Source organism: Paracoccus liaowanqingii, from assembly GCF_004683865.2.
Classification (GTDB): Bacteria; Pseudomonadota; Alphaproteobacteria; order Rhodobacterales; family Rhodobacteraceae; genus Paracoccus; species Paracoccus liaowanqingii.
In genome coordinates this window covers 2,166,927-2,397,612 of the sequence record NZ_CP038439.1, presented here as the reverse complement: position 1 = coordinate 2,397,612, position 230,686 = coordinate 2,166,927, and the positions used below count along the sequence as shown (strand labels likewise).

199 protein-coding genes, 1 tRNA gene and 14 pseudogenes (2 of these 214 only partly in view) are annotated in these 230,686 nt (G+C 65.3%); 87 read left to right on the top strand and 127 right to left on the bottom strand.

Translation table 11 applies throughout. The annotated features are described in order from the left end of the window. The 8 genes from secF to ggt all read left to right on the top strand — a co-directional run. Positions 1–640 carry the 3' portion of a protein translocase subunit SecF gene (gene secF / locus E4191_RS11535; RefSeq protein ID WP_135313535.1) on the top strand. 350 nt of this gene lie to the left of the window's left edge, so only the last 640 of its 990 coding nucleotides appear in the window; the start codon falls outside the window, past its left edge; the stop codon is at positions 638–640. Then, positions 640–996, top strand: a complete 357-nt coding sequence (locus E4191_RS11530; RefSeq protein WP_135313534.1) for an Mth938-like domain-containing protein — start codon at positions 640–642, stop codon at positions 994–996. Before secF ends, E4191_RS11530 begins: the two co-directional genes overlap by 1 nt. After that, positions 993–1,628 (top strand): heme ABC exporter ATP-binding protein CcmA, encoded by a 636-nt coding sequence (ccmA, locus tag E4191_RS11525; protein WP_135313533.1) that lies wholly within the window; start codon positions 993–995, stop codon positions 1,626–1,628. The genes E4191_RS11530 and ccmA overlap by 4 nt, the downstream gene beginning before the upstream one ends. Continuing rightward, on the top strand, positions 1,625–2,281 hold the full coding sequence (ccmB, locus tag E4191_RS11520) for a heme exporter protein CcmB (protein ID WP_135313532.1): 657 nt from the start codon (positions 1,625–1,627) through the stop codon (positions 2,279–2,281). The genes ccmA and ccmB overlap by 4 nt, the downstream gene beginning before the upstream one ends. 56 nt (positions 2,282–2,337) lie before the next feature. Further along, positions 2,338–3,063 (top strand): heme ABC transporter permease CcmC, encoded by a 726-nt coding sequence (gene ccmC, locus E4191_RS11515; RefSeq protein ID WP_135313531.1) that lies wholly within the window; start codon positions 2,338–2,340, stop codon positions 3,061–3,063. Continuing rightward, positions 3,060–3,203: a heme exporter protein CcmD gene (gene ccmD / locus E4191_RS11510; RefSeq protein WP_135313530.1), complete on the top strand. Its 144-nt coding sequence runs from the start codon at positions 3,060–3,062 to the stop codon at positions 3,201–3,203. Before ccmC ends, ccmD begins: the two co-directional genes overlap by 4 nt. Then, positions 3,196–3,738: a DsbE family thiol:disulfide interchange protein gene (locus tag E4191_RS11505; RefSeq protein WP_228461271.1), complete on the top strand. Its 543-nt coding sequence runs from the start codon at positions 3,196–3,198 to the stop codon at positions 3,736–3,738. The genes ccmD and E4191_RS11505 overlap by 8 nt, the downstream gene beginning before the upstream one ends. A gap of 76 nt (positions 3,739–3,814) precedes the next feature. Next, positions 3,815–5,620, top strand: a complete 1,806-nt coding sequence (ggt, locus tag E4191_RS11500; protein ID WP_135313529.1) for a gamma-glutamyltransferase — start codon at positions 3,815–3,817, stop codon at positions 5,618–5,620. A gap of 188 nt (positions 5,621–5,808) precedes the next feature. On the opposite strand, the gene acnA is transcribed toward ggt, so the two are convergent. Beyond that, positions 5,809–8,586, bottom strand: coding sequence for an aconitate hydratase AcnA (gene acnA, locus E4191_RS11495; protein WP_135313528.1), 2,778 nt, complete (start codon positions 8,584–8,586; stop codon positions 5,809–5,811). Positions 8,587–8,820: 234 nt separating this feature from the next. On the opposite strand from acnA, the gene E4191_RS11490 reads away from it, so the two are divergent. The 3 genes from E4191_RS11490 to E4191_RS11480 are packed head-to-tail and all read left to right on the top strand — an operon-like array spanning position 8,821 to position 11,435. Then, positions 8,821–9,831, top strand: a complete 1,011-nt coding sequence (locus E4191_RS11490; protein WP_176562704.1) for a DUF1223 domain-containing protein — start codon at positions 8,821–8,823, stop codon at positions 9,829–9,831. Between the two features lie 57 nt (positions 9,832–9,888). Next, positions 9,889–10,788, top strand: coding sequence for a DMT family transporter (locus E4191_RS11485; RefSeq protein WP_135313526.1), 900 nt, complete (start codon positions 9,889–9,891; stop codon positions 10,786–10,788). 29 nt (positions 10,789–10,817) lie between these two features. After that, on the top strand, positions 10,818–11,435 hold the full coding sequence (locus tag E4191_RS11480; protein ID WP_135313525.1) for an inner membrane-spanning protein YciB: 618 nt from the start codon (positions 10,818–10,820) through the stop codon (positions 11,433–11,435). A gap of 4 nt (positions 11,436–11,439) precedes the next feature. Here E4191_RS11480 and E4191_RS11475 read toward each other — a convergent pair whose 3' ends face one another. Both E4191_RS11475 and E4191_RS11470 read right to left on the bottom strand, forming a co-directional pair. Then, entirely contained in the window at positions 11,440–12,324 is an 885-nt protein-coding gene (locus E4191_RS11475; RefSeq protein WP_135313524.1) for a hypothetical protein, read from the bottom strand. A gap of 112 nt (positions 12,325–12,436) precedes the next feature. Next, positions 12,437–13,189: an SOS response-associated peptidase gene (locus E4191_RS11470; RefSeq protein WP_135313523.1), complete on the bottom strand. Its 753-nt coding sequence runs from the start codon at positions 13,187–13,189 to the stop codon at positions 12,437–12,439. Between the two features lie 474 nt (positions 13,190–13,663). Here E4191_RS11470 and E4191_RS11465 point away from each other — a divergent pair, with 474 nt between their 5' ends. The 15 genes from E4191_RS11465 (at position 13,664) to recN (ending at position 32,143) form a co-directional block, all read left to right on the top strand. After that, positions 13,664–16,405, top strand: a complete 2,742-nt coding sequence (locus E4191_RS11465; RefSeq protein ID WP_135313522.1) for an Rne/Rng family ribonuclease — start codon at positions 13,664–13,666, stop codon at positions 16,403–16,405. A gap of 225 nt (positions 16,406–16,630) precedes the next feature. Next, on the top strand, positions 16,631–17,374 hold the full coding sequence (locus E4191_RS11460) for a cytochrome c biogenesis CcdA family protein (RefSeq protein ID WP_135313521.1): 744 nt from the start codon (positions 16,631–16,633) through the stop codon (positions 17,372–17,374). A gap of 160 nt (positions 17,375–17,534) precedes the next feature. Further along, complete coding sequence (gene ftsW, locus E4191_RS11455) at positions 17,535–18,698, top strand: putative lipid II flippase FtsW (protein ID WP_135313520.1); 1,164 nt, start codon at positions 17,535–17,537, stop codon at positions 18,696–18,698. Continuing rightward, on the top strand, positions 18,698–19,798 hold the full coding sequence (locus tag E4191_RS11450; RefSeq protein ID WP_135313519.1) for a UDP-N-acetylglucosamine--N-acetylmuramyl-(pentapeptide) pyrophosphoryl-undecaprenol N-acetylglucosamine transferase: 1,101 nt from the start codon (positions 18,698–18,700) through the stop codon (positions 19,796–19,798). Before ftsW ends, E4191_RS11450 begins: the two co-directional genes overlap by 1 nt. After that, positions 19,795–21,216, top strand: coding sequence for a UDP-N-acetylmuramate--L-alanine ligase (gene murC, locus E4191_RS11445; RefSeq protein ID WP_135313518.1), 1,422 nt, complete (start codon positions 19,795–19,797; stop codon positions 21,214–21,216). Before E4191_RS11450 ends, murC begins: the two co-directional genes overlap by 4 nt. Next, positions 21,213–21,560, top strand: a complete 348-nt coding sequence (locus E4191_RS11440) for a DUF2484 family protein (protein ID WP_228461269.1) — start codon at positions 21,213–21,215, stop codon at positions 21,558–21,560. The genes murC and E4191_RS11440 overlap by 4 nt, the downstream gene beginning before the upstream one ends. Then, positions 21,557–21,904, top strand: coding sequence for a hypothetical protein (locus E4191_RS11435; protein ID WP_135313517.1), 348 nt, complete (start codon positions 21,557–21,559; stop codon positions 21,902–21,904). The genes E4191_RS11440 and E4191_RS11435 overlap by 4 nt, the downstream gene beginning before the upstream one ends. Before the next feature lie 241 nt (positions 21,905–22,145). Next, complete coding sequence (gene murB / locus E4191_RS11430) at positions 22,146–23,081, top strand: UDP-N-acetylmuramate dehydrogenase (protein WP_135313516.1); 936 nt, start codon at positions 22,146–22,148, stop codon at positions 23,079–23,081. A 172-nt stretch (positions 23,082–23,253) separates the two neighbouring features. After that, positions 23,254–24,189 carry a D-alanine--D-alanine ligase gene (locus E4191_RS11425; protein ID WP_135313515.1) on the top strand — a complete coding sequence of 312 codons (936 nt, stop codon included), beginning with the start codon at positions 23,254–23,256 and terminating at the stop codon, positions 24,187–24,189. Next, positions 24,177–25,121 (top strand): cell division protein FtsQ/DivIB, encoded by a 945-nt coding sequence (locus tag E4191_RS11420; protein ID WP_228461267.1) that lies wholly within the window; start codon positions 24,177–24,179, stop codon positions 25,119–25,121. Before E4191_RS11425 ends, E4191_RS11420 begins: the two co-directional genes overlap by 13 nt. A 19-nt stretch (positions 25,122–25,140) precedes the next feature. Continuing rightward, positions 25,141–26,475 carry a cell division protein FtsA gene (gene ftsA, locus E4191_RS11415; protein ID WP_135313514.1) on the top strand — a complete coding sequence of 445 codons (1,335 nt, stop codon included), beginning with the start codon at positions 25,141–25,143 and terminating at the stop codon, positions 26,473–26,475. 226 nt (positions 26,476–26,701) lie between these two features. Then, positions 26,702–28,291: a cell division protein FtsZ gene (ftsZ, locus tag E4191_RS11410; RefSeq protein WP_135313513.1), complete on the top strand. Its 1,590-nt coding sequence runs from the start codon at positions 26,702–26,704 to the stop codon at positions 28,289–28,291. Between the two features lie 231 nt (positions 28,292–28,522). Next, a complete protein-coding gene (gene lpxC, locus E4191_RS11405) occupies positions 28,523–29,458 on the top strand; it encodes a UDP-3-O-acyl-N-acetylglucosamine deacetylase (protein WP_135314444.1) in 936 nt (311 codons plus the stop codon). Between the two features lie 164 nt (positions 29,459–29,622). Then, the gene (locus E4191_RS11400; protein WP_135313512.1) at positions 29,623–30,471 is read left to right on the top strand and encodes an outer membrane protein assembly factor BamD; all 849 of its coding nucleotides are present in this window, start codon (positions 29,623–29,625) and stop codon (positions 30,469–30,471) included. Between the two features lie 25 nt (positions 30,472–30,496). Next, positions 30,497–32,143: a DNA repair protein RecN gene (gene recN / locus E4191_RS11395; protein ID WP_135313511.1), complete on the top strand. Its 1,647-nt coding sequence runs from the start codon at positions 30,497–30,499 to the stop codon at positions 32,141–32,143. Positions 32,144–32,149: 6 nt separating this feature from the next. Here recN and E4191_RS11390 read toward each other — a convergent pair whose 3' ends face one another. From E4191_RS11390 to E4191_RS11360, 7 genes are all read right to left on the bottom strand, one after another. Further along, the gene (locus E4191_RS11390; protein ID WP_135313510.1) at positions 32,150–32,485 is read right to left on the bottom strand and encodes a hypothetical protein; all 336 of its coding nucleotides are present in this window, start codon (positions 32,483–32,485) and stop codon (positions 32,150–32,152) included. 92 nt (positions 32,486–32,577) lie between these two features. Further along, positions 32,578–32,898 (bottom strand): hypothetical protein, encoded by a 321-nt coding sequence (locus tag E4191_RS11385; protein ID WP_135313509.1) that lies wholly within the window; start codon positions 32,896–32,898, stop codon positions 32,578–32,580. Between the two features lie 45 nt (positions 32,899–32,943). Beyond that, positions 32,944–33,813, bottom strand: coding sequence for a 3-hydroxyisobutyrate dehydrogenase (gene mmsB, locus E4191_RS11380; protein ID WP_135313508.1), 870 nt, complete (start codon positions 33,811–33,813; stop codon positions 32,944–32,946). Then, positions 33,810–34,817, bottom strand: a complete 1,008-nt coding sequence (locus E4191_RS11375) for an enoyl-CoA hydratase/isomerase family protein (RefSeq protein WP_135313507.1) — start codon at positions 34,815–34,817, stop codon at positions 33,810–33,812. The genes mmsB and E4191_RS11375 overlap by 4 nt, the downstream gene beginning before the upstream one ends. A 3-nt stretch (positions 34,818–34,820) precedes the next feature. After that, entirely contained in the window at positions 34,821–35,966 is a 1,146-nt protein-coding gene (locus E4191_RS11370) for an acyl-CoA dehydrogenase family protein (protein WP_135313506.1), read from the bottom strand. Between the two features lie 78 nt (positions 35,967–36,044). After that, positions 36,045–37,175 carry a carboxylate-amine ligase gene (locus tag E4191_RS11365; protein WP_135313505.1) on the bottom strand — a complete coding sequence of 377 codons (1,131 nt, stop codon included), beginning with the start codon at positions 37,173–37,175 and terminating at the stop codon, positions 36,045–36,047. Positions 37,176–37,299: 124 nt separating this feature from the next. After that, on the bottom strand, positions 37,300–38,799 hold the full coding sequence (locus tag E4191_RS11360) for a CoA-acylating methylmalonate-semialdehyde dehydrogenase (RefSeq protein WP_135313504.1): 1,500 nt from the start codon (positions 38,797–38,799) through the stop codon (positions 37,300–37,302). A 99-nt stretch (positions 38,800–38,898) separates the two neighbouring features. On the opposite strand from E4191_RS11360, the gene E4191_RS11355 reads away from it, so the two are divergent. The 3 genes from E4191_RS11355 to coaD all read left to right on the top strand — a co-directional run bounded on the left by E4191_RS11355 (position 38,899) and on the right by coaD (position 40,908). Next, on the top strand, positions 38,899–39,810 hold the full coding sequence (locus E4191_RS11355; protein ID WP_135313503.1) for a LysR family transcriptional regulator: 912 nt from the start codon (positions 38,899–38,901) through the stop codon (positions 39,808–39,810). Between the two features lie 53 nt (positions 39,811–39,863). Then, a complete protein-coding gene (locus E4191_RS11350; protein WP_135313502.1) occupies positions 39,864–40,325 on the top strand; it encodes a CBS domain-containing protein in 462 nt (153 codons plus the stop codon). Positions 40,326–40,416: 91 nt separating this feature from the next. After that, entirely contained in the window at positions 40,417–40,908 is a 492-nt protein-coding gene (gene coaD, locus E4191_RS11345) for a pantetheine-phosphate adenylyltransferase (protein ID WP_135313501.1), read from the top strand. A 59-nt stretch (positions 40,909–40,967) separates the two neighbouring features. On the opposite strand, the gene E4191_RS11340 is transcribed toward coaD, so the two are convergent. The 8 genes from E4191_RS11340 to pyrC all read right to left on the bottom strand — a co-directional run bounded on the left by E4191_RS11340 (position 40,968) and on the right by pyrC (position 49,466). Then, the gene (locus E4191_RS11340) at positions 40,968–41,462 is read right to left on the bottom strand and encodes a bactofilin family protein (protein ID WP_135313500.1); all 495 of its coding nucleotides are present in this window, start codon (positions 41,460–41,462) and stop codon (positions 40,968–40,970) included. Further along, complete coding sequence (locus tag E4191_RS11335; protein ID WP_228461265.1) at positions 41,452–42,723, bottom strand: DUF5930 domain-containing protein; 1,272 nt, start codon at positions 42,721–42,723, stop codon at positions 41,452–41,454. The genes E4191_RS11340 and E4191_RS11335 overlap by 11 nt, the downstream gene beginning before the upstream one ends. Before the next feature lie 195 nt (positions 42,724–42,918). Then, complete coding sequence (locus tag E4191_RS11330) at positions 42,919–44,316, bottom strand: helix-turn-helix domain-containing protein (RefSeq protein WP_135313498.1); 1,398 nt, start codon at positions 44,314–44,316, stop codon at positions 42,919–42,921. A 61-nt stretch (positions 44,317–44,377) separates the two neighbouring features. Continuing rightward, positions 44,378–45,568 (bottom strand): multidrug effflux MFS transporter, encoded by a 1,191-nt coding sequence (locus E4191_RS11325; protein ID WP_135313497.1) that lies wholly within the window; start codon positions 45,566–45,568, stop codon positions 44,378–44,380. A 233-nt stretch (positions 45,569–45,801) separates the two neighbouring features. Beyond that, positions 45,802–46,152, bottom strand: coding sequence for a DMT family protein (locus tag E4191_RS11320; RefSeq protein WP_135314443.1), 351 nt, complete (start codon positions 46,150–46,152; stop codon positions 45,802–45,804). After that, positions 46,149–47,636: a replicative DNA helicase gene (locus E4191_RS11315; protein ID WP_135313496.1), complete on the bottom strand. Its 1,488-nt coding sequence runs from the start codon at positions 47,634–47,636 to the stop codon at positions 46,149–46,151. The genes E4191_RS11320 and E4191_RS11315 overlap by 4 nt, the downstream gene beginning before the upstream one ends. Positions 47,637–47,754: 118 nt before the next feature. Continuing rightward, positions 47,755–48,426: an orotate phosphoribosyltransferase gene (locus E4191_RS11310; protein WP_135313495.1), complete on the bottom strand. Its 672-nt coding sequence runs from the start codon at positions 48,424–48,426 to the stop codon at positions 47,755–47,757. Continuing rightward, positions 48,423–49,466, bottom strand: a complete 1,044-nt coding sequence (gene pyrC / locus E4191_RS11305) for a dihydroorotase (RefSeq protein WP_135313494.1) — start codon at positions 49,464–49,466, stop codon at positions 48,423–48,425. Before pyrC ends, E4191_RS11310 begins: the two co-directional genes overlap by 4 nt. A gap of 196 nt (positions 49,467–49,662) precedes the next feature. On the opposite strand from pyrC, the gene E4191_RS11300 reads away from it, so the two are divergent. Both E4191_RS11300 and E4191_RS11295 read left to right on the top strand, forming a co-directional pair. Next, entirely contained in the window at positions 49,663–49,926 is a 264-nt protein-coding gene (locus tag E4191_RS11300; protein WP_228461263.1) for an antibiotic ABC transporter, read from the top strand. 47 nt (positions 49,927–49,973) lie between these two features. Next, the gene (locus tag E4191_RS11295) at positions 49,974–50,726 is read left to right on the top strand and encodes an SDR family oxidoreductase (protein ID WP_135313492.1); all 753 of its coding nucleotides are present in this window, start codon (positions 49,974–49,976) and stop codon (positions 50,724–50,726) included. A 66-nt stretch (positions 50,727–50,792) separates the two neighbouring features. Here E4191_RS11295 and gap read toward each other — a convergent pair whose 3' ends face one another. The 4 genes from gap to purB all read right to left on the bottom strand — a co-directional run bounded on the left by gap (position 50,793) and on the right by purB (position 54,515). Beyond that, the gene (gap, locus tag E4191_RS11290; RefSeq protein WP_135313491.1) at positions 50,793–51,794 is read right to left on the bottom strand and encodes a type I glyceraldehyde-3-phosphate dehydrogenase; all 1,002 of its coding nucleotides are present in this window, start codon (positions 51,792–51,794) and stop codon (positions 50,793–50,795) included. A 104-nt stretch (positions 51,795–51,898) separates the two neighbouring features. After that, complete coding sequence (locus tag E4191_RS23790; RefSeq protein WP_168217456.1) at positions 51,899–52,042, bottom strand: hypothetical protein; 144 nt, start codon at positions 52,040–52,042, stop codon at positions 51,899–51,901. Positions 52,043–52,120: 78 nt separating this feature from the next. Continuing rightward, positions 52,121–53,131 (bottom strand): flagellar motor switch protein FliG, encoded by a 1,011-nt coding sequence (locus E4191_RS11285; RefSeq protein WP_135313490.1) that lies wholly within the window; start codon positions 53,129–53,131, stop codon positions 52,121–52,123. 70 nt (positions 53,132–53,201) lie between these two features. Continuing rightward, complete coding sequence (purB, locus tag E4191_RS11280) at positions 53,202–54,515, bottom strand: adenylosuccinate lyase (RefSeq protein ID WP_135313489.1); 1,314 nt, start codon at positions 54,513–54,515, stop codon at positions 53,202–53,204. Between the two features lie 148 nt (positions 54,516–54,663). Between purB and E4191_RS11275 the strand changes: the two genes are divergently transcribed. The 3 genes from E4191_RS11275 to E4191_RS11265 are packed head-to-tail and all read left to right on the top strand — an operon-like array spanning position 54,664 to position 56,758. Further along, positions 54,664–55,377, top strand: a complete 714-nt coding sequence (locus E4191_RS11275; protein WP_135313488.1) for a hypothetical protein — start codon at positions 54,664–54,666, stop codon at positions 55,375–55,377. 17 nt (positions 55,378–55,394) lie between these two features. Then, a complete protein-coding gene (locus tag E4191_RS11270; RefSeq protein ID WP_135313487.1) occupies positions 55,395–56,423 on the top strand; it encodes a YihY/virulence factor BrkB family protein in 1,029 nt (342 codons plus the stop codon). Beyond that, positions 56,420–56,758, top strand: coding sequence for an SMR family transporter (locus E4191_RS11265; RefSeq protein ID WP_135313486.1), 339 nt, complete (start codon positions 56,420–56,422; stop codon positions 56,756–56,758). Before E4191_RS11270 ends, E4191_RS11265 begins: the two co-directional genes overlap by 4 nt. Here E4191_RS11265 and E4191_RS11260 read toward each other — a convergent pair. From E4191_RS11260 to E4191_RS11250, 3 genes are all read right to left on the bottom strand, one after another. Beyond that, positions 56,755–58,443 carry a peptidoglycan -binding protein gene (locus tag E4191_RS11260; RefSeq protein ID WP_135313485.1) on the bottom strand — a complete coding sequence of 563 codons (1,689 nt, stop codon included), beginning with the start codon at positions 58,441–58,443 and terminating at the stop codon, positions 56,755–56,757. The genes E4191_RS11265 and E4191_RS11260 overlap by 4 nt on opposite strands. Positions 58,444–58,448: 5 nt before the next feature. Next, entirely contained in the window at positions 58,449–59,672 is a 1,224-nt protein-coding gene (locus E4191_RS11255; RefSeq protein WP_135314442.1) for a biopolymer transporter ExbB, read from the bottom strand. Positions 59,673–59,865: 193 nt separating this feature from the next. Next, on the bottom strand, positions 59,866–60,411 hold the full coding sequence (locus tag E4191_RS11250; RefSeq protein ID WP_135313484.1) for a gamma-glutamylcyclotransferase: 546 nt from the start codon (positions 60,409–60,411) through the stop codon (positions 59,866–59,868). Between the two features lie 63 nt (positions 60,412–60,474). On the opposite strand from E4191_RS11250, the gene E4191_RS11245 reads away from it, so the two are divergent. Beyond that, positions 60,475–61,482 carry a DUF2125 domain-containing protein gene (locus tag E4191_RS11245; RefSeq protein ID WP_135313483.1) on the top strand — a complete coding sequence of 336 codons (1,008 nt, stop codon included), beginning with the start codon at positions 60,475–60,477 and terminating at the stop codon, positions 61,480–61,482. A gap of 5 nt (positions 61,483–61,487) precedes the next feature. Here the strand turns inward: E4191_RS11245 and E4191_RS11240 are convergent, their stop codons facing one another. From E4191_RS11240 to E4191_RS11220, 5 genes and pseudogenes are all read right to left on the bottom strand, one after another. Then, complete coding sequence (locus E4191_RS11240) at positions 61,488–62,417, bottom strand: prephenate/arogenate dehydrogenase family protein (RefSeq protein WP_135313482.1); 930 nt, start codon at positions 62,415–62,417, stop codon at positions 61,488–61,490. Then, a pseudogene (gene hisC, locus E4191_RS11235) lies at positions 62,414–63,504 on the bottom strand (histidinol-phosphate transaminase). Before hisC ends, E4191_RS11240 begins: the two are co-directional and overlap by 4 nt. A gap of 181 nt (positions 63,505–63,685) precedes the next feature. Further along, a complete protein-coding gene (gene rpsD / locus E4191_RS11230) occupies positions 63,686–64,306 on the bottom strand; it encodes a 30S ribosomal protein S4 (protein WP_135313481.1) in 621 nt (206 codons plus the stop codon). Between the two features lie 122 nt (positions 64,307–64,428). Further along, entirely contained in the window at positions 64,429–64,740 is a 312-nt protein-coding gene (locus E4191_RS11225; RefSeq protein ID WP_135313480.1) for an ROK family protein, read from the bottom strand. Next, entirely contained in the window at positions 64,638–65,555 is a 918-nt protein-coding gene (locus E4191_RS11220; RefSeq protein WP_135313479.1) for an ROK family transcriptional regulator, read from the bottom strand. The genes E4191_RS11225 and E4191_RS11220 overlap by 103 nt, the downstream gene beginning before the upstream one ends. Positions 65,556–65,674: 119 nt before the next feature. On the opposite strand from E4191_RS11220, the gene E4191_RS11215 reads away from it, so the two are divergent. The 3 genes from E4191_RS11215 (at position 65,675) to E4191_RS11205 (ending at position 68,626) form a co-directional block, all read left to right on the top strand. Next, complete coding sequence (locus E4191_RS11215; protein WP_135313478.1) at positions 65,675–66,703, top strand: sugar ABC transporter substrate-binding protein; 1,029 nt, start codon at positions 65,675–65,677, stop codon at positions 66,701–66,703. A 97-nt stretch (positions 66,704–66,800) separates the two neighbouring features. After that, positions 66,801–67,856, top strand: a complete 1,056-nt coding sequence (locus E4191_RS11210; protein WP_135313477.1) for an ABC transporter permease — start codon at positions 66,801–66,803, stop codon at positions 67,854–67,856. Next, entirely contained in the window at positions 67,853–68,626 is a 774-nt protein-coding gene (locus tag E4191_RS11205; RefSeq protein WP_205965954.1) for an ATP-binding cassette domain-containing protein, read from the top strand. Before E4191_RS11210 ends, E4191_RS11205 begins: the two co-directional genes overlap by 4 nt. Positions 68,627–68,734: 108 nt before the next feature. Here the strand turns inward: E4191_RS11205 and E4191_RS11200 are convergent, their stop codons facing one another. The 5 genes from E4191_RS11200 to thrS form a co-directional block, all read right to left on the bottom strand. Then, positions 68,735–69,952 (bottom strand): multidrug effflux MFS transporter, encoded by a 1,218-nt coding sequence (locus tag E4191_RS11200; RefSeq protein ID WP_135313475.1) that lies wholly within the window; start codon positions 69,950–69,952, stop codon positions 68,735–68,737. A gap of 60 nt (positions 69,953–70,012) precedes the next feature. Continuing rightward, complete coding sequence (locus E4191_RS11195) at positions 70,013–70,639, bottom strand: DsbA family oxidoreductase (protein WP_135313474.1); 627 nt, start codon at positions 70,637–70,639, stop codon at positions 70,013–70,015. Further along, positions 70,636–72,117, bottom strand: a complete 1,482-nt coding sequence (locus E4191_RS11190) for a class I adenylate-forming enzyme family protein (protein WP_228461261.1) — start codon at positions 72,115–72,117, stop codon at positions 70,636–70,638. The genes E4191_RS11195 and E4191_RS11190 overlap by 4 nt, the downstream gene beginning before the upstream one ends. A gap of 135 nt (positions 72,118–72,252) precedes the next feature. Further along, complete coding sequence (locus tag E4191_RS11185) at positions 72,253–72,459, bottom strand: cold-shock protein (RefSeq protein WP_135313473.1); 207 nt, start codon at positions 72,457–72,459, stop codon at positions 72,253–72,255. A 207-nt stretch (positions 72,460–72,666) separates the two neighbouring features. Next, positions 72,667–74,613, bottom strand: a complete 1,947-nt coding sequence (gene thrS / locus E4191_RS11180) for a threonine--tRNA ligase (RefSeq protein WP_135313472.1) — start codon at positions 74,611–74,613, stop codon at positions 72,667–72,669. Positions 74,614–74,780: 167 nt separating this feature from the next. On the opposite strand from thrS, the gene E4191_RS11175 reads away from it, so the two are divergent. After that, the gene (locus tag E4191_RS11175; RefSeq protein WP_135313471.1) at positions 74,781–75,518 is read left to right on the top strand and encodes an alpha/beta hydrolase; all 738 of its coding nucleotides are present in this window, start codon (positions 74,781–74,783) and stop codon (positions 75,516–75,518) included. Between the two features lie 3 nt (positions 75,519–75,521). Here E4191_RS11175 and E4191_RS11170 read toward each other — a convergent pair whose 3' ends face one another. Continuing rightward, positions 75,522–75,995 (bottom strand): pyridoxamine 5'-phosphate oxidase family protein, encoded by a 474-nt coding sequence (locus E4191_RS11170; protein ID WP_135313470.1) that lies wholly within the window; start codon positions 75,993–75,995, stop codon positions 75,522–75,524. A gap of 88 nt (positions 75,996–76,083) precedes the next feature. After that, on the bottom strand, positions 76,084–77,415 hold the full coding sequence (gene phaZ, locus E4191_RS11165; protein WP_135314440.1) for a polyhydroxyalkanoate depolymerase: 1,332 nt from the start codon (positions 77,413–77,415) through the stop codon (positions 76,084–76,086). Between the two features lie 257 nt (positions 77,416–77,672). Between phaZ and phaC the strand changes: the two genes are divergently transcribed. From phaC to E4191_RS11140, 5 genes are all read left to right on the top strand, one after another. Then, positions 77,673–79,817, top strand: a complete 2,145-nt coding sequence (phaC, locus tag E4191_RS11160; protein ID WP_135313469.1) for a class I poly(R)-hydroxyalkanoic acid synthase — start codon at positions 77,673–77,675, stop codon at positions 79,815–79,817. Between the two features lie 149 nt (positions 79,818–79,966). After that, positions 79,967–80,422 carry a Phasin gene (locus tag E4191_RS11155; protein WP_135313468.1) on the top strand — a complete coding sequence of 152 codons (456 nt, stop codon included), beginning with the start codon at positions 79,967–79,969 and terminating at the stop codon, positions 80,420–80,422. A gap of 138 nt (positions 80,423–80,560) precedes the next feature. Further along, positions 80,561–81,124 (top strand): polyhydroxyalkanoate synthesis repressor PhaR, encoded by a 564-nt coding sequence (gene phaR / locus E4191_RS11150; RefSeq protein ID WP_135314439.1) that lies wholly within the window; start codon positions 80,561–80,563, stop codon positions 81,122–81,124. A 45-nt stretch (positions 81,125–81,169) separates the two neighbouring features. Next, positions 81,170–81,259: transfer RNA gene (locus E4191_RS11145), tRNA-Ser, on the top strand. 334 nt (positions 81,260–81,593) lie between these two features. Further along, positions 81,594–82,574: a sigma 54-interacting transcriptional regulator gene (locus E4191_RS11140; protein ID WP_135313467.1), complete on the top strand. Its 981-nt coding sequence runs from the start codon at positions 81,594–81,596 to the stop codon at positions 82,572–82,574. A 29-nt stretch (positions 82,575–82,603) separates the two neighbouring features. Here E4191_RS11140 and E4191_RS11135 read toward each other — a convergent pair whose 3' ends face one another. The 24 genes from E4191_RS11135 to E4191_RS11020 form a co-directional block, all read right to left on the bottom strand. Next, on the bottom strand, positions 82,604–83,128 hold the full coding sequence (locus tag E4191_RS11135; RefSeq protein WP_135313466.1) for a hypothetical protein: 525 nt from the start codon (positions 83,126–83,128) through the stop codon (positions 82,604–82,606). Continuing rightward, complete coding sequence (locus E4191_RS11130; protein WP_135313465.1) at positions 83,128–86,976, bottom strand: hypothetical protein; 3,849 nt, start codon at positions 86,974–86,976, stop codon at positions 83,128–83,130. Before E4191_RS11130 ends, E4191_RS11135 begins: the two co-directional genes overlap by 1 nt. Before the next feature lies 1 nt (position 86,977). Then, positions 86,978–89,101 (bottom strand): ATP-binding protein, encoded by a 2,124-nt coding sequence (locus E4191_RS11125; RefSeq protein WP_135313464.1) that lies wholly within the window; start codon positions 89,099–89,101, stop codon positions 86,978–86,980. 3 nt (positions 89,102–89,104) lie between these two features. Then, positions 89,105–91,039: a hypothetical protein gene (locus E4191_RS11120; RefSeq protein WP_135313463.1), complete on the bottom strand. Its 1,935-nt coding sequence runs from the start codon at positions 91,037–91,039 to the stop codon at positions 89,105–89,107. Next, complete coding sequence (locus E4191_RS11115) at positions 91,036–91,620, bottom strand: hypothetical protein (RefSeq protein ID WP_135313462.1); 585 nt, start codon at positions 91,618–91,620, stop codon at positions 91,036–91,038. The genes E4191_RS11120 and E4191_RS11115 overlap by 4 nt, the downstream gene beginning before the upstream one ends. After that, complete coding sequence (locus E4191_RS11110; RefSeq protein ID WP_135313461.1) at positions 91,617–92,789, bottom strand: hypothetical protein; 1,173 nt, start codon at positions 92,787–92,789, stop codon at positions 91,617–91,619. The genes E4191_RS11115 and E4191_RS11110 overlap by 4 nt, the downstream gene beginning before the upstream one ends. Next, entirely contained in the window at positions 92,786–95,152 is a 2,367-nt protein-coding gene (locus E4191_RS11105; protein ID WP_135313460.1) for a hypothetical protein, read from the bottom strand. The genes E4191_RS11110 and E4191_RS11105 overlap by 4 nt, the downstream gene beginning before the upstream one ends. A 9-nt stretch (positions 95,153–95,161) precedes the next feature. Next, positions 95,162–96,535 carry a DUF4200 domain-containing protein gene (locus E4191_RS11100; protein WP_135313459.1) on the bottom strand — a complete coding sequence of 458 codons (1,374 nt, stop codon included), beginning with the start codon at positions 96,533–96,535 and terminating at the stop codon, positions 95,162–95,164. Between the two features lie 80 nt (positions 96,536–96,615). Then, positions 96,616–98,661 carry a phage tail protein gene (locus E4191_RS11095; protein WP_135313458.1) on the bottom strand — a complete coding sequence of 682 codons (2,046 nt, stop codon included), beginning with the start codon at positions 98,659–98,661 and terminating at the stop codon, positions 96,616–96,618. After that, positions 98,658–100,685 carry a putative baseplate assembly protein gene (locus E4191_RS11090; RefSeq protein WP_135313457.1) on the bottom strand — a complete coding sequence of 676 codons (2,028 nt, stop codon included), beginning with the start codon at positions 100,683–100,685 and terminating at the stop codon, positions 98,658–98,660. Before E4191_RS11090 ends, E4191_RS11095 begins: the two co-directional genes overlap by 4 nt. After that, on the bottom strand, positions 100,682–102,661 hold the full coding sequence (locus E4191_RS11085) for a baseplate J/gp47 family protein (RefSeq protein WP_135313456.1): 1,980 nt from the start codon (positions 102,659–102,661) through the stop codon (positions 100,682–100,684). Before E4191_RS11085 ends, E4191_RS11090 begins: the two co-directional genes overlap by 4 nt. Beyond that, positions 102,658–103,077: a GPW/gp25 family protein gene (locus E4191_RS11080; protein WP_228461259.1), complete on the bottom strand. Its 420-nt coding sequence runs from the start codon at positions 103,075–103,077 to the stop codon at positions 102,658–102,660. Before E4191_RS11080 ends, E4191_RS11085 begins: the two co-directional genes overlap by 4 nt. 4 nt (positions 103,078–103,081) lie before the next feature. Further along, positions 103,082–103,468, bottom strand: a complete 387-nt coding sequence (locus E4191_RS11075; protein WP_135313455.1) for a PAAR domain-containing protein — start codon at positions 103,466–103,468, stop codon at positions 103,082–103,084. A 13-nt stretch (positions 103,469–103,481) separates the two neighbouring features. Further along, positions 103,482–104,066, bottom strand: a complete 585-nt coding sequence (locus E4191_RS11070) for a phage baseplate assembly protein V (RefSeq protein ID WP_135313454.1) — start codon at positions 104,064–104,066, stop codon at positions 103,482–103,484. Continuing rightward, positions 104,063–105,205 carry a phage late control D family protein gene (locus tag E4191_RS11065; protein ID WP_135313453.1) on the bottom strand — a complete coding sequence of 381 codons (1,143 nt, stop codon included), beginning with the start codon at positions 105,203–105,205 and terminating at the stop codon, positions 104,063–104,065. The genes E4191_RS11070 and E4191_RS11065 overlap by 4 nt, the downstream gene beginning before the upstream one ends. Beyond that, positions 105,202–105,894, bottom strand: coding sequence for a CIS tube protein (locus tag E4191_RS11060; protein ID WP_135313452.1), 693 nt, complete (start codon positions 105,892–105,894; stop codon positions 105,202–105,204). Before E4191_RS11060 ends, E4191_RS11065 begins: the two co-directional genes overlap by 4 nt. Further along, positions 105,894–106,088 (bottom strand): hypothetical protein, encoded by a 195-nt coding sequence (locus tag E4191_RS11055; protein ID WP_135313451.1) that lies wholly within the window; start codon positions 106,086–106,088, stop codon positions 105,894–105,896. The genes E4191_RS11060 and E4191_RS11055 overlap by 1 nt, the downstream gene beginning before the upstream one ends. Beyond that, positions 106,085–106,582, bottom strand: coding sequence for a phage tail protein (locus E4191_RS11050; protein ID WP_135313450.1), 498 nt, complete (start codon positions 106,580–106,582; stop codon positions 106,085–106,087). The genes E4191_RS11055 and E4191_RS11050 overlap by 4 nt, the downstream gene beginning before the upstream one ends. Further along, on the bottom strand, positions 106,579–108,129 hold the full coding sequence (locus E4191_RS11045; RefSeq protein WP_135313449.1) for a phage tail sheath subtilisin-like domain-containing protein: 1,551 nt from the start codon (positions 108,127–108,129) through the stop codon (positions 106,579–106,581). The genes E4191_RS11050 and E4191_RS11045 overlap by 4 nt, the downstream gene beginning before the upstream one ends. A 1-nt stretch (position 108,130) precedes the next feature. Continuing rightward, a complete protein-coding gene (locus E4191_RS11040; RefSeq protein WP_135313448.1) occupies positions 108,131–108,586 on the bottom strand; it encodes a phage tail protein in 456 nt (151 codons plus the stop codon). Positions 108,587–108,598: 12 nt separating this feature from the next. Next, a complete protein-coding gene (locus E4191_RS11035; RefSeq protein WP_135313447.1) occupies positions 108,599–110,227 on the bottom strand; it encodes a phage tail sheath family protein in 1,629 nt (542 codons plus the stop codon). A 38-nt stretch (positions 110,228–110,265) separates the two neighbouring features. After that, positions 110,266–110,919 (bottom strand): carboxypeptidase-like regulatory domain-containing protein, encoded by a 654-nt coding sequence (locus E4191_RS11030; protein WP_135313446.1) that lies wholly within the window; start codon positions 110,917–110,919, stop codon positions 110,266–110,268. Continuing rightward, positions 110,916–111,515, bottom strand: coding sequence for a DUF4255 domain-containing protein (locus E4191_RS11025; RefSeq protein WP_176562702.1), 600 nt, complete (start codon positions 111,513–111,515; stop codon positions 110,916–110,918). Before E4191_RS11025 ends, E4191_RS11030 begins: the two co-directional genes overlap by 4 nt. 248 nt (positions 111,516–111,763) lie before the next feature. Further along, positions 111,764–112,912, bottom strand: a complete 1,149-nt coding sequence (locus tag E4191_RS11020; RefSeq protein ID WP_176562701.1) for an RNA polymerase factor sigma-54 — start codon at positions 112,910–112,912, stop codon at positions 111,764–111,766. A gap of 497 nt (positions 112,913–113,409) precedes the next feature. Between E4191_RS11020 and E4191_RS11015 the strand changes: the two genes are divergently transcribed. Then, positions 113,410–114,235 (top strand): IS5 family transposase gene (locus E4191_RS11015; protein WP_135313443.1). Its coding sequence is split into 2 segments (ribosomal slippage): positions 113,410–113,631 and positions 113,633–114,235, totalling 825 coding nucleotides; the frame shifts between segments, so codons are not numbered across the junction. A 380-nt stretch (positions 114,236–114,615) separates the two neighbouring features. Here E4191_RS11015 and E4191_RS24850 read toward each other — a convergent pair. Next, on the bottom strand, positions 114,616–115,107 hold the full coding sequence (locus tag E4191_RS24850; RefSeq protein WP_176562700.1) for an HGGxSTG domain-containing protein: 492 nt from the start codon (positions 115,105–115,107) through the stop codon (positions 114,616–114,618). Between the two features lie 277 nt (positions 115,108–115,384). On the opposite strand from E4191_RS24850, the gene E4191_RS11000 reads away from it, so the two are divergent. Beyond that, the gene (locus E4191_RS11000) at positions 115,385–116,656 is read left to right on the top strand and encodes an IS256 family transposase (RefSeq protein ID WP_135312179.1); all 1,272 of its coding nucleotides are present in this window, start codon (positions 115,385–115,387) and stop codon (positions 116,654–116,656) included. Positions 116,657–116,726: 70 nt separating this feature from the next. Here E4191_RS11000 and E4191_RS10995 read toward each other — a convergent pair whose 3' ends face one another. From E4191_RS10995 to E4191_RS10905, 20 genes and pseudogenes are all read right to left on the bottom strand, one after another. Beyond that, positions 116,727–117,341: a hypothetical protein gene (locus E4191_RS10995; RefSeq protein ID WP_135313442.1), complete on the bottom strand. Its 615-nt coding sequence runs from the start codon at positions 117,339–117,341 to the stop codon at positions 116,727–116,729. Further along, positions 117,331–118,083, bottom strand: a complete 753-nt coding sequence (locus tag E4191_RS10990; protein ID WP_135313441.1) for a helix-turn-helix domain-containing protein — start codon at positions 118,081–118,083, stop codon at positions 117,331–117,333. Before E4191_RS10990 ends, E4191_RS10995 begins: the two co-directional genes overlap by 11 nt. Positions 118,084–118,279: 196 nt before the next feature. Continuing rightward, complete coding sequence (locus E4191_RS10985) at positions 118,280–118,474, bottom strand: helix-turn-helix transcriptional regulator (protein ID WP_135313440.1); 195 nt, start codon at positions 118,472–118,474, stop codon at positions 118,280–118,282. A 104-nt stretch (positions 118,475–118,578) separates the two neighbouring features. Beyond that, the gene (locus E4191_RS10980; protein WP_135313439.1) at positions 118,579–119,454 is read right to left on the bottom strand and encodes a hypothetical protein; all 876 of its coding nucleotides are present in this window, start codon (positions 119,452–119,454) and stop codon (positions 118,579–118,581) included. Further along, on the bottom strand, positions 119,451–120,746 hold the full coding sequence (locus tag E4191_RS10975; protein ID WP_228461257.1) for a tyrosine-type recombinase/integrase: 1,296 nt from the start codon (positions 120,744–120,746) through the stop codon (positions 119,451–119,453). The genes E4191_RS10980 and E4191_RS10975 overlap by 4 nt, the downstream gene beginning before the upstream one ends. Before the next feature lie 501 nt (positions 120,747–121,247). Then, the gene (locus tag E4191_RS10970; protein WP_135313437.1) at positions 121,248–124,802 is read right to left on the bottom strand and encodes a DEAD/DEAH box helicase; all 3,555 of its coding nucleotides are present in this window, start codon (positions 124,800–124,802) and stop codon (positions 121,248–121,250) included. 40 nt (positions 124,803–124,842) lie between these two features. After that, complete coding sequence (locus tag E4191_RS10965) at positions 124,843–126,156, bottom strand: MBL fold metallo-hydrolase (RefSeq protein WP_135313436.1); 1,314 nt, start codon at positions 126,154–126,156, stop codon at positions 124,843–124,845. Beyond that, positions 126,153–129,149, bottom strand: coding sequence for a DUF1156 domain-containing protein (locus E4191_RS10960; RefSeq protein ID WP_176562699.1), 2,997 nt, complete (start codon positions 129,147–129,149; stop codon positions 126,153–126,155). The genes E4191_RS10965 and E4191_RS10960 overlap by 4 nt, the downstream gene beginning before the upstream one ends. Before the next feature lie 17 nt (positions 129,150–129,166). Beyond that, entirely contained in the window at positions 129,167–129,610 is a 444-nt protein-coding gene (locus E4191_RS10955) for a DUF7680 family protein (RefSeq protein ID WP_456320275.1), read from the bottom strand. A gap of 3 nt (positions 129,611–129,613) precedes the next feature. Next, positions 129,614–132,523, bottom strand: coding sequence for a DUF499 domain-containing protein (locus E4191_RS10950; RefSeq protein WP_135313433.1), 2,910 nt, complete (start codon positions 132,521–132,523; stop codon positions 129,614–129,616). Between the two features lie 203 nt (positions 132,524–132,726). Then, positions 132,727–132,870 (bottom strand): hypothetical protein, encoded by a 144-nt coding sequence (locus E4191_RS24845; protein WP_407947019.1) that lies wholly within the window; start codon positions 132,868–132,870, stop codon positions 132,727–132,729. Beyond that, positions 132,871–133,107 carry a hypothetical protein gene (locus tag E4191_RS24840; RefSeq protein ID WP_407947018.1) on the bottom strand — a complete coding sequence of 79 codons (237 nt, stop codon included), beginning with the start codon at positions 133,105–133,107 and terminating at the stop codon, positions 132,871–132,873. It lies immediately after the preceding gene. Next, positions 133,104–134,000 (bottom strand): annotated as a pseudogene (locus E4191_RS10940) (recombinase family protein); the annotation flags it as partial. The pseudogene E4191_RS10940 and the gene E4191_RS24840, both read right to left, overlap by 4 nt. A gap of 41 nt (positions 134,001–134,041) precedes the next feature. Continuing rightward, the gene (locus E4191_RS24170) at positions 134,042–134,356 is read right to left on the bottom strand and encodes a hypothetical protein (protein WP_135313432.1); all 315 of its coding nucleotides are present in this window, start codon (positions 134,354–134,356) and stop codon (positions 134,042–134,044) included. A 148-nt stretch (positions 134,357–134,504) separates the two neighbouring features. Then, on the bottom strand, positions 134,505–134,918 hold the full coding sequence (locus E4191_RS10930; protein WP_135313431.1) for a hypothetical protein: 414 nt from the start codon (positions 134,916–134,918) through the stop codon (positions 134,505–134,507). After that, positions 134,915–136,225 carry a recombinase family protein gene (locus E4191_RS10925; protein WP_135313430.1) on the bottom strand — a complete coding sequence of 437 codons (1,311 nt, stop codon included), beginning with the start codon at positions 136,223–136,225 and terminating at the stop codon, positions 134,915–134,917. The genes E4191_RS10930 and E4191_RS10925 overlap by 4 nt, the downstream gene beginning before the upstream one ends. Then, the gene (locus tag E4191_RS10920) at positions 136,222–136,674 is read right to left on the bottom strand and encodes a DUF2924 domain-containing protein (protein WP_135313429.1); all 453 of its coding nucleotides are present in this window, start codon (positions 136,672–136,674) and stop codon (positions 136,222–136,224) included. Before E4191_RS10920 ends, E4191_RS10925 begins: the two co-directional genes overlap by 4 nt. A 212-nt stretch (positions 136,675–136,886) precedes the next feature. After that, entirely contained in the window at positions 136,887–137,351 is a 465-nt protein-coding gene (locus E4191_RS10910) for a hypothetical protein (protein ID WP_135313427.1), read from the bottom strand. Between the two features lie 177 nt (positions 137,352–137,528). Next, positions 137,529–137,762 (bottom strand): annotated as a pseudogene (locus E4191_RS24835) (helix-turn-helix domain-containing protein); the annotation flags it as partial. After that, entirely contained in the window at positions 137,762–137,947 is a 186-nt protein-coding gene (locus E4191_RS10905; RefSeq protein ID WP_135313426.1) for a helix-turn-helix transcriptional regulator, read from the bottom strand. The pseudogene E4191_RS24835 and the gene E4191_RS10905, both read right to left, overlap by 1 nt. A gap of 254 nt (positions 137,948–138,201) precedes the next feature. On the opposite strand from E4191_RS10905, the gene E4191_RS10900 reads away from it, so the two are divergent. The 5 genes and pseudogenes from E4191_RS10900 to E4191_RS10885 all read left to right on the top strand — a co-directional run bounded on the left by E4191_RS10900 (position 138,202) and on the right by E4191_RS10885 (position 141,243). Continuing rightward, positions 138,202–138,642 (top strand): transposase, encoded by a 441-nt coding sequence (locus E4191_RS10900; RefSeq protein WP_135313425.1) that lies wholly within the window; start codon positions 138,202–138,204, stop codon positions 138,640–138,642. Between the two features lie 259 nt (positions 138,643–138,901). Next, positions 138,902–139,024: pseudogene (locus E4191_RS24830) on the top strand (IS3 family transposase); the annotation flags it as partial. 51 nt (positions 139,025–139,075) lie between these two features. Further along, positions 139,076–139,441: an integrase catalytic domain-containing protein gene (locus E4191_RS10890; protein ID WP_228461255.1), complete on the top strand. Its 366-nt coding sequence runs from the start codon at positions 139,076–139,078 to the stop codon at positions 139,439–139,441. 1,230 nt (positions 139,442–140,671) lie between these two features. Next, entirely contained in the window at positions 140,672–140,887 is a 216-nt protein-coding gene (locus E4191_RS23780) for a hypothetical protein (protein ID WP_176562697.1), read from the top strand. A gap of 131 nt (positions 140,888–141,018) precedes the next feature. Then, positions 141,019–141,243, top strand: a complete 225-nt coding sequence (locus E4191_RS10885; RefSeq protein WP_135313423.1) for a hypothetical protein — start codon at positions 141,019–141,021, stop codon at positions 141,241–141,243. A gap of 346 nt (positions 141,244–141,589) precedes the next feature. Here E4191_RS10885 and E4191_RS10880 read toward each other — a convergent pair whose 3' ends face one another. Together E4191_RS10880 and E4191_RS10875 are read right to left on the bottom strand one after the other, a co-directional pair. After that, positions 141,590–143,218, bottom strand: coding sequence for an error-prone DNA polymerase family protein (locus tag E4191_RS10880; RefSeq protein ID WP_228461253.1), 1,629 nt, complete (start codon positions 143,216–143,218; stop codon positions 141,590–141,592). A 76-nt stretch (positions 143,219–143,294) separates the two neighbouring features. Beyond that, a protein-coding gene (locus E4191_RS10875) for an IS3 family transposase (RefSeq protein WP_228461251.1) occupies positions 143,295–144,502 on the bottom strand; the annotation gives its coding sequence in 2 pieces (ribosomal slippage) (positions 143,295–144,178 and positions 144,178–144,502; 1,209 coding nt in all). A gap of 95 nt (positions 144,503–144,597) precedes the next feature. Here E4191_RS10875 and E4191_RS10870 point away from each other — a divergent pair. Both E4191_RS10870 and E4191_RS10865 read left to right on the top strand, forming a co-directional pair. After that, positions 144,598–145,664 (top strand): IS630 family transposase gene (locus E4191_RS10870; RefSeq protein ID WP_135314436.1). Its coding sequence is split into 2 segments (ribosomal slippage): positions 144,598–145,084 and positions 145,084–145,664, totalling 1,068 coding nucleotides; the frame shifts between segments, so codons are not numbered across the junction. A 139-nt stretch (positions 145,665–145,803) separates the two neighbouring features. Next, positions 145,804–145,935, top strand: a pseudogene (locus tag E4191_RS10865) (transposase); the annotation flags it as partial. Between the two features lie 4 nt (positions 145,936–145,939). On the opposite strand, the gene E4191_RS10860 reads toward E4191_RS10865, so the two are convergent. After that, complete coding sequence (locus E4191_RS10860; protein ID WP_269436670.1) at positions 145,940–147,253, bottom strand: IS5 family transposase; 1,314 nt, start codon at positions 147,251–147,253, stop codon at positions 145,940–145,942. A 154-nt stretch (positions 147,254–147,407) separates the two neighbouring features. On the opposite strand from E4191_RS10860, the pseudogene E4191_RS10855 reads away from it, so the two are divergent. Continuing rightward, positions 147,408–148,090, top strand: a pseudogene (locus E4191_RS10855) (IS3 family transposase); the annotation flags it as partial. A 216-nt stretch (positions 148,091–148,306) separates the two neighbouring features. Here the strand turns inward: E4191_RS10855 and E4191_RS10850 are convergent. Next, positions 148,307–149,588: pseudogene (locus tag E4191_RS10850) on the bottom strand (IS110 family RNA-guided transposase). A 136-nt stretch (positions 149,589–149,724) separates the two neighbouring features. Between E4191_RS10850 and E4191_RS10845 the strand changes: the two are divergent. After that, positions 149,725–150,078, top strand: a pseudogene (locus tag E4191_RS10845) (integrase core domain-containing protein); the annotation flags it as partial. Between the two features lie 26 nt (positions 150,079–150,104). Here E4191_RS10845 and E4191_RS10840 read toward each other — a convergent pair. From E4191_RS10840 to E4191_RS10820, 5 genes and pseudogenes are all read right to left on the bottom strand, one after another. Next, positions 150,105–150,332, bottom strand: a pseudogene (locus E4191_RS10840) (transposase); the annotation flags it as partial. A 65-nt stretch (positions 150,333–150,397) separates the two neighbouring features. Continuing rightward, positions 150,398–151,756: a S1 family peptidase gene (locus tag E4191_RS10835; protein ID WP_135313420.1), complete on the bottom strand. Its 1,359-nt coding sequence runs from the start codon at positions 151,754–151,756 to the stop codon at positions 150,398–150,400. Positions 151,757–151,758: 2 nt separating this feature from the next. After that, entirely contained in the window at positions 151,759–152,460 is a 702-nt protein-coding gene (locus tag E4191_RS10830) for a M12 family metallopeptidase (RefSeq protein ID WP_135313419.1), read from the bottom strand. Between the two features lie 63 nt (positions 152,461–152,523). Next, entirely contained in the window at positions 152,524–153,645 is a 1,122-nt protein-coding gene (locus E4191_RS10825) for a hypothetical protein (protein WP_135313418.1), read from the bottom strand. A gap of 130 nt (positions 153,646–153,775) precedes the next feature. Then, positions 153,776–155,044, bottom strand: a complete 1,269-nt coding sequence (locus E4191_RS10820; RefSeq protein ID WP_135313417.1) for a hypothetical protein — start codon at positions 155,042–155,044, stop codon at positions 153,776–153,778. Between the two features lie 45 nt (positions 155,045–155,089). Here E4191_RS10820 and E4191_RS10815 point away from each other — a divergent pair, with 45 nt between their 5' ends. Then, positions 155,090–156,007 carry a TAXI family TRAP transporter solute-binding subunit gene (locus E4191_RS10815; RefSeq protein WP_135313416.1) on the top strand — a complete coding sequence of 306 codons (918 nt, stop codon included), beginning with the start codon at positions 155,090–155,092 and terminating at the stop codon, positions 156,005–156,007. Positions 156,008–156,097: 90 nt separating this feature from the next. After that, a protein-coding gene (locus E4191_RS10810; protein ID WP_135314435.1) for an IS630 family transposase occupies positions 156,098–157,164 on the top strand; the annotation gives its coding sequence in 2 pieces (ribosomal slippage) (positions 156,098–156,584 and positions 156,584–157,164; 1,068 coding nt in all). 224 nt (positions 157,165–157,388) lie between these two features. Here the strand turns inward: E4191_RS10810 and E4191_RS10805 are convergent. Next, positions 157,389–158,631 (bottom strand): annotated as a pseudogene (locus E4191_RS10805) (IS256 family transposase). Between the two features lie 1,560 nt (positions 158,632–160,191). On the opposite strand from E4191_RS10805, the gene E4191_RS10795 reads away from it, so the two are divergent. After that, positions 160,192–162,792, top strand: coding sequence for a hypothetical protein (locus E4191_RS10795; protein WP_135313415.1), 2,601 nt, complete (start codon positions 160,192–160,194; stop codon positions 162,790–162,792). 737 nt (positions 162,793–163,529) lie between these two features. Here E4191_RS10795 and E4191_RS10790 read toward each other — a convergent pair. After that, positions 163,530–164,596 (bottom strand): IS630 family transposase gene (locus E4191_RS10790; RefSeq protein WP_135314351.1). Its coding sequence is split into 2 segments (ribosomal slippage): positions 163,530–164,110 and positions 164,110–164,596, totalling 1,068 coding nucleotides; the frame shifts between segments, so codons are not numbered across the junction. 706 nt (positions 164,597–165,302) lie between these two features. After that, positions 165,303–165,544, bottom strand: a pseudogene (locus E4191_RS10785) (transposase); the annotation flags it as partial. 82 nt (positions 165,545–165,626) lie between these two features. Between E4191_RS10785 and E4191_RS10780 the strand changes: the two are divergent. The 5 genes from E4191_RS10780 to E4191_RS10760 all read left to right on the top strand — a co-directional run bounded on the left by E4191_RS10780 (position 165,627) and on the right by E4191_RS10760 (position 173,763). Continuing rightward, positions 165,627–165,875 (top strand): hypothetical protein, encoded by a 249-nt coding sequence (locus tag E4191_RS10780; RefSeq protein WP_228461249.1) that lies wholly within the window; start codon positions 165,627–165,629, stop codon positions 165,873–165,875. Between the two features lie 369 nt (positions 165,876–166,244). Beyond that, complete coding sequence (locus tag E4191_RS10775) at positions 166,245–167,258, top strand: GlcNAc-transferase family protein (protein ID WP_135313414.1); 1,014 nt, start codon at positions 166,245–166,247, stop codon at positions 167,256–167,258. Positions 167,259–167,268: 10 nt separating this feature from the next. Continuing rightward, positions 167,269–167,907 (top strand): hypothetical protein, encoded by a 639-nt coding sequence (locus E4191_RS10770; RefSeq protein WP_135313413.1) that lies wholly within the window; start codon positions 167,269–167,271, stop codon positions 167,905–167,907. Then, on the top strand, positions 167,904–169,481 hold the full coding sequence (locus E4191_RS10765; protein ID WP_135313412.1) for a cupin-like domain-containing protein: 1,578 nt from the start codon (positions 167,904–167,906) through the stop codon (positions 169,479–169,481). Before E4191_RS10770 ends, E4191_RS10765 begins: the two co-directional genes overlap by 4 nt. A 148-nt stretch (positions 169,482–169,629) precedes the next feature. After that, a complete protein-coding gene (locus E4191_RS10760; RefSeq protein WP_135313411.1) occupies positions 169,630–173,763 on the top strand; it encodes a S8 family serine peptidase in 4,134 nt (1,377 codons plus the stop codon). A 644-nt stretch (positions 173,764–174,407) separates the two neighbouring features. Here E4191_RS10760 and E4191_RS10755 read toward each other — a convergent pair. The 12 genes from E4191_RS10755 to E4191_RS10700 form a co-directional block, all read right to left on the bottom strand. Then, the gene (locus tag E4191_RS10755; protein WP_135313410.1) at positions 174,408–174,653 is read right to left on the bottom strand and encodes a hypothetical protein; all 246 of its coding nucleotides are present in this window, start codon (positions 174,651–174,653) and stop codon (positions 174,408–174,410) included. 36 nt (positions 174,654–174,689) lie between these two features. Continuing rightward, positions 174,690–176,435 carry a DUF2326 domain-containing protein gene (locus tag E4191_RS10750; protein WP_135313409.1) on the bottom strand — a complete coding sequence of 582 codons (1,746 nt, stop codon included), beginning with the start codon at positions 176,433–176,435 and terminating at the stop codon, positions 174,690–174,692. Continuing rightward, a complete protein-coding gene (locus E4191_RS24700) occupies positions 176,432–176,659 on the bottom strand; it encodes an ABC-three component system middle component 6 (RefSeq protein ID WP_135313408.1) in 228 nt (75 codons plus the stop codon). The genes E4191_RS10750 and E4191_RS24700 overlap by 4 nt, the downstream gene beginning before the upstream one ends. Beyond that, on the bottom strand, positions 176,656–177,399 hold the full coding sequence (locus E4191_RS10740) for an ABC-three component system protein (protein ID WP_135313407.1): 744 nt from the start codon (positions 177,397–177,399) through the stop codon (positions 176,656–176,658). Before E4191_RS10740 ends, E4191_RS24700 begins: the two co-directional genes overlap by 4 nt. A 660-nt stretch (positions 177,400–178,059) precedes the next feature. After that, complete coding sequence (locus tag E4191_RS10735; RefSeq protein ID WP_135313406.1) at positions 178,060–178,842, bottom strand: inositol monophosphatase family protein; 783 nt, start codon at positions 178,840–178,842, stop codon at positions 178,060–178,062. An 18-nt stretch (positions 178,843–178,860) separates the two neighbouring features. Further along, positions 178,861–179,631 carry a metallophosphoesterase gene (locus E4191_RS10730; RefSeq protein WP_135313405.1) on the bottom strand — a complete coding sequence of 257 codons (771 nt, stop codon included), beginning with the start codon at positions 179,629–179,631 and terminating at the stop codon, positions 178,861–178,863. Between the two features lie 10 nt (positions 179,632–179,641). Further along, positions 179,642–180,442 carry a carbohydrate ABC transporter permease gene (locus tag E4191_RS10725; protein WP_135313404.1) on the bottom strand — a complete coding sequence of 267 codons (801 nt, stop codon included), beginning with the start codon at positions 180,440–180,442 and terminating at the stop codon, positions 179,642–179,644. Next, the gene (locus tag E4191_RS10720) at positions 180,439–181,311 is read right to left on the bottom strand and encodes a carbohydrate ABC transporter permease (RefSeq protein ID WP_135313403.1); all 873 of its coding nucleotides are present in this window, start codon (positions 181,309–181,311) and stop codon (positions 180,439–180,441) included. Before E4191_RS10720 ends, E4191_RS10725 begins: the two co-directional genes overlap by 4 nt. Positions 181,312–181,338: 27 nt before the next feature. After that, a complete protein-coding gene (locus tag E4191_RS10715) occupies positions 181,339–182,634 on the bottom strand; it encodes an ABC transporter substrate-binding protein (RefSeq protein ID WP_205965949.1) in 1,296 nt (431 codons plus the stop codon). Between the two features lie 7 nt (positions 182,635–182,641). Further along, positions 182,642–183,691 carry an ABC transporter ATP-binding protein gene (locus E4191_RS10710; protein ID WP_135313402.1) on the bottom strand — a complete coding sequence of 350 codons (1,050 nt, stop codon included), beginning with the start codon at positions 183,689–183,691 and terminating at the stop codon, positions 182,642–182,644. Positions 183,692–183,700: 9 nt separating this feature from the next. Next, entirely contained in the window at positions 183,701–184,483 is a 783-nt protein-coding gene (locus E4191_RS10705) for a DeoR/GlpR family DNA-binding transcription regulator (RefSeq protein ID WP_135313401.1), read from the bottom strand. Between the two features lie 335 nt (positions 184,484–184,818). Next, on the bottom strand, positions 184,819–185,496 hold the full coding sequence (locus E4191_RS10700; RefSeq protein WP_135313400.1) for a UPF0149 family protein: 678 nt from the start codon (positions 185,494–185,496) through the stop codon (positions 184,819–184,821). Positions 185,497–185,510: 14 nt separating this feature from the next. Between E4191_RS10700 and E4191_RS23775 the strand changes: the two genes are divergently transcribed. After that, positions 185,511–185,681: a hypothetical protein gene (locus E4191_RS23775; RefSeq protein WP_176562694.1), complete on the top strand. Its 171-nt coding sequence runs from the start codon at positions 185,511–185,513 to the stop codon at positions 185,679–185,681. An 84-nt stretch (positions 185,682–185,765) separates the two neighbouring features. Further along, positions 185,766–186,869: a zinc-binding dehydrogenase gene (locus E4191_RS10695; protein ID WP_135313399.1), complete on the top strand. Its 1,104-nt coding sequence runs from the start codon at positions 185,766–185,768 to the stop codon at positions 186,867–186,869. A 205-nt stretch (positions 186,870–187,074) separates the two neighbouring features. Here E4191_RS10695 and E4191_RS10690 read toward each other — a convergent pair whose 3' ends face one another. From E4191_RS10690 to E4191_RS10655, 8 genes and pseudogenes are all read right to left on the bottom strand, one after another. Further along, on the bottom strand, positions 187,075–187,383 hold the full coding sequence (locus E4191_RS10690; protein WP_135313398.1) for a hypothetical protein: 309 nt from the start codon (positions 187,381–187,383) through the stop codon (positions 187,075–187,077). 156 nt (positions 187,384–187,539) lie between these two features. Continuing rightward, complete coding sequence (locus E4191_RS10685; protein ID WP_135313397.1) at positions 187,540–187,905, bottom strand: hypothetical protein; 366 nt, start codon at positions 187,903–187,905, stop codon at positions 187,540–187,542. A gap of 44 nt (positions 187,906–187,949) precedes the next feature. Further along, positions 187,950–189,260 carry a recombinase family protein gene (locus E4191_RS10680; RefSeq protein WP_135313396.1) on the bottom strand — a complete coding sequence of 437 codons (1,311 nt, stop codon included), beginning with the start codon at positions 189,258–189,260 and terminating at the stop codon, positions 187,950–187,952. Further along, complete coding sequence (locus E4191_RS10675) at positions 189,257–189,709, bottom strand: DUF2924 domain-containing protein (protein ID WP_135313395.1); 453 nt, start codon at positions 189,707–189,709, stop codon at positions 189,257–189,259. Before E4191_RS10675 ends, E4191_RS10680 begins: the two co-directional genes overlap by 4 nt. A gap of 809 nt (positions 189,710–190,518) precedes the next feature. Continuing rightward, on the bottom strand, positions 190,519–191,397 hold the full coding sequence (locus E4191_RS10670) for a hypothetical protein (protein WP_135313394.1): 879 nt from the start codon (positions 191,395–191,397) through the stop codon (positions 190,519–190,521). Between the two features lie 72 nt (positions 191,398–191,469). Then, a complete protein-coding gene (locus E4191_RS10665; RefSeq protein ID WP_135313393.1) occupies positions 191,470–191,655 on the bottom strand; it encodes a helix-turn-helix transcriptional regulator in 186 nt (61 codons plus the stop codon). Between the two features lie 411 nt (positions 191,656–192,066). Then, entirely contained in the window at positions 192,067–192,729 is a 663-nt protein-coding gene (locus E4191_RS10660; protein WP_135313392.1) for a hypothetical protein, read from the bottom strand. Positions 192,730–192,828: 99 nt separating this feature from the next. Then, a pseudogene (locus E4191_RS10655) lies at positions 192,829–193,080 on the bottom strand (transposase); the annotation flags it as partial. A gap of 219 nt (positions 193,081–193,299) precedes the next feature. Between E4191_RS10655 and E4191_RS10650 the strand changes: the two are divergent. From E4191_RS10650 to E4191_RS10635, 4 genes are all read left to right on the top strand, one after another. Next, positions 193,300–194,259: an aldo/keto reductase gene (locus E4191_RS10650; protein ID WP_135313391.1), complete on the top strand. Its 960-nt coding sequence runs from the start codon at positions 193,300–193,302 to the stop codon at positions 194,257–194,259. A 1,197-nt stretch (positions 194,260–195,456) separates the two neighbouring features. Beyond that, on the top strand, positions 195,457–196,380 hold the full coding sequence (locus E4191_RS10645) for a hypothetical protein (RefSeq protein WP_228461247.1): 924 nt from the start codon (positions 195,457–195,459) through the stop codon (positions 196,378–196,380). A gap of 234 nt (positions 196,381–196,614) precedes the next feature. Continuing rightward, a complete protein-coding gene (locus tag E4191_RS10640) occupies positions 196,615–197,421 on the top strand; it encodes a 2-keto-4-pentenoate hydratase (RefSeq protein ID WP_228461244.1) in 807 nt (268 codons plus the stop codon). A gap of 134 nt (positions 197,422–197,555) precedes the next feature. Continuing rightward, positions 197,556–198,539, top strand: coding sequence for a Gfo/Idh/MocA family protein (locus E4191_RS10635; protein ID WP_135313388.1), 984 nt, complete (start codon positions 197,556–197,558; stop codon positions 198,537–198,539). A 108-nt stretch (positions 198,540–198,647) separates the two neighbouring features. Here E4191_RS10635 and E4191_RS10630 read toward each other — a convergent pair whose 3' ends face one another. Continuing rightward, complete coding sequence (locus tag E4191_RS10630) at positions 198,648–199,403, bottom strand: SGNH/GDSL hydrolase family protein (protein ID WP_135313387.1); 756 nt, start codon at positions 199,401–199,403, stop codon at positions 198,648–198,650. 238 nt (positions 199,404–199,641) lie between these two features. Between E4191_RS10630 and E4191_RS10625 the strand changes: the two genes are divergently transcribed. The 10 genes from E4191_RS10625 (at position 199,642) to E4191_RS10585 (ending at position 210,292) form a co-directional block, all read left to right on the top strand. Beyond that, a complete protein-coding gene (locus tag E4191_RS10625; protein ID WP_228461242.1) occupies positions 199,642–201,270 on the top strand; it encodes a chloride channel protein in 1,629 nt (542 codons plus the stop codon). 513 nt (positions 201,271–201,783) lie between these two features. Further along, positions 201,784–202,740, top strand: coding sequence for an acetamidase/formamidase family protein (locus E4191_RS10620; RefSeq protein WP_135313385.1), 957 nt, complete (start codon positions 201,784–201,786; stop codon positions 202,738–202,740). Positions 202,741–202,789: 49 nt separating this feature from the next. Further along, the gene (locus E4191_RS10615; protein ID WP_228461240.1) at positions 202,790–204,256 is read left to right on the top strand and encodes an ABC transporter substrate-binding protein; all 1,467 of its coding nucleotides are present in this window, start codon (positions 202,790–202,792) and stop codon (positions 204,254–204,256) included. A gap of 46 nt (positions 204,257–204,302) precedes the next feature. Continuing rightward, complete coding sequence (locus E4191_RS10610; protein WP_135313383.1) at positions 204,303–204,551, top strand: transporter substrate-binding domain-containing protein; 249 nt, start codon at positions 204,303–204,305, stop codon at positions 204,549–204,551. A gap of 62 nt (positions 204,552–204,613) precedes the next feature. After that, positions 204,614–205,405 carry an amino acid ABC transporter permease gene (locus E4191_RS10605; protein WP_228461238.1) on the top strand — a complete coding sequence of 264 codons (792 nt, stop codon included), beginning with the start codon at positions 204,614–204,616 and terminating at the stop codon, positions 205,403–205,405. Further along, the gene (locus tag E4191_RS10600; protein WP_228461236.1) at positions 205,320–205,997 is read left to right on the top strand and encodes an amino acid ABC transporter ATP-binding protein; all 678 of its coding nucleotides are present in this window, start codon (positions 205,320–205,322) and stop codon (positions 205,995–205,997) included. The genes E4191_RS10605 and E4191_RS10600 overlap by 86 nt, the downstream gene beginning before the upstream one ends. Positions 205,998–206,087: 90 nt before the next feature. Next, positions 206,088–206,633: a YaeQ family protein gene (locus E4191_RS10595; RefSeq protein ID WP_135313381.1), complete on the top strand. Its 546-nt coding sequence runs from the start codon at positions 206,088–206,090 to the stop codon at positions 206,631–206,633. A 238-nt stretch (positions 206,634–206,871) separates the two neighbouring features. After that, positions 206,872–208,284, top strand: a complete 1,413-nt coding sequence (locus E4191_RS10590) for a cytochrome P450 (RefSeq protein ID WP_135314433.1) — start codon at positions 206,872–206,874, stop codon at positions 208,282–208,284. A gap of 107 nt (positions 208,285–208,391) precedes the next feature. Beyond that, on the top strand, positions 208,392–208,541 hold the full coding sequence (locus E4191_RS23770; RefSeq protein WP_176562693.1) for a hypothetical protein: 150 nt from the start codon (positions 208,392–208,394) through the stop codon (positions 208,539–208,541). Positions 208,542–208,717: 176 nt separating this feature from the next. Then, entirely contained in the window at positions 208,718–210,292 is a 1,575-nt protein-coding gene (locus tag E4191_RS10585; protein ID WP_135312192.1) for a gamma-glutamyltransferase, read from the top strand. An 18-nt stretch (positions 210,293–210,310) separates the two neighbouring features. Here E4191_RS10585 and E4191_RS23765 read toward each other — a convergent pair whose 3' ends face one another. Then, positions 210,311–210,466 carry a hypothetical protein gene (locus tag E4191_RS23765; RefSeq protein ID WP_176562692.1) on the bottom strand — a complete coding sequence of 52 codons (156 nt, stop codon included), beginning with the start codon at positions 210,464–210,466 and terminating at the stop codon, positions 210,311–210,313. A 281-nt stretch (positions 210,467–210,747) separates the two neighbouring features. Here E4191_RS23765 and E4191_RS10580 point away from each other — a divergent pair, with 281 nt between their 5' ends. The 7 genes from E4191_RS10580 (at position 210,748) to E4191_RS10550 (ending at position 219,820) form a co-directional block, all read left to right on the top strand. Beyond that, positions 210,748–212,229 carry a sugar ABC transporter ATP-binding protein gene (locus tag E4191_RS10580; RefSeq protein WP_135313380.1) on the top strand — a complete coding sequence of 494 codons (1,482 nt, stop codon included), beginning with the start codon at positions 210,748–210,750 and terminating at the stop codon, positions 212,227–212,229. Positions 212,230–212,296: 67 nt separating this feature from the next. Continuing rightward, a complete protein-coding gene (locus E4191_RS10575; RefSeq protein ID WP_228461234.1) occupies positions 212,297–213,322 on the top strand; it encodes an ABC transporter permease in 1,026 nt (341 codons plus the stop codon). Positions 213,323–213,383: 61 nt separating this feature from the next. Beyond that, entirely contained in the window at positions 213,384–214,376 is a 993-nt protein-coding gene (locus E4191_RS10570; protein WP_135313378.1) for a substrate-binding domain-containing protein, read from the top strand. Positions 214,377–214,493: 117 nt separating this feature from the next. After that, entirely contained in the window at positions 214,494–215,252 is a 759-nt protein-coding gene (locus E4191_RS10565) for a GolD/DthD family dehydrogenase (RefSeq protein ID WP_135313377.1), read from the top strand. 17 nt (positions 215,253–215,269) lie between these two features. Next, positions 215,270–217,021: a dihydroxyacetone kinase subunit DhaL gene (gene dhaL, locus E4191_RS10560; protein WP_135313376.1), complete on the top strand. Its 1,752-nt coding sequence runs from the start codon at positions 215,270–215,272 to the stop codon at positions 217,019–217,021. Between the two features lie 46 nt (positions 217,022–217,067). Next, positions 217,068–217,772 carry a dihydroxyacetone kinase subunit DhaL gene (gene dhaL / locus E4191_RS10555; protein ID WP_135313375.1) on the top strand — a complete coding sequence of 235 codons (705 nt, stop codon included), beginning with the start codon at positions 217,068–217,070 and terminating at the stop codon, positions 217,770–217,772. Beyond that, the gene (locus tag E4191_RS10550) at positions 217,772–219,820 is read left to right on the top strand and encodes a bifunctional sugar-binding transcriptional regulator/dihydroxyacetone kinase subunit DhaK (protein ID WP_135313374.1); all 2,049 of its coding nucleotides are present in this window, start codon (positions 217,772–217,774) and stop codon (positions 219,818–219,820) included. The genes dhaL (E4191_RS10555) and E4191_RS10550 overlap by 1 nt, the downstream gene beginning before the upstream one ends. 247 nt (positions 219,821–220,067) lie before the next feature. Here E4191_RS10550 and E4191_RS10545 read toward each other — a convergent pair whose 3' ends face one another. Both E4191_RS10545 and E4191_RS10540 read right to left on the bottom strand, forming a co-directional pair. Next, a complete protein-coding gene (locus tag E4191_RS10545; RefSeq protein WP_135313373.1) occupies positions 220,068–220,304 on the bottom strand; it encodes a hypothetical protein in 237 nt (78 codons plus the stop codon). Further along, entirely contained in the window at positions 220,301–220,573 is a 273-nt protein-coding gene (locus tag E4191_RS10540; RefSeq protein ID WP_135313372.1) for a hypothetical protein, read from the bottom strand. The genes E4191_RS10545 and E4191_RS10540 overlap by 4 nt, the downstream gene beginning before the upstream one ends. A 295-nt stretch (positions 220,574–220,868) precedes the next feature. On the opposite strand from E4191_RS10540, the gene E4191_RS10535 reads away from it, so the two are divergent. Continuing rightward, positions 220,869–221,093 carry an ECs_2282 family putative zinc-binding protein gene (locus tag E4191_RS10535; protein ID WP_136883980.1) on the top strand — a complete coding sequence of 75 codons (225 nt, stop codon included), beginning with the start codon at positions 220,869–220,871 and terminating at the stop codon, positions 221,091–221,093. A gap of 33 nt (positions 221,094–221,126) precedes the next feature. Here the strand turns inward: E4191_RS10535 and E4191_RS10530 are convergent, their stop codons facing one another. From E4191_RS10530 to istA, 9 genes and pseudogenes are all read right to left on the bottom strand, one after another. Then, positions 221,127–221,486, bottom strand: coding sequence for a phage tail assembly chaperone (locus E4191_RS10530; protein WP_135313371.1), 360 nt, complete (start codon positions 221,484–221,486; stop codon positions 221,127–221,129). After that, the gene (locus E4191_RS10525) at positions 221,483–224,020 is read right to left on the bottom strand and encodes a coiled-coil domain-containing protein (protein WP_135313370.1); all 2,538 of its coding nucleotides are present in this window, start codon (positions 224,018–224,020) and stop codon (positions 221,483–221,485) included. Before E4191_RS10525 ends, E4191_RS10530 begins: the two co-directional genes overlap by 4 nt. Positions 224,021–224,030: 10 nt before the next feature. Continuing rightward, a complete protein-coding gene (locus E4191_RS10520; protein WP_135314432.1) occupies positions 224,031–225,695 on the bottom strand; it encodes a terminase large subunit in 1,665 nt (554 codons plus the stop codon). Between the two features lie 4 nt (positions 225,696–225,699). Further along, the gene (locus E4191_RS10515; RefSeq protein WP_135313369.1) at positions 225,700–226,086 is read right to left on the bottom strand and encodes a phage terminase small subunit P27 family; all 387 of its coding nucleotides are present in this window, start codon (positions 226,084–226,086) and stop codon (positions 225,700–225,702) included. Further along, on the bottom strand, positions 226,083–226,382 hold the full coding sequence (locus E4191_RS10510; RefSeq protein WP_228461232.1) for a phage head closure protein: 300 nt from the start codon (positions 226,380–226,382) through the stop codon (positions 226,083–226,085). The genes E4191_RS10515 and E4191_RS10510 overlap by 4 nt, the downstream gene beginning before the upstream one ends. A 139-nt stretch (positions 226,383–226,521) precedes the next feature. Then, a pseudogene (locus E4191_RS10505) lies at positions 226,522–227,566 on the bottom strand (IS5 family transposase). 238 nt (positions 227,567–227,804) lie between these two features. Then, positions 227,805–229,088: pseudogene (locus E4191_RS10500) on the bottom strand (IS701 family transposase). A 310-nt stretch (positions 229,089–229,398) separates the two neighbouring features. After that, positions 229,399–230,163 carry an IS21-like element helper ATPase IstB gene (gene istB, locus E4191_RS10495; protein ID WP_135311672.1) on the bottom strand — a complete coding sequence of 255 codons (765 nt, stop codon included), beginning with the start codon at positions 230,161–230,163 and terminating at the stop codon, positions 229,399–229,401. Further along, a protein-coding gene (gene istA, locus E4191_RS10490; RefSeq protein ID WP_176562690.1) for an IS21 family transposase crosses the window boundary here: on the bottom strand, positions 230,160–230,686 show its 3' end. It continues 961 nt past the right edge of the window; only the last 527 of its 1,488 coding nucleotides appear in the window; its start codon lies off the right edge, out of view — the gene reads right to left on this strand; the stop codon is at positions 230,160–230,162. The genes istB and istA overlap by 4 nt, the downstream gene beginning before the upstream one ends.

Genomic DNA, 230,686 nt, shown 5'->3' with positions numbered 1-230,686 from the left:
GGTCGAGGAGGCGCTGCGCGGGATCGACCCGGAGATGACCTTCCCCTCGGTCGAATCGGTCGGTCCCAAGGTCTCGGGAGAGCTGGTGCAGACCGCGATCTACGCGGTGCTGGCCTCGCTGGTGGCGATCTCGATCTACATCTGGCTGCGCTTCGAATGGCAGTTCGCGGTGGGCGCCATCGTGTCGCTGTTCCATGACGTGCTGATCACGATGGGCATCTTCGCGCTGTTCCAGATCCGCTTCGACCTGACCACCATCGCGGCGCTGCTGACCATCGTGGGCTATTCGATCAACGACACGGTGGTGGTCTTCGACCGCCTGCGCGAGAACCTGGTCAAGTACAAGACGCGGGCCCTGCGCGAGGTGATGAACCTGTCCGTGAACGAGACCCTGTCGCGGACCACCATGACCTCGGTCACCACGCTTCTGGCGCTGATCGCGCTTCTGGTGCTGGGCGGCGACGTCATCCGGGGCTTCGTCTTCGCGATCACCTTCGGCATCTTCATCGGCACCTATTCCTCGGTCTACGTGGCCAAGAATTTCGTGCTGTGGCTGGGCGTGCGCCGCGACAAGCCCGACCCCAAGGATCCCAAGGCCCGCAAGAACCTGTCGCCCTTCGAGGGCGCCGAGGAGGTCTGATGCCCGCCCTGACGCCGATCGAGTTCACCGGGCAGCATGCCGTCGAAGGCTATGGCCCGGGCTTCTTCCGGGTCGCGGGCCGGGTCTTCCACCACGCGCTGGTGATCGAGGCCGACCGCGTCACCCCGTGGGACGGCCTGGACCAGATCGCCCCGCTGGAGGCGCTGGCGGGCCGCGTCGACGTGCTGTTCCTGGGCATGGGTGCCGCCGTCGACATTCCCCCGCGCGACCTGATCGCGCATCTGGACGCGCTCGGCCTGCGGGTCGAGGCGATGGCCTCGGCCACCGCCGCGCGCACCTACAACGTGACCCTGTCCGAGGGTCGCCGCGTGGCCTGCGCGCTTCTGCCCCTGTGACCCTGCTGGCCGTCCAGGACCTGGCCGTCGCGCGCGGCGGTCTGCGGACGGTCGAGGGGGTGACGTTCGATCTGGAGGCCGGGCAGGCGCTGATCCTGCGCGGCCCGAACGGGGTCGGCAAGACGACCCTTCTGCGCACGGTCGCCGGATTGCAGGCCCCCGTCGCGGGCCGGATCCGGATGCCCGAGGATTGCCTGGCCTATGCTGCCCATGCCGACGGGCTGAAGCCCGCGCTGACCGCGGCCGAGAACCTGACCTTCTGGGCGCAGGTCTTCGGCGGCGGTGGGACGGATGCCGCGCTGGCGGCGATGGACCTGACCGCGCTGGCCCATCGCCCCGCCGTCGCCCTCTCGGCGGGGCAGAAGCGCCGCCTCGGGCTGGCGCGGCTGCTGGTCACCGGGCGCCCGCTCTGGGTGCTGGACGAGCCCACCGTGTCGCTGGACGCGGCCTCGGTCGCGCGTTTCGCCCAGGTGCTTGTCGCCCATCTGGGGCAGGGGGGGGCCGCGCTGATCGCCACCCATATCGATCTGGGCCTGCCACAGGCCCGCGTCCTGGACCTGACCCCCTTCCGCGCCCGCCCCGGATCGGCCCCCGCCACCCGTGCCTCGGGCTTCAACGAGGCCTTCGCGTGATCGCGCTTCTGATCCGCGACCTCAGGCTGGCCACGCGGGCCGGGGGCGGCTTCGGGCTGGGCGTGGCCTTCTTCCTGATCCTCTCGGCCTTGGTGCCCTTCGGCGTCGGCCCCGACCGCGCCACGCTGGCCCCGGTGGCGCCCGGTGTCCTCTGGGTCGGCGCGCTGCTGGCCTGCCTTCTGTCACTGGACCGCATCTTCGCGCTGGACCACGAGGATGGCAGCCTGGACCTCTTGGCCACCGCCCCCCTGCCGCTGGAGGCGGCGGTGGCGATCAAGGCGCTGGCCCACTGGATCACCACCGGCCTGCCGCTGGTCGTCTCGGCGCCCCTGTTCGGCGTCCTGCTGCAGCTGCCCGTGCAGGCGATGCCCTGGCTGGTGGCCTCGCTGGCGCTCGGCACGCCCGCGCTGTCGATGCTGGGGGCCTTCGGCGCGGCGATCACCGTAGGGCTGCGGCGCGGTGGGCTGCTGCTGTCGCTGCTGGTCCTGCCGCTCTACATCCCGACGCTGATCTTCGGGGCCGAGATCACGCGGCGCGGGGCCGAGGGCATGGCCACCGCCACGCCCCTGATGTTCCTGGCGGGCATCACCCTGGGGGTGCTGGCGCTGATCCCCTTCGCGGCGGCGGCGGCGCTTCGGGTCAATCTGCGGTGAGTGCGGCGGCCTGCCCCTTGAGGGGCGCGGGGAAACAGGGATAGAGGGGGGGCATCATGTCGATCTGGGAATACGCAAATCCGACCAAGTTCATGCGCACGACCGAGGGGCTTCTGCCCTGGCTGGTCGGCAGCGCGGTCATCTGCTGCGTGGGCGGCGTGGTCTGGGGGTTCCTGACCCCCGAGGATTTCCGGCAGGGCTCGACCGTCAAGATCGTCTTCCTGCATGTCCCGGCGGCGATGATGGCCATCAACATCTGGGTGATGATGCTGGTCGCCTCGCTGATCTGGATCGTGCGCCGCCACCATGTCAGCGCGCTGGCCGCCAAGGCCGCCGCCCCCATCGGCGCGGTCATGACCCTGATCGCGCTGGCCACCGGCGCCATCTGGGGCCAGCCCATGTGGGGCACCTGGTGGGAATGGGACCCGCGCCTGACCTCGTTCCTGATCCTGTTCCTGTTCTACGTGGGCTATATCGCGCTCTGGGCGGCGGTCGAGGATCCCGACAGCGCCGCCGACCTCACGGGCGTGCTGTGCCTCGTGGGCTCGGTCTTCGCGCTTCTGTCGCGCTATGCCGTCCTCTTCTGGAACCAGGGCCTGCATCAGGGCGCCAGCCTGTCGGTGCAGTCGGGCGAGCGGATGTCGTCCGTCTATCGCTATCCGCTCTATCTGGCGATGCTGGGCTTCTTCCTGCTGTTCCTGGCCCTGCTGCTGATCCGCACCCGAACCGAAATCCGCAGGCGGCGCCTGGCCGCCCTGCAGGCCAGAGAGATGCGCGCATGATCGACCTTGGACAATATGCTGGCACGGTGCTGGCGGCCTATGCGGTCAGCACCGTGCTGATCGCCGGGCTGGTCTGGCACACCGTGGCCGCCAACGCCCGCGCCCGCCGCGCCCTGCAGGAGCATGAGCGCAATGGCTAGGGTCCCCGTCCTGATGATCCTGCCGCCGGTGGTCTTCGCCGCGCTCGCCGCCACCTTCCTCTGGGGCATGAACCGCGAGGATCCGGGCAACCTGCCCTCGGCCATGATCGGACGGCAGGCGCCCGCGGTGCCCGACACGACGCTGCCTGGCAAGGTGCAGCTGACCGACGAGATGCTGCGCCAGCCGGGCGTCAAGCTGGTCAACTTCTGGGCCAGCTGGTGCCCGCCCTGCCGCGCCGAACACCCGACCCTGACGGACCTGTCGACCCGCCTGCCGGTCTACGGGATCGACCTGAAGGACCCCGAGCCCAACGCCCTGTCCTTCCTGACCGAGGATGGCGACCCCTTTGCGGCCATCGCCACCGATCCGCGCGGGCGCGGCGCCATCGACTGGGGCGTCACCGCCCCGCCCGAGACCTTCATCGTCGATGGCGAGGGGCAGATCCTCTTCCGCTTCGCGGGCCCCCTGATCCGCGACGATTACACCCAACGCTTCCTGCCCGAGCTGGAACGCGCCTTGGCCGCCGAGGACTGAACCGGCCGGGACGGTTGCGCGCCCGCGCATCCGGCGTCATGCTGACCCCATCATTCCGGGACAGGGAGGGACGGCGATGACGCGGACAGGATGGGCCTTGGCACTGCTGCTGGGCAGCGCGGCGATGGCGGGCGCGCAGCAGGCGGCCGATGCGGTGGCGCCCGAGGGCGCCTCGGGCGAGGCGATCGCCACCGATGTCTTCGGCGACCTGGACGCGCCCGCCCGCGACGCCCTGGCCGCCAAGGCCGAGGGGCGCCCGGTCACCGCCGCCGACTGGATGGTCACCGCCGCCCACCCGCTGGCCGTGCAGGCCGGCGCCCGCGTGCTGGAACGCGGCGGCAGTGCCGCCGACGCGATGGTCGCCGTGCAGGCGGTGCTGGGCCTGGTCGAGCCGCAAAGCTCGGGTCTGGGCGGCGGCGCCTTCCTCGTCTGGTACGATGCCGAGTCCGGCGAGGTGACCACGCTGGACGGGCGCGAGACCGCCCCCATGGCCGCCACCCCCACGCTGTTCCAGGACGAGGAGGGCGAGCCCCTGGCCTTCATGGAGGCCGTGATCGGCGGCCTCTCGGTCGGCACGCCCGGCACGCCGCGCCTGATGGAGGTCGCGCATCGCAACTGGGGCCAGGCGAACTGGTCCGGCCTCTTCGACGATGCCATCGCGCTGGCCCGGGACGGCTTTACCGTCTCGCCCCGCCTGGCCACGCTGGTCGCGGGCGAGGGCGACGCCCTGACGGGCGATCCCGCCACCGCCGCCTATTTCTTCCCCGACGGCCAGCCCGTGGCCGAGGGCAGCCTGCTGACCAACCCCGCCTATGCCGAGACCCTGCGCCTGCTGGCGCGCGAGGGGGCGGACGGCTTCTATACCGGCCCGGTGGCCGAACAGATCACCGCCGCCGTGCGCGGGGCCGAGGGCAATCCCGGCCTGCTGGCGATGGGCGATCTGTCCGCCTATCGCGTGGTCGAACGCCCCGCCGTCTGCGTCGACTATCGCGACCACGATGTCTGCGGCATGGGCCCGCCCTCGTCGGGCGGGCTGACGGTGGGCCAGATCCTGGGGATGCTTGGCGGCTACGACCTGGCCACCTTGGGCGCCGACAGCCCCGAGGCTTGGCGCCTGATCGGCGACGCCTCGCGGCTGGCCTTCGCCGACCGGGGCCGCTTCATGGCCGACAGCGACTTCGTGGCCATGCCGACCGAGGGGCTGATCGACCAGGCCTACCTGGACGAGCGTGCCCATCTGCTGCAGGGCGACGACAGCCTGCCCGAGGTCAGCGCCGGCAGCCCGGGCTGGAGCCATGCCCGCCTCTGGGGCCAGGATTCGGCGCTGGAGCTGCCCTCGACCTCGCATATTTCGATCGTGGATGCGGAGGGCAACGCCCTGTCGATGACCACCACCATCGAGAACGGCTTCGGCTCGCGGGTGATGGCGGCCGGCTTCCTGCTGAACAACGAGCTGACCGATTTCAGCTTCGAGACGCATGACGACGCCGGCTGGCCCATCGCCAATGCGCTGGCCCCGGGCAAGCGGCCCCGCTCGTCCATGGCGCCGACCATCGTGCTGCAGGACGGCGCGCCGACCATGGTGATCGGATCGCCCGGCGGCAGCCGCATCATCGGCTATGTCGCCCGCGCCATCGTGGCGCATCTGGACTGGGGGATGGACATCCAGGCCGCCGTCGCCGCGCCGAACCTGGTCAACCGCTTCGGCCCGATGGACATCGAGGCGGGCCTGCCCGCCGCCCTGACCGAGGGCCTGGCGGCCATGGGCTTCGAGCTGAACGAGACCGAGCTGACCTCGGGCCTGCAAGGCATCGTGGTCACCCCCGACGGGCTGGAAGGCGGCGCCGACCCGCGCCGCGAGGGCATCGCCATCGGCGGCTGAGCCATATGCCCAAACGGGGCAGGGGGCTGCCGCCCCCATCGCGTTCCGCGATCCCCCCGCGGATATTTTCATGAAGAAGAAAGGGGAGGCGCGCCGCTGTTTCTTCTTCACTCAAATATCCATCTTGTCTGGTCGTAGCAAAAAGCCCCCGGCATGGTGCCGGGGGCTTTCGCCGTCACAGGTCCTGATCAGGCGGCGGCGAGGTTGCGCAGCACGTAATGCAGCACGCCGCCGTTCTTGAGATAGTCGATCTCGACCTCGGTATCGACGCGGGCCTTCAGCTGGATCGTCTTCTCCGTGCCGTCGGCATAGGTGATCGTGCAGGGCACCTGCGACAGCGGCTTGAAGGCGCCCGACAGGCCCTGGATGCTGACCGTCTCGTCGCCGGTCAGGTTCAGCGTCGCGCGGGTGTCGCCGCCGGTGAACTCGAACGGGATGACGCCCATGCCGACCAGGTTCGAGCGGTGGATGCGCTCGAAGCTTTCGGCGATGACCGCCTTGACGCCCAGAAGGTTGGTGCCCTTGGCCGCCCAGTCCCGCGACGATCCGGCGCCGTATTCCTTGCCGCCGAAGATCACCAGGGGCGTGTCCTGTTCCACATAGGACATCGCGGCGTCATAGATCGCGGCCTGGTTGCCGTCGGCATCCTTGGAATAGCCGCCCTCGACCCCGTCCAGCATCTCGTTCTTGATGCGGATGTTGGCGAAGGTGCCGCGCATCATGATCTCGTGGTTGCCGCGGCGCGAGCCGTAGCTGTTGAAATCCTTGGGCGCGACCTGGCGTTCGGTCAGGTACTTCCCCGCGGGCGTCGCGGGCTTGAAGGATCCGGCCGGGCTGATGTGGTCGGTGGTGATCATGTCGCCCAGCAGCGCCAGCACGCGCGCGCCGCCGATGTCGCTGATCGTGCCCGGTTCCTTGTCCATCCCCTGGAAGTAGGGCGGGTTCTGGATGTAGGTCGAGGAGGCCGGCCAGTCATAGGTCTCGCTGTCGGTGATCTCGACGCCCTGCCAGCGCTCGTCGCCCTTGAAGACGTCGGCATACTTGGCCTGGAACATCTCGCGCGTGACGATGGTGTCGACCAGTTCGGCGACCTCCTTCGAGGTGGGCCAGATGTCCTTGAGATAGACCGGCTTGCCCTCGGCGGTATGGGCCAGGGGTTCGGTCGTCAGGTCGATGTTCATGTCGCCCGCGATGGCATAGGCCACCACCAGCGGCGGGCTGGCCAGATAGTTCGCGCGCACGTCGGGGCTGATGCGGCCCTCGAAGTTGCGGTTGCCCGACAGCACCGACACGGCCACCAGGTCGTTCTCGTTGATCGCCTTCGAGATCTCGGGCTGCAGCGGGCCCGAATTGCCGATGCAGGTGGTGCAGCCGAAGCCCACCAGGTTGAAGCCCAGGGCGTCCAGGTCCTCCTGCAGGTTCGCGGCCTTCAGGTATTCCTCGACCACCTGCGATCCGGGCGCCAGTGAGGTCTTGACCCAGGGCTTGCGGGTCAGGCCAAGCGCCCGCGCCTTGCGGGCGACCAGGCCCGCGGCCATCAGCACATAGGGGTTCGAGGTGTTGGTGCAGGAGGTGATCGAGGCGATCACCACCGATCCGTCGCGCAGGCGGTACTCCTCGCCGTCGACGGCGGCCTCGGTCATGTGCTGGTCGCGGCCGGGGATCTGCTCGGGCTTGGGATCGGGCGATCCGGCCTCGGCCGTCATCTTTTCCTTCTCGTCCAGCGGCACCGAGGCCGCGGGACGCAACCCGCGGATGTAGTCGCTGAAGGCCTGGGCCGAGTCGGTCAGCGGCACGTGGTCCTGCGGGCGCTTGGGGCCCGAGATCGCGGGGACGACGCTGCTCTGGTCCAGTTCCAGCACCGAGGAATAGACCGGCGCATAGTCCGGCGTGCGCCAGAAGCCGTTGGCCTTGGCATAGGCCTCGACCAGCGCGATGCGGTCCTCCTCGCGGCCCGTCTGGCGCAGATAGCGCAGGGTCTCGTCGTCGATGGGGAAGAAGCCGCAGGTGGCGCCGTATTCGGGGGCCATGTTGGCGATGGTCGCGCGGTCGGCCAGCGGCATGTGGTCAAGACCCGGGCCGTAGAACTCGACGAACTTGCCCACGACGCCGTGCTGGCGCAGCATCTGCACGACCTTCAGCACCAGGTCGGTGGCAGTCACGCCCTCGCGCAGCGCGCCGGTCATCTTGAAGCCCACGACCTCGGGGATCAGCATCGAGATCGGCTGGCCCAGCATCGCGGCCTCGGCCTCGATCCCGCCCACGCCCCAGCCCAGGACGGCCAGGCCGTTGACCATGGTGGTGTGGCTGTCGGTGCCGACCAGCGTGTCGGGGTATGCCACGGTCGCACCGGTCTGGTCCGTGTCGGTCCAGACGGTCTGCGACAGGTATTCCAGGTTCACCTGGTGGCAGATGCCGGTGCCGGGCGGGACCACGCGGAAGTTGTTGAACGCCTTCTGGCCCCATTTCAGGAAGGTGTAGCGCTCCATGTTGCGCTCGTATTCCAGTTCCACGTTGCGCTGGAAGGCGCGGGGCGTGCCGAACTCGTCGATCATGACCGAATGGTCGATGACCAGGTCGACCGGGTTCAGCGGGTTGATCTGCTGGGGGTCTCCGCCAAGCGCCTTGATGCCGTCGCGCATCGCGGCCAGGTCCACCACGGCGGGAACGCCGGTGAAGTCCTGCATCAGCACGCGGGCGGGGCGATAGGCGATCTCGCGGCTGCTCGTGCCGCCGTCGGCCGCCCATTGGGCGAAGGCCTTGACGTCATCGGTGCTGACGGTGCGGCCGCCATCCTCGAAGCGCAGCATGTTCTCCAGCACGACCTTCAGCGCGGCTGGCAGTTTCGAGAAATCGCCTAGCCCCGCCTCGGTGGCGGCGTCGATCGAGTAATAGTCGACCTGCTGGCCGCCCGCACTCAGCGTGCGGCGGGTCTTGGCGGTGTCGGTTCCGGTCTGGATGGGCATCAAGGCCTCCCTGTCTGCAAGAATGGATGGGTTCGGCGTCTGCCTTGTGTTGCCCCATCGCGGGGGTTCATGCAAGATGGCGCCGCATCATTGTATGCGATTGCATACCATACCCGCCGCTGTTGCTCAAGGGGCACGGGGCCGGGATGGCGCCGTGGTGACGAAGCCTTGATTTGGTCTTTCGGACCGTCAGCCGCTATCACCGCCGATGTGAAGCGGAACGGGAATCACCAGATGGCCACGGCGCCGCGACCGGAGATGCAGGGGGGCGGACCCCTGCGCGCCCTGCAGGCATGGGCTGCGGCGGGGCTGACGGCGCTGATCCTGCTGGGCGGCCCGGCCTTCGCGCAGACCCCCCCGGAGCAGCGGTCGGGCATGGCCCCCCAGGGCATGGCCTCGCAAGACGCGGTCCCTCAAGACTTGGCTCCCCAGGGCGAGGCGCCGCTGATCCTGGCGCCGCTGGATGCCGGACGCCAGCCGCCCACGGCGCTGTCGCTGATGGAATCGGGCGGCGGCGGCAGCTTCTCGGCCATGGATGTGGCACCCCCCCTGACCGCCCGGCTGCCCTCGGCGCCGCTGCCGGTGGTGGTCGAGCTGTTCACCTCGCAGGGCTGCTCCTCCTGCCCGCCGGCGGATGCGATGCTGACCCTGCTGGCCGGCAAGCCCGACGTGCTGGCCCTGTCCTTCCATGTCGACTACTGGGATTACCTGGGCTGGGCCGACAGCTTCGCCACGCCCGAGTTCACCGAGCGCCAGGCCGCCTATGCCCGCGCGGCGGGGGAACGCTCGGTCTATACCCCGCAGATGATCGTGGCGGGGCAGGACACGGCGGTGGCGCCCGGTCCCGCGCAGCTGATGGGGCTGATCGACGCCCATCTGCTGGCCCCGGCCTTTCTCAGCGTCCAGCGCGAGCCGACCGAGCAGGGCGAGGCGATCGAGCTGATGCCCCTGTCCGACCTGGGCGGCAGCGTCGACATCCTGCTGGTCCGCTATGCGCCGCACCGCCAGGTCGACGTGCGGGCGGGCGAGAATCGCGGCAAGTCGGTGGTTTACAGCAATGTCGTGCTCGAGGTGCAGCACCTGTCGCGGTGGGATGGCGTGAAGCCTTTGCACATGACCGTGCGCGCCCAGCAGGTCGAGGACGACCGCTTTCCTCCCGACACCCGCCACGCCCTGCTGGTCCAGGAGATGCTGCCGCCCGAGCATCTGCCCGGCGCCATCCTGGCCGCCATCCGTCTGGACTGAGGCGAAGACACCTCCTGCGGACTTGCACATCCTGCAAGCCTGCGCCATGGGACGGCGATGGGCGATCTGATCATCCAGCTGTCGGGAACCGCGGAGGGCGCGCGTCTGGCGTCGATCCTGGCGCTGTCGGCGGCTTTCCTGCATGCGGTCTTCGGCGCCCTGCAGAAGGGGCGGCACGACCCCTGGATCAGCCGCGCCGCCATCGATCTCAGCTACGGGCTGATGGCGCTGCCGGTGGCGCTGTTCCTGGTCCCTTGGCCCGACCCGGCGCTCTGGCCGGTGCTGCTGGGCGCCATGATCATCCACATCGCCTACAAGGTCGCGCAGGCGCTGACCTATCAGCGCGGCGCCTACACCGTCGTCTACCCGGTGGTCCGCGGCACGGCGCCGCTCTTCGCGGTGCTGGCCGCGATGCTGGTCTTCGACGAGCGGTTCAACACGGTCCAGTGGCTGGGGCTGGGCCTGCTGGTCGGCAGCATCTTCGGCCTGGCGGTCAACAGCCTGCGCAAGCTGCAGGTCGGGCGCGACACGCTGGTCCCGGCGCTGGCCTGGGCGGTGGCGACGGGCGCGATGGTGGCGCTCTACACCACCTATGACGCCTGGGGCATCCGGCAGGCCGCCGATCCCTTCACCTTCCTAGCGTGGTTCTTCGTGCTGGACGCGATCTTCATGCCGCTCTGGATGGCGCGCAGCCTGATCCGCCTGCCGCGCGACCAGATCGGCCCCCTGGCGCTGCGCGGGGGGATCGGCGCGCTGGTGGCTTTCGCCAGCTTCGGATCGATCATGCTGGCCACCCGCCTGGACGAGGTCGGCCGCGCCGCCGTGCTGCGCGAGACCTCGACCGTCTTCGCGGCCCTTGTGGGCTGGGTCATCCTGGGCGAAAAGGTGGGCGCGCGCCGCGCGGTGCTGATGACGCTGATCGCGGCAGGCGCGGTGATCGTGGAATTCGCCGCCTGACCAAGGCGGCCGGACGGGAAGGCAGACGAATGGAGACCACCAAACCCTGGGTCAAGCCGGCGCTGGAATTCGGCCCGCTGATCGTGTTCTTCGCGGTCTTCATGCTGTATCGCGACGACACGGTGGTGATGTGGGGCCGCGATTACGGCGGCTTCATCCTGGCCACGCTGGCCTTCATCCCGGCGCTGTTCCTGGCCACCGCGGTGCAATGGCGACTGACCGGCAAGCTGTCGCCCATGCAGGTGGCGACGCTGGTGCTGGTCACAGTCTTCGGCGGGCTGTCGATCTGGCTGAACGACCCGCGCTTCTTCAAGCTCAAGCCCACCATCATCTACGTGCTCTTCGCGGCCATCCTGGGCGCCAGCCTGGCCCTGCGCCGCAACTGGCTGGGCGCGGTGCTGGGCGAGGCCCTGCCCATGGACGCGCATGGCTGGCGCAAGCTGACCGCGCGCATGGCGGTGTTCTTCCTGGTGCTGGCGCTTGCCAACGAGGTGATCTGGCGCACCATGTCCGACGGCACCTGGGTCTGGTTCAAGACCTTCGGCCTGCCGGTCCTGCTGTTCGCCTTCCTTCTGGGCAATGCGCGGCTCTACCGCGACCACGCCCTGCCCGAGGCCGCCGCCAAGGACGACGACGCGCCCCTCTAGGGCGTCAGGCCCGCAGCCCCGGCATCGCCGCGGGCAGGGCCCGCAGCCCCGACCAGCGCGGCTGCGGGCGCACCGGCAGGTGGTGGCGCAGCAGACCCAGGGGCAGGGCCCAGGGGTGGCACAGCGCGGCGCGATAGACCTCGAACAGCCCCTCGCGCAGATAGGGGGTCCAGTGCGACATCAGCCGCCGCCCCCGCGCGGTCGGAAAGCCCAGATCCGCCAGCGCGTCCAGCGTGGCGGCATCGTCGATCTGCAGATCCACCCAATTGGCCCGCGGCTGCGCCAGCCCGGCCCCCAGGGCACGCCGCCGCCCCCCCGTCAGCAGCATCTCCAGCCCGAAGTCGAAGGGGTCGTTCTCGCGCGCGGTGACGTTGAGGATCTCGGCCGCCTGCCCGGCGGGACGCTCCAGCGCGGCCTGCGCCACGTCCTGGAACTCGGCGGCGTTCAGCGCGACGATGCGGTTGATGCTGCCCGCAGGGGCCACGGCCAGCGCCTGCAACGCCACCCGCGCGCCCAGGGAATGCCCGATCAGCCCGACCGGACGGCCCGCCAGCGCCGACAGATCGCCGATCAGCGCGCCCAGGCCCGCGCCCGCGCCCTGCGCCCGGTCATAGGCGGCGCGCAGGCGGCCCCGCGCCTCCCATCCGAAGGCCACGGCCAGCCCCTCGGAGGGATCGCCGGTGAAGCCCAGGGCCGTGGGCCACGAGATGCCGCCCGGCCCGGGCTGGGGCGACAGGATGTGGCGGTGCGGATCATGGGCGGGCAGGCGGGGGGAATAGCGATAGCCGTGCAGCATGACGACGATGGGGGCGCCCTGCGGCAGGTCTCGGGCGGCCCGGCGCAGCGCCCCGGGCAGGGCATCCTCGGCATTGACCGCCATCACCGGCATCCCGCATCCTCCGCGCCGCCCCGTCCCTTCGGGAGATAGCGGCAGGCTGCGACAGGGCCGTGAAGAAAGCGTTACCCCTGCGTGACGTTGCGCGCGCAACGGGCCTGCGGGGCTAGAACAATGCCCCCTGCGCCGGGGCGTCGTCGTCCGGCGCGGCATCGTCCGGCCCATGTTCCTTCGGCCCATGCTCCCCTGGCCCGTCGTCACCCGGATCCGATTTCAGCCCCACGCCCTGTTGGTGGATCACCATCTCCTCGGCGGGATAGGGCTCGATCAGGGCGAAGGCCTCGTCGGGATCGCCCGCAAGCCAGGTCTGGTAATCGCCGGGCCGCAGGATCGCGGGCATCCGGTCGGGATGCACGGTCGCCACCAGCGCGTTGGGCCGCGTGGTGATCATCGAGCTGACCAGCAGCCGCTCACCCTCCTCGCCCCCGTGATCCTGCCAGATCCCCGCCAGCGCGAAGGGCGGGCGCGCGCCCTCGCCGGTGACGCCGAACCAGACATGGGTGGCCGGGCTGCGGCCCTTGGCCTCGCAGAAGCTGCTGGCGGGGATCAGGCAGCGCCGGGCCCGGAAGGCCGACCGCCAGAAGGCCGATGTCCGCAGCTTGTCGTCGCGGGCGTTGTTCACGGCGCGGGGCTGGATCGGCTGGCCCGTGCGCTTGGAGACCTGCGGCAGCAGGAACCCCCAATGGCTGACATCCAGCCGCCGCGCGCCGTCGCCGTCCAGCCGCAGGATGGGGGCCGCGCCCTTGGGAAAGATCGCCGGGCGGGGTTCGGCATTGCCCAGATGGTCGCGATCGGGCGTCACCTTGAACAGCCGGCGCATCGCCTCGGCCGCGGTGGTATTGGCATACAGGTTGCACATCGTGCCACCCTAGCACCTCCGGACCGGGCCGGAAATTGCCCTCGGGCGGGCAGGGGACGTTTTGGGCATTGAATTTTCCCCAAGCCCCCCTCTATGCTGGCCCCATGCGCAAGGCCGCTCCGCAATCGGGGGTTGCCGCGCGCCGACAGTTTCGCAGCGCGACGTCCTCGACCCCGATCCGGGCCAGCGGGGGCGTCTCGCGGAAAACACGCCCCCATGCCGCGCCACCGTTTTCGGGACCGTGCCGGGGGCGAGACCGACAGCGGCCCGGCCGGACCTCCGGCACCGGGTCATTCGAAGGAACAGACGCGATGACGCGCGCTTTGGACGGCAGACTTCAGGACGGGCGGGCCACGGGCACCGCCGGTCCGAACGTCGTCGCCGGTCGCGCGCCCGTGTCCCCATCACACCGCAGACCGGTCCGGGGGGCGTCACTGGCGCCGCCCGGCATCCGGCTGCGCGAAAGACAAGAACATGGCAATGAAAATGCTGATCGACGCCACCCATGCCGAGGAAACTCGGGTGGTCGTGGTCGACGGAACCAAGGTCGAGGAATTTGACTTCGAGACGGCCAACCGCCGCCAGATCGCGGGGAACATCTATCTCGCGAAGGTGACGCGGGTCGAGCCCTCGCTGCAGGCGGCCTTCATCGATTACGGCGGAAACCGCCACGGATTCCTGGCCTTCGCCGAGATCCACCCCGACTATTACCAGATCCCCGCCGCCGACCGCGAGGCCCTCAAGGCCGAGGAACGCGCCCATGCCGACGCCCAGGAGGCCGAGGAAGAGCGCGGCCGCTCGCGTCGCAGCTCGCGCTCCGAGCGCGCCGAACGTGCCGAGCAGGATGACGAGACGACCTCGGACGGCGACGAGGCCCAGGGCCAGGACGCTTCCGACAAGGACGACGAGATCGAATCGGTGGCCGACGAGGACCTGACCGAAGAGGTCCGCGCCCCCAGGAAGCCCCGCGCCCGCCGCTACAAGATCCAAGAGGTCGTGAAGGTCCGCCAGATCATGCTGGTGCAGGTCGTCAAGGAAGAGCGCGGCAACAAGGGCGCCGCGCTGACCACCTACCTGTCGCTGCCGGGCCGCTACTGCGTCCTGATGCCCAACACCGCGCGCGGCGGCGGGATCTCCCGCAAGATCACCAATGCCGCCGACCGCAAGAAGCTCAAGGACATCGCCGGAGAGCTGGACGTGCCGAAGGGCGCGGGCCTGATCATCCGCACCGCCGGCAGCGAGCGCACCCGGACCGAGATCCGCCGCGACTACGAATACCTGCTGCGCCTGTGGGAACAGATCCGCGAACTGACCTTCCGCTCGATCGCGCCCGCGCCGATCTACGAGGAAGGCGACCTGATCAAGCGCAACATCCGCGATCTCTATTCCAAGGACATCGACGAGGTGCTGGTCGAGGGCGAGCGCGGCTATCAGGCGGCGCGCGACTTCATGCAGATGATCATGCCGACCCACACGGACAGCGTGAAGCATTACCAGGACCAGATGCCGCTCTTCGCGCGCTTCCAGGTCGAAAGCTATCTGGCCGGCATGTTCAATCCCACCGTCCAGCTGAAGTCGGGCGGCTACATCGTCATCGGCATCACCGAGGCGCTGGTCGCCATCGACGTGAACTCGGGCCGCGCCACCAAGGAAGGCTCGATCGAGGAGACCGCGCTCAAGACCAACCTGGAGGCGGCCGACGAGGTCGCCCGCCAGCTGCGCCTGCGCGACCTGGCCGGCCTGATCGTCATCGACTTCATCGACATGGACGAACGCCGCAACAACGCGGCGGTGGAAAAGCGCATCAAGGACAAGCTCAAGTCCGACCGCGCCCGCATCCAGATCGGCCGCATCTCGGGCTTCGGCCTGATGGAGATGTCGCGCCAGCGCCTGCGCCCCGGCATGCTGGAATCCACCACCCAGCCCTGCGCGCATTGCCATGGCACCGGCCTCATTCGCAGCGATGACAGCCTGGCGCTGACCATCCTGCGCGCCATCGAGGACGAGGGCACGCGCAAGCGCTCGCGCGAGGTCCTGGTCAAGGCGCCGATCGCGGTGGCCAACTTCCTGATGAACGGCAAGCGCGAGCATGTGGCGAACATCGAGGCACGCTACGGCATGTCCGTGCGCGTCGAGGCCGATCCGGCCCTCGTCTCGCCCGACTACGCGATCGAGAAGTTCAAGACCGCCACCCGGGTCCTGCCCGAGCCCTCCAAGGTGCCCCTGGGCGTCAATGCCGACCTGATGGCCAGCATCGACGACGAGGAGGACCTGGACGACATCGACCAGCCGATCGAGGCCATGGCCGAGGAACCCGAGGCCGAGGCCGCGCCGGCCCCCGCCCGGTCCGACGCCGAGCCCGAGGCCCGCGGATCCGAGGGGGATGCCGATGCCGATGGCGAGGGCCGCTCGCGCCGCCGCCGCCGTCGTCGCCGCCGCAAGTCCGGCGACCGGTCCGAGACCGAGGGCCAGGACATGCGTTCGGGCGACGACCAGGACGATGACGAGGACGAGGAGGGCGCCGACGACGCGACCTCCGAGGCCGAGGTCGAGACCGAGACCGAGGACAGCCCCGCGCCGACCCGCTCGGGCCGCAGCCGCCGTCGCGGCGGACGCCAGGATCGCGACGACCGCGACGACGAGCGTCAGGCGACCGAGGCCGCTGAACCCGCGATGGCCGATGCCGCATCCGACGAGCCCGCAGCCGACGCCCCGGCGGAAGCCGAGGCCGAGCCCGCCGGGAACGGCCGCCGCACCCGCTCGCGCGGTCGTGGCCGGTCGCGCAGGCCGGTCGATGCCGAGGCGCTGCCCGAGGTGATGGATCTGGATGACGGCCGCGATGGCCGGGCCGAGGCGCTGCCCGATCAGGCCGCCCCCGTCTCGGACCCCGAGGCCAGCCAGATGCGCAGCGCGGCCCAGGCCGACGGCGCCACGCCCTTCGGAAGCCCGGTCGCTGCCCTGACGCCCGACGCGATCCCCGAGGCCGAGGCCATCGCCGAAGCCATGGTCGAAAGCGCCGCCGCCCCGGTGGAGCCCGAGGCCGAGGCACCCGAGGAGGACGACGACACCCGCTATGCCGTCGCCCCCGCCCCGATCCCGGCGCCCGCTCCGGCCCCGGCACCGGCAGCCCCTCCGGCCCCGGCCAACCAGCCCCAGCCCGCCACGCAGGACAGCGCCCCGCAGTCCAAGCGCCGCGGCTGGTGGTCGGGCAGCTGAGGCCAGTCCCATGACCCGGGCCCCGGCGGCCCGGTGACGAAAGGGCGCGGTGGCAACACCGCGCCCTTTGCGCTGCGCCGCGGCCCTCCCTTCGCGGAGGGGCCCGCGGTCCCGCGCCGGCACCGCCCTGTCCCCCATCGGACGTGACGCCGCGCCGCCCCCTCCCACGAAGGCGTGACGCCATGACCCCTGTCCTTCACGGCGCCAGCGGCTAAGGTGCCCCCCATGTTGGGAATCGAGCTTGCCACCGCCGCCTTTCTGCCCGCCGCCTTCGTGGCGCTGCTGGCGGGGCTTCTGTCCTTCCTCTCGCCCTGCGTGCTGCCGATCGTGCCGCCCTATCTGGCCTACATGACCGGGGTGGGCGTGAACGGGCTCAAGACCGGCGAACGCAGCGCGGTCCTGCCGGCGCTGTTCTTCGTCATGGGCCTCTCGACGGTGTTCCTGGTCATGGGGGTCGCGGCCTCGGCCTTCGGGCGGGCCTTCCTGCAATACCAGGACATCCTGGCCCGGGTCGCGGGGGGCATGGTGATCATCATGGGCCTGCATTTCCTGCATGTCATCCGCATCCCCTTCCTCGATCACGAGGCGCGGCTGGAGGCGGGGCAGCAGGGCGGCGGGGCCTTCGGCGCCTATGTGCTGGGCCTGGCCTTCGCCTTCGGCTGGACGCCCTGCATCGGCCCGCAGCTGGGCATGATCCTGTCGCTGGCCGCCACCGGCGGAGAGCTGTCGCGCGGCACCGCGCTGCTGGCCGTCTATGCCCTTGGCCTCGGCATCCCCTTCCTGCTGGCGGCGATCTTCATCAACCGCGCCATCGGCTTCATGAACCGCATCAAGCCCTGGCTGAAGACGATCGAGCGGGTGATGGGCGCGCTTCTGGTGATCGTGGGGCTGATGCTGCTGACCGGCGCCTTCTCGGCGCTCAGCTTCTGGCTGCTCGAGACCTTCCCGGCGCTGGCCGCCCTGGGGTAGGGCAGGGGCCTCCGAAGCGGCCCGCGCGCCCCGGGTTCCCGAAAATCACGATGCCGCTGCCGGATCCGGATTAGGCGTAGCGCCAAGGCCACAATCGCGCTATTCTTGACGGCAGATCCGGGAAAACCGGACAGGTAGAGGCAGTGACGGCGGTATTCCCATGACCGAGATGGTGTTCGGCGCCGCGCCCGTGCGCGCAGGCGACCCGATTCTTCCCCGCTGGTGGCGGACCCTGGACAAATGGGCCCTGGCCTGCGTGCTGGGGCTGTTCGCCATCGGGCTTCTGCTGGGGCTGGCCGCCTCGGTGCCCCTGGCGGAAAAGAACAACCTGCCGCGATTCTACTACGTGCAGCGGCAGGCGGTGTTCGGGGCCCTGGGTCTTCTGGTCATGCTGATCGTCTCGATGCTGCCGCCGCGCCAGATCCGCCGCATCGGCGTGCTGGGATTCGCGATCTCGTTCCTGCTGATCCTGGCCCTGCCGTTCGTCGGCACCGATTTCGGCAAGGGGGCCACGCGCTGGCTGTCCCTGGGCTTCGTCTCGATCCAGCCCTCCGAGTTCCTCAAGCCCGGCTTCGTGGCGCTCTGCGCGTGGTTCATGGCCTCGGCGCAAGAGGTGGGCGGGCCGCCGGGCAAGCTCTATTCCTTCATCGCGGCGATGGTCATCGTGGTGCTTCTGGCGCTGCAGCCCGATTTCGGGCAGGCCTCGCTGGTCCTCTTCTCCTGGCTGGTGATGTATTTCGTCGCCGGATCGCCGGTGATCCTGATGGTCGCCGTGGCCGGCATGGCGGGCCTGGGCGGCCTCTTCGCCTATAACGCCTCGGAACATTTCGCCCGCCGCATCAACAGCTTCCTGTCGTCCGAGATCGACGCCAACACCCAGATCTACTTCGCCACCAACGCCATTCAGGAGGGCCGCTTCTTCGGCGTCGGCGTGGGCGAGGGGCAGGTGAAATGGTCGCTGCCCGACGCGCATACCGACTTCATCATCGCCGTCGCGGCCGAGGAATACGGCTTCGTCATGGTGCTGACGATCATCCTTCTCTACATGACCATCGTCCTGCGCTCGCTGCTGCGGCTGGTGCGCGAACGCGATCCCTTCGCGCGGATCGCGGGCACGGGCCTGGCCTGCGCCTTCGGCGTGCAGGCGCTGATCAACATGGGCGTCGCGGTGCGGCTGCTGCCGGCCAAGGGCATGACGCTGCCCTTCGTCAGCTATGGCGGCTCATCGGTCATCGCCTCGGGCATCGCGGTGGGGATGCTGCTGGCGCTGACCCGCACGCGGCCGCGGGGCGAGTTCGCCGAAATCCTGCGCCGGGGCCGCTGATGTCGGTCCCTGCGCGCGCGCCGCTGGCGCTGATCGCCGCCGGAGGCACCGGCGGGCACATGTTCCCCGCGCAGGCGCTGGCCGAGCTGTTGCTGGACCGCGGCTGGCGGGTCAAGCTGTCCACCGACGACCGGGGCGCGCGCTATGCGGGCGGCTTCCCCGAGGCCGTGGCGCGGCAGGTGGTCAGCTCGGCCACCACCGCGCGGGGCGGGCTGGCGGGCAAGCTGGCCGCGCCCTTCCGCATTGCCGCCGGGGTCCTGGCCGCCCGCGCCGCCTTCCGCCGCGACCGCCCCTCGGTGGTGATCGGCTTCGGCGGCTATCCCACCATTCCGGCGCTGTCGGCGGCGCGGCTGATGGGACTGCCGCGCCTGATCCACGAACAGAACGGCGTGATGGGGCGGGTGAACCGCCTCTTCGCGCCCCGCGTCCACCGCATCGCCTGCGGCACATGGCCCACCGACCTGCCGCCGGGCATCACCGGCACCCATGTCGGCAACCCGGTCCGCGGCACCGTGCTGGACCGTGCCGCCGCCCCCTATGCCGCACCCACCCCGGACGGGCCGCTGAACCTGCTGGTCATCGGCGGCAGCCAGGGCGCGCGGGTGCTCTCGGACATCGTGCCCACAGCCGTCGCGGCGCTGCCCGACGACCTGCGCCCCCGCCTGCGCGTCAGCCATCAGGCCCGGGCCGAGGATGCCGACCGCGTCACCGCCGCCTATGCCCAGGCCGGCATCACCGCCGAGGTGCAGCCCTTCTTCACCGACGTGCCCGACCGCCTGGCCCAGGCCCATCTGGTCGTCAGCCGCTCGGGCGCCTCGTCGCTGGCCGACATCACCGTGATCGGCCGCCCCGCCATCCTGATCCCCTTCGCCGCCGCCACCGGCGATCACCAGACCGCCAACGCGCAGGCCCTGGCCGAGGCGGGGGCGGCCCATGTCCATCCCGAATCCGTCCTTGACGCGGAAAGCCTCACGCGCGACATCCGCGCGATCCTGACCGACCCCGCGCAGGCCACGGCCATGGCGCAGGCGGCCCTGTCCCTGGCGCGCCCCGATGCGGCGCAGCGCCTCTATGACCTCGTCGAGGAGATTTCACGATGAACGCCGCCACCAAACTGCCCGGAGAGCTGGGCCCCATCCATTTCGTGGGAATCGGCGGCATCGGCATGTCGGGCATCGCCGAGGTGCTGCTGACCCTGGGCTATCGCGTGCAGGGCAGCGATTCCAAGAAATCCAAGATCACCGACCGGCTGGAAACCCTGGGCGCCACCGTCTTCGAGGGCCAGCGCCCCGAGAACGTGGCGGGCGCGGGCGTCATCGTCATCTCGACCGCCATCAAGAAGGGCAATCCCGAACTGGAAGAGGCCCGCCTGCGCGGCCTGCCCATCGTGCGCCGGGCCGAGATGCTGGCCGAGCTGATGCGCCTGAAATCGAACATCGCCATCGCGGGCACCCATGGCAAGACGACGACCACCACGATGGTCGCGACCCTGCTGGATGCGGGCGGACTGGATCCGACCGTCATCAATGGCGGCGTCATCCATGCCTATGGCTCGAACGCCCGGGCGGGCGCGGGCGAATGGATGGTTGTCGAGGCCGACGAATCCGACGGCAGCTTCAACCGCCTGCCCGCCGACATCGCCATCGTCACCAACATCGACCCCGAGCACATGGAGCATTGGGGCAGCTTTGATGCGCTGCGCCAGGCCTTCACCAACTTCGCCTCGTCGATCCCCTTCTACGGCCTCGCCGTCTGCTGCACCGACCACCCCGAGGTGCAGGCGCTGGTGGGGCGCCTGACCGACCGCCGCGTGGTGACCTTCGGCTTCAACGCCCAGGCCGACGTGCGCGCGGTGAACCTGCGCTATGCCGACGGGATCGCGCATTTCGACATCGCCCTGCAGGGCGAGGCGACGGGCGCCGAGACCCCGATGATCGAGGGCTGCACCCTGCCCATGCCCGGCGATCACAACGTCTCGAACGCGCTGGCCGCCGTGGCCGTGGCCCGCCATCTGGGCATCAAGAAATCCGAGATCCGCGAGGCGCTGGCTCGATTCGCGGGCGTGGGCCGCCGCTTCACCCGCGTGGGCACCATCGACGGCGTGACCATCATCGACGATTACGGCCATCACCCGGTGGAGATCGCCGCCGTCCTCAAGGCCGCGCGCCAGGCCAGCACGGGCCGCGTGATCGCGGTCCACCAGCCGCACCGCTATTCGCGTCTCTCCTCGCTTTTCGAGGATTTCTGCACCTGCTTCAACGAGGCGGACGTGGTCGCCATCTCCGAGGTCTATTCGGCCGGAGAGGATCCCATCCCCGGCGCCTCGCGCGACGATCTGGTGGCGGGGCTGATCGCCCATGGCCACCGCCACGCCCGCGCCATCCTGTCCGAGGATGATCTGGAACGCCTCGTGCGCGAACAGGCCCGCCCCGGCGACATGGTGGTCTGTCTGGGCGCGGGCACCATCTCGGCCTGGGCCAACAGCCTGCCGGGCCGCCTGCAGGGCAAGGCCGCGTGACCGGGCTGCCCGACCTGACCTTCCTGGCGACGCAGCCGCGCCATGCGGGGCTCGCCTTGGCGCTGGTGGCGCTGTGGCTGGTGCTGGCCTGCCTGGTGGCGCAGCTGCCCGCGCGCTGGCAGCTGCGCGCGACCTGGGCGCTGATCCTGGCCGGGGTTCCGGCCCTGGGCTGGCTCACGCTGCTCTGGGGGCCAGGCGTCGGCGTGGGCGGGCTGGGGCTGGGGCTGCTGATCCTGCTGGGCCGCCCCACCGCCCGCCGCCGCCGCCGCACCCCCGAGGCCCGCGAGACCGCCGGGCCCCCGGACTCGGCACCCTTCGCGGGCGGTCCCGAGGGGCGTCCGTGACTCCCTGGATCATCGCCGGGTCCTGCGGTGCGGGCGCGGCTCTCATCTCCTGGGGCAGCGCGCGACTGCAGATGCGCTGGCCCTTGGCGATCCTGTCGGTGCTGCTGGCCGCGATCGCGCTGCAACTCTATCTGGCGGCGCGGGGGCAGGGGGGCTTTCACGACCTGGCCGCGATCACCGCGCAGACCTTCACGGTCATCCCGGCGCTTCTGGGCTGCCTCGCCGGTCTGGCCCTGGCCGCGCTGCGCCGCCACCCCGTCGTCTGGCGCCGCCCCACCGGGATCCTCACCGCGCTGGCATTGCTGGCCGCCGCCGGACTGGCCACGGCGACCCTGCTGATCTGATCTGGTCCGGGCCGGTCCTTCGGATGCGCCGGATCCTGCCCATTCCTTAACCCACCGCCCGCGACCTGTGTACACCCTGTGCCCGGCCTGTGCCGCCCCGGTGCACGCCCGGTGAGGCCCTTTTCCCAGCAATCGCTGGCCTTTGGGGCCCCGCCCCCCACCCCGGCACCACCCCCACCGCGCGCTGCCGTTGCGCGCCCTCGGTTGACGGGCGCGGCCCGGCTGGCTACCACCCGCCCTCATGAGCAGCGACCTTCCCCGCCCGCGCGGCAGCCTGACCCCCGACCGTCCCTTGGACACCCTCACCTGGCTTCGGGTCGGAGGCCCCGCCGACTGGCTCTTCCAGCCCGCCGACACCGCCGATCTGGCCGATTTCCTAGCGGCGCTGGACCCGGGCGTGCCGGTCTTTCCGATGGGCGTGGGCAGCAACCTGATCGTGCGCGACGGCGGCATCCGGGGCGTGGTGATCCGCCTTGGCCGCGCCTTCAACACCGTTGAGATCGAAAGGGAAATCGTCACCGCAGGCGCCGCCGCGCTGGACGCGCAGGTGGCCCGTCGCGCCGCCGAGGCCGGGCTGGACCTGACCTTCCTTCGCACGATCCCCGGCAGCATCGGCGGCGCCGTGCGCATGAACGCGGGCTGCTACGGCAGCTATCTGGCCGACCACCTGATCGACGCCGAGGCCGTCACCCGCGACGGCCGCATCGTCGTCCTGACGCCGGACGATCTGTCCTTCGCCTATCGCCAGACGCTGCTGCCCGCGGACTGGGTCATCACCCGCGCCCGGCTGCGCGCCGCCCCCGGCGATCCCGACGCCCTGCACGCCCGCATGGCCGACCAGCTGGTCCGGCGCGACGCCAGCCAGCCCACCCGCGACCGCAGCGCCGGCTCGACCTTCCGCAACCCGGCGGGCTTCAGCTCGACCGGCCTTCCCGACGACAGCCACGACCTCAAGGCCTGGTCGCTGATCGACCGCGCGGGCCTGCGCGGCCACAGCTGGGGGGGCGCGCAAATGTCTGAAAAGCATCCCAATTTCCTGCTGAATACCGGCGGCGCCACCGCCGCCGAGCTGGAGGCCCTGGGCGAGCTGGTCCGCCGCCGCGTGCTGGAGGACAGCGGCCACGACCTGGAATGGGAGGTCATCCGCATCGGCGATCCGGCCCCCGACGAGGGCTGAGCCGCCGGGCCTGCGCAAGACGGCGGCAACCCGCCAACATTCTGCCCCACACGTCTAAATTGCGCTTTTGCGGTCAGGGCTTTGCCTGTATCCTTTGTCGCAGATGACGCCCCCGTCCAAGGGGGCGCGCAACAGATGAAGCCCGGATCAACCGGGCGCGAAAGGCGAAAACGTGGCGGGCAGGTCGAGCAGGACAGCCCACTCTGTCGCCGTTCTGATGGGCGGACCCTCGGCTGAACGCGAGGTGTCGATGTCCTCGGGACGCGAATGCGCGGATGCGCTGAGGGTGGCGGGATATCAGGTGACCGAGATCGTTCTCGGCGCCGAGCGCGGGGACGAGATCGTCCGCCGTCTCACGGATGTGTCCCCCGACGTCGTCTTCAACGCGCTGCATGGCCGCTTGGGTGAGGATGGCTGCGTGCAGGGCCTGCTGCACTGGCTGGACCTGCCCTATACCCATTCCGGCGTGCTGGCCTCGGCCCTGGCGATGGACAAGACCCGCGCCAAGCAGACCTTCCGCGGCGCCGGGCTGCCGGTCGTGGAAAGCGTGATCGCCGATGCCGACGAGGTGCGCCGCCGCCACGTGATCCCGCCCCCCTATGTGGTCAAGCCCAATGACGAGGGATCCTCGGTCGGCGTCTACATCGTCCATGACGGCGCCAACCAGCCGCCGCAGCTGGCAGATGACATGCCCGCCCGGGTGATGGTGGAAACCTACGCCCCCGGGCGCGAGCTGACCACCACCGTGATGGGCGACCGCGCGCTGGACGTGACCGAGATCCTGACCGAGGGCTGGTACGACTACGCCGCCAAGTACACGGTCGGCGGCTCGCGCCACGTGATCCCCGCCGACATCCCCGACGCCATCCGCGACGCCTGCCTGGACATGGCCCTGCGCGCGCATCGGGCGCTTGGCTGCACCGGCCTGACGCGCACCGATTTCCGGTGGGACGAGGCGCGCGGCCTGGCCGGGCTGATCATCCTCGAGGTGAACACCCAGCCCGGCATGACCCCCACCAGTCTCGCGCCCGAACAGGCCGCCCATGCGGGGATCGACTTCCCGGCTCTGATGTCGTGGATGGTGGAGGACGCGCTGTGCCGATCGTGATCGACCACCGCCCCGGCAAGCAGGTGACCCCGCCCGGCCCCCGACAGAAGCGCGACCCCGCCCCCTCGCGGCTGAAGTACCGGCTGGAACGGATGTGGCTGACGCCCCTCTACCGCCGGGTGCTGCGGGTGGGCGTGCCCGCCTTCCTGCTGGCGATGGTGGGCGGGCTGTGGCTGGCCGACGAGGATCGCCGCGCGATGCTGACCGACAATGTCAGCTCGGTCGTGACCAATGTGCAGAGCCGCGACGAATTCCAGGTCCGGGTGATGACGATCGAGGGCGCCTCGCCGGTCGTGGACCGCGCGCTGCGGGCCATGCTGCCGGTGGACCTGCCGGCCTCCAGCTTCGACATCGACCTGGCGGCGCTGCGGCTTCAGGTGATGCAGCTGGACGCGATCGAGACGATCGACCTGCGCGTCAAGCCCGGCGGCATCCTGTCGGCGGTGGTCAAGGAACGCGAACCCGCGATCCTGTGGCGCCATGCGCGCGGCATCGACATGCTGGATGCGGGCGGCCATCGCGTGGCCTCCGTCACCTCGCGCGAGGTGCGCCCGGAACTGCCGATGATCTCGGGCGAGGGGGCGGAACTGGCCACCGTCGAGGCGCTGGCGCTGTTCGACGCGGCGGGGCCGATCCTGCCCCGCGTGCGCGGGCTGGTGCGGCGCGGCGAGCGGCGGTGGGATCTGGTGCTGGATCACGGACAGCGCATCCTGCTGCCCGAGACCGGCGCGGTCATCGCGCTCGAGGCCGCCATCGCCATGGACCGGGCCGAGGACATGCTGGGCCGCGACATCGTCACGGTCGACCTGCGCGACCCGCAGCGCCCGGTGCTGCGCCTCGGCGTGGATGCCCGCAACACGATCCGCACCGCCCGGGGCCTGCCGCTGCTGGCGCCGGACGGGACCGTCCTGCCCGAAGAGACCGAAGGCTGATCAGATGAGGGACCGGCGAATGGCAGACCTGTACCAGACCCAACGCGCCATGCGGAACATGCGGGGCGCCGCCCTGCAGCGCGGCGTGATCGGCATCCTGGACATCGGCACCTCGAAGATCGCCTGCCTCGTGCTGCGCTTCGACGGGACCGGCACCTTCCGCGAGACCGACGGCGTGGGTCCGATGGCGGGGCAGGTGAACTTCCGCGTGATCGGCGCCGCCTCGACCCGCTCGCGCGGCATGCGGCGCGGCGAGATCGAGACCATGGCCGAGACCGAGCGCGCGATCCGCACCGTCGTCGCCGCCGCGCAGAAGGTCGCGGGCGTGCGCGTCGATCACGTCATCGCCTGCCTGTCGGGCGGGCGCCCGGCCTCCTACGGGCTGGCCGGAGAGATCACCTTGGCCTCGGGCAAGGTCGGCGATCAGGACGTGGCGCAGGCGCTGGCCGCCTGCGATCCGCCCGATTTCGGCCGCGGGCGCGAGGTGCTGCACGCGCAGCCGGTGAACTTTGCCGTCGACAACCGCAGCAACCTAGCCGATCCGCGCGACCATCTGGGCAACAAGCTGTTCTGCGACATGCATGTGCTGACCGTGGACGGAGACGTGATCGGCAACCTGGTGCAATGCATCCGCCGCTGCGACCTGGAGCTGGCGGGCATCGCCTCGGCCCCCTATGCCTCGGCCCGCGCCTCTCTGGTCGAGGACGAGCAGGAGCTGGGCTCGGCCTGCATCGATTTCGGCGGCGGCGGCACGGGCGTGTCGATCTTCATCAAGAAGCACATGATCTTTTCCGACCATGTCCCCATCGGCGGCAACCTGATCACCCAGGACATCGCGCAGGGGCTGCGGGTGAACCTGCCCCTGGCCGAGCGGCTGAAGACGCTGAACGGCGGCGTCGAGGCGACGGGCCGCGACGACCGCGACATGATCGACGTGGGCGGCGAGACCGGCGATTGGGAGGCCGACCGTCGCCAGGTCAGCCGCGCCGACGTGATCGGCGTCATGCGCCCCCGCGTCGAGGAGATCCTGGAGCATGTCCGCGAGGTGCTGGACGCGGCGGGCTTCGACTGCATGCCCAGCCAGCAGATCGTGCTGACCGGCGGCGGCAGCCAGATCCCCGGTCTGGACGGTCTGGCGACCCGCATCCTGGGGCCGAACGTCCGCTGCGGGCGACCCCTGCGCATCGACGGTCTGGCCCATCAGCTGACCGATCCCAGCTTCTCCAGCGCGGTGGGACTGGCGCTGTTCGCCGCACATCCGCAGGACGAGTGGTGGGACTTCGAGATGCTGGCCGACCGCTATCCGGCACGCAGCCTGCGCAGGGCCTATCGCTGGTTCAAGAACAACTGGTAGGCGATGCACCACGCGGAATAGGGGTCCTTGGGGCGGTCGCCACCATATTCAGCGCGGTTGGCAAGATACCGCCGACCGCGCCGGGCAGACGGGCCAGATTTTGCGGCAGTTCCACGTTTTTCGGGTGACGCAACTGGCCCGAATGGATACGATCACGGTTAAACAAAAGGGATTCGAGCGGAAAACTCGCGCCCGACAGCCAGGCAGCGAAAAACAGGCGGACAAGATGAACCTCAATCTGATGATGAACGACGAAGAAGAGCTGAAGCCGCGCATCACCGTGTTCGGTGTCGGGGGCGCGGGCGGCAACGCCGTCAACAACATGATTCAGAAACAGCTTGATGGTGTCGAGTTCGTCGTCGCCAACACGGACGCGCAGGCGCTGCAGCAGAGCCGCGCGACCAGCCGCATCCAGATGGGCCCCAAGGTCACCGAGGGACTGGGCGCCGGCGCCAAGCCGACCATCGGCGCCAAGGCCGCCGAAGAGACGATCGAGGACATCGTCGACCACCTGATGGGCGCACATATGTGCTTCATCACCGCCGGCATGGGCGGCGGCACCGGCACCGGTGCGGCCCCGATCATCGCCCAGGCCGCCCGCGAGATGGGCATCCTGACCGTCGGCGTCGTGACCAAGCCCTTCCAGTTCGAGGGCACCAAGCGGATGCGCCAGGCCGAGGAGGGCGTCGAGGCGCTCCAGAAGGTCGTGGACACGCTGATCATCATTCCGAACCAGAACCTCTTCCGTCTGGCGAACGAAAAGACCACCTTCACCGACGCCTTCGCGATGGCCGACGACGTGCTGTACCAAGGCGTCAAGGGCGTGACCGACCTGATGGTCCGCCCGGGCCTGATCAACCTCGACTTCGCCGACGTGCGCGCGGTCATGGACGAGATGGGCAAGGCGATGATGGGCACCGGCGAGGCCTCGGGCGAGAACCGCGCCCAGGAAGCCGCCGAACGCGCCATCGCCAACCCGCTGCTGGACGAGATCAGCCTGAACGGCGCCCGCGGCGTGCTGATCAACATCACCGGCGGCTATGACATGACCCTGTTCGAGCTGGACGAGGCCGCCAACGTCATCCGCGACAAGGTCGACAGCGACGCCAACATCATCGTCGGCTCCACGCTGGACCCGGACATGGACGGCGCGATCCGCGTCTCGGTCGTCGCCACCGGCATCGATGCCGCCGTGGCCGTCGCCGAAACGCCCTCGCCCCGCCGCAGCATGGCCGCGCCGCTGACGCAGAACCCCTCGGTCGGTCAGGCCGCCCAGGACGAGCCGCAGATCCCGCCGCGCCGCGTCGTCGCGCCCTCGGCCCAGGCCGATGCGCCCGCCCTGCGTGCCGACACGACCCGCGCCGAAGAGGACATGCCGCAGCCGGCCTACCAGCCGCGCGACAATGCCCGCCAGACGGCCGCCGTGCGGATCGACGACGACGCCTCGGCCTTCGTGGCGCCCCGGGCGCCCGCCGGTGCCCGCGCCGGTCAGCCCGCGCCCGAGGTGATGGACCGCCTGCGCCGCGCGGTGGACAACCATGGCCGCGCCGCAGCCCAGCCCGCGCCCGCCCCGCAGCCCGCCCCCGGTGCCAACAGCCGCATGAGCGGTCTGGGCCGCATGCTGGAGCGGATGGCCGGTCACGGATCGGACCAGGGCGGCCAGAAGCCCGCCGCCTCATCGATCGCCGAGCGCGTGAACGAGCGCGTGGCCGTCCGCGCCCGCCAGCAGGACACCGACTTCGACGATCTGGCCAGCCCCGACAGCCCCCAGGACAATGTCGAGATCCCGGCCTTCCTGCGCCGTCAGGCGAACTGATCCGCTTCACGAAGCCGGCACATCCCCAGACCCGAAGGGCCGCATCACGCGGCCCTTTTGCTGTTTGAACGCAACCGTTTAGGGGAAAAACCCCCACAGGTTGCGGCCGGAACGGGGGGGAATGTTTCACCCCGTCACAAAACGTTAATTGAACGCGCGCCGGAGCACGCCTAGCTGGAATGCAGACAGGCACCGTGCCTGACGATGACGGATCCGGAAGGCAGGCAGATCATGCAGGCGACGCTGAAAGACAAGGTGACATTCTCGGGCGTGGGGCTGCATTCCGGTGCCGCCGCGCGGCTGACCATGCATCCCGCCCGTCCCGGCCATGGCATCGTCTTCCGCCGCACCGACCTGACCCCCGCCGTCGAGATCCCCGCCCTGTGGGACCATGTCACGCCGTCCCGGCTGTGCACGCTGCTGGACGACGGGCAGGGCGTCACCCTGTCGACCGTCGAGCATGTGATGGCCGCTCTGGCCGGCACCGGCATCCACAATGCGCTGGTCACCGTCAACGGCCCCGAGATCCCGATCCTGGACGGCTCGGCCGCGCCCTTCGTGCAAGGCATCCTGGAGGTGGGCATCCGCCGTCAGGCCGCCGCGCTCTGCGCCATCCGCGTGCTGCGCCCCGTGGAAATCCGGGAGGGCGAGGCCTTCGCCCGCCTGTCGCCCGCCGACCACCTCGAGATCGACTTCCAGATCGACTTCACCGATGCCGCGATCGGGCATCAGGAAAAGCGGCTGGACATGGCCAATGGCGCCTTCCTGCGCGAGCTGGCCGACAGCCGCACCTTCTGCCGCGCCTCGGACGTCGAGACGATGCGCCGCAACGGCCTGGCCTTGGGCGGCACCTATCTGAACGCGGTCGTGGTCGATGGCGGTCGGATCCTGACCCCCGGCGGCCTGCGCCATGCGGACGAGGCCGTGCGCCACAAGATGCTGGACGCCACCGGCGATCTGGCGCTGGCCGGGGCGCCGTTGCTGGCGCGCTACACCGGCCACCGCGCCGGACATGCGATGACCAACCGCCTGCTGCGGGCGCTGTTCGCCGATCCCACGGCCTGGGCCTGGGAGCTGTGCAGCCCCGAGCTGGAGGATCGCCTGCCCGGTGCCGGCGTCGCGGGCTATGCCCTGCACAACCCCGCGGCCGCCATTGCCGCCGAGTGACGGGCCCCGCCCGTCCGGTCGCGGCCTGCCGCGGGGACGGGCCCGCGCCCACGCGGAATTCAACGGATTGCCATTTTGCGCCCCCTGATGTTCTGTGCTAGAGGATGCCGGCAGCGCGGCCCCGAGGGGATGCGGGGCGGCAGAAATTGCAGGGCAGGGTGAAGATGGCGGGCTCGAAATTGTCGGCTTCGGTGATGGCTGCGGCGCTGGCGGGTCTGGTCCTGACGGGCTGCGCCGGCGACCGCGACGCGGCGCTGCGGCAGAACCTGGACCAGTTCACCGCCGAGGACATCTACAAGCGCGGCGAGTTCGAGCTGGAGAACAGCGGCAAGCCCGCCGATGCCGTCTTCTATTTCAGCGAGATCGAGCGGCTCTATCCCTATTCCGAATGGGCGCGGCGCGCGCTGATCATGCAGGCCTATGGCAACCACCGCGCCGGCAACTACGAAGAGGCGCGCGGCGCCGCGCAGCGCTTTCTGGACAGCTATCCCGGCGACGAGGATGCGGCCTATGCGCAATATCTGCTGGCGCTGTCCTATTACGACCAGATCGACGACGTGGGCCGCGACCAGGGTCTGACCTTCCAGGCCCTGCAGGGCCTGCGCACGGTGATCGAGCAGTATCCCGACAGCGAATATGCCCGCAGCGCGATCCTCAAGTTCGACCTGGCCTTCGACCACCTCGCCGCGAAAGAGATGGAGATCGGGCGCTACTACCTCAAGCAGGGGCATTACGCGGCCTCGGTGAACCGCTTCCGCGTCGTGGTCGAGGAGTTCCAGACCACCACCCAGACCCCCGAGGCGCTGCTGCGTCTGGTCGAGGCCTATCTGGCGCTTGGCCTGCCCGACGAGGCGCAGACGGCGGGCGCGATCCTGGGCCACAACTTCCAGTCCTCGCCCTTCTACGACGACGCCTTCCGCCAGCTGCGCGGGCGCGGGCTGTCGCCCGAGGTGCGCGGCGACAACTGGCTGAGCAACGTCTATCGTCAGACCATCCAGGGGCGCTGGCTGTAATGCAGATCCGGCCGCGCGCCGTCCCATGCTGAGATCGCTCGACATCCGCGACATGCTGCTGATCGACCGGCTGGACCTGGCCTTCGGTCCGGGCTTGAACGTGCTGACCGGCGAGACGGGGGCGGGCAAGTCGATCCTGCTGGACTGCCTGGGCTTCGTGCTGGGCTGGCGCTCGCGCGCCGAGCTGGTGCGCCAGGGCGCGGTGCAGGGCGAGGTGCAGGCGGTGTTCGATCTGCCGGACATCCATCCCGCGCGCGAGATCCTGGCCGGGGCGGGCATCACCGTCGAGGAGGGCGAGCTGATCCTGCGCCGCACCAACGGGCTGGACGGGCGCAAGACGGGCTGGGTGAACGACCGCCGCGTCTCGGGCGAGGTGCTGCGGCAGCTGTCCGAGGTGCTGGTGGAACTGCACGGCCAGCATGACGACCGGGGCCTGCTGAACCCGCGCGGCCACCGGGCGCTGCTGGATGCCTTCGGGGCCATGGACCTGACGCCCGTGCGCGCCGCCTGGACCGCGCGGCGCGAGACGGCGCGGGCGCTGGCCGAGGCCGAGGCAGCGCTTGCCGCGGCCCGACAGGAAGAGGACTATCTGCGCCACGCCGTGGCCGAGCTGGACAAGCTGTCCCCCGAACCCGGCGAGGAGCAGCGTCTGGACATCGCCCGCCGCGCCATGCAGGGGGCCGAGCGCATCCGCGACGACGTGGCCCGTGCGCTGCAGATGCTGGGCGGCAACGGCGCCGAGACCGCGATGGTCGATGCCGCCCGCTGGCTGGAGGGCGCCGCGGCCCAGGCCGAGGGTCGTCTGGACGCGCCGCTGGCCGCCCTGTCGCGCGCATTGATCGAGCTGGGCGAGGCGACGCAGGGCATCGAGGACGCGCTGTCGGCGCTGGATTTCGACCCCTCGGCGCTGGAAAGCACCGAGGAGCGGCTGTTCGCCCTGCGCGCGCTGGCCCGCAAGCACGACATCCTGCCCGACGACCTGGCCGGTCTGGCCGGGCAGCTGCGCGACCGGCTGGAGCGGATCGATGCCGGCGAGGCGCAGATGGCCGCGCTGAAGGCCGCCGCCCGCGAGGCCGAGGCCGCCTATGACGCCGCCGCCGCCGCGCTGACCACCGCCCGGACCGAGGCCGCGACCCGGCTGGACGCCGCCGTGACCGGCGAGCTGATCCCGCTGAAGATGGAGCGCGCGGTCTTCCTGACCGTCGTCTCGCCCGGAGATCCCGGCCCCGAGGGGCGCGACACGGTCGCCTTCACGGTCGCCACGAACCCCGGCGCGCCGTCGGGGCCCTTGGACAAGATCGCCTCGGGCGGGGAGCTGTCGCGCTTTCTTCTGGCGCTGAAGGTCTGCCTGGCGCGCGGCAACGATGCACTGGTGATGATCTTCGACGAGATCGACCGCGGCGTGGGCGGGGCGACCGCCGATGCGGTGGGCCGCCGCCTGCAGGCGCTGGCCCAAGGTGCCCAGGTGCTGGTCATCACCCACTCGCCGCAGGTCGCGGCCCTGGGGGCGGTGCATTTCCGGGTGTCGAAGTCGGTCTCCGAGGGGATGACGACCTCGACCGTGGTGGCGCTGTCCGCGCCCGAGCGTGTGGCCGAGATCGGGCGGATGCTGTCCGGCGACCGCGTCACCGAGGCCGCGACCGAGGCCGCGCGCGCCCTGCTGGACGGCTGACGACGCTCAGTCGAGGATGACAGTGATCGGCCGCAGGACCGAGCGTACCTTGAGCGTCTCGGCATGGATCCGCACCAGACGCCCGTCCAGCACGGCAAAATGCTCGCCCTTGGGGGGGTCGGACAGGCCGTAGCGGCCGGGATGGGTGATGATGTGCAGCCGCGCCATGGTGACAACATCGCCGACCTCGGGGCTGGCGGTCGCGGCGGCCGTCACGCAGGCCTCGGGGCAGGGCGGCCAGTCGGCCGCGCCGGGTTGGGTCACGGAGAAGGGTGCTGTCAGCGCGGCAAGACCCATCATGGCCCCTGCCGCCACGGCAGCAAAGGGGTGCAGCGGCGTCATCTTGTCCTCGAGATTGCTCTGGGTCCAACACGACATGGGGTCAACTGTTCCGCATGTCGATGCATGGCGGCCATGCATATGGCAGGAATGCCTCAGTCGGGCAGGTGGGGCAGGGGCCGGAGGATGGACTGGATTCGGCCCGTGACCGCATCGATGCGGACCAGATGGCCCGCGACGATGGCAAAGCGGCTGCCGGGATGGCCCGGGCCCAGCCCGACCCTGCCGGGATTGTCGATCAGGCGGATCTGGTCGGGCGAGGGGGTTTCGCCCACGACGGGATAGACGGCGGGTTCCTGCGCCTTGGCCTGGCAGGCGTCGGTTCCCGACAGCGCATAGCCACCGGCGGCCCCCAGAAGGCCGAGGACGCAGATCAGCCTGCCCCGCCGCGTCGTGAAGATCCGTCGTATCGCCATCGCCCGGCATCAAAAGTCAAATGCCCGGGCCCGACAAGTCCCGCGTCAGGATGGTACGGTCTGGAACCGTGTCAACATGGCGGAAAAGTCGCGTCCGGCCCCCCCCTGATGCTGCACGAAATCCTCGTAGAGCTGCCGGGCCATCGCGCCCATCGGCGTCTCGGCTCCCGACGATTCGGCGGCCTGCCGCGCCAGCGTCAGGTCCTTCAGCATCAGCTCGGCCGCGAAGCCGGGTTTGTAGCCGTTGTCGGCGGGCGAGGTCGGGCCGACGCCCGGCGCCGGGCAATAGGCGTTCATGGACCAGCTGTAGCCCGAGCTGGTCGAGACGACGTCGAACATCTTCTGCCGGTCCAGCCCCAGCCTGTCGGCCAGGCCGAAGGCCTCGCAGGTGGCGATCATGGTCACGCCCAAAATCATGTTGTTGCAGATCTTGGCCGCCTGGCCCGCCCCGCTGTCGCCGCAATGCACGGATTTCTGGCCCATGATCCCGAACAGCGGCTCCATGCGCGTGAAATCCTCGGGCCGGCCTCCGACCATGAAGGTCAGCGTCCCGGCCTGCGCCCCGCCAATCCCGCCCGAGACCGGCGCGTCCAGCGCCCCGAGGCCCGCCGCTCGCGCGAGGTCCGCCACGGCCCGGGCGCTGTCCACGTCGACCGTCGAGCAGTCGCACAGAAGCGCGCCCGGCGTCATGGCCGGGATGATCTGGTCGGCCACCGCCCGCAGGATGGCGCCGTTCGGCAGCATCGTCACGACGACCTCGGCCTCGCCCACGGCCTCGGCGGCGCTGGCGGCGGCACTCACGCCCGGCGGCATGGGGGCCGCGGTGTCGAAGCCTTTGACCGCGTGCCCGGCGGCGGCCAGATTGGCGGCCATGGGCGCGCCCATGTTGCCCAGTCCGATGACGGTGATCCTCATTCCGCGTCCTCCCACAGCAAGTCGTCCTGATCCAGCGGCGCCAGCAGGGCGCGCACCTTGTCCTCGTCCGCGCCCGCCTGCCAGCGCGGGCTGCGGTCCTTGTCGATGATCTGCGCGCGCACGCCTTCCAGGAAGTCGCTCTCGGCGGTGGCGCGGGCGGTGAAGCGGTATTCGCGGGTCAGCGACTGCTGCATCCGGTGGTCGGCCCGCGCGGCCCGGACCAGCGCCAGCCCCGCCGCCATCGACAGCGGAGAGTTCCGCCGCAGGGCCGCCAGCGCCTCGTCGTCGCCTGCCGCCTCCAGCGCGGCGACGATGTCGGGCAGGTGCCGCCCGCCGAAGGCCGACAGGTCGCGCCGGTCCAGCACCGCCGCCGGGACGGGCTGGCCGGTCAGGGCGAAGACGTCGCCGTCCCGCTCCAGCCGGGCAATCAGGTCGGGCCAGTCCGCCTCGGGGATGTAGAGATCGGCAAAGCCCGCATGGATCGCATCGCCCGGGCCCATCCGCGCGCCGGTCAGTGCCAGGTATTCGCCGATCCGGCCCGGCGCGCGGCCCAGCAGCCAGCTGCCGCCCACGTCGGGGATCAGGCCGATGCCGCTTTCGGGCATGGCGATCCGGGTCGTGTCACCGACGATCCGGTGGCTGGCATGGCCGCCGACCCCCACGCCACCGCCCATGACGAAGCCCTGCATGAAGGCCACGATGGGCTTGGGGAAGGTCGCGATGGCCGCGTTCATGCGGTATTCGTCGCGAAAGAAGTCGCGGCCCAGCTGATGATCGCCCGCCATGCCCGCATGAAAGACCGCCGCGATGTCGCCGCCCGCGCAGAAGGCCCGGTCGCCTGCCGCGTCGATGACGACCAGCGCCACGGCGGGATCGTCGCGCCAGCCGTCCAGCGCCCGATGAAGGGCCTGCGCCATATCATGGGTCAGCGCGTTCAGCGCCCGTTCGCGGGTCAGGGTGATGCGGCCCGCCCGGCCCGCGATGCGGATGTCCAGATCGTCCATGCCCTACCCCCGGTCCGCGATCATGGCGCGGCTGATGATCAGGCGCATGATCTCGTTCGTGCCCTCCAGGATCTGGTGGACGCGCAGGTCGCGCACGATCTTCTCGATCCCGTAATCGGCCAGATAGCCATAGCCCCCATGCAGCTGCAGGCACTGGTTGGCCACCTCGAAGGCGCGGTCGGTGACATGCAGCTTGGCCATGGCGCAGAATTTCGAGGCGTCGGGCGCGCCTTGGTCCAGCTTCCACGCCGCCTGCCGCAGGAAGATGCGGCTGGACTGCAGCGCGGTCTCCATCTCGGCCAGGCGGAACTGCAGGGCCTGGAAGCGGTCCAGCGCCTGCCCGAAGGCCTGCCGGTCGCCCATATAGGTCAGTGTCGCGTCCAGCGCCGCCTGCGCGCCCCCCAAGGCGGCGGCGGCGATGTTCAGGCGCCCGCCGTCCAGGCCCGCCATCGCATAGGCGAAGCCCCGGCCCTCGTCGCCCAGCAGGTTGGCGGCGGGGACGGTGCAGTCGTCGAACTGCACCTGCGTCGTGGGCTGGGCGCGCCACCCCATCTTGTCCTCGGGCGCGCCGAAGGACAGGCCCGGGGCATCGGTGGGCACGATCACCGTGCTGATCCCGCGCGGCCCCTCGGCCCCGGTGCGCAGCATGGTGACATAGGCATCCGAATAGCCGCCGCCCGAGATGAAGGCCTTGGTGCCGTTGATGCGCCAGCCCTCGTCCGTCCGGTCGGCCCGCGTGCGCAGCGCCGCCGCGTCCGAGCCGCTGCCCGGTTCGGTCAAGCAATAGCTGAACACCGTCGTCATCGCACAAAGGCCGGGCAGCCAGGCCTGGCGGTCCTCGGCCGATCCGAAGCGGTCGATCATCCCGCCGCACATGTTGTGGATCGACAGGAACGCGGCGACCGAGGGGCAGGCCATCGCCAGCGCCTCGAAGATCAGCGTCCCGTCCAGCCGCGACAGGCCCGCGCCGCCCTGCTCCTCGGAGACGAAGATGCCGCCCAGACCCAGGGCCGCCACGTCGGGCCACAGGTCGCGCGGGATGGTGCCCTGCCGTTCCCAGTCCCGCGCATGCGGTGCGATGCGGGTCTGGCCGAAGTCGCGGGCCATGTCGAAGATGGCCTGCTGTTCCTCGGTCATTGCGAAATCCATGCGGTCTCCCTCCCCGGCGGCCGTGAATTGGTCAGTGTGTAGGTGGCAGATGTTGCAGGATTGTTGCAACCCCGCATGTCACAGGTCGCGGCGGAACGCCTCGGTCAGGTGGCGGGCAACGGCCTGCAGTGACTCGTCCTCGCTGGCCCCGGCGGCGCGGGCGCGGGCGGCCACGTCGCGCTGCGCCTGCGCCGAGGTGCCGCCCGCCACCATCCCGCGCAGCCGCGCGACGAAGGGCTGGCTGTCTAGGGCATCGGCATCCTCGGCGATCAGCTCCAGCCAGTCCTCGGCGATGCGGTCGAAGGGCAGGATGGCGCCCGCGCCGAAGTCGATCAACCCCTCGGTCGTGCCGTAGCGGGCGGCGCGCCAGCGGTTCTCGTTCAAGAGGAAGGGCTCGTATTGCTGCCAGCGCTGGTTTCTGCGCGACAGGCGCCACAGCATGCGCAGGGTCGCCTGGGTCAGCGCCGCCAAGGTCAGCGCATCCTCGACATGCGGGCAGGCGTCGCAGATTCGGGTCTCCAGCGTCGGATACTTGCTGCTGGGGCGCAGGTCCCACCAGATCTTGGAGCTGTCCTCGAGGATGCCCAGATCGGTGAGCGCCGCGACCGAGCGCTCGAATTCGGCCCAAGAGCCGAAGGCCGGGGGCAGGCCGGTGCGGGGCATGTCGCCGAAGACCGTGGTGCGGTAGGACGCGAGCCCCGTGTCCTGCCCCAACCAGAAGGGGCTGGAGGCCGACAGCGCCAGCAGATGCGGCAGGAAATAGGCCATCTGTCCCATCAGGTCGATCCGCTGCGCCGGATCGGGAATGCCCACATGGACATGCATGCCGCAGATCAGCATGCGCCGCGCCACCCCGCCCATGTCGCGCGACAGCTGGTTGTAGCGGTCCTTGTCGGTATGGTCCTGCTGGCGCCAGTCGGCGAAGGGGTGGCACGAGGCCGAGATCGGCGCCAGACCGTGTTCCGCCGCGCGGGTGGCGACCGTCGCGCGCAGATGGCGCAGCAGGTCGCCCGCCTGGCGGATGTCAGGGGCGACGGGGGTGCCGATCTCGATCTGGCAGCGCAGGAATTCCGGGCTGACCTGATCGCCCAGATCGTCGGCCAAAGCTGCCATGAGCGCCGGGGGCGCGGCAGCCAGCTGGAAGCTGGTGGCATCGACGAGCAGGTATTCTTCCTCGATGCCGAGGGTGAAGTCGGGGTCTTGTGTCATTCGGGGCCCTGTCGGTGGGAGCCGTGGTCGCGTGGTGCCTTGGGGGGTTTTGCGTCCCGCGAGTGCCGGGGGGCTTGCGCGCCCCCCGGACCCCCTGCGGGATATTTCTGCCAAGATGAAGAGGTCAGTCCATTGCCTTGAAGTTGAACTCTCCGCCTTCCTTGATCCCCGAGGGCCAGCGCGCGGTCACGGTCTTGGTGCGCGTGTAGAAGCGGAACGCGTCCGGGCCGTGCTGGTTCAGGTCGCCGAAGCCGGATTTCTTCCAGCCGCCGAAAGTGTGATAGGCCAGCGGCACCGGGATGGGGACGTTGATGCCGACCATGCCGATGTTGATGCGGCTGGCGAAGTCGCGCGCGGTGTCGCCGTCGCGGGTGTAGATGGCCGTGCCGTTGCCGTATTCGTGGTCCATGGCCAGGCCGATCGCCTCCTCGTAGCTGGCGGCGCGGACGGTGGTCAGGACGGGGCCGAAGATCTCGGTCCGGTAGATGTCCATGTCGGGCGTCACGCGGTCGAAGAGATGCGGGCCCACGAAGAAGCCGTCCTCGTAGCCCTGCAGGTTGAAGTCGCGGCCGTCGACGACCAGATCGGCGCCCTGGTCGATGCCGGTCTGCACGAGGCGCAGGATGTTCTCCTTGGCGGCCTTGGTCACGACCGGGCCGTAGTCGATGTCGGTCCCGGCGGTCCAGGGGCCGACCTTCAGCTTCTCGATGCGCGGGATCAGCTTCTCGATCAGCGCGTCGGCGGTGGCCTCGCCCACCGGCACCGCGACCGAGATCGCCATGCAGCGTTCGCCCGCCGCCCCGTAGCCCGCCCCGATCAGCGCATCCGCCGCCTGGTCCAGGTCGGCATCGGGCATGATGATCATGTGGTTCTTGGCGCCGCCGAAGCATTGCGCGCGCTTGCCGTTCTGGGCGGCGCGTTCGTAGATGTACTGCGCAATGGGCGTCGAGCCCACGAAGCCCACCGCCTGCACCGTCTCGTTGTCGAGGATCGCGTCGACGCTGTCCTTGTCGCCGTTGACCACCTGCAGCACGCCGTCGGGCAGGCCCGCCTCTTGCAGCAGTTTGGCCAGCATCAGCGGCACCGAGGGGTCGCGCTCGGACGGCTTGAGGATCATCGCGTTGCCGCAGGCGAGCGCCGGGCCCATCTTCCACAGCGGGATCATGGCGGGGAAGTTGAAGGGCGTGATGCCCGCCACCACGCCCAAGGGCTGGCGCATGGAATACATGTCGATGCCGGGACCGGCGCTGTCGGTGAAGTCGCCCTTGAGCAGGTGGGGGGCGCCGATGCAGAACTCGATCACCTCCAGCCCGCGCTGGATGTCGCCCTTGGCGTCGGCGAAGGTCTTGCCATGTTCCGAGGACAGGACCTCGGCCATCTTGTCCATGTCGCGGTTGATCAGCCCCACGAAGGCCATCATCACCCGGGCGCGGCGCTGCGGGTTGGTGGCGCCCCATGCGACCTGGGCCTTGGCGGCCTGCGCCACGGCATGGTTCAGCTCGGCCTTGGTGGCCAGCGACAGGCGGGCCTGCACCTCGCCAGTGGCGGGGTTGAAGACATCGGCGAAGCGGCCCGACGTGCCCTTGTACTCCTGACCGTCGATCCAGTGATGTATCTCGCGCATGGCATCCTCCTGTGGTTTGGCCGAACCCTAGCCTTGCGGAAATGCGGTGCAAAGGGGAATGGTGGCAAAAGGGTTTTGCGGTTCTGCAAAGGGGGCGCGATGGACTGGGACGACCTGCGCATCTTTCTGGCGGTGGCGCGGACGGAGAGCCTGTCGGGGGCGGGGCGGCGGCTGGCCATGGACGCCTCGACCGTGGGGCGGCGCATCGCGCGGCTGGAGGCGGCGGTGGGGGCGGCGCTGTTCCTCAAGACGCCGCAGGGCTATGCCCTGACCGCCGAGGGCGCGCGGCTGGTGGCCCCGTCCGAGGCCGCCGAACTGGCCGCGACCGCCGCGTCCGAGGCGGTGCGGGCCGAGGCGGGGATCACCGGGCAGCTGCGCATCGGGGCGCCGGACGGCTGCGCGAACTACCTGCTGCCGCAGGTGGCGCGCGACCTGTGCGACGCCCATCCGGGGCTGGAGGTGCAGATCGTCGCCCTGCCGCGGGTGGTGAACCTGACGCGGCGCGAGGCCGACATGGCGATTGCGGTGTCGCCGCCGGATACCGGGCGGCTGATGGTGCAGCGGCTGGTGGATTACCAGCTGCATCTGGCCGGGCATCGGGACTATCTGGCGCGCCATCCGCCGCTGCGCGATCTGGCCGATCTGAAGGGGCACCGGATGATCAGCTATATCCCCGACATGATCTTCGACCGCGAGCTGGACTATCTGTCCGCGACCGGGATGGAGGTGGCGCAGATCAGCTCGAATTCCGTGGCGGTGCAGATGCAGGCGGTGCGGGCCGGGGCGGGGTTGGGGATCGTGCACGACTTTGCCATCCCCTTCGCGCCGGGGCTGCAGCGGATCCTGACCGACCGCATCGCGCTGCGGCGCAGCTTCTGGCTGATCCGGCATGCCGACGACCGGGCCTCGCGCCGCCTCAGCCTTCTGGCCGACGCCTTGGCGCAGGGCATCCGTGCCGAAGTGCTGCGCCTCGAGGGGCTGCTGGGACCGTGCCCCGTTCGTGGGACTTGACGCGGGACGATTCGGCGAAAATGATGTTGGGATCCAAGCCGAAGGGGCCCATCATGCTGGTCAAGCATCTGTTGTCGATGAAATCGGATACCGCCAAGCCGTGGATCGATTCCGGGTCGATCGTGACGATCACCCCGGACATCACGCTTGGCGAGGCGGCCCGGATCCTGGCGGAAAAGCGCATCGGCGCGGTGGTCGTGTCGCAGGACGGGCGGCGTCCCGACGGCATCCTGTCGGAGCGCGACATCGTGCGGCAGCTGGGCAAGCACGGCGTCGATGTGCTGTCCAAGCCCATCGGCGGGGTGATGACGACCCAAGTGCAGACCTGCACCACCGGAGAGGACGCGCTGACCATCTTGGAGCGGATGACCGAGGGCCGGTTCCGCCACATGCCGGTGGTGGACGAGCAGGGCGACATGCTGGGCGTGATCTCGATCGGGGATGCGGTCAGCGGGCGCCTGAAGGAACTGGCGGCCGAACGCGAGGCGCTGACGGGCATGATCATGGGCGCGTGACGCGGGGTCGCGGTCGGTCACAACCTTGCAATCGCGGCGAAAATGCGCTTTGCCTGTGGCAACAGGACCCTGACCCAAGGACGCGATCTTCATGCGCATCGGCCTTTATCCCGGCACGTTCGATCCGATCACGCTTGGCCATATCGACATCATCCAGCGCGCCATGGCGCTGGTCGACCGGCTGGTCATCGGGGTGGCGATCAACCGCGACAAGGGCCCTCTGTTCGATCTGGAGGCCCGCGTGGCGATGGTGCAGGCGGAATGCGATGCCATCGTCGCCACGACCGGCGGCGAGATCGTCGTCCATCCGTTCGAGAACCTGCTGATCGACTGCGCCCGCGACGTGGGGGCCAGCATCATCGTGCGCGGGCTGCGCGCGGTGGCCGATTTCGAATACGAGTTCCAGATGGTCGGCATGAACCGCGCGCTGGACAGCAGCATCGAGACGGTATTCATGATGGCCGATGCCCGGCGGCAGGCCATCGCCTCCAAGCTGGTCAAGGAGATCGCGCGGCTTGGCGGCGACGTGTCGAAGTTCGTGACACCCCCCATCGCCGAGGCGCTGCGCCGCAGCTACGGCTGACGCGCGCGCATGAAAAAGGCCCGCCGGGGCGGACCTGATCAGCGCGAGGGTGGGGCCGGTCAGTCGACCATCGGCGGGGCCAGCTTCTTGGTACCGCCATTGCTGAGCGGGTCTTCCTGACGCTGGACCGAACCCTCGAAATGGGCGCCCGATTCGATGGCGATGGTCTTGTGGATGATGTCGCCCTCGACCCGGGCCGAGGCGGTCAGGCGGACCTTGAGGCCGCGCACGCGGCCCACGACGCGGCCATGCACGATCACGTCGTCGCCGACGATCTCGCCCTTGATGGTGGCCGTCTCGCCGATGGTCAGCTGATGGGCGCGGATGTCGCCCTCGACCGTGCCTTCGATGGTGATGTCGCCCTGCGTCTTGATGTTGCCCGTCACCGTCAGGTCCGGGGACAGGACCGAGGGAGAGACGCGGGCGCGGGGCGCGGCCGCGGCGGGCGCGGGCTGCATCTCGGCGCTGCGGTCTGGCGCGGCTGCGGGGGCGTCGGCGGGCGCGGCGGGGGTCTGGGCGGGTCGGGTCTCGGTCACGCGGGTCTTACTGAACATTGTCTGCTGCCTTGATGAAGCTCATCGGGTCCACGGCCCGACCGTTCATGCGCACCTCGTAATGCAGGTGCGGTCCGGTCGAACGTCCGGTATTCCCCATATCACCGATCCGCTCTCCTTGCGACACCCGATCGCCAACTTTCACATGGATGCGGTTCAGGTGGGCATAGCGGGTCTCGGTGCCCAGTTCGTGGCTGATCTTTATGAGGTTGCCATAGGCGCCGCTGCGGCCCGCGAAGGTCACGACGCCGTCGCCCGTGGTGTGGATCGGCGTGCCCACGGGACCGGCCATGTCGATGCCCTGGTGCATGCGGCCCCACCGGCGCCCGAAGCCCGAGGTATAGCGGAAGTTCTGCGTGACGGGCATCGCCAGCGGCAGCTTCTCGATGGCGATGCGGTAGGTGTTCATCTGGTCCAGCGTCACGATGATCTGCCGGGCCTTCGTCTCGCCCTCGCTCAGCGCGGCATTGCCGCGGGTCGAATAGGACATCGGAGTCAGCGGACCGCCCTGGCCCGAATAGCCGCTGCGGATGGTGCGCAGCACGTCGTCGGGGTTCATGCCGACATTGCGGAAGACCTCGTCCAGGGGCGCCACGGAGACGGTCACGGCGCTTTCCAGCTGCGACAGGATCTCGTCGTTGCGGGCCAGGATCTGGTCGCGCTCGACGGTCAGCTCCTGCGCGGTCAGGCGGGCGGATTCGGCGTCATGTTCGGCCTCCACACGCTGGTCGGCGGCGCTGCGCAATTCGCCCGACAGGATGTCCAGCGCGACCGAAAACTCCTCGGCCCGGTCGGGGGCATCGGGGGCGGCCGTGGCCAGGACCGGGTCGCGATCGGCCAGTGTGTCGCGCAGGGTCGACTGGACGGCGGCCAGGCCCGTCTCCATCTCGCGGCGGCTTTCCTCCGAGGACAGAAGCTGGGTCTGCATCTGCGACACCTGCTCCAGCGCGACGGCGAAGCGGGACTGCGCGGCCAGCGCCTCGGCCGCGCGGGCGTCGCGTTCGGCCTGCAGCAGCTCCAGGCGCTCCTCGAAGGCGGCTTGGCTGCGCTGGATCTGGTCGCGGGACTGGCCGGAACCCACCGCATCGATCACCAAGAACGAGCTGGCGACCAGCGTCCAGCCGAAGATCAGGGTGATGCCGCTGATGCCGACGGCCTGGGTGAGGGGGCGCAGGCGGACAAAGCGCGTGGTGTCGTCGGACCGAAGGAAAAGCCGTTGCTCGGGCAGCCACTTTTCAAGCGACGCGTTCAGTCGATCCATCACCGTCATTGTCCGATATTGTCCCCCGAAAGCACGCCTGTTTCTGGGTCGGTGGCGCGTTGGTTCCGTACGCCCATCGGTAAACAGCAGCCGTGCCCAGTTGGCAACATGCCCGCGGGCCCGGTTCCGCGCGTTGGCGGAACCCTGCCTTTCTCGGCAAGGAACCGCCGAATTAAATGAACCGTTTGTAATTAGTTACGCAATTTCATAGGGGAGCGGCCCGTTGCGATCCTGCGGAATCCGCAGCGCGCGGTCGATCGGCGGCACGGATCGCTGGTGGCAGTCGCGGCGCGGGCAGATCCGGCACGAGATTCCGATCGGCTCGAAGGCCCGGGGGCGGGTCAGGTCCAGCCCGTCGGCATAGACCATGCCGGTCGCATGGGTCACCTCGACCCCCAGACCGATCGCGAAACGGCGCACCGGGGCATTGAAGGCGCCCGCATGTTTCGACACGTCGCGCGCCAGCAGCAGATAGCGCACCCCGTCGGGCGTCTCGGCCAGCTGGCGCAGGAAGCGGCCCGGCTGCTCGAAGGCCTGGTGCACGTTCCACAGCGGGCAGGCGCCGCCGAAGCGCGCGAATTGCAGCCGGGTGGCGGAATGGCGCTTGGTGATGGTGCCCGCCTGATCGACGCGCACGAAGAACAGCGGCACCCCCTTGGCGCCGGGACGCTGCAGGGTCGACAGCCGGTGCGCCACCTGTTCCAGCGAGGCGCCGAACAGATGGGCCAGCCGTTCCAGGTCGTGACGCTCGGCCAAGGCGGCGGCCAGGAAGGGGCGATAGGGCATGAGCGCGGCCCCGGCGAAATAGTTGGCCAGCCCGAGCCGGGCGATCTGCCGGGCGGTGGGGCTGCGGAAGCGGGCCAGATCCAGCGTCGCCTCCAGCAGGTCGCCCTGATGCTCCAGCGCCACCAGATGCAGCAGCTGGAAGGCCCGCGTGGGCGCCTCGGCGGTGTCGTTGACCAGCAGGCGGTCGCCGTCGCGGCGAAAGACCGAGGCCGCGGGCAGTTCGGTCAGTTGCACGCGGATGCCGCGTTCGGCCAGCGCGGCGGTGGCCAGCTGCCAGGGATCGCCGCGCCGCCCGTCGGGGCAGGCGAAGCGTTCGGCGGCGCGGTCCACCGCGTCGATGTAGTTGTCGCAATAGTGGAAGAAGTCGCGCACCTCCTCCCACGGGGTGGACAGGCTGTTCTGGCTGGCCGCGCCGATGGCCTCGTCCAGCGCGGCCAGACGCTCCTGCCCCTCGCGATGGGCGCGGTAGAGGTCCAGGAAGGCGCGGGCCAACACCGGGGCATTGGTGGCGGCCAGCCGCAGGTCGGCCAGCGGCGGGGTGCCGTCGAAGAGTGGATCGGCCAGCGCCTCCTGCATGTCGATGACCATGCGTTCGGCGTCGCCCGCCGCCAGCGTGGTCAGGTCGGTGCCGAATTCCTGCGCCAGGCGCAACAGCACGCCCGCGCTGATGGGGCGGTGGTTGTTCTCCATCTGCGAGAGATAGGGCAGGGACACGCCCAGCTTCTCGGCGAAGCGGCGCTGCGTCAGGACGGCGCGGGACCGGGTCTCGCGCAGCGCGCTGCCGGCATAGATCTTCTGCGTGGCCATGGTGCCCCCCGTTCTTTGCAAACCAAGTCCTAGCCGTTGCAAAGCCTGTCGGGCAAGAGGGTCAGGCCGCGCCGACCAGATGCGATTCGCGGCGGTAGACCCATCCGATCGCCACCAGCGAGCCCAGGGCCGAGGCCGCCATGATCGCCAGAAGCGGCGTGGCCCCGCTGCCCGGCTGCAGCAGCGTGCCGGCCAGCGCCGACAGCGCCGCCCCGCCGCCCACCGCCAGCGCGCCGCCCAGGCCCGAGGCTGTGCCCGCCAGTTCGGGCCGCACGCTCATCATCCCGGCATTGGCATTGGGCAGGACCATGCCGTTGCCCAGGCCCATGACCGCGATGGCGCCGAAGAAGGCCAGCGGGCGGATATGGCCCGCCAGATCGACGGCCAGCGCCAGCGTCAGCGCGGCGGTGCAGATGACCGCGCCCATCAGGATCATCAGGTTCAGCCCCAGCCTGGGCGAGAAGCGTGCCGACAGGAAATTGCCGGTGATGTAGCCGATCGAGGGGGCGGCGAACCAGTAGCCCACCTGCGCGGGCGTCAGGCCGAAGATCTGCTCGCCCACGAAGGGCGCGCCGCCCAGATAGGCGAAGAACGCCCCCGAGGAGAGCGTGGCCGCCAGGCAATAGCCCCAGAAGCGGTGCGAGCGCGCGAGGATTGGATAGTTCGCCCATTGCAGGTGCAGCGCCAGCCCGCCGCCGCGCACGGTCTCGCCCATGTCGCGCCAGGCCAGTACCAGCACCGCCAGACCCAGCAGGCCCATGACCGCGAAATTGGCCTGCCAGCCGAAGGCCTCGTCCAGCACGCCGCCGAAGACCGGGGCCATCATCGGCACCACCGCCATGCCCATGGTGACATAGCCCAGCATCGAGGCCGCCTGGTCGCCCTCGTAGAGGTCGCGCACCACGGCGCGGGGCACCAGCATACAGACGGTGATGACCGATTGCAGCAGGCGGAAGATCAGGAAGGTGGTCGCGGTCGTGGCCAGAAGCGTGCCGATGGTGGCGAAGAGGAAGCCGATCAGCCCCCAGATGACCACGGGCCTGCGCCCGAACCGGTCGCTGAGCGGGCCGCCCAGAAGCTGCAGCACCGCGCTGGCGCCGATATAGGCCGAGACCGAAAGCTGCATCACCCCGTACTCGACGTCGAAATCCCGGGCCATGCCGGGCAGCGAGGGCAGGAACACGTTCATCGACAGGGCCGAGACGCCGGAAAGGGCCACCAGTGTCAGCATGTGGGGCGGGGTGCGCAGCATCAGACCTCCTGTCGGCGGGAGGTTTGCATGATCTGCAGAATGGCCCGCGATCCGTGCTTAGCGCGCGGCCGGGCGGGGCGCCAGAGCGGGCCGAGGATTTGCGTCCCGCGACGGCGGGGGGCCGGCCCCCCGCGCCCCCCCGCGGCCGGGAACGGGTGTTGGCCTGAGGTGTCGAAGGAAGGGCCTCCGGCGGGGATATTTGGGCCAAGATGAAAGGGGCGGGCTGCGGGCGGTCAGCCGAAGTCGTGGAAGATGAACCAGGCGCCGAGGCAGATCAGCGAGAAGCCGACGCCATGCTGCCAGCCGAGTTTTTCGCCCAGATAGATCCAGGAGAAGATCGCGAAGACCGAGAGGCTGATGACCTCCTGGATCGTCTTCAGCTGGGCGGCGCTGAAATACCCGTAGCCCATGCGGTTGGCGGGGACCTGCATCAGGTATTCAAAGAAGGCGATGCCCCAGCTGATGAAGATCACCGTGACCAGCGGCGCCGTCTTGAACTTGAGATGACCGTACCACGCGATGGTCATGAAGACGTTCGAGGCCAGCAGGAGCCCGATCGTAGCGACCGGGACGGGCAGGCTCAGTCCCACTGGGTCTGGCGGTCGCGGGCGAGGTTGCCGAAGCGGGTGAACTGGCCCTCGAAGGCCAGTTCCACCGTGCCGATGGGGCCGTGGCGCTGCTTGCCCAGGATCACCTCGGCCTTGCCATGGACATTCTCCATCACCTGCTGCCAGCGGGCCATGGCGTCCAGGTCGCTGTCCGAGGGCTTCTCGCGTTCCTTGTAGTATTCCTCGCGGAAGACGAACATCACGATGTCGGCGTCCTGCTCGATCGAGCCGGATTCGCGCAGGTCGCTGAGCTGCGGGCGCTTGTCCTCGCGGTTCTCGACCTGGCGCGACAGCTGCGACAGGGCGATGACGGGGATGTTCAGCTCCTTGGCGACGGCCTTGAGCCCCTGGGTGATCTCGCTGACCTCGTTCACGCGGCTGTCCTTGGCGGTGGCGGCCTTCAGCAGCTGCAGGTAGTCGACGATCAGCACATCCAGACCGTGGGTCCGCTTGAGTTTGCGCGCCCGGGCGGCCAGCTGGTTGATCGGCAGGGCCGGCGTGTCGTCGATGAAGAGCGGGCAGTTCTGCAGCGCATGCGCGGCCTCGACGAAGCGGCGGAACTCGCCCTCGTCCATATTGCCCGAACGGATGCGTTCGCTTGGCACTTCGGCGGCCTCGGACAGGATGCGGGCGGCCAGCTGTTCGGCCGACATCTCGAGGCTGAAGAAGCCCACGACGCCGCCTTCGACCGACCCTTGCGTGCCGTCGGGCTTTTCGCCCAGCTTGTGGCATTTGGCGATGTTGAAGGCGATGTTGGTGGCCAGCGCCGTCTTGCCCATCGAGGGGCGCCCGGCCAGGATGATCAGGTCGGAATTGTTCAACCCGCCCATCTTGCCGTCCAGGTCGATGAGGCCGGTCGAGATGCCCGACAGCTTGCCATCGCGCTGATAGGCGGCATTGGCGACCTGCACGGCGCCGGTGACGGCCTTGAGGAAGCTCTGGAAGCCGCGCTCCGCCGTGCCGGCCTCGCCCAGCTTGTAGAGCGTCTGTTCGGCAGCCTTGATCTGTTCCTCGGCATCGTCGCCGACCTCGACCGACGAGGCGCGGGCCGAGATGTCCTGACCCAGCATCATCAACTCGCGCCGCAGGGCGAATTCGCGGATCATCTGGGCATAGTCGCGCGCGGCATAGGCGCTGATCGCCGAGGCCGCCATGCGGGCCAGATAGGCGGGGCCGCCCAGCTCTTTCAGGCCGTCATCATTGTCCAGAAAGGCCTTGATCGTGACCGGGCTGGCCAGCGCGTTGCGGCGGATGCGTTCGGCGCAGATGTCGAAGATGCGGGCATGGACCGGGTGATAGAAATGATCGGCCTTGATGATCTGGCTGACCCGGTCGAAGACGTCGTTATTGGTCAGCAAAGCGCCCAGAAGCTGCTGTTCGGCCTCCAGCGAGAAGGGGATGGCCTGCTTGTCCTCGGCGCCCTCGGCCTGGCCGGGGATGATCACGCGCAATCCGCTCATGTCGCTGCCTGTCTTTCTTGTGGTTCGGGCCAGTCTAGCGCAAAGGCCCGGGCGGTGAAATCGTCGGGGTCCGGTTTTCGGTGCATGGATCTGTGGACAGGCTGTGGATAAGCGGGCCTCAGCCGTTTGCCGCCTGCCATGCCCGGGGATCGGTCAGGAAGGCTTCGACTTCGGCCAGGGTCGCGGCGTCGAAGCTGCCCTGCGCGCGGGCCTCGGCCAGCACGTCCCACCAGGTGCAGAGATGATGCAGCGCCACGCCGTGATCGGCCAGCCGCTGCACGGTCTCGGGGAAGATCCCGTAGTAGAAGATGACCGCCGTATGGGCGCAGGTCGCCCCAGTCTCGCGGATCGCATCGACGAAGGACAGCTTGCTGCCGCCATCGGTGGTCAGATCCTCGACCAGCAGAACCCGCTGGCCCTCGGTCATCACGCCCTCGATCCGGGCGTTGCGGCCATAGCCCTTGGGCTTCTTGCGCACATAGGTCATCGGCAGGCCGAGCCGTTCGGCCATCAGCGCGCCGAAGGGGATGCCCGCCGTCTCGCCGCCCGCCACGTTGTCGAAGGCCTCGAAGCCCGCGTCGCGCATGACGGTCGCGGCCATGAAGTCCATCAGGGTCGCCCGGACCCGGGGAAAGCTGATGATGCGGCGGCAATCCACATAGGTCGGACCCTTGAGGCCCGAGGCATAGGTGAAGGGCTGGGCGGCGTTGAAGTCGACCGCCTTGATCTCCAGCAGCGTCCGGGCGGTCAGGCGGGCGATCTCGTCGCGCGCGGGGAAGGTCAGGCTCATGCGTCCTCCGGATGCCAGTGCAGGGGGAAACCGGGGTCGAAGACGGTGACCGTCTCGTCGCCCGCGGTGATCTGGGTGGGATAGGCGACGGGCGTGTCGCGGCGGGTCAGGGTGACTCGGTCCTCGTTCGGAGGCAGGCGATAGAAGGCGGCGCCGTTCAGGCTGGCGAAGGCCTCTAGCCGGTCCAGCGCGCCGTCATCCTGGAACACCTGCGCCAGGATCGACAGGGTGTTGGGCGCGGTGAAGCAGCCGGCGCAGCCGCAGGGCTGCAGTTTCGCGGCATCGGTATGGGGGGCGCTGTCGGTGCCCAGGAAGAACGTCGCCTCGCCCGAGGTCGCGGCCGCGCGCAGGGCCAGCCGGTGGGATTCGCGCTTGGCGACGGGCAGGCAGTAGTAATGGGGCCGGATGCCGCCCGCCAGGATCGCATTGCGGTTGATGACCAGGTGATGCGTCGTGATCGTCGCGGCCAGATCCTCGCCGCCCGCGCGGGCATAGGCCACGCCTTCGGCGGTGGTGATATGTTCCATCACCACCCGCAGGCCCGGCACCTTGCGGCGCAGCGGGTCCAGGACGGTGTCGATGAACACGGCCTCTCGGTCGAAGATGTCGATGGCCGGGTCGGTCACCTCGCCATGCACGCAGAGCGTCACGCCCGAATGCGCCATCGCCTCCAGCACCGGGCGGACGCGGTCGACATCGGTCACGCCCGAGGCGCTGTTCGTGGTGGCGCCCGCCGGGTACAGCTTGACCGCCCGGATGATGCCGGCATCGAAGGCCGCGATCACGTCCGCCGCCTCCGTCGTGTCGGTCAGGTACAGCGTCATCTGCGGGTCCAGCGCGGCCCCCGGCGGCAGGGCGGCGCGGATGCGGTCGCGATAGGCCGCGGCCTGCGCGCCGGTCGTGACCGGAGGCACCAGGTTCGGCATGATGATCGCGCGGCCGAAGCCTGCGGACTGCGGGGCGACGGCCGCCAGCATCGCGCCGTCGCGCAGGTGCAGGTGCCAGTCGTCCGGGCGGCGGAGGGTCAGGGTCTGGGTCATGAGCCTGCCTCTATACATGGCAGGGGCGAATTGCCAAGTTGCCTCGGGCCGATTTCCGGAACTCTGCTGCAACGTTTTTGTTGTCAGAAGACAGCTGCAGCGGCATGCTGGATACATCGCGCGATAAACGTGTATGCGCCAGAAAGTAGGCTTTCCGATGAACCCCATGATTCTTCCTGCTTCACAGATTCGTCTGGTGACCCAGTTCTCGCGCATGGCGATCGAGGCGCAGATGGTCATCGGCATGCGGATGGCCGGCATGATGGGCCTGATCACCCAGTCCCCCGGAGAGCCGTTCCGCATGATCGCGGAAAAACAGGCTGCCGCGTCCGAGGCGATGTTCGCGATGGCCAGCGCGGGCATGCGTGGCCACAGCACCGAACGGATGCTGTCCGCGGGCATGCGCCCCTATGGCCGCCGCACCCGGGCCAATTCGCGCCGCCTGACGCTGGTCAAGTGATCCCCGCCGCCCCTGTCCGGGGGCGGCCCTGCCAAGGTATTCCCTCCATGAAAACCGCCCTCGTCACCGGCGGTGCCCAAGGCATCGGCCGTGGCATCGTCTTGCGCCTGCGAGGCGACGGTTGGCGGGTCGCTGTCCTTGATCTGGACCGCGAGGCGCTGGACGAGATGCAGGCCGGCGATGCCGACCTTCTGTGCCACGCGGTCGATGTCGGGGACGAGGGGCAGGTGGCCAAGGCCGCCCGTGCCGTCGCGGACTGGATCGGGCCGCAGGGTCTGGATCTGCTGGTGTCCAATGCCGGGATCTCGGATCCGGTCAGTGGACCGCTGGAGGATCTGTCGCTGGCCGACTGGCGCCGTTGGCAGGACAGCCACGTGACGGGCGCCTTCCTGACCATCCGCGCCCTGCTGCCGCTGCTGCGGCAGGCCAGGGGCAGCATCGTCACCATGGCCTCGACCCGCGCGTTGCAATCGGAACCCGATTGCGAGGCCTATGCCGCCGCCAAGGGCGCGCTGGTCGCGATGACCCATGCGCTGGCGGTCAGTCTGGGCCCCGAGGTGCGCGCGAACTGCATCCTGCCCGGCTGGATCGAGACCGGACCGTGGCAGAAATCTGCAAACCGCAGCGCGTCGGCGCATTCCGACCGCGACCGGGACCAGCACCCGGTGGGCCGTGTCGGCCGGGTCGAGGATATCGCCGGGCTGGTGGCTTGGCTCGCCTCGGACGAGGCGGGGTTCGTCACCGGGCAGCGCTTCGTCGTCGATGGCGGGATGAGCGTCCGGATGATCTACGAGGACTGACCCCGGGATGTGAAAAGGGCCCCCGCGCGGATGCACGGGGGCCCTTTGGTCGGGATGATCGCGGGATCAGATCAGCTTGCCCATCGCCACGGCGGTGTCGGACATGCGGTTCGAGAACCCCCATTCGTTGTCGTACCAAGTCAGGATGCGGACCATGCGGCCCTCCATGACCTTGGTCTGGTCCATGTGGAAGATCGAGGAATGCGGATCGTGGTTGAAGTCCGACGAGACCAGCGATTCCTCGGTATAGCCCAGCACACCCTTTAGCGGGCCGTCGGCCGCGGCCTTGATGGCGGCGTTGATCTCGGCCACCGAGGTGTCGCGGCTGGCCTCGAACACCAGGTCCACGACCGAGACGTTGGGCGTCGGAACGCGGATGGCCACGCCGTCCAGCTTGCCCTTGAGTTCCGGCAGTACCAGACCCACGGCCTTGGCGGCGCCGGTCGAGGTCGGGATCATCGACAGGCCTGCTGCGCGGGCGCGGTACAGGTCCTTGTGCATCGTGTCCAGCGTCGGCTGGTCGCCGGTATAGCTGTGGATCGTGGTCATGAAGCCGCGATCGATGCCGATCGTGTCGTTCAGGACCTTGGCCACCGGCGACAGGCAGTTCGTCGTGCAGCTGGCATTCGAGACGACCAGATCGTCCTTGGTCAGCGTGTCGTGGTTCACGCCATAGACGATGGTCTTGTCGGCATCCTCGCCGGGGGCCGAGATCAGCACGCGCTTGGCGCCCGTGGACAGATGCGCCTGAACCTTCTCCTTGGAGGTGAAGAGGCCCGTGCATTCCATGACGACATCGACATCGCCCCAAGGCAGCTCGGCCGGGTTGCGGATCGCGGTCACCTTGATCGGGCCGCGGCCCACGTCGATCGAGGATCCGTCGACGGTCACCGTGGCCGGAAAGCGGCCATGCACGCTGTCATAGCGCAGCAGGTGGGCGTTGGTCTCGACCGGGCCCAGATCGTTGATGGCAATGACCTCGATATCGGTGCGGCCCGATTCGATGATTGCGCGCAGGACGTTGCGACCGATCCGGCCGAAGCCGTTGATGGCGACCTTGACTGCCATGAAAATTCCCCTTGATCCGGTGATGGTTGCCCGTTGTCTAGCGTGGCGAAAGACGTGATGCAAATGCCGAACGCCTGTCCGACGCTAACGGGCGAGGCCCCGGATCACCGCCAGAAGCTGAGATATTCGATGAACTGCGCCAGCGTCTTGGCCGCAACCAGCGGCAGCGTGCCACCCAGCCAGATCTGGTCCGCGACAAAGGTCGCAGCGATCAGGAGCAGCAGAGCAATGGCGATCTTGTTGGTCATCGGGGCCTCCGGTCGCCGCTGTATCGCGCGGCGGATCGTCCGGGGCAAGCCCGTCCATCGAGGGGGGCGGATCCGTCGTCATCCCTCGTCCTGCGGCAGCTTCAGGATCAGCTGCCCGGCCTCCTGCAGGCGGCGCACTGCCGAGACGACCTCGGTCATCGCCTCCTCGACATCCTTGGGCCGCGGCTTGCCCAGGGCCTCGCGTTCCTCGCGCAGGCCGTCGGCCATGCGCTGCGACAGGTTCGACAGGATGAATTCCGCCGCCGCCGCATCCGCCTCGGTCGGGGAGGACAGCGCGCGCACCAGCGTCGTCTGGTCCAGTTCGCGCACCAGACGGGGAACGTCGCGGGGTTCGACGCGCGCGGGGATATGGGTGAAGATGAAGATCGCCTTGCGGACCCCCGCGGCGAAATCGGCGTCGCGTTCGTCCAGCGCGCCCAGCACGTCGTCGCGCAGATCGGCGGTGGCGAAGTTCAGGATCGCGCCCATCCGGTCGCAGGCGGGCGTGGCGATGGCGGGCTTGGGCAGGGTGGCCGCCGCCTGCAGCAGCACCAGCCCCACGCGCTTCAGGGCAGGCGGGGTCACCCCCGAGGTCATCGACATCGCCTGCGCCACCACCCGCGCCCGTTCGCGCGGCAGGGCGAGGAAGGTGGCCGAGGCCGCCTCGACCGGCAGCTTGGACAGCATCAGGGCCACCAGTTCCACCGATTCGGACTGCGCCAGCGTGATCAGCGCTTCGTTCGGCAGCTTGCAGAGCCGCGCCCAGGGGTCGGACTGGCCCGACATCGCGGCGCGCTGGCGCAGCTGGTCGGTGCTGTCGTCCGACAGCCGCGTTCCCAGCATTTCCAGCGTGCCGTCCAGATTGCCGGGAAAGGTGACGCCCACGGCGTCCAGACGGTCGCAGAATTCGGTGATGACGGCGTCGCGGGTCTGGCGGTCGATCACCTCCATCCCCGCCATTTCCTGCGCCAGCAGCGTCTGGCTGTCGCTGTCCAGCCGGTCCAGCCCCGCGACCTCGTCATCGTCCAGCAGAAGCCGCACGATCACGGCCGCCTTCTGCCGCTGGTTCAGCCCTGTCTGGGTGGTCATGCCCCGCCTCCGTCACCGTCGATGACGTCAGCTTGGCATGACAATCCTAACGCCCGGTTGACGCGGGCGCCTAAAGCGGCGCGCTGTCGAAAACGCGGGCAAAGATCGTGTCGACATGCTTGGTGTGATAACCCAGATCGAACTTCTCCTCGATCTCGGCGGGGGACAGGGCGGCGGTGACCTCGGCGTCGGCCAGCAGCTCGGTCTTGAAGTCGGCGCCCTTCTCCCAGACCTTCATGGCGTTGCGCTGGACCAGACGATAGCTGTCCTCGCGCGACACGCCCGCCTGCGTCAGGGCCAGCAGCACGCGCTGCGACATGACCAGACCCTTGAACTTGTTCATGTTGGCCAGCATCGTCTCGGGATAGATCACCAGCTTTTCGACCACGCCCGCCAGGCGGTGCAGCGCGAAGTCCAGCGTGATGGTGGTATCGGGCGCGATCGCGCGCTCGACCGAGGAATGGCTGATGTCGCGCTCGTGCCACAGCGCCACGTTCTCCATCGCGGGGATGACGGACATGCGCACCAGACGCGCCAGCCCGGTCAGGTTCTCGGTCAGGACCGGGTTGCGCTTGTGGGGCATAGCCGAGCTGCCCTTCTGGCCGGGGCTGAAGAACTCCTCGGCCTCCAGTACCTCGGTGCGCTGCATGTGGCGGATCTCGATGGCGATGTTCTCGATGCTGGAGGCGATGACGCCCAGCACGGCAAAGAACATGGCATGGCGGTCGCGCGGGATGACCTGCGTGCTGACCGGTTCCGGTCGCAGGCCCAGTTTTGCGCAGACATGTTCCTCGACCGCCGGGTCGATATTGGCGAAGGTGCCGACCGCGCCGCTGATCGCGCCGGTGGCGATCTCGTCGCGGGCGCGTTCCAGACGGACGCGACCGCGCGCCATTTCCGCATAGAAGCGGGCGAAGGTCAGGCCCATCGTGGTGGGTTCGGCATGGATGCCATGGCTGCGGCCGATGCGGACGGTGTCCTTGTGTTCGAACGCCCGGGTCTTCAGCGCGGCCAGAACGCGGTCCATGCCGGCCAGCAAAAGGTCCGAGGCGCGGACCAGCTGCACATTCAGCGTCGTGTCCAGAACGTCGCTGCTGGTCATGCCCTGATGGACGAAGCGCGCCTGATCGGCGCCCACATGTTCGGCCAGATGGGTCAGGAAGGCGATGACGTCATGCTTGGTGACGGCCTCGATCTCGTCGATGCGGGCCACGTCGAACTGCACGTCCTTCGCGCGCCAGACGGCCTCGGCATTCGCGCGCGGGATCACGCCCAGATCGGCCTGGGCGTCGCAGGCATGGGCCTCGATCTCGTACCAGATGCGGAACTTGGTCTCGGGCGACCAGATGGCGACCATGTCGGGGCGGCTGTAACGCGGGATCATCGGGGGCTCCTTTGCGGTTGGCGCGGGCATAGCGGGGCAGGGGACCGGGGGCAAGTTTTCATCGAGATGCGGGGGGATTGGGCGGAACATTCGGCGCGACCGGCGGGTTTGGGTCGCAACGAGACCTGATAACCGACCGGAGAATGCCATGCGTCCCCCCAATGATGCCCATCCCGAAATGACCGAGGCCGATCGTACCAGCCAGACCCGCTTCGGTCCGCGCCCCGTCCCCAAGGGCCACAAGACGGCCAGCCCCTATGCGCATCGCAAGATGGTCTCCAGCCGCATCCCGCCCTCGGGCAAGGTGTCGCCGGACGGCACGCGCAGCTGGCCCGAGCCCTCGACGACCGCCAAGGTCGTGGTCTGGGGCGGCGTCGCCTTGGGCATGGCCGGGATCGCCGCCGCGATCTCTCTGGCGGTCCAGTCGCTCAGCGGCGATGACGATGCCCCGGCCCCGCGCCGCCGCGTCGACGGTCCCCGCCCCGCCGCGCCGCGCTTTGCCGAGTTGGACGAGGACGACCGCGAGGCCGTGCGCCGCCGCGTCCGCGCGCAGGCGCTGGAGGACAACCGCCGGACCGCGCAGGTCCGCGCCAAGGCTGGTCGCGGCCGCGCTAATATCGCCAAGGATCTGACGCAGACCGCCACGGACCTGTCACAGGGCCTGAACGGCGTCGCGCAATCGCTGCTGGCGGCATTTCAGTCGTTCCGCGGCGTCTCGCATCAGGCGACCGGCATCGTGGGCGAGTTCGTCACCGCCGCCGACCAGCTGCGCGCGATCCTGAACGGCGGCGCCGGCCCGCGCCCCGGCGCGACCGACACCAATCCCGCCCGCCCCCTGCGGGACGAGCCACCCCGGACCTGAGGCAGAAGGAAGACGGGATGCAGCAGGACACCGGCGTTCTGGGGGCCCTTCTGGGCCCCCTCGACCCAGAGACGCGCCAGAAATACGGGCTGGAGGCGCCTGACGCGACCAAGGCGCCGCCGCCCGAGCCTGCTGCCACCGGCCCCAAGCCCGGCCTGCGCGATCTGACGCGCAGCGATCTGCTGGCGGTCGGCAAGTCCGTCTTCAACCAGATCGGCGAGGACCGGGTGACCTCGGTCGCCGGCGGCGTCACCTTCTTCGGGCTCCTGTCCCTGTTTCCGGCGATCACGGCCTTCGTGTCGCTCTATGGTCTGATGGCCGATCCCTCGACCATCCAGTCGCATCTGCAGATGCTGCGGACCCTGCTGCCCGAGGGGTCGTTCCAGATCATCAACGATCAGGTGACGGCCATCGCCTCAGCTTCGACCGGCGCGCTGTCGCTGGCCGGGATCGTGGCGCTGCTGACCGCCTTCTGGTCGGCCAATGGCGGGATGAAGGCACTGCTGTCGGCACTGAACGTGGCCTTCTTCCAGCGCGAGACGCGCAGCTTCCTGCGCCTGAACGTCGTGGCCATGTGCTTCACGCTTGGTGGGCTGGTGATGATTGCCTTGATGCTGATCGTCATCGCGGTCGTGCCGGTCCTCTTGCGCATGCTGCCTTTGGGCTGGGGCGGCGAGACGCTGGTCGCCGTGATCCGCTGGCCGATCATGCTGGCCGTGCTGATCGTCGCGCTGGCGGCGGTCTATCGGTGGGGGCCCGCCGCGCCCAAGTCGCGCTGGCGCTGGATCTCTCCGGGCGCGATCTTCGCGGGCGTCGCGCTGGTCGTCACCTCGATGCTGTTCTCCTGGTACGCGGCGAATTTCGGCGATTACAACGAGACCTACGGATCCCTGGGCGCGGTCATCGCGCTGATGACATGGCTGTGGCTGAACGCCACGATCGTGCTGGTCGGCGCCGAGATCAATTCCGAGCTTGAGGGACATCTGAAGCATATGGCAGGCTTGGAGGACGACCGTCCCCAGAAACGAGGACCCAAGCCGCAATGATCCTGTCGCCCTATGTGCCCTTGGGCATCGCCATCGCGCTGGAGGTGCTGGGCACCTCGCTGCTGCAGCGGTCCGAACAGTTTACCCGACTGGCCCCGACGGTGGGCATGGCGCTGTGCTACCTAGCCAGCTTCTACCTGCTGTCGGTCAGCCTGAAGGTGCTGCCCCTGGGGGTGGCCTATGCGATCTGGAGCGCCTGCGGCGTGGCGCTGGTCGCCCTGATCGGATGGGCCGCCTTCGGCCAGCGGCTGGACCTGCCCGCCGTCCTGGGGATGGGGCTGATCGTCGCCGGGGTCGTGGTCATCAATGTCTTTTCCCGCACGGTCGGGCACTAGCGTTCGGTCAGCTTCAGCTCGATCCGGCGGTTGAGGGCGCGGCCCTCGGGGGTGTCCTCGGAGGCGATGGGGCGGGTGTCGGCGAAGCCGGTGGGCGCCAGGCGGTTGTCGGGAAACCCCAGATCCTCGGTCAGGTAGCGCACGACGGCCAGCGCGCGGCCCTGGCTCAGTTCCCAGTTGTCGGCATAGCGGCCGGTGCCCGACAGGCGCAGGCCGTCGGTATGGCCGTCCACGCGGATGATCCAGTCGATCTCGGGCGGGATCTCGTCCGCGATGTCGGTCAGAAGCTGCGCCAGACCGCCGATCTGCTGGCGCCCGGCCTCGGAGAGGGTTGCCTCTCCTTGGGCGAACAGCACCTCGGACTGGAAGACGAAGCGGTCGCCCACGACCTGCACCCCCTCGCGCCCCGACAGGATCTGCGACAGGCGCCCGAAGAATTCCGACCGATAGCGGGTCAGGTCCTGCGCCTCGGCCTCGGCACGCAGGCGGGCCTCCTCCTCCAGCGCCAGCTGGGCGCGGGTCGCCTCGGCGGCGCGGACCAGCGCCGCGTTCAGCTGCTGCCCCAGATCCGAGACGCGCAGTTCCGCATCCGCCTGCTCGTCGCCCGCGGCATCCAGCAGCGCCTGCAGCGATCCCAGCTGGGCGCGCAGTTGCGCCACCTGTTCGTTCAGCGCGGCGACGCGGCGCTGGCTGTCGGTGGTCAGCCCCTCCTGTTCGTCCAGCTGCGCCTGCGCGGCGGCCAGCAGCGCGGCCTGACGCTCGGCTTCGGTCAGTTGCACCTGGGCCTGGGTCTGCGCGTCGTCGCGGGCGGCATTGGCGGCGGCCAGCAGGGTCAGCGTCTCTTCGGCCTCGCGGCGGCGTTCTTCCAGCGCCAGGGTCATGGCGGTCAGCTCGGTATCGGCGCCTTCCAGGCGCTCGCGCAGCAGGCGGGCGGCCTCGGCCTCGACCAGGCGGGTCTCCTCGGCCTCGGTCAGGCGGGTCTGGGCGGCGTCAAGCTGCGCCTGCTGCTGGCCCATCTCGGCGCGCAGGTCGGCGGTCAGCGCCTCCAGCGCGTCGCGGCGGGCGGCGGCCAGGCGCGCGGCCTCGGCCTGGGCATCGGTCTCGGCGCGCGCGGCGGCCACGGCCAGCTCGGCCGCCGAGGCGCGGGTCTCGGTCTCGTCCAGCTGCGTCTCCAGCGTGGCGACGCGGTCCTGATCCTGCGCGCGCTCGGCCAGAAGGGCGGCAACCTCGGCCTCGAAATCGGTCAGGCGCGTCCGGGCATCGGCCAGCGCCGTCTCGCCCTGCGCCAGCTGGCTGGTCAGGCGCGCGATGCGGGCGGCGCGGTCGCGGGCCTCGGCCTCGGCGCGGGCGGTGCGTTCGGCCTCGGTCTCCAGCTCCTGCGCCAGCCCGGCCTCGCGCGTCTCCGAGGCGTTCAGCGCCTGACCCAGGGCCGCGACCTGCGCGCCCAGCTCGTCCAGCTGCCGTTCCTGGCGCGAGATGACCTGATCCTGATCGGTGATCACCCGGTCCTGGTCGATGATCGTGTTGTCCTGCGTGTCGATCTGCTCGCGCAGCACCGACTGGACGACCATGAAGATCGTCAGGACGAACATCAGCACCATCAGGAGGGCGGTCATCGCATCGACGAAGCCCGGCCAGATGGTCGAGGAAAAGCGCTGCGCCGAGGCGTTGCGGGACAGGCGCATGCGCCTCAGGCCCCGGACCGGTGCCGGGACGCGCCCTGTGGGGGAAGATCGTCGGGCAGCGCATCGCCGAAGCGCGCGGCCCGCACGGCCCGGGTCAGCACCAGGATGTCCGAACGCAGTTCGGCCAGCATCTCCTCGCGCCCCTCGGTCAGTTCCGAGGCCAGCCGGTCAAGCGCCCCTTCCAGCCGCGAGAAGTCCGGGGCCTGTTGGGCGGCGGGCTGGCGGTCCTGCCCGTCGGCCAGCCGGGTCAGGGCGCGGGTCAGCCGGTCGCCCTCGACCGCCGCCGCCTCGCGTTCGGACTGCGCCTGCTGGACCAGCGCATCGATGGCCTGGGCCATCACCACGACGCGCTCGTCGGCCATCAGCGCGGCCTCGTCCCGCATCACGTCGCGGTCGGTGTGATAGGCCTGCAACCGGTCCATCTGCCCGGCCATCTGTTCCAGAAAGCCCGCCAGCGCCGCCTGGTCGACCCCGTCGCCCTCGCCCCCCGCGATGCTGAGCCGGGTGAAGCCCGACATCCATTCCTCCAGCTCGCGGTAGAAGCGGTTCTGGCCATGCGCCACGAACAGTTCCAGCAGGCCCACGACCAGCGATCCCGCCAGTCCCAGAAGCGAGGAGGAGAAAGCCGTGGCCATGCCGCCCAGCTGTGCCTCCAGCCCGGTCATCAGCTGTTCGAAGATGTCGAGGCTGGTCTGCCCGTCCTGCGGGGCCAGCGCGCGGATCGTCTCGACCACCGCAGGCACGGTGGTCGCCAGCCCGTAGAACGTGCCCAGCAGGCCCAGAAAGATCAGCAGGTTGGCCAGATAGCGGGTGATGTCGCGGATCTCGTCGATGCGGGTCGCCACCGAATCCAGGATCGAGCTGGCCGAGCTGGCGCTGATCGCCCCGCCCGACGGCCCGCGCGACCCCAGAAGCGCAGCCAGCGGCGCCAGCAGGCGCGGCGCGGCGACGGAGTCCCCCTCGGGCCGGGCGGCGTCGCGGCGGCGGGCGGCGAACTGCTCGATCCAGACGACCGAGCGGACCAGCTGCCCCAGCTGCCAGAAACAGGCCAGCACGCCCAAGGCGAAGACCCCCAGGATCAGGCCGTTCAGCCAGGTGTTGGCCATGAAGATCGGCAGGATGCGGCCATAGGCGAACCAGCCCCCCGCCAGCACCAGCCCCAGCACCGTCAGCATCATCAGGATCTGGCGCACCGGCTGCGAGAAGCGCGGCGCGCTGCCCGCGCCCATCAGCGCCTGATCCCGCGTGGCCGAGATGCGCCGGTTGGTCAGGGTCAGCCGCGAGGGCGCCTGCGTGTCGCCATTGGTCGGATCGCTCACGTAAATTCCCGTCCCTTGGATGCTTTGACGGCGACTGTAGGGCGGGGTCCGGTGCTTGCCAAGCATTGCGACACATGCGCGTGATCGCGATGGCGCGCCTGTGTCACCCCTGCCGCGATTGCTGCGCCCGCACCGCCTGCGACAGGGCGTCCAGATGGTCGTCGGCCATGCCGATCTGTGCCAGATGGGCGGCGGTGTTGAACAGGTAGTCGGCATTCGCCCCGCGCCCGCCATGGGCGGCGGCGATGATGCGGGCCTGTTCGTCATGCGGCAGATCGCCCGCATATTGCCAGTGGTCGCGCCGCATCACATAGGCCAGCGCCGACACCCGGCGCCCGTCCTCCAGCGCCAGGGGCAGGATCGTCTCGCGATAGGCGTCGGTGACCAGCTCGCGGTCGCGCAGTTCGGCCAGCACCCGGTCATGGTCGGCGGGCGCGATGCGCAGCGCGACACCTTGGCACAGCGCGCCCTCCTGCGGGTCGAGGCCCAGAACCAGCCCCGGCAGCGCCTCGGTCCCGCGATGCTGGATCGAGCGCAGGCAGAAGCTGCGCGCATAGCCCGCCAGCCGCGCGCGCACCGTCTCGACCGGATCGAAGCCCGGGTTCCAGATCAGCGAGCCATAGCCGAAGACCCAATCGATGCGTTCCATTGCCCGTACCATTCGTTGCCGCCCCAAGGTAGGACAGGTGCGAGGCGGAAAAAAGGGTTGGCGATGCGCAGGGCGGTGATTGGGGCAGGGGTGGCGGTGGCGCTGCTGGCAGGGGCGTGGCTGGGGGCGGAAAGCCTGGCCAGCCGCCGGGTGGCCCAAGCGATCGCCGCCGATCCGGCCCTGCAGGCGACCGAGGTCCGGGCCTTGCGCGACCCGCGCCGGATCGGGATCGAGCTGCGCGGGCTGGACTATCGCGATCCCGCCCTGGGGATCAGCCTGCCTTGGGCGCGACTGTCCCTGCAGCCCCTGTCGCCGCTGACGGCGCGGCTGGACCTGCCCGGCCGGGGCACCATCCTGCAGGGCGGCGACAGCCTGGAGCTGGGCTTGGCGCGGTCCGAGGCCCGCCTGTCGCTGTCGCCCCTGAACCGCATGGCGCCCGACCGCCTGAACCTGCAGGCCGAGGGCGTGACGCTGGACGGCCAGCCCTTGGCTGAAGGGCTCTCGCTGCAGGCGCGGCTGGTGTCCCTGGATGCGGCGGCCCCGGATCTGGCCGGGGCGGCCTATGACCTGCAGCTGTCGCTGGCGGGGCTGCAGACCGATGCCTTGGCGCGGATCGGCCTGGACCCCGGCCCGCTGCCGGGCCCGATCGCGGCAGACGGCCCGCTGCGGCTCTGGCTGGACCGCAGCCCGAGCGTCACCGGGGACACGGCGCCGCAGCTGGTCGGCTGGCAGACTGAGGGCCTGTCGCTCCAGGCCGGAGAGATTGGATTGCGCATCGTCGGCCGCCTGTCGCGCGACGCCCAAGGCCGGGCCGAAGGGCAGCTGGCGCTCTATTCCTCGGATGCGGATGCGATGATCGGCCTGGCGGCGGGGCTGGGCCTGATCCCGGCGCAGGGGCAGTTGCTGCTGCGCGCGGGCCTGTCGCAGCTGGCCCGCGCGCCGATGGACGCCAGCCTGCCCGGCCCCGAGTTCCCAGACCCCGCCGAGGGAGAGCTGCGCCTGCCCATCGTGATGCGCGACGGCCGACTGATGCTGGGCGGCATGGCGATCGGCCCCGCCCCGGCGCTGTAATCGCGCTACTCGGCGGGACGGGCGCCGGGGGTGCGGCCGAAATCCGGGGCCTCGGTATCCTGGCCCGCCTCGATGATGCCGCGACGGATGGCGCGGGTGCGGGTGAAGTAATCGTGCAGCTGCGGGCCGTCGCCCATGCGGATGGCGCGCTGCAGCACGAACAGCTCCTCGGTGAAGCGGCCCAGGATGTCCAGTGTCGCCTCCTTGTTGTGCAGGAACACGTCGCGCCACATGGTCGGGTCGCTGGCCGCGATCCGGGTGAAGTCCCGGAAGCCCGCGGCCGAATACTGGATCACCTCCTCGCCCGAGACGCGGCGCAGATGGTCGGCCACGCCCACCATCGTGTAGGCGATCAGGTGCGGTGCATGGCTGGTCACCGCCAGGACCAGATCGTGATGAGGCGCCTCCATCCGGTCGGTCTTGGCGCCCATCGCGGTGATCAGGGCGTCCAGCCGGGCCAGCGCCGCCGGATCGGTGTCGGGCAGCGGCGTCAGCAGCCACCAGCGATTGGCGAACAGGCTGGCAAAGCCCGCGCGCGGCCCCGAATGCTCGGTCCCGGCCAGCGGATGGCCGGGGATGAAATGCACGCCCGCGGGCAGATGCGGCGCCACCGCGTCGATGACCGACTGCTTGACCGAGCCCACATCGGTGATCGTGGCGCCCTGCGCCAGATGCGGGGCGATCTCGGCCATCACCGCGCCCATGGCGCCCACCGGCACCGCCAGCACGACCAGGTCGGCGCCCGCCACGGCCTCGGCGGCGCTGTCGCAGACGCGGTCGCACAGGTCGATCTCGCGCGCGGTGTCGCGGGTGGCGCGGCTGCGGGCATAGCCCGTGATCTCGCCCGCCAGCCCGCCCTGGCGCATCGCATGGGCCATGGACCCGGCGATCAGCCCCAGCCCGATCAGGGCCACGCGGTCATAGATCGCGCTCATGCCCCGCGCCGCCCTGCCATGAATCGGCCCAGGCAGTCCAGCACGCGACTGACGGCGTCCTCGTCCCCCACGGTGATGCGCAGCGCCTCGGGCAGGCAATAGCCGCCCACGCGGCGCACCAGGATGCCGTCGGCGCGCAGGGCCGCATCGGCGGCGGCGGCGGTGTCGGGGCCGTCGAACCGCGCCAGCACGAAATTGGCGAAGCTCTCGTCGCAGGCCACGCCCATCTGGATCAGCGACTGCCGCATCCGGTCGCGCATCTGCGCATTCAGCGTGGCGCAACGGGCGGTGAAGGCGGTGTCGCGGATCGCGGCCTCGGCGGCGGCCATCTGGGCGTTGGACAGGTTGAAGGGCTGGCGGATGCGGTTCAGCACGTCGATGATCTCGCGCGCCGCATAGCCCCATCCGATCCGCAGCCCGCCCAACCCGTGGATCTTGGAGAAGGTCCGCGTCATAATGACATTGGGATGCCGGTCGACCAGCCCGGCGCCGCCGTCGAAGCCATCCGCGAACTCGGTATAGGCGCCGTCATGGACGAACAGCACCTGCGGCGGCAGCCCGTCCACCAGGTGCTGCAACTCGTCCCCCCCAGCATCGTCCCGGTCGGGTTGGCGGGATTGGCGACGAAGACCACCCGGGTGCGATCCGTGACCGCCGCCAGGATCGCCGCCACATCGACCCGCCGCCCGGCCTCGGGGACGGTGACGGGCGTGGCGCCGACCATCCGCGCCAGGATCGGATACATGGAAAAGCCGTGCTCGGTGGTGATCACCTCGTCGCCCGGCCCGGCAAAGGCCTGCACCACGAATTGCAGCACCTCGTCCGAGCCCACGCCGCAGATGATCCGGTCGGGATCCAGCCCGCAGACCTCGCCGATGGCCGCCCGCAGCCCGGCATGATCGGTCGCCGGATAGCGGTGCAGATCCCCCGCCGCCGCCCGGAACGCCGCCTGCGCCGCCGGGCTGGACCCGAGCGGGTTCTCGTTCGCGGACAGCTTCAGCACATCCGCATGCCCCTCCAGCCGGCTCTCGCCGCTGACATAGAGCGCGATGTCCATGATGCCGGGCTGCACGGGTGTCTGTGTCATGGGGTCCATCCTTTGTCCGGCCCCGTGTATGCGCCGCCCCGCCGCAAGAAAAGCCCCCAAAGCGTCCCCTTCGCCTTGGTCCAAATATCCCGGGGGTCCGGGGGCTGGCCCCCGGCCGTCGCGGGACGCAAAAGGGCCGCATCCGAAGATGCGGCCCCGAAGGCGGTCGATGCGGCGAAGATCAGTTCTTCGCGTAGAATTCGACGACCAGGTTCGGTTCCATCTGCACGGCATAGGGAATGTCGCTCAGCGCCGGGGTGCGCACGAAGGTCGCGGTCATCTTGTTGTGGTCGACTTCCAGGAAGTCGGGCACGTCGCGCTCGGTCAGCGACACGGCTTCCAGCACGATGGCCAGCTGGCGCGAGCGCTCGCGGATGGAGATCACGTCGCCTTCCTTGACACGGTAGGACGCGATGTTCACGCGCTGGCCGTTGACCTGGATATGGCCGTGGTTCACGAACTGGCGGGCGGCCCAGATGGTTGCCACGAATTTCGCGCGATAGACGACGGCGTCCAGGCGGCGCTCCAGCAGACCCACCAGGTTCTCGCCGGTGTCGCCCTTGATGCGCTCGGCCTCGGCATAGATGCGGCGGAACTGCTTCTCGGTCAGGTCGCCGTAATGGCCCTTCAGCTTCTGCTTGGCGCGCAGCTGGGTGCCGAAGTCGGACAGCTTGTTCTTGCGGCGCTGGCCGTGCTGGCCGGGGCCGTATTCGCGGCGGTTGACCGGCGACTTGGCGCGGCCCCAGATGTTCTCGCCCATGCGGCGGTCGAGTTTGTACTTGGCAGACGTGCGTTTGGTCACGGCTGGTCTCCTTCAGATCGTTGCGAAGGGCGTTGTCCTCTGGCCGGGGCCTGACAGGGTTCCCCTTGCGGGGTCCACCAACACCAATGAAGTGGGCGCTTATAGACCGCAGGCGCGGGGTGTCAAGGCCCATCCCTCCGCAGGGGCAGGCCGTCGGGTTGGAAGAAATGCGCCAGCGGCAGTCCGGCGGCGCCCAGGATGCGGGCGCGGCGGCCCAGATCGCCCTCGATCACCTCGGGGCGGTCGATGCCCGCGGCAGGCAGATCGGCCATCGCCCGGCGGGTCGCCTCGGTCAGGCGGGCGCGAGTGGCGGGGGGTACGGCGCCGTCGATCACCACCAGCGGCAGGTCGACCAGCGCCACCGCCGACAGCGCCGTGAAGGCCAGCGCCTGGCCCGCCTGGTCGGCCCAGTCCTGCTCGATCGCGGCCGGCACGTCCCAGCCCGCGTCGTCGGGCGGCAGCGGATGCCCGATCCGCCCCTCCAGCGCCGAGACCGAGGCGCGGTCCAGAAGCTGCCCCCGCCCGGGGATCGGCATGGAGCCGAGCGCGCCCGCGTTCCGCGTCGGCCCATGGCGCAGCGCGCCGTCCAGCACGACCCCGCCCCGGCGAAATGGGCGACATAGATATGGATGAAATCGCGCGGCAGGTCGGTCGCCCCGAAGATCAGCTGCGCCCCGCAGGCGGTCGTGGCGTCATTGTCCATGAAGACCGGATAGGGCAGGTCGCGCGCCAGCCGGGCCCGCAGGTCGATGTCGCGCCAGCCTGCCATCTCGCGGCCCCAGTCCCACAGCCGGTAGGGGGCGGCGATCCCCAGCCCTGCGATGCGCGCCCGCTGGCCGGGCGACAGCGGGGCGGTCAGTGCCTGCAGCCCCTCGTGGGCGAAGGCCAGGATGCGGTCGGGATCGGGATGGGCATGTTCCTGCTGGCGATGCGCGCGCACCTGGCCGGTGAAATCGACCAGCGCCAGTTCGGCCAGGCGCCGCCCGATCTTCAGGCCCAGCAGCCATGCCCCGTCCGGCGCCAGCGCCAGCGGCACCGAGGGCTGGCCTACCTTGCCCCGCACCACCGCCCCCGCGTCCAGGAAGCCGGCCTGCATCAGCTTGCGCGTCAGGTTGGTGATGGCCTGCGGCGACAGCCCCGTCAGGGGGGCCAGCGCGGCACGGGACATCGGTCCCCGTCGTCGGATCAGCGACAGGATCAGCCGCTCGTTCCGGCTGAGCGGGCCGGGCGGCGCATGGTCGTGGGGCATCGGGGCAGTCCTCCTGAAATGTATTAATCAACATGATTGATTTATTGACAAGCCGTCATGCGTGGTGTTTCTGAAGAAAGGGGCGGCCGAGGAACCGCCCGGCTGGAGGAGATTTCACCGTGACCATCACGACCGTATTGCGCGCATCCGTCGCGCTGACCGCGCTTGCCCTGTCGGCAGGCGCAGTGCAGGCGCAAGAGACGACCAGGGCCTGCCTGATCACCAAGACCGACATCAACCCGTTCTTCGTGAAGATGAAGGAAGGTGCCACCGCCAAGGCGCAGGAACTGGGCATCGAGCTGATGACCTTCGCCGGCAAGATCGACGGCGACCACGAGACCCAGCAGCAGGCCGTCGAAAGCTGCATCGCGGCGGGCGTCAAGGGGATCATGATCACAGCCTCGGACACGAAGGCCATCACCGATTCGCTTGGCCAGGCGCGTGAGGCGGGCATCCTGGTCATCGCGCTGGACACGCCGCTGGATCCGATCAACGCCGCCGACGCGACCTTCGCCACCGACAACCGCGAGGCCGGACGCCTGATCGGCGCATGGGCCGCAGGCCAGATGGGCGACGCCGCCGCCGATGCCAAGATCGCGATGCTGGACCTGTCGGCCAGCGCGCCCTCGGTCGACGTGCTGCGCAACCAGGGCTTCCTGGAGGGCTTCGGCATCGACGTGGCCGACGAGAATGTCATCGGCGACGAGGATGACGCCCGCGTGGTCGGCAACGAGGTCACCTCGGGCAACGAGGAGGGCGGGCGTCAGGCGATGGAGGCCCTGCTGCAGATCGATCCGGGCATCAACCTGATCTATACGATCAACGAGCCCGCCGCCGCCGGCGCCTACGAGGCGCTGCGGTCCTTCGGCATGGAGGAGAACGCGCTGATCGTGTCGATCGACGGCGGCTGCCCGGGCGTCCAGAACGTCCAGGACGGCGTGATCGGCGCCACCGCGCAGCAGTATCCGCTGCTGATGGCCTCGATGGGGATCGAGGCGATCGCCGCCTTCGCCGCCGACGGCACCATGCCCGAGGCGACCGAGGGGCTGGACTTCACCAATACCGGCGTGAACCTGGTCACCGACGATGCGGTCGAGGGCGTGACCTCGATCAGCGTCGCCGACGGGCTGGAGCAGTGCTGGGGCTGATCCCCCCGGCGGCCGCCCGGCTGACGGGCGGCCTTGGCCGAACCGGCGACGGCGGGCGATCCGCCGTCGCGCTTCCCGACATCCCACGGAGACCCCGATGTCAGACACCCCAGATCCCGTGGTCGAGCGCCGCTCCTCGGAGGCGGTCGCGCAATTCGACCACCGCCACCGCAGCGCGCTGGACCGGGTGCAGCATTTCCTGCACCAGTATCCCACCATGGTGCCGGTCATCGTGCTGGTGCTGTCGCTGATCGCCTTCGGGCTGATCTCTCCGAACTTCTTCTCGGCCTTCAACCTGTCGCTGGTGCTGCAGCAGGTCGCGGTCGTGGGCACGCTGGCCGCCGCGCAGTCGCTGGTGATCCTGACGGCGGGGATCGATCTGTCGGTCGGCGCGGTCATGGTGCTGATCTCGGTCGTGATGGGGCAGCTGGCGGTCAACTTCGGCATCCCGGTGCCCATCGCGATCTTCGTGGGCCTGGCCTTCGGGGCTGCCACGGGCGCGCTGAACGGCTGGCTGGTCACGCGGCTGAAGCTGCCGCCCTTCATCACCACGCTTGGCACCTGGAACATTTTCCTGGCGCTGAACTACTATCTGTCGGGGCGCGAGACGATCCGCAGCCAGACCCTGGACACCGACGCGCCGCTGCTGAAGTTCTTCGGCACGCGCTTCGAGGTCGGCGGCGCGGTCCTGACCTATGGCGTCATCCTGATGGTCGTGGTCTTCGCCGTGCTTTATTACGCGCTCTACAAGACGGCCTGGGGCCGGCGGGTCTATGCGGTGGGCGACGATCCGGAATCGGCGGCGCTGGCGGGCATCCAGACCAAGCGCGTGCTGATGTCGGTCTATGTCGTGTCGGGCATGATCTGCGCGCTGGCCGCCTGGTCCTCCATCGGCCGCGTGGGCTCGATCAGCCCGACCTCGTTCTTCGAGGCGAACCTGGAATCGATCACCGCGGTGGTCATCGGGGGGATCTCGCTGTTCGGCGGGCGAGGGTCGATCCTGGGGCCGCTAATCGGGGCGCTGATCGTGGGCGTCTTCAACTCGGGCCTGCGGCTGGCGGGGGTGGACGTGCTGTGGCAGCTGTTCGCGACCGGCTGGCTGATCATCTTCGCCGTCGCCATCGACCAATGGATCCGAAAGGTGTCGTCATGACCGAGCCGCTTCTGTCCGCCCGCAACCTGGTCAAGCGCTATGGCCGCGTGACCGCCATGGACCATGCCGATTTCGACCTCTATCCCGGAGAGATCCTGGCCGTCATCGGCGACAACGGCGCCGGCAAGTCCAGCCTGATCAAGGCCATCTCGGGCGCGGTGAAGCCCGATGCCGGCGAGATCCGGCTGGACGGCCAGCCCGTCAGCTTCTCCAGCACGCTGGATGCCCGCAAGATGGGGATCGAGACGGTCTACCAGACGCTGGCCCTGTCGCCCGCCCTGTCGATCTCGGACAACATGTTCATGGGGCGCGAGATCCGGAAGCCCGGCTTCATGGGCAAGTGGCTGGGCATGCTGGACAAGACCGCGATGGACGATTTCGCCCGCGCCAAGCTGACCGAGCTGGGGCTGATGACGATCCAGAACATCAACCAGCCGGTCGAGACCCTGTCGGGCGGCCAGCGCCAGGGCGTGGCCGTCGCCCGCGCCGCCGCCTTCGGCAGCCGCGTGATTATCCTGGACGAGCCGACCGCCGCGCTTGGCGTGAAGGAAAGCCGCCGGGTTCTGGACCTGATCCAGGACGTGCGCTCGCGCGGCATCCCGATCGTGCTGATCAGCCACAACATGCCGCATGTCTTCGAGGTGGCCGACCGCATCCACATCCACCGGCTTGGAAAGCGGCTCTGCGTGATCGACCCCAAGGAGCATTCGATGTCGGATGCGGTGTCCTACATGACCGGGGCGCGGGTGCCGGAGGGCGTGGCGGCCTGACATGCGTCCCGCGACGGCGGGGGCCAGCCCCCGCACCCCCGGGATATTTGCACCAAGATGAAGGGCGGGCGGGTCTTTCGGGATCCCGCCCGTGTTAGTCTTCTTGGATCATTCGTCGAGATTGCGCATCAGGTACCAGGCGAGGGCCGAGCAGAGGAGCGTGGCGGTGATCGCGGGGATGGCGGTGCCGTTGTAGAGCAGGCCCACGGGGGCGGCGATCAGGACGGCGGCCAGGGTCGAGATGGCGGCGATGATCGAGGCCGCCATGCCCGCGATATGGCCCATCCGCTGCAGGGCCAGCGCGTTCAGGTTACCGAAGGTCACGCCCGCCATGAAGAAGACACTGGTCGCCCAGAAGAAGAAGGCCGGAAAGCGCAGGGCCTGGGGCAGGATGTCCATCAGAAGCGCCACCAGCACGACGGCCGACACGATGGTCTGCATCACATAGGCCCATTTGGCGATGCGGCGCATGCCGAAGCGGATCACGAAGGTCGCGTTCAGGATCGTGCCCGACCCGGACAGCAGCGCCATCGCCGCGAACCAGAGGTGGAAGTTCTCGCCCTTGCCGTAGGTCTCGCCGAAGAGCTGCTGGGCCGAGGACAGGAGCCCGAACATCTGCCCGAAGCCGAGCGTCAGGATCAGCGTGGCCAGCATCACCTGGCGGTCCGACAGGACCTCGCGCGCCGAGGAATAGAGGGTCGTCAGGCGCAGCGGGCGGCGCTTTTCGCGGGGCAGCGTCTCGGCCTGGCGGATGTTCAGCCACAGCGCGCCGACGACGGCGAAGGCGATGAAGGCCAGGAAGACGCCGTGCCAGTCGGAGATGGCGATGATGCCCGCGCCAAGCGTGGGGGCGACTGCCGGGATCATGATGAAGATCATCATCACGAAGCTGGTGATGCGCGCCATCTCGCGCCCCTCGTAGAGGTCGCGGACCAGCGCCAGCCCCACGATGCGCGGTCCGGCCGCGCCCAGGCCCTGCACGAAGCGGGCGATCAGCAGGAATTCCAGCGAATCGGCGTAAAGGGCGGCGATCGTGGCGGCGATGTAGATGCCGAAGCCGATCGTGATGGTCCGCTTGCGCCCGATCGCGTCCGAGATCGGGCCCGCGAACAGCGTGCCCAGCCCCATGCCCGCCACGAAGGAGGTCAGGATCAACTGCGCCCGGTTCACGTTGTCCGGGGTCAGGTCGGCGGCGATGTCGGGCAGGGCCGGCAGCATCGCGTCGATGGAGAAGGCGATCGTCGCGAAGAGGAACGCCAGCATGGCGATGAATTCGGGAAGCGGCAGGCGACGCGGCGGCGCGGCCTCATAGGGCATATCGGTCATGGGGATCGCCTGTGGGGTTCAGCTTCGGTAGTTAGGCTCAACTTGCACAGTGTGCAAGTATCACGACCGGGAGGCTGCCATGATCTCGTCGATGACCTGCTGCCACAGCTCCGCGGGCTGGGCGCCAGTCAGCGCATGGGCGTCGGCGACGATGAAGGTCGGGACCGAGGCGATACCGCGCTGGCGGGCATGGGCCTCGCGCCGGGCGATCTCGTCGCGGTCGGCGTCGCTGGCCAGAAGGCGCGCGGTCAGGGCGGGGTCCATGCCCGCCGCCTGCGCGATGGCGGCCAGGGTGGCGGGGTCCGAGATGTCGCGCGCCTCCTGCCAATGGGCGCGCAGCAGGCCCGACATGACCGGGGCCTGCGCGCCCTCGAGGCCCGCCCAGTGCATCAAGCGGTGCGCGTCGGTCGTGTCGGGCTCGCGCGGCGCGGGGTCCAGGACCAGTCCCAGATCGGCGGCGCGCTTGGCCAGGGCCTTGCCCGCCGCCTCGGCCCCGTCGCCCAGCTTGGCGCGCAGATAGGCGACGCGGTCCATCCCCTCGGGCGGCATCTGCGGGTTCAGGCGGAACGGATGCCAGGTGATCGCGAAGGGATGGTCGGGGCGGCGCGCCAGCGCCCGGTCCAGCTCGACCTGGCCGATCAGGCACCAGGGGCAGACGGGATCGGCGAAGATGTCGAGACGCGTCATGAGCGGTCCTTGCGATGCGCCTCGCGCAGGGCGCGGCGGTTGATCTTGCCGGTGGGCGTGCGCGGCAGGGCGGCAAGCCGGATCCAGGCGCGGGGCTGCTTGTAGCGGGCCAGCGCCTCCTCGGCCAGAGCCTGCAGCTGCGCCTCGGTCGCGGGTCCGGTCCAGAAGGCGGCGATGATGCTGGCGCCGGGGCCGACGGGCAGCTCGGCCACCGCGACATCGCCGGCGCCGGGATGGGTGGCCAGCAGCTCCTCGATCTCGGGCGGGGCGACGCGGAAGCCGCCCGCGTTCATGATGTCGTCGGAGCGGCCCAGCAGGGTGATGGCGCCGCCGGCCTCGGCCTGCGCCTGATCACCGGTCAGGAACCAGTCGCCGCGATGGCAGGCGGCGGTGGCGGGCGCGTCGTCCAGATAGCCCAGGAACAGCCCCGGATCGTCGCGCCGGACCGCCAGCGCGCCGGGCTGTCCCGGGGGCAGGGGCCCGTCCTCGCCCAGGACCGCGACGTGGCGGCCGGGCTGGGGAAAGCCCGCCGTGCCCGGCGGCGCGGGGCGGGCGGGGCTGCTCGAAAGGAAGGTCGAGATCTCGGACGCGCCCATCGCCTCGTGGATGTCGGTGCCGGTCCTCGCCGTCCAGGCGGCGCGCAGCGTGGGGTCCAGACGCTCGCCGGCGGCCAGCGCATGGCGCAGCGTCGGGATCGGGGGCCAGTCGGCGCGCAGGAGGCGGCGGAAGATGCCCGGCGCGCCTGCCAGGATCGTGGCGCCGTGGCGCGCGGCCAGATGCGGGATCCGCTCGATCGGGGTGCCCTCGGCCGGGATCATGGCGGTGGCGCCGATCGTCCAGGGGTCCATCAGACCGGTGCCGAGGGTGAAGGTCCAGTTGAACGCCCCGGCATGCAGCAGCCGGTCGCTGCAGTGCAACCCGTACCACCCCTCCATCATCATCCCGCGCGCCAGGATCGCGCGATGGGCGTGCATGACGGCGCGGGGCTGGCCCGAACTGCCCGAGGTGAAGACGATGTAGGCCAGCCGGTCGGGATCGCCCTGCGCGAAGGCGGCGGGCGGCAGGTCGGCAAAGCCGGCCAGCGCGGCCTCGGTCAGCACGTGGGCGGGATGATCGGGCAGGGGCACGCCCGCCCCGGCCAGGATCAGCGCGGGGGCCAGCCGGGCGGCGATCCTGGTCACCTCGGGCGCGGTCAGCTGCGCCGAGGTCGGCACCGGCACGATGCCCGCCGCGATGGCGCCCAGATAGGCGATGGGAAAGGCTGGGCGGTTGCCGACCCGCATCAGCAGCCGGTCTCCAGGCTGCAGGCCCGCCTGCAGCAGACCGGTCGCCGTGCCCAGGACCGCGCGCCGCAGCGCCGCATGGGTCCAGTCTTCGGACCCGTCCGGCCCTAGGACCGACAGCGCCAGCTTGTCGGGCAGGTCCCCCCCTGCCGCCAGCACATGCTCTGCCAGGTTCATCGCGCGCCTTGTCGTCATGAGCATATCCTTGGGGGGTGCGTCCCTAGACCGGGGACCGGCTGTCGCCAGACCGAAAGGCCGCCATATCGAAGGACGGGGCCATGAAAAAACGGCCCGCCTGCACGGGCCGTCCGTTGCCGTCCCGATCCGGGGTCAGAGCGGGCGCAGGTCGCTGGCCGAGGCCCGCCCGTCGCGGCCTGACTGCAATTCATAGCCGATCTTCTGGTTGTCCTGCAGGCCCGTCAGGCCCGCGCGTTCGACGGCCGAGATATGCACGAACACATCCTTGCCGCCGTCATCGGGTGCGATGAACCCATAGCCCTTGGTGGAATTGAACCACTTCACCGTACCGGTCGCCATAACCGTTCTCTCCTTCAAGTCCTCCGGGCGCAGGATTGCGTCCGGCCGTGCAGCCCGCTTTCGGTCTTCCGGCTGCCCGTCAAAAGGGAGGCGGTAGAAAGTCTTTGCTCACAGTCTCGAGAGGATGCCCGATTCGCCTCAAAAGGCAAGAAAAACCGCGCGCAGGGCAGGGCCCGCGCGCGGTTGTCGCAGCGTGCTGCGGACGGGTCAGCGCAGGTCGGGCGGCGTCGCCTCAACGGCCAGTTGAGCGACCGCCTCGGCCAGGGTCAGGGTGCGGCTGCCCTGCGCATCGAGACGGCGCAGCGAGACGGTGCGCTCCTCGACCTCCTTCATGCCGATGGCCAGGATCGCGGGCACGCGGCCCACGGAATGCTCGCGCACCTTGTAGTTGATCTTCTCGTTGCGGGTGTCCGCCTCGGCCCGCAGGCCGGCGGCGCGCAGGGCGTCCACGACCTCGGCCACATAGCCGTCCGCATCCGAGACGATCGAGGCCACCACGACCTGGCGCGGCGCCAGCCACAGGGGCAGCTTGCCCGCCGAGTTCTCGATCAGGATGCCGATGAAGCGCTCGAAACTGCCCAGGACGGCGCGGTGCAGCATGATGGGGCGGTGCTTGCCACCGTCGGGGCCGACATATTCGGCGTCCAGACGCTCGGGCAGGTTGGGATCGACCTGCAGCGTGCCGCATTGCCAGTCCCGCCCGATCGCGTCGCGCAGCACGAATTCCAGCTTGGGGCCGTAGAAGGCGCCCTCGCCGGGGAACAGCTCGTAGGCGTGGCCCGCGGCCTTGCAGGCATTGCCAAGCGCGGCCTCGACCCGGTCCCAGCTCTCGTCCGTGCCGATGCGCTTCTCGGGGCGGGTGGACAGCTTGATGCGCCATTGATCGAAGCCCAGATCGGCATAGATGCCCGACAGGAAGTCGATGAACTTCTTGGATTCCGCCTCGATCTGGTCCTCGGTGCAGAAGATGTGCCCGTCATCCTGGGTGAAGCCGCGCACGCGCATGATCCCGTGCAGCGCGCCCGAGGGCTCGTAGCGGTTGCAGGACCCGAACTCGGCCATGCGCAGGGGCAGATCGCGATAGGACTTCAGGCCGTGGTTGAAGACCTGCACATGGCAGGGGCAGTTCATGGGTTTGAGCGCATTGACCGTCTTGGTCTTGGCGTGATCCTCGTCCACTTCGACGATGAACATGTTCTCTTGGTAATTGTCCCAGTGGCCGGATTCTTCCCACAGCTTGCGGTTCACGACCTGCGGGGTGTTCACCTCGACATAGCCGTCGGCGCGCTGCTTGCGGCGCATGTAATCCTGCAGCGCGACATAGATGTTCCAGCCGTTCGGATGCCAGAAGACCTGTCCCGGCGCCTCTTCCTGCATGTGGAACAGGTCCATCTCGCGGCCGAGCTTGCGGTGGTCGCGCTTGGCAGCCTCCTCCAGCATGGTCATGTGGGCCTTGAGGTCGTCGCGGTTGCGGAAGGCCACGCCATAGATGCGCTGCAGCATCGGGCGCGAGGCGTCGCCCAGCCAATAGGCGCCCGCGATATGGGTCAGCTTAAAGGCGTCGGCGGGCAACTGGCCCGTCGTCTGCAGGTGCGGGCCGCGGCACAGGTCCTGCCAGTCGCCATGCCAGTACATGCGTAGGTCCTGACCCTCGGGGATGCGGTCGATCAGCTCCAGCTTGAAGGGCTCGCCCGCCGCCTCGTAATGGGCGATGGCGCGGGCGCGGTCCCAGATCTCGGTGCGGACGGGCTCGCGGGCGTTGATGATCTCCTTCATCTTCGCCTCGATGGCGGCCAGATCGTCGGGGGTGAAGGGTTCGGCGCGGTCGAAGTCGTAGAACCAGCCGTAATCGCGCACCGGGCCGATGGTGACCTTCACATCCGGCCAGATCGCCTGCACGGCGCGGGCCATGACATGGGCGAAATCGTGGCGGATCAGCTCCAGCGCCTGCGCCTCGTCCTTCATCGAGTGGATGGCGATCTGACCGCTGGCGGCGATGGGCCAGGCCAGGTCGATATGCTGGCCGTCGATGCTGGCCGAGATGGCGCGCTTGGCCAGGCTGGGCGCGATGCTTTCCGCGACCTCGGCCGCCGTCACGCCGGCGGGATAGTCGCGCGCATTGCCATCGGGAAAGGTCAGGGTGATCTGGGACATCAAGGTCCTCCTCGTCGGTCTGGCGCCCACGGAACGCCCGGTTGCAAGTGTCGGTCGGCGGCAGGCATGACCGCCGCCGCCGTCGCTGTCAAGCGGCGCAGGCTTGCCGCGGCGCGGCGGGGGCGGCACTGTGGGCGCGATCGCTTGCAGGCAGGGAGACCACGCGCATGACCGAATTTCTGGACACGGCCTCGGGGCGGCGTCTCGCCTATGACCGGCTGGCGGGGCAGGGGCCGGGCGTGGTCTTTCTGGGCGGGTTCCGGTCCGACATGGGGGGAAGCAAGGCCGTGCATCTGCGCAACTGGGCGCAGGAGACGGGCCGGGCCTTCCTGCGCTTCGACTATTCGGGGCATGGCGACAGCGCGGGGATGTTCGAGGAGGGCTGCATCGGGGACTGGGCCGAGGATGCCCGCGCCGCGATCGAGGCGCTGACTGACGGGCCGCAGGTGCTGGTCGGATCGTCCATGGGCGGCTGGATCAGCCTGCTGATGGCGCGCGACCTGCCGCATCGCATCGCAGCCCTCGTCACCATCGCCGCCGCCCCCGATTTCACCGAGCGCGGATTCTGGGCCGGGTTCACGGCTGACCAGCGCGCGGCGCTGACGGCGAAGGGCCGGGTCGAGATGCCGAGCGAGTACGGCACGCCGCTGGTGCTGACGCGCCGCCTGATCGAGGACGGGCGCGATCACCTGATCCTCGACCGACCCCTGTCCCTGCCGTTCCCGGTGCGGATGCTGCAGGGCACGGCGGATGCGGATGTGCCGATGTCCTGGGCGCTGGATCTTCTGGACCATGCCGAGGGCGAGGATCTGCGGCTGACCCTGGTGAAGGGGGCCGACCACCGCTTCTCCTCGCCCGACTGCCTGGACCTGATCGTCGCGACGATCAAGGGGCTTTCGGCCTAGGCGTCAGAAGGTCAGGGTGTAATGCTTGCCCATGTCCGGCTTGTCGCCGGTGACCTTGGACTTGGCGATCTGGAACATGAAGGACAGGCTGCCGCCGGTCGCCCAGACCTCGGCCTCGGTCAGGTCCATGCGCAGCAGCTGCACGTCGGGGTCCTGCTTGCCGTCCTCGAACCAGCTGGAGGCGATGGCGTTCCACAACTCGTCCAGCTTGGCACGATCGTCGGACAGCGACAGCGTGCCGTGGATGCGGGCATAGAGACCCTTGCCGCCGTCGCTGACCACGTGGATGGCGGGTTGGGCGCCGGTGGCGGCGGTCTGCGCCAGATCGGTGCCTTTGGCAGTGATGAACCACAGGATGCCCGCGTCGCGGTCGGCATAATGGGACATCGGTACCAGGCGCGCATGGTCGGTCGTGCCCAGCATGCCGCTGTTGGTGTCGTCGAGGCGGCCCCAGAACTGGTCGGCGTGATCGGTCATCGCATGGTCCTTTCCTGCCGCGTCAGGCGGCGTTCAAGTCCATAACGAGGCCGTGCGGGGGCGGGTTCCGCCCCCGTCGCGCCGTCCCTCAGACGGCCATCTTGCCGCTTTCCAGCGGATCGCTCAGGCCGCAATCGGCCTCGGTCCCGCCGGGCTTGCGGCGGCGCTTGGGCTTGACGCTGTCGGGCAGGGCGGCGTTGTCGTCGATGAAATCGAGGACCAGGGGGCGGATGTTCAGCCGCCAGGACTTGCCCGCGAAGATGCCGTAATGGCCCGCGCCTGGTTCCAGGTGCTGGACCTTCTTCTCGGCGGGCACGCCGGTGCACAGGTCCAGTGCCGCGACGCATTGGCCGGGGGCCGAGATGTCATCATTGGCGCCCTCGACCGTCATCACGGCGACATCGGTGATCTTGCCGATATCGACCGGCCGCCCCTCGACCGAGAAGCGGTTCTTGGCGATTTCCAGGTTCTTGAAGATGCGCTCGACCGTCGACAGGTAGAACTCGGCCGTCATGTCCATCACGGCCAGATATTCGTCGTAGAACTTGTTGTGCTTGTCGGCCTCGGTCGCGGTGCCGCGCGCCTCGGCAAAGATCTGGTTCATGAAGGCCTTGGAATGCGTCTCCATGTTCATCGAGATGAAGCTGGAAAGCTGCGCGAGGCCCGGATAGACCATCCGCCCGGCGCCGCGATACTTGAAGCCCACGGACTGGATGGCCAGGTGCTCCAGCTCGCCCATGGTGATGCGGTTGCCGAAGTCGGTGACCTCGGTCGCGGCGGCATCTGGATCGACCGGGCCCCCGATCAGGGTCAGGGTCCGGGGCTGCGCCTTGGGGTCTTCCTCGGCCAGGATGGCGGTCGCGGCCAGGGCCAGCGGCGCGGGCTGGCAGACGGCGATCACGTTCACATCGGGGCCCAGATGGCGGATGAAGTCGACCAGGTACTGGGTGTAATCCTCGACGTCGAACTTGCCCTCGCTGACCGGGATGTCGCGGGCATTGTGCCAGTCGGTCACGTAAAGCTCGCAGTCGTTGAGCAGCGAGGTCACGGTGGACCGCATCAGCGTCGCGTAATGGCCCGACATGGGGGCGACCAGCAGCACCTTGCGGGGCAGGGGTTCGCGGCGGGCGACGCGGAAATGGATCAGGTCGCCGAAGGCACGGCGCATCACGGGTTCGACATAGACCACGTGGTCCTGCCCGTCATCGCCGATGATCGGCGGCAGTTCCCAGTCCGGCTTCAGCACCATGCGCGAGAAGCTGCGTTCCGTGACGCGGCCCCATGCGCTGAGCAGATGGAAGGCCGGATGCGGGATCAACGCGAACATCGGGTAGGACCCCATCGCCTTGGCGGTGGCCCCCATCCATTCGTTCGTGTTCCGAATCGTTTCCATCGCGTCGTAGGACACGATGCCCCTCAGACCCTTGCTCGGCATAACACCCACCTTTTGCTGCACTGCGGCATGATCTGCGCGAGGTGACCGGGCTTGAACAGGGAGAAAAGCCGGGTTTACGCCTTGCCTGCCCTGCGCATATCATGGGGCATACCTAGGGGGGAAAACGGATTATGGCAAGGCAACCGGAGGTGACCGATAAAAATGTTGCCAGATCGCGTGTAGGATCGGCAACAACCGCAAAGGGCCGCGCGAGCAAGACGACGGCCGAGACGAGCTCGGACATGTCCGATCCGAAGGCTGCGGAAACGCCCGCGCCCAAGGCGGCGGCCAAGCCCGCCACGAGGGCGAAGGCCGCGGCGAAGACGCCCGCGAAACCCGCCGCCACGACCCGTCGCGCTCCGGCAAAGGCCGCCAAGCCCGCGTCCTCGACCGGTGCCACGAAGCCTGCGACTGGTCCCGCGAAGCGCGCGACCAGTGCCGCGAAGCCCGCGACCGCAGCCAAGCCCCGCGCCAAGGCGGCCGCGCCCGAGGCCGACCAGCCGCAGGTCGCGGCCCACACGCCCTCCGAGGCCGCGGCGCCGAAGCCCGCCGAGGCGTCCAAGCCGACCGAAGCCCCCGCCGCCAAGGCTGCGCCCGCTGCCGAGGCACCCCCGCCGTCCGAGGCCGCGCAGCTTCCCCTGGCCCGCAAGATGGCCGAGAACATCGAGCGCATCGAGACCCTGGGCCATCGCCTGATGACCGCGCTGGCCGACCGCCAGCCCGGCAATCCGGGCGTCGAGGCGCCGGGGCCGGACCTCTACGTGACCGCGACCAATGCCTTCCTCAAGACGCTGACCGAACAGCCCGGCAAGATGATGGGCACGCAGGTCTCGTTCTGGGGCGAGACGCTGGCCAATTACGTCCGCGCGCAGAAGTCGCTGGCCAAGGGGCAGCTGCTGGCGCCCGAGGATGACGGCCCAGTGGACAAGCGCTTTGCCAATCCGCTGTGGCAGAGCCATCCCTTCTTCAACCTGATCAAGACGCAGTACCTGACCAATGCCCGCGCGCTGCGCAAGGCGGCCGACAGCCTGGATCTGCCCGACGAGGTGGCGCGGCGGCGCATCGACTGGCTGACCGCGCAGATCGTCGACATGATGGCGCCCACCAATTTCCTGGCGACCAATCCCGACGCGCTGGAACGTGCGGTCCAGACCGAAGGCGAAAGCCTGGTCAAGGGGCTGGAGAACCTGGTCCGCGATGTCGAGCAGCATGGCGGCGAGATGATCGTCTCGCTGGCCGACCGCCGCGCCTTCACGGTGGGCGACAACATCGGCACCGCGCCCGGCACCGTCGTCCATCGCGCGCCGCTGTTCGAGCTGATCCAGTACGCGCCCACGACCCCGCAGGCCCATACCCTGCCGCTGGTGATCTTCCCGCCCTGGATCAACAAGTTCTACATCCTGGACCTGAAGCCCCAGAACAGCCTGATCCGCTGGCTGGTGGAACAGGGGCAGACCCTGTTCGTGGTCAGCTGGAAGAACCCCGATGCCAGCTTCTCGGAAACCGGGATGGAGGACTATGTCACCGCCTACATCGAGGCGATGGACAAGATCCTGGAGCTGACCGGGCAGAGCCGCCTGAACACCGTGGGCTACTGCATCGCCGGCACCACGCTGTCGCTGACGCTGGCCCTTCTCAAGCAGCGCGGCGACCGCCGGGTGAACTCGGCCACGCTGTTCACGACGCTGACCGACTTTTCCGACCAGGGAGAGTTCACCAGCTTCCTGCAGGACGATTTCGTCAACGGCATCGATGCCGAGATCCGGCGCCACGGCATGCTGCCCGCCCGGCTGATGTCGCGCACCATGAGCTTCCTGCGCGCCAACGACCTGGTCTGGGGCCCGGCGATCCGCAGCTACATGATGGGCGAGACGCCGCCCGCCTTCGACCTGCTGTTCTGGAACGGCGATGCCACCAACCTGCCGGGACGCATGGCGATGCAGTACCTGCGCGGGCTGTGCCAGGACAACCACTTCGCGGGCGAGGGCTTCGACCTGCTGGGCCACAAGCTGCACGTGTCGGACGTGACCGTGCCGCTGTGCGCGGTGGCCTGCGAATCCGATCACATCGCGCCGTGGAAGGATTGCTGGCGGGGCGTGTCGCAGATGGGATCGACCGACCGAACCTTCATCCTGTCGCAGTCGGGCCATGTCGCCGGCATCGTGAACCCGCCGACCCGCAAGAAATACGGCCATTATCTCAGCGAGGCGGGCTTCGACGGCGGCCATCAGGCCTGGCGCGAGGGGGCCCGCTTTGCCGAGGGCAGCTGGTGGCCCCATTGGGGCCGCTGGCTGGCCGAGCGGTCGGGGCCGCTGCGCGATGCCCGCGATCCGGGCGAGGGGCTGGACCCCGCGCCGGGACGATACGTTCACGAGCGCGCAGGCTGACCCACGGGGAAGGCTGATTAATTTTTGCTGCAGCGCAGAAAAAAGCTTGAAATGCTGCACTGCAGCATTCATATTGGCGTCAAGGAATGGAACGCGGCGACACGTTCCCACAAGGTCTCTCGGTCGCTGCATCTTTGAGGAGTGAAGACATGGCGAAGACCCCGGATATGACGAAGACGATGCAGGACATGATGGCCAACTTTCCCATCGACACCAGCTCCATGCAGGAAGCGATGAAATCGCAGGGCGTGCTGGGCGAGAAGCTGACCCGCGTCGCGCTGAGCGCCGCCGAGCGCTCGACCGAGATCTCGGCCAACTGGGCCAAGGACTCGATCGCCCGCATGGGCGAGCTGGCCTCGGCCAAGCAGGAGCCTTCGGAATATGCGAAGGCCATGAGCGATTTCGCCTCGGCCTATGCCGAGCTGGCCGCCGAGCACATGGCCGCCTATGCCGAAGTTGCGAAGAAGGTCCAGATGGACACCGTCGACCTGATGCTGACCGCCGGCAAGGACATTGCCGCCGACGCCCAGAAGGTTGCCGAGAAGGCCGGCCGCGACACGCAAGCCGCCGTCAAGAAAGCCGCGTCGGCCGCCGACGCCAAGTAATCCTTCGGGATTGTCTGACAGACGGGCAGGGGGCGGCTTTCGGGCCGTCCCTTCGCACATGCGGCATTCGGATTTTTTCCTTTGCGTTTTGCAGGTGCAGCACCCATCATGGGGCACCCTGCATCCAAGGACTTCATGATGGCCGCATTGACTGCGCCGTTGCTGATCAAGCGTTATGCCAGCCGCCGGCTCTACAACACCGAAACCAGCGATTACGTCACGCTCGAGGACATCGCCGCCTTCATCCGCGAGGGGCGCGAGGTCAAGATCATCGACCTCAAGTCGGGCGACGACCTGACCCGGCAATACCTGCTGCAGATCATCGCCGAACACGAGAGCCGCGGCGAGAACGTCCTGCCCTTGGACGTGCTGACCGACCTGGTGCGCAGCTATGCCACCAATGCGCAATCGGTCGTCCCACAGTTCCTGGCCGCCAGCTTCGAGATGCTGCGCGAGGGCCAGTCCAAGCTGATGGAGAACATGACCGCGCTGCCCAATCCCATGGCCAGCATGCCGGGCTTCGACGCTTTGCAGCGCCAGCAGCAGTTGTTCCTCAAGGCGATGATGGGCGGCTGGCGCGGCGGCGCCTCGGGCCCCGAGCGCGAGGACGACACCCCCGCCCCGCAGGCCGAGGATCTGCGCGACATGGCCGAGATCCGCCGCCAGCTGGCCGAGCTGCAGAAGCGCGTCTCGAAGCTGTGACATCCGGCTTGCACAGCGGTTCCGCGCAGGCTAGACCCGCCCCACGGAGCGGTGGCCGAGTGGTCGAAGGCGCACGCCTGGAAAGTGTGTAGGCGGGGAACCGTCTCGAGGGTTCGAATCCCTCTCGCTCCGCCAAAGATGATTGAAAACCCTACTCAAATTGAAGTTTTCACATCTTTACCCGCTTTCAGGCCCGCCAAACAATTTGCGCTTGTTTGCGATATTGTGCAACACTCTTTAAGAGTGTGTCATCTATCCGCTGCCAACACGCGTTGCTGACATTGCCCAGAAATTGACGAATCGGTATTTAAGGCTTATTGATTCTGATACAATGGCCTCGTTGCGGGGATGAATATAAACAATAATCTGTAAGTGTAGTCTTTGTTGATTACAGTAAGATCGGTTTCGATGGCTGAGACGTGACACCTGTCAGTGTCTGACAGCTCACGGTGATGTTGGAGGGGACCACATGACCCCAAAGATCATCTACAGAAGCAAGGCGCAATTTGCGCTTCTCCAAAAGCTCTCGAAGGTTGCAAAGACCTCAGCCGAAATCCTGATTACCGGTCCGTCCGGGGTCGGCAAGGAGCTTTATGCTTCCTACATCCATGCAGAGAGTCTGCGAGCGTCGAAGCCGTTTGTCGCGGTGAACTGTGCGAACCTTTCAGTCGACATGATCGAGAACGAAATCTTTGGCCACGCCCGGGGTGCCTTCACCGGGGCGGTCACCTCTACCAACGGCCTTGCCGCCGCGGCCGAAGGTGGTACCCTATTTCTCGATGAAGTCGACGCGCTACCGTTTCCCTGCCAGGCCAAGCTTCTGCGCTTCGCGCAGGCGCGCGAATATCGCCGGCTCGGCGAGCCCCACACGCGGAAGGCGAATGTCAGGCTTATCTCCGCGAGCAATGTCGACTTGGTTGAAAGGGTACGTTGTGGTGCCTTTCGCGAGGATCTCTTCTTCCGCCTCCGGGTAGTGCCCGTCTCCATCCCGCCGCTCTCCGAACGACCAGAGGATATCCCCGCGCTCGTAGAGCACTTCGTGACGACATACGCCCAAGAATACGGCGTCCCTCCGGTTGAGTTCGGAAGCGCCGCTCGGGAGCGGATGCAGGCCTACGGCTGGCCAGGCAACGTCCGTGAACTCGAGAGCTGCGTGCGCTACCTCACTTGCCTCGACCTCGGGCGGCCGGCGCGTCCGGACGACCTGCCCCTTCTGGCGTTGGAACCGCCGCCGGCGACTGAGGGCGAGGACGGCGCGAGGCCCACGGAGCTGTCTCTGAAGCTGGGCAAGTCACGGGTCATCGAGAGCTTCGAGCGGGCCTACATCGACGCCGCGCTTCGCAACAGCCGCGGCAACGTCGCTGAGGCCGCCCGCATGAGCGGTAAGCATCGCCGCGCCTTCTTTGAGTTGATGCGGCGCCATGGAATAGATGCAGAAGTGTTTCGTTGACGGCGTTTTTTTCTGAGCGCTGTATAAATTTAGCGATCGGGAATTATCCCGGCTGCCATGAGAACGTCTGTGGCTGACTGCGCACGCTTCTCAAGGAAGATGCGTGTTCCATCGGAGCCACCCGGGATATCAATTAGTAATCGAATGAATCTCTTACCACATTCAAGCGCTTTATGGAATAGTATGCTCTTATTTACGGTGAAACAACGGCCATCACTATCCTTGACTTCTAAATTTTCCCCAAGGTCTGTGAATGTCACAATGAAGTCTTGGGAGGTACAAAGGTACCTAAAATCGGGCCGCCGCTTCCCCACCATAGTTATGGCACAATCAAAACAAATGTTTTGAACCGCCGCCCAGAGCTCGTCCACTACACACCACTCTTCCCCATCGAAACTTATACAAACTTCACCCTCAATAACGTGCTGCAGAGCGAGTCGTTGAAGAATGTGCTCGCTGGAGACATCATCTTCACTCAGCTCGAGCAAATTTCCACCTGAGACGAGGTGCATTTTATAATAGATATCAAGTTTGTCGACGCCGTTCTGCATCATTATGGCCCCAGTATATCCCAAATCGCGCGCATTTCTTGCTTCATTATGGTCACAAAACCAGCCTGCGATCGAGGAAAGAATTGTCCGATTTCATCACCTCCCCCAGCAATGCGAGAGCCGACTTGAACCTGCGCGCCCGCTGCGATGGTCTGCTGAGGAACTCCGGGGGCTGGGAGCCGCGGCCCGCCAGCCGGGTTAATTCGTCTTAGGGCTTCACCCAGCGAATCGGCTATAGAACTAGGCGAAGTTCCTTTCGGCCAGAGCGTAGTGTTTTTTGTCAGCCTGCTGAGAATGTTGAGGAACTCCCACGTGTGACCGTCCAGCATGTGAGCCATGTCCGCGCCCCTGAAGCCGAGTGAGGCAACTTCTGGTGGAGGAGCGAGTGCCGGAGGGGCTGCACTCCGCCGACTCAAGGTCATGGTCCACTCAGCCAGCTCGCGGAATTTAGATAGGTTTCCCCCAGCGATGTCCAAGAGTCGCGTAAGACGCGCGGCCTTACCTGAGCCTCCCGCTAACACAAGAAGTTGTTCTAGATCGGCGGCTGCGCCTGCACCCCCCGCCTTCGTGAGGAAGGAAACGAGTTGCGCACCATCGTCAGAATAGGCGAGCAAACGTGACAATCTCGCGCCGTCATTACCCACCTGTCCAAGCGCCGCCTCGAGCCGAGCTCCATCTTTGCCGAAGGCACTGAGCGCGGTCTCCAATCGTCCGGCGTCGTCACCGAACGAACCGAGCGCCGCCTCGAGCCGAGCTCCATCCTTGCCGAAGGCATCCAATGCGGTGTCCAACCGGGCGGCATCGTCACCATAAGCGCTCAGTGCGGCTTCGAGCCGGGCACCGTCGTCGCCAAACTGTCCCAGCGCCACCTCGAGGCGGGCCGCGTCGTTGCCGTAGCGCGCCAAAGCCGACTCGAGGCGAGTCCCGTCGCGTCCAAACCGCCCAAGCGCTTGCTCAAGGCGTGCGACGTCGTCGCCCATCACGCCCAGAAGACGCTCGAGCCGGAAGCCGTCATCACCTACGAGGGCCAGCACGCGCTCCAGGTCGTCAACGTTGTTGCCGCGACGCGAGAGACGAGCCAGCACAGTCTCAAGGCGGGCGGCGTCGTCTCCGAACGCCGAGACCAGACGTGCCAAGCGCGCTTCGTCACCCCCGACGATCGTCAGCAGGCGACTCAGGCGAGCCACGTCGTCGCCGGCCAGGCCCAGCAAGCGCGCTAGGCGACTTGTGGCCTTGCCCATCCAACCCAGGATTCTGCCGCCGAAGACTGCAGTCGCAATGTCGAAAATCGCGTGGCCGATAGCCCGGCCCCGATCCTCGTCCGTTGCATGCGGATCAGTGAACACCTTGTACAGCTCGATGACCAGCAAGACGAAAACTACGAGAAGCAGGATAACCACCAAGACGATGGCATACTTTGCAATGAAAGCGGCCACTGCCAGCACGCCAGCGATGAAGGCAAGCAGGGCTGCAGGGCCGCCGACTAGGAACACGATGACCCCGATTACGACCAGCACGACGACGACGAGGATGGCGATCACCAGCAGGAGCACCAGGCCGACAATCAGCTGGCCGAGCCGCTCGATTATGCCCTTGACGATGCCCACGATGACGTTCCAGGCGCGTGACCACCAGTTCTCGTTCTCAATCTCTGACGCCCGTTCTTCGAGCTTGGCGCCCAGCTGCGAGACCACCTGGTCCTGACCGGCGAGGGTTTCGTTCGCCTTGCGAACCAGCTCCGCGACGCCCCGGCGCAACTGTTCCGACCAACCGCTGATCACCGTGTCTACCTGGGCGCGCAGATCCCTGCCGACACCGTCGGCCAGGGCGCTCATTTCCCGCAGTGCGCCACTCGCCACTTCTCCCGTCTGCCTCGCGGCCTCTGCCGCGATACCCATGACAGAGGTCTCGAAGTCAGCGACCATCCCGTCGACCGGCGTGCAGACGCGATCGACGGCCTCAGCGCCTTGGCTGGCCTGATCGGTGACCACTCCGGAAATCCCGTCCAGCATGCCCTGGACCATGGTGTCCAGATCCCCGGTGAAACCGGCCAAGGCCGCGTCCAGGTCCGCTGCCGCCTCTGCTAGTGCCTCATCCAGAACCTGGCCACTCAAGGGGGTGAAGTTGATGGCGTTCTCCGCCTCCGCCGCATCCAGCGCCAACAGCGTGGAATTGCCTTGGAGGTCCACCTGGGCCTCCGCCTCCAAAGCCAAGTCCTCGATCTTGCCGACGGCGCCTGCCCGCTGGGCTTCCAGTTGAGAAACGATCGGAGCACGCAGACCCAAAAGCCGGCCCATCGCATCCGCCTTGGCTTGCTCTATCTGGCCAAGCGCGGTGTCGGAAGCCTCCATCACCGCCGCCACCGCGTCGTCCCGTTCCTGCCGAATAGCGGCGATGGCGCCGTCCCGTACCGAGCGCATCTCGGTTCGCATCGGCTCGACCTCGCCACCGAACTTGCCTGCGAGATCCGCCGCATCTCGCTCGATTGCCTGCGCAGCGTCCTCGCCAGCCTGAGTGATTTCGGAAGCCGTCTCCGAGGTGATGATGTGCAGCGCGCGCTCGATCTCGCCCGCTCGATCGGCGCTGCGCCACGCCTGGATCTTTTGTGCACACACAGTCCACGCGGCCAAGACCCGAGTGCGGGTCCCCTCCCGCACCCGCACGGCCTCCCGGTCACCCGCCTCGCTGGCCTCGCGGGCATTGTCGGACGCTGCGGTGCTGAGCCGCAGCTCTTGATCAACGCACATATCGTTCGCCGCCTGGACCTGCTGCTCGGCAGAACTCCGGATGGACTCCAATCGGTTGTCCTGGTCCGTGCGGATCTCGTCGCTGGCGGCGTCCGCCGCGGACTGCAACCTCTCCTCGGCGTCTGAAAACGCCTGGTCCAAGCGCTGGATCTGTACGTCGAAGCTCGCCTGACACCTGGCCTGCTCCGCGGCCGCGTGTTCGCGAATGCTTTGCTTGCGCGCCTCCACCGCCTGACGCATGCGGCTTCTGCGCTCTTCCACGACCTCGTGATAACTGGCGAGGGCAGCCCCGCCGAGACTTGCCGCACCCCCTCCGGTGCCGGCGAGACCTCCGGTTTGATCCGAAGTTCGCCGTCCGCTCTCTGTCCTAAGCTCTGCCGGCGGGCCACCACCAGTCTGCTCCTTCTCCTCAGGAGCCGGGAGCTCGCCGCCTTCGCCATCGGCCGCCTCGGCGTAGGTCGCCTCGGCCGCGGTGTCCTCTGCCGCCTCGATCCCTGCCTCAGCCTCGTCAGCGCTCGGATTCGGTCCGTAAGGCGCTTCTAGGCTTGGCGGGACCGCCTCGATCGCGGCGCTGTCGCCGGCGCGCTCGCTTTCCAGGGTGGTCAGCGAATCCACCGCTTCTGCGCCCGCTCCCGAGGGAAAGGCCTGGCCAAGAATGCGGATGGTGGTGCTTCCTCCACCGCCGCCGCGAGCTTCGGCGTGGGCGGTCTCTTCCCTGCCTAGCGCACCATCAGCGGCCGGCCGTCCCTCGGTGGCTGGCGCGATGGCTTCTCTGCCGGAGCTAACTGCCGGCGTGGCCTGGCCGACAACCTCGGCCTGCTCTGCGGCGCGGCCCTCCGCTCCTGCGTCGGCTGTTCGCGCAGCCTCCGAGGCCGCGTATTTGCGGTCCGCATCCGGCGCTGCACCAGCGCGGCCCTCGGCTCGGAGAAGCGCGATTGTATTCCCCCCCTCTGCCAAAGCGTCTTGCGGATAGCCCCCTTCCGGCGCGCCACGCGGTACGGTTGCCGGTGCCGTCAGGGGTTGTGCGGTCTGGGTGTAAGGAGCGGGAAGCGGCAAGGGGGCGGTTGCCGGTGCCGTCGCTTTAAGTGCCCCGCCGCGCGCCATCTTAGATCCGTGTCCGGGCCACGCTCAGCCCGTCCGGCTGGCTGGCATCCATGAGCCGCGCTTCCTTGCGGAACTGCCGCTCAGTTGCGGCGGCGAGGTGTTCCTGCGCGATCCGCTCGCTGCCGTCCCCGGCGGCCAGCAATGCCGCCATCCGCGCTGCGGTCATGATCGCGCCGCCCGTCAGGTCGAACGCCGCCGCCGCGGCAAGATCGACGTCGGATCCAAGCGGTGCGCGTGCGAAGGCAAGATGCCAAAGGCGCAGCCGTTCGTCGCGACCGGGGCGCGGAAAATTCAGCGCGATCTGGAAGCGGCGGATGAAGGCCGGGTCGATCTCGTCGCGCTGGTTCGAGGCCAGGATCACCAGCCCGCCCGAGAAGGCCTCGAGGCGCTGGAGCAGGTAGCTAACCTCAAGATTCGCATAGCGGTCGGTGCCGTGGCGCACCTCGCCACGACGGCCGAAAAGCGCATCGGCTTCGTCGAAGAACAGCGCCGCCCGGCTCTGTTCGGCGTGGTCGAATACCGCTTCGAGGTTCTTTTCGGTCTCGCCCACCCATTTCGACACGACCTGGCTCAGGTCGACCTTCATTAGCGCAACACCGGCGGTCCCGGCGATGACCTCAGCCGCCATGGTCTTGCCGGTGCCCGGATCGCCAGTAAACAGCGCCTTGAGCGCGCCCGACGATCCGGTCAGCCGCCCGAAGCCCCAGGCGCCGTCGACCATCGGGGCATGGGCATAAAGGGCAGCGATTTCTGTGATCTGGCGGTGCAGATCTTCGGGCGCCACCAGATCCGACAGATCGCGCCTCGGTTCGACCAGGATGACCGAGGGCAGATGCGCGGGCGTGGCTACCAGCCGCGCAGCGCGGGCAAGCGCGGGCAATAGGTCGGGCACCGATCCGTTTGTGCGGTTGCGGCGTTCGGAGAGTGCCACCTGCACGGCGGCGCGGCGTTCGCGCAGACCCAGGCGATACCGCGCGTCAAGAGCCGCTGCGGCATCCGGAGGCAGGGCATCGGTGGGCAGCGGCCAAGCGGTCGGCCCTTCAGTCACAGGCAGCAGGATATCGGCATAGGGACGGTTGCCAATCAGGATTGCGGGACGCCACGGGGTCCGCCCGGACAGCACGATTCGCAGCGGCAGGCGGGCGAGCGCTTCGGCCAGCGGACGCCCCTGCGCACCGAACGGCGGCAGGGCCTGCGTCTCAAGCCACAAGATCGCCTCGGCGCCGGCGGCAATGGCGGCCTGTTCCCGCAGGCGGGCCGCCCAGTCGCTGCCCTCGCCGCCAAGATCGCCCCGGAACACCGGGCGCACGATGGATGAGGCGAAGTCAGCCAGGATGTCGTCATGCCGGCCCGGCTCCGGACCCCAGAGGCCGACGAGAGCGTTGTCAGCGGTGGCAAGGCAACGGATCGCGGGGCCGAGTGCCGCCCGCCGCGCCTCGTCGGCAACCGCTCCGGGTAGGATCATCCGCGGATCGTTAAGCGACACGGGCGGTGCCGGCAGCGCGCCGAGGAGCCATTCGGTGAGGCCGGGCGCGGGTTCAAGCCGCGTCTTCATCGCGGTTGCTACCGGATCGTCCGCCACCAGAAGCCCAAGCCGCCGGAGCGCGCCGCCCGGTCCGAGGCGCCGCCGGCAGCTGCCGTCGCGTGCGCCCGTGCCACCAGCCAGCGTCAGGACTACCTCCACGGATGGACTGTTGCGCGCAAGGTCGTCGAGCACGTAACCGTAGAGCCGTCGGTAGTCCGGCGCGATCTCCGGGGCGGCACAGATGAGCAACGCGGCGCGCTCGAATGCGCTGAGGCCGGCATCCCGGCTCAGCCGTTCGAGGGGTGGGGGCAGCGGGTCATCACGCAGCATTTCGGCTTCCGCTTCGGACTCGGGCGGCGATAGGGCGATCTCGGGTAGCGGGTCCGTGCCATTCCGGATCCTGTGCTCAATCCCTGAAAGCAGGGCATCGGCATGGTGCGGCGCGAGCGTGCCGGCGGGGCTGGCCATCGCCCGCAGCGCCTCGATCCCCACGGTGCGGCGGCGTAGCCCGGCCGCCAGCGAGCGGTTCAGCGCGGAAAGCCAGAGGTGCAAATGCAGCGTGGCGAGATCTTCGCGGGAAAGCTTTGCGCGCCCGGCCATCGTCTAGCCCACCCGAAAGGCGAGGTCGCGCCCCGGCAACCACGGCAGCGCGCCGACGGTGCCAAGCAGGCCCGCATCGCGCAGATCGAACGCGCGCCGCCCAAGCGGCAGAACCACGGTGATCCGCCGCGCCCCCACTTCAAGCCAGCCGGCAAGGTCGGCGAAACGTCCCCGGACAAGAAGCGGGTCCGGGTCGGCCCAACTCGCCGGGTCATGCCGGAAAAGGCTCCATCCGATATCGGCAAGTGCGAAACCGGCAAGCAAAGTTGAAACTTCGCTCAGCGCGCGGGCTGGATCCTGATCCGTTGCACCCATCACAAGCGGCGCGCCCGCATCAAGGCCGTGCCAGATCTGGTCCGCGCGCGCGACCAGCGCCGCGTCAGCCGCAAGGCGCGCACGCAGGCCGCTCGACAGGCGTGTGGCGGGGGTGGCGTGGCCGCGCCAGCCATCCGGGCCAGCGACCGTCACGGCCCTTTCGCCGGGAAGCGCCGGACCCTCGGCCAGAATGGCCAGCCCGGCGGCGTCGAGCGCTCGCCAGACTCCGGTGTCGGCTGGCGCGAGGAAATAGGTGCGACCAACCCTCCGCAGCAGCGGCAGGAGCGTGGCGGGGGTGCCGCTGGCGACGGGATAGAGCCCGCCGGGATCGAACAGCACCAGCCGGCTCCGGTGCAGGACCAGCGGCAGCGCGCCGCGGGCGTCCAGGGATCCCAGAAGTGCGGCACCCGCCGTGGCCCGGCAACAGGCACCGCTGTCGGACAGACGTGCCGAGGCGGCGGCAAAATCGGCGCCGTCCGGCGCAGCGACCAAATCGACCGCCTGAGCGACGGAGCGACGGTCTCCGGTGCTCCAGCCGCCCGGTCCTGAGGACAGGGCCTTCAACGCCACGGCGGCGGCCAGCGTCCGGCACGACACCCAGTTCGGCATATCGAGCGTCATCGCATCGGTGATGCCGTGGCGCGCGAGCACGGCGTGCACGAGAAATGGAAGCGCGCTGTCCAGAGCATGGCGGCCCTGAGAGAGGCAGGTGACGCAGCCGGAGTTTGCCTGTTCGAGACGGTGCCGAAGCTTGCCACCGGGGTGTGAAGCGGCCGCCGGTTCGTCCCGAACCGACCCGCCCGCGACGATACCGGTGCGGTCGTTGGGCTGTTCCGCGCCGTGATCGCGCGCTGTCCCGGTTTCCACCCGTCCGCGCTCCAACGCAGCTAGGATGGCTTCGGCCTGTGCGCGCAGCGTCTTAGCATCGGCAGGGGCCGGCGGTCTGGTTGCCGAGATTTGGGACGCTGCAAGGCTGGTGGCGAGGCCCCCCAACACGGCGAGCAGGGCGTCACGTTGCGCCGCCTGTCCACCGCTCGTTTGAGTGGCGGGAATTGACCTGCTGTCCACTGCCGCAAATTCCGGCGCAGTCGCCGGGCCGGGCGACAGCGTTGCCAGCACCTGCCCAAGAAGGTGCTCAAGCCTAGGCGTCGTGAGCGCGGATATGGCGGCGGCCTGCCCATCCGTGGCAAAGAGACGTTCGAGAAATCTCAGGACTGGCGCCGCCGGATTTGACAGGATCGGCGCAGGTACTTCTGCCACTCCGCCTTCGGCTTCGGGTTCCGGCACAGCGGGCGTCGGCACCGCTTGCACCTGCTCCCGTTCTGCCGCAGCCAGTGCGGCCTCCACCGCGTCGGCCAGTCGAGCCCTGAGTGCCGGTCGCGCCAGCGGCGCCGCTCCGGCAAAGTCACGGGCGGCGAGCGTCAGGTCGATCTCCAGTGGCATACGCTGCGCGTCCGGGCTGTCGCGCAGGCGGGGGGCAACAAGCTCCTCCAGCATGGGCAGCACGATGGCCTGGACGCGTCGTGCTACCGCCTGGTGGTCGTCGCCCTTGAGCCACGGCGCGACCGTGCCCGCCGGACGGCGGATCACGAGGTAGCAATGGTGGATCGCAAGATCAGTCATGGCACGGCGTCCGCGCCCCAGAACGGGCGGTAGCCTTCTAGGGCGACGAAAATGTCGTAGGTGCCGTCCGGGATCGCCGCAGGCGTGTCGTTTGGCAGGATCTGCAACGTCAACGACAATTGATAGACCGAAGGCGCAATCAAGGTCACAAACTTGCCTGACTGTACGCGGCGTATTCCGGCCGGGTCGCCACGGTCCCCCACGACGGTGAACGCCGCAGTGTCCACCAGCGCGCCATTGACGAGCAGGCGGGTATTGTCCAGCCTGTCGGCAACCTGTCCCGGGATCGGGATCGCCGGCAACCGGACAACCCGGTTGCCGTCAATCGCATGGTGCAGAGGGTTGGCGATTACTGCCTCATCAAGCGGAACCGATTTCAGTTCCAGCACCGATTGCGGCAGATAGGTCCGCGCCGGTGGCAGACTATCACTTCCGTCCAGAGAACTGCGCAGTGAGCCGAGTGGAAGATTCGCCCCGACCAGCGTGGCAAGATCGGGCGCGGCACTCTGGGTCGTCGCGGCGAGCGCCACGAGGACATGGCCGGTCTCCTTCAGGCAGACCACATGCATGGTGGCGGTCATGGCGTTCCTCCTTCCGATGTGGCGACGGCGACAAGATAGCTGACCGCCCCCGGCCCGCTGGTCAGCATGCCGCCTACGCCGCCCCCGAGCGGTAGCGAGGTCCATGCGATGCGGCAATGAACCCGCCGGTCGGCGTCGACCCGGCATTCCTGCACCAAAGCCGCGAAATCCCGCGTCGGATCGGGCGCATAGGCCGGATCGATCATCGGTGAGACGGTGACATGGACCGTGGCCTTGCCCTCCAGCACCTGCTGCGCGGTCACCCCCTGCGGCAGCGGCAGGATCGTCCCGTCGCTTGCGATGCCCGATTCCACCTGAACGCTGTTGCCGGTGCGCTTGCCGGTCAGCGCCCCTTTGGCGGTCACGTCACCGGCCGCATTCACCTTCAGCAGGGGATCGACGGGCCGGCCGGCACCCTTGAAGGTGCCGAAGCAAAGCTCCGGCCCATTGGCGGTCTGGCTTACCTGCAGCACCGTATCGCCGGGCAGCAGCGCGCCTTTCGGCTGAAGCTGGACGATCGCGTCATCGCCCGCCACGGTCGCGGCATTAACCCCGGCGGAGGGCCGGTGGCGTTGCGCCGTCTCGGCATCGACGTCCGCGAAGCTCTGCGCCGCCGCCGACCATGTGACGAAGCCCACCAGCACCATCCAGTCCGAACTGCCCTCTTCCTCGGACGGCTTACCCGAGACCGCTGGCGCCACCTGGTCCTGCGTTTCGTCGCCCGGCTGTCCGAAGCGCAGTTCGAAGCCTTCCTCCACCCCGCCACCCGCGCTGCCTGGTCCGCAGGCATCGGTTGCACCCCCGGCGCCGGTCACCGCGCGGTACTGGCTGACCACGAATACAGGATAAGGGGTTTCCTCGGCGATGGTGTTGCCGATGCTCTGCCGGAAACGGCTGGCGCTCAGTTCGGTTCTCTCGGTCAGCAAGATCTCGCGGCCATAGCCGTCGATAGCGAGCCCGGGGTCGAGGAAGACGCGGGAAAAGGCGTTGCCGAAACTGTCCTCAGCCGGTTCGGGCGATAGCATCAGCCCGTTGACGATCCCCGGCCGATGCACCAGACGATTGTGCCGTTCGGCCCGGCCGCGCGGAATCGCAGCAAGCTGGTCAAGCTGTGCCGCCTGAAGGATCTGCCCTTCGGCAAAGATCGGGCGGGTGACGGGCGCGGTCATGCCGTGCCTCCTTTTCTCAGCGCGTCTACAGCGTCGGTGAGCTTTTTCAGATCGCTCGTCAGCTTGCGGTTCTCGTCCTGAAGCGCCTTGACCGTGTCAGTGCCCTGGATCGCCCGTCGCAGCTTGGCCTCGGTCAGTTCGCGGGCGATGGCCGATTTCACATCTTCGGTGACCCGCTTCTCAAGCAGTCCCGTCAGGTCTTTCGTGACGCTCGCGGAAAGGTCGGCGCGCAACTCGGCGACGGATGCGTCGACCGTTTTGCCAAGCGAGGCGGCCAGCGCGCGCTCCGCCTGCCCGCGCGAAGCGGCAACCTCTGCCACGACCGCCTTGGATACGGCATCATGCAACTCCGCGTCATTGGAGGAAGGCTCTCGGCCCGACTCTCGCCCTGGAGTGCGTCCGCCGAAAATGTTCGAGATCGCGCCGCCACGACGTCCGAGCGCGCCAAGGTCTATGGCGGCCGCACTTGCCGACAGCAGCGCCAGATTGGACGAGAACGCGGTGATGTTTTCCACGTCCCGCGGCTCTATCCGGTACTGTTTCAGCAGGAGGGCCATGTTTTCGTCGGTTGCGGCCTCGCTCACCATCGGCGCATAGGTCCGCGAGATCGTCATTTCCTCGGCGCGCACCGAGGAAAGTTCAGACACGACTTCGCGGGGATTGTCGTGCGGGCCGGGCTTTGCGCGGCCAAACACCTTGCCGACATCGAAGTCGCAGCAGAGCCGTTTCATCAGGTCGCCAACGATACCTATGGGCGGCAGCCAGTAGCGGATGGCCACCGGCGTCAGCACGAAGCGGCGCGACATGTTGCAGATGTCCACGACCTCGCAGTCCTTCACGGTCAGGCAGGCCAGCAGGACACCCTGATCGTCGCAGGTCTGGCACGGTGGATTGAGCGCCAGGCAGATGCAGTCGATGAGATATTCAAACAGGATCTTGACAAGTTCCTGCACGCCGCGGCTGGTGGCGCTCAACTCGGCGATATCGCTTTGCGGATCACGGCCCGGCACTGTTTCGATCCGGACCCGGCGCAGCCGGTCGGCCAGATCGCAGCGGGTCAGGCTCGTCGCGTGGTCGAGCCTGCCCAGAAGCCAGCCCTTGAGCAGCGCCGCGTCATTCCTTACCCGGCCGATCTGCTTGTAGGAGACCGGCGTGTTCAGCGCGACCAGCTTTGCCTCGACCGAAGCATAGCGTTCCTCGGACTGATCCCCAATCACATATTTCTGCGACAGCCGGACGGCCTCCTCGGCCTCGGTGCGCGCGATCAGGGTCTTCAGGGTTGTGGGGGCCAGCATTTTGATCCGCGGACCCGCGGCGGCAATAGTGACTTCCGCTGCATGGAGCAGGTCTTTGAGTTCCGCATTGTTTCCCAGAATCGACGCCTTTTCCTTGGAGGCAAGTGCCCGGAACCGCGTGATGGCGCCAGTCAGGACCTGCATCTGGGCGACATGCAGGCGCAGCGCCTGTTCATCCAGCTTGTACTTCGGCGGGCTTTTGCCTTCACCTTCGACATCGCTGTCGTCGTCGATCGAGAACTCGTTCAGCGTGGCCAGTTCCGGCGTGACCTCGCGCAGGGTGCGGATGCTCGCCGCTTCGAAAGGAATCGGTGTCTCGGCTTTAATCGCAAAGGCCGCGCGGTCGATCTGAATCGCCTGTGCCTGCGCCGTCTGCGCCTTGGAAATGGCGGCTGTCGCCAGTCGGAGATCACCGATGCATTCGGCAATGCGCTTGAAAAGGTCGGTCCGCGCGGGCTGGCCGCAATCGCAGCGCAATTCGAACCTGTAGCCTTCGCAGACCCGTGTCGGTTCGCAGGCTTGCTGGCCGCAGGGGTCACCGCTGCCATAGGGGGTGACTGGATCCTCCAGCGTCTCGGTATAGGTCAGATAGAGCCCGTAGCTGCGCGTGTCGGACTCTTTCTCGTCACAAGGATCGCCGCAATCGTAGCCCGCCAGTTGGCGCTTGCGCAGGTCGCGGATCAACGCCTTTATGTCGATGTCCTCCTTGCAGGGCACAAGAAGGTCGTTGCCGCAGCAATCGAGCGCAAAGCCCGGTGCCACGCTTACTTTGCCGCCGCCGCAGGGATGGCAGGTGACGGTCAGCCCGCAGACCACGCCGTCGCCGAAGAGGAAGCGATTGTGCAGACGGTTCTTGCCAACCACATACTCGGTCAGCGCCTGCAGGTCGTCCTCGGTCAGAAGCTGGCCGGCGAAGAAGCGCGGCTGCTTGAAGTTCAGGTCGGTGCAGACCCCGGAAGCGCCGCCGCAGGTGCAACCGCCGCCGCCACCGGTTGATGTGTGGCCGCCGCCATGATCGCTGCCGTGTCCGCCGCAGCCGCATCCCGATTTCCTAGGTGTTGTCGACATGGTGACCTCCTATTCCCCGGCGATCCAGAACCAGCTTTCGAAATTGCCGGGTCCGGAGGTTGTCCAGGGCATCGGCCCGTGGGGCGGATGGTTGCAAACTTCACGGTGGGGCAGGCCGGCCTCGGCCTCCTCCTTGCGGGCGGCCTCGTCGGCCGCGTTTTCGATCCTGAGGCGTGGAACGCGCCCGCCGACATGCAGCCCCTCGAGCGGTCGGCAGCAGCGGTCGAGCAGGAACGGCGCGCGCACTACGATCATGATCCTGTCTTTCTGCTGGACCGTCTCGCCCGTGGCGTCGCGGTACCGGATGCGGTCGACCATCCCGTCGGCGGGCAGATCGACGAACTCGCCCTCCATCGCCGCGATCACGCCCGATAGCCCCCGGCCGCCGGTGATGCGCATGAGTTCCACGGTGCCTGGGGTGATCGTCGCCACATGCACGGGGCGCGAGAAGGTGATCTCGATGCCGCCGTCCTTGTCCTTGGTGCCGAGGATCGCGTTGGCCGTCCGGGCCGAATAGGTGGCGCCATGCGCCCAGCTGATCCCGGTGATGACGGTCGGGTCGTAAAGCCCGAAACGCCGGCGGACGGAATGGTCGATATCCGCGCCTCCGATGGGTTCGTCCTTTACGACCTCGATCGCGGCGAGTAGCAAGCAGGCCTCGTCGCAGCAGGTGCAACAGGGCTCGCAGCGCCTATCGTCTACGGGGGCGGTCAGTGATGCGATGATCCGCGCGCCTTCGGCAACCCGCGCCATCTGGCAGGCATTCGTCGTGGCGCAGTCGTCCATGGCGAAGGGGCGCGTCGGCTCGCGGCCGCATTCTTCATAACAGAGGCTCAGATAGAGCCGGTGCGGTGCGCCGTCGGCCAGCTGTTCGCGTTCTGACGATTTCAACAGCGCCATCACATCCACGATCCGGTCGCCCGCAAGGATCACGTCGTTGCCGTTGCAGTCGATCGCAGCCCCGCAAGTTACGCGCACCAGATGCAGCGGCGGGCTGTCCTTCTCGCAAGGATCGTCTGACTGATCGGGGCGGTCGCCGTTCAGCCGGTCAAGCTCCTGCAATAGTTTCTCGCGTTCGGCGGCAACCGCGTCGATGCGGGCATCGATCTCCTTGATCTCCTTCTCGTCCTGCGCCTCGCGGGCCTTCTCTTTGAGCGCGGTCAATTCCTCCTTGAGCCTAGCGATCTGCGCGCGCAATTCCTTCCGGCGCGCGCTGTCGTCGGGCAGGCATTCCTCCGGCGGTGCGACAGGGTGCACGACCATCCCGCAAAGGATGCCGTAACCGTACACGCAGCGATGGGCGTGCTTCAGCTTCTCACGGAAATAGGTCTGCTCGGTCCGAAGATCGCGCTCGCAGATGAGCTGGCCGTGGAAATAGTTCATCCGGACCGGGCGGTGCAGGCAATTGCAGGGGCCCCGGTCGTCGCTGCAGGGATCGTCGTGGATTTGGTCTTCCATCACTCTCACTCCGGACAGGACATGGGTTGGGCGGCGGGCGGGCTGGTCAGGGTGCTGCGGCCGAGCACGGGACCGGGCGGCGCGGACCCGCCAAGGATCGTGGTGTGGCCAAGCTGGCCACGGGACGTGCCAAGCACATGTGGCGCAGGCCATGCGATCAGGGTGTCGATGCCGATCCGAAGCGCGCCGCCAAGCCGGAACCCTGTGCTGCTGCCGACGCTGAGGACGGCAAGCGTATGGGCCGGCTTCTGCCCGTCCACCAGCCGCGACAGCGCATCGGTCTGTGCCCCGACGCCGGATGGCACGGCAACCGTGAAGCGGAACGCGCCCGTGGTATGGGGATCGGCGGCGGGATCGCCGTAGCTCATCACCGGCGTTCGGCCCAGCGGCGAGACGCCCAAGGTCAGCCGCGCGCTCTTGCGGCTGAACAGCCGAGTGCGCCCCAGGCGGGCATCGGCGGGACCGGGCGCGCCGGACGCCGCCACAGCGCCCCAGTTGCGTTCAAGCCCGTGTTCGGTGATTGCCGGATCGTCGGAAAGATCATAGGCAAGCCGGATCGATGCGGCCAGCCCGGCGCGCGTGCCGCGGCGGCGGAACAGATCGGGTGCTGCCCTGAGGATCCGCCGCCGGGTCGCGGCGTCCCATGTCTCGTCCAGCGAGACGGCAAGGAAGCGCGCGATCCACGGCAGCACCTCGTCGCGGGCGCGGGCACCATCGATCAGCGCCGGAAACTGGGCGACGGCGGCATCGACCATCCCGAGGCTCGCGTCGAAGAGGCTGAGAAATCGTTCGGTGAAATCGCCTGCCACGCCCTCCTCGCGGTAGACGGAAGGCAGCAGATCGGCTGAGGTGGCGCGCGGAAAGTCGATGTGGATGCGCCGTACTCGCGGCGTGGCGCTGCCATCGCCGCTCAGGCGCAAACGGAGGAAAAGGTAACGCCCCGGCGGGGTGCGGATCAGCGCGTCAAGCTGGCCGGGCTCGATGACCTGCCAGTCTCCGGGATGCGGCAGGCCCGGCGCGAATCCTGCCCAATCGGGATCGACGGTGCCCTGTGCCGTCGGAAGCGCCGTCTCGCTGGTGGCGACGGCAAGGCCGAGCCGGGTGCCCGCCGGGATCTCAGCGTCGAGGATCAGGCGGTGCCAGCGGCAGCGCGGGATGCCGCTGTCGAGCGCGCGGGTCAGAAGCTGGCCCTGACGGGCAAAGGCCGCGCCCTCAGCGCTGCCGACGCAATCGGCGGCAATCGACCGCCCGAACCAGTCCCAGCAGAACGTCGTCTCGGTTCCGTGGCCGTCGCCGCGCAGAAGGCAGAAACCCGAGCGGTCGCTGCGCAGCATCGCCGTGCGGGTGAAGGCAGTCGTCAAGTCGTCGGCGTCGCGCGGCACAAACGCCGGATCGGCAACTGTTTCCTGCGCGTGGAGGGTAAAGCGATCCGCCCCGGCCTCGACCGCGAGCCAGAGGCGGCCCTTCGCATCATGCGCGATCCGGGCGATGCGGCCTTCCGGCAATGCGGCGAGCCATGCGCCAAGCGGTCGGCCGTTGGGGGTGAAACGCAACAGCGCGGTGCCGCCATGGGCCGCGACGACGATCTCGCCCGCAGGTCCGAAGCTGACATCGCGGGGCGCGTCCACCGCGATCTCGGCCAGGATCCGCGCGCCCTTCAGAAGCAGCACCCAGACCCGCCCCGCTGCCGCATCCGCCACCGCGACCCTGTGGCGATCTACGGCGACCGCGACGGCACGCCCGAAGGCCACGGGAACGCAGCCGCGCGGCCAGGCCTCGCGCCATTTGTTTGAACAGCCGTCAAGTGCCCTGATCGTGCTGGCCGGAGCCGCGCGCGCCGCCAGATACCAGTCGTACGGGTTGCAGCCCGGCGCCAGGGCAGGCAGCGGAATGTAGGGATCGATCGCGTCGGGCGTCAGCCCCTCCAGGCCGCCTTCCATCCGGACGCCGCCATCGTCGCCTAGGCCCGTCAAGCCCTGCGCGCTGTATTCGTCCCAGCCGGTCAGGTGGTCGAGAAGCCGGAACCGGGGCTCGTTCGGAAGGCAGCTCATGCTTGGGCCTCCTCGGTTTCCACGACAAGTCGATGCCGGTCCGGCCAGGGCAGGCTGAAGCGGCGCAGGGCCACGTCCGCGCAGGCCGGGTATCCGATCCCGTCGAGCGTCACCGCCAGGAACGGCACCGCCGCGATGCCGTCATCGGCTTCCAGGACGACATGGGTCAGGTCGGCATGGCGCAGCACCGCGCCGATCCGCCATTCCGCGGCTTCCGGGTTCAGCCAGCGGTCGAGCGCAGCGCGGGCGGCGCGTTCGGCTGCCAACGGGTCGGCCCCGGCTGCCACGGCCAGCGTCGCCTCGATCCGCACCCTCTCATAACGCGGCGCGGCCGCGACGATTCGCGCGCCCAGCGGCCCGACCGCCCGCGCCAGATGCCGCGCGACCGCGCCAAGCGTGGCACTCGTCGACACCGGCGGGGCATCGGATGGCTCCGAAAGATCGCGGCGCGGCACGATGAAGACACCGACGGTGCCGGGCCGGTTCGCGCCGGGAAAGGCCGGATCGATCCCGCTCAGCGCATAGGCCTTCAGGACATTCGCGCCGGGGGCTTGCCGGGCGAGCAGCGCCATGTCGCCGGTGCTGACCGCCCGTCCACGTGTCTTGATCATGGCCGGGCCCGTGCCAATTGCTGCCGCCGGTTCCTCGGCAGCGGCGCCGCCTTCGGCCCGAAACGGGTTGGTCACCCCCGAGACGCCCGTGATCCGCACCGGCAGGCGCGTTATCGCATCCACGTCGACATTGCCCGCCGCCCCGAGGGTGACTGAGTAGGCGCGCACCGCCACGACCCGGATGCCTGGCGGCGGTGCGCGCCCCTCGCGCCCGTCGCCGAACAGGATCTCGCCAGTGGCGGTATCAAGCATGAAGACCCTTGCGTCGGGCCGCTGGCCGGCCAGCGTCGCGACTTCCTCCCACTGCCGGAAGGTGCCGCTGGATCCGGTCCCTGCGTCATCCCCTTCATCCAAGGCGAACAGGTCGGCACCCGAAGCACCTTCGTCGACCTCCAGCACGACCGACCCCGAAAGGACTGGCGCGCGTGCAAGCTTCACGCGCGACGACTGCCCGGCAGCCTGCTGTACCGGGAATTCGTTGCGCACGGTTTCACCTGCCGTGATGGCGACCGCGTGGGCGTGAACGGAGCGAAGCCGGGGCGACGGGTCGAGCCTTCCACCGGCAAGCCGGAGTCGCAGCCAGAAAAGCGGATCGCCGGTACCGACAGCGGCGGGACGCCCGGCAACCACCGTGCTGGGAAGCGAAAGCGTGACGATCCCGGTGCGGCCGAGCGCGTCGGTCGTGTCGGCCTCGACATCGACGGGCTGGAAGCCGCGATTGGTCAGGGCTTCCCAACGAAGCTGTGGTGCCGGGCGCACCGGAAGCGCCGCGCCGCCCTCCGCCACCGGCAATGGCGCGCCGTTGTCGGCAGGTTCGAACGCGAGTGAAAGCTGTCCGGCAACCCGGCCGACGCCCTCGAACCCCAGATAGAGCGCGGCACCGACCTCGGGCCAGTCGCCGAAGGCCGCGAAAGTCTCGCCCTCGGATACCTTCAACACGACCTCGCCGTCGAAGGCCTGGCGTTCGACCAGCGTGAGGTTGGGCACGCTCAGCCCGATGGAGGTTTCCCAAGTGACGTCGCCCTTCTCGCCATCGGCCCGCGCGCTCAGCAACCGCGTGCCGGGCGGGATCTCCACCGGCGCGGTATTTCGCTCGTCGGGCGTGAAGACGGCGATGGCGGTGGCCGCGCGCGCGGAGGACAGGCTCAGCCCGGCTGCACACAGGAACTCCACCATCGCCTTCTCGGGCAGCCGTTCAGCGCGCGCGAGGATCGGGTCGAGTAGCAGCCCGAACAGACGTACCAGCGCGACGCCCGCATCCTCTTCGCCAAGGTCGCGCCATTCGGGCACATAGCCCGCGATGCGCGCCTGAAGCGCCGCAATCGCCGCAGCCCGACCGCCCGGCATCAGCACGGGCACACCATCCACGATGGTTGCCGGTACGCACGGGCTCTCCCACCACGGACGGGTCATAGCGTGGCCTCCCCGGCTGCTTCGCGCCGGACGCGCACGACCAGACGGTTGAGCCGCACCAGATCCGATGGGCCGGTGGCGACCTCGGTGCAGTCCTCAGCAGGCGCATCGGTGTCACCAAGACGAATCGCGACGCGCTCGACCCGCGCCCCGGCCGGCAATGCCGGTTCGGCCACCCGGAGCAGTTCGGAAGGGTGCAGCGGGCGACCGAAGTCCCAACCGGTGCCGGAGGGTCCGCCCAATCCGGGATGCAAATACTCCGACAGGACCGGGCGCAGGATCTCCGCCAGCGGACCGGGCGCGCCCGTGGCCGTCGAGACCTCGATGCTCAGATCGACAGGTCGGAAGGCCGGGCGTCGCACGAAGACACGCGTGGTCAGCATCCGCGCGGCGTCGAGCCGTGCGCCGATCACGGAAAGCGCGCCGTCGTCGGCGCGCGGGGCGGGTGTGTGGATTTCAGTTCGCGGAACGATGAAAACCGTCACGCTGTCGGCGATGTACAGGCAGGGGAAATTCGGATCGTGGCCCGCGATCACAAAGGCCCGGTGCGGGCCGATACCCGGCGCGGTTTCGGCCAGATCCACGAAATCTTCGGAGGTCACCGCACGGTGACGCGCCGCAAGCGCCCCTGCCACCCGCGCGCGGGCCTCGGCCAGGGGCTCGGGCTCCGCACCGCCCTCGGCGGGCGCCAGCGATTGAAGCTCGAAGGTCAGGCCTGGCTCTGCGGCGCGCCAGATCATTCCTGCCGCATGGTTTCCGTCCGGCCCGCCGCCAATTCGCGCGGACAACGCGATATTGGTCGCGGGTGCGGGGACGCGCCCGGCATAGCCGTCGCCGAAGACCAGCCGCCCGAGGCTGCGATCGAAGCTGAAGACGCGGTTTTCAGGGGCGGCGGGACCGAGGTCAGGGAGCCGCACCCAGTCGTGAAAGGTTCCCACCGCATCGGCTAGCCGCAGCGCAAGCGTGTCTTCGATCACGGGTGAGAACTCCATGGGCAGATCGAGCATCTGCCCCGAGATCGGCAGCAACCTAGACAGGGACGCTAGAATCTCGGCGCGCAGCCGGTCCCGCGCCGCGTTGCCGGTATCGTGATCGGCAATCTCTACGCCGCGGCTGTGCTCGGCCACCACCGCACCCATGGCCAGCGCCGTCAGTCTCGGCGGCTCGGCATGGCGCGCGGCCTCGGTGGACAGGGTCAGGCGCAGGCGGTCGGCGCCCGCGGCACCCGCAGGCAGAGCAAAGGTGATCAGGCCCGACCGCCGCAATCCCCCGGTCCCGTCTTGCCAGTCCTCTACCGCACCCCCTGTGCCCCCCGTACCCGGCACCGACCAAGACAGCACCAGCGGCCCCGGCGGTGGCGCTTCGGCGGCCTCGGCATGCCATTCCGGCGCGACGCCCGATCCGTCCAGTACGACCGCGATGGCTACCCGCGCGCCCACATCCCCAGGCGCGACCGGCGCGCGGAGCCGCACCTCAACGCCAAGCGATCCCGCCGCACCATGACGCGCCATCACCGCCACGCTGTCGCCACGCTCCAGCCGGTCAGTCACGGATACGCCGTCCGCGAAGACCTCATGGCTCACCACCGGCGGCAGCAAAACGCCCTGCCTTGTCGAGAAGATCATCGCCGACGGCGCGGCCCCCTCCGGCCGGATCTGCGTTCCTGCGGGCAGGATCCGCGATGCCGCCAGCGTCCGCGGCCGGAGCGCCACGACCGTGGTCGCGACCCCAGTGCCACGCGGCACCTCGCCCAGCAGCGCCAGCAGCGCATGGGTCAGGGCATCGGGCGCCTGATCCAACACGAACAACTGCTGCTCCAGCAGGAACGCGAACAGTTCCAGCAGCGTGACTCCGGGATCGACGGGAGCGTGATGGGTCCAGCGGCCCCCCGAGGCCCCAGGGATCCGCCGCAGGGCCATCAGGCGCAGATCCTCGTAGGTCAGATCGTCGAGCGACAGGGGGGCAAGCGCGGTCATGACGCGGCCTCCTCAGGTCCGAAGCCGTCGATATAGAACGGAAACACCAGGTTGCCGCGCACATAGGTGGCGCGGATCTGATAGCTGATCTCGAGGTTCACATGGGTCTCGTCGCGCGGATCGGCCTCGGCGCGCAGGTTCTTGACCTCGATCCGCGGCTCGTGATCGCGCAGCGCCGCCGCGACGCGACGCTCCAGCAGGCGCAGTCCCTTCTCGGATCCCGGCGCGAAGATCTGCTCGCGGGCCGAAGTGCCGAAATCGCTGCGCATGACGCGCTCGCGCAGGCTTGTCAGAAGCAGGATGCGCAGCGACTGCTCGATATTGTCCTCGCCGCCCACGTAACCCAGGCGGCCGCGCGCGTCGGGCAGGAGCGGGAACCGCCACCCGAAGCCGATGATATCGTCTCGCACGCTCATCGCCCTATCCGATCATCACTGTGGAAACGCCGGTGATCGCCCCGCTGCCATCGCAGGTCTGCACCGGATCTCCAACACGTGCCGCGGCCTTGCCGTTGATCTTCACAGTGGTACTGCCGCTTTGGACCGTGCCGCTGTTGTCGGGCGGCGACTGGAACGATACGCCGGGCGGTGTGGGGATATGCGGCGGACGGTTCTCGGCCACGCTGCCTTCCGTGGCGGCCGCAAGCCCCTCGATCTTCACATCCGACGACAGATCGCTAACAAGTGGCCCGGAAAACCGGTGGGGCAGAGGCGTTGGAACCGGCGATGCCGGCGGTGCGGGGACCAGCACGACATGAATGTCGACCCCGACCACTGTGTCGCCTTCTTTCGCTGCGGGTTGACCCATGGTGTCGCCTCCCTCAGTTCAGGTTGATCGTGCTTCCCGATAGGCTGACTGCGCCTGCGGCCTTGATCGTCAGCGACCCGCCCGCGTTTATGGTGATGTCGGAACCCGCCTCTAGCGTGAGATTGCTACTGGCCTTTACCGTCACGCTGTTGGACTCACTGTCGATTACCACCGAATTCCTGCCGGTCAGATCGACAAGCTCGATCCGCTGGCCTTTCTTGTCCTCCATCAGAAGGTAATGTCCGCCCTTGGTGCGAAAGATCTTCGGGTCTTCGCTGTCGGTGCGCCCCGCCTTCGGCTTGCGCTTCTTGGCGTAGATCGACCCAAGCACGACAGGCCGAGAAAGCTGGCCCTTCATGAAGGCCACAACGACCTGATCGCCCTGCTCGGGAAGCCAGACCGTTCCGTAGCCGTCCCCCGCATAGACCTGCGCCACGAGGGCGAAGCGGGTCTCGTAGGTGTCCGAGATCCAGGGCAGCAGCACCGTGATCCGGCCACGGTTCTCGGGGTCCACCACGTTCTCGGCGACGCCGGGATAGAGGCCATAGAAGGTTTCGGTGCATTCGCCGAATTCGCTGGAATAGGATTGTGCGGTCATGAGTTGGCCCCCTCGTCGTAAGATTTTCGCACCTCGAACCGCGTGCCGTACCCGCCCGAGCCGATCTCGTGCTCGACCTTCTTGACGTAATAGGTGCCGCTGAACCGGTCGCCGAGGCCCGCGATGGTCATGGTGTCGCCCGGTCGCAGATCTGGCAGGCCGATGATCTCGCCCTTGCCGGTGATGAACTCATAGGCGCGCTCGCGCAAAAGTGCGCGGGCCAGCGCGTCCGCCTCGGCCTGGGTGGTCACTGCGGCGCCGATCACCACATCCTCGCGCCCGCCCACCGCAGTCTCAGCATTGCCGGCACCGGTGTTGCCGCCCGCCGCGTCCGCGATGTCGGCTTGGGTCGCGGTGGCGACGATGGGTTCCATCTCTTCCTCGTTCCAGCCGCGCACGGTGACCTGCGCGACTTGGCTCGACATGGTCAGCGTCGGGCTGAACGACTTGAGCGACTCGCCCCAGACGAAGGCATGGTTGCGCGCCCGCCCTCCCGCCCGCTCGTCGCGCGGGGCGCCGAAACGCAGCTTCGCGGCACCGCTGTCGGGATCTGTATAGATGAAGCAGTCGCTGTCGGTCCGGCGCGCGCGCTGGGTCAGGAATTGGGCATCATCAAGGTCGCCCTGGATCACCTCGTCGTGCTCGGCCCCGCCATCATCGACATCCGCCTCCAGCCCGTTGCGCGTGGCGATGGCGCGCGCGATCTCGGGGTCAGTCATTCCCCGAAACTGGCGCTGCTCGCCCTCGGCGGGGCGGCGGTCCTTCAGAAGCTGCATGTTGTCCAGAACACCGACCGACAGTGTGGAGGACCCGGTCGAAGGGAACTGCGGCGTCAGGCTGTTGATCCTGCCTTCGAGCATCGACAGGATCCGGTCCGCATAGCCCATCTTCACATGGACCCGGTTGCCGACATAGATTCCGGACTGGTCGGAATACTTGAACCACACGCGGCGGTCGTCCCAGTTGTTCAGCTCGATCTCGGCGCTGGTCATGTTTTCCAGATCCATCACGACCTTGAGCGACAGCACGTCGCCCTTCGATTCAGGATCCAGCGGTTCGCCCTCGATCTCGACCTGGAAGTCGGGGGCATAGTGGCCGGTGGGCGGCAGGCCGTTGATGGTGGTGGCGAAAAAGCTCATGCCTGCCCCCGTCCCCGGCTGATGCGCGGGACCAGAAGCAGGGCGCCTGGAACCAGCCGGCGCGGGTCGCGGATGCCGTTGGAGCGGGCGATGTCGCGCCAGCGCGCCGGATCCTGGTAGACGCCCGAGGCGATCTGGTCGAGCCGGTCGCCGCGCCTGAGCGTCACGCTCTTCTCGACATCGGGCGAATTGCGCGGCCGCTCGGCGATCTGGACCTCGACCGGACGATAGGCGGTCAGTGTCAGGCTGACCTCGGCGCGCATCGGGATGCCCTTCGGCGTGAACAGGACGTAAGAGACCGACATGTCCGACACCACGCCCTGGAAGATTTCGGTCTCCCAGACGAATTGGACGATCGGCGGGGCGTGCAGTTCGGAATTGATCCGCATCAGGTTCGCGACCTTATCGACATATTCCTCACGGACGTTCTTCTGACTGTCGGAGGTGTCGAACAGGGCGTCGAAGCGAAGCGTCTCGTTGCCGCCGCGGATGTACTGGATCGGCGGCGTCTCGAGCCCCGGGATCTCGATCTCGGAAAAGGTGTTGGCCTTCTGAAGCTGGTAGCTCGTCGGATTGAACTTCAACGGGATTTCCGGTTCGTCGACCTCGGGCACGACGATCTTCAGAATCGCCTTCTCGAAGTCGCCACCAACCGACAGGAAGGGTATCTGCGGCGGGTTCAGGTCCATCAGTGCCTCCCACCGCGCGGGTTCAGCGACCGGTCGCGCGCCAGTGTGGCACTCTGTTCGGTTCGCTGCGCCAGACGTTCGTCGCGCAGGCGGTTGAACTTGTCGAACAGGAGGGCGAAGGCGCGTTCGCCGGCATCAGCGTCGCCCTCGACTGTCACGGTGATGGTCAGCTTGTCGATCTGGATCATGGTCATGCAAACCCCAGCAGCGCGGGTCCGGGCACCGCCTTGATGCCCTGATGCGCGATTTCGATACTTTCGATGGCAAGGCCGTCCTGGCCGGCGTTGAAGTCGGGGCCGCTCCAGCGCGCGGCGAGACCGCCGGTGAAGGTCCAGATCATCGTGGGTATACCCTGCGGGGTCTGCATGATGATCGCGCCGTCACGCCGCGCGCCAAGCGACCCGAACAGACCCGCCTCGTACCAGGCGAAGAGGATCGGGTCGCGGGCGATGCCCTTCGATAGCGTGATCCGCCCCCAGCTGTGGCGGACCGGAAGCTGGTGCACATAATCGTTCCGCCCGCCTTCGGGATAGCCGGTCACTTCCAGTTCGCCGCCAAGTCCGGTGCAGGACTGGAAGGCACCTGGCGCCAGTTCCAGCGCGGTCGCGATCAGCTCGCGCGGAACGAACGCATCGAACGGATCGAGTGTCACGAGAAACCGAAAGGCATTCTGGACATCGTCGCTCATGGCTCGATGAACTCCACGGTTCCGTCGGCGCTCAGCCCAACCCGGAAATGGATGAATTCCATCGGTGTCGCTGGCGCGATGGCGATCTCGCAGAACAACTGTCCCGCCTCGCGCGTCTGGGGCGTATTGACCGTATCGTCGACGATGACGCGAAAGGCCTCGTCGGGGCGGTTGCCCTTCAGCACGTTGGCATGGAATGCCTCCAACAGCAGCGTCGTCGCCGAACGCGCGATGGCAAAGCGCTGCGCGTCGTCATTCGGCTCGAACACCATCGGCGCCCAGGTGCGGCGCAGCGCCCGCACGATCCGGTGGACAAGACGGCGATGTGCGACGAAGCGGGTGCGGGCGTCGTCGCTGCGCGTCATGCGCCCGCCCCAGACCACGATGCCGCGCGCCGACTGGCAGCGCAGCGCGTTCAGTCCTATGCTCGACAGCGCGTCCTGATCTGCCGGCTCGAACCGGCGTGCCAGATCGACGGCCTCACTCAGCGAGGTGTTGGCAGGCGTCACATAGGCGCCCTGCGTCCGGTCGAGGCGGCTGATCGCACCCGCCACATGCCCCGACGGCGGCAGCCTGCGCAGCGGCGCGGCCAGCGAGCCGACCGGGTCGCGCATGTCGATCCAGGGGTGATAGGTGGCAACCGTCCGGTGTACCGCCGGATCACCGCCGAATCGCTCAATCCAGGCCGTGGCGTCCGCCGCGGTTCCGATCGCCTCGGGCGCATCCGCCACCACCATCCGGTCTAGCAGCGGATCGACCATCCGCGCGGCGGCAAGAAGCACCGCCGCCGCATCATCCGGTCCAACATGCCGGTGCAGATCGGGAAGCACGATTAGCGCCGGTTCGGGTTCTTCCAGCGCGTGTTCGAGAGCTGTGGCATAGTCCGCGCGCGCCGGCGCTGCGCCGTCGATCCCACCGGACAACGCCACCGGCCCCCAGATCCGGACGCGCGGTCCAGCGCCCGCCGCCGGTGGCAGCGGTGCCGCCCCCACCTCAGGATCGATCCGGATCAGCGCCGACCGCTCCGCCACCGTCACCGACAGCGCCGCAGGGTCGATCCCGACCAGTTGTTCGACAATCCGGCCGCCGTCATGCACGTCGATGTCGATGACGCCCGCGCCATTCGACAGCACGCGGAAGCGGGGGCGCACGCTCACCGCCCCGCCCCATGCGCCCGGCGTCGCAGCACTGACCCGAAACGCTTCCTGCCCCAGCCGTTCGGGCGCAAAGCCACCGTCACCTAAGACCGCCCACAGTCCACTCGCCGGCCGCGCCCCCGGCGCCAACCGCAGCACCCAGGCGATCTGTCCGCCATTCTCGAAATATCCCTTCAGCGCGTGCCCCGTGAACGAGTCCGCCGTCATGCCGCCGAACACGCTCTCATAGGTCCGCCAGCCCTCGATCCGCACAGGCATGTCCACCGGCCCGCGCGGTGCCGTGCCAAGGGCCAGCGCGATATCGGTGCGCAGGGGGGCCAGTTCCGACGGCCGCCGCGCTTCGAAAGTGACGCGGGGCAGGCCGCCCGGGGGAAGTGGACGCAGGACCATCTTACTGATCGATCTCCAGGCCCTCGTGGCAAAGCTCGAGGGTTTCCATGGCGATCTCGTTGTTGGCGGCGTTGAAGCCTGGACCGGTATACTTGCAGGGCCAGGCCCGGCGGAAGTTCCAGCGCATGACCTCGCCCCGGTTCTCGTCGAGCAGGATCACCGATCCGTCCGCTCGGATGATCGACCCCTGAACGCCGGCCAGGACCCAGTTCCAGAAGATCAGGTCGCCGGTCGCGCCGCGCTTGCAGGTGATGTTGGTGTACTTGGCCAGCCCCGGCATCTTGCGCGGCGTGATCGCCTCGCTGCCGTTGCGGTATTCGATCGGGCTCAGCTCGAACTCAAGCCCTCCGATCTCGGTGAACGATCCGCCGACGGCCTCGCCGTCGTTCGAGATCCCGTTCACCGTGAGCAGGAAGTTGTACGACGAGTAGGGGTCGTTTCGCTGGATGGTCGGCATGGGAGCGTCTCCTTACTCGGTCGAGGTGTTGAGCTGGATGCGGAAGATCACGAATTCGGCCGGTTTCACCGGGGCGACCCCGATGTGGCAGATCAGCCGTCCCGCATCGATATCCGCTTGGGTCATGGTGGTGCGGTCGCACTTGACGAAGAAGGCCTCGTTCTCCTTCTGGCCCTGCAGGGCGCCGCTGCGCCAGGTCAGCAGAAGGAAGTTGCGCACGCTCTGGCGCACCCGCGCCCAGAGCGGCTCGTCATTCGGCTCGAACACGACCCATTGCGTGCCTTCCTCGATTGATTCTTCGATATAAAGAAGCAAGCGGCGGACGTTGACATAGCGCCAGGTCGGATCGGACGACATCGTGCGCCCGCCATAGACCCGGATGCCCCGCCGGTCGGCGCGGAAGTCGCGGATCACGTTGACGCTTCGCGGGTTCAGGATGTCCTGCTCGCCCTTGCCGAAGGTGAATTCCAGCGGCCGCCGCGTGGCGTTGATGTTCGACGTCACCATGCCGCGCACCACCTCGTTGGCGGGCGCCTTGTGCACCCCGCGCTCCACATCGACGCGGGCATAGATCCCCGCCACATGGCCGACGGGTGGCACCAGGTGGGTTCCGGAGGTGCGCGGATCGAAGACCCGGATCCAGGGCGCGTAGAACGCGGCGTATGAACTGTCCCGCGGCGGGCGCAGGCCCGCGATGTTGCCCTGCCCGGCGGCCACGCTGACGACGGCGAAACGGTCCTTCAGGATCTCGCACTGGTTGATCACGTTGTTGCGCAGCGCGTCGCGGTCGGCGATGTTCGGCAGCGCCGTGGCGTTGACGTGGTCGGGCGCAGCAAGGATCGAGATCTCGTCGATATCGGCCAGTCCGGCCAGTCCCGTACGGGTGCCCGCGGGCGCCGCAACATTGCCCGCGAAAGCGCCCGCGCCAAGCGGTGCGACACCATCAATGCCCCGCAGGCTGGTGAGTTGCACGAAACCGGTGTCGTTCGGGCGCGCTGACGGCTGGGTCAGGTCGGTCCAGCCGAGATCAATCAACTTGGAGCGTGCGTTGATGTAGTCGATGAAAAAATCCTGCTCGTCAGGGTGCCAGCCCACATTCTCGAACTGTTCGACCACGGTGGGCTCGCGCCGGTTCGGATCGGCGATATTGGCATTGTCCAGCGGATCAACGAACGGCAGCGGCGGCATCGTCGCGTAGTAAAGCACCGTCACCGTGATCGGCGGGCGCGGCGGCGGATTGGCTGGATCGAAATTGGTGCCGGCGGCGATTCGCAGGAAGATGCGGTCACCCCATGCGCCCTCGGCCTGCGCGCTGATCAGTACGGTCTGGCCCGCGCCCGCGGTCGGATGATCCAGCGCCGCGATCGTGGCGTCGTTGCGGATCACCCGGGCCACGAACATCCGCAGGCCGGCATTGTCGAAAAATCCCTTCACCGCCCAGGGCAGGAAGCTTTCGGCCGGGTCGATCAGGCCGCCGAACCAGGCCACGTAGTCGCCCCATCCAGTCACAAGCCGGGGCTGTGTCGGGCCGCGCTCGGTCAGCCCGGCAAACCCCGCGGTGCTGGTCGAAACCCCTTCGATCGGCACCGGGCCGCTCGGGATTTCCTCCATGTAGACGCCTGGGGCGAGATATTCTGGCATGTCGGCCTCCTTGGCTATCGACGCGTTTGGCGTCCCTTTCAGGTCACAGTGATGTCGTGGTTGCCGGTAAGATCGGCGGGAAGGTTAAAGATCTGCGCAGCAACCTGGCCACTGCGCAGATGCGCCACGTTGACGTTCGCGGTGGCGGTCTGCCAGCGCAGCGGCAGGGTGAAGGCGCCGCGTTCATCGGTGATCACCCGCTCGACGCCATCAGCCTCGACCGTGGCATCGGCCAGGGGCGCGCCGCCGGGGTCCAGTACCCGGCCATGGATCCGCCGCACATGGCCACCAAAGGGATAGCCCGTCGTCGGCAGCATCAAGACCACCTCGGGCACCAGCGGCGACACCAGCGGCGGGACCGTGTCGTTATAGGTCGGCACGTCGAACTCGATACCGTCATCGGTGGTGCCGAAGGCAGGCCGGTAATATTCCGCCTCGATCCGCACGCGGATGCGAAAGCCCGGCAATGCCGCCGGATCAAACATCCGGCCAAGCCCGGTATAAAGGAACACGCCGGCCGAATTGCGCGCTGGCTGAAGGTTGGTCGGGGCCCAGTCTGACCCGATCTGCCGGTCGAGCCTGAGGCCGATCGGGCCGAACGCGCCGCGCCCGGTGAATTCGTCTCGCAGATCAAGCGCCACCGGGCAGAAGGTGACGCGCCGTGCGGCGGATATGATGCGCCACTGGGTCATTCGCCCACCGGAACGGCCTGATCGAAGTTCCGGCTGCGCACCAGATCGGTCGGCACGTCGATGGTCGGTTCGACATTGGCAACCCGGATCTGATAGCAGATCGACAACCGGTAGGGCTTCTGGATGGCGTGCCAGACCCGCGTTCGTTCTTCCAGGCTGAGCGGGTCGAGCGTCGCGGCAAGCGTGTCCGAGGACCCGACCAGACCGGCCGGCGCCGCCGCGCCGCGCAGGTCGGGACCCGAAAAGATCGAATTGTCATAGATCGTCTGCATCGCCCGGCCCAGCATCTGTTGCTCGGTCAGACGGTCCCCGGCATAGGGCACGATCATGTAGCGCAGGATCAGCGTCATCAACGGCTTGCGCAGCACGCGCCCCCCAGCGGTAACGGCGCGCTGCATCGGCCGATTCCGGGTGGAGGCGTCTTCTGTCACCTCATAAAGCAGCACCGCCAGCGTCGCCGGATTTGTCGAGATCACGCCTTGCAGGTCGTGCAGGATTACCTGCGGGGCAGGCGCCGGAAACAAGGATCCGAGCGCCGTGTCGAGCACGTTGATCAATGTAAGCGAGACGTCGCTGATGACACCGGAACCGGCCATGACCATCCTATACTCGCGCCAGAAATGGCGCCTGACCCTATAAATGCAAGAATCTGTCCAGTTTCGGCGGGACTTGGAAAATCAATCGCTTAGCCTGTAGTCCGGTCCCATTTTCGAAAAAGCACGTAAAGCACGAGACAATTTCGTCACGCCTGGGCGGGCGCCCGCGCCGCTTTTGTCCACCGGATCAAAGGCATGGATGCGGGAGGAAAACATCCCCCCGAGACCGCGCGCGGGCCCCGCGCGTTTCAGGCAGGCCGTCGCGGGCCGGTCCTGCGCCGCACCGCCCGCGCCGGGATGCCAAGATGTTCCCGGTGCCGCGCCACGCTGCGCTGGGCGACGGCGATGCCGTCGGCGGCAAGGCGGTCGGCAATGGCGGCATCGCTCAGCGGTCGCGCGCATGGCTCGGCTGCGATGATCGACCCGATGCGCGCCCTGAGCGCGCTAACCGAACAGCCGCCTCCCGAAACCGGCCGCGAAAACAGGCTGGCGAGGCCGATGACGCCCCTTGGCGTCTGCATGGTCATCGCCTGCGCCACCCGCGATACTGTGCTTTCATGCACGCCCGCCATCCCGGCGATCTCGGCCCGGACCAGCGGCGCGGGATCGGGAACCTCCATCTTCAGATAGGCGGACTGCCTGCGCACTAGCGCGCGTCCAACCGCCAGAAGCGTGCTGTTCCGACGAGCCACCGCGCGTGCGAGCGACCGCGCCTCCTGCGCGGCCCGGCGCAGGGTGAGAGGCGCGTCGTCATCGCAGCCAAGAGCCTCGATGTCGGGCAGGGTCGCCGCGTTGAGTTCCACCAGCCAGCCCTGCTTTGTCCCATGCCCGATCCTCGTGGCCACGAAATCAGGTGCACGCAGGAGTGATTGGTCCGCCGCCGCGAAACTGGCCCCGGGCTTTGGGTCCAGCGTCCGAAGCGCCGCGAGTGCGGCGTCGACCGCTTTAATTGACAGGCCGCTCGCCTCGGCCAGTGCAGAGATCCCGCCGTCGGCTATCGCTCCGAGCGATCGAAGTACAGCCGCCACTTCATCCGTCAGCAGACCGCGATCGCGGGCCTGAAGCTCAAGGCACTCCGCCAGAGACCGGGCGAACAGTCCCGAAGGTGCGATCTGCTGAAGGCGTCTGAGCACGGCTTCGGTCCGAGCCGTCGGGACGCCTGCGCGCGTCGCCACCTCCTCTATCGTCGCATCGAGCCAGCCGGAAGGGGCGAGCGCCTCGAGAAAAGCCTGCGCGATCCGCCACTCGTCAGGGGTGAGGGCGAGAAAGCCAATTTCGGTCAACACATGCGCGTGAAGCCCGGACGGCATGGCCGCCAAGGTCTCAGGGTCGGCCCCCGCGCCTGCGAGACGCAGAAACGGGTTGCCGCGCGCAGCCTTGGCCAGATCCGCCGCCAAGTCCGCGTTCCTAAGGCTCAGAAGGCCAATGGCCTGCACCAGCTCAGGCCCAATTCGGAGCGTTGCTCTTGGCGTGATTTCGAATCGCGGACAGATTGCCATAAGTTGCTCTCCTACCTGCACTGTAGTCGCCCGAGGATACACCTTTGGGTCTTCACTCGTCCAACTGCGCGCCCTGTGTTTCATCGGGCCGGATGGCGCACGGGAAACGCACGTCGAGACTTGTTCCTTTCGCCTTGAAGATCCGCGGAAAATGAAAGTGACAAGATCGACGCCATGCGCGAACTGCTTTGTGCCCATCATCCGGATAACGGCCGGAGCATCCGGCGATCTCGAATGTCGAAGACGTGACCGCAAAAGGAAGGTGGTCTGGGCGACCTGTGAGCGGTTCTTCAGGTGAATAAGGGGTCCTTGGCCTTAGAGGCTGATCCGAAACTGGTTGGGTGAATTCGCCCGGTTATGATTCTGTTCGGTTGTGAAGCTGAACGGAGATCCCGATGGCCTGGACCGCACTCACCCGGAAGCGATATGAGCGCAGCGGTGGCAGATACGCAAGCGATGCGAGCGATGCTGAGTGGGCGCTGATCGCGCCTCTGCTGCCTGCTCCAAGGCGGGTCGGCCGTCCCCGGACAACCGCTCTGCGCGACGTTTTCGATGCGATCCTGTCTATTGCGACCACCGGGTGCCAGTGGCGGATGTTGCCCAACGACTTCCCCCCGGGTCTCAACAGTGCGGCGTTATTTCTACGACTGGCGCAACAACGGACTGCTCCATGAAATGAACCGCCATCTCGTTGCGGCAGCACGTCGGGCCGAAGGCCGGGCGGCCCACCCGTCGGCGGGCGTGATCGACAGTCAAAGCGTGAAAACCACAGAGAGTGGAGGGGTTAGAGGGTATGACGCCGCCAAGCGCATCAACGGGCGCAAGCGCCACATCGTCACCGATACCATCGGCCTTCTGGTCGGGCTTGCCGTTCATGGTGCCAACATTCAGGACCGAGACGGCGCGCCAGATCTGCTGAAATCGATTTCCACTGCCTATCCGTTGCTGCGTCATGTGTTCGCCGATGGCGGCTACGCCGAGCCAAAGCTGAACGGGGCTCTGGAAAAGATCGGGCGCTGGACCTTGCAGATCGTCAAACGCTCCGACACGGCCCAAGGCTTTGAGGTCATCCCGCGCCGATGGGTGATCGAGCGCACGCTCGCATGGCTCGGACGGTGCGGCCGGATGGCAAAGGACTGGGAGAAAACCATCGCCAGCGCCGAAGCTTGGCTTCTCATCGCCCACATCAGGCGCGTCACCCGACTGTTGGCAAGGCCATGACATCGCTCAGCGAGTTTGGAATCAGACTCTTAGTCGATACACGGACTTTCGCCGCAATCCAGTGCCGATCCATTCGGAACCGGCGCCACCTTCGCTGCGCAACCCTCAGTCTAATGTGGTTTATGCTAACCTGGGGCGGGTGCCGTTATGCAGAAGAGGCGGCACCTCCGGCGTCACGCAAATTTTGTAGCGTGGCCGCGGGTCCTGCGCTGTATCATGTTTTAATGTTCTCGCTCTCGGAGACTGGGCGAAGTCGTATAGCCCTATCTGTCAATGTAGCGCTAGGTTGGAAGGTAATTTGGCCGGCAGCTAACACCCCGTGAAGGGGGCGGTGTTCACAAGGAATAGTAACGGACTGATTACGGTTTTGCCCGGCAGCCTTATTCGCCCCGTTTCAATCTCCATTTGGCCCAGCGCCTGCGTTGAGCCTCCGCAATTCGGGCTTTGCCTTCGGCGGTTCTGGCTCCGGTCGACTTCCCGCCGTGAAACTTGCAGCGACGCTTACCGGGTTCTGATTTCATCCGGCAGGCTGTGCCCTTGCGGGTCTTAGCCCCACAGCGGACCCGGCGATGGGCTCTGACAGTCTCAATCTGCGCTTCAACCGCCTGCATCAGGGCCAGCCTCAGTGCATCTTGACGTGCCATCTCTTGTGCCCGCCGGTCTGCCAAGGCCGTTCTGAGTGGAGTCGCCACTTGCGCATCGGGCAAGGGAAGAACCTCAGCCATGCGTTCCACCGCCCAAGCATGGCGCTCCACTTGTGCCTTGCACTCCCAATAGCTGACGGCGTGGCGGCCGATCCCAACGCGCTGAGCCAGTTTGATTTGCGACAGCCCAGCAGCTTTACGCATCGCTGCCAATTCGGCTCCAGTCATACTGCATCTCCCGAGGTAGGCGCCAACATCGCTGGTATCATTCACTTCGCAAACGCCGCGGGCCTTTGCCCTACATGATACCGCAGATTTCCGGCGCTTAGGGTTCTGTACCCGAGGGTGGTTCGTTGTGCTGCTTGGGCCCCTCGGGCCATGAACTACCGCCGACTTCTGAAGAGGGCGGCGAGCTATGGCCGATTTTGGGTGATGGGGTCTGAGAAGGCGGCGTATCGTGGTGGGTGTCAAAGCCTGCCAGAACCTCCCGAAGGAGCGATACGCCTTGGAAGATGATATCACGATCACCCCGCTTCACCAGCCCGGATCTGTCGTTGATCCACTCACCGAGATTGCACGCGACGGCGCCCGGCAGATGCTGGCAGCGGCACTCAGGGCTGAGGCCGCGAGTTTTGTCGCGCAGTTTGCTGAGGAGCGCCTGCCCGATGGCAGGCAGCGCGTTGTCCACCACGGCACCGGCCCTGAGCGGAACATCCAGACCGGGATCGGCCCTATCCCGGTGCAGAGACAGAAGGTGCGCGACCGGGCAGCTGATGCGCCGCCGGAGGACAAGATCCGGTTCAATTCGCGCATTCTTCCGAAGTGGGCGCGCCGTTCGCCTAGCCTTGATGCTCTGCTTCCGGTCCTCTACTTGCGCGGCGTCTCGACTGGAGACTTCCAGGAGGCTCTGAGCGCGCTGGTCGGTCCGGATGCGCCCAACCTGTCGCCAGGAGCGATCTCGCGGCTCACGGGCGAGTGGCAAGCAGAACATGACCGCTGGCAACGCCGAAACCTCTCGGCCCGGCGCTACGTCTATGTCTGGGCCGACGGCGTGTATCTGCAGGCCCGGATGGAGCCGCAGGCCGAGTGCATGCTGGTGATCATCGGGGCGACGCCGGAAGGGAAGAAGGAGCTGCTGGGGTTCCAGGTTGGGGTCCGCGAGAGCGCGCAGAGCTGGCATGAACTGCTGGTCGACCTCAGGGCCCGCGGCCTCTCGGCGCCACCGGACCTCGCGGTCGGAGATGGTGCCCTTGGCTTCTGGAAGGCGCTGGATGAGATCTTCCCCGACACGCGCCACCAACGCTGTTGGACCCACAAGGTGTCCAACGTCCTGAACAAGCTTCCGAAGTCGATGCACCCGGCGGTGAAGACTGACCTGCGGGAGATCTGGCAAGCCGCGACCCGCGCGGCGGCAGAGACCGCCGTCAATACCTTCGTCGAGAAGTATGGCGTGAAATACGAGAAAGCCGTCGCCTGCCTGACCAAGGATCGAGAGGCACTGCTGGCCTTCTACGACTTCCCGGCCGCTCACTGGGACCACCTGCGCACGTCCAACCCGATCGAGAGCGTCTTCGCGACCGTCCGCCATCGCACCGTCCGAACCAAAGGCGCGTTGTCTCAGAAGACAGCGAAGCTGATGGTGTTCAAGCTGGTTCAGGCCGCAGCGAAGAAATGGCGACGACTGAAGGGCGCAAACCAGTTGCCTCTCGTCGTCGAAGGCGTCAAGTTCACTGACGGTGTCGCCGAGCAGGACGCCAACGAAAGCCGCGCCGCTTGATCAGGCCGCGTCACCCAAAATCCCGCATAGCTCGAGGGCGGCTGGTCCGCCCCCACAGAACTTTCGGCCACTATTCGTCGCCCCTCGTGCGAAACGGAGCATAGCTATCTTGTGCAGCTTTCGCATCCGCTTCCTGCGCAGCCTCATCGGCCGCCAGCTTGGCCTTCATGCCTTTCAGAACTTCGTTTACCAAATGAGCTGCTTCCGCCTTTCGAGCCGCCGCCTCTCCGTCCGTCGGCACAGCCGTCTGCTCCGTGGGGAGTGACCTTGCGCCCAATTCCCGTTCATGCGCTTCCTGCTCCGCCCGCTCCAGTGCAGCCAGCACCGCGAGGCGCGGTTTCATCAGCTCGTCGCATACGTCCTTCAGTTCCGCCCAGCTGGGGAAGAAGCGCCACGTGCGCCTCAAGAGCGCTTCACGCACTACATCAGCGGGATAAGCCGAAAGCCGCGTCAGATAAGCCTGCATCCGCAGATCGTCTTCGATGGAGGAAGACACCTTGCGCGGTGCAATGAGATCAAGCTCCACAAGCCAGACCTCCATCCGATCATTGGTTGCAGGAGTAGCTGCGTCCTCCAAGCGCTTGCGCATTGCCGCGATGGCTTCCGGCGTTCCGCTGACAGCGGCGACGATATCACCGGTCGGCTCGTAACCGATGAAGACACCGTTCTCGTGTTTAGCCCTCATGTCCCTGTTCACCCGCAGCGTGACGCCGCAGTGCTGCGCCAGCGAAGCCAGAGGGTTGCTCACGTTCGCGAGCTTGTTGGCGGCGGGGCGGATAGCCGGAGTTGCAGGCATTCTTCTGCTCCTTGAAATACCAATGGGGTTTGATGGACTGCCATCCACGCTCTTCGGCCATGCCGAGGGCATCGTCGGGGTCACCACCCTGATTGGATATGCGGGTGAGGCTTGAAGCGAGGCGACGTGCAGCTGTCGCAGTCAGAGGCTTCTTCATATGAGCCCTGTAAGCGATGAAGCTGCGGGCTGCCTCAGGCGATGCCACCTCCGCCAGAATGCCAGCCGGCGTTGTGACTGCGATCACATCTGACGGTTCAATGGTGGTTCCTGATGGTTTGGGTGCATCTGCTGCGGGGTTTGCGCGCATCTGCTGCGGGGTTCGGGGTGCATCTGCTGCGGGGTGCATGTGCTGCGGGGGTGCATCTGCTGCGGGGTTCGGATAGACCACGTAGACGTTGGCATTCCTCCTTCCGGCGCCGAGGATCTTCTTGAGATAGCCTCGGTCGCTGAGCTTCTTGATGTTGCTTTGGACGCTCCTCTCACCGAGACCAGTGCGCTTGCAGAGGCGATGGATCGACGGATAGCAGCGTCCGCTATCATCAGCGTGATCCGCTAAAGCGAGCATTATCAGCCGCTCGGTCGGTCCCAGCGTCTCACTGTCAAAGACTTTGTTCATCAGACGGATGCTCATTTCTCGCCTCGTGCGCCATCACCGCCTGGAACGGGCGGTACGGTATGCATTGTTCTAAGGGGATGCGTGCTTGGACGCCCCGAGGCTCGTCCGCTGATCGCCCATGTGCTGGCGCCAGGGCAAAGAGCGTGAGGCAACATGGACCGCCACGCTGCAGGCTGAGGGTGTTACTCCACCCTGCCGCGAGCAGTATCGGTTACGCGGCCGCGCCTTTGACAGCCTTCTGCAGCTCCCAGGCCTCGAGTTCGGACAGCTTCCAGCGGGTGCAGCCCTTCGTCAGGGAGACCGGCTTGGGGAATTGCGGGTCGGTCTTGACCCAGCGCCAGGGGGTCGAGCGATGGACCCCGTAGCGCGACGCGAGCTGCGTGTCGGAAAGGTAGATATCGGCCATGCGGTGCACTCCAAGGATTTGCTGTTGAAGCGAGTGCGCTCCGACAGATTGCTGTTGGAGCAAACATGCCTGTGAAGACGCACAATTGCGTCTCCAAGGATCGGCTATTTTCGTGAAAGCTGGGTACGCGCCTGAGAACATGCTCGAAGCGCGTGAGCCGCCGATACAGGCCTGCCGTTTTTTCCAAATATTCCCAGTGACTTAACAATGTCCTCAAGAAATCGGCCAAATGGCCCGGGGACGTGGTTTTTTTCGAACAACGGCGCTGCGGTCTCCAGGTATCGGTTCCATGTTGCGCCGCTATCACCGGCCGTCTCCTCCGACCCCATGGTGATCGCAGCGGGAGATTTGCCTTCGCTCTCCGCCCATTTCTCGATTGCCCAGACGGTTCTGCAGGCGTCGGCTACCGCAGCAGCACGCCAGTTTCTTCCTTTCCCTGGACGCGGCCGCCTGCGAACATCATCAAAAGTGCGCTTCGTCGAGCCGTGCAAAAGCTGGATATTATCGGTTGCCCTACCGCTGCTCGCTGCTGCACCACCTGATTTGAGGATTGCGGTGACTAACAGGGGCCACGACACTCTCATCTCGGCCGAGGGCGACAAATCGTTCAGGGCCTTCTGAGCCTCGTTCAGGGCGCGGGCCAACCGCTCCAAGGGTTCCGCATCAAAGGACGCGTCGAACCACCCTTCGCCTTGATAACTTGCGAGAAGCAGCAGCCTTGCGTGGGTCTGGCTATGTCTGGTGATCGTGGTTCCAGTCTCGCCTCCGGTAGCTACATGGACCTGCGTCCTGAAAAAGGCAGCGTTGCCGCCGTTGTCCTCTGCTTCGGGAGGGGGAGTGTTTTCGGCGTCGGTGCGGGCCCGGTCTGAGCTTAAAGGGTCCCTCTCTGTTCCCATGTCTGACCACCCCAACTCGCGCGCTGAACTGGGAAGATGTTTTTCGATAACGAGTGCCAGAGCGTCAGCTAGTTCTCCCCTCATTCGGCTGCCTGTGAAAGTCTGTGGAGGTGAAGGACACTGCTGGTAAGAAAGTCGTGCCATGCCGCCATCATCGTTCGGCGCTTCTCGATCATCTTGCCACGTCGATAAGAGGCTTCCGTTGCATTGTTGATCTTGTGAGCCAGCGCGATCTCAGCCATGTCTCCGGCAAAATCGGTACGTTCCGCCACCCAGTCGCGAAAGGTGCTGCGTAGCCCGTGTGGCACTGCCGGACGCTTGTTGACCCGATCCAGAAACCCTCGCCCACCGGCATCTAGGTCCGCCTGATGCAGGCGTTTCATGGTCGCGCTCAGCGTCATGTCCGACATCTCGCCCCCGCGAGGCGCAGGAAAGATCAACTCTTCATCTTCGAAGCGGGGGAGGCTTCTCAAGAGCGCAACGGCCCCTGGAGGCAGCGGTACTCGATGCTCGCGATCCATCTTCATGCGCACGGCAGGCACGATCCAAAGAGCTGTTGCAAAATCGATCTCCTCCCAGCGAGCTCCCCGAACCTCTTGCGACCGCGCTGCCGTCAGCGCGGCAAATTGCAATGCTCGGGTGCCCATGCCGTCGCGTTTGCACAAGGCTGCGAACCAGCGAGGCGCGTCATCGATTTGCAGGGCAGGGTGATTGCCCTCTTTCGCAACTTTGGAAGGAGCGGGCAGCAACTCCTTGAGGTTTCCCGCCCAGCGGGCAGGATTTTCGCCGGTTCGGTGTCCGGCAACGGTTGCCCAGGAGAACACCGCCTCGATGCGTCCACGAAGGCGGGAGGCAGTCTCGGTTTTGCTTTGCCAGATCGGCTCCAGCACCCGTAGAACGTCCTGGACCGCAATCTCCTGAACGAGCATGCGGCCGAGTTCTGGCAGCGCATAGGTCCCGAGGGTGTTGCGCCACTGCTGGCGGTGTTTCGGGTTTCTGAAAGCGTCAAGCTTTGCCGCGAGATATCTCTCGACAGCCTCTTCGAAAAAAAGTCCCCGGCGTTGTGCTACTTCGAGTGCGGATCGCATCGCCTTGCGCTCTTCGATGGGATCGATCCCACGCCGGATCTTGTCTTTTGCTTCCCGCGCACGGTCACGCGCCATTCCCAGTGTGACATCCGGGAAGCCGCCGAGACCAATCTCTCGACGCTTGGTACCAACCTGCACCCGCAACAGCCAAGTGCGTCCACCGCTCGGCGTGATCTGCAGCAACAGGCCAGAGACGCCACCGACGGCAAAGGTTGCGTTGCGTCCCTTGCCAGGGTGCTCTAGGCGCTTAACCTCCAGAGCCGACATTTCCTTTGCAACACGCGGCAACTGTCACTCCCCATTGTACCCGCCAACCATTTTGCACCTGGTTGCGGGGGATTGCAACCGCATGTGGCAACCGGCTTGTTGTGAGGATCAGCAGATGAAGGGCAATGTGATGGATCACTAAAGCAGACGACTTCTTGTTGGCGGGCTCTCGCTCCGCCACTTGCCCCCGCGAAAGCGTTCTCCCGATCCGGCTGCGGCCGGAATTTTCCGTTGTTTTCGAGGGTTATGCGGGAGGGGCCGAGCACTGGCTGCAGTCCGGAGATGCCCGGAAGCGGTCTCTTAGGGCTGGTATTCTCTGGACCTCATGACTGCGTCGAATTGGTAAGTTATCCTTAAGGCATTGAACATACGTATATTTTTCAAAGATCCCGACATGCACTTCGATGTCAGTGGCGTTTGCCAAAAGGAACTGAGAACGAAAACGATGCGTGTAGCCGACGGCCATCCTATACGGCGCCAACCACCATTTTCCTTCTTGCTGCAAAGGTCGAACCTGACGGCTCACTGTGACCATCTAGGGTCTGCCAGCGCGGCATCCAGTTCTCTTCCGGTAAGGCGGGTTTTGATTTGGCTGGGAACAAGATCGTCCCGGAATTCACGAAGTTCGGCCACGTGCTGCACTTCCCAGTTCGGATAGCCTCCCAGTCGCTGAAACACATTCTGCAATCGATGAGCAGTTGGGGTCTGTTCAGACGCGAGCCTATGAAATTTCCCATTCAGATCGTCGGTATCTGGTTCAATACAAATTAGAAGTCTACCAAGTTCGTCGATCAAACGGTGCCTTGCCGCTTCATTCTGCGCAGTGGCTTTCGATCCCATCGCGGCTGCAAACCGTTCCGCTCTAGTCGCGACAATGCTTCGAACATCAGCACTCATCGTCGCTCGCGCCGCCTGCCATTCCCCTTTTGGAACCTCTTTACCATCCCAAGTGTTTAACAGAGCTTGGAGGTGAGCAAAGGAATTGACATCGTGCATTCCTTCATCGTTCAGCCACACGCAACGTGTAGCGCGAAACGCCTCAAGTTCAGCTGACACCAACAGAAGCGGCAACCGTTCCTCAGGTTGCTGAAGTTGCTGCCGAATAGCGTGTTGACGCTGATCGAGGCCGTCGACAAAAACACCTTCTGTGCTGACGTGCATCGCTGCCGGATTTGTCACAAAGCGGAGGGGTCCGTCCCCGATCCTATGTAACGCATTGCTCTCGGCAGTGACTTGCACGCCCGTGCGATCAAGCGCTGCTAGTAATGCCTCGGTGTCGCTTACTGAAATAAGGGCTGGCTCAGGAGACAAAGGAATAGGCTCATCCTCGGGAAAAGCTTGCATTATGGTTGGATTGGCTCGGATCTCGTCTGCCGCCCGGACCAAGGCTTCCTCATCAACTTCCTCGTGCCCTATCAGCATTCGCAGTGCGTGTGACAGTACTGGCTGCATCGGCCCAACAAAGGTCTCAAAAAGCCCACAGCGTGAGGCCAGAGCCCGATACACACGCTCATCCACGCTATGCTTGAGATAAAGATTGACGACAGGAAGCACAGGCAATTCTTGCCCAATACGGTCGATTCTGCCGATCCGTTGTTCGACTTTCGATGGGTTCCAAGGCAAGTCGAAATTGACGAGGGCCCCCGCAGCTTGGAGGTTAAGCCCCTCGCTCGCAGCGTCCGTGCAAACCAGAACTTTGATGGTCCCTTCTCGAAACGCCTTTGTGACCAACTCCTTCGACGCAGATATCCAGCGGTTCTCTGACCGAAACGCTCCTCCTTCTCCCGAATAGGAGGCAACTGATGCACCAAACGCACCGACCAAGGCGTCGCGCAAGTACGACATTGTATCAGAATAGCCCGTGAAGATCAGCACGGCTCTCCCGTCACTGGTAAGCTGCTTGGTTCGTTCCACGAGCCGATCACGCTTTGAATCGAGGGCGCCTAATGCCGCAATGCGTTCCAAGAGATCGTCGATCTCGGAGAGCTCAGCACGCGCTTCCTCCGGCGTCTCAGGCAAGGCAGATGTGAGCTTCACATTAAGCAGATCCTCAAGCTCCTGAGAATCTTCAAAATCCACAACACTTGGATCTGGAGCATGTTGGGCGATCACAGCCCTTAGACCGGTCGCGCGGCGTTCAAGACTCTTCCGCAATGCGACCGGCGAACTGGCGGCGCGCCGGCTGTAAATTGTCATCACAAAGCCCTTGCCCGGCTTCTGATTTTCTAGCTCGTCGAAGCGGCGGTCAATGTACTTTGAAACTGCCTCATACACTGCGCGCTCCTCCGAAGTGTCGAAGTCGAATGGGTCGTCCTTTACCTCTCTGGTGGGCGGCGGCCGATCCAGCAGCCCCATTTCAAAGTACGTGCGCAATGTGCGCCGAGTGTTGCGGTGCATTCGTTTTGCAAGCGGCGAGCAATCTCTCAGCCATCGCACCGCTTCCTGCCTTGATGGCGCGGGTAAGAAACGAAGCGCCTTCGCAAAGGCGTCAGCGTCATCCAACGGAGGCAAGTTTAAGCTGGCGGGCGCGGGGGGACACTGCGGCGTTGCGGCCAAGATACGTGCCAATGCCATGCCCTCACTCCGTGGCAGCGCACCGCGGTCAAGGCTCGCCAACGCCATGTAGAAGCGACGAACGATGTGGAAGCCAGAGAGCCATAGCCCGCCCTCGCCTAGCACCTGCAATAGGTCCCAGGGTTCCCACGGGTGGGTCTGCATTGGCGTTGCCGACAAAATCATGAAACTGCGCGCTTGGCCCTTGGTCTGCATTTGCCGTAACAGACCAAGCAGCAAGGTTGGTGTGTTGAATTCACCCTCGATCTGGCTTGCGCGGCGAGCAGCATGGCCTTCGTCTAGCAATACAACGTCCCAAGGAGCAGCGGACAATAGTGCTGGCAAGTTCCCTTCTGAACGCGCCGTCTCGCGGCTTAACAACAACAAGGGCTCATCCAGCGCTTCAGCTATGCCAGAGATCGACTGTTTCGTCCCGTCGGGCCAGATTAGGGTCTTTGGCCCTTCCATTCTCGGAACAAGCAGGCCACCCTTCTCTCGGAGTTCTCCCTGCCATTGCGGCAATAGGTTCGCAGGTGGAAGGATGAGCGCGCGCTTCACGCCGCGGCCTGCGAGTAGACGACGCAGTGAGAGGATCGCCTCAACTGTTTTCCCCATGCCCACCTCGTCACACAGCAGGCGTCCCTCGGGCCAAGCCGCTGCCGTCTCGGCAACGACATTCCGCTGATGCGGCCAGAGCGTGACCGGAGCCATGGAGTCACAAGTCGCTGCGCCTCCATCTGGCATGTATGGTGCCTCGAGAGCGTAGCCCCACATCATTGCTGCTCGTTGACGGAGGAAGTTATCTTCTGGTTCCGCTACCGGCGGGACTTCGGGCGCCATCTTGATCAGCGCGTCCCGCACTGCATCAGGTAGCGAGACGGCAAAGACGGCAGGATCGTCGCCCGACCAAAGCAAGTCGAACTCCTCGCGGAAATGCGCGTGACGTTCGGGGTCATCCCAGCTTTCGCTGATCTCCAGCTTCTCATAATTGCCGCGGATACCATTTGCGCTTTCATTACCGCTACCAGCGAAAATCAGCGCTTCGTCGGCCTCATCGATGAACAGGCCGAATTTCGCATGCAAAATTCCGTCACCTTGGCGCATGACGCCTACCTTCATCTCCAGCCAGCCATCGCGCGAGAGCCATGCCAACATCTCAAGTCGGCCCTTCTGCAAAGCCGTCTCGGGCGTGCCGAGCCGCGCGAGCAAGGCACTGATCAGGGGCGCGTTGTCATTTGCTTCCAGCAGGGCACGCACATCAGCCGCGGCAAGCTCTTCGTTTACGAGCAGGCGAAGTGCAGGCTTCTCAGTGATTGCGCCGTCCACGATACGTTGGATGACCGCGCCAAAACCTGAAGCGGCAGCAGCTAAGACGGAAGATGAAAAGTAGGCGCAGCAGCGATCATAACGTACGGCCCGGCGCAGCGCAGGCTCGTAGAGTCGCGCGACCAACTGTCCATCGGGCGCACGCAGGAAGCGCGGCCATGAAACACTTCTCAGCGAAAGTGGTGCGGCATAACTCATACGTCAGCCTCCTTAATGAAGCTGGATGAAAACACCGAACCTATGCGCATGCACAGGGTTTCCCTACGATGACCAATGGATACCACCAATCTGGTCCTGCACTGGCGACCCCAGCGATATGTGCTGCGCGTCGAGTGGCGGGACAGGTTGCGCAGACCTTTAACGGCCATTTGAGTGACTTGAACGTTTGCCCGGGCTGACTGCTGCTGCCACCTGCTCGGACTAGGACTATGATATCCGCCCAGCCTCGCATGTGTTGGTATGCCGCGCTGTTTGTCTCTGCGCCGTGGTGTGGAGCTGTTGACACGATCGGGTAGCGAGGGCGAGCCGTAGAACTAAGAAAAGACGTTGCGAACTTACTGCCATCGCCAAGTGGAGAGTCGCCACAGAGGAGGACTCCAAGCCTTGTTATTGTTGGCGGCGCGAAAAAGACCAAGCTATGCCGGTTGATCTCCGTCAATCGAAGTAAAAGGTTGGCGTACAGCGGCGCTGGCGCCTGCTCACGCGCGTTGATTGGCTCGAGAAATCCGGGCACCCCACCCGACGGTCGCCGCGTTGTTTCAAAGGCACGATAGTCAAACCACCGGACCCGCAGCTTTCGCGCGATAGCGGCATTGGCAATGCCCCGTATCGCTTCCACTGTATCGATCACGCCGAGCCACCCAGTTGCAGCTCCTGCTGACAAACGAAGCTTTCGTTCCCGGTACTTGATACTTGACCTCGCAGACTCGAATGCCCTTGAAGCGACTTCGTCCCCGGGCAAGTTGACAGCCTTTCGCAGCTCATCGAACCATGTAGGTTCGTCAATCGGCTCTGTTGCTCCAAGATCGATCTCGGCACCATACCTGTCTTCTTCCTCCCGGAATGGGGCTTCGTCGTCACCATCGCGGCGGATAGACAAATCCTCGTCCGTCCTGAAAGTTTCAGCCGCTGTTTGATCGTCGGCCCCCACGAAACGATCAAATGGTGAGCTGACTACTGGATCAGGTTTGTTCGCGCCGATGATCCCGTCCAGCTCTCGAAGCAGTCGCTTTACGAAGCCCTTGGGGTCTTTCATTAGGTCAGGCACGACATCTGCCCAACGACCGGGCAACCACACTTGCCCGATCTGTCCGGGCCAATTCTTGAGCAAATCAGGCAATCCGCCAGCATGATCGCCGTCGCCGTGTGTGCAGACCACGATGTCTAACTTCCCTATCGCTGGAAAATGTGTGGCCAGAACGCTGCGGACCTTGTCCTTCTTCCAGCCACCATCCACGAGCACGGCATAATGGCTTCGCCGCAGAAGAAATGACTCTCCGCGGACAGGAAGGGCGAGCAATTGGTCCCAGCTAGCGATGCGCGTGCCTGTCATTGTTCGTCCTGATCTTCCTCCGCCTCATTGTCCTCTTCGTCCTCGATTTCCACATCCTCGGGCTCTTCCTCCGAAGCAGCGGCCGATCTGGAGAAAAGGTCAAGGAACGCTTGGTCGGGCAGCTTCTCTGACCAATCCGGAGGTGTAATCCCGAACAGGGCGTGCAGCATGGCGTGCCAGGCGCGGAACTCGGCGAACTTCTGCGCTACTGCGTTCTTTTCGCGCCGCACCGCGGGAGGCGCTGCGTTAAGCAGAGCTTCGATCAAACGCACGGTTGGATCGCCGGGTTTGATGCCATGTCGCGTAGCAAAGGACCGTGCGGCACCGATACCTCCCGCGCCCCCGCCTGCATCGAGATAGCTCAATGCAAGAGCCTGGGCCCTGTCGATGTGTGTGCGGAAGACCGGGTCACGCGGATGGATCTTGAGTGACTCCGCCTTCTTGACACGTTTGCTTCTTCCCGGCTCCCAGCCGAACAGCAGCTGCTGGGCCTCAGTGTCGTTAAGTGGCGCGTCCCGGCGGCGTTCGGTCGCTGACAGGATGTTCACATTGTCCGCCTTGCGAGCGATGAGGCCTGCCTGTTCAAGAACCGCGACGTCCATGCCGACCGCATGACCGAGGATCTTCGCCTCGTTGAATCGGAATTCGGCGGCCCCAAGGGTGGCCCAGCAAAGCAAGGCGAACTGCGCCTCGGCCTCGACGCCCTGCAAACCGCCTTTCGCGAGTTGACGAATGCGCCAGTCCGCGACCGCATCGGCGGCGATGTCGATGGCAGCGGCGACACCAACTGGTTCTCCCGTATCGGTTCGAACCTGGTCGTAGGCAGAGAACACCTCCATGGCGGGGCCAAAGCTGCCGACGAGCTGGTCAACGGGGTTCAGCCCTTCGGCCGCCAAGCGCTCTGCGGCCCCTTGGGCGACGGCGCGGATGCGGGCCTGCATCGCCGTGTCGAAGTACCCGGTGCCTGCATGTGCCGTGCGAACCCGCGCAACAAGGATGACCGTGGACTGAGCCGCATTCTTCTTTGCCTGATGCAAGCTGTGCTCGCTCTCGGTCTTGACCGGCCATGTCGCTGTGATCGTGAAGCCCGCTTCAATCAGCGAAGCGAACAGCGCTTCCCAGGCTTCTTGCTTCTTGTGCGTAAACATGACTGTCAGCACGCCGTCTTTTCGAAGCACGCGATGGGCTTCGGAAAAGACCTTTGTCATAAGCGACTGATAATGCGCCTGCGCCGCAGCGGATGCATCCTTGGCCTTCTTGGCTCCCGCCCTAAACCGAGCGTCGTTCTTGACTGCCTCTTCTGCGTTTTCGCAGAGCAAAGAAGAAAACCACTCGGGCCGTCGATGGCCTTGGCTGCGCTTGAGCCAGACATAGAAAAAATCCGCCAGTTCGCTGTACTGCACGTTGTCAGAGTATGGCGGGTCTACAACGACGGCATCAAGCGAGTGGTCAGCTAGATTAATCAATGACGTGGCTGATCCCTGCGTCATTTCGGCGGAGGCGGACTTTTCAGCTCGCGGAAGCCTAGAAAGCTCTTCGTAGGCTGAAACTGAACTGTCAATTGCCCATGCCAGACCACCGCTGGCAGCTACTGGCGCCATTTCTGTAAATGTCAGCTTGAATGAGAAATCATGGCGATCAAAAATTCCTCGAATGACTTGGTGCGAAATATGCCAAGACGCCAACATACAATTGTAGTTGGTAAATTTATCTATCGCGAATGCAAGCAAATGCACCACGGCCTCACCCAGTTCCTCTCCGTCTACCTCGATCATGGTGGAGCGAAGCATTTGCAGCTCCTCCATGAGCACACCAAACCCGAGTAACTGCCGAGGGCTGAACATGTCCACCCAACGCGGCATGCCGTAGGTTCGCGGCCGCGCGTCCGTGGTAATCTCTGGATAAGCTTCCGTCGGGATCAGGTTCCGCGCCTCCCAATCCCCTCGCCACTGCTTGAGTTGTGCTTCTGCCGCGTTGAGCGCGTCGAAGTCAGACTGCTGAGGCGAGCGGAATTTCAGACCTTGCGGCGTCTTTAGCGCAACGGCATACAACGCACTGCCCATTCGCCCTGCCTGTGCTTGCGCCTTGATCCACTCAGCCGGAATCACTTCGTTCGTGAATAGGCTTATTCCCTTTCCTCTGGCATAGGTACGGGTCGGAGGTGCAGAAAGCGCGTTCGGGCCGATACCGATTGGCCGGATCTCTGTTGTCCAAGTGCCGGAGTCCTTGTCGACCACTGGCTGCGCCGCGACAGGGATTCCACCTTTTGGCTTCAGCACATGCCAGTCCGGTACCAAGGGCGTCATGTGTCCGGTGGTCGGGCAGGGAATTGTGCGCGCGAAAACATAGGCCTGAACGTTTACGCCGATTTCCTTGGGAAAGAAGCGGCCTATGCGTTCGGCAACGCGCTTTTCCCATGCACGTCCCCAATGGCGCGCCCGATCTGCGAGTTTCGGCCCGAAGCGAAACGGGTAGTCCAAGGTCGCTTCCAGCACGCTGCAAGCCACGGGGTTGTACTCGTTGGCGAAGGTTGGGAAACCGAGCCGTGCACTTTCCAACGGGATGGAACCGCCCCCGGACATTGGGTCCATGACTTTCGGCAGGTGCCCCCATACGCGAGTGGCAGCAGCATGGGCCGCCTCAACATCCTTCTCACGAATAGGTGCCTTGAACGCGCGTAAAGCCCCGAATCCACCCGGCACCTCAACCCCCGTGTTCATCAGCTCGCGGATCGCAACGATCTCCTCGCCCGAGCGGCCAAAGCCGAGGAGGCGCTCGAACGTCTCCCGAGGAAAGTTTGCCGGCAACACGCTGCCCAAAACGGCGGCACGGCTCGCGACCAATGGTCGGCGTGCCCACCACACATGAAAGCGTTTGTCGGGCGGTTGCTGACCGGTACTCCGCTCGCGAATGCACTCTACGCCAATGGCTGCTGCAGGCAGCCAATCTTCGATCAGCAGTCTCGGCCGCCCTGCCTTGTTTTCGTCCGGCATTTGCAGCCCCTCCAACTTTAACTCACAGCTTCCGTAATGATGCGCAGCGCGCGCACCCATCGCAGTCCTCGGCCATCTTGCATGCGGCCGAACCAGGACGCGGCCTCGGTTGCGTCCGCCCCTCTGAAATGCTCGGCCGACTTGGACAGCCGCGTCGCGTCCCGAAGGCCCCTCGCCACGATTGCGAAGCCAGCAACTCGTGCGCCCCAGTCCGCGTCGAGCGGCTGGTAGGGACCTGGCTCCAGTTTCGCCTTGCCACCATTCGCCTTGAGTGCGGCGCGCAGAAGGCCTGAAGATGCCGTAAGGGCAAGCGGCGAAATCGCGGCCACCCGATCGAAACGCTCTTCCATGCGATCATTCACGCGACGCCGGTAAACGATGGCTGCCAGTCCCTCCCGTCGTTTAACGACGCGAAGTGCGAAAGGCGCTTCCCTCGTGGCCTGGACCTGCAAAGACGCCATCGGTCAGACCGAAAGCGGCGCAAAGCGCGCCTCTATGGTGGCGTTTTCAGGCAGTTGCATGAACACACTTCGCAGAAGCGCGCCCAGGTCAGCCTTGCCATCCTTGCCAAAACCCAGCGCCAATGTCACTCGGATTGAGCTTCCGGGCGCAAGCGAATTCCCCAGGGTCTGCGCCATAGTCAGCGGTTTGATGGCGGCCGCGACCCTTGTTTCCGTCACACTGAAGGCCAGCTTGCCGCCGTCCTTCATCTCGCCCGTCAGATCCGCTTCCACAGTGATGTCCGTCGCTCCAAGAGGGCTGGCGGCCCCAAGCGCCCTCTGAGCGTCTGCGGCGGTCACGCAAACAATACGCAATGTGATGAGACTGCGCTTATCGGCGTAACCTGCTGCTGTCTCTGGGTCTGTCGTCGAAGTCGGACCAGCGCCCTTCGGCGGTGGTGGAGGCAGCGGCAAGCTATCCGGAGGGGGCGCGGTTTCTTGCCCATCTGTTTCCTTCAGCCAACCCTGAGCGGTCGAGCACCCAGCCTCGGCCACACGTGTTGTTTCATCCATTGGTAGGGTGGTCAGCTTGCGGTCCTTATCACGCAAGCGTTTGCCGTTGGACGTGTAGACCGCGCCCTTTGCATCGAAAGCCGTCCCATCCTCCTGGCGCACCACCAGCCTGCCATCGGTAACAGCTCTCAGAATTGAGCTGCGTACGATGGTAGCATTTGGTACGAGGCGTAGACCTTGAGCGGAGAGAAAACGCCGATGAAGGGACGCTGCTGTGCGTGCCTCGGGTTCGTCCGCGAGAGGCACGGCACCATTGAATACCAGTTCCAAGAACCGGTCAGGATAAAGACTATCCGTGTCACCATAGATGAGCTTCCGATCCTCGACAAAAGCCCTCACGGCATCCTGACCGGAGGGAAGCTGCATCGGCGGAGTATCGGGCGGCGCAATAAAACGTTCATCGATTGTAAGTGCAGAACCATCAGCAAGCACAAGGCGGTTGAATGCCCGTGCAGCTTCGAGGCGCGTTGCCTTTCGAAGTTCCGGGATTTGCTTCTTCAACTGCTCACGTGCAAGCTTTCCGCCTTCACTATTGGTCTGTTCCGCTTCGATTGCCTCTGCCGCCATTAAACGTTGGATGCGCTGAATTGCTTTCTCGAGGCCGTTTGCGTCTGGCGCTACCGCAACGATTGCGTTGCGGTAGGTGCGCATGGTCTCAGCGCCAGGCGTGTCATCGGTGTAGCTCACAATGGAACTTGCAAGCTCCTCGGTTTCGCAGAGCGCCAGCTGAATTTCGGCGCGCTCTGGCACCGCCTTTGCGTTGGGGGGCCACGCCAGAAGCTTGGCGAAGGCTCCCTGAAACGACTTCTGAATCTCGGTCTTCAATCTGTCGAGAGAGTCGGCTCGGGGAACCTGTCCCATGCGTTCCTCGATCTGCTTCAGGATGTTGGGCTCATAGCGGAACTGCCAAGCATTGGCGCTCCCGCTCATAGGGTAGAGGTGCCAGCATGCACCCGCCAGTCGGTCAAGAGCGTGGGCCGGCTCGTCACCGCCGTCCTCCGGTCTCAGAACTGCAAGCGTCAGATCCACATGGTCTAGGCCGCTGCTGCTTTCCATCGGCAGGCTTTCCAACAGCAAAGCAGAAGCCACGCGCCGATGTTGCCCCCATACGCCGCCGTCAAGCTCGCCTGCATGGCCTTCGACGTCCGCCGCTACGGCAGCTCTAAACTTCTCGCGCCCCAGTCGTTCCAGAAGGTCGTCCTGAATAAGCGGGCTTGACCAATCGATCTCACCAGCAGTGATGATCTCTGGGTTGCGCGCCGGGTCATCCCAGACGCCGCGGACCATACGAGCAAATAGACGAAGTGTCCCACGGGAGAGGTTGTAATCCGGAAGAACACGAAGCCGCTCCTCAGCCGTTTTTATGAGGCGCGGGTGCAGCGGATAGCAGGCACGAAGTCGCTCTGAGTACTTTAACGACCTCGCTTCTTCTGGCACCAGCGTCGGATGATCAACTGCCACTCGTTGATACAGAGCATGATGATCCGCTGATGTCTTGTGCGCGAACGCCGGGTCCACATAATCAAAGAGGCGGCGGATGATGACTTGTGCTGTTTCATTGCCAATCGGCTCAATAACCGTGGCCTGCCGACCTGTCTGTTGCTCTAGCATTCGTGCAAGATGCGCAAGGCGAGCGGCGCCCTGCGCATTGGCAGGTTGGTCCTTAGGATCACTAATGACGAGGACCACCTGCTTCCGGGTAGCGATCGCTGTCATCAATGTTCGGAGGAAGCCGATCAGATTGCCAATCTCCTGCTCAGTGAGTTTTTCCATATGGAGGACGAGTTCGTCGATAAGAATAAGGGTAGGCTCATTCGGCAGCCATGATTCAACAGTAGCTTCGTCTGGCGAGGCTGCAGCGCTATTGGTCGGTCCCAACGCGTTTAATGCACTCGGGCCGCCTAGCTGAAAAGCCAACTCTGCTGCCAGGCTCTTTGCCTCCAGTTCGCCATGACGCGCAAAAACTGGATAGCCTGCGCCTTCAGCATCGATGCCACAAATCCTGACTGAGCTAGGGCGGCCGGCAGATGGTAGAAGATCGGTGCCCTTTGTTGGGTCACCCATAACCTTGGCGAGGTGCCAAAGAGTCATCAGCGCGTGTGTCTTGCCGCCCCCAAACCCCGTCGACAATCTGAGGATAGCGCCTGCCTCTGTTGTTGAGGAAAGACGACCAAAAACGTCCCTGCACAGTTTACTTAGGGCGACCGTTGGGTGGGTATTCTTGAAGAATAAATTCGAATCGCGGTATATTGCCGGCCCATCGTTGCGGATCAGCTTCCCGAAGCTGGCAGCGAAAATAGCGTCGTCTAGTTCGCCTTGCAGAACGTCGTCACGCGGCTTGCTGCCCTCCTTAACGCCCATAGTCGAAGTTCCTCCGCAGGATTTTGTTCAAGACTCGACAAGAGATCGAGCGCTAACCGATGGTGATCTATCGGATTTCTCCCTGACAATCCATAGGATCTAGGACTATTTGGTCCGGTTTGCAGACGCCCAAACGAACATTCAGGGGTCCAGTCGGTGTGCCCGTTAAGCCGTTCGGCAACTGAGAGCGTGCATCGCCATCGTCAGCGGAACTTGCTTTGAACGAGCCATCCCGCCGGAAACGGCTCCAGCACCCGCGCCAGCGTCACTTCTGACCCCTGTGTCCCGCCAAGGATCGCTTCAACGATATCTGGCGCAAGCAATGTCAGGCGCAGGACACGGCTCATTTAAGTCGGTGCAATGCCTTCGCGCGCGGCCAACTCGGCGATGGTAGTGAACTCGCCGGTTCCCAGCATCCGCTTCCAGCGGAATGCACGCGCCAACGCCTTGAGCATCGTGTTATCGTTCCTTCGGGGTGGCGCGGGGCCGCCAGGCAGATACATCTCCTTCCGCCCGCCGCGTTTCACAATGCGGAAAGGAACATGCACTGTGATGGTGTCAGGGATCGGCTGCGAGCGCGTCATGCCGCCGCCTCAACATCGGCGATCATTTCTTTAGCCAACCCCGCCAGCCCGTCCATCCGTAATCGCACATTCAAACCGTTGTTGCCAATATCGACCCTTTCGACCAGCAGGGTTACGATGCGCGCCTGTTCTGCCGGGAACAACTGGTCCCACAGTGGATCAAGCCCCATCAGCGCCTCTCGGGCGTCGGCCTCGGCGATGTCGCCGTCTGGAGCACGGGCTGCCTTCCACGTTCCCGCAATGATCTCGGGCTGGCGAAACACCGCGCGCAACTGATCAATTACGGCGGTCTCGATCTCACTTGCCGGGACACGACCCACCGGGCAAGACCCGGCGCCATGCTTCAGGACAGTCTGGCTGACGTAGTAGCGGTAAAGCCGCCCGCCCTTGCGGGTGTGGGTGGGCGAGAACGCGGCGCCATCGGGCCCGAATAGTAGCCCCTTCAGCAGCGCGGGCGTGTCGGCGCGTGTGCGTGCGGCGCGCTTGCGCGGGCTTTCCTGCAGGATCGCATGAACCTTGTCCCAAACCTCGCGGTCGATGATCGCGTCGTGCTCGCCGGGATAGCTGTCTCCCTTGTGGACCGCTTCGCCGATGTAGGCGCGGTTGCTGAGCATCCGATAGACGTACTTCTTGTCGATCCGGTTCCCGCGCGGCGTCCGGATGCCGCGTGCGCCGATCTCTCGCGCCAGTTCCGTGCAGGACCCGATCTCGAGGAAGCGGGAGAAGATCCAGTGGACATGCGCGGCGCTGTCCTCGTCAACCACCAGCTTCCGGTTCTCGACGCGGTAGCCGTAGGGCGGCACCCCGCCCATCCACATGCCTTTCTTGCGGCTCGCCGTGACCTTATCCTGGATGCGCTCGGCCGTGACCTCGCGCTCGAACTGCGCGAAGGTGCGGATTCTTCGTAAATAGTTGTTGCGTTTCGCCGCCCCGTTCAGTCGGGTTTCAGGCGGGCGTAGCGCGGTGGGATGCTGCTTCCATACCCAGCGATAGCCAGCGTTTGGTCCATCTGGACTACCCAGCCGGCGTCCACTAGCCGAGTGATTGATGTCTCTGCTTTTTGCTGGTTCATCCCTGGTGCTTCAGTAAAGATTTGGACGGCCTCGTCGTACGAGATCTTGCCGTCGGGTCTGGCGAACTCAGCCAGCACGGTCAGGCACCCAAAGAGAAGTATGTCTTGCTGTCGGATCAGGTGCTCCGCAATCCTGGTATCCATCCAGGGGAGGTGTGGAAACGTACTCATCATCATTCTCCTGTTTGATGTGCTGGGTATCCACAAGGCTGACCGGCATCGCTCGCCTGAGAGGGCGTTGCCGACCCTCCTCGAAGATCGTGGGACGCCTGTACGGGAGGTCATCCCCGGTCAGGCCTTATGGGGGGAAGCGGTTGGCCCGTTGCTATCGCGGCGCTGCTTTCCAGTGCGACCGCTGGGCCGCCCAGTCCGCCGGGAACGGTTCCAGCATCCGAGGCAGCGTCAGTTCAGGGCCGTGCCTGCCGTCAAGGACGACCTCGACGATGTCCGGGGCGAGCAGCGTCAGCCGCAGGACCCGGGTCATGTAGGAATGGGCGATGCTCTCGGACCCGGCCAGGTCACCGATGGTGGCGAACTCGCCGTTCTCCAGCATACGCTTCCAGCGGTAGGCGCGGCCCAGCGCCTTGACCAGCGCACTGTCGCTCCGGCGATGCTGCAGCGCACCCTCCGGCAGCTGGATCTCCTTGCGTCCGCCACGCTTCACCACGCGGAAGGGCACATGCAGGGTCATCGCCTCGGGCATGGGCGCGGGGACATAAACCGGCGCTGCACGGGTCATGCCGCATGCTCCATCGCGCCAGCAAGCATCTCCTCGGCAAGGCCGCTGAGACCATCAATGCGCAGGCGCACATGCAGACCTTCGATGCCGATGTCGACGCGCTCGACCAGCAACGCCGCGATGCGCGCCTGCTCGGCCGGGAAGAGTTCGTCCCAAAGCGGATCCAGCTGGCCCAGCGCATCACGGACGTCGGCCTCGGTGACACCGCTGTCCTGCATGTGCGCCGCCTTCCATGTCCCCGCGACGATCTCCGGCTGCCGGAACACCGCCCGCAGCTGGTCGATGACAGCCGCCTCGATCTCGCCCGCGGGCACACGCCCCACCGGGCAGGCGCCGGCGCCATGCTTCAGCACCGTCTGGCTGACATAGTAGCGATAGAGCCTGCCGCCCTTGCGGGTGTGGCTGGGCGAGAAGGCCGCACCGTCGGGACCATAGATCAGCCCCTTCAGAAGGGCAGGTGTCTGCGCTCGGGTGCGGGCGGCGCGGGTACGCGGGCTGTCGGTGAGAGTGGCGCGAACCTTGTCCCAGATGTCCCGTTCGATAATGGCCGCATGCTCGCCAAGGTAGCTGTCGCCCTTGTGCACCGCCTCGCCGATGTACACTCGGTTGTTCAGGATCCGGTAGATGGCCTTCTTGTCGATATGGTTGCCGCGAGAGGTGCGGATACCGCGCTTTTCCACCTCGCGGGCCAGTTCGGTGGCCGAGCCCATCTCGAGGAAGCGGGCATAGATCCAGCGAACATGGTCCGCGCCCTCGCTGCAGACCACCAGCTTGCGGTCCTTGACTTTGTAGCCCAGCGGCGGGTTGCCCCCCATCCACATGCCCTTCATGCGGCTGGCGCGGAACTTGTCGCGGATCCGCTCGGCGGTCACCTCGCGCTCGAATTGCGCAAAGCTGAGCAGGATGTTCAGCGTCAGCCGGCCCATGGAGGTGGTGGTGTTGAAGGACTGGGTGACGCTGACGAAGGTCACCCCGTTGCGATCGAAGACCTCCACCAGCTTCGAGAAGTCCATCAGCGCGCGCGACAGCCGGTCGATCTTGTAGACCACCACCACATCGACCAGCCCGTCCTCGATGTCTGACAAGAGGCGCTGCAGGGCAGGGCGCTCCAATGTGCCGCCGGAGATGCCGCCGTCGTCATACTGATCGCGCACCAGCACCCAACCCTCGGAGCGTTGGGAGGCGATATAGGCCTCGCAGGCTTCGCGCTGGGCATGAAGCGAATTGAACTCCTGCTCCAGCCCTTCCTCGGAGGATTTGCGCGTGTAGACCGCGCAGCGCAGCTTGCGAACAACCGCCTTTGTCATGCCCGGCTCCTGTGGTTCTTGAGCCCAAAGAACACCCAGCCGTTCCAGCGCGTGCCGGTGATGGCGCGGGCGAGGGCGGAGATGGACCTGTAGGGTCGGCCCTGCCATTCGAAACCGTCCTGCGTCACCGTGACGACCTGTTCGGTTCCCTGCCATTCTCGGATAAGCCGGGTGCCGGCGATGGGCATGAGATCGGCGCGGATCCGGCTCTTCTTTCGGTCACCTCCGTCCAGTTCTTCACCCAGCCGTTCCAGGCGTCGGACCGTCTCGGGCTTCAGCCCGCCATAGGCAAGTTCCTGGATGCGATAGGCTAGGCGGCTCTCCAAATAGCGCCGGTTGAACGGCGGCGGTGGGATCTCGAACAGTTCTAGCCATTGCTTCTTTAACTCTGCCGTCGGCGCGTCCTTCAGGGCGGCTAGACGTCCGGGAATGGGATCGACGTTCATCATTTGCTTCTTCTCTTCGACTTTCGTTGCCCTGTACTACCGCTCTGTCCGAGGCGGATGTGTAGTCCCAGGATCTGCACCGTTGCGAACTGTCTCCGTAAAGTCGCTGTTGCGCATCCGGAGCCGAACGAGGCCCAACCCGAGGAGCGCACAGAGCTCGCGCCGACGCTCGGGCGCTGTCATTCTGCTCGCGGGCAAGGGATTGGAACCGCGGGTCATGTCGACGAGGTCCGCTTACGCTTTTCTCGCGTGCACCGGTTTTGAATCATATCTGTAAGCGCCTGTTGTAGCCCTCTCTGCTCCGCTTCATTGCTTGCACTTGCCGGTCTGCCGTTACGGTAAGGCGTCATCCGAGACGCCCTCTTGGCCTCTTTCTTTTTTTCGATAGCGTATTCGGCGATAGCTTTCGCGAAGTAGTTCCAGCTACGGATGACACCTACCGGACGCCGCGACTGCGCCTTGGTTCTCAGCACCGGGAGGATGTGAGCATCAAGCGAATAGCCTTGATCAAGGAGCTCCCTGAGGGCCGGCCAATCTAGCCTCAGGAATTCGCGTTCCTGCTCCAACACGCTGCCGCCCAAGGCTTCTAAGCAGCGTTCCAAGGCTTCTTCTTCCGCCAAAGTAGTAAGTAATTCAGTATTGTTATTATGCTCGGCAATTCTTGCCGCCTCAGTCAGCAAATTTTGCCGCCTCATTGCGTCAAGTAGGAGTGGAGTGGTTGGCTCCTTGACATACTGACCCTGCACAGGATGCCCCCAGGCTGGAAGGGACTGCCGGCCACGCCACCCTAGCAGGTGATAAATGTTGCTGTTTCTCTTGAGCTGGCGACACCGACCGATGGAGCGGACGAGCCCAAATGTCTCGAGTGCCCGCATGTAGGAGCGGATACTCCTGACAGAGCAACCGATCTCTGCAGAAAGCGCCTCCTGTCTTGGCCAACAGCAGCCGTATATGTCGCTCCGTCCGGCCAGAACGCGGAGCAGGGACTTGGGCCCGGCGGGCAAACCTCCAAGCTTGCTGGCCCATTTTGTGGCTTCCAGGTTGAGGTATCCACCAGACGAAGAGCGAGAGAGAGCCTTGCGAGCGCGCATCAGAGCGTCCTCCGCTGGCGGCTTTCCAGCCAGGCCAGAACTGCGCTGCGTTTCCAGCCGATAGCCCGGGTACCAATCTGCACCGGTGCCGGGAACCGACCTTCCTTTACTGCAAGGTAGATCCATGAGCGCCTCATGCCGATCGTTGCCGCTACACGGGGCAAGCGCCAGATTTCTTCAGTCATTTTCAGCTCCTTCAAATCTAAGTAAGACAAGATGGAAGGTGCCGAAGGAGACTGGATTAGTCGTCAATCAAAAATGACCCCCCCTATTCTTAATGTACGATGTCCACGCGTTCGCTACCCTCGCCGTTCGGACTGGCGGTCAACATGCTGTAGGACCCGGCAGAGACCTGCCACATGGTGGCCCCCGTGTCAGGAAAGTTGTCCGCTGCACCATTTCTCCTCTATTTTTCAGGTGGGCGGGATAGGACGATGACGTGGGATATTCGCCGGAACACAAGGCCGCTGTGCTGAAGCGGATGTTGCCGCCGAACACCATGGCCATTCGGCAGCTGTCGCAAGAGGAAGGGATCTCCGAGGCGACGCTGCACAAGTGGCGAGCCGAGGCGCGTGGCAACGGTCAGCTTTTGCCGGATGCAGATGCAAGTCCCGAGGGCTGGTCTTCGCGCCACAAGTTCGCAGGGGTGTTAGAAACAGCTGCGCTGAATGAGGCCGATCTGAGCGAATACTGCCGGACGCGCGGGCTCTATCCAGCGCAGATCACCGCGTGGCGGGCGGCATGCGAACCGGCGAATGACTGGGATCGCGCCAGCATGACCCGGATTAGCCAGGCGACCAGGGAAGAGAAGAAGCGGGTCAAGGATCTGGAACGGGACCCGGCACGCAAAGATCGCGCAATGAGGAGATCGCGCGGCTGAAGACGAAGGTGGGCGACATCTCCATGGCGAACGAACCTCTTTACGCGAAGATCGAAAAGCTGGAGGCGGGCCGCCCTTTGGCCGGGCGGAGGTCGAGGAGATGACCGGCATCCTCTCGCCCTCCGCCGGCCGCCGCTACCCACTGGCCACCGTCTGCCGGCTCTGGGGCCCGGCGGCGAACGAGCCGCACCCTCCCCGTCGTCGCCGGGGCCCACAGGGCGCCGCCAGCGACGCCGACCTTGTGGCGGCGATCTGAGAGATCATCGAGGCTTCCCCCTTTACTGGCGAGGGCTATCGCAAGATCTGGGCGCGGCTGCGCTTGCGGGGCTTCCGGACTGCTGCACGTCGGATGCGGCGGATCATGAAGGAGCACGGCCTGCTTGCGCCTCACCGGCCAGCACCGCGGGTGGCGCATCCGCATGACGGAACAATCGTGACCGAGTGGGTGGATCAGGTCTGGGGCACGGATATGACGGAGACCTTCACGGCCGCCGAGGGCCGAGCCTATGTCTTCGTCGCCGTGGATCACTGCTCGGGTGAGTTCGTCGGTATTCACGCCGCCTCCGGCGCCAGCCGTTGGGAAGCGCTGGAGCCGGTCAAGCAGGGGATCGCGAAGCATTTCGGGGCGCTTGACATGGCCGGAGTGGCGACGGGCCTCACCCTGCGCCACGACCATGGCTCCAACTACATGTCGGGCGACTTCCAGCACGAGATCCGCTTCCTCGGCGTCATCAGCTCGCCCGCCTTCGTCTGCCAGCCAGAGGGCAACGGCATGGCCGAGCGGGCGATCCGGACGTAGAAGGAACAACTCCTCTGGGTCCGGCACTTTGCCACGGTTGAGGAACTGTGGTAGGCGCTGGCCAGCTTCGCCGCACTCTACATCGCCAGCTGGCTGCGGGAACGGCACGGGCACAGGACGCCCGATCAGATCCGGGCCGAGCAGAGTGCCCTTGAAACCAAAGCCGTCACAAGGTTCAAATTGGCGGCATGACCGGCGCAGAGCGCTGTCTCAAAACCGGGTCGCAGTACAGTACGGGGGTGCCGGATCAAGCGGCTGGTCTAGAATAAGTTAGGTTCCAGAATTGGGAAATTCCCGCTTCCAAGCTCGCTCACCTTCGGACCAAATCCCCTGAAGAGTAGAGACGCTTCTAGGCAGGCCTGCGCCAACAGGAATAGCTTCAGAAAGAATGTCACAAGCACTCATTGTATCAGGCGTCGCTGGGTTGCGCGTGGGAGTGACTTCAAAACGATGAACTAGGTCGTATAGTATAGCGTGAAGGTGCTCGTCTCGGACCCTGTTGACCTTCGGCCTGCCGGCGGGGGTAGGGCGGGTAAACCGATATCTTAGGACTTGGTTGGCGAAGTTATCCAGTTCGAAACACAAGGGGACGCGTCTTTCCCTCCGGCCAGCCGCATGGTGACGAAGAACATCATAAGCCACTGGGTCCCGTGCGGCCATGGATAGCATTCTACAAACCTCGGAGACGTAGGGTCCGGTCGAACGGCGCTCGTAAGCTTCAGGTGCAAGCGCCTTGAATGTGAGGCGTGTCATCTCAACATTGCGGGGATCACCTAGCTTTATGGCCGCCGGTAACCAAGAAGTATCTGATTCAGCTAACTCATTGAGGCGCTTCGATGCTTCGACGAATGCCAAGTTGTACTCATATCTATCAATCGAGGTCGTCCCCAGAAAGTCCAAGAGCAGCACCACTCGATCCCTCGCCCAAGACACAGCCTCTTTCCAGCTCGCGTTCATCGCCATCACGGTCAGCATCCCAATGTTTAATGCGCAGTTATCCATTAGCATTCAATTCGTACGGCAGCATCCGCAAGTAGGGCAACGTTTTCGAATTTTTATATGATCAATCTGGGCTACGTCTCCGGACCTGTACGGCGCCCACTGAACTGGGGCGAGTTCCTTTGATCCCCCCAAAGGACGGGGCTGAGATACAGCTGAAGGTGATGATGGCCATGGGGGCGGCATATCATGGCGTTGTTCACGCACCGCACTTTTCTGCGGTGAGAGGAGGTGCCACATGACAAAAGCTACCAGCACGCCGTTGCCCGATCCTTCAAGATTTCGCCCGTTCTGCTGACGGAGATCCTTCGCTCCACAGTACACCGTCTGATTGAGCAGGCGATGGTCGCGAAGCTGGCCACGCTTCGCATCGTGCCCGCCGGGCGACGGAAGACGGCTTGGGGCGGCTTGTTCGGCACGGTCATTTGCCGGAACGCGAAGTGTTGACGAGACTTGGTCCGGCGCCGGCGCCGGGGAGGGTGCTCTGCGCGCGAAACCTAGGAAATGGGGCCGAGAGGTCTGCTTTGCCCCATCGATCCTGCCGCCCTATTTGCAAGGCTCGGTAGGGCGAGAAGCTAATGCCCGGGCTCTATCTCAAGGGCATTTTCAACGGCGATTTCGAGGGTGCACTTGAAGCTCTTCTGGGCCCTAGCAAAGCGGAGCTGTCCTCGACAACGATTTGGCTGCTGAAAGCCGAAGGGTGGGTGGAGTATGAACGCGGGCAGCCTCGTGATCTCGGCGCCCAGCGCACTGTCTATGTGTGGGTCGATGGCTATTTTCAGCCGCGTGGGCTGCGGGAGTAGCACGAGCCAAAAAATGATCCGCGCCGAAGAATCCTCAGTGACGACCTTCGTCACGTCTCGAAACTAGCTATCAGACCGGCCAAAACGAAATGGCCCCACCACCCCATTTCGTTTTTAAGGCCCATTTCGAGCTCAAAAGCCCTGCAATTGCTGGATCTAACCTCGAAACGAAACGAAACGGGTATTTTTTTGGCGTCACTAGGAAAGCGGCGCGCACGATCCCACCTCATAGCATTTTTTGGCGGCAGAGGGACCCGTTGTTGTCTGCCACGCGATCGTTTTGGGAGCAATGCGGCTGCGACCGGCGCTGATGGAATTAAGGCTTTGGCAATGTCACTGACATGTTTCAGCGAATGTGGGTCCGACTGTCTCTTAGGCAAGATAGACTACTTGTTCGCCTCATCCAGCAAGACATAGCGCTGGCCTGCATAGGACCGCCACGCATGTCGGCCTTGCGGATCATCGCATATGTGCGCGGATCCTCGGCCGGGACCGTGGCCAGATCGTAGCGGATGCCCTTGTGCGCGGCGATCAGGTCCAGACCCCGGCGCATGCAGGTCAGCATGCCAAGCGCGAGGATGTCCACCTTCATGAACTTCAGCGCGTCGATGTCGTCCTTGTCCCATTCGATGATCTGCCGATCGGCCATGGCGGCGGGCTCGATGGGGACCAGATCGTCGAGGCGGTCATGGGTCAGCACGAAGCCGCCCGGATGCTGGGACAGATGCCGGGGCGCGCCGCGCAGCTGCGCGGCCAGATCCAGCAGCAGACGAAGGCGCCGGTCGCCAGGGTTCAGGCCCAGCTCGCGGATCTGATCGTCGGTGATGCCCTCCTCGCCCCAGGACCAGATCTGGCCCGAGATGGCGCGTATCAGATCCTGCGGCAGGCCCAGGGCCTTGCCCACGTCGCGCAGCGCGCCCTTGGAGCGATAGCGGATGACCACGGCAGTCAACGCCGCATGGCTGCGGCCATAGGTCTTGTAGACCCACTGGATCACCTCCTCGCGGCGCTCGTGCTCGAAATCCACGTCGATGTCGGGCGGCTCGCGGCGTTCCTCGCTGATGAAGCGCTCGAACAGCAGGTCGTTGCGGCCCGGGTCGATCGAGGTGATGCCCAGCACATAGCAGACCGCCGAGTTCGCCGCCGATCCGCGGCCCTGACAGAGGATGCCCCGCGATCGGGCGAAGCGGACGATACTGTTCACGGTCAGGAAGTAGGGGGCATAGTCCAGCCGGGCGATCAGACGCAGTTCGTGGTGCAGCGTGGCCCGGACGCTGTCGGGCAGGCCCTCGGGATAACGGTCCTCCGTGCCCTCCCATGTCAGCGCCTCCAGCGTCTGCTGGGGCGTCAGCGCCGGGTCATCGCGTTCCTCTGGGTATTGATAGCGCAGCTCGTCCAGCGAGAACCGGCAGCGGTCGGCGATCTGTTGGGTCCGGGCCAGGGCCTCCGGGTAGCGCGGGAACAGGCGCACCATCTCGGACGGGGCTTTCACATACCGGTCGGCGTTGCGTTCACGGCGAAAGCCCAGGGCGTCGACGGTGGTGGTGTGGCGGATGGCGGTGACCACGTCCTGCAGGATGCGGCGGTCTGGGACATGGAACAACACATCGTTGGTGATCACCGTGGCCACGCCCAGCCCGGCGGCGAGGTTCGACAGCTCGTGCAGCCGCATCTGGTCGTTGGGGCGGCGGCGCAGGGTCAGGGCCAGATAGGCCCGGTCGCTGAACGTGTCCCGCAACCGGCGCAGGCGCAACCCGCAGGTATCGCCCGCCGTGTCGGGGATCAGGATGGCCAGCAGCCCCTCGGCATGGGCCTGCAGATCGGGCCAGTCCAGATGGCATGCCCCCTTGCCCGCCCGCGCCTTGCCGATGGACAGAAGCCGGCAGAGGCGCGACCAGGCCGGGCGGTCGGTGGGATAGACCAGCACCGACATGCCGCAGCGCAGATCCAGCCGACAGCCGACGATCAGCCGCACGCCGGTCTCCTTCGCCGCCTCATGTGCGCACACGATCCCGGTGACCTGCTGGTCTTGCCCCCGTTTCACCGGACACTCAGGCGGTTGCGGTTTGAGCTGCGATGAACTCGCGTGGCGAGCGCATTTTCAGCCCTGAGTGCGGGTGGTTGTCGTTGTAGTCCTCGATCCAGCCTCCGATCAATCCGAGAACGTTCTGGGCGTCCGGCAACGGCGTCACCTGGACGTAGTCGCGCTTCAGCGTCTTCACGAAGGCCTCCGAGATGCCGTTGCTCTGCGGGCTCTGGACCGGCGTGAAGCAGGGCTTCAGGCCAAGCTGGCGGGTGAAGATCTGTGTGTCCTTCGCGATGTAGGGCGAGCCATTATCGGACAGCATCTCGATGACCGACGGCGCGCGGTATGTGCCGAAGCGGCGTTCGACGGCCTCGAGCAGGACGTCGCGAATGTCGGAACCACTGATCCCGGCATTGACCACCGCGCGCCAGGCGATGATTTCGCGGTCGTGCGCGTCGATGACGAAGGCGCCGCGGACGATGTCGCCGTTCCAGCAGGTGAACTCGAACCCGTCGCTGCACCAGCGCAAGTTCGAGCGCAGGACGATGACCTTGCCGTCGTGGACATGCTCAGGCCGCTCCGTGTATATCCGCGCCAGCAGCAGGCTATGGGCCTTCATGATCCGGTAGACCCGCTTGTGATTGACCGGCGCCAGACCTTCCGAGCGCAGCTGGCGGTTCAGGATCGCGGTGATCCGCCGGTAGCCATAGGTCGGCCGCACCGTCACCAGCGCGGTGATCCTTGGCACCACCGCCGCGTCTTGCGCTTTGTGATAGCGCCGACGCGGCTTTGTCCTGCCGTGCAGCCGGTCGATCAGGTTGGACCGGGCCACGCCCAGGGTTTCCGCCACGGCCTTCACTGGAAATCGTCCCTCAACGGCGACCGCGCGAGCAAGGTCAGTTTTTTTGAGCGTGACTTGTCCAGTGCCTCACGCAGGATCTCGGCTTCCAGCGTCTTGCGGCCGAGCTGGCGTTCGAGTTCCCGGATGCGGTCTTCCATCTGCCGGACGACCTTGTTGCTGGTGACGTCATCGTCCTCGGTCACGGCGACACTCCCTCCTTCGAGCATGAGCCGCCGCCAACGATACAGCAGGTTCGGCGCCACGCCATTACGGCGCGCGACCACCGAGATGCTGGCCCGGTCGTCCAGCGTCTCCTCAACGATCCGCAGCTTCGCGGCCGCGCTCCAGCGGCGCCGACGGCCGCCATCGGTGATGATTTCTATATCAGACATAAGCACGTGCTCATACCAACAGCCCTGATCTCTGACTCGTGCGGGATTCCTTTCGCCCTGAAAATCTGAATTATTGGCATCAAGAGATGGAGGTTCTGATGGCGATTGAGATCACTCGAACGGATATGTCGACAAGCGAGCTTCGGGCGGCGGCGGCGCGCACAAAGGATGCAAAAGCGGTGCGGCGGATTTTGGCGATCGCTTTTGTTCTGGAGGGCGCGGATCGCAAGACGGCGGCGGAGGCCTGCGGCATGGATCGGCAGACCCTGCGCGATTGGGTTCATCGCTACAACGCCGAGGGGATCGCCGGTCTGTCGAACCGGTATTCGGCAGGCCCGTCGCCACTCCTGAACTCTGAGCAGAAAGCGGAACTTGCCCGGATGGTCCGTGAAGGGCCTGACCTTGAGGCCGATGGGGTGGTCCGCTGGCGCTGCGTCGATCTCAAGCGCAAGATCGAAGATCACTTCGGCGTGGCCATGCACGAGCGGACGGTCGGCAAACAGCTGGCGGCCCTTGGCTTTCGCCGCCTGTCGGTGCGCCCACAGCACCCCAAATCCGACCCGTTGGCACAGGAGGCATTTAAAAAAACTTTGCCGCGACGGTAAAGGCCGCCCTACCGGAGACGGCGCACGGGAAGCCATTGGAGGTGTGGTTTCAGGATGAAGCCAGAGTGGGCCAGCAGGGGACGCTCACCCGGACCTGGGCCGAGTGCGGAACCCGACCTCGTGCGCCGCGCGACACCCGCTACAAATGGGCCTATATCTTCGGCGCCGTCTGTCCATCGCGCGCCACGACCGCGGCACTTGTCATGCCACGTGCCGATACCTCGGCCATGAACGCTCATCTCGCTGAAATCGCAAAAACCGTCGCGTCGGGCGCCCATGCCGTGCTCGTCATGGACGGCGCCGGCTGGCATAACTCCAGTGCTCTACGCATCCCCGACAACATCACCATCGTGACGCTTCCGCCCTATGCGCCCGAGCTGAACCCGGTTGAGAACATCTGGGCCTATCTGCGCGCAAACTGCCTCGCCATCACCGTCTTTGACACCTACGCAGACATCGTCGACCGATGCTGCAACGCGTGGAACGCCTTCGCAAACGACCCCGAGCGCGTCCGATCAATTGCTACGCGTGAATACGCAAAAGCGGTCAATGCTTAAGGCCGTTGGTATCAGGCATATGCCTAAGCTTCCATGGTTATGCCCAAGTGTCCGGTCGAAACGGGGGCCAGTTCACCTGCCCCCCGGAACGTCCCTCGGTTTGATGTAGAGTTTGCTTCATCACGAAGGAGCAGACGATATGAGGAAAAGCCGCTTCACCGAGGCGCAGATCATTGGGATGATCAAGGAGCAGGAAGCCGGAATGGCGACGGCGGAGGTCTGTCGCCGTCACGGTCTCAGCCCTGCCACGTTCTACAAGCTCAAGGCCAAGTAGTTCAGGCTGAACAACGCTGCCCATGAGCGAGATAGCCGTTTTCTGTCCTGATCACTTGCAAGATAGCGGCTACAATAAAGACCAACAAAGCCCTGAGGTGGACCAGGATCTTGCGGATGTTGTGGCCGCAGCCGCAGAGCACGGCAAAGATGGCGTCGCCGGACGTGCCTTTCAGCGGGCAGCGCGACAGGCGTCCGTCTGTCTTCATGTGTCCGATCTCGGGCTCGATGGCGCTGCGTCGCCTCAGCAGCGCTTTCAGCTTTTGCGTCAGGCCGCGGCGGGTGCCGCTGATCAGGACCTTCGTTTCCGACACCCCATGGCCGCGATACCCGCGGTCCACGACCGCCAGCTCCGGGGTCCTGCCAGTCAGGATGGCCACCTGCTCCAGGGCTTCGGGCAATGTGTGGCCATCGTAAGGATTTCCCGGCAAGGCGCGCATGCCCACGACGAAGCCCTCGTCGATGGTGGTGGCCAGACTGACCTTGGTGCCGAACTCGTAGCGCTTGCGGGCTTTGCCCTTTGAGATGCAATCGACCTCGGGCTCATGCAGGGCGTAGATCTTGCCGCGGCTTTTGGGGGTCTGATGGAGCAGACGACCGACGAGCACGAGAGTGTCCAGAACCCGTTCGCGGAAGGACCCCTCCGCAATCCCGTCCAACTGCCGGCGAATATCCCGCAGGACACGACCGGTGTATCCCCTCAGCTGTTTCAGAGCCTTGCCCATGCGTTTGAACTGCCGGGCATGGGCGTAGCGCCCGATCCGCACCGCCAGGCGCGGCGCGAGACGATTGTAGTTCTGCCGCAACGTGATCCCGCCTTCATTGGCGAGGGCGACAAGCTTTCCACGTGCGGTCTCATACAGGCGCGCATCGGTCGGGTGGGCGATGTTCTTTTCCATCACCGTCGTATCCACGGCGACACGCGACAGGCTGCGATCCTCCACCGCGCCTGATCTGCGCCCGGCCTCGATCGTCTTGGTCAGCAGCCACTCCGCACCTTCCTCGCCGATCCGCTTGCGCCACCGGGTCAGGGAGGACGGGTCGATCGGTGGGCTGTGCTGGAAGAACGTCTCACCGGTAAAATGCTGGTAGTAGGGGTTCTCAACCCAACGAGCGACGACGGCCTCGTCAGAGAGCCGATAGGCGTGCTGAAGATACAGCAGGCCCGCCACCAGCCGCGGCGATGTGGCCGGCCGCCCTGTGGTGGAAGGAAAGAAGCCTGCCCATTCGGTCTCGAAGAACTCCCAGTCAATCAGCGCGGCCAGTTTCGCCAGTTCATGGCGCAGATCGATCATGTCGGTCAGGCGGGGACGCAGGAGATCATCCTACTCTTCAGCGCGCGGACGAGGCTTCATCACAGCTCCGGAAATTCGCAAGGTTTCAAGTACCAGCATACGAAACCTTGCAATTCCCCGCTATCGCTTTGGGAGAATAAGCAAACAAATCTAAATGGTTAAATGTTGTTCAGGCCGGACCAAGTATGGGGGCATGGACGTGTCCGATGCCCAGAGGCTGAGGGCGCTGGAGGACGAGAACGGCAAGCTGAAACGGCTTCTGACTGACGCGATGCTCGACAACGTCGTTCTGAAGGATCTGCTGGGAAAGCCCTGACGACACCGAATGCGCGGCGGGGCGCGGTGCTCAAGGCGATGCGGGATCATGCCATCTCGCAACGCCGGGCCTGCGTTCTGGTCGGTGTCGCTCCGAAGACGGTGCGGCGCGAGCGGCCGCCCGACAATCTGGAGATTCGCAAGGCTATGCAGGAAATTGCCGCCGTGCGGCGGCGGTTCGGCTATCGGCGCATCGGGCTGCTGCTGGAGCGCCGGGGCATGCTGATGAACCCGAAGAAGCTGTATCGGCTCTACCGCGAGGAAGGGCTTTCGGTCCGGCGCAAGCGGGGTCGCAAGCGGGCCCGTGGAACACGCACGCCAATGCCCCTGGCCCTAATGCCGAACCAGCGCTGGTCGCTGGACTTCGTGGCGGACACGTTCGGGGCGTCGCGCAAGTTCCGGATCTTGGCGGTGATTGACGATTGCTGCCGAGAGAACCTGTGTCTGGTCCCCGACACCAGCATCTCGGGCGTGAGGGTGGCCCGCGAGTTGGACGCACTGGTGCGGATCTATGGCAAGCCGGCTTGCATCGTCAGTGACAACGTCCTAGCTCGGGAACAAATCGCCGTTTAGGGCATCAGATCACGGGGCATCCGAGCGACCGGATGCCCTGAAGATGTTCGCCCAAGCGGGCTCCGCCGTCAAGAAATGGTCTCTCCCATAGCAAATACAGGGTCGGCCAAGTTGCCGCTCTCACCGTCCTTAAGACGAGATCCTAAATCCCAAGCGGAAGGCCCGAACATTATCTACGAGGTCGCGTCATGCGCCTCCACGGCCCTTTGAGAGAGAGGTCCTTCCGCTTGGGCTCGCCCCCTCGAAGGGGGGCGATAGGGTTCGCCGGATTTGATCACGGCGTGAATGGTGCGTGCCATCTTTGCGGCGATGGCGGTGTAGGCCTTGCGGCGTAGATCTGGGTTGTGGCGATCCTGCGCGATGTAACGTTCGAACTTGTCCCCGAAAGCTGTTGGTCTTCTTCAGAACCGCTGTCTGACCCGCCAGCCATAACGTGCGTCGGAGACGGGCATTGCCATACTTCGATATCTTGCTCCGACCGCGGAACATGCCGGACTGGACGGTGGCCAGATCCATGCCGCAGAACTTCAGAAACTGACGGTGATGGTGGAACCGGCGCACGTCACCCGTCTCGGCCAAGATCGTCAGAGCGTTGATCGGCCCGATGCCGGGAATGGTGCGCAGCAGTTGATAGTCAGGGCGCTCGGCCAGCAATTCGACCGCCCGATCTTCGATGGCATTGCGTTGGCGGATCAGGTTTCGCCCTTCGGCCAGCATAATGCGGAACATTCGGATGGCGTCTGAATCCGGCGATACGGGCAGCCCGGTAGACACCTTTGCCGTCTCGTAAATATCTGACAACAGGAGAGACTTCTCGACCTTGCGTCCGACCACTTCCCAAGCAGCCTTGGTGAACTCCTCCTTGGTCATGGCGCTGATCATGTGCGGAGAGGGGAACATCTCGAGGAACGCCAGAAACCAATCCGTCCGCGAACTGCGGTGGAAACGGTCAGCTTCCGGAAAATAGAGCGGCAGGTAATGGGTCAGGATGCGATGCCACAGCTCGGTCTTGGACCGCGACACCGCATCATGGGTCTTGGACAATTCCTGAATGTCGTTCGTGCCGGCCACCATCGGGTCCTGGAAGATCTGCACCGCGCCGATCTGCAGCATATGCAAGATGACTTGGGCATCCTTCGGATCGTTTTTGTCCCAGCTGTTGTGCAGCGCCTCCCGCGTCCGGGCCAAAGCGACCGAAGACACCAGCTTCAGATCGAAACCCGGCTACGCCGAGGTGATACATCAGCACACGGTGATAGTTGCCTGTGGCCTCAAAGCCGATCCGGACGGGCAGGCCGTATTCCCGCAAGATCGAGATAAGCCGCATAAAGTCATCGGCGCTGTTGGTGATCGTCAGGCGCCGGCGACGCGTCTTGCCCGGGACGGAAATCAGCACCTCGTGCCGATGCTTGGAAATGTCGATGCCTACCAGAACACGGGCATCCGAAGTATGCTCAACCTTGGCCATGGCCGGTCTCCTCTGTGGTGTGGTTCGCAAAACCACCATAGAGACCCGAGACCCGGTTATGGCCGCCTGCTGCGCAATTTTGTAGGCTGCGCAGGCGGCCATAACCTTCAACGGTGCGTCATTCCCAACATGCTATGGGACGGAGTTCACCAGCCGGGCCATCCTGAAGTGGGCCGATCAGAACGACGTTGCTTGGCATTACATTGATCCCGGCAAGCCGCAGCAGAATGCCTTCATCGAAAGCTTCAACGGCAGCCTGCGCGACGAGCTGCTGAATGAGGAGATTTTCGACACACTGGACGATGCCCGCCGAAAGATCGCCATCTGGCGCTACGACTACAACACCGTCAGGCCGCACTCCTCACTCGGCAACCTGACGCCACTCGAAGCGCGCCGGACGCTTGCGCTAACCGAGGGTTCCGCGCCCGGCGCGCTTGCCATGAAACCATCCGCCGACTACCAATCTCAAACCGGCAGACTCTCGTTATGACCGAGGGACCCACGGGGGGCAGGTCACAGCGCCTTCATCTTCTCGGCCATCTCGCTGGAGACGCCAGGACGTTTGCCGCTATCAACCTCGGCCTTCTTGACCCAATCGTTCACGGTCTGCGGCGCACAGCCGATCTTCGCCGAAATCGACATGACCGCCTGCCACCGAGATCCATGCTGACCCTCATTGTCCAGAACCAACCGCACCGCGCGTTCACGCACTTCCGGGGAAAACTTGTTCGTTGTCTTGCTCATGATGCTCCATCGTACTCAAGAGTTGGAGCCTCCGGAAAACTCGGCGCGGTTCAATCAAGGCCTGCTTAAGGTTCAACTGTCACAACTACAGCACCATTCGATTCCTGGTGCGAAGTGAAATTCCCAGAGGCTGGAGCTGTGTTGCTCAACTGTGTGAGAATATCGCCTTCGTGATCTCTAACAGTTACCCGGTATGACCAAGAAAGACTGTCGGCTAGCAAGCCATCTACGAGGTCTTTAGGAACATCGAAAACACGAGTCGCAGGCGCAGTGTCCGGTGTTCGGATGTTCATGCTTAAAGCGGCCTCACGTTTTACTGCGCCTCCTACAACGATACCATCGATCTTGTAGCTTGCTCTAATCCATCCGTTGCCTTGGCAGTTACCTGAACTGTCTAAGCCTCGATCCGAGTATCCGAGGGTGAGGCTTACACAATTGGAGCGATTGGGGTCGATATCGTACCAACTGCGGCCATCGTTTGCGGCTGAAATGATGAGAGGCCCTGTAACGTTGGTAATCTGAGAGTTATCTGGAAGACACGCCGCGTAAGTTTGCGTACTCCATCCTTCAGTGCAAGACGCGTCATTACTAAAATCATGTGTAAACATTCTGCTAACCGGATTCTGTTCCTGTCCGGATACTATAAACACAGACTCTATCCCTAGATCCGGAAGTACATCCTCTATAACTAATTCTGTCCCGCCACCCTTTGAACCAATCTCGACGCAAGCCTCGACCGACAGGGCACCTGCCGTACGCAACGCATCATCAGCCCAATTCAGCGGAGTTACAAACTGTACTGCAGTTGCTCCTCGGACGCCGCCTTTCACTATACCAATAACGCGCCCCGCACCGTCCACCAAAGGGCCGCCGCTCATGCCATAAGTGAAGTTGGAAGACAGACGCCAGCGACCATCGCTGCCGCTGAGGCCTTGATAAACGGCTACAAGAGTGCTGAAGTCTTCGCCTAGAGGAAACCCGAACGCAAGTAAGTTTTCTTCGTCAGCAGGGGTGTCTACGTAACACGCCTCAATGAATGGATACGCACCCTCACGCGCGCCGAGCCTTAGTACCGCGACATCACTACTCTCATCAATCGAGGCAATGGACAACGGAACATCTGGGCTCGAAAGATAACCGATGCGACCTTTTACATCAGCGATAGTATATTCTGGACAATCTACGCTCTTCAGAAGATGGGCTGCAGTAATCACACCTCCACCGCGAGAGACGATGAATCCGGTTCCCTGGCTCGCCGGAGTGCAAACGTTGCTGAGATTATCTGCGTCGCGAAAGGTGATTTCAAGGTAGACGGTTGAGTTACGCACCGCAGTTTTGATAGCCTGTTGGTCCTGAGCAAGTGCGGGAATGGCCCACGCTCCCCCTATAAGGATTAGAAAGGCTGACCTTATAGTAGACAGCATTTTTACGGGGCTCCATACATAATCTGGACGGACAATATATCAAAGTAGCTAAGTTTTCCGTAGTTGTTGTAGAGCGGGTTGCAATAGTTCATAACGGAGTCTGGATCGTATGGAGTTAAATGCAGATCACCTGGCGCGCCTGAAGGGCGCTCGGTACAACTAGCATCGCGATCTAGGCGGTTTTGTTCATGCGTCAAGCCGATTGCGTGACCAAATTCGTGTACAGCTATGGAGCGATTGCACAAGTCGTACATGAAACTACTTGCTTTGCACGCTTCCAGTTCAGGAATATTGTAGGTGAAGTTCAGCACCATACCATTTCTCATGCCGCTTAGGCCTCTTCCCAGCCGCTCGACACGAGGGCGCTGATTGGCAATCAAAATCCGTATGCCACGAACGTTTCGATCTGCGCACTTCTCCCATCCGGTAAAGTTGAGCTTTGAGTAACGCACCCAAGTCTCCTCTACTGCGGCTTTGACTATGGCTCTATGAGAGTTATTTTCCGTACTAGGATTTTCCCAGCAGACCGGGATCGTCGTCTGATTCCAAATCGCGTTTCGCGGAACGAATCCAAATTCCTCATTTTCAACTTCTATCCGAGAGAAACCTTCAGCATCTTCATCGCCTAGCCTCGCATCGTAGAACTGTGCCTCCGCAAACGCTGGAAGCAAGACAAATAGAGTGTAGAGGGCAAACCGCATCATGGTACTACTCCTAAGGTTTCCCGGAAGATTGAGACCGTCCGAAGCAATTCTAGGTCTAGTTTCTCATGGGGTAATAAGTTTCAGATACCGCAAAGTTTCCCCTATGTCCGGAAGTTGTTTGACGAGCTCCTGCACTACGACCACTGCCATAGAAGAATTTTGGCGAAGCTTAGCTGCACGCTCTATTTCCACTGCGGCAGATAGGAGACCACGAGCACGTGCCATAGCCACTGCATTCGCCTCAGCATAAAGCGCATTTCCAGGTGCGTTGTTCGCAATGATGCCGCACGGCGCAAGCGCTTGCTCGTCTTTGTGCTCTTGTAGAAGGCTGGTACAGCTAAAGAACATGTAGTCAAGTGCGGCCTCAGGACTCAATCCGTGTGCTAATGCAGCGCTATAGGCTTCGGACCACGCTTCTACGGCTCCGTCTATATCGCCGCTTCTCCTTAAGACTGATGCGCGAACCGACAACAATCTGTGGCGCTCCGCATCCGGCAACACCATTGAAATTTCATCCAGCCGTGCAAGAGCATCACGGTATTTGCCGCGGTCACCAAGAATTTCCGCGCTGTACAGGAACAATCCCCAGTAGTCTCGGATGCTGAGGCGTCCCTCTGCGTCCCTTAGCCGTACCCGTTGAATCGCGGCTTCCACGAGTTCAAGCGCCTGCTTAGATCGACCTGCGCGAGCAAGGAGCTGTGCTTCGACCATATCGAATGACAGTTGCCGGTAATCCAGCATCGCTTCCGAAGGTGCTCCAGCGGCCCCTGCCTTATATGCGTGCCTCAGAATGTACTTTGCTTCGCTACAATCACGTTGGGCGTCGAGTAGAAGGTTGAGTTGTAGATATGCGTAGCAGCGGTGGGTCAGTGCGGTAGTACGATCAGCACGCGGAAAGTCGATCACGTTCGTAAATGCCGCTATCGCGCCGTCATAATCTTTGAGTTGGAGCGAGACTTGGCCCAACAATTTCTGCTGCTCGCTGCGCGCCACTGCGCTCGATAGAGATGTATGAGACATCACTGCTAAGGCCGCTTCAGCTGCCTCGTATTCTCCTGCCGCCATCAAACTTCGCGCTGCATCTAGTTGATGTACCTCGACATCGTTGAACGGAGCACGGTCGTTCTGAGCGCCAGCGAGCACCGGCAGCAGCGCTAAAAACACCGCCAGCGGTCGTGTCAGCACACCTGCACCTCCGGTGGACAGACCGGCGGTGGTGGCGGCGAGGCCGTTGCTCCCCAAGCGCTTAGAAGTAGAACAGCTATCATAGGAAAGGCATTCGGGTACTTCATCACACTTCTCCCTAAACTAAGATTTAGCAGTTCGCCCCGCTCTTTATGCGGATCATGTCAGCCAGATCGAAAACCTTACGTAGTTCGCGGTTTAGTCCAAGTCTGCGCAGCCTGCCATCATGCTCGTCAAGCAGGCATGAAAGAAGAATCCACTCATTCGCAAGAATAGAGTCAGACGCTATCTCAGTGGCGAAAGTCTCAATACTAGACCTGTTCCGAACCAGCTGGGTTGAAAGATCCATTAGAGCGGTAGATTGGCTTTGAAGAATAGGTCTCATGTATGCTATGTCTATCGGGTTGTTAACAACAATTGACTGAATTCGTCGGATTTCATCCAGGCACAAAAATGAATCCTCTAGACACGCAATTTGAGTTTTTAGCACTAAAGCTTTTTGGACGCCTTCGCTGTAGGGCGTTCCATCTGGCGGAGAATCTGGAATAGCTATTTGATTAAGTAGTGTCTTCGCAATAGTTATATAGGTTACAGCGTCCGTGCCTGCGAGCGCGGCCCTGGAGGCATTAGCTGAAATGATACTAAACGCCAGCGCGTGCAATGCTACTGCTTGGTCTTGCAGCGAATGACTTTCGAAATGTGTAGTCATGTGTAGCTGTTGCAGAAAATCAACTTCCGCGTATGGAAGATCGTGACCGTCCCTCAGGTAGAACCCGACAGCTCGTGCAAGGTCATTCAGATAATACTTCTTGCCATCGATTTTATAAATCAGGATTAGATCTCTAATCACTTCGAGCTTCTCGTTCGCGGAAAGTGCGTCAAGATCGAGAGCCACTACGCTATCGTAAATAGACTGAACCGGTGGCAGCTCTTGCAGAACAAGGACAAACTCGTCCGGATTATAAAACGTCCGCGAATTGACTACTCGGTTATGGCTGCCCGGTACCTGCTGTTCGCCGTAGAAGTACGTGTTGGGCGAAGCTGCCAGAACCACAGACAGTTCCATGCCATACGAGTCCTGAACAAGCTGGTTATTGGCTGATAACGTAATAGTTAAAGACAGGCGCGACCAGTCGTTCGGCCGGTCAGGACGTATGTCAAAGCCACTTCTGTCCCATACGTCGAAGGGAACTACCTGGGTGTCCTGCAGCCAGCGTACCTTCAGTCCATCGCGCAGATCATCGATCACGTTAACCCCCAAGACTCGATTGCGTGCACTAGCGACTTGGAGCTGGACACTACCCTTAGCCGTAAGTTTTAGTTCTTGGGCCGCGCCTGACGACGCTGCGAAGATCGTAACGAGCGCAATCAGCAGGATTTTCGAGGCGAATTGGGACATAATGGGATCATCATACCTGATTCGTGCGATTATCGGGAGAAATTTATGAGTCTGTTCAGATGGTTCTGTCTGGCCGGCGTGGCAGCCGGTTGCGCAATCAGCTCAGCTTCATTTGCCGCGGCTGAAAATATGGACCGTTTCTTCTTACTAGGCGCTGGAGAAGTTAAAGGAATATATTTTCCGATCGCGTCGGAGATCTGTCGCTCTATTAATCGTCACAGTCTTGCCCACGGCTGGCGCTGTGGGATTGCTGCAAGCAGTGGAAGCAAAGAGAATCTCCAACAGCTTGAAGATGGTACCCTCACCTTTGCCGTCATACAATCAAACATTGCGCTTTCGTCGAGCAGCATCGATGGAAACCAGCCTTTGTTCAAAACTGTGGCATCTCTCCATTCTGAGCCGGTCCATCTGCTAGTGCAGGCGCGATCAAGCATTTCCAGCCTGGATGACCTTGGCCGCGCCTTGATCAACATCGGCGATCAATCTTCTGGCACTCGAGATATCGCGCTTTCGCTTCTGGATGCAGCCGGGATAAAGAAAGAGGATTACCAACTTCTCGATTATGATGCAGGCTCGCAGGCAGGGCGGCTCTGTGATGGAGACGTAGATGCATTGATATGGGTCTCTGGCATACGAAATTCTTCAACAGCTGAGGCCTATCGACGCTGTGACGTTCGCCTGCTGCCAATTCCCATAGCGATTGCAGCTAAAGTGATGCAGCAAATGCCTGGTCTGTTACCTATCGTTATTCCTGCAGACACATACCTGGGGCAGACCGTAGAGGTGAGCAGCTTCGGCCCCGTTGCTCAGGTAGTGGCAAGCGCTAATGCGCCGGAGGAATTGGTGGCGCTTTTAACACGCGCTATAGTTGGCGATCTCGGTGACGTCCGTCCCTCTCACCCAGCACTATCTAATCTCAGCCAAGCTGATTTACGTCGAATGCTTTCAAATGATGTCAAGTGATCCTCTAATACCAACAGCCCGGATCTCTGACTCGTGCGGGATTCCCTTCGCCCTGAAAATCTGAATCATTGCCATCAAGAGATGGAGGTTCTGATGGCGATTGAGATCACTCGAACGGATATGTCGACAAGCGAGCTTCGGGCGGCGGCGGCGCGCACAAAGGATGCAAAAGCGGTGCGGCGGATTTTGGCGATCGCTTTTGTTCTGGAGGGCGCGGATCGCAAGACGGCGGCGGAGGCCTGCGGCATGGATCGGCAGACCCTGCGCGATTGGGTTCATCGCTACAACGCCGAGGGGATCGCCGGTCTGTCGAACCGGTATTCGGCAGGCCCGTCGCCACTCCTGAACTCTGAGCAGAAAGCGGAACTTGCCCGGATGGTCCGTGAAGGGCCTGACCTTGAGGCCGATGGGGTGGTCCGCTGGCGCTGCGTCGATCTCAAGCGCAAGATCGAAGATCGCTTCGGCGTGGCCATGCACGAGCGGACGGTCGGCAAACAGCTGGCGGCCCTTGGCTTTCGCCGCCTGTCGGTGCGCCCACAGCACCCCAAATCCGACCCGTTGGCACAGGAGGCATTTAAAAAAACTTTGCCGCTACGGTAAAGGCCGCCCTGCCGGAGACGGCGCACGGGAAGCCATTGGAGGTGTGGTTTCAGGATGAAGCACGCGTAGGTCAACAGGGGACGCTCACCCGGACCTGGGCCGAGTGCGGAACCCGGCCTCGTGCGCCGCGCGACACCCGCTACAAATGGGCCTATATCTTCGGCGCCGTCTGTCCATCGCGCGCCACGACCGCGGCACTTGTCATGCCACGTGCCGATACCTCGGCCATGAACGCTCATCTCGCTGAAATCGCGAAAACCGTCGCGTCGGGCGCCCATGCCGTGCTCGTGATGGACGGCGCCGGCTGGCATAACTCCAGCGCTCTGCGCATCCCCGACAACATCACCATCGTGACGCTTCCGCCCTATGCGCCAGAGCTGAATCCGGTTGAGAACATCTGGGCCTATCTGCGCGCAAACTGCCTCGCCATCACCGTCTTTGACACCTACGCAGACATCGTCGACCGATGCTGCAACGCGTGGAACGCCTTCGCAAACGACCTCGAGCGCGTTCGATCAATTGCCACCCGTGAATACGCAAAAGCGGTCAATGCTTAGGGCCGTGGGTATAATCTACTTTTATCGTCAGGATGAATGTTAGTCGCTCTTGGCCGAACCATAGGATATGCGACAAATCTCCAGAAAAAATTTGATAACTTCTGGCATATGGGTCGGTCCCCCACATCGTCCTCCGCGGGGGACCTTGCACTCTTCTGCCCTCGCACGAGGGCAGCGTCCGTCAAGCTGGTGTAAATTTTGGGATGGCCGATCGGGTTCATCGGTCAGGCAGCTTGTGTGGTTATGCTTAGAAGCGGGTCGATCTGGGCGGTGTCGATCTGGCTAAGGGCTTCGACCATCATGTAGCGGTGCTGGCTTTGCCAGTCGTCGTTCCGCTCGAAGAGGACGGCACCGATCAGCCGCATGATGCTGTCCTCGTTTGGGAATATCCCGACCACGTCGGCACGGCGCTTCACCTCCTTGTTCAGGCGTTCCAGTGGATTGGTGCTGTGAAGCTTGGTGCGGTGCTGGGCCGGGAAGGCCATGTAGGTCAACACATCGGCTTCGCTCTCGTCCATCAGGGCGGCCAGTTTCGGCCAGCGGGGGCGGAGCTGGTCGGCCACATGACGCCAGACCTCGACAGCACCTTTCTGGTCGGGCTGATTGAACGCTTGCCGGATCGCGGCCGCAACGACGGTGTGCTGGCCCTTGGGCACATGGGCGAGGGCATTGCGCATCCAGTGAACACGGCATCGCTGCCAGGTCGCATCGAACACCCTGCGGATCGCCGCCTTCAGGCCGGTGTGCGCGTCCGAGATTACCAGTTTCAACCCGCCCAGTCCCCGTGCCTTCAGGCTCCGCAGGAATTCGGTCCAGAAGGTTTCGGCTTCTGACGGGCCGACGGTCAGCCCAATGATCTCGCGCCGCCCGTCCGTGTTCACCGCGACAGCGATTATGGCCGCCACTGAGATGATCCGCCCGCCCTGGCGAACCTTCAGATAGGTCGCGTCCAGCCACAGATAGGGCCATTCCCCCGCCAGCGGGCGATCGAGGAACTCATGCACCCGCTCATCTATGTCCTTGCAAAGCTTGGACACCGTGCTCTTGGAAATGCCCGACAGCCCCATGGCCTGCACCAGGTCATCCACCTTGCGGGTCGAGACGCCGCCGATCCAGGCCTCCTGGAGCGAGACCTTGTTCGCCATTGGTTCAAGAACAATGGTCGAGCGCCACCAGCGCCTTCTCAGACGTGCGGCGCGGTTCCAGAAAGCCCGGGAAATACGACCCCGTCCGCAGCTTCGGCACGCACAGGTTCAACGCCCCCATCCGGGTCTTGAGTTCGCGATCACGATAGCCGTTGCGGTAGGTCTGGCGGCCTTCACCGCGTTCATAGCGGCCAACGCCGATCATGCCCTCAACATCGTGCTCCATCAGCGTCTGAAGCACGGCCTCGGTAACAGCGCGCAGAAAATCGCCCTCATCATGCTTTTGCAAAAGCTCGATCAAGGGCATGTTGGTCTCGGTCATCGGGGTTCTCCTCGGTCCGTGGTTGAAGCTCGCAACTCCACCATAAACCGACGTCCTCGATGGCCACCCCGGTTACACCGCCAGCGCGGTGAAAAAGTCCACCACGTCCTCGGACACTACCTCGCACGAGTGAATGCGGACCTGCCATAAACCGGTCGAACGACCTTTCGTTTGATGCTGCACTGGAAATGCCGCACCCACCGTCAAACAGCACTCCGCCTAATTAAAATGATCCCGGACCGCAGGCTAACTTAGCACAGCAGTGTCGGCTTCCGCTCAGTGCTGCGCATGCTTTGCCGCATCACCGACAGACTGCTTTCAGTCCTCCACGTCGGTGATGCCGCGCCGGCGAATGCTCATAGGGGGATAGGTATCAACGGCAGCAAAGTCCCGCACCGCGGACACTGCACGGCTGATCTCGCTGCGCGTTGCACGAACGTCTAGCTTGCAGCAGCTGCATTACGGCGCCTGGTACCGGGCGACGGCGGCAGTGGGCCGACTGCGCCGAGACCGTGCTCAAGACCGCTGGTCGCCCTCGCCGGGGGACGAAGGTCAATGCTATGTGCCCCTTTAACGGTCTGTTACATAGCAACCGATTTTGCGTTCAGTCTACGCCGGGATATCTGCAACTGCGCTTCTAGCCCGGAAGCACCCAGCCGTTATGGCAAGTGCGGCAAAGCACGTCACTGCCAGCCCGGCGCCAGGACCCGCCATCAGGATACCGAAAACTGGCGCGCCGGCAGTCTGACCCACGGCCATCGTCAAGAAGCCGATTATCAGGCCTGTCGCCGGACGGTCGGACAAAGCGCGCACCCCCCAGATCAGGTAGACCCCCGTGACCGTCACGTAGGCAGCACCTAACAAAGCGCCGCCGATCAGCGCAAGTGCGGGAGTTGCGATACTTGAACCAACCGCAAGGATGCAGCCCGCCATCGGCCCAAGGCATGACCAATGGACGCAATCGAGACCGAACCGGTTGACGAGGGTGCCTGCCCAAGCCCCGGCGATCCCACCGATGCCGATGCAACTCCATAGTATGCCGGCCCAGGTCGGCCCCCAGCCCAAACGTTCCGACACAAGCTGGCCGCCGAAGGACCAAAGTGCGGTGCTCGCCGCCCCCCATGAGGAACGAGGCGGCAATCAGGCGCAAGACGGGCCCGGTCATCGGTGGCAGGCCGCCCGCGCTTTTGCCGCCCTGAGATGATGGCAGCGAAACTGCCGCGCTGATGGCAAGCACAACCGCAACGGCGGCGAACGCGCCGAAGGCCAGCCGCCACTGTCCTACCATGGCAAGGGCGACCGCCCCCAACAAAGCCACGCCCGCACTTGTTCCGGCATTGATCGTGGTGTTCGTCACGTCCTGCCGGCCCTTGGCGACTGCGGCGGCTACGACGGTAGCCATGGGCGGCGAAGCAAGGCCCGTGCTTAAACCGACCACCATCACGGCCGCAGCCAGGACCATGGGGGGACCGCTACGACGATCTCAGAAATAACCCTTGCTCAGCTCGCTCAATTGACGCAAGGTAAGGATGCTGGCCGACGGCGTTTGAGGGCCCTCTCATGTTCACGGAAATTCAGATGTCCTCCGAGGCCTTCGGGGGAATTCTACGGTCGCGCCTGCAAGCCATTCCGATCTGCCCCGATGACAACGACCTCCTGAACCGTCAAGGGGAGCGTGTCGTCATCGACCGTATCGTCGTCGCTGGCGAGACGGAGGTGCAGAGGGAGAGACGGCTCGACGCCGCCGGGAACGCTATCCACGCAGCGACGCAGCTCGTCTGGATCTTCTCGCCTACGAACCTCTTCAACATCACCGTGCCTTACGTGCAGGTACGCCAGTTGGTGGAGCTCCATCAGGTTCGGGTCGCGGATCTCGAGGCGAGTGGTGATGCTGCCACCCCACCCCTCGAGGCCATTCCGCTCCATATCGTCGTCAACTGCGCTCTCGAACCCACTCACCCGCACGGGATCGGGTCTGCCGGTCCTGTTCGTCTCTCCTATGCGCTCAGCCATGTCGAGTTCGGTCCCGCGCTGGCCCTCTTGTCCCCAGCACATCGTGCCGGGATCGAGGCCCGGATCGCGAGCCTGGTTCCGCCCACGACCGAGGTGGATCTCGGAGCGATCTCGCGTGTGCTCGGCCGTCCGATGGCTGCGGTCAATGCGGGCTTGGCTTGCGACCCGAACGGCACCTTCGTGGCACTTCGCATCGAGTTCGATGTTCCTCGCGGTCAGCCGGACGTCAACCAGGCCTTCTTCATGGGCGGGCCCACGCGCCGACTGGGAGATCGTGGCTGGGCGCTGATCGCCGATGCCCGGCTGCTCGTTCAGGAGAGCACGCGCCGCATCGGCGATGCATTGAGCTCGCAGCCCAAGGTGCGACGCCGCTGGGGCCCGAACGTGACTTGGCGGGCGAATGCGGCAACCCTGGAGGCGCGGGTGGGCATCGAGATGGTCGATGCCTGTCCGTTCTTCGTCGACGACATCGACGTGGATGTGGAGGCCACCATCCGGGCGAGCTTCTCGGTCGATCCCGCACAGCCGAACGTGCTCCAAAACGACTATCGGCTCCACGGCGGCCCGAGCAACCATCTGGAAACAATTGCTTGTGCGGTCACGGCCGCCCTGCTGTGGCCCTTTATGGGACCAGTGATCCTGCGTGACCAGCCTGCGGGTACTGGTATCGCCGCCTATTCGGTGGGGTTGGCTCTCGGGCCAATCGGGACGTTCAGTGCCCTGCTTGGTATAATCTATTCGCAGTCGCTGGAGGAGGACATTTCAAGGTCGCTTGGCGCAAACTGTCAGAAGCTCAACGACGAACACTATCAGTGCCGCGACCCGCTGGACCTCAGGCTTCCATTCCCAGGGGGCGCTACGGTTCGCCTCCAGCTCACGCATGTTGAGGGGGCTCCGGAAGGGCTCGTGATGTCGGGGCCAGTGCAGTCCGCGCCGCCGCGGCCCGCGGCGATCGAGGTCGAGTCCTCCCCCTTCGGCTGGCAGATATACGGCTCATGCAGGTCGAGCACCGGCGGTCGCGGGGGGTTCAACGTCGTCTACACCGCCAACGTCAGGGTCGTCGCGAGCACTGGCGCTCAGGTCTGCCGTGTGGCGGTGATCGACACGCCTGAGCATTTCGAGATCCATCAGAGGGGCGACACCTGGTGGATCCGGCCGCGCCTTGACGAGCATGGCCGGGTACATCCAAGCGCTGTCTTTCCGGCCCGCCTGCGGGTCGTGACGTCCGCAGGCGTACGGATCATCACCTTGGGCAACTTCGTTGCCATCACTCCCGAGGAGGCGGCCCGGCAGGAGCAGCTGCGTGAGAGCTTCGACCGGATGTGCCAGATCTGGCGGGACTCGATCACGACACGTGTCCACGCGCTGCCTAAGGGTCCATCCGGACCGATCGAGGAGCCCGGCTGGCGACCCGAGGTCCTCTGGCAGGTGGTCGTGCGTGACCTTGAGCCTGACCGGTCCCTTGAGATCGCCTCCCCAGACGGCCGCAGGCTTGTCACCGCACACCCGACGGAACGGGGCGTGATCCATGCCACGCTGTTCATGACCGACGAGGCGAGCCCCGAGGCGCTGGTTCTGCGGCTATCCGGCGACACCGGATCGAGGGCGGTCGTATCCGGGACCCAGACCACCTTCGAGCCGCAGTCCACTCTCGAGGTCGCGGGCGAGGTCCGATCCATGACGTTCGAGGGCGCCGGCGCCGATCGCCGTCTCATCGTGGTGGACGAGAGGGCGGAGACCACCTGGAATGTCGCGAGTCCAGGAGCCCCAGTCCTCCTGAGGCGCGCGGCGGCGCCGGAGATCCAGGACGAGCTGCTGATCTCAGACGGCAGGCGCCTCGGCGTGGAGATCTCGCCGGAAGTCGAGGCCAAGATCCGGCGCCTGAGCGTGGGAGAAGATGTCCGCACGGCTACCCTGCCGCGCGTGGGTGGTCTCGGTTCTTCAGCTCTTCTTCCTCGAGAGGCCGGATGGAGCCTCTTCGACTTGTCCTCGGCCGACCTCCGGGAGATGCAGCACTTCGATGAGGATCCGCGCGTGAGCCACGCCGCCCTGGGTGGTGACCTCATGGCGCGCTTCGATGCCACGCGCGGCTCCATTGGCCTCTTCCGGGTTGCGCAGGTGGGCGAGATCCACGCACCCGCGGAATAGCACGCCGGCATTGTCGACGGCCTGAAGGTCAACGACGGTAACGATACTGAACGGCAGGGTCGTGCGGAAGACAATGTTTGTGCCGTCGTCGAAGACCTGTTTCGTCCTGGTCAGGAGCGGCTCGGGGATCACCGGCGCGAGCTTCTGCGACCGCGCGCCCAGCACCGTCGCACCGCCGTCGGTGGCCGACGCAATCGGTGTCGGGAACCAGCCGAGCGTCAGGATGTCTTGATCTTCGTCGAGCGTGCGCACCGGCTCCCACTGAGTTTGCGGAAGGGCGACGAGCCGCATCGCCTCGACCCTCGAGGTGACGTCAAGCGCCTCGACCGGGAAGCCGCTGCCGGCCGGGCCTGCCGTAGCCGCCTCGGCGAAGTCGACATTCCGATCTCCCGCCGGCATGCCCCAGAGTTCGACGCCGAGAAGGTCCTGGTTCGTCGATACGTCGAGCAGGAAGACGGGCGGGGCCGGACCCAGACGCTCGTTGAGCTGAGCGTCGACGGTGCCGGTCGAGGCCTGGTTCACTTGAGTCGCACTGTCGACACACCCGGCCCGCATTTGCTGCTCGCGCGCCGGTGCCTGCTACAGCTCGCCAAACGCCCGTTCATCAACGCCGCGCTGCCCTCGTTCAGTCAAGGGTCAGGCTCACATCGGGATTGCGGTCGGATAGCGGCGCGGGGACCGGTTCGCCCGGGGATCTCCGGTTCGGGCAAACCGTCTGCAGACTTATACCAACGGCCCTAAGCACTGACCCCTTTTGCGTATTCACGCGTGGCAATCGATCGGACGCGCTCGGGGTCGTTTGCGAAGGCGTTCCATGCGCTGCAGCATCGGTCGACAATGTCTGCGTAGGTGTCAAAGACGGTGATGGCGAGGCAGTTTGCGCGCAGATAGGCCCAGATGTTCTCAACCGGATTCAGCTCTGGCGCATAGGGCGGAAGCGTCACGATGGTGATGTTGTCGGGGATGCGTAGAGCACTGGAGTTATGCCAGCCGGCGCCGTCCATGACGAGCACGGCATGGGCGCCCGACGCGACGGTTTTTGCGATTTCAGCGAGATGAGCGTTCATGGCCGAGGTATCGGCACGTGGCATGACAAGTGCCGCGGTCGTGGCGCGCGATGGACAGACGGCGCCGAAGATATAGGCCCATTTGTAGCGGGTGTCGCGCGGCGCACGAGGTCGGGTTCCGCACTCGGCCCAGGTCCGGGTGAGCGTCCCCTGCTGGCCCACTCTGGCTTCATCCTGAAACCACACCTCCAATGGCTTCCCGTGCGCCGTCTCCGGTAGGGCGGCCTTTACCGTCGCGGCAAAGTTTTTTTAAATGCCTCCTGTGCCAACGGGTCGGATTTGGGGTGCTGTGGGCGCACCGACAGGCGGCGAAAGCCAAGGGCTGCCAGCTGCTTGCCGACCGTCCGCTCGTGCATGACCACGCCGAAGCGATCTTCGATCTTGCGCTTGAGATCGACGCAGCGCCAGCGGACCACCCCATCGGCCTCAAGGTCAGGCCCTTCACGGACCATCCGGGCAAGTTCCGCTTTCTGCTCAGAGTTCAGGAGCGGCGTCGGGCCTGCCCAATACCGGTTCGACAGACCGGTGATCCCCTCGGCGTTGTAGCGATGAACCCAATCGCGCAGGGTCTGCCGGTCCATGCCGCAGGCCTCCGCCGCCGTCTTGCGATCCGCGCCCTCCAGAACAAGAGCGATCGCCAAAATCCGCCGCACCGCTTTTGCATCCTTTGTGCGCGCCGCCGCCGCCCGAAGCTCACTTGTCGACATATCCGTTCGAGTGATCTCAATCGCCATCAGAACCTCCATCTCTTGATGGCAATGATTCAGATTTTCAGGTCGAAGGGAATCCCGTGAGTCAGAGCTTAGGGCTGTTGGTATTACTTCGCCGGTGAAGTTGACCTGCGCTGCCTCGAGCGTGGTCCAGCGGACAAGGGCTCCGAGCAGCGCGCGGGGCCGGTCGATGTCGGGGCGGCAGATGTGGAAGTTGCCGACGTAAGGATCTGGCAGCGTAGGGGTCCAGGCATAGACGTCGAAACGGAGCGCGAGGGTGCCGGTATTGATCAGATGTCGGTCGGTCAGCGTGCCGGTGGCGATTGCCATGTCGGTGCGGAGGCCCAGACGCGCGCATTTCGAAGGACGAGATGCGTGTGCTCGGGGTCCTTCATGCCCGCGCCCAACATCGCACGGATGCCGCCCGACGTGGCGGTGAGGAGGATCGCCCCCATGTCGGTCCGGGTTCGGATGGGCCGGCCGTTGGCGGCCAGTGGCCGGTCGTGCCCGTCGCCATAAGGCTTTCGCCCTGTTCGACATCACAGCGGTGGAAGAACAGGAATGGCGCGCGGTAGTCGTGGCGCCAGGGCAGGCGCTCTCCGCCGGTTACGGGTCGCGCCAAGAGCCGATACGTCGTCTCGACCGGCGTCAGAAGCGCCGCCACGTCGATATCGAGAAACACCGTGCCCCGATTGGTGAACGCGAGCCATGGGCCCGGGCTGGCGGTCGAGTTCCGGATGCGGTCCTCCATCTGTCGGACGACCTTGTTGCTGGTGACGTCATCGTCCTCGGTCACAGCGACACTCCCCCCTTCGAGCATGAGCCGGCGCCAACGATACAACAGGTTCGGCGCCACGCCATTGCGGCGCGCGACCACCGAGATGCCGGCACGTCGTCCAGCGTCTCTTTCACGATCCGCAGCTTCTCGGCCGTAGTCCAGCGCCGCCGACGGCCGCCATCGGTGATGATCTCAATCTAAGACATGAGCACATGCTCATCACCATGGAGCGGTCGGGTGACCGGCTCACCGTCGTTAACATGACGCTGAACCTGTGAGATGGGCGCGAGTTTCGGCATCGCGACGGGTGGGGTGCTGATGCTGTACATCGCGGGACCGGCGGACGGAAGTTCTGTCTGGGTGCGGGTGGTCGACGAGGTTTCGGGCGCTGTGTTCGAGCAGGAGATCACCGCCGACCTGCCAGCCGCGACGCAGTTCCTGTCGCCGCGGCTGTTCAAGAACATCAGTGCCACGGCGGCTGCGATCGCCTTCGACTGCTCGAGGGTTTCCTTGAGGACGGACTTCTGAAGAGGATTTGAGGCCGAGCCACCATGGCGCGCGTTCGAGGCCGTGACCGACCGGGTCGTCGCCCTTGCCGACGGTACCCACCTCTTCGGCGTGACGCTTGTTGAGCGTGATCAGTTCGAGCACGAACGATCAAGGGCGCGGACGGATCGTGCTGGACGGCTGCATCACAATGCGAGGATCAAAAGGCGAGTTTTCCTGGGCCACGCCTTAACAAGACCGCTTCCTAGTTCCTCCGCTATGCGATTCGTCGAGTTTGGATCAGAGATCGGGTTGCGTCGGAATACGACGCCGCTGAGCCTTGCGCAGCGGTCTTCGTGCAAGACTCTTCGATAGCGTCATCCCTTTGTGCTTTGACACGACTCTACGGATATGCGCACAATTGGACAATGGATTGCACTCAAGTTGCGCACGATAGTGGGCTACAAAAGGGGGGGGGGCGGCTTTCTTAGCGCTTGTGCCATAATGCGATCCATTTACGTTCAGATTCCGGCTTACCGGGACGAAGAGCTCTTCCCGACGGTCGTGAGCCTTCTTTCGGCCGCCATCCGACCAGATCGGCTTCGGATTGGCGTGGCGTGGCAATACGGGCCAGACGAGGAGGGGCTCGAGAAGGATCTGCGTCGAGTGCCCGGCGTTGATATCGTCAAGATTCCGGCGGCTGCGAGCCGCGGTTGCAACTGGGCGCGAGGCCTGCTCCAGGCACGCGCGGGCGACGAGCGCTACACGCTCCTGCTCGACTCCCACCACAGGTTCGCCCCTGGCTGGGACGAGGCAACCGTCGACATGTTCGAGGATCTGCGCTCGGTCGACTGCCAGAAGCCGATCCTGTCCGGCTATTTGCCGCCCTACCGACCCGAGAGCGATCCCGCGGGCAGGGTCGACGCCATCTATACGATGCGCGAAGCCGAACGCTGTGACGGGCTGCTGTTCCGGCTGGTCGGCGATGCCGTCCGCGACCGCGCCGCGATGCAGAAGCCATTCCCGGGCGCGTTTGCCTCGCTGCATTTCCTATTCGCGGATAGCGTCTTCAACCGAGAAGTTCCTGCGGATCCTGCAATCTACTTCTTTGCCGACGAGGTGGCGATCGGGCTGCGGGCCTTCACCCACGGCTATGACGTGTTCCAACCGCACCGTGTGCTGGGCTGGCACCAGTACGATCGGAGCCATCGGGTTCCGCACTGGCGCGATCATCCCGGATGGCGGCGGCTCAATCGACTCTCGCTGGCGCGACTTCGCGCGCTCTACTCTGGCGCGGCGTGCGGCCGCCACGGCATCGGCTCCGCGCGCTCGATTGCCGCGTTCGAGGCGCGCGCCGGGTTTCGCCTTATCGGTTCGGGCGGCGCCGTTCCGCGCCCAGCATCCATGTTAGACCCCAGACAATGAGGAAGCGCCTATGTCGAGAAAGCTACTGCTGAAACGGCTCCGGGATAGGTTTGGCGACAAGGTCGAACTTTCCCGCAACCCGGAAATCATCGACGAGATCATCGCCTGGAGCAAGGCGTCCGATGAGCCTTCGACCGACCTAGAAACCGGTCCTTTCCGTGTGCCCTGGATGGACAGCCTAGTCGCACACTGGGTTTTCGCCAAGGAGCGTGAAACGGCCGTTAGGGCCGATTTCACCGACATTCTGATGGCAACGCTGGTGGAAGCGCGCTTTCGGGAGCGGCTCGCCGAGATTGCCGATATTGTCCGGGGCAATGAGCCTCCCGACGCGGGACCGCCTGAGCCCGGTACGCCCCCGGCCGGCCCCGAGCGCTTCTCTCCTCCAGACGGTGGCACGCCAGAGCTTGGAGTCCCGCCGGTCGGCCCCGCTCCACCCGTCGGCCCTGCTGTGTTTTCTCCGCCAGATGGCGGCCCGCCTGAGCCGGGCACGCCTCCGGCAGGTCCGACAGGCGGCTTCGGCGAGATCACCGAGAACCCCTGGATCCTCTACTGGTTTCTGTCGATCAGGGCACCCATGTTGCTGGATGTCGTTGACCTGCACATAGACCGGCGGCTCCAGCAAATCTCCGAGCGCGATTCACGACGATGAGCGAGGACGGCCACGGCGCGCCCATGTACAAGCTTTACCATGACGTTCTCGGGGCGGAGGCAAGCTCTGAGGTGCTTGCCTTTGCCCTGTCGCGTGTGTCGGCCTTCGAAGCGTCGAGGACGGTGGGGCGGGATCCGCGATTTGCGGACTGGCGGCGGTCCGTCGTGCTCTTCGCCGACAAGCTCAGGCCCGTCGCGCCTCTTATCGAGGGCGCAGTGCGGTCGCGTCTGCCCGAGGCACTCGCCGCGCTGGGCGTGGCGCCGTTCGGCGATCAACGCCTCGAACTCCAGCTGACGGCCCACGGCGACGGGCAGTACTACCACTGGCACACGGACAATGGCTCGCCTGCGACCCACACCCGGACCGTGACGTTCGTCTATTATTTCCACGCCGCGCCGCGCCGCTTTTCCGGCGGGGAACTGGTCATCCATGCGCCGACCGATCAGCGGATCATCATCGAACCGCGGAACGACAGCCTCGTGTTCTTCGCCTCGGGAACGCGGCACGAGGTGCTACCGGTGCGCTGTCCGGGCGGCGGTTTCGGCGACAGCCGCTTCACACTCAACGGCTGGATACACCGCCGCCCGGAGCGGCGGCCCGCCACCTACTTTGACGCCAAAGTTCTGGGCAAGCTCGCGCCGGTTGGCGCCTCGCGCTTGCGGTCGCAGGCGCTCGGACCCCCGCAGGACGCGTCGTCCGGGCCGCTACGGAGCGCGCCTGGCGCGGCTTCAGCGGCCGAGACGGCGATGGCGCTGGGCCTGCTCGACCTCTACGGGGCGCTCTGGCGCCGGTCGGACCCCGTCCGGCGCATCGATACGGTGGACGCTTTGTCCGGGTCGGACTTCTTCCAAAACTACTACCTTCGTCATCGGCCCGTCCTGATCCGCGGCGGGCTCGGCAGTGCCCGGTCGGTCCGGGCTTGGACGCCCGACGCGCTGGCCGAGCGCTTCGGATCCGAGCGCATAGAAATCACTGCGCGACGGGACTCCGACCCGGAGTACGAGATCAACTTCCGCGCCACGACCACGACAATCACACTGCGCGAATTGGTGGACCGGCTGCGCGCCGAACCGAAAAGCAACGACTTCTACTTGGTCGCGCGGAACGATTTCTTCCGCAACCCGGCGTTCCTGCCGCTGCGCCGCGAGATCGGCGCCCCAGCCGACATTGTCGACGCAGAGAGCCGGCTGCCAGGCTCGGTGAAGCTCTGGATCGGGCCGGCCGGTACAGTGACGCCGCTCCATTTCGATCTTCACTCGATCCTGTTCGCGCAGATGCATGGCAGAAAGCGCTTCTGGCTGATTCCGCCGTTCGATGCGCCAAAGCTCTATCTGCACCGCCGTTTCTACAGTGCAGTCAATCCCGAAGCGCCAGACCTCGCCCGCTTCCCGCGCTTTGCCGAGGCATGGGTGGCCGAAGTCGACGTTTTTCCTGAAGACCTATTGTTCCTGCCTGCGGGCTGGTTCCACGGGGTCCGGTCGCTCGACGTCAGCATATCCGCGACCTTCTCGAACTTCCGGGTGCCGGGCGGCAACCACCGGCTTCCTCTCGACCGCGCGGGGGGCTCCGTGTGAAGGGGCTACGAATCATTGTTCCAGGGACAAGGATAAGTTAGAAAAGAGAATTGATAAAGTTTTGTGCCCCTGATGGCGTGCACCAAGTATCTCAATTCGGCCAGTGCCGAGAGGACTGCGAGCAACTTTCTTTATCTTCCCTAAAGCCTTGATCGCCCCGGAGAACCAGACTGTGGTCGAAGCAATCCTGAACCTGCATGTAACGGATTACCGGGGCCGCCCGATCGACGGGGCGCGGATCATGGTCGGCGATGTAGTGGCAGAAGGCGACTCCAAGGGAAAAGCCGAGATCGCGCTCGACCGAGCACGAAAGGTCGAGGTGCGCGTCGAGGCCCGGAGCTTCGAGGCACAATCGCGACTCGTCTCGCGCCGCGACCTGCAGCGACTTCAGGTCTTCATGCTGGGCCGCCCGGGGATGCCCTATTATTTCCGTGGCACGGTCCGGGTGCCGTTCGAGCCGCTACCGGGCGTACTGGGCGTAATGACGAAGCCAGACGGCGCCGCGCAGGGCGCGCAGAAGGATCGCGGCCGCCGACCGGCCGCCTCCGCGAGAGACACCACGGCGCAACGCATTGGCGGACGCTCGATCCGCTCGGGCGGCAACTTCGAGCGCAGCGGCGTCACCATCGTCCAGCTTCCTGAGGATCAGGACGCCGTGGCCGAGGGCCTGCGCGCGCTCGAGGAAGACCCCGGCGTCGAAGCGGCAGGGGCCGTCGTCCGTTTGACCGACGAGAACGCGTCCTTTCTCACCACGTTGATCATCGCGAGGTTCGAAGAAGGCGTGGAAGAGGCCGAGGTCGAGCGTGTCGCCAAGCGCCACGGCCTTGCCGCCGAAGGCAGGTTCACTGCCCTCGGCAATGTTCACCGCCTGCGCTTCCCGGGGCCCGCCACCTACGCGGTCCTTGATGCGGCAAACGCCCTTGCCGGGGAACCCGAGGTCATCTACGCTGAGCCGAGCCTGGCATCGACCACCGAAGAAGACGCCATCGTCCCCACCGATTTCCTCTTTCCCGAGCAGTGGGACCATCAGATCATCAACACGCCCGACGCCTGGCAGGCACTGCGCGACATGGATCCCGCCCGGACCTTCGGGTCGGGCGACGTGGTTGTGGCTGTCGTCGACAGCGGCGTCGACCTCACGCACCCCGAGTTCACCGGGACGGTGCCGGGTGGCGCGGCAAAGCAGGTCGCGATGTTCGATTTTGCGAGAATGGCCGCCGACATGAACAATCTGGGTGGCGATCATGGCACCTGCTGCGCCAGCGCCGCCGTCGCAAACGTGAACAACGCATCGGCTGTGGTCGGCGTCAACGAGGGCGTGGCTGGCGTCGCCGGTGCCAGCCGACTGATCGCCATCCGCAGCGGAGGGACCGAGGCGCGTTTCGCCGAGATGTACCTCTGGGCTGCGGGTTTCGATGCCGGCAGCACGACCGCAGGCTTTCCCGCGCAACTCGCGCGGGGCGCGGATGTCATCACCAACAGCTTCGGCTTCAGCGTGAACACCCCGATTTCGGGTCTGATGAGCGACACGTTCGACCGGCTGACGGATGATGGCCGCGGCGGCCGCGGAGTCCTGCTCTACTTCTCTGCGGGCAACCAGAACGTCGATCTCGACGCCACGTTCCGCAGGCCCTGGAGCATGTACGAGCGCTGCTTCGGCGTTGCCGCCTCGACGCTGGGCAACGACGGCATGACCGAGATCAAGGCTGCCTACAGCAACTTCGGCTCGACCGTCGACTGGTGCGCGCCGAGCAACGACAACGAGGGCCGCCACAATCCCCCGGGTGTCTTCGGCGCGCATACCGCCACGATCCGGGCAGCGCCGGAAGGGGACGCGATCTGTGGCGTGCCCGCACAACAGACGACGCTCGCCGCCGCGGCCACAGCCGGCGCGACAGTGCTGACCCTTGCCAATGCGGCCGGATTCGGGGTCGGGCAGGCGGTCGTCGCGGGCGCTCTTGGTGGCGGCGTGGCCTCCGGCCGCCGGATTACGGCCGTCAACGCGGGGATGAACCAGATCACGCTCGATTCGGGCCTCGGGGACGCCCTGCCGCTCGGTGCGCCGGTTGCGGCCGGCCCCCGGCAATACCGCACGGACTTCGGCGGCACCTCCTATGCCACGCCTGTCTCGGCCGGCGTTGGTGCGCTGATCATCTCGGCCAATCCCGAGCTTACATGGCAGCAGGTGCGCGATCTTTGCCGCTCGACGGCCGTCAAGATCGACGCCAACAACACGAACGCCGTCGGCCGCTGGCGCGACGTCAACGGCCGCATATCGACCGATCCCGGCTATCTCGGCGCGAATTTCTCCGAGTTTTTTGGCTTTGGCCGACTCGACGCCGCCGCTGCGGTCCGCGACGCGGGATGGCGGATCGCGTTGACGACGCCCGCGCTGAACTTCAACGACATTCCCGAGGGCGAAACGACAGTCCGCGCGGTCCGCTTCGACGTCCAGAGCCTCTGGCCGGTCAGCTTCGAGATCGTGGCCCTGCCCGGCGCACCGTTCACCACGCCGCTCGGGATCAAGTTCGTCTCGCCCGGCACGCCAAGTTCGTCCGCCGTGCGCGAGGTAATCCTCTGGCTTGGCTACACCGGCACGACGGCCGGCGACGTGCACGCCGGCAGCGTTACCGTCCGCTGCCTGCAGACCGGTCGCCAGTGGATCATCCCGATCACCGCGAACACCGTCGTGCGCCAGTCCGCCTGTGTGATGCTGTGCCTCGACCGCTCCGGCAGCATGCTGTCGCCGTCGGGCATCGGCGCTGCCAACCGCATCGACGTGCTGCGCTTCTCGGCCGAGATCATGATCGACGTCGTGCACGAGGGCGACGGAGTCGGCATTGTCTCGTTCGATCACGATCCCTTTGACCTGCGCGTGCCGCTGCTTGGTCCGCTCGGCCCTGTCACCGTCTTCGACATACAGCGCGACCAGTTGCGCAGCGACATCTCGACCTTCGCGCCAAACCCCCTCGGTTTCACCGCCATCGGTGACGGCGTGGAACGTGCGCAGACGCGACTGGCGCCGGTTGCAGGTTACGGCACCAAGTCGGTCGTCGTATTCACCGACGGCAAGGAGACAGACGCCAAGTACATCAGCGACGTCGCCGGGAGCATCACCGACCGTGTCTTCGCGGTCGCGCTCGGACGGGCCGAGAACGTCCAGCCGACGGCGTTGACCGCGCTCACCAACGGCACCGGCGGCTTCTGCATGCTCACCGGCGCGCTGGACATCAACAGCCGCTACAAACTTGCGAAGTACTTCTTGCAGGTTCTCGCCGGCGTGAAGAACGAGGACGTGGTGCGCGACCCTGACGGCCTGCTCGGCCCCGGTCAGGTCCACGACATCGACTTCCATCTCGCGGAGACCGACATCGCCACGGATGTGATCCTGATGACGCCGGCGCGCGGGTCGATCGACATGACGCTCGTGACACCGGCGGGGGACGTGATCGATCAGGCAGCTGCGGCCGCGATGCCGGGCGGCCTCTACTTTGACGGCCGCAACGTCAGCTACTATCGGCTGACGCTACCCGCGCCCGTCGGAGCCGGGGCACGCGAGGGTCGATGGACGGCGCGCCTTCAGCTTTCCAAGCGCGGACACTACGGCGCGTTCACCCACTTCCAGGAGAAGAGCGCGGCCGCCGTCGCCGCCTCGCGATCGGGCGCGCCCTACAGCCTGCTTGTGCACAGTTACTCCAACCTGCGGATGGCGACGACGCTGTCGCAAACCGGCTTCGCGCCGGGCGCGACCCTAGTGTTGCGTGCGCGGCTCACGGAGTACGGCATACCGGTCGAGCGCCGTGCGCAGGTTAGCGCGCGCGTCGTCGACCCCGACGGGGCCGAGACCACCGTCCTTCTCGCCGAGACCGCTCCGGGCCTCTTCGATATCGGCCTTCCAGCGCCGCTGCCGGGCAGCTACGACATCCGCGTGACCGCTCGCGGCAAGACCCTGCGGGGCCGCGCCTTCACTCGGGAGGCAGTCCGCACCGGAGCGGTCTGGATCGGCGGCGACCGGCCGCCGCCATCCTCGGACGGAAATGGCGGAAACGGTGGGAAGGATGCCTTCTGCGACTTTCTCGGCTGCCTCCTGTCGAGCCGCGTGGTACGTCCGGAGCTGCGCGAGCGGCTGCGTGCCGTTGGCATCGACCTTGATGCACTGCGCAAATGTGTGGGTGGCATCTGCGAGAACACAGAGCAAGCCGAGGCACAGTCGCGCCTCGCCAACCTCGACCCGATGCTCTTCGAGAGCCTGCGGGCGATGTTCGCGGGTCGGGGAACCTAGCGCGACTTCACCGCCATGATGACGCTCCGCTGCCCCGTGGGACGGCAGTTGCAAGCCGGGCCGCTTCTCGGGCGCGGATACAATTGCACACACGAGCGGAAGCCGACCCTGCCATGCTCGATGTCCCTTGCGAGACGGTTTTCGCGGGGTCTCCGGGCCATAGCACGACGGTCGTGAGTCCGATCCTGGAGGCAGAAGCGCGCGCACCTCATGCGGGGTTCTGGTAAGGACGTGCTGCCGCAAGATCGCATTTCCGTTGCGCGTACTTCTACCCTTACAGGTAGAGAAGGTTCGATGTCAGGCCTGATCGCACCACCAATTGTCCTAAACAAACTAGTCTCCGCTTCAGGCTGCGACAGAAATTTCTTTTTATTTTCTAGGTTTATACGTGGGAAGCCGAGTACCAACTGCGGCGCATATATGCCTCAGTTTGTTCTCTACTACCCTTATTTCTCTTGAGCTGATGACTGCGCTGAAACGGTGAACAGCTTGCAAGTCGCTGTGTTCGTGATAAATTTTCTGGGTCGATGTAGAGTTGGATCTGAGGGCCTTCTGAGGCTGAAGGATCTGTGATCGAACCGCATTCGTTCAGTGCAACTTCGGTAGATGGCAGGCAGCCGCTTCTTGGCGGCGTGATTTCAGCATCACGCCTGCGCATCATGCAGATCTACCCGCCGCGATCTGGAAGAGGGAACGTTTGCAAAACTAGCGTCAACACGAAAGGCAAATAGCCGACCGATGGGCGTGCCGTAGGGCTGTTGGAGCGGCAAGGCAAAACGGATATTCGTCGGGGAAGTTGCAGAACAGGCGCCCCAACCGTCACCAAGGGCGGAAAGCAATTGCTCGCTGCGTGATAGCAGAACGACCGCGATGCGCAGGGAGCGGACCATGACCTTTATCCCCATCGATCAGACTACAGGCGGCTCCTAATAGCGGATGCCCAACAGGCTGCCGCTCGGGTCGGTGTCGGTCAGCCGCAGACGGACCAAGGATTCGAAGTCGAAATCAGCTGAGAAATCCTTGGCTGGCACCATGTCAGTGTTGAGTGTGCAGATATACTGGAAGCCATATTGTGTTGCCATCGTACCAGCTAGCTCGAGGGCGTGGGCTCGTTGGCGCGGATCAACGCCATCGAAAATGGTGCTGTCGTGGATAAGGAAATCTATACCCAAGCCGCGCTCGCGCGCGAAGGAGATCAGCGTCAGATCGTAGCAAAAAATTTTCATCTTGCTGATGCCCTCGCTCGGACTGCCGGCAATCTCAACGTCAAATTTGTAGCCGGTATCGCCAATGTCGATGACAAGTCGCCCGGGTGCTTTATAGAGGCTTTCCGAGAATTCTGAGAACAGGCCGAGCGCCTTCGACCAGATCTCGCGCCGCTCCTCATAATCGCGTGTCGTCGCACGTTTCAGCTCGACGGTCTCAACCTTGATCGTATCGGCTTTGGTCGTCATCTGCCGCAACTGAGTAATGCGGTTGGTCAACTTGTCGATCTTGAGCCGACTGGCGGCATGAAGGTCCTGTAGCTGTGTCAACTCTTCCAACGCACCTTGACCTGCGAGTGTTGCAAGATAATTAGCGCGCCGGGTTGTCAGCACTACAACCTTCGTTTCGCGCTCGGCGATAGCACCTTCAAGGGCCGCGACCTCGCTTGCGATGAAGTCGCGCCGGTTGGAGGTAATCTTGGAATTAAAGTTACGTGCATCGCTTAGGGTTTTTACAACCGCCCCGGGCAAGACGATGCCTGCTTCCGCATAAAGCGCTTCGAGGCGTGTGTCGGTTGGCATGTCTTCACCAGAAAGCGATTCGCGATATCGGTCGAGCCGGCGCTTGTCTACGATGTTCGAATTAATCATCTCGTGGATCTCTGCGGTAAGGCCGTTTGCCTGTGCCTCGATCTCCCGATATTGTGGCAGGACGCGGAAAGTGGACAGGGCCTCCCGCTCGCGCTCAAGCTGGTTCGACAGGCGCACCCTTTCCGCTTCCAGCTCACCGAGCGAGGCCAGCTCACCGTCGACGGCTCCGGTCTTAATCGCCTGCTTAAGCGCAGCCAAGGCCTTCTTTTGGTCTTTAAGCTGCTGCCAGATTGCCGCTTTTTTCCAGTCTAGGCCAAGCAAAAACGCATTGTGTATTTGGATGTCCCAAGTGTTCTGATTGTCGAAATATTTGAACGGCGTATTGTAGGCTGCTGCTTGGTTGCGCACGAAATAGGAAAGGAGAGACCGCGTCGAAGGCTTGTAGACCGCGTTGACTGCCAGTTCGCCAATCCCAAAAAAGGCCCAGCCGAGCACGGCGCGCCATTTCTTGGCATCAAGACCGGACAGGCCTTCCTTGTTGAGCTCCGGTGTGACCGGCCAGTGAGCGGTCTGCCCTTCGATCTCGAAGAATCCCGGAGCGTCGGTCGCGCGCGTGACCGCAACGTCTTCGCCAGCGATGGTGAGTTCGAGGGTGAAGGCCCAACCTTCCAGGGCTTCGACGCGGAGACCCGTATTGGGGGAGGTGTTGTTGCCGAGGCAAAAATCGACGATTTCAATAAAGGTTGACTTGCCGAGCGCGTTAGTCGTGTCCTTGTCGCCTGCCGTCTTCGATCGGTCGGCGAGAATGAGGTTCACGCCAGGTCGAAGGGTGACAGTGTGAAAGCCTCTTTTATTGGCGCGAATTGACCGGATCATGGTGCGGCCTTTACGATCAAGCCATTCTCAATATCGATGGCTCCGACCATGTAAAGGAGGTTTGCAGCGAGCACGAAACGTTCAAACGTCCCTACGTTAGGTTCGGAACGCAGTCGTTCCCAGAGGCCGGAGACTGTCATTGGCTCCTGTAGATTAGATAGCACGGTTGCGCCCACGCCAAGCAAGGCTTCATTCTGTGAAATGTGTTTAGTCGGCAGGATCATTTTTCGAAAACGTCACAAATTTCAAACAGGTAGACCAGCACCGCAATACCCGCTGTCCTGTCCGCCTGCTTACGCAATCCACGCTGCGCGAATGCGCACATGAGTTCGAATAGCTCGTCGCCTTTATATCCTTCTTTGCGCTGCCCGAAATACTCTTCTAGGAAGCCAGCCTTGAGACGCTCGGGAAAGTCGGAATCGAGCTGTGCTTCCGCCTCGACATAGGCGGCGACCGTATCGCGAGACATCATGCCTGCGGCGATGATATTACGTGCGCCGTTGGAAAGGGCGTTCTTTTTGATCTTCTCTTCGGGTGCAGTGAGGTCGAATGAACCGTTTGTCGCAGGTGGTTGGTTGGAAACCCATGCCACAGCGTTTTGTAGTTCGGGGAAAGCGACGTCGGCAAAGGCCAGCTCCATGGCCTGCCTAACCTGCATCTCATGCTTGGTTTTGATTTCGAGCAGCTTTACCGTTGTCCAGTCTGCGGGAACCTTGTCAATTATCGTGTGATCATCAGTGCAGAGATAAAGGAGATTGTCGATATGGTCGCGCTCCACATCTGTCATATCAGCTTCGTAGCGCGCGGCCTTTGGCTTCTCACCTTTGATATGAGCGGCTTCCCCGACATATGTGTCGTCGCCAGTCGGTGAGTTATAGGTCAGGTGCCTCGCGCATTTCGGCATGGCGCAGACACCCCCGCTCCGGAAGGCGAGGATGATTTTGGTTGGATAGCTAGCAGCCACAACCGCCGCCTATCTGCGCTCGTGGATGCTTCGCGTGCCGGGGCCGCCACAAGAGCTTCGCAGCCAAATCAAATCCCCTTAGCTTCGAAATAACTTGAAAAAATCGACAGGTAATTGTCCGCGAACTTCTTAAAACTTTAGACAATTGGTTCCTGATACTAAGGGAGTTCTGAAGCGCCATTTTTAATCTGTGCGATGCGATCTTCATTTTCACTCGGGCATTTCCAGCTAACAGATCCTGCACCAGAGGGAAAGTCTGACGAGGCTTGCACCGCCAATGCGCTTGTTACAAGCTCTAGCGGCCGGACGGCATCACAGGTGGGTTTCAGACGCTGGCGGGCGAAAGTACATCCCAGAGGGTGGAACCCACCAGACACGGATGCCCATCCTACCAAACAGGCGGTTTGCCGCTTCGCGGAGGTTGCTTGAACCCCTAGAGGTTGTCAATCCGCGGGCGAGGTGGACCCCCCGTCGGCTGCATGAATTGCTATTCTCTGCCTTCGGGAACTCGGCCGCGCGACCAAGGAGGAAGATGTTTGGCAACTGAGGGCCGAAAACCCGCTTCCCGCTGTCGGGCCGGGTGCCTGAATACATCCACTAGAGGTGGTGCATCAACTGTCCTGAACGGTGCAAAGCATCGTTAGCAACAATGAACGTTCTTCAATGGGTCGGGACGGCGTGCTTGCTGATCAATGGCCGGCAGGCGTCAACCAGCTCAGGTTTCCCGATCACAAAGCGTAGCTTTTCAGTCAATGGTGTCGAAGCCCAGTCCAACGTCGAGACTGCGCCAAGTGCCACCAGGACCGGCCAAGCGGCCATCACGTCCCACGCGCTTTCGCCGTAGCCTACATGGCCGTCGACCTCGCCCAAGGCGACCTCGATGAGCGAGATCGTCGAGGCATTGCAGCAACGGAACATGATCCCGGCGTCTTCGGTCAGAAAGCGCAGCATCTCGATACGCTCGGAGGCCGGGATGGCGCGGCCCAGACCCACGCCCACGGCCGCGCGGTCGGGAAGGTATGGGGAGAGGGGCGGCAGGGGCGCGCCATTGAGCAGCGGCGCATGGCCCGCGCCTCCGGTCAGGGTCAGGCCGAGGGCCGGGGCATAGATGATGCCCAGCACCGGCTGCCCGTCCTGCCACAGCCCGATCGAGACCGCCCATTGCCGCCCGCCGCGCACGAAATTGAACGTGCCGTCGATCGGATCGACGACCCAGATGCGCCCCGAGATGCCGGGGGTCAGGCCGTCCTCTTCCCCGAGGATGCCATCCTCTGGAAAGGCAGCGTGCAGACGGTCGGTGATCAGCGCCTCCACCGCGCGATCCGCCACGGTGACCAGGTCCAGCGGGCCTTTTTTGCTGATCGCAGTGTCTGCCAGCTGCCTGAAATGGGTCAGGGCCAGATCGCCGGCCTCATGCGCCAGGGGGGTCAGGATGTCGAACATGGCACGGGGCCTCGCAGGTCAAAGGTCGGGAAAGCGATGATGGACGACATGGCCGCCGGCGTCATCCAGAAGATGGACGGCATATTGGAAGGGCTCGGTCACGGTGGGCGGCTCGTCCGGGGCGCCCAGGTCCAGGGCGAACTGGAATGCAGTGCTGGTCGCCGCCCAAACCATCGAATGACCGAACCGCGCCGTGAACGGGCGATGCAGATGACCGCAGAGGATGGTGGCGGGAAGGGTTTCCGTATCCAGCAGATCGCCCAGATCGCCCGCGCCCTCAATCAGGATGGGGCCGTCCAGTCGGCCCATTCCTGCGGCGCAGGGCGGGTGGTGCAGGGCAACGAGCGTATGGCCGTCGAAGGGCCGGGCCAACTGGCACTCCAGCCAGTCGATCTGCGGGGGCAGCAGGCGTCCCCCAACCTCTCCGGGCGACAGGCTGTCCAGCGCGAAGACGCGGACGTGATCCTGCTGCCAGGCATGAAACAGCAGGTCCGGATTGGCATAGGGGCGGTCGGGGACGCAGCCGCGCAGCAGGGCGCGGTCGTCATGGTTGCCGGGGACGATCAGGAAGGGGACCGTCAGCCCCGCCAGCACATCGGCCAGCACCGTATATTCCTCGGGCCGCGCGTCGTTGACGGTGTCGCCGGTGATGACGACCAGATCGAGGTCGGGGAAGGCCGACAGGTCTGCCATGAGCGCGCGGGCGCGGGTGACCGCATCTGGCCGGGTCAGGCCGGCTGTCCCCGGCGCGTCGGTGATGTGCAGATCGGAGATATGGGCGAGACGCATGGGGAGTCCTTCAGCGGATGCCGGCGCGCATGAAACTCTGCACGAACTGGCGTTGGAAGATCAGGAAGGCCACTAGCAGGGGCGCGACCGACAGCAGGGTGGCGGCGGTGATGGTGGGCCAATCGATGCCCTGCTCGACGGTCGAGAAGACCTGCAGGCCGACGGTGATCGGGCGCGTGGTGACCGAATTGGTGATGATCAGCGGCCAGAGGAAGTTGTTCCAGTGATAGGCGACCATGACCAGGCCGTAGGCCAGGTAGGTGGGCCGGGCCAGTGGCACATAGACCCGCCACAGGACCTGCAGGGGCCCGGCTCCCTCCATCCGGGCAGCCTCGTCCAGTTCCTTGGGCACGCTCTTGAAGGCCTGGCGGAACAGGAAGATGCCAAACGCCGAGGCGAGGTAGGGCAGGGCGATGGCCGGGATCGTGTCCAGAAGCCCCAGATCCGAGATGGTGGCATAGTTCCGGACCAGCAGCACCTCGGGCATGACCATCATCTGGATCAGCACCAGCATGAACAGCCATTCCGATCCGCGAAAGGGAAAGACCGCGAAGGCATAGGCCGCCAGCGTGCAGATCACGAACTGGCTGATGACGACAAAGACCACCAGCAGCACGGTGTTCAGGAAGTACCGGTCGAAGGGCACGGCGTTCCAGACGCGGACGAAGTTCTCCAGCGTCAGGGGGGCGAACAGCTCGAACCTTGCGGCATAGGCGGGCGGATGGATCGCGGTCCAGATCGCATAGACCAGCGGCAGGATCCAGATGAGCGCCAGCGCCCATGCGATCAGGTTCAGGGTGACGCGGTTCATCGGTAATGGATCCTTTTGTCAAGGACGCCGAACTGCACCAGCGCGATCAATGCCAGCACCGCCAGCAGCGCCACGCTGAGCGCTGCGGCATAGCCCGTGTCCCAATAGCTGAAGGCCACCTGATAGATGTAGTGCAGCAGCAGCTGGGTCGAATTGTTGGGCCCGCCGCGCGTCAGGGCGATGACATGATCGACCAACCGGAAGGCCTCGATCACCGCATTGATCAGGATGAACAGCGTGGTGGGCATCAGCAGCGGCAGGATGACCCGGCGCAGTCTTTGGGCGGGGCTTGCGCCCTCCAGCGCCGCGGCCTCCAGCAGGCTGGGCGGGATCTGCTGCAGGGCGGCCAGATAGAAGATCATGAAGAACCCCGCCAGCTTCCACACGGTGATGACGATCAGCGCCCAAAGCGCGGTTCCCGGCATCCCTAGCAGGTTGTTGCCTCCCATTCCAAACAGCCCGAGGATCTGGTCGATCAGTCCGTAATCGGGCGCATAGAAGAACATCCAAATATTGGCGACGGCGATCATCGGCAGGATCGTAGGCGTGAAAAAGGCCAGCCGCACGAAGGCCCGCCCGCCGATCCGGGCATTGACCAGCAGCGCCATGGCCAACGCCAGCCCCATCGAGGCCGGGATGATCACCCCGGCATAGATCAGGTTGTTGACGAAGGCCTGCCGGAAGATCGGATCGGCAACCATTGTCTGAAAATGGCCGGCGCCCACCCATTCGGCCGGGCGCCGCCCTCGCGGTGTCGAGTGGAAACTGTCGATCAGCGTGGCGACCGTGGGGTAGAAGGTGAAGGCCACCAGCAGCACGGCGGCAGGCGCCAGCAGCAGCCACGCGATCCGGGCGTTGCGCGATATCATCGGTGTCTCCCCACGGTCATCTCAGGATCAGTCGCGATAGACCGACAGGATCCGCTCGGCCTCGGCCTGGGCTGCGGTCAGGGCAGCCTCGGGCGTCTGCTGGCCGGTCAGTGCGGCCTGCAGGGCGGCGTTCAGCACCTCGTTGACCCGCTGCCCCTCATAGGTCGAGATCTCGGGGACCGAGACGGCGATCTGGCGGCGCGCCACATCGGCCTGCGGCACTTCGGTGACATAGTCCTGCAGCGCCTGCGTGTCCCACGACCCGTCACGGGGCGCGACATAGCCGGTCTGGATGCCCCAGTCCGCCAGCAGCTCGTCCGAGGTCATGAACTTGATGAACTGGAACGCCGCCGCCTTCTCCTCGTCCGAGGCATCGGCGAAGATATACATGTTGCCGCCACCCAGAACCGAGGCGGGATCGGGATTGCCCGGATAGGCCGCGACGCCGAAATCGAAGGGCGCGTTGTCGCGGATGTTGGTCAGGTTGCCGGTGGTGGTCCAGGCCATTGCCAGGCGGCCCTCCATGAAGTCCGACGGCGTGGTGCCCCATTCCAGCACGCCGGGCGGGTGGATGGCATGTTCGGCCCCAAGCGAAACCCAGTATTCCAGCGCCCCGATCACCTCGGGGCTGTCGAAGAAGGTGTGCAGCCCGTCCTCGCTGGACAGCTGGCCACCGTTCTGCGCAACCAGCGCGCCGAACAGCCAATGCGCTGCATTCGAACTGCCGGGAATGCCCAGACCCCATTGCGTGACATTGCCGGCATCGTCGCGGATCGTCAGCGCCTTTCCATGCTCGACCATCTCCTCCCAGGTCACCGGGGGAGTCTCCGGGTCCAGGCCTGCGGCGGCGTAGGCTTCCTTGTTGTAATACATCACGGCGGTCGAGCGCTGGAAGGGTGCGCCCCAGACATGGCCGTCCAGCCGGGCCGAGGCCAGATAGGCGGGCATGAAGCCGTCCAGCCAGGCCTGATCCTCGGGCGTTGCGATCTGCTCGTCCAGGGGCGCGATCACCTCGGCATCGATCAGCGTGAAGATGTCGGTGGCCAGCATCACCGCGACCGTGGGCGGCGTACCCGACCGCGCGGCGGTCAGGGCCCGGGTGGTCGTGTCGGTATAGCTGCCCGAATAGATCGCCTCGACCGAGATGTCGGGGTTCTGCGCCTCGAATTCGGCGACATAGCCATCGACCACCTCGGTCAGCGGGCCGCCGACCTGCACGGGGTAGAAGAAGGTGATCTCGGTCTGCGCGAAGGCGGGCGACAGGGCGGCAAGGCTCAGGGCGGCGCTGCCCAGCAGGGCGCGCGTCAGGGATATCCGGGTCATGATGTCCTCAGGCTGTTTGAAACGATGTCCGTGAGTGGTGGGCTGCCGCATCGCGCCGCAGCCCGGTGGTGGCGTCGAAGAGATGCAGCGCGTCCGCGCCCCATCCCAGATGCACGGTCGCGCCCGGCCCGATGGCGGGGCGGCCCTGCAGACGCACCGCAAGATGCGGTCCGCCGATATCGACGGAGAGGATGCTGTCCGCTCCGAAATATTCGACCTGTGCGACACGCCCTGGCAGACCGTGATCGGCCAGCGTGATGTCCTCGGGGCGCAGGCCCGCCAGCATGTCCTGGGGCAGATGCGCCCCCGCCGCGCCCAGATCGGCCACGGTCACCACGTTCATCGGCGGCGCGCCGATGAAGCGGGCGACGAAGCTGCTGGCCGGGCGGGAATAGAGCGCTTCGGGCGTATCGAACTGTTCCAGCCGCCCGTCGCGCAGCAGGGCCACGCGGTCGGCCATGCTCATCGCCTCGGTCTGGTCATGGGTGACGAAGATCATGGTCAGGCCAAGACGGCGCTGCAGGGCACGGATCTCGGCCCGCATCTCGGCCCGCAGCGAGGCGTCCAGGTTCGACAGCGGTTCGTCCAGCAGGCAGATCGGCGCCTGCGCGATCAGCGCCCGGCCAAGCGCCACCCGCTGCTGCTGGCCCCCGGACAGTTGCGAGGGGCGACGGTCCAACAGCTTGTCCAGCCCCAGCAGCGGCGCGACGCGGGCCAGCTTCTCGGCCTGCGCGCGACGGCCTTCGCCCCGGACCGACAGGCCGAAGGTGATGTTCTGCCCCACCGTCAGGTGCGGGAACAGCGCATAGGATTGAAACACCATCGAGATGCCGCGCTGCGCCGGGGGCGTGGCGGTGATGTCGCGCCCGTCCAGTCGGATGGCGCCGGATGTGGGCGCCTCAAGCCCCGCGATCAGGCGCAGGGTCGTCGACTTGCCGCAGCCGGATGGGCCCAGCAGGGCGATGAACTCGCCCTCGCGCACCTCCAGGGACACATCGCGCAGGACTTGGGTGTCCCCCCAGGATTTGGTCAGCGCATCAAGCGTCAGGATGGGCATGGGGCGTCCTCAGGCAAAGATGAACTTGCGCGCCAGCGCGTCGGGGATGTCGCCCAGACAGTCGCGGCAGGCGGTGTCGGTGACGATGCGATCGACGGCGGACAGGGGCGCGATCACCGACAGCGCGCTGCGGGTGAACTTGGAATGATCGGCCACCACGATCACCTCTTGCGCGATCTCGATCATCGCGCGCTGCGCTTCCGCCAGGGCCGGATGCGAGATGGCGATCTGTCCGCGCGTCAGATCCACCGCCGAGACCGACAGGAACAGCTTGTCGACATTGAACCGCCGGATCGTCTCGGCCGCCAGCGCGCCGGTCAGACTGTGGTTGAAGTGGTGATACTCGCCTCCGGTGACGAAAAGGCGCTCAGCGCCGGCGCCTGACAGGCAGGCGGCGATATCGGTGCCATTCGTCACGAAGGTCAGCCCCAGGCGGCGCGAGAGCTGGCTGGCCACCTGCAGCACCGTGGTGCCCGCATCCAGAAAGACCGCATCACCATCCGCCACCAGATCCGCCGCGACCTTGCCGATCCGTGCCTTGTCGGCAGCATTGCGAGACAGGCGTTCGCTGTTGGTGAAATCGCGGGTGATCTGCGCCAGCGGCATGGCACCGCCATGGGTGCGCCGGATCAGCCCCCGCGCCTCGAGATCCACCAGATCACGCCGCACGGTCGCTTCAGACACACCCAGATAAGCTGAAAGATCCAGCGTCTGTGCATAGCTGCACGACTCCAGCCGCTCCATCAGTCGCGACTGGCGGCCCGACGCGACCCCTGTTCCCTGATCTGACATCTGCAATATTCCGACGCGGTTATTTCAGCAGCCGGAATGACATCCGGGTGTGACATCCGAATGACTGAAATCGATCGTTTGCGTGAAACCACGCATCGGCACCGCCGAGCTGAATAGTGCAGGCAGGAAAGCAGGGTCACCGGACATGTGGGGCCGTAACTGAACCATAGGACTGGATGGAAAGGGCAGCACTGACATCAAGTTTGACGAGGAAATGCAAATCCACCAGACGTTCAGTTCAGCCCTCGCTCCCGCCCAGTATTGGGTTCAAGAAAATCTGGCTAGGTGCCGCTCTCGCAGATTGCGGCTGTGCGAAATGCACCCCACGGTGCTTTTCAGTTCTTCCCGCAGCACTGCTTGTACTTGCGACCTGAACCACAGGGACAAGGGTCATTGCGACCAGGGCGCTTGCTTCTGACAGGAGGGTGGGAAAGGTTGTCGGCCTTCATGACAAGCTCTGGACGCGACATCCGCAGGATCGCCGCAACGCAGCTCGGGATCAGGTCGGGGGCCTGCAGGTCGATGTCATCGATCTCCTCCTCGGTGAACGTGCTGGTCCCCTCGTTGATGTCCTGCAGGGCCATCAAGAAGATCAGCGACGATTTGGCCTCTTCGTCGGCCTGCTCGATGAGCGCCTGCCATGCCTCCGGGCGCAAACGCAGCGCACGGGTGAACCCGTCGACCCACGGCTCCCACAGCGTCTCGTCGCTGTTCGGGTCGACCTCGTAGATCGGCTCGATCCAGGGGGTCTTTGCCATGTCTGAGGCGACTGCGCTGTAATGGGCCATGACCGCTGAGATGGTTGCTCCGGCCGTGGCCAGATCAGGGAACGCCGCGTCACCCGTTTCTCCCCACACAATGGGGAGCCAGTCCGACGGGGGCACGAGGTCGGGACAGGCAAGGATGCCGGTCACATAGCCGTCGAGTTCGCTGACTGTCATCGGAAGGCTTTCCCGCGGCAAAGCCGCCAGCAGGTCGTCGAGATGATCAAGGTCCTGGTCCGAACGGCTCACGGCGGGTCTCCCTCATGGCGAGGATCTGGATATCCATCCGGGCGCTAGATCGCAATCCGGCTGCGGTGCCGGTACTCTGGTCGTTCTCGACGAACGGCTCAATCATCATTTTGCGCTATTGGGCACGACGTGATGCCAAGGGGCTGGCGCTGGTAACCGCCCGCATCGAAACCAGGGCCGTTTGAACGCGGCGGCGCCAGTCTGTTTGCAATGGTTGAACTGGGTTTACGCGTAAGACAAGATCGGCACCAAAGCCATCGGAGGAACCTATGGATCGCGAGAACCTGGAGCTGAGATCGACCATCAGTGCGGATGGCGCGCTGCGGCTACATCTGGAGCCGGCCGTCCTGCCCGAACCCGGACCGGGGCAGCTGCTGGTGCGGGTCGAGGCGGCGCCGATCAATCCGTCCGATCTCGGGCTGATGTTCGGGCCAGCCGACATGAAGAGTTTGGCGCAGGATGGCCAGGCGCTGACCGCCCGCATTCCCGATGGCGCCATGCCTGCGATGCAGGCCCGGATCGGCCAGTCGCTGCCGGTCGGCAACGAGGGGGCAGGGACCGTCATCGAGGCGGGGCCGGACCAGAAGCACCTGCTCGGCAGGCGGGTCGCGATGCTGGGCGGCGCCATGTATGCCCGCCTGCGCCTGATCGAGGCAAAGGACTGCCTGGTCCTGCCCGAGGGCGCGTCCGCCGAGGAGGGCGCGGCGCTCTTCGTCAACCCGCTCACCGCGCTGGGCTTCGTGGAGACGATGCGTGCCGAGGGGCACAAGGCGATCGTCCACGCCCCCGCGGCCTCCAATCTCGGGCAGATGCTGGTGCGGATCTGCAAGGCCGACGGCATCGGGCTGGTCAACATCGTCCGCAGCCCGGAGCAGGTCGCCATGCTCCGGGAGCTGGGTGCGACGCATGTCGTCGACAGCAGCACGGACAGCTTTCTCGACGATCTGACCGAGGCGATCGCCGCCACCGGCGCCACGCTCTCCTTCGATGCCATCGGCGGCGGCGAGATGACCAGCACCATCCTGAATGCTATGGAGGCGGTCGCCGCGCGCAGCATGACCGGCTATGACCGCTACGGTTCGTCCGTGCTGAAGCAGGGCTACATCTACGGGTCGCTGGACACCGGTCCTTCGGTCCTGCGCCGCGGCTTCGGTTTCAGCTGGCGCGTCGGAGGCTGGCTGCTGTTCCACGCCCTGCAGCGCTTGGACCCGGCAACTGTTGAGCGGATGCGGCAGCGCGTTCTGGCGGAGATGACCACGACCTTTGCCAGTCACTACACCGCCCGCATCACCCTCGAGCAGGCGCTGCAGCTGGAAACGGTGGCGGCCTACATGCGCAAGTCGACAGGGGCCAAGTATCTGCTGACCCCCTGAGAGAAGGCTGACACCCACGATGGGCGTGCTCCATCCAGTGGGCAGCAGTTCTCCGTGCGGCGCATTGGATAGGCGAGATCCAGCAAAGCCGCGCCGGGAGGCGTAGCTTTACCGTAAGTTTGATCAGGCCCTGCCGCTTTACTCGGCCACGTCGCGCGGCAGGGCAGCGACCAATCCGGCAGGTCTATGCATCCCGGCGCAAAACTCAGGCCGGTGGCACTTGCCTGCGGTCTTGGACAAAGGTTGTCCCATACCCCTTGATCGCCAGCTGATCGCCCTTCCGGACAAGCCATCCGGCCTTCACGAGCCGGGAGACATCCTTCTGTGCCTTCCGCTCGTTCATGTCCGGGGCAGCGGCCAGAAGCATGACTGCCGTCTCGTACGCGATCTCGCCGTTGTCCTCGGCATCGGCGATCAGGTGCAGCAGGCAGCCGACAAGATGGCCGCCGAGGTCCCGTGCCATTTCTTGCAAGACCTCCCTTTCTATCCAAAGATGACCTTCGTCCTTGTTCATTGTCATTCTCCTGTTTGATGTAGCTGGGATATCCACGAGGCGGACCGGTATCGCTCGCCCGTGAGGGCGTTGCCGATCCTCCTCGAAGATCGTGGGACGCCTGCGCGGGAGTTCACCCTCCGTCAGGCGGTATGGGGGGATACGGTGGGCTCGCAGCTATCGCGGGGCTGAAGCCCAGTGCGACCGCTGGGCCGCCCAGTCCGCTGGAAACGGCTCCAGCATCCGTGGCAGGGTCAGTTCAGGGCCGTGCCTGCCGTCGAGGATAGTCTCGACGATGTCCGGGGCGAGCAGCGTGAGGCGCAGCACGCGGGTCATGTAAGAATGGGCGATGCTCTCGGACCCGGCCAGGTCACCGATGGTGGCGAAGTCGCCGTTTTCCAGCATGCGCTTCCAGCGGTAGGCGCGGCCCAGCGCCTTGACCAGCGCACTGTCGCTGCGGCGATGCTGGGGTGCCCCCTCCGGCAGCAAGATTTCCTTGCGTCCGCCACGCTTCACCACGCGGAAGGGCACATGCAGGGTCATGGCCTCGGGCACGGGGGCAGGGGCGGAGACGAGTTCTGCGCGCATCACGCGGCACGCTCCATCGCGCCGGCAAGCATCTCCCGGGCAAGGCCGCCGAGACCATCGATGCGCAGCCGCACGCTCAGGCCATCGATGCCAATGTCGACGCGCTCGACCAGCAGGGCCGCGATACGCGCCTGCTCGACCGGGAACAACTCGTCCCAGAGCGGATCCAGCTGGCCCAGCGCATCACGGACATCGGCTTCGGTAATGCTGCCGTCCTGCATGTGTGCCGCCTTCCATGTTCCCGCGACGATCTCCGGCTGGCGGAACACCGCCCGCAGTTGGTCGATGACCGCCGCCTCGATCTCGCCGGCAGGTACACGCCCCACCGGGCAGGCGCCGGCGCCGTGCTTCAGGACCGTCTGGCTGACATAGTAGCGATAGAGCCTGCCACCCTTGCGGGTGTGGCTGGGCGAGAAGGCCGCGCCGTCAGGACCATAGATCAGCCCCTTCAGAAGGGCAGGGGTCTGCGCCCGGGTGCGGGCGGCGCGGGTACGCGGGCTGTCGGTGAGAGTGGCGCGGACCTTGTCCCAGATGTCCCGTTCGATAATGGCCGCATGTTCACCAAGGTAGCTGTCGCCCTTATGCACCGCCTCGCCGATGTACACCCGGTTGTTCAGGATCCGGTAGATGGCCTTCTTGTCGATATGGTTGCCGCGAGAGGTGCGGATACCGCGCTTTTCCACCTCGCGGGCCAGTTCGGTGGCCGAGCCCATCTCAAGGAAGCGGGCATAGATCCAGCGAACATGGTCCGCGCCCTCGCTGCAGACCACCAGCTTGCGGTCCTTGACCTTGTAGCCCAGCGGCGGATTGCCCCCCATCCACATGCCCTTCATGCGGCTGGCGCGGAACTTGTCGCGGATCCGCTCGGCGGTCACCTCACGCTCGAACTGCGCGAAGCTAAGCAGGATGTTCAGCGTCAGCCGGCCCATGGAGGTGGTGGTGTTGAAGGACTGGGTGACGCTGACGAAGGTCACCCCGTTGCGATCGAAGACTTCCACCAGCTTCGAGAAGTCCATCAGCGACCGCGACAGCCGGTCGATCTTGTAGACCACCACCACATCGACCAGCCCGTCCTCGATGTCTGCCAGGAGGCGCTGCAGGGCAGGGCGCGCCAGCGTACCGCCGGAGATGCCGCCGTCATCGTACTGATCGCGCACCAGCACCCACCCCTCGGAGCGTTGGGAGGCGATATAGGCCTCACAGGCTTCGCGCTGGGCGTGGAGCGAGTTAAACTCCTGCTCCAGCCCTTCCTCGGAGGATTTGCGCGTGTAGATCGCACAGCGCAGCTTGCGAACGACTGCCTTTGTCATGCCCGGCTCCTGTGGTTCTTGAGACCGAAGAACACCCAACCGTTCCAGCGTGTGCCGGTGATGGCGCGGGCGATGGCGGAGATCGACCTGTAGGGCCGGCCTTGCCATTCGAAGCCGTCCTGCGTCACCGTGACGACCTGCTCGCTGCCCTGCCACTCGCGGATCAGCCGGGTGCCGGCGATGGGCATAAGATCGGCGCGGATCCGGCTCTTCTTTCGGTCACCGCCATCCAGTTCCTCGCCGAGCCGTTCCAAGCGTCGGACCGTCTCCGGCTTCAGCCCGCCATAGGCAAGTTCCTGGATGCGATAGGCCAGCCTACTTTCTAGATAGCGGCGGTTGAACGGCGGCGGGGCGGTGTCGAACAACTCCCGCCATTGCATCTTCAACTCCGCCGCCGGCGCGTCCTTCAGGGCGGCCAGACGGGCGGGAATGGGATCGACGTTCATCATTTGCATCTTTTCTTCCACTTTCGTTGTCCCGCACTACCGCTCTGTCCGAGGCAGATGTGTAGTCGCCGGATCTGCACCGTTGCGAACTGTCTCCGTAAAGTCGCTGTTGCGCATCCGGAGCCGGACGAGGCCCAGGCCGAGGAGCGCACAGAGTTCGCGCCGGCGCTCGGACGCTGTCATTCTGCCCGCTGGCAGGGGGTTGGAACCGCGGGTCATGTCAGAGGGCTCCCGGCTTGGTGAAATGCATCACCGATACGCGGGAGCGAATGTGGTGCGGGATTGCTGACCCCCTCCCGGGCAAGTGGAAACTGAAGACGGAGTGGAAACCCTCGGCCGGGTGGAAAGCTCTGGTTTCCAGGTGGAAACCCAGATTTCTCGCCTGCAACTGGAAACCTTGCGCGACTAAGCCCACCGCATAGGAGAGGGCGCGGGAAGGACCCAAAAGGCGCTGGAAAATTCATTCCGATACCTTAGGCATACGCTTGATTAAGCCAGGGAATTCTACCTCAAGCTCATCGATATGGGCTAGCCTAGCGCACGGGTCAGAATTTTTATGGAGCGCAGGAGGGAGCTGCTGCTGTGCAACCGCTCTGCCCTCAAAGGCTTTACGCTCGGCCAAAGTGCGTTCTAGTATTTCGCGAATGTGCCCAGGGTTCGGCTTCTTGTTTGGGTTCTGTCGCCGCCACTTGCGGAGCACAGCCCTGATGCATTCCAGTGTCCAAGGTTCCATCTCGTCGCACCAGTCTGCCAAGATCATATTGCGTTTCATTTCGCTCATGTCAGCCTGCCAATAACCATCAAGGATGATCTCAACCAAAATCGAAGTCTGAACGCGATGGGCTGCGATTTCTTGCGGCGAACGAAACTCGTTCAGCAAAGGCGTCATCAGCGAATGCGGCTCGACGATTTGTGGGAATTTGACGATGGTGGTCATGAGTGTTTCCTTCGATCGGAGTCAGGCGGGGTTCATTTTTGCGGCCCGCTTCCCGCTGCATTGCCTTGTCGAAATAAGTGAGACGGCTTGGCGGGCCGTCGCGCTTTCTGGTCATTGTCTCAACGACGACGGCGATGATGGTGTCTGAGTTCAGACCAAGATCGGCCTGCCACATCCTGACCCGCTCCATGTCAGCCTTAGTTCCGAGTAAGTTGCCGTTCGGGCCAGCCATACCGGAGATGGGATCGACCCCGATCGCCGAAAGTATACGACCACGCAGCGTATCGGCCTCGCGCGTATCACCACCACCATCATCTATCTGGCTTCTGGCTTCTGGCTTCTGGGGCTTAACCCGCTCCTTAACCAGGGGGTTATCCAACGGCATATTTTCGATTGCTTTTCTGAGGGTTGGATTGCCACCTTTCTTTCCATTTTTCATCGCAATTGCGCGACCTTGCCCATCCCGAACCATTCTTCGCGAGTAGATGACACCCTTTCTCGTACGGGAGAAAACGCCTGCTAATTCCAATTCGCCAAGACTGTTGGTGATTTGGTCAGTAGGTGCCCCTCCCAAGACGGCAAGTTGTGCATCCGTCGGAGGTTGATCGGAGATGAGAAGGTGGCCGTAAGGGACGGCATCATGCATCAGGGCGATCATCTCAATCCAGAGGCCGCGCGCTGCCAAGCTGCACATGCGGAGGGCGGGATCAGCCCGCCAATCGGTAGGGAAAAACTTGAACCATGGATCAGACATGGAGTTGGATCCTTCGACGCGGCTCAATGTCGTCGGGGACATTCCGTAGGCTAGATCGCAAAAAAAAGCCCATTAAAGCGCTCTCCTCTGGCGGCTGTCGAGCCACGCCTGAACGTCGCTGCGCTTCCAGCCGATTGCCCTGGTGCCAAGACGCACAGGTGCCGGAAACCGCCCCTGCGACACGGCACTGTATACCCAGCTTCGCCCCATTCCGATTGTCGCGGTCACCCGCGGCAATCGCCAAATTTCTTCGGCCATTCCTAGCCCTCCAAGTGCTTGTTGCCATCTTGAAGAACGCTAGCGAACGAGTCGCGATGAAGCGTGGGTTAATAACTAGGGGGTAGTTTATTACCCACAAAGGATCCCTTGAGGGGCCGATTTGCGGAATCAGACAAAGCGTTCCAGTGGATGCCCACTCTCCTGGGGTGTGGCTTTGGCGACGATGGGCCGTGCGACAGACGCAGCCAGGCGGCTCGCACAGTTTCACGCGTCATTGTCATCAATGAAGGTTAAGGGAGTGGTGGTCTCAAAGGGCAGCCGATGTTGCGCCAGCACAAATGACTGAACAGCGTCACGAAGCCTCTTCCCTTTTTATGGAACTGTCGAATGACTTTAGGTCGGCTGAACGCGAAGTCCGTCTTCTGACGTTCGGGACCAGAATGCACGGCCTTACACCGCAAGAGCCCGCTTGCTCCAGATCTTTCTCATGCTATCGATGCTGCTCGGGCTCTTACGAATGACCGTCATCGCCTCGGCCACAATATCACAGGCACTGTCGCAGTGGTCTGAGGCGTCATTTCGTGTCAGCGGCACATTAAAAATACAGTGAACCTCATGGATCACCATCGCGATGAAATCATCGCGTTCTTCGACGTTTCTTGGTTTGCTATTTCTAGGTCTGGCTCTTTCTTCGGAATCGACCTCGTCCTTGAACTTCCGCAGTTGGGGGACCGGCCATTCTCCACGACGATAAAGCTCTGCTGCATGGCGAAACAAGGCATCGAAACTGATCGGATCGCTGTCAGAAGCCGCCAGCAGACGAGTGAGGTGCGTCAGGTAGTTGTCCTGCCCGCCTGCCTCTTCGGCGTCATCCGAAGCCTGGATGGCCGGTTTTTCAACGATGGGGCGTAATTGCGTCAGATCCAGGCCGGACAACATCGCGAAACGTTGGGCTGTCGCGCTCTTCTCACGCAGCTTCCAAAGCGCTTCGCAATACTCGTCGCATCGCCTCTCTTCCGGAGTCAGCGCATTCAAGATGGCTTCGGAGCTCAGTATCTCCTCCAGCTCCCGGGCAGCGTATTCAACAGCTTCTTTTCGTTCCGACGGCGTCACGAGGTATCCTAGGTTCTATAGCTTTAAAAACGTCTTGGCATGATCTTTGCCGCTCAGCATTACTGTTTCAGGAGTAGAGCCCGCAATGAGATGTGCTGATCAGGCGGCCACGGCGAGCAGCCTAACGGTTGGATTGTCGGTGACGCGGGCCAGGGTTTCAAGGCTCATATAGCGCCGTGCGACGGCCCATTCATCGTTGGTTTCCAGCATCAGCGCGCCGACCAGGCGGATGATGGCGCCGTCGTTCGGAAAGATCCCGATGACGTCGGCGCGGCGCTTGATCTCGCGGTTCACCCGTTCAAGCGGATTCGTGAACGCGATCTGCGTCCAGTGCTCGTGCGGGAAGTCCATACAGAAACTGGCTTGGCCTGCGCCTGATCCATGAAGTCTCGCCCTTGGCAGGCACAGGCATTGGTCCAGATGGCTGAATTTGCCTGGTCAGGTAAGGCATGGTGGCCGCATGGAGCTCGCGCACTGCAGAGGCTGATGACCGCCCGTCATGAGAGCGCTTTGACTTGACTGGCCGGATACGTCGCGCTTCTCTTCCGCTCCGCGGCACAGGAGGCTCAGATGGAACAGAGACGGCTTGGCAACCGCAGCGTCGGCGCTATTGGATTTGGCGCGATGAGCTTCGGCGGGATGTTCGGTGCCACGGATGAAGCGACCTCGCTTGCCTGCCTGGATGCAGCGCTGGACGCCGGTATCCGTCATTACGACACCGCCAACATCTATGGCATGGGCGTATCGGAACAGATCATCGGCAGGTGGGGGCATCGGGATGTCCACCTCGCCACGAAGTGCGGCATCGTCAACGGCCCGCCGCGGACGGTGCGCAATGATGAGCTCCATATCCGCCAGTGCCTCGAGGAGTCGCTGTCCAGGCTCAAGCGAGACCACGTGGATCTTTACTACATCCACCGCCGCCAGCCCGACGTTCCGATCGAGGACGTGGCCGGAACGATGGCAAGGCTAGTGCAGGAAGGAAAGATCGGTGGCTACGGTTTGTCGGAGGTTGCACCGGCGACCTTGCGTCGCGCCCATGCGGAGTATCCGGTCACTGCGGTCCAGAACGAATTCTCCCTCTGGTCGCGGCTGCCGCAGCTGGGCCTGATCCAGACCTGCCGCGAACTCGACGTGGCCTTTGTCGCCTTTTCTCCTCTGGGCCGAGGCATGTTCGGACGGGAGCCGCTGAAGCGGGAGTTTCGGTCAGGCATCGATTTCAGGGACACCAACCCGCGTTTCGTCGAGCCGAACTTTTCCGCCAATCTTGCGGCCATCGCGCCATTCCGCGATCTTTGTGCGGACCGGGGCTGGACAGTCCCGGGTGCGGCACTTGCATGGGTTCTGGCACAGGGGGATCACATCATACCCATCCCGGGCACGCGGACGGCGGAGCACCTACGCGATTGGACGGTCGCAGATCTTGATGCCGCGGACCTTGCGGCGATCGACCGTATCCTTCCTGCGGGCTTTGCCCATGGCGACCGCTATGGCGATCAGCAGATGGCATTTGTCGAACGCTATTGCTGACGGCTGCGGAGCTGCACCCTCAACGGGAACTCGCCTCCGAAGAGCTCGAGCAGCCTCGGCGCTCCGAAGGGGGCGCTGGCCGGCTGTCCCGCCCACATAGTAGTGCGGCACAGGTGTGTCCGATAGTTTGCCTTGCAAGCATGAGGACCATTTCGCGTGCCGGTGGAGTCAACATAACTTGACATGACAGATGGCCAGGAACGGTTATGGACTGATGCCTCGTGGGACATGCTTATCGCTGGCAGATCACCCCGTGCCGTGCACTCAAAGCAGAGGCCTGAGCCATGAAGCAACGTTGCAGACATTCGAAGGTCCGCCTTGGCGCGCTGTCCCTCATCGCCTGCGTGGCTGCGACGCAAGCGGGCGCTCAAACAAGCGGGAACAGCCTTCCGACGGCGCAGGAAATCTGGCGGCATCTGCCCCCGCTGCCTGCGACGAGGTCAGAGCTGGCTCCTACGCCCGAACCCTCGTCGCCGGCATCGGCCGCGCAACCGCCAAGCGCGGCCTCCGAACGACCCGCATCCGACGCGAGCCTCAGGCTTGAGGCTGCGGCGCCTGATCCGATCTCCCGAGAGGCAGAAGCGGCTGACTCCATGTCTCGACCACTCACCCGACCGGAGGTGCCGGAAGGCGAAGCTGGCCCTTCGCAGGTGTCGACGGGTCCGGAACTGCCCCCAATGCGCCTTGCCGTCTACGTCCCTGAACGCCTTGCAGCGGAACGGCGGAGCCAGGCCTTGTCGCAGCTTGCAGCCATGGGATGGTCGCCCGAGGAAGCCGTGACGCCCTTCACGATCGGCGAAACGCATGTCCGATATTTCCATCATCAGGATCAGGCGGCAGCCGAGGATCTGGCGGCCGTGCTGGACACCGTTGCGCGTGACTTCGTCAGCTTCATGCCCCCACCCGAGGAGGGCTATCTGGAACTGTGGCTGGGCGGCCAAGGCGCGCTTCCTCAAGCCAGGCCGGTGATCACGCGCAGCAGCACGCCGACACCGTCTCAAGTGCTTGAGGCCCTGGGTGCAACTGGAGGGACTCAAGGGGCCGACGAGGATCGCGAGGGGGCTTCTGCGGACAGCGGAGACAACCGGTTGCTGCGACCTTCACCGGTTCGCAACGTGTCCGGCGTCAGGATTGGCACTGAGGGCCCGGGTCAGACCAGAGGGGGAAACTTCAGCGGAAGCCCTGGTGACGGCAGAGATGGCGGCACTGGATTTTCTGGCAGCGGCAGCGGCAGCGGGAACAGTGATGGCGGAAATGGCGGCGGGAGCGCGGGGGGGACTAACGGCAACGGCAGCACGGGCGACGGCAGTGCAGGCGGCGAGAGCGCGGGCGGTGGTGATGCAGGAGGCGAGGGCGCGAGCGGCGGCAGTGCAGGCGGTGGAAGCGCGGGCGGCGAGAGCGCGGGCGGTGGTGATGCAGGAGGCGAGGGCGCGAGCGGCGGCAGTGCAGGCGGTGGAAGCGTGGGCGGCGAGAGCGCGGGCGGTGGTGATGCAGGAGGCGAGGGCGCGAGCGGCGGCAGTGCAGGCGGTGGAAGCGCGGGCGGCGAGAGCGCGGGCGGCGGTGATGCAGGAGGCGAGGGCGCGAGCGGCGGCAGCGCAGGCGGTGGAAGCGCGGGCGGCGAGAGCGCAGGCGGCGGTGATGCAGGAGGCGAGGGCGCGAGCGGCGGCAGTGCAGGCGGTGGAAGTGCGGGCGGCGAGAGCGCAGGTGGCGGAAGCAGCGGCGACGGCAATGACAACGGCGGCGGTAATGGCGGCGGCAACGGGAACGGGGGCGGTGGCACCGGAAACGGCGGCGGGAGTAGTGGTGGCGCCGGAGACGGCGGCGGCGGTGGCGGAAGCAACGGCGGCGGCAATGACAGCGGGGGCGGTAATAGCGGCGGCAATGGGAACGGTGGCGGTGGTACCGGAGACGGCGGCGGGAGCAGCGGCGGCGCCGGAAACGGCGGGGGAAATGGCAACGGTGGCGGCAATGGGAATAGCAGCGGCAGTGACAACGGCGGCGGTAATGGCAACGGTGGCGGGAGCGGCGGCGGTGGCAATGGCGGCGGAAACGGTGGCGGCGGCAACAGCGGCGGAAACGGTGGCGGCGGAAACGGTGGCGGCGGCAGGGGCTGAGACCTAGCGACTACCATCCAAGTCTAGCATAGATATGAGCCTTGTCCCCTTACACCGGCATGCTTGACGCATGTTGGTCAGTAGGCCTGTTGCGGCCGTGATCTCGACTATAGCCGCGCCGGCCGGCGTGTAGCATAGCGATAAATGTGGCCTGCTCGGAGCCCTTGCGTCTCCCGACCAATGCTCTTGCCAGGCTCGCATTGCCATGTGCAGAAAGTGCTTAATCAACCGGGATGATATTGTGCCAGACACTGCCGAACTTGCCACCGAGATCCTCCGCTCGCGTTCCGAACAGCGTCAGATCCCCTTGATAACGACCCGCCCCGGTGGATTGTCTCTGGATCAGGCTTATCGCGTCAGCGCGCTAATTGAAGACGCCCGGACGCGGCAAGGCGAGCGTCCGCTAGGGCGAAAGATCGGCTTTACCAACAGGACGATCTGGCAGGAGTTCAACGTCTCGGCGCCGATCGTCGGAACAATGTATGACAGCACGGTCAGGCCGCTTGGCGCCCCGCTCGATGCGGGCAGTCTCATGGAGCCGCGCATCGAGCCGGAGATCGCCTTTCAACTCGCGGCACCGCCTCGTCCGGGGATGACGCCCGCCGAGCTGATCGGCTGCGTATCCAGTATCTGTGCCGGCTTCGAGATGGTGCACTCCATCTATAAGGATTGGAGGTTCAGCGGGGCCGATACAGTGGCGGCGTTCGGGTTGCATGGAGCCTTCCTGCATGGACCGATGCGGGATCTGCCTCCGGCGGAACAGCTCGACTGGATCGCCCGGCTTTCGACATTCCGGACGACCCTTTGTCGAAACGGGACGGTGGCCGATCAGGGGCATGCGACAAACGTCCTTGGAGGTGGGCCGCTTGTGGCCTTGGGCCACCTCGTCGATCTTCTTGCCGGGATGCCCGATGCTGTGCCTTTGAAGGCAGGCGATCTCGTGACGACCGGCACGCTGACGCGCGCGTTGCCCGTCTGTCCGGGCGAGGCATGGCAGGCTTGCTTCGACGGCTTGCCTCTGGCCGCGATCGAGATTGAACTGGTCTGATCGCGATGGGCCAAAAGGTCAGTGCCCTGTGGTCAGCACAGCCTGACGATCTACCTCTGAAAGGGCTGCATGAAAATGACCTGTACCGATGAGAGGGTCCTCGGTGCCGGGGCAGTGAGATGGGAAGCTGACGGGTGAAGACGTTTGCCATTGTCGGCTTGGGAATGGCGCTGGCCCCGCATATGGCGAGCCTGGCCGATCTGAAGGGCCGGGCGCGGCTGGCCCATGCGGTGACCCGCAGCCCTGCGCGACGGGCCGCGTTCGAGGCCGCACACGGGATCCCGGCGACCGGTGATCTGGACATGGCCCTGGCGGATCCCACGGTAGATGCAGTCATTCTGCTGACCCCGCCCGACAGCCACCGCGATCTGGGTCGCCGGATCCTGGCGGCGGGCAAGCATCTGCTGATCGAGAAGCCCGCCGGGCTGGTGACGCAGGACACCCGGTTTCTGGCAGACCTGGCAGGATCGACCGGCCTTCTGGCCGCTCCGGTGCTCCAGCACCGGTTCCGGCCCGCGATCCGGGCGGTCGCGGCGGCTCTCGCCTCCGGCGCCTTCGGCCGGCTCTGCGGCGTGCATTGCCTGATCCCGTGGTGGCGGCCGCAGTCCTACTACGATGCTCCCGGCCGCGGCACCTTTGCGCGTGACGGCGGCGGCGTCCTGCTGACCCAGGCCGTGCACACGCTCGACGTGCTGCGCGCGCTCTGCGGGGGTGCCAGGATCACCGCCGCGCAGGCGGTGACCAGCCCGCTCCACCGCATGGAGGCCGAGGATCTGGTCTGCGCCCTGGCGACGTTCGGCCCCGACGCCGTGCCCGGCACGATCATGGCGACGACGGCCTGCTTTCCGGGCATGACCGAGACGATGACGCTGATCCTCGAACGGGCGACGATCCGCATCGAGGGCCTGCGCGCGACGGTTTTCCATGCCGACGGCCGGGTCGAGGGCCTGGGCGGGCAGGGGGCCGGCGGAAGCGGCGCCGACCCCATGGCCTTCGACCATGCCAGCCACCGCGACCTGATTGCGGCCTTCCTCGATGCGCTGGAGGGCAGGGCACCTCTGGCCGTCGACCTGTCCGACCTGATCGCCACACGTGAGCTGATCGACGCGATGACGTGAGGGGGCAGCTGGCGTTTCAGCCCCGCTTCCGCAGAAGGCCCCGCCAATGACGCTGCCATGGCATCTGCGAGCGGCGCGCCTGTGAACCAGACGCGCCTCATAGACGACTTATTCCAGAATGGCCCTCACCTTCTCGGCCACTCCTCGCCCAATGTCCTCATGCGCACCGTCCGACAGATGCACCCCGTCTATCCCATCCGTCTCAGCAAGTGTTCCGACGTCGAGGAACTCCGCGTCGGCCGCTTCCGCGATCGTCTGGTAATGCTCGGGAAGCGCTTGGGTCTTTTCGACGCCCCCGGCGAACCGCTCTGCCCGCCCCTCGGGATATAGCTCTCCAAGTGGGGGCGGTGCCAGAACCAGAACCTCCGGTGTCGGATAGTCCGTTCCGACGCCACCACCGGTTTGCGCGACGATGTCGATCAGCTTTCCCATCCCCAGCGCGATCCGGAACGGTGACCGGTCAAATTGAACCTTCACATCGTTGGTGCCCAGCATGATCACAACAAGATCAAGCGGAAGATGGGACGCGATGATCGGCGACAGGGCGGCAGAACCATCTAGGCCGGCCCCGGAAATATGCGGCAGGGTCGGATCCGCGATGTCGGTGGTGCGCGCGCTCAAGCCCGCCTCGATGACCTCGTACCCCTCCCCAAGCTCCGCTTGCAGAACGCCCGGCCATCGGACATCGGCGTCATACCGTTCCGTCGGTCCGCTTTCTACCGGGATGTATCCCCAAGTGTTCGAGTCTCCATAAACCAGAATACGCTTTGTATCTCTGGCTCCATCCTGGTCCTGAGCTTGGGCAATACCCCCCGATAAAAGGGCAAGCGTGGCGATCGTCCCGAACAGGCTGCGTCGTGTCATCAACAAGGGTGTCCTCCTCCCAATCAATGAAAGAAGGCTAAGCCGACTGCGTCACCTGCGTCCACATGTATCGATTGGCATCGCGCGGTCACGCGAAGGACCTCGAATTCCCCCGCACAGGCCTGCAGGCTTGAAAGGATCTCGCTCGCCAAGCTTGCGATGCTGTGCCAGCCTCGTCAGAATGGAACCCACCCCTGACACTTCCATCAAAGCCTACTGGCAGGCTTTACGCCGCGACATGTTCCATGTTGTCGGCTCGGTGCTGGATCGAGCCCGACGTCAGTTGCATTTCTGGATTTTGGCCCTGCTGATCGGGATCGCGGCGGGATGTGCGGCGCTTGGATTTCGGTTGGGAATTTCCTGGATCCAGACCACGGTCTATGGCGCCGATGACCTGACCCTTGCCAGTGTCGCGCGTGACCTGCCTTGGGTCTGGGTGCTGGTGGTGCCGGTCATGGGGGGGCTTGCGGTCGGGCTGATCCTTGACAGGTTCACCCCGGATGGACGGGTTCGGGCCGTGTCCGACGTGATTGAGGGGGCGGCGCTGGACGGGGGGCGGGTGGAGGTCCGCGAAGGCTTGGCATCAGCCACCGCGTCGCTGATCACCCTCGGGACCGGCGGCAGCTCGGGTCGCGAGGGACCGGTCGTGCATCTGGCCGGGGTCGTCTCAACTGCCGTCGCACGTCGGATCAAGGCCAGTCCCGTGACGGGGCGCGAGCTTCTGGGATGCGCCGTTGCCGGCGCCGTCGCGGCCAGCTTCAACGCCCCCATCGCCGGGGCCCTGTTCGCGCATGAGGTCGTGCTCCGGCATTTCGCGACCCGGGCCTTCGCACCGATTGCAATTGCCGCCGTGGCCGGGACAGTCATCAACCGACTGCAGTTCGGCGGGCTGACCGAGTTCATCCTGCCGGTCGAACCGGACCTGGCGTTTCACATCGAGCTGCCGGCCTTCATGGTGCTCGGCCTTGTCTCTGCTCTAGTCGCCGCGGCCATGATGAGTGGGATCTTCAGGGCCGATCGGCTTGCAAGCCGGGCGATGACCGCGATCGGCTGGCCCCGATGGTCCAGGCCCGCGCTGGCGGGATTGGCGCTTGGCGCGATCGCAATTCCCTTCCCGCATATCATCGGCGTCGGGTACGAGACCACGGCTGCGGCGCTCTCGGGACAGATCGGCTTGGCGCAGGCGATCCTGTTTGCCACCGTCAAGGCTCTGGCGGTGGCGATCACGCTGGGCGGGCGGATGGGTGGCGGGGTCTTTTCCCCGGCACTGGTCATGGGATCGCTGACCGGCCTGGCGTTCGGGATCATCGCGACCACGCTTGCACCCGGCTATTCCGGAAGCGTCAACGTCTACGCCTTCGCCGGCATGGCCGCTGTCGGGGCAGCGGTCCTGGGCGCGCCGATCTCGACGGCCCTGATCGTCTTCGAGATGACGGGGGACTGGCAGACAGGCATCGCGGTGATGACCTCGGTCTCGCTCAGTTCGGCCCTGGCATCGACCCTCGTGAAACGATCCTTCTTTTTGACTCAGCTGGAGCAGCGGGGCATTCATCTGTCCGAAGGACCCCAGGCCTGGCTGCCCCATCAGCTTCGCATCACTCCGGTCATCCGTGCGCTGGGTGTCGAAGATGCCCCCGCCGAGGATCTGGTCCGGTCCTTGGCCGAGACGCATCCTACGGTGGCCCCCACCACGACCCTGGCCGAGGCCTTGCCCCTGTTCGATCGCTGCGGCGCTGTCTGTCTTGCCGTGATGGCCTGCGACGGCCCGGATGATCCTCCGCGTCTGATCGGCAGCGTTCACCACATCGACGTCCTGCGGGCCTTGAATCAGGCGCTGGAACAGACAGCCGCCGAAGAGCATGGATGACCCGTATTTGAGCCTGGACCTCTGCGGTCCAGGTTTCAGAGACACCGTCGCGGGACCCTTTGTCGACCTTCGATGACAGCGGCATTCAGGCGCGATCGATATGTCGAACGGTAACGACCACCCGTAGCCAGCCAACGGCACGTTTCGGATCTCCGGCTGTGATCCGATTGGCGCGCAGAGGCGCATCCAGATGCCCGATGTCGCGGCTCTCATGAAATCATCTGCCCAATTGTAAAGCGGATGACCGGCTTCCTTGAATATTTTTTCGCCCGTCGCTGGTCATCTTCGCATTCCTGATCGAGGGTGCCCGGCGATGGAACGCGGCCGGGACGCGGGTCTGGTTGCCGAGGTTGACCAAGATGCCCCGCTCGATCGCGCCTCGAACGACGACAGATGCACCTCCGACAGCCGTGATCGCGACCCGGACCGCGATCATGGGTCGAACGTAACAGATCTGCGACATGCCGGGCGAAAGCACAGGCTGGCATGTCGACGATGGAAGGCAACCGACCGATGACCACCCACTCTCTCGCGGCCACGCCCCGGACCGTTCATTGGGGCCGCTTCTGGTCCGGATTGCCCCCCGTGCTGGAGATCGAAGCCGGCGACACCCTGACGATCGAGACCCATTCGGGGCGCGAGGAGGTGCTGCCGCCCGACGGTTCGGGCATGACCGTCGCCCCGGCGCTGCGGGACATCCTGGCGGCGGATCTGCCCCGGCGGGGGCATCTGCTGACCGGGCCGGTGGCGATCCGGGGGGCGCAGCCCGGCGACGTGCTGGACATCCGCATCGACGCGGTCGAGCTGGGCGCGGACTGGGGCTTCAACCTGGTGCGTCCCAGTTCGGGGACGCTGATCGGCGAATTTCCGGTCTCGCAGCAAGCCATGACCCTGATCCCGGTGGATCGGGCGGCCCGCACCGCGCGGCTGCCTTGGGGCGCCGTGCTACCCCTGAACCCGTTCTTCGGGGTGATGGGCGTCGCCCCGCCCCCCGAATGGGGAGAGCTGACCTCGATCCAGCCGCGCCTGCATGGCGGCAACATGGACCTCAAGCTGCTGACGCCGGGCGCCACGCTGTCGCTGCCCGTGCATGCCGAGGGGGCGCTCTTCTCCTGCGGTGACGGGCACGGCTGCCAGGGCGACGGCGAGGTCTGCATCACCGCGCTGGAGATGTCGCTGACCGGCACATTCACCTTCACGCTGCGCAAGGCGGGCGACCATTCGGTGACCTTGCCCCAAGCCGAGACGGCGGACGAGATCATCTCGATGGGCTTTCACGCCGATCTGGACGAGGCGATGCGCATCGCCCTGCGCCAGATGATCGCCATCATCAGCGAACGGACGGGCATCACCCTGACCGAGGCCTACCAGTTCTGCTCGCTCGCCGTGGATTTCGCGGTGACCCAGACCGTGAACGGCGAAAAGGGCGTTCACGGTCGGCTGAAGAAAACGCTTCTCACCAAAGGCTGACGACATGAAGAAAATTCCTTTCCTAATAGGCGCCTGCCTTGCGGCGACATTGGCGTTTCCCGTCGCTGCCGCGGACCTTCGTATCGGTCTGGCCGACGATCCCGACACGCTCGATCCCGATCAGTCCCGCACCTTCGTGGGCGAGATCGTCATGGCGTCGATGTGCGACAAGCTGGTGGGCATCGCCCCGGACGCGACCATCATCCCGCAGCTGGCCACCGAATGGAGCACTGCCGAAGACGGCATGTCGTTGACCATGCAGTTGCGCACGGGCGTCACGTTCCAAGACGGGACCAGCTTCACGGCCGAGGATGTGGTGCGCAATATCGAACGGTCCCGCGATCTGCCGGAAAGCCGTCGCAAGAGCGAGCTGACCTCAATCACCTCGGTGACGGCGGATGCCGAGGATCGCGTGACCTTTCATCTGAATGCCCCCGATGCCACGCTTCTGGCGCGGTTGGCGGCGCGGTCCGGCATCATGGTGTCCCCGGAGGCCGCCGAGGCGGCGGGTGCCGATTTCGGCAGCGCCCCGGTCTGCATCGGCCCCTACGCGTTCAGGGAGCGGGTCCAGCAAGAGCGGATCGTGCTGGAAAAGGATCCGGACTACTATGCGGCCGAGGATTTCCACTTCGAGACGGTGACCTATCTGCCGATCCCGGACGCGACGGTGCGTCTGGCCAACCTGCGTTCGGGCGATCTGGACCTGGTCGAGCGCGTGGCTACCTCGGATGTCGCCACCGTTCAGGGCGATCTGGATCTGGCCTATGCCGAGGTGCAGGGCCTCGGCTACCAGGGGATCGTCGTGAACGTCGCGAATGGCGCCGGGGCAGGGGGCCATAACCCGCTGTCGCAGCATCCCGAACTGCGCCGCGCCCTGTCGCTGTCCATCGACCGAGAGGCGCTCAACCAGGTCGTCTTTGACGGGCTGTTCACCCCCGGCAACCAGCCCTTCGCCCCCGGTTCGACATGGTATGACGCCGAGACGCCGATGCCCGCCCTGGATGTCGAAGCGGCGCGCGCGCTGATGGCCTCGGTCGGGGTGGACAGCGTCGACATGACCCTGACGGTTCCCAACAACCCGATCTCGCAGCAGGTGGCCCAGGTCATTCAGGCCATGGCCTCGGAAGCGGGGTTCAACATTCAGATCCAGGCCTTGGAATTCGCCACACTTCTGTCGTCGCAGACCGCCGGAGATTATCAGGCGGACCTCAGCGGCTGGTCCGGCTATGTCGACCCGGACGCGAACCTGCACCAGATGGTGACCTGCGAGGGCGGCATCAACGATACCCGCTACTGCGACGCCGAGGTCGACCGGCTTCTGAATGATGCCCGCAGCGCGACGGATCCGGTTCTGCGCAAGGCCAGCTACGACGCGGCGCGCAAGATCCTGGATCGCGACCAGCCGCTGATCTATCTGTATCACCCGACTTGGATCTGGGGGATGGAGGCGGGCCTCAGCGGCTTCACCCCCTATCCCGACGGGCTAATCCGCCTGTCCGGGGTAATGCTGGACTGATCGCAAGGCCATCGTCCGTGACCGGCGGTGGCCAAACTCGGACATCATGCGCGACGTCTCTCTGGGCCGGATCGATGCCAATTTCGGTGATCGTCCCATCGTTGCCTATCAACTGGATCAGAACCCGGCAGATGTGCGGCTGGTGCCCGAATATGAAAGCCAGATCGTAGGCGATGTGGCAATTGCCGTCCGCCAGTCCGATACCGAACTGCTCGAGCGGATCAACCGGGGGCTAACCACGATCAAGGAGTCGGGTCAACTGGAAGAGATCATTGCCGAATGGGGCATCGAGTAAGACCCTGACCAAAGGGCAAGGCCGGAGGTTCATCCGGCCGACCATGATCCAAGGAGCTGCGGATGACGGAATTTCTGGCCCGTGCAGGCAGATACCTGCCCATTCTGCTTGAAGGTGTCTGGCTGACGCTGGTCGTGACCATCGGTTCGGTCATCCTCAGCACGCTTTTGGGGTTCATGTGGGCAGTGATGACCTGGTCGCGGATCACGGTTCTGGTCATCATCAGCCGGGGCTTCATCACCATCATCCGGGGCATCCCGATCATCGTCCAGCTGTTCTACATCTACTTCGTGATGCCCGATATCGGCATCAATCTCACCGCGCTGCAGGCCGGGATCATCGGTCTGGGCGTCGCCTATTCCGCCTATCAGGCCGAGAACTTCCGCGCCGGGATCGAGGCCATCGACAAGGGTCAGATCGAGGCGGCACAGTCGATCGGCATGACCGACTGGCTGGTCATGCGCCGGGTCATCATGCCTCAGGCGGTCAAAATCGTGCTGCCGTCCTTCGGCAATACGGTCATCATGATGCTGAAGGACTCTTCGCTGGTCTCAACCAACACGGTGGCCGAGCTGACCCGGCAGGGGCAGTTGATCGCCTCGTCGACCTTCGACAACCTGACCGTCTTTACGCTGGTGGCGCTGATCTATCTAGCGCTCAGCCTGCCCCTGACCTTCCTCACCCGGCATCTGACAAAAGGTATTCCAAGGCATGATCTCTGTTCAGGACATCCACAAATCATTCGGGTCGTCGGAGGTCATCAAGGGCATGAGCTTCGATGTCGCGCGCGGCGAGGTGGTGTGCATCATCGGCCCCTCGGGATCGGGCAAGTCGACCGTCCTGCGCTGCATTAACGGGCTCGAGGCCTATAATCAGGGACTGATCACGGTGGACGGTCAAACCGTCGATCCTGCCAACAAGTCGATCACCGGCATCCGAACGCAGGTGTCGATGGTCTTTCAGCGCTTCAACCTGTTCCCGCACCGCACCGCGCTGGAAAATGTCATGGAGGGGCCCGTCCACGTCAAGGGTATCCCGAGAGCCGAGGCCAGGGAACAGGCCCGCAGCCTTCTGGACAAAGTCGGGTTGGGCCCCCGTTCCAATTATCACCCCGGCCAGCTGTCCGGGGGGCAACAGCAACGCGTCGCCATCGCCCGCGCGCTGGCGATGGAGCCCAAGGCCATCCTCTTCGACGAGCCGACCTCGGCGCTGGATCCTGAACTGGTTGGCGAGGTTCTGGGCGTGATGCGCGATGTTGCCACCGAGGGTATGACCATGGTCGTCGTCACTCATGAGATGAGCTTCGCCCGTGAGGTCGCGGACCGGGTGCTGTTTCTCGAGGGGGGTGTCATCGTTGAGCAGGGCGAGCCCGCGCAGATATTGCGGGCACCACAACATCCCCGAACGCAGGATTTCCTACACCGGGTTATTCATCCAATGGAGTAGATATTGGCGCCGTGCGTCTTGCAAGTATCTGCCTACATAACATGGTCAGGCCCAGTAGGCATCCCAATCATCAAGGATTTGGAGTCGGCTATGGCGCAGAATGCCACCATTCATAAAGTCGAGCTCTCAGTGTCTGACATGGACCGTCACTATTACGAAACCCACAAGCTTACCGTTGCCAAGCATCCCTCAGAAACGGATCAGCGATTGATGGTCCGCATTTTCGCTTTTGCGCTAAACGCCAGCGAGCATCTGGAGATGACGAAGGGCCTGTCAGCTGACGACGAGCCAGACATATGGCAGAAGAGCCTTAGTGGCGAACTGAATGTATGGGTGACCCTCGGATTGCCCAGTGAGAAGGTAATACGCCAGTCCTGTAACAAGGCCGACAAGGTGGTCATCTATCCATACGGAGGCAGGACGGCAAACTTGTGGTGGACCAAAATAAAGCATGCCGCCGCCCGTTTCGACAACCTTCAAGTGATCAATCTATCTGAGAAAGACACAAACGAACTCGCAAAACTAGCAGACCGCGCAATGAAGCTGCAGGTTAACATTCAGGACGGCGATGTAATGGTCAGTATGGCCGAGACCATTGTTCACATCACGCCGTTAATTCGGAAGAGAGCAGCTTAGATTTCAGTGTCAAGAGCTATGTGCCATATTGTCGACTCCGTCCGTGATCAAGTATCATGAAGGCATCGTATGCGCATTCGACGCCCTCTTGATTCTCCATGTTCGGACGACGGCCCGGATCCATTCCGGCGCTTTCCGACATCATATCCCAAGACAGCTTTTTCTTGATCATGCAGGATGCCTGACACCGCGATCGCAGGAACGCCGCCCTATAGGTTGGGAACGAAAGGTTCGCCCCATGTCGTCCGGCCCCGTCATAGCAGGCGCGAAAGGCGCCCTCAAGCAGCCCCCAGGACCATCCGGGCTGCCGATCCTGGGCAACATCCTCGACTTCGGGCGTGATCAACTAGGTTTCTTCACCCGCTGCCAGCACGAATTTGGGGACATCGTGGCGGCCAACTTTGCGGGATGGCCGGCTCTTGCCGTCACCGAAATGGCGGCGGTGGAAACGATCCTGGTGTCCGAGCATCAATGCTTCACCAAGAACACACTTGTCTGGCGGCAGACCAGGGCGCTCTTCGGGGCCGGACTTCTGACCAGCGAGGGGAAGGCGTGGCGGCGGCAACGGAAACTGGCCGCCCCCGCCTTTGCGAGTGCGCAGCTGACATCATACGTGCCATCCATCGTCCGGATCGCCGAAGCCACGGTCGCCGGCTGGCAGGATGGGGACACCTTCGACGCGCATCCCCGGATGATGGCGCTGTCCTTCGACGTGGCGGCCCGCACGCTGTTCGATGCCGATATCGAGAATGCGGGCATCGACCAGGCACTGGAGGACATCCTGCGCGAGATGGAATCCCGGATCACGCGCCCGGTCCTTCTGCCTGACTGGCTGCCCTTGCCGGGCCACCTCCGTTACCTGCGCGGGATCAGGAAGATCGAGGGGCTCATTCGCGGTCTGATCGACACGCGGCGGCTCAGCGGTTTCGACGGCCGCCGGGATGTCCTGTCCCGCCTGATGGCCGCGCGGGACGCGGATGACCGGGGCATGTCCGACGACCGGCTGCGCGACGAGGTCATCACCCTTCTGCTGGCGGGGCACGAGACGACGGCGCTTGTCTTGTCTTGGGCCTTCTACCTTCTGGGCCAGCATCCTTCGGTCGCCGACCGCGTGGCCGACGAGGTCCGGGCGGTTGCCGCGGACAGGCCGCTGGAACTGGCCGATGTCGAACGTCTGTCGCTGACGGAGGCGGTGGTCACCGAGACCATGCGGCTCTTTCCGCCGGCCTGGGTGATCGGGCGCGAGTCGGTGCAGCCGTTCCGGATCGGCGGATATGACATCCCCGCAGGCGTAACGATCTTCATCAGCCCATGGGTCATCCACCGCGACCCCCGCCATTATGATCGTCCCGAGGACTTCCTGCCCGTCAGGTGGCTTGATTGCCTGCGTCATAGGCTGCCGCGCTTTGCCTACATGCCCTTCGGCGGTGGACCCCGCATCTGCATCGGCCAGCGCTTCGCGATGATCGAGGCGGTGCTGCTGTTGGCCACGATCCTGCGGCAGATACGCATCGACTGGATCGGCAAGAGCCCCATCTTGCCGCAACCCACCATCACATTGAGGCCGCGCGGCGGTGTACCTGTTCGGATTACGAGACGGGGTGACGGGGGTCGACGCAGGGGTAATTTCATCCGGAAACCTACAGCCTGAGCAAATCGGGCATTCTTTTCGGGAGGTCATAATCCAACTTGAGAAATCGACGGGATGGCTGCGCGCCGAGACCTTGATATCCTGACTTGCCTTGGCAGGACATGCGCTTGACCAAAATTGCGGTTCTCGAGAGGCCTGTCGCGGATGACCTGTTCCTGAATGTACGTGCGGGGCTGAACGCGCAGGCGTCGAAATCGACCGCGCGGCCATGCCACGATCCCTTTCCTGGCACGGTGCCGAGCGGTGCCAGGGATTGAAAGCCGAGGCCCGCACGCTCCCGAGACAGACAGCCGCCCGTCTTATGATCGTCCGCTGCCGGTTTGGCTGGCGATGGGCCAGCTTTCGTCGCTGGCGACCTTGCATGACGGGCCGCAGCACCGTCTGATGGCGCTCGCCTGCTTCCAAGCGCCCATGACGACAGAAAGCCGATGACATGACAAATTTCTCCCGAACGCAGCGTATCCGCAAAGACGTCGTGTGGACCGATGGGGGTGTTGTTGCCTGCCAGCACCGCAAGGCTGCCGAGGTCGGGGCGGCGGTACTGGCCTCGGGGGGCGATGCCATAGATGCGGCGGTCGCGACCTCGTTTGCGGTGGGGGTGGTCGAGCCGTGGATGTCGGGACCGATGGGCGGCGGCATGATGACCCTGTGGCGTGCGGGCGAGGCGCGGGCCGAAACCATCGAGTTCGGCATGCGTTCCCCCGCCGCGCTGGACGTCGCCGACTACCCGCTGGAGCCGGGGCGGCAGGCGGCGGATCTGTTCCCGTGGACGCGGGTCCGGGACGACCGCAACATCTTTGGCGCGACCTCTGTCGCGGTGCCAGGCACGGTGGCGGGGATGGCGCTGGCGCATGAGCGCTATGGCACGAAGGACTGGGCCGATCTGCTGGCTCCCGCCGTGGCGCTGGCCGAGGAAGGGATGCAGCTCGACTGGTACTCATCGCTGCTGATCGCCTCGGCGGCGCGCCAGCTGGCGCAGGATCCGGATGCGGCAGCGATGTTTCTGGCGGATGGGCAATGGCCCGATATCGCGGGCTGGACCACGGCGGCCACCGCCCGGCTGGACCAGCGCACCCATGCCGCCACCCTGCGTCGTCTTGCCGACCACGGCGCGCAGGACTTCTACGACGGCGCCATCGCGGGCATGCTGGTCGAGGATGTCGGGGCCAAGGGGGGCTGCCTGTCGCTGGACGATCTGCGGGCCTATCGGGCGCTGGCCACGACGCCCCGCACCATCCGCTACCGCGACGCGGTGATCCATGCGCCCTCGGGCCTGTCCGCCGGGGCGGAGCTGGTGAAGACCCTGCAGCAGATGGAGGTCGCCTTCCTGCCGGGCGAGGCGCCCTCGGCGGCCAGCTACGGCGCGCTGGCCTCAGGGCTGGGCGCAGCTTATCGCGACCGGCTGGCCCAGGGGGGCGATACCGGCGAAAGCCCGCGCGCCCCGGCCTGCACCACCAGCTTCAGCGTGGTGGACCGGCACGGCAACATGGTGAACGTGACGCAGACGCTGCTGTCGATGTTCGGCAGCCATGTCGTCTCGCCGCAGACCGGGATGCTGCTGAACAACGGCATCATGTGGTTCGACCCCGAGCCCGGCAAGCCCAACTCCCTCGCGCCGGGCAAGCGCTGCCTGATGAATGTCTGCCCGACCGTGGGGCAGGTGGGCGACCGGATGTTCGCCATCGGCGCCTCGGGCGGGCGCAAGATCCTGCCGGCGGTGGCCAATCTGGTCAGCTTCATGGTGGATTTCGGCATGGATCTGGAGGCCGCGTTCCACACCCCCCGCATCGACGCCTCCGGCGCCACAGGCACCGTGATGGACGAGGATCTGCCGCCCGACGTGGCCGAGGCGCTGGCGGCCCTCGGTCCCGTGACGACCGCGAAACGCACCGTCCACCCTTACGCTTTCGCCGTGCCTGCAGGCGTCATGCGCGAAGCGGGTCGTAACTGCGGCGCGACCGAGATCATGAGCCCTTGGGGGGATGCGGTTCACGAAGGCGAGGTGTGATCGGGTGCTGCCCGGAGGCTACTCCAGCGCGTCGCGCAGCCACGACCATACCACCGTTGCCATGACGGCCGGCTTCTTCATCAAGTGAAACGGGATCGGCTGTGGCGGGGTGACCGGAAAGGGCAGCATGTTGGGCGTGGTGCCCGAGGCCCAATCCGACAGTAACTTTCCCACAGGCCGTCGCGCGCCAATACATATCGCCTGAAACCCTCACCCGCATCACTGACAATATTACGGTCAGGCTGCCCGCCGTGGCCACCTGATCAGGCTCGAACCTCTCTGGAGGTCGGCCCTCCTACACTCAATGTTGGGACACGATCACACGCTCCTTTCCCAACATCGAAGCGGCTAGCCTGTCTATTGACAACAGCTACTTGACCACCCTAACGTTCTAACGTCAGTGGAGGCCTGACAGTTGTCAAGGCACAGATTTTATCTGTGTTTTCGGGGGAATCATGAGTTCACTATTGCTGGAGGCCGCTGGCTTTCAAAAATCATTCAATGGGGTGGCGGCGCTCCGGCTGGGACAGTTCGCTCTGCAGCCGGGGTCGGTGCATGCGCTGTGCGGTGGTAACGGCGCCGGCAAGTCGACCTTTCTGAAAATCCTGATGGGTATTCATCATCGCGATGCGGGGACGCTTCGACGCAACGGGGCAGAGGTCACTTTCGACAGCCCGTCCGCGGCACTTGCTAACGGCATCTCGATCATCGAGCAGGAGTTGAGCCCGGTTCCCGCCATGACTGTCGCTGAGAACATCTATCTGGGGCGCGAGCCCGTGGGGCTGTTTGGACGCATTCAGTTCAAGAAGATGAACAGTAGGGCCCAAGAACTGCTGGACGGCTTTCATTTCGGCATCCGCGCCGACAGCCTGATGATGGACCTGACCGTCGCGCAGACCCAGCTGGTCGAGATCGCCAAGGCGCTCAGCTATGATGCCGAGGTCATCATCATGGACGAACCAACCTCGGCCCTGGGAGAAGCCGAGGCCGATCAGCTGTTTGCCGCCATCGCCATGCTGAAGGCGCGCGGAAAAGGCGTGATCTATGTCAGCCACCGCCTGTCCGAGATCTTCGGCATCTGCGACAGTTATACGGTGTTCCGCGACGGCGCTTTCGTCGAGACCGGGGCCCTGGCTGATATCGACAAGGACCGGCTGATCCAGTTGGTTGTGGGCCGGCCCCTGACCGAGGAATTTATCAAGGAGAACGTCCCCGGATCCGAGGACATTCTGTCGGTCAGCCAGCTCGATGCCGATCGCGGCGTGCGCGACGTCAGCTTTTCCGTCCGGCGCGGCGAGATCCTGGCCCTTTACGGGTTGATGGGATCGGGACGCACCGAGATATTCGACCGCCTTTTTGGCTTGTCGTCCCGGACCGGCGGCCAGATTTGGATCGAGGGGTCGCCGGTCTCCATCCGCTCGCCCCGCGACGCGATCGATTCTGGGCTGGCCTATGTGACCGAGGACCGCAAGCGGTCGGGCCTGGTCCTGACCGGCGACGTGCGCGAGAACCTGTGCCTGGCCACGCTGGACCGCATGTCGGCGGGCCCGGTCATGAACGCCGCCGCAGAAGTCCGCGCCGCTACCCGGATGATCGACACGCTGAACATCCGCACCGCATCGGACCGGCAAAGCGTTGCGCATCTGTCGGGCGGCAACCAGCAGAAGGTGGTTCTGGGCAAGTGGTTTCTGACCGAGCCGCGCATCCTGCTGCTGGACGAGCCGACGCGCGGCGTGGACGTGGGCGCCAAGCGCGAAATATATCGCGTGATGTCCGATTTTGCCCGCGCGGGGGGCGCGGTGATCATGGTCTCGTCCGAGACCGACGAGGTGCTGGGCATGGCCGACCGTGCCTTGGTGATGCGTGACGGGCGCGTCGCCGGAGAGTTGGAGCGCGCCGGAATGTCGGCCGAGAAATTGCTGCATCTGGCTGCCTGAAACGCCGATGGGCGGGCGCGAGCGCGCTTGACGGCGACGGCGGGGATGCATGAACGGGAGGATCAGGGTGGAAGAGCAGATCAAGGCCGGAGTTCCTGCCGGGGCGGGAACGGAGCAGCGCCGCAGTGCCGCGTCGCGGGTGGGACCTGCCCTGCAGCGATACGGCATCCTGATCGCGCTGGCGGTGCTGTGCGTCGTGCTGGCAGTGGTCAGCGACAACTTTCTCAGTTCGCGCAACATCATCAACGTGCTGCGCCAGACCTCAATCAACGGGATCCTGGCGATCGGCATGACCTTCGTCATCCTGACGCGAGGGATCGATCTGTCGGTGGGGTCGGTCGTGGCGTTGGTGGGGGTCGTCTCGGCCAGTTTCGCGACAACATCGTCGGCGGGGTTCATTCCCGGGGCGCCTTACACGCCACTGGTGCCGATGCTGGTCGGCGTGATGACCGGCATCGCGGTCGGGGCCTTGTCCGGCCTGGCAGTGGCGCGGTTTTCTGTTCCGGCCTTCGTGGCGACGCTTGGCATGCTGTCGGCCGCGCGCGGGCTGACGCTGATCTATTCGGGCGGGCGCCCGGTCCCGGCGCTGACCGACGGCTATCGCTGGATCGGAACGGGTGACATCGCGGGTATCCCGGTGCCGATCATCCTGTTCGCCTTGGTCTTTGCGGTGGCGCACTTCGTGCTGACCCGGACCCGGTTCGGGCGCCATGTCTATGCGGTAGGGGGCAATCCCCATGCGGCCAAGGTCTCGGGCCTGCCAGTCCGGCGCATCCGATTTGCGGTCTATGCCATCTCGGGCGCATTGGCGGGGATTGCGGGCATGATTCTGGCAGCACGCACCGGATCCGCCCTGCCCCAGGCGGGCGTCGCCTACGAACTGGACGCCATCGCAGCGGTGGTGATCGGCGGCACCAGTCTGGCGGGCGGGGTGGGTCGCGTGACCGGCACGGTGATCGGCGCGCTGCTGATCGGGGTCATGAATAACGGTCTCGATCTGCTTGGGGTCGAATCCTATTACCAGCAGGTGATCAAGGGCGCGCTGATCGTGGCCGCCGTCCTGCTAGACCGGTCGCGCAAGACCGAAGACTGAGATCCGGCCAGATGCCGGTGGGCCATGGCCCAAGAGGTTTGTCACTTAGGGAGGAAACCAGATGACGACGAAGATGATGATGACCGCCAGCGCGCTGGCGCTTGGCCTCGGGGTCGGCGCCGTGCAGGCGCAGGACGATCCGATCAAGATCGGCATGGCTGCCTATGGCCTGAATGCCGAATTCATGCAGCTGTGGTCGGCCGCCGGCGAAACGCATCCTGCGGTCCAGTCGGGCATGGTCGAGCTGACCATCTTCGACGGCCGCTACGACGCGCTGGTCCAGCAGGACCAGTTCGAGACGATGATCACCCAAGGGTTCGACGCCATCGTCTTCGCGCCCATGGATGTCGAGGCTGGCGCCACCGCCGTGCAACTGGCCGTCGATGCGGGCATTCCGGTCGTCGGCTCGAATGCGCGGGTGAACAGCGACCTGCTGACCGCCTATGTCGGCTCGAACGATGTCGAGGCGGGCTATCTGGAGGCCAAGGCTGTTCTCGACAAGATGGGCTGCACCGGCGACGTGGTCATCATTGAGGGCCCCATCGGCCAGTCCGGCGAAATCCAGCGCGGCGAGGGCAACGAGCAGGCCTTGGCCGAATGCCCCGATGTCAGCATCCTGGAACGCCAGACCGGCAACTGGTCGCGGGCCGAGGCTCAGGCCCTGATGGAAAACTGGCTGACCTCGCATGGCGAAAACATCAAGGGCGTAATTGCCCAGAACGACGAGATGGCGCTTGGCGCGATCGAGGCGATCAAGGCCGCTGGCATGGACGTGTCTGACTTTGCCATCGCGGGTGTCGATGGCGTCACGGATGCCCTGAACGCCGTCAAGTCCGGAGAGATGGATTCGATCCTGCAGGACGGCGAGGCACAGGCCCTGGGCTCGATCGACGTGGCGATCAAGGCGGTGCGTCCGGATTACGAACCCATGGCCGACATCTGGGAGCAGTATCCCGAGATGCCATGGAACGACGGCGCGTCCAAGGAATACAACGTGCCATGGACCCCGGTCACGGCCGACAATGTCGACGACCTGCTGGCCGGCCGTCAATAGGCCGCAATTCGTAATGATCCGGCCCTCCGGCGGCACCTGCTGCCGGGGGCACCTTGAACAGACCCTCGCCCTATCTTGGGGCGGGGCGGCATGACACATGGACAGGAAGGACCGCCGATGGGTGCTCCACTCGATTTTGGTCTGGCGGGAAAGACCGCCGTCGTGACCGGCGCCGCCTCGGGCATCGGGGCGGCGATCGCGCAGGCTTTTGCCGCCCAAGGCGCGACGGTCGCGCTACTGGATACAAACCTTGACGCCGCAACCCGGGCTGCGGATGCGATGGGCGGGCCGTCATCCGCTTTCGCCTGCGACGTGACGGACCCCGACAGCATCGCGGCGGCGGTCGCTGCCGTGACTGCCCGGTTCGCTGGGATCGACATCCTGGTGAACTCGGCCGGCATCGTCGATCTGGCGCCGGCCGAGGATCTGACCGGAACCGCCTGGACCCGGACCTTGGCGGTCAACCTGACCGGCAGCTTCCTGATGGCACAGGCCGTGGGCCGGGCGATGATCGCGGCGGGCACTGGCGGGCGGATCATCAACCTGGCCAGTCAGGCGGCCTCGGTCGCGATCGAGGGGCATGTGGCCTATTGCGCGTCGAAATTCGGGATCATCGGCGTGACCAAGACGCTGGCGCTGGAATGGGGGCGGCACGGGATCACCGTCAATGCCATCTCGCCCACCGTGGTGATGACCGATCTGGGCCGCAAGGCCTGGGAGGGGCCCAAGGGCGAGGCGATGAAGGCGCAGATCCCCGCAGGCCGCTTTGCCGAACCCCACGAGGTCGCGGCGGCGGCGGTGTTTCTGGCATCCGACGCGGCGGCGATGATCAATGGTGCGGACCTATTGGTCGATGGCGGATATACGGTGCAATGATGGACGACAGGACAACCGTGGGACTGCAGCGCTTCGTCAACGACCCCGATGATCTGGTCGACGAGACCGTGGCGGGCTTCGTTAAGGCGCATGGCGATCTGCTGCGCAAGGATCCGGCCAATCCGCGGGTGGTGGTGTCGCGCTTTGCCCCGCAGGACGGCAAGGTCGGCATCGTCACCGGCGGCGGCTCGGGGCACGAGCCCGCCTTCATCGGCTATGCCGGGCGCCACCTCCTCGACGCGGTGGCCATCGGAGAACTGTTCTCCTCGCCCACGGCGAAAAGCTTTGCCGATGCGATCCGGGCCGCCGATGGCGGGGCCGGGGTCGCGGTGCTGTATGGCAATTATGCCGGCGACAACATGAACGTGAAAATGGCCGCGACCGATGTCGCCGCCGAGGGGATCGAGGTCGCCACCGTCGTGGCCAATGACGATGTCTGCTCGGCGCCCCTGTCCGAACGGGCCAAGCGGCGCGGCGTGGCCGGAGAGATCTTCATGTGGAAGATCGGCGGCGCGAAGGCCGCGCTTGGCGGGACGCTGGCCGAGGTGCACGCGGCGGCGCAGGCGGCCATCGACGCCTGCCGCTCGGTCGGCGTGGGCCTTGGCCCCTGCACCCTGCCTGCCGTGGGTCATCCGAATTTCCAGATCGCCCCCGGCACGATGGAGGTGGGCATCGGACATCACGGCGAACCCGGCGCCCGCATCGAGCTCCTGAAGACCGCCGACCACGTGGCCGATGACATGGTCCAAATCGTGATGGACGATCACGCCCTGCCCGAGGGGACCGAGGTTGCCGTGATGGTCTCGGGCCTGGGGGCGACGCCGGTGAACGAGCTGTATGTCCTTTATGACCGCATCGAGACGGGGCTGGAGGGCGCGGGGCTACGCGTGCATCGGGCCTTCGTCGGCAATTACTTCACCTCGCTGGAGATGGTCGGCGCGACGCTGACCGTCATGGCGCTGGACGAGGATCGCAAGGCGCTGCTGGATCTGGATTGCGCCTCGCCGGGTCTGACTGTAGTGGGCGCCGCCGTTCCGCCGGTTGGCGTGGTGGCCCCGGGCCCGCGCCGCACGGCTGCTGTAGGCAGGGCGGACATCCAGACCCCGCGCGCGCCTGAGGCGGTCGGCTCGCCCCGGCTGGTGCTGGGTACGGCCTCGGGGATCGTGGGCGATCTGGCCGCCGTGATCGTCGCCAACAAGTCGCACCTGTCCGAGATCGACGGGCTGATCGGTGATGGCGATCACGGGATCAACATGGCCAAGGGCTTTGGCCGAGCCGCTGAACGCCTTGCGGGGCAGGAAGGAACTCTGGATGCTGGCCTGTCGGTGCTGTCGGACGTGCTGATGTCGGAAATTGGTGGCTCCATGGGGCCGCTCTATGGCTTCATGTTCCGCGACATGGCTCGTGCGGTCGAAGGGCGGGACGCCCTCGACGCGGTGGGGTTTGCGGTGATGCTGCGCGCCGGGCTGGAGGGCGTCTCGACGACCGGGGCCGCCAAGGTGGGCGACAAGACCCTGATGGATTGCCTTGTCCCTGCGGTTGCAGCCTTCGATGCCGCCATCCCGCATGGTTTCCCCGCCGCGCTGGCCGCGATGGCCAAGGCGGCACGGCAAGGTCGCGACAGCACCGTCGATATGGTGGCGCGGTTGGGCCGGGCGGCGCGCTTGGGCGAGCGGTCGCGCGGGGTGCCCGATGCCGGGGCGACCTCGTGCTGCCTGATCCTCGAGACGCTTGGCGACAGCGTGGCGCGCCGGCTATCGCAGGCATGACCCTTGGCCCGCGCCCCTGCCGGGCCCGGGCGACAGGACGGCGGCGATGCGTCTTGCACCCCGCCGGGCGGTCATGCCAATGACCCCGGACATGCACAGCTTTTCGCGCGCCGATCTGACCGACCTCTTCCGCTGCCTGGCCGAGCGCATGGCGGCGGATCAGGCATGGCTGGCGGAACTGGACGGCGAGATCGGGGATGCCGATCACGGCGTGGCCATGTCCGGGGGCTTTGGCGCGGCTGCACGCGCGCTGTTTGATGCGGATGCCGGGGGCCAGACGCTGGCACAGGGCTTTTCGCTGGCGGCCTCGACGCTTCTGAATGCCGTGGGGGCCACGACCGGGCCGCTTTACGCCAGCGCCCTGCTGCGCGCCGGCCATCGCTTCGGGCCGCAGGCACGGGTGCCCTTCGCCCGCCTGCCCGAACTGATTGCCGCCATGGCCGAGGGGATCGAGGCGCGCGGTCACGGCAAGCCCGGCGACAAGACCATGGTCGATGCCTGGGCCCCCGCCGCCCATGCCGCGCGCGCCGGACTGGCCGAAGGACAGCCGACTGCCCTGATCCTGCGCCGGGCAGCGGCGGCGGCGGCCGACGGGGCGCAGGCGACGCGCCCGATGATGGCCAGCCGAGGACGGGCGGCGCGGCTTGGTCCGCGCAGCATCGGGCATCTGGACCCCGGTGCGGTGTCGGCGGCGGCGCTTCTGGACAGCCTCGCGCTTTGGGCAGAAGGCCGGACGGGCGGGGGCGCCTGATGGGCCAGAATGAGGCCCCGCGCAGCTTTCCCGGCGTGACCGGCCAGCCGCTGCGCTTTGGCGACGACCCGCTCTTGTGGGCCGCATGGCTCTATTATCAGGACGGGCTGACGCAGGCAGAGATCGCGGCGCTGATGGGCGTCTCGCGCCCCTCGGTTAATTCCTATCTGGCCGATGCGCGGACACGGGGGATCGTGTCGATCGAGATCGATCCCGACCGCTTTCGTGCCCTCAGCCTGGCCCAGGCGATGCGGGATCATTTCGGGCTGGCGGACTGCCTCGTGATCCCCTCGAGCGGCAGTGATGCACCTTTGCTGGACCGGCTTGGCGCGGCGGGGGCGCAGGTGCTGTCGCGCTTGGCGCGGTCGGGGGATACCATCGCCGTCACCTGGGGCCGTACTGTCCTGTCCATGGCCCATCGCATCGACCGGGGCGCACTGCAGGATCTGCGCGTGGTGCAGGCGACCGGCGGGACGACCGCCAAGATCCCCTGGACTCCCGAGGCCTGCGCGACCCGTCTGGCAGAGGCGCTTGGCGCGCGGTCCATTCCGATCTCGGCCCCGGCAATCGTCTCTTCGACAGAGATGCGTGCCCTGCTGGTGCAGGAACCCGTGGTGGCCGAGCAGATGGAGATTCTGGCGCAAGCGAACCGCATCGTTCTTGGAATTTCGTCGCTGCGCCCGGAAAGCACCATCCATACCAGCGGCTTCTTCGACGGTGTGTCCATGTCTGCGCATTATCATGCTGCCGTCGGCAGCATCGCGGGTCGACTGATTTCGGCCGGCGGTGCGCCGGTGGATGGCCCGTTGGAGGGGCGCACCATCGGCATAGATCTGTCCGCGCTGAAGACCATCCCCTGCCGGCTCGGCGTGGCCGGGGGAATGGACAAGGTGCCCGCGATCCTTGCAGCGCTGCGCGGCGGCTATGTCAGCGTGATGGTGACCGATGCCGACACGGCACGTGCGATCCTGACATCCGAAGGCCATGACGACCTGCCCGTCCGCACCGGGCAGGTCGCACCCGAAGCCCTGCCAGAGCGGCTCCGCATCAAGAAATTCCTTAACCGGCCGCAAGATGCCGTCAAAGAGACGATTGAGGGAGCGTTGTTCGCCCATCAGGACCTGCTTGCCCCGATCAAGGGCGCCCCCCGTGCCCTTCGTGCCGCTGATGGCCCTCGCCCGGGCAAGGTCGGGCTGGTGATCGGCGGCGGGTCAGGGCACGAGCCGGGATTCTTCGGCTATGTCGGGCGCGGCTTGGCCGATGCGGTCGCCATCGGCAACGTTTTTGCCGCACCCCCGCCCGACCCGATCCTGGCCGCAACGCTTGCCGCCGACGGAGGCACAGGCGTGCTGCACATCTTCGGCAACTTCTCGGGCGACGTGATGAATTTCGAGATGGCGGCCGAGATGGCCGTCGCGCGCGGCGTGCCGGTGCGGACGGTGGTGACGACCGACGACATTGCCTCGGCCCCCATCGACACGCCGACGGCACGCCGGGGGGTGGCGGGCAACGTTTTCGTCTTCAAGATCGCAGGAGCCGCCTGCGATCGGATGCTGCCGCTGGAGACCTGCGCCGCGCTGGCCATGCGCGCCAACCAGCGCTGCTACACGATGGGTATTGCCTTGGAGCCGGGAGCCTCGCTGGAAAGTCGGAAGCCCAGCTTCCGCCTTGGACCCGACGACATGGAGATCGGCGTCGGCGTCCATGGGGAACGCGGGATCGCGCGCTCGCAACTGGCCACCGCCGACGAGGCGGCCGATCTGATCGCCGACCGGATCCTGCAGGAAATGCGTCCCATGAATGGTGACCGTGTCGCCCTTCTGGTAAACTCGCTGGGAGCAACGCCGCAGATGGAATTGTACATCCTCAACCGCCGCTTGCGGCAGCGGCTAAAGGCGCGGGGCGTCGAGGTGCATCGTACACTGATCGGACATTACTATACCTCGCTGGACATGGCGGGGGTGTCGATCTCGGTGTTGCATCTGGACGATGAACTGGCGCTGCTCTTGGACCATCCCTGCCGTTCTCCCGCTTGGGTCCAGATCTGAATTTTTTGTGGTATTTGAGGATCGGCAAACTGTTTTGCTTGGTCGACCTGTCCAAGGGGAGACATTTCACTGTTTCTGCTTATTCGTGCGTAGGACGTAGAGAAGGTTGTACTCCAGACCCATTCCCTCCGCCAAATGCCAACATAAGGCATTGTTTTAGCTCCATCTTATGGGCGTACGTTTATTAGTCCCCCCGCGCATCCCCCCAGCGAACGTAGGAAGATGCGGGAAGTTTTGGGAAGCTGGATCAGCCCGATGCGGCGTTCGGCTTGAGTTTCCATTCCACGGAATGCAATTCCTCCAGCTGCCGCGCGTCCTCTTTTATCGCTCGGATCAAGGCGAGGATGCCGTTGGCGAGTAGTTCGTTCTTGCATAGGGCTGGATGCTCGGTAGCGACCTCGTAAAGGATCTCTGCGAACCCCTGCATGCGCGCGATGTGCATGTCGGTGGCATTGTGGGCATCATGCCAATTGGGCGTGTTCATTTCCGGCTCTCCACATAGTCGAAGATCTCGATATCGTTGACCAGACGGCTGGCGCGGTCGATCAGGGTTTCGAACATAGCAGGCATCGAGTTGGACGCGGGCGACAGATCGGTCTTGAGCGTTTCGTGTAGCTCGGCCACGCCCTGCGCAAATGCGTGCAAGAACACCGCGTCGCGGTGGATATCGTCCAGGGGACGGGCCTTGATGCCGGGGTGCAGGGAAGGACTTTGCCCAGACATGCCGGGGGTGTTATGGCAAATATCAGCCATTGCTCGATCTCCTCAAGGATCGGGTTTCGGTTAGGCCGCGCGTGGTGCTGTAACACCGTGCGTGGCTGCTTGCTTTGTTAGCAATTGTTTGATACATCCAGGAGAAGGGATCTGTCAACAGGAAAGTGCTAGCATTGTCAGTAGAACGCGAAACCCGCTCCGCGCCTCTTGGACTGCGCATCCTGCCGTCAGTGAAGGCTGGGCTTGAAGCCGCTGCCCGCGAAGACAACAGATCAACTGCGTCGATGGCAGAGTTAATTCTTACATCCTACCTACGCGAAAAGGGGTTTCTCAAATGAACACTGATCTTGTCGACCTTCCGCTTAGCTGTTCATCTTGCGGGGCTGACCCGCTTCAAGTCGCGGTTTCTGATCCAGTCTCTGACGATAGCGATGCCACATGCGCAGACTGTGGCGCGCAGCTAGGACGATTTGGAGACCTTAAAGCGCAGGGGATGGATGCCCTCAAGGCTGCGGTTGAGAAAGCTGGAATAGAAGCGTTCAAGGGCATCAAGTTCTGAAAGTGAAGTTATTGTGCCCGGACGTTAAACGCATCACCCACCCGTCAGCGCATCGAACAGCCTCGCCGATAGAGGCGTGCTGGACACCATGGGCACAGCTGGCGCTCCTGAGGTCTGCCCTGCCATCCGCTTGCCCGCATCCCGCATCCAAACATCGTCCAGGGCCATGATGATCTCGGCATGATGCGGGGGGATGGGGCGGCGGCTCAACTGGACATAGGCAGCCATCGCTTCCCAAGTGATCGGGTTCGGGCCGAACTGATGATAGGACCGCGCACGGGACAGGTGCAGGAAGGCGTCGAGGATATCCCCGCCCGCATCCGGCATCCGGGGCTTTTCACCTGCTAGAAGGGCCTCCAGAGAGGCGCAGAGGACGCGCTGCAACCGGCTCATCCGCGCCTCCTGCTGTTCTGTGTGTTGATGTGCTGAACCTTCCGCGACAGGCCCTTGTTATAGGAAGCGAGGCCGTTCCTCACCCCGCCATCAACCCGCTTGTCCACGAAGCTCTGCAGGTTTCCGTTGTCATCGACGCTGGTCGTAACATGCACCTTCACGTCCACCGCCTGCCTGCCGATGCCGCCACCCCCAGATGAGATGCCCACAGCACCGCCGTTGGCATAGCCCCGCAGCGCACCGGTGTGCATGGCCTCCAGGTTCCGCACCCCGATCCTCTGCACCGCCGCTGCGCTCATCACATACTCGGCCCGGTGAACGATGCCTGCCGGGTCATACTTGCCGCCCGCGCCGGTAAAGCCGCCCGCTGCATATCCGGGGTTCAGCAGGCCACCAATGACGCTGCTGGCGGTCCCCATGCCGGGCATCCCCATCAGGCTCTTCATCATCTGCGCCTTGGCGATCTCGGCCAGCAATTGCAGCACGGCATCCTTGGCAGACAAGGACCCGTCGATGATCGACCCAAACATGCCCTCCAGTGCCTGCTTGCCCCGCTCGGACTGTTCCTGGATCTGCTGCATCTTGTCCGCCGCTGCTTCGGCCTCCAGCCCCGCTGTGACGTAGCCCTGGGCCAGTTGGTCGATCTCGGCTGTCAGTTCCGGGGTGATGGCCTTCCCGGCCTCCTGTGCAGCGTGCAGCAGCTCTGCGCGGGTGCGGGCGTATTCCAGGGCATCGCCATAGTCTTCGCCACTCTGGGCCACCACAAGCAGGGATGCGGCTTCTGCCTCAAGAGCCAGCGTGCGGTCGCGGATGGCCTCGGCCTCGCGCTGGTATTCGTCCAGCTTCTCCTTGCCCCCGGACGTGCCTTTGCCGCCCTTGGCACCGCCACCACCGCGACCCGCCCGAGCCGTTTCCCGGCGTGCATCCTCTGCCGCCAAGGCTGCGGTGGCGAAGTCGGTGGCCTGCTGTTTGGTCAGGGATGCGCCGCTTTCACCTGCCCGTTCCCGGACAGACTCGATCTCGCGTTGCAGGCGCAGCTGTTCGGCGCTGGCGCTGTTGCGGGCCGTCTCTGCCTGCGTGAAGCCTTCTGAGGCGGCGCGCTGTGCCTCCAGGCTCTCAAGGCTGGCCGCCTCTGCCGCATGACGGTCGCGCATGGCCTGCCCGGCCTGCTGGTCCGGTGCCACGCCTGCCGCACGTGCCAGTGCCGCGCCCATGCTGTTCGCAAGGCTGATGATGCCGCCGATGACCCCGCCAAGGCGTTCCAGCTGACTGATGACCCCGGAGAACTGCACCCGATCGCTGGCGTCGAGTTGGCTGAATGCGCTTGAGGCAGCGGCCTCGATCTCACCAAGCTGCGTTGTGAAGTCCGCGCCCGACACTTCCCCATCGCGGAAGGCTTCCACCAGCGTCTGCATTTCGCTGTAGGCCGTGCGCAGGATGTCTGCCGCATCGTCATAGCCTAGGCTGTCCATCTTGCTGATGGCGTCGATCAGGGCCATGCCAGAGCGGTCGGCTTCCTCTGAGAGGGCCATGTATTGCTGGTTCAGGACGCCCAGGCTTTCGGCGTTCTCGTCCACCATGTCCCGGTTCTGCGCGAGGCTGTCATAAAGCTCATCCCCCAGGATCGCCCGGCCTTGATCTTCGCTGTCGAACAGTCGGTCCAACCGGTCGCGGAAGTCTGTCAGCTCGACCCCGGCAGCCACGAACTCGACCACGACGCGCTTGGCGAAGTTGCCGACCGTGCCGGTCAGCTGCGCAAACTTCCGGTCGATCTCTTCGGCCTTGCGGATCAGCTCGTCATCCAGCACGGCGCCGGTTTCGTGGGCACGGTCGATGGTGGCCTGCAAGGCGCCTTCGCCCTGGCCCAGCATCTGCACGAACTGTTCGCCACCCGTGCCGCCGAAGATCTCATCAGCAATGCGGATCTGTGCGGCCTTATCCAGCCCCTCCAGCCTGCCCATGATCTCCAGCATCAGCGCAGAGGGGTCTTTCAACTTGATCTTCAGGCTATCGGCGCCTAGGCCCAAGCGGGTGAAGGCATCCGCGCCCGATCCCTTGCCGGTGGCGATGAACTCGTCAGCGCGCAGGGACAATTCCTTGAAGCCGTCCACCAGGGCATCGACGCTGACCCGGTTCTGATCGGCCACGAACTTCCATTCCTGGAAGGACTGCGCTGACATGCCAGCCCGCTTCGCCTCGTCGCCAAGCTCGGCCATGCTGCGGACGGTGTTGGAGATGCTGCCGGTGACGCCTGCAAACAGGCCCACCGCTGCGCCGGCCACCAGCCCGCCTGCCATGGAGGCAGCCAGGGTGCCGATGCGCCCCGTGGTCGAGGCGATGGCCCAGTTGATCGAGCCGGTCGAGCGGATCATGTCCGCTTCCATCTGCCGGGTGGCCGACCGGGAATTGCGGGACAAGCCTTGATAGGTCTTGGTGCCGCGCTGTTCGGCCTGCCGCATCCGGCGCTCGAACTCGGTCACCCGGGCTTCCAGCATCACCACAAGGCGCTCGTCGGCCCCCACTGCTGCGTTCATCTCTGGCTCCTCATGCGGTCCACATGTCTTCGGTGAACCATGTCTGATTGGTGGTCAGGCCGCCCTCGTTCGCGGCTGCGCGGGATACGGCCATTGCCGCTGCCACCGCGCCGTCGATCGACAGCCATTGCTTGGGTTTGGTGAACTTGACGACATGGCCGTAATCGTTGCGCTTGACGACGACGACATTGGCGAAGCAATGACGCAGGATCGGGTTGCCGCCATGGTGGAACTCGCCCCCCAGAAGGGCACGCTCCAGCTCCATGTAAGCGGGCATCATCAGCGAAGGCACGTTCCTGAAATCCACCGCAGGAAAGCCCGCCTCCAGGATCTTCGGCTGCACCTGGCGGGCCATGTAGGGGTCGAAGGCGATTTCCTGCACATTGAACTCCTCGCAGAGTTCGATAATCTTGTTCTCGATCTCGGCGTAATCGATCACGTTGCCAACTGTGGCGGTGATCAGGCCATCTTCCAGCCATTGCTGATAAGGGGCCCCAGACTGCTCAGCGCGCTTGGAGACGCCGTCCTCGCTGTCCAGCATCGGGCTATCGTTCTTGCTGTCGATGGTGTCCTGAGGGCAGAAGAACCACGCCTTGACCGCGTAACCCTCGGCAACCCGCCAGCAACCCACGATCACCGACAGGTCTCTGGTCGAAGACAGATCGACGGCTAGCCAGCAGGGCTGATCCTTGAGGGTGTCGAGGTCGTAATCCTTGGCCCCGGCGTCATACACATCCATGTCCACCAGCGGCTCGGTCGAGGCATCCAGCCAGATGTTCAGCTTGAGCTGCTTGAAGGACTGCCTGTCGCCCACGCTGCGCTGTGACCGCTTGGCGTGGCGCCGGAAGCCCGCAAGGCTCGGATAGCCGTGTTGCAAGCCGGGGTTCACGCGGTGCCACAGATCCTCGTCCTGCCAATCGTCGCGGCGGTCGGCCTCAAACAGGATGGGCAGGATCGAGTCATCCTCAACCTTTCCACGCGCCACGTTGCGGGCGTCCTCGAAGAAGTCGAAGGCCAGCGTGTCCTGACCCCGCCCGGCAGTTGAGGCCACAACCAGCAGGCTGTCATCGATCTTCTCTAAGCCGGTGGTCAGGGCCTCCCAAAGGTCGCGGCCCTTCCAGATATGGATTTCATCTGCCAGCACGAAGGCAGGGGTGCGGCCATGCTGCGGCCCGCCATCGCCTGAAATGACCTCCAGATAAGAAGCGTCCTTGCGATAGAGCAGCTTCTTGGGGGCGTTGTGCGCGTCATAGATGCCAGTCGCGGCGACGATGCGCCTGTCTTCGCGAATGATGCCCACGGCCTCGCGGAAGCCGATACCGGCCTGCTTGCGATCCGCCGCGGCAAAGATGGCTTCACCGCCCGCCCGGCGCTCAGGGCCGATGGTGTGCAGCAGGGCCAGAGCCGCCGCCAGCGAGGTCTTGCGATTGCCCCGGGGCAGCAGCAGCGCGACGGTGTTGGTGATCCGCGTGCCGTCCTCATGCCGGGGGCCATAGATGCGGCGCACGATCCGCTCTTGCCAGGGATCGAGCTGGAAAGCCCGGTTCGGCAGGATCGATTTCGGGTGGCGCAGGGTGCGCAGGAAGGTCACCGCCCGCTCACCATAGCTGTAGGGGTCAGGGATCTCGGACCCGTCATAGATCCATTCAGGGAAGGTCGAGGGTATGGTTTTCATGACCTCACCCCACGTCCAGAGGCGATGGGGTGCTGTCCTGGTCGCCATCCTCGCGGATCGCGGGGCGGGACCGGCTGACAGGCGTCAGACCCATCTCTGCGGCCAGCTGACGGGCAGAGGCCATGGCCTTGTCCTGCACCCGGATCAGCTTCAGCATCATCTCGGGTTCAGCTTCAACCTGAATGGCCGCCTCCATCTGCCGCACCCGCCCGATGCAGATGCAGTAGCTTTCGAGGCTGCCAAGGTCGGCATCTGTCAGGATCTTGCGTTCGGTCAGGACGGGCATCACGCGGTCCCATTCGGCGCGGGCATCCTCGGCCAGCCAGTCGGGTGCCTGAGCCTCCGTCACGGGTTCATCGGCTTCGCGCAGTTGGGGTTTGGTGCCCTTCATTCCGTCAGCCTCGTGCAGCGCAGGTCGAGGCCCTTGCGGCGTCCGATGGGGGTCACTTGGGTGATGTTGAATGCCTCACCCCGCCACAGCACCCGGTCAGCGTTGCTGATGCCGTCCAGATGCCGGATGCGGAACACCACGGCTTCCTCGTCACTGGCGCCAAAGCTGCGCATGAACTCTTCGGTGGTCTGGTCGATGCGCTCGGCACGCACGCTGGCAAAGGGGCGCCAGGTGGTGGTCGGGGTGCCGTAGTCATTCACGGCATCGGTGCGATGCTCGATTTGAATGCTGGGCACCTCGATTTTTGCGCTTTCCGGCCTCGAATAATAGGTTGGGCGGCTTGAGGCAGGGATGATGTCACCCGTCGGCGTCCTTGCGTGCTGTGTGGTCTTCGGTGCTGCGCCTGCCTCTTGGCCTGATTGCCGTGCCCCGGGGTCAGGCCGGGCACGGGTTCAGGCGGCGCAGCTGACCAAGGCGCCGCATGTTGTAAGCCAGGTTCTTCATCCCGATTTTGGCCTTCGCCCGAACCATGCCGATCGTGCGCACCAGCGTGCCGCCCATGTCGTTGGCTTGCGCGCCAAAGATATGCTCGACCCGCGCACGCACCGAGGATTTGGTCCGATTGCTCCCCTTAGCCTGTTCGGTCAACGGCTTGCCGCGCATGCCCTTGCGGTGGATGTGGCTCTTCAGCTTCAAGGCGCGCAGCCTGGCCTCCATCTCCTCGGACCGATAGGCGGGATCAGCCCAGACCCCCGCGCCGGTATTGCCCCGCATCAGCAGGTGGTCCACCGCCTGGCTATCGTGCAGGGCCGCATCGCTGACATGGTAACGCCGCACCAGCTTGTGCTTGCTGTCCATGTTCACATGGTTCTTGTAGCCGTAATGGGATTTCCCGTGCTTCTTGGTCCAACGCGCATCAACGTCCTTCTGTGACCGCTTGGCGGGCTTGTCGGCCCAGTCTTCGGGCACCTCACCGTTCTTGATCGCCTTGTTTTCATCACGCGCATTATGGTTGCGCGGCACCGGGACAATAGAGGCATCGAGGATCTGCCCGCCCCGCGCGATGTAACCCTGTCGCGCCAGATAGCTGTCGAACTGCTTGAACAGCGTCTCCACCAAGCCTGCCTGCGCCAACGCCTCGCGATAGAGCCAGACCGTCTTGGCATCGGGCACCCGGTCCTCGAGCTCCAGGCCCAGAAACCGTCCTGGCCGACAGACGGTCGCGCACCTGATACTCGATCTGGTCGTCGGACAGGTTGTAAAGCGCGCCCAGCACCAGTGTCTTGAACATCAGCACGGCATCCATGGGTTTGCGCCCGGCACGTGACTTGCGCTCTGCATCCGGCTTGCGCCAGACACGCTCCAGCGTCGGGCGGAACTCATCCCACGGCACGACAACGTCGATCTCGACCAGTGGGTCCCTCTTGGCGTCCAGGCTCGCGTAGCGGTCCGAAAGATCAAAGAAACCCAACTGCGCCATCGTCAAAATCCAAGCCGCCGATCACCCTCACTCATACCGCAGCAAGACGGGTCAGGCAATTCTTCGAGGTGCCTTTCAGCGATTGTACACTTGTTATCTTATATGGCGAAGCTGCATTTGGGACCATTAAGTTTGAACTACTCCCCACAAATCGGTCGGTGACAGAAGCTACGATCTGACGTTTACGGGTCCCTAGCACTACTTTGGCAGATCGTGGTTTTTTCCTCTGATAAGGCTTTCACAGTGAGGGCATCGCACGGGCGGCGGACGGGCGAGAATATCGAGGATGGCTTGCCAGACAGCGGGCATTGTCGGCTGTGGTGGCGGGCCGGGGATTCTTTTTTTCCCGTCCCGCGGCGGCGAGGCGGCGGGACTGCAGGAAGGCATAGGCGATCATTGTCATCAGGGCGTGCCTGTGCAGGCCGGTTCAGGATCGGCCCTCAAAATGGTCGAGACCAAGCTCCTCCTTGAGTTGCTGATGTGCCTGTTCACAGATCCATCTGCCGTGATAGCGGCCGCGAGCGCCTTGATCGGCGTGTCGTTTGGCAGGTTGGAGGCGGAGTATCTCCGCTCTCCGGTCGAACGACGTTCGCCGATCAGCCAGACTTCTTCATCGCCGGGCATGGCCTGCACACGGCCATCTGCCATGCGATGCCGGTGGCCATCGGAGATCCGGACACGGGTTGCGGCGAACTGGCAGCTCAGTTTGCCTTTGGTGCCCTGCCGCCAACTGATCTTCCTCCATTTCCCAGCCTCCAGCATCCGTTCGGCGGAAACGGCCCCGCAGTCCGGGAGGTGATATTTCCGCCGCCGCTCTCTGGCCGCTTCCGGAAAGACTAACCCGACATCTGCCGGATAGACGTTCTGGCGTCGAGACAGGCCGACCGCCCAGCTCAGGCCGCGCGCGCTCAGCGCTTGGCGGAAAGGCCCGCTCGACCCGTATCCCGCATCGGCCAGCACCCAGCCAAAGCGGACACCCGCAGTCGTTACCCGGTCAATCTCGAGGATGGCGATCTCGGGTTTGCTGAGAGCAACCTGCCGATCTTTAGGAATGCGGGCGCGGGCCATCCGGTCGGAATCTCCCGTCCAGATCTCGGGCGGAAACAGCCGCAACCCCACCATCACCGGCACCTCACGTGATGCCAGCGTCACGGAAACCAGTGACTGGCAATTTGCGGTCTTGCCCAGTGCGGACGCATATTGCGGCGCAACCCCGACCGAATGGTCCCCCTTCTTCGGAAGGCAGGTATCATCGATGACCAGAAAGGCATCTTCGCCGCCGACCAGCCTGTCGGCCTCGGCCAGAAGCGTCGCCTCCAGCGGCGTGCTGTCCCAGACCCCGTCTGCGATAAAGTGATGCAGTTGATCATAACTGACCGCCCCATCCCGCGCGGCCATCGGCTGGACGCTCTTGCGATCACCCGGGCCAATCAGTCCGGCGATATATGCCGGGGCACATCCGCGCCCGTGTCGTGTGTCCCAACAAACGGCACCAGCCAGGATTCCAGATTGACGCGCCAATTCCCCATGAACCGCCAGCCTCCTCAAAGCTGGGTCCCTATGAATCACTTAAACCGCCGCCCGTGAATCCAGAAGTTATCACATCAGCAAGAACATGCCAAAGTCGCGCTAGAGCCGGTTGCACTCAATCGACCTCATAGCCTGCGGCTTTGAAGTAGTTGTAGCTGTCAACGGCGGCGTAAAAACCGGCCACGCGGCGGCGCAAAACCAGGCCAGTGGCGAGGCGCCAAGCGCCATGGCGCGCGCGCTTCCCAAATAGCTGGCGCGTGCCATGGCGCTTTGGCCCGCAGGGCCAATCTCGCAAGGTGCGATTATGTGGTTGCTTCGGCCTTTCGGGCGCGGCTTTGTCCGAGCCGATAACTGTCGCCGTTCATCTCGAGGATATTGACGTGGTGGGTCAGTCGATCGAGCAATGCGCCGGTCAGGCGTTCGGTGCCGAAGGTTTCAGTCCATTCGTCGAATGGCAGGTTGCTGGTGATCATCTTGGAACCGCGCTCATAGCGCTGAGAGATGAGCTCGAACAAGAGCTCGGCACCGGTCTTGGACAGCGGCACAAAGCCTGGTTCATCGATGATGAGCAACTTGACGCCATCCAGCTGCTTTTGCAGGCGGAGCAGGCGGCGTTCGTCGCGGGCCTCCATCAGCTCGTTGACCAACGTCGCGGCGGTGGTGAAGCTGACCGCCATGCCCTTCTGACAGGCGGCCAGCCCCAGTCCGAGGGCAACATGGGTCTTGCCCGTGCCGCTCGGCCCGAGGGCGATGACGTTCTCGCGCCGTAGGATCCATTCACAGCGGGCCAATTCCAGCACCTGCATCTTGTTGAGCTTGGGGATCGCCTTGAAGTCGAAGCTGTCGAGGCTCTTGGTCGTCGGGAACTTCGCGGCCTTGATGCGTCGCTCGACCATCCGCCGCTCGCGGTCGATCAGTTCCAATTCGACCAGGCGCGACAGGAACTGGACATGGTCCAGCCCTTCAGCGGCGCATTGGCGCGCAACCTTCTCATACTCCCGCAGGAACGTCGGCAGCTTCAGCGTTTTCAGATGGTGGGTGAGCAGGATCCTCGGGGCTTCAGTCATGCTACATCTCCCGACAGCAGGGACATGTAGCTCGCCACGGATGTGGTCGCGACGTTGGCGCGCGGCAGGTAGGGGTAGACATCAAGGTCCAGCTTCGGCGGACGCCTTTCGACCTGACAGAGCACAAGGTGCTTAACGGCATCGAAGCTGACGGCACCCAGTTGCAGCGCCTTCTTCACGGCGGCGTGCAGGTCGTCGAGGCAGAAGGTCTCGAGCAGGCGTAAAACCTGAACATACTCGCGGCGTCCGACTTTGTTCATCCGCGCCTCCATCAGTCGGCGTAGGATCGCGAACTCTGGTGGTAGATCCCACTCGGCCAGGGGCGCCGCCTGGTCCAGGGCGTTGATCTTGCGCTCGATGAGCGGAAGATAGTGCACCGGATCGAAGACCATGTCCTCGCGGTCATAGCAGCGGGGATGACGTGCGATGACCTCGCCACCGCAGCCGATCACGACCTCGGCGACATAGCCCCTGATCCAGACATCGCGGTGTCCGTAAGCGACCGGCACCGAATAGTCGTTGG

Bases quoted from the DNA above. Each gene is read 5' to 3' on its own strand.
- E4191_RS11530 (WP_135313534.1), top strand. From the start codon at position 640: ATGCCCGCCCTGACGCCGATCGAGTTCACCGGGCAGCATGCCGTCGAA.
- ccmC (WP_135313531.1), top strand. From the start codon at position 2,338: ATGTCGATCTGGGAATACGCAAATCCGACCAAGTTCATGCGCACGACC.
- ccmD (WP_135313530.1), top strand. From the start codon at position 3,060: ATGATCGACCTTGGACAATATGCTGGCACGGTGCTGGCGGCCTATGCG.
- E4191_RS11505 (WP_228461271.1), top strand. From the start codon at position 3,196: ATGGCTAGGGTCCCCGTCCTGATGATCCTGCCGCCGGTGGTCTTCGCC.
- ggt (WP_135313529.1), top strand. From the start codon at position 3,815: ATGACGCGGACAGGATGGGCCTTGGCACTGCTGCTGGGCAGCGCGGCG.
- acnA (WP_135313528.1), bottom strand. From the start codon at position 8,586: ATGCCCATCCAGACCGGAACCGACACCGCCAAGACCCGCCGCACGCTG.
- E4191_RS11490 (WP_176562704.1), top strand. From the start codon at position 8,821: ATGGCCACGGCGCCGCGACCGGAGATGCAGGGGGGCGGACCCCTGCGC.
- E4191_RS11485 (WP_135313526.1), top strand. From the start codon at position 9,889: ATGGGCGATCTGATCATCCAGCTGTCGGGAACCGCGGAGGGCGCGCGT.
- E4191_RS11480 (WP_135313525.1), top strand. From the start codon at position 10,818: ATGGAGACCACCAAACCCTGGGTCAAGCCGGCGCTGGAATTCGGCCCG.
- E4191_RS11475 (WP_135313524.1), bottom strand. From the start codon at position 12,324: ATGCCGGTGATGGCGGTCAATGCCGAGGATGCCCTGCCCGGGGCGCTG.
- E4191_RS11470 (WP_135313523.1), bottom strand. From the start codon at position 13,189: ATGTGCAACCTGTATGCCAATACCACCGCGGCCGAGGCGATGCGCCGG.
- E4191_RS11465 (WP_135313522.1), top strand. From the start codon at position 13,664: ATGGCAATGAAAATGCTGATCGACGCCACCCATGCCGAGGAAACTCGG.
- E4191_RS11460 (WP_135313521.1), top strand. From the start codon at position 16,631: ATGTTGGGAATCGAGCTTGCCACCGCCGCCTTTCTGCCCGCCGCCTTC.
- ftsW (WP_135313520.1), top strand. From the start codon at position 17,535: ATGACCGAGATGGTGTTCGGCGCCGCGCCCGTGCGCGCAGGCGACCCG.
- E4191_RS11450 (WP_135313519.1), top strand. From the start codon at position 18,698: ATGTCGGTCCCTGCGCGCGCGCCGCTGGCGCTGATCGCCGCCGGAGGC.
- murC (WP_135313518.1), top strand. From the start codon at position 19,795: ATGAACGCCGCCACCAAACTGCCCGGAGAGCTGGGCCCCATCCATTTC.
- murB (WP_135313516.1), top strand. From the start codon at position 22,146: ATGAGCAGCGACCTTCCCCGCCCGCGCGGCAGCCTGACCCCCGACCGT.
- ftsA (WP_135313514.1), top strand. From the start codon at position 25,141: ATGGCAGACCTGTACCAGACCCAACGCGCCATGCGGAACATGCGGGGC.
- ftsZ (WP_135313513.1), top strand. From the start codon at position 26,702: ATGAACCTCAATCTGATGATGAACGACGAAGAAGAGCTGAAGCCGCGC.
- lpxC (WP_135314444.1), top strand. From the start codon at position 28,523: ATGCAGGCGACGCTGAAAGACAAGGTGACATTCTCGGGCGTGGGGCTG.
- E4191_RS11400 (WP_135313512.1), top strand. From the start codon at position 29,623: ATGGCGGGCTCGAAATTGTCGGCTTCGGTGATGGCTGCGGCGCTGGCG.
- recN (WP_135313511.1), top strand. From the start codon at position 30,497: ATGCTGAGATCGCTCGACATCCGCGACATGCTGCTGATCGACCGGCTG.
- E4191_RS11390 (WP_135313510.1), bottom strand. From the start codon at position 32,485: ATGACGCCGCTGCACCCCTTTGCTGCCGTGGCGGCAGGGGCCATGATG.
- E4191_RS11385 (WP_135313509.1), bottom strand. From the start codon at position 32,898: ATGGCGATACGACGGATCTTCACGACGCGGCGGGGCAGGCTGATCTGC.
- mmsB (WP_135313508.1), bottom strand. From the start codon at position 33,813: ATGAGGATCACCGTCATCGGACTGGGCAACATGGGCGCGCCCATGGCC.
- E4191_RS11375 (WP_135313507.1), bottom strand. From the start codon at position 34,817: ATGGACGATCTGGACATCCGCATCGCGGGCCGGGCGGGCCGCATCACC.
- E4191_RS11370 (WP_135313506.1), bottom strand. From the start codon at position 35,966: ATGGATTTCGCAATGACCGAGGAACAGCAGGCCATCTTCGACATGGCC.
- E4191_RS11365 (WP_135313505.1), bottom strand. From the start codon at position 37,175: ATGACACAAGACCCCGACTTCACCCTCGGCATCGAGGAAGAATACCTG.
- E4191_RS11360 (WP_135313504.1), bottom strand. From the start codon at position 38,799: ATGCGCGAGATACATCACTGGATCGACGGTCAGGAGTACAAGGGCACG.
- E4191_RS11355 (WP_135313503.1), top strand. From the start codon at position 38,899: ATGGACTGGGACGACCTGCGCATCTTTCTGGCGGTGGCGCGGACGGAG.
- E4191_RS11350 (WP_135313502.1), top strand. From the start codon at position 39,864: ATGCTGGTCAAGCATCTGTTGTCGATGAAATCGGATACCGCCAAGCCG.
- coaD (WP_135313501.1), top strand. From the start codon at position 40,417: ATGCGCATCGGCCTTTATCCCGGCACGTTCGATCCGATCACGCTTGGC.
- E4191_RS11340 (WP_135313500.1), bottom strand. From the start codon at position 41,462: ATGTTCAGTAAGACCCGCGTGACCGAGACCCGACCCGCCCAGACCCCC.
- E4191_RS11335 (WP_228461265.1), bottom strand. From the start codon at position 42,723: ATGGATCGACTGAACGCGTCGCTTGAAAAGTGGCTGCCCGAGCAACGG.
- E4191_RS11330 (WP_135313498.1), bottom strand. From the start codon at position 44,316: ATGGCCACGCAGAAGATCTATGCCGGCAGCGCGCTGCGCGAGACCCGG.
- E4191_RS11325 (WP_135313497.1), bottom strand. From the start codon at position 45,568: ATGCTGCGCACCCCGCCCCACATGCTGACACTGGTGGCCCTTTCCGGC.
- E4191_RS11315 (WP_135313496.1), bottom strand. From the start codon at position 47,636: ATGAGCGGATTGCGCGTGATCATCCCCGGCCAGGCCGAGGGCGCCGAG.
- E4191_RS11310 (WP_135313495.1), bottom strand. From the start codon at position 48,426: ATGAGCCTGACCTTCCCCGCGCGCGACGAGATCGCCCGCCTGACCGCC.
- pyrC (WP_135313494.1), bottom strand. From the start codon at position 49,466: ATGACCCAGACCCTGACCCTCCGCCGCCCGGACGACTGGCACCTGCAC.
- E4191_RS11295 (WP_135313492.1), top strand. From the start codon at position 49,974: ATGAAAACCGCCCTCGTCACCGGCGGTGCCCAAGGCATCGGCCGTGGC.
- gap (WP_135313491.1), bottom strand. From the start codon at position 51,794: ATGGCAGTCAAGGTCGCCATCAACGGCTTCGGCCGGATCGGTCGCAAC.
- E4191_RS23790 (WP_168217456.1), bottom strand. From the start codon at position 52,042: ATGACCAACAAGATCGCCATTGCTCTGCTGCTCCTGATCGCTGCGACC.
- E4191_RS11285 (WP_135313490.1), bottom strand. From the start codon at position 53,131: ATGACCACCCAGACAGGGCTGAACCAGCGGCAGAAGGCGGCCGTGATC.
- purB (WP_135313489.1), bottom strand. From the start codon at position 54,515: ATGATCCCGCGTTACAGCCGCCCCGACATGGTCGCCATCTGGTCGCCC.
- E4191_RS11275 (WP_135313488.1), top strand. From the start codon at position 54,664: ATGCGTCCCCCCAATGATGCCCATCCCGAAATGACCGAGGCCGATCGT.
- E4191_RS11270 (WP_135313487.1), top strand. From the start codon at position 55,395: ATGCAGCAGGACACCGGCGTTCTGGGGGCCCTTCTGGGCCCCCTCGAC.
- E4191_RS11265 (WP_135313486.1), top strand. From the start codon at position 56,420: ATGATCCTGTCGCCCTATGTGCCCTTGGGCATCGCCATCGCGCTGGAG.
- E4191_RS11260 (WP_135313485.1), bottom strand. From the start codon at position 58,443: ATGCGCCTGTCCCGCAACGCCTCGGCGCAGCGCTTTTCCTCGACCATC.
- E4191_RS11255 (WP_135314442.1), bottom strand. From the start codon at position 59,672: ATGGGCGCGGGCAGCGCGCCGCGCTTCTCGCAGCCGGTGCGCCAGATC.
- E4191_RS11250 (WP_135313484.1), bottom strand. From the start codon at position 60,411: ATGGAACGCATCGATTGGGTCTTCGGCTATGGCTCGCTGATCTGGAAC.
- E4191_RS11245 (WP_135313483.1), top strand. From the start codon at position 60,475: ATGCGCAGGGCGGTGATTGGGGCAGGGGTGGCGGTGGCGCTGCTGGCA.
- E4191_RS11240 (WP_135313482.1), bottom strand. From the start codon at position 62,417: ATGAGCGCGATCTATGACCGCGTGGCCCTGATCGGGCTGGGGCTGATC.
- E4191_RS11220 (WP_135313479.1), bottom strand. From the start codon at position 65,555: ATGCCCCACGACCATGCGCCGCCCGGCCCGCTCAGCCGGAACGAGCGG.
- E4191_RS11210 (WP_135313477.1), top strand. From the start codon at position 66,801: ATGTCAGACACCCCAGATCCCGTGGTCGAGCGCCGCTCCTCGGAGGCG.
- E4191_RS11205 (WP_205965954.1), top strand. From the start codon at position 67,853: ATGACCGAGCCGCTTCTGTCCGCCCGCAACCTGGTCAAGCGCTATGGC.
- E4191_RS11200 (WP_135313475.1), bottom strand. From the start codon at position 69,952: ATGACCGATATGCCCTATGAGGCCGCGCCGCCGCGTCGCCTGCCGCTT.
- E4191_RS11195 (WP_135313474.1), bottom strand. From the start codon at position 70,639: ATGACGCGTCTCGACATCTTCGCCGATCCCGTCTGCCCCTGGTGCCTG.
- E4191_RS11190 (WP_228461261.1), bottom strand. From the start codon at position 72,117: ATGACGACAAGGCGCGCGATGAACCTGGCAGAGCATGTGCTGGCGGCA.
- E4191_RS11185 (WP_135313473.1), bottom strand. From the start codon at position 72,459: ATGGCGACCGGTACGGTGAAGTGGTTCAATTCCACCAAGGGCTATGGG.
- thrS (WP_135313472.1), bottom strand. From the start codon at position 74,613: ATGTCCCAGATCACCCTGACCTTTCCCGATGGCAATGCGCGCGACTAT.
- E4191_RS11175 (WP_135313471.1), top strand. From the start codon at position 74,781: ATGACCGAATTTCTGGACACGGCCTCGGGGCGGCGTCTCGCCTATGAC.
- E4191_RS11170 (WP_135313470.1), bottom strand. From the start codon at position 75,995: ATGACCGATCACGCCGACCAGTTCTGGGGCCGCCTCGACGACACCAAC.
- phaC (WP_135313469.1), top strand. From the start codon at position 77,673: ATGTCCGATCCGAAGGCTGCGGAAACGCCCGCGCCCAAGGCGGCGGCC.
- E4191_RS11155 (WP_135313468.1), top strand. From the start codon at position 79,967: ATGGCGAAGACCCCGGATATGACGAAGACGATGCAGGACATGATGGCC.
- phaR (WP_135314439.1), top strand. From the start codon at position 80,561: ATGGCCGCATTGACTGCGCCGTTGCTGATCAAGCGTTATGCCAGCCGC.
- E4191_RS11140 (WP_135313467.1), top strand. From the start codon at position 81,594: ATGACCCCAAAGATCATCTACAGAAGCAAGGCGCAATTTGCGCTTCTC.
- E4191_RS11135 (WP_135313466.1), bottom strand. From the start codon at position 83,128: ATGATGCAGAACGGCGTCGACAAACTTGATATCTATTATAAAATGCAC.
- E4191_RS11130 (WP_135313465.1), bottom strand. From the start codon at position 86,976: ATGGCGCGCGGCGGGGCACTTAAAGCGACGGCACCGGCAACCGCCCCC.
- E4191_RS11125 (WP_135313464.1), bottom strand. From the start codon at position 89,101: ATGGCCGGGCGCGCAAAGCTTTCCCGCGAAGATCTCGCCACGCTGCAT.
- E4191_RS11120 (WP_135313463.1), bottom strand. From the start codon at position 91,039: ATGACTGATCTTGCGATCCACCATTGCTACCTCGTGATCCGCCGTCCG.
- E4191_RS11115 (WP_135313462.1), bottom strand. From the start codon at position 91,620: ATGACCGCCACCATGCATGTGGTCTGCCTGAAGGAGACCGGCCATGTC.
- E4191_RS11110 (WP_135313461.1), bottom strand. From the start codon at position 92,789: ATGACCGCGCCCGTCACCCGCCCGATCTTTGCCGAAGGGCAGATCCTT.
- E4191_RS11105 (WP_135313460.1), bottom strand. From the start codon at position 95,152: ATGTCGACAACACCTAGGAAATCGGGATGCGGCTGCGGCGGACACGGC.
- E4191_RS11100 (WP_135313459.1), bottom strand. From the start codon at position 96,535: ATGAACTATTTCCACGGCCAGCTCATCTGCGAGCGCGATCTTCGGACC.
- E4191_RS11095 (WP_135313458.1), bottom strand. From the start codon at position 98,661: ATGAGCTGCCTTCCGAACGAGCCCCGGTTCCGGCTTCTCGACCACCTG.
- E4191_RS11090 (WP_135313457.1), bottom strand. From the start codon at position 100,685: ATGACCCGTCCGTGGTGGGAGAGCCCGTGCGTACCGGCAACCATCGTG.
- E4191_RS11085 (WP_135313456.1), bottom strand. From the start codon at position 102,661: ATGACCGCGCTTGCCCCCCTGTCGCTCGACGATCTGACCTACGAGGAT.
- E4191_RS11080 (WP_228461259.1), bottom strand. From the start codon at position 103,077: ATGAGCGTGCGAGACGATATCATCGGCTTCGGGTGGCGGTTCCCGCTC.
- E4191_RS11075 (WP_135313455.1), bottom strand. From the start codon at position 103,468: ATGGGTCAACCCGCAGCGAAAGAAGGCGACACAGTGGTCGGGGTCGAC.
- E4191_RS11070 (WP_135313454.1), bottom strand. From the start codon at position 104,066: ATGACCGCACAATCCTATTCCAGCGAATTCGGCGAATGCACCGAAACC.
- E4191_RS11065 (WP_135313453.1), bottom strand. From the start codon at position 105,205: ATGAGCTTTTTCGCCACCACCATCAACGGCCTGCCGCCCACCGGCCAC.
- E4191_RS11060 (WP_135313452.1), bottom strand. From the start codon at position 105,894: ATGGACCTGAACCCGCCGCAGATACCCTTCCTGTCGGTTGGTGGCGAC.
- E4191_RS11055 (WP_135313451.1), bottom strand. From the start codon at position 106,088: ATGACCATGATCCAGATCGACAAGCTGACCATCACCGTGACAGTCGAG.
- E4191_RS11050 (WP_135313450.1), bottom strand. From the start codon at position 106,582: ATGAGCGACGATGTCCAGAATGCCTTTCGGTTTCTCGTGACACTCGAT.
- E4191_RS11045 (WP_135313449.1), bottom strand. From the start codon at position 108,129: ATGGTCCTGCGTCCACTTCCCCCGGGCGGCCTGCCCCGCGTCACTTTC.
- E4191_RS11040 (WP_135313448.1), bottom strand. From the start codon at position 108,586: ATGCCGACCATCCAGCGAAACGACCCCTACTCGTCGTACAACTTCCTG.
- E4191_RS11035 (WP_135313447.1), bottom strand. From the start codon at position 110,227: ATGCCAGAATATCTCGCCCCAGGCGTCTACATGGAGGAAATCCCGAGC.
- E4191_RS11030 (WP_135313446.1), bottom strand. From the start codon at position 110,919: ATGACCCAGTGGCGCATCATATCCGCCGCACGGCGCGTCACCTTCTGC.
- E4191_RS11025 (WP_176562702.1), bottom strand. From the start codon at position 111,515: ATGGCCGGTTCCGGTGTCATCAGCGACGTCTCGCTTACATTGATCAAC.
- E4191_RS24850 (WP_176562700.1), bottom strand. From the start codon at position 115,107: ATGACTGGAGCCGAATTGGCAGCGATGCGTAAAGCTGCTGGGCTGTCG.
- E4191_RS10995 (WP_135313442.1), bottom strand. From the start codon at position 117,341: ATGAGGGCTAAACACGAGAACGGTGTCTTCATCGGTTACGAGCCGACC.
- E4191_RS10990 (WP_135313441.1), bottom strand. From the start codon at position 118,083: ATGAGCATCCGTCTGATGAACAAAGTCTTTGACAGTGAGACGCTGGGA.
- E4191_RS10985 (WP_135313440.1), bottom strand. From the start codon at position 118,474: ATGGCCGATATCTACCTTTCCGACACGCAGCTCGCGTCGCGCTACGGG.
- E4191_RS10980 (WP_135313439.1), bottom strand. From the start codon at position 119,454: ATGAGGGGAGAACTAGCTGACGCTCTGGCACTCGTTATCGAAAAACAT.
- E4191_RS10970 (WP_135313437.1), bottom strand. From the start codon at position 124,802: ATGAGTTATGCCGCACCACTTTCGCTGAGAAGTGTTTCATGGCCGCGC.
- E4191_RS10965 (WP_135313436.1), bottom strand. From the start codon at position 126,156: ATGACAGGCACGCGCATCGCTAGCTGGGACCAATTGCTCGCCCTTCCT.
- E4191_RS10960 (WP_176562699.1), bottom strand. From the start codon at position 129,149: ATGCCGGACGAAAACAAGGCAGGGCGGCCGAGACTGCTGATCGAAGAT.
- E4191_RS10955 (WP_456320275.1), bottom strand. From the start codon at position 129,610: ATGGCGTCTTTGCAGGTCCAGGCCACGAGGGAAGCGCCTTTCGCACTT.
- E4191_RS10950 (WP_135313433.1), bottom strand. From the start codon at position 132,523: ATGGGCGTTAAGGAGGGCAGCAAGCCGCGTGACGACGTTCTGCAAGGC.
- E4191_RS24845 (WP_407947019.1), bottom strand. From the start codon at position 132,870: ATGAGCCGTGTCCTGCGCCTGACATTGCTTGCGCCAGATATCGTTGAA.
- E4191_RS24840 (WP_407947018.1), bottom strand. From the start codon at position 133,107: ATGACGCGCTCGCAGCCGATCCCTGACACCATCACAGTGCATGTTCCT.
- E4191_RS24170 (WP_135313432.1), bottom strand. From the start codon at position 134,356: ATGATGATGAGTACGTTTCCACACCTCCCCTGGATGGATACCAGGATT.
- E4191_RS10930 (WP_135313431.1), bottom strand. From the start codon at position 134,918: ATGACCCGTGCAGCGCCGGTTTATGTCCCCGCGCCCATGCCCGAGGCG.
- E4191_RS10925 (WP_135313430.1), bottom strand. From the start codon at position 136,225: ATGACAAAGGCGGTTGTTCGCAAGCTGCGCTGCGCGGTCTACACGCGC.
- E4191_RS10920 (WP_135313429.1), bottom strand. From the start codon at position 136,674: ATGATGAACGTCGATCCCATTCCCGGACGTCTAGCCGCCCTGAAGGAC.
- E4191_RS10905 (WP_135313426.1), bottom strand. From the start codon at position 137,947: ATGACTGAAGAAATCTGGCGCTTGCCCCGTGTAGCGGCAACGATCGGC.
- E4191_RS10885 (WP_135313423.1), top strand. From the start codon at position 141,019: ATGCCCGGGCTCTATCTCAAGGGCATTTTCAACGGCGATTTCGAGGGT.
- E4191_RS10835 (WP_135313420.1), bottom strand. From the start codon at position 151,756: ATGCTGTCTACTATAAGGTCAGCCTTTCTAATCCTTATAGGGGGAGCG.
- E4191_RS10830 (WP_135313419.1), bottom strand. From the start codon at position 152,460: ATGATGCGGTTTGCCCTCTACACTCTATTTGTCTTGCTTCCAGCGTTT.
- E4191_RS10820 (WP_135313417.1), bottom strand. From the start codon at position 155,044: ATGTCCCAATTCGCCTCGAAAATCCTGCTGATTGCGCTCGTTACGATC.
- E4191_RS10815 (WP_135313416.1), top strand. From the start codon at position 155,090: ATGAGTCTGTTCAGATGGTTCTGTCTGGCCGGCGTGGCAGCCGGTTGC.
- E4191_RS10795 (WP_135313415.1), top strand. From the start codon at position 160,192: ATGTTCACGGAAATTCAGATGTCCTCCGAGGCCTTCGGGGGAATTCTA.
- E4191_RS10780 (WP_228461249.1), top strand. From the start codon at position 165,627: ATGGGCGCGAGTTTCGGCATCGCGACGGGTGGGGTGCTGATGCTGTAC.
- E4191_RS10775 (WP_135313414.1), top strand. From the start codon at position 166,245: ATGCGCACAATTGGACAATGGATTGCACTCAAGTTGCGCACGATAGTG.
- E4191_RS10770 (WP_135313413.1), top strand. From the start codon at position 167,269: ATGTCGAGAAAGCTACTGCTGAAACGGCTCCGGGATAGGTTTGGCGAC.
- E4191_RS10765 (WP_135313412.1), top strand. From the start codon at position 167,904: ATGAGCGAGGACGGCCACGGCGCGCCCATGTACAAGCTTTACCATGAC.
- E4191_RS10755 (WP_135313410.1), bottom strand. From the start codon at position 174,653: ATGGTCCGCTCCCTGCGCATCGCGGTCGTTCTGCTATCACGCAGCGAG.
- E4191_RS10750 (WP_135313409.1), bottom strand. From the start codon at position 176,435: ATGATCCGGTCAATTCGCGCCAATAAAAGAGGCTTTCACACTGTCACC.
- E4191_RS24700 (WP_135313408.1), bottom strand. From the start codon at position 176,659: ATGATCCTGCCGACTAAACACATTTCACAGAATGAAGCCTTGCTTGGC.
- E4191_RS10735 (WP_135313406.1), bottom strand. From the start codon at position 178,842: ATGTTCGACATCCTGACCCCCCTGGCGCATGAGGCCGGCGATCTGGCC.
- E4191_RS10730 (WP_135313405.1), bottom strand. From the start codon at position 179,631: ATGCGTCTCGCCCATATCTCCGATCTGCACATCACCGACGCGCCGGGG.
- E4191_RS10725 (WP_135313404.1), bottom strand. From the start codon at position 180,442: ATGAACCGCGTCACCCTGAACCTGATCGCATGGGCGCTGGCGCTCATC.
- E4191_RS10720 (WP_135313403.1), bottom strand. From the start codon at position 181,311: ATGATATCGCGCAACGCCCGGATCGCGTGGCTGCTGCTGGCGCCTGCC.
- E4191_RS10715 (WP_205965949.1), bottom strand. From the start codon at position 182,634: ATGACCCGGATATCCCTGACGCGCGCCCTGCTGGGCAGCGCCGCCCTG.
- E4191_RS10710 (WP_135313402.1), bottom strand. From the start codon at position 183,691: ATGCCCATCCTGACGCTTGATGCGCTGACCAAATCCTGGGGGGACACC.
- E4191_RS10705 (WP_135313401.1), bottom strand. From the start codon at position 184,483: ATGTCAGATCAGGGAACAGGGGTCGCGTCGGGCCGCCAGTCGCGACTG.
- E4191_RS23775 (WP_176562694.1), top strand. From the start codon at position 185,511: ATGGCGAGGATCTGGATATCCATCCGGGCGCTAGATCGCAATCCGGCT.
- E4191_RS10695 (WP_135313399.1), top strand. From the start codon at position 185,766: ATGGATCGCGAGAACCTGGAGCTGAGATCGACCATCAGTGCGGATGGC.
- E4191_RS10690 (WP_135313398.1), bottom strand. From the start codon at position 187,383: ATGAACAAGGACGAAGGTCATCTTTGGATAGAAAGGGAGGTCTTGCAA.
- E4191_RS10685 (WP_135313397.1), bottom strand. From the start codon at position 187,905: ATGACCCTGCATGTGCCCTTCCGCGTGGTGAAGCGTGGCGGACGCAAG.
- E4191_RS10680 (WP_135313396.1), bottom strand. From the start codon at position 189,260: ATGACAAAGGCAGTCGTTCGCAAGCTGCGCTGTGCGATCTACACGCGC.
- E4191_RS10675 (WP_135313395.1), bottom strand. From the start codon at position 189,709: ATGATGAACGTCGATCCCATTCCCGCCCGTCTGGCCGCCCTGAAGGAC.
- E4191_RS10670 (WP_135313394.1), bottom strand. From the start codon at position 191,397: ATGTCTGATCCATGGTTCAAGTTTTTCCCTACCGATTGGCGGGCTGAT.
- E4191_RS10665 (WP_135313393.1), bottom strand. From the start codon at position 191,655: ATGGCCGAAGAAATTTGGCGATTGCCGCGGGTGACCGCGACAATCGGA.
- E4191_RS10650 (WP_135313391.1), top strand. From the start codon at position 193,300: ATGGAACAGAGACGGCTTGGCAACCGCAGCGTCGGCGCTATTGGATTT.
- E4191_RS10645 (WP_228461247.1), top strand. From the start codon at position 195,457: ATGGCGGCACTGGATTTTCTGGCAGCGGCAGCGGCAGCGGGAACAGTG.
- E4191_RS10630 (WP_135313387.1), bottom strand. From the start codon at position 199,403: ATGACACGACGCAGCCTGTTCGGGACGATCGCCACGCTTGCCCTTTTA.
- E4191_RS10625 (WP_228461242.1), top strand. From the start codon at position 199,642: ATGTTCCATGTTGTCGGCTCGGTGCTGGATCGAGCCCGACGTCAGTTG.
- E4191_RS10620 (WP_135313385.1), top strand. From the start codon at position 201,784: ATGACCACCCACTCTCTCGCGGCCACGCCCCGGACCGTTCATTGGGGC.
- E4191_RS10610 (WP_135313383.1), top strand. From the start codon at position 204,303: ATGCGCGACGTCTCTCTGGGCCGGATCGATGCCAATTTCGGTGATCGT.
- E4191_RS10605 (WP_228461238.1), top strand. From the start codon at position 204,614: ATGACGGAATTTCTGGCCCGTGCAGGCAGATACCTGCCCATTCTGCTT.
- E4191_RS10600 (WP_228461236.1), top strand. From the start codon at position 205,320: ATGAGCTTCGATGTCGCGCGCGGCGAGGTGGTGTGCATCATCGGCCCC.
- E4191_RS10595 (WP_135313381.1), top strand. From the start codon at position 206,088: ATGGCGCAGAATGCCACCATTCATAAAGTCGAGCTCTCAGTGTCTGAC.
- E4191_RS10590 (WP_135314433.1), top strand. From the start codon at position 206,872: ATGTCGTCCGGCCCCGTCATAGCAGGCGCGAAAGGCGCCCTCAAGCAG.
- E4191_RS10585 (WP_135312192.1), top strand. From the start codon at position 208,718: ATGACAAATTTCTCCCGAACGCAGCGTATCCGCAAAGACGTCGTGTGG.
- E4191_RS10580 (WP_135313380.1), top strand. From the start codon at position 210,748: ATGAGTTCACTATTGCTGGAGGCCGCTGGCTTTCAAAAATCATTCAAT.
- E4191_RS10570 (WP_135313378.1), top strand. From the start codon at position 213,384: ATGACGACGAAGATGATGATGACCGCCAGCGCGCTGGCGCTTGGCCTC.
- E4191_RS10565 (WP_135313377.1), top strand. From the start codon at position 214,494: ATGGGTGCTCCACTCGATTTTGGTCTGGCGGGAAAGACCGCCGTCGTG.
- dhaL (WP_135313375.1), top strand. From the start codon at position 217,068: ATGCGTCTTGCACCCCGCCGGGCGGTCATGCCAATGACCCCGGACATG.
- E4191_RS10550 (WP_135313374.1), top strand. From the start codon at position 217,772: ATGGGCCAGAATGAGGCCCCGCGCAGCTTTCCCGGCGTGACCGGCCAG.
- E4191_RS10545 (WP_135313373.1), bottom strand. From the start codon at position 220,304: ATGAACACGCCCAATTGGCATGATGCCCACAATGCCACCGACATGCAC.
- E4191_RS10540 (WP_135313372.1), bottom strand. From the start codon at position 220,573: ATGGCTGATATTTGCCATAACACCCCCGGCATGTCTGGGCAAAGTCCT.
- E4191_RS10535 (WP_136883980.1), top strand. From the start codon at position 220,869: ATGAACACTGATCTTGTCGACCTTCCGCTTAGCTGTTCATCTTGCGGG.
- E4191_RS10530 (WP_135313371.1), bottom strand. From the start codon at position 221,486: ATGAGCCGGTTGCAGCGCGTCCTCTGCGCCTCTCTGGAGGCCCTTCTA.
- E4191_RS10525 (WP_135313370.1), bottom strand. From the start codon at position 224,020: ATGAACGCAGCAGTGGGGGCCGACGAGCGCCTTGTGGTGATGCTGGAA.
- E4191_RS10520 (WP_135314432.1), bottom strand. From the start codon at position 225,695: ATGAAAACCATACCCTCGACCTTCCCTGAATGGATCTATGACGGGTCC.
- E4191_RS10515 (WP_135313369.1), bottom strand. From the start codon at position 226,086: ATGAAGGGCACCAAACCCCAACTGCGCGAAGCCGATGAACCCGTGACG.
- istB (WP_135311672.1), bottom strand. From the start codon at position 230,163: ATGACTGAAGCCCCGAGGATCCTGCTCACCCACCATCTGAAAACGCTG.